Annotated in this window: 167 protein-coding genes, 3 tRNA genes and 3 pseudogenes (2 of these 173 only partly in view); 86 read left to right on the top strand and 87 right to left on the bottom strand. The window is 62.0% G+C overall.

Translation table 11 applies throughout. The annotated features are described in order from the left end of the window. Positions 1–65, top strand: a tRNA-Met gene (locus HPT29_RS21185) (it extends 12 nt beyond the left edge of the window). 552 nt (positions 66–617) lie between these two features. Further along, a complete protein-coding gene (locus HPT29_RS21180) occupies positions 618–1,532 on the top strand; it encodes a hypothetical protein (RefSeq protein WP_259060236.1) in 915 nt (304 codons plus the stop codon). A 92-nt stretch (positions 1,533–1,624) separates the two neighbouring features. Here HPT29_RS21180 and HPT29_RS21175 read toward each other — a convergent pair whose 3' ends face one another. Further along, positions 1,625–2,125 (bottom strand): single-stranded DNA-binding protein, encoded by a 501-nt coding sequence (locus HPT29_RS21175; protein ID WP_285892596.1) that lies wholly within the window; start codon positions 2,123–2,125, stop codon positions 1,625–1,627. Positions 2,126–2,371: 246 nt separating this feature from the next. Here HPT29_RS21175 and HPT29_RS21170 point away from each other — a divergent pair, with 246 nt between their 5' ends. Then, positions 2,372–3,178 (top strand): class I SAM-dependent methyltransferase, encoded by an 807-nt coding sequence (locus tag HPT29_RS21170; protein WP_173945588.1) that lies wholly within the window; start codon positions 2,372–2,374, stop codon positions 3,176–3,178. A 52-nt stretch (positions 3,179–3,230) separates the two neighbouring features. Here the strand turns inward: HPT29_RS21170 and HPT29_RS21165 are convergent, their stop codons facing one another. Genes HPT29_RS21165 through HPT29_RS21155 form a run of 3 tightly spaced genes read right to left on the bottom strand, consistent with a single transcriptional unit; the run spans position 3,231 to position 4,570 of the window. Next, a complete protein-coding gene (locus HPT29_RS21165) occupies positions 3,231–3,506 on the bottom strand; it encodes a hypothetical protein (protein WP_173945587.1) in 276 nt (91 codons plus the stop codon). Positions 3,507–3,536: 30 nt separating this feature from the next. Further along, positions 3,537–3,950 (bottom strand): hypothetical protein, encoded by a 414-nt coding sequence (locus HPT29_RS21160; protein WP_173945586.1) that lies wholly within the window; start codon positions 3,948–3,950, stop codon positions 3,537–3,539. A gap of 5 nt (positions 3,951–3,955) precedes the next feature. After that, entirely contained in the window at positions 3,956–4,570 is a 615-nt protein-coding gene (locus tag HPT29_RS21155) for a hypothetical protein (protein WP_173945585.1), read from the bottom strand. A 287-nt stretch (positions 4,571–4,857) separates the two neighbouring features. Here HPT29_RS21155 and HPT29_RS21150 point away from each other — a divergent pair, with 287 nt between their 5' ends. From HPT29_RS21150 to HPT29_RS21140, 3 genes are all read left to right on the top strand, one after another. After that, entirely contained in the window at positions 4,858–5,154 is a 297-nt protein-coding gene (locus HPT29_RS21150) for a hypothetical protein (protein ID WP_173945584.1), read from the top strand. Beyond that, positions 5,151–6,986, top strand: a complete 1,836-nt coding sequence (locus tag HPT29_RS21145) for an AAA family ATPase (RefSeq protein WP_173945583.1) — start codon at positions 5,151–5,153, stop codon at positions 6,984–6,986. Before HPT29_RS21150 ends, HPT29_RS21145 begins: the two co-directional genes overlap by 4 nt. 65 nt (positions 6,987–7,051) lie before the next feature. Next, positions 7,052–7,984, top strand: coding sequence for a metallophosphoesterase (locus tag HPT29_RS21140; protein ID WP_259060231.1), 933 nt, complete (start codon positions 7,052–7,054; stop codon positions 7,982–7,984). A 65-nt stretch (positions 7,985–8,049) separates the two neighbouring features. Here HPT29_RS21140 and HPT29_RS21135 read toward each other — a convergent pair whose 3' ends face one another. Further along, a complete protein-coding gene (locus HPT29_RS21135; protein WP_173945581.1) occupies positions 8,050–8,700 on the bottom strand; it encodes a hypothetical protein in 651 nt (216 codons plus the stop codon). Between the two features lie 358 nt (positions 8,701–9,058). On the opposite strand from HPT29_RS21135, the gene HPT29_RS21130 reads away from it, so the two are divergent. The 3 genes from HPT29_RS21130 to HPT29_RS21120 all read left to right on the top strand — a co-directional run bounded on the left by HPT29_RS21130 (position 9,059) and on the right by HPT29_RS21120 (position 12,238). Next, positions 9,059–9,724, top strand: coding sequence for a trna delta -isopentenylpyrophosphate transferase (locus tag HPT29_RS21130; RefSeq protein WP_173945580.1), 666 nt, complete (start codon positions 9,059–9,061; stop codon positions 9,722–9,724). 95 nt (positions 9,725–9,819) lie between these two features. Continuing rightward, a complete protein-coding gene (recD2, locus tag HPT29_RS21125; protein WP_173945579.1) occupies positions 9,820–12,009 on the top strand; it encodes an SF1B family DNA helicase RecD2 in 2,190 nt (729 codons plus the stop codon). 67 nt (positions 12,010–12,076) lie between these two features. Further along, positions 12,077–12,238, top strand: a complete 162-nt coding sequence (locus HPT29_RS21120; RefSeq protein ID WP_173945578.1) for a hypothetical protein — start codon at positions 12,077–12,079, stop codon at positions 12,236–12,238. Here HPT29_RS21120 and HPT29_RS21115 read toward each other — a convergent pair. Next, complete coding sequence (locus HPT29_RS21115; RefSeq protein ID WP_173945577.1) at positions 12,198–14,063, bottom strand: glycosyltransferase family 2 protein; 1,866 nt, start codon at positions 14,061–14,063, stop codon at positions 12,198–12,200. The genes HPT29_RS21120 and HPT29_RS21115 overlap by 41 nt on opposite strands. Positions 14,064–14,131: 68 nt before the next feature. Here HPT29_RS21115 and HPT29_RS21110 point away from each other — a divergent pair, with 68 nt between their 5' ends. Both HPT29_RS21110 and HPT29_RS21105 read left to right on the top strand, forming a co-directional pair. Beyond that, positions 14,132–15,010 (top strand): transporter substrate-binding domain-containing protein, encoded by an 879-nt coding sequence (locus tag HPT29_RS21110; protein WP_259060229.1) that lies wholly within the window; start codon positions 14,132–14,134, stop codon positions 15,008–15,010. A gap of 104 nt (positions 15,011–15,114) precedes the next feature. Beyond that, entirely contained in the window at positions 15,115–16,848 is a 1,734-nt protein-coding gene (locus tag HPT29_RS21105; RefSeq protein ID WP_173945575.1) for a lysine--tRNA ligase, read from the top strand. A 7-nt stretch (positions 16,849–16,855) separates the two neighbouring features. On the opposite strand, the gene HPT29_RS21100 is transcribed toward HPT29_RS21105, so the two are convergent. Next, entirely contained in the window at positions 16,856–17,488 is a 633-nt protein-coding gene (locus HPT29_RS21100) for a S24 family peptidase (RefSeq protein WP_173945574.1), read from the bottom strand. A gap of 154 nt (positions 17,489–17,642) precedes the next feature. On the opposite strand from HPT29_RS21100, the gene HPT29_RS21095 reads away from it, so the two are divergent. Both HPT29_RS21095 and HPT29_RS21090 read left to right on the top strand, forming a co-directional pair. Then, the gene (locus HPT29_RS21095; RefSeq protein ID WP_173945573.1) at positions 17,643–17,987 is read left to right on the top strand and encodes a DUF952 domain-containing protein; all 345 of its coding nucleotides are present in this window, start codon (positions 17,643–17,645) and stop codon (positions 17,985–17,987) included. Beyond that, positions 17,984–19,069, top strand: coding sequence for a quinone-dependent dihydroorotate dehydrogenase (locus HPT29_RS21090; protein WP_173945572.1), 1,086 nt, complete (start codon positions 17,984–17,986; stop codon positions 19,067–19,069). The genes HPT29_RS21095 and HPT29_RS21090 overlap by 4 nt, the downstream gene beginning before the upstream one ends. Positions 19,070–19,075: 6 nt before the next feature. On the opposite strand, the gene HPT29_RS21085 is transcribed toward HPT29_RS21090, so the two are convergent. Both HPT29_RS21085 and HPT29_RS21080 read right to left on the bottom strand, forming a co-directional pair. Then, positions 19,076–20,419: an MATE family efflux transporter gene (locus HPT29_RS21085; protein ID WP_173945571.1), complete on the bottom strand. Its 1,344-nt coding sequence runs from the start codon at positions 20,417–20,419 to the stop codon at positions 19,076–19,078. 17 nt (positions 20,420–20,436) lie between these two features. Continuing rightward, a complete protein-coding gene (locus tag HPT29_RS21080) occupies positions 20,437–20,700 on the bottom strand; it encodes a DUF6460 domain-containing protein (RefSeq protein WP_173945570.1) in 264 nt (87 codons plus the stop codon). A gap of 95 nt (positions 20,701–20,795) precedes the next feature. On the opposite strand from HPT29_RS21080, the gene HPT29_RS21075 reads away from it, so the two are divergent. Continuing rightward, positions 20,796–21,737, top strand: a complete 942-nt coding sequence (locus HPT29_RS21075) for an alpha/beta hydrolase (RefSeq protein WP_173945569.1) — start codon at positions 20,796–20,798, stop codon at positions 21,735–21,737. Here HPT29_RS21075 and HPT29_RS21070 read toward each other — a convergent pair. The 4 genes from HPT29_RS21070 to HPT29_RS21055 form a co-directional block, all read right to left on the bottom strand. Then, positions 21,734–22,405, bottom strand: coding sequence for a response regulator (locus HPT29_RS21070; RefSeq protein WP_173945568.1), 672 nt, complete (start codon positions 22,403–22,405; stop codon positions 21,734–21,736). The genes HPT29_RS21075 and HPT29_RS21070 overlap by 4 nt on opposite strands. Before the next feature lie 127 nt (positions 22,406–22,532). Further along, the gene (locus HPT29_RS21065) at positions 22,533–22,982 is read right to left on the bottom strand and encodes a secondary thiamine-phosphate synthase enzyme YjbQ (RefSeq protein ID WP_173945567.1); all 450 of its coding nucleotides are present in this window, start codon (positions 22,980–22,982) and stop codon (positions 22,533–22,535) included. Beyond that, the gene (locus HPT29_RS21060) at positions 22,979–24,715 is read right to left on the bottom strand and encodes a cisplatin damage response ATP-dependent DNA ligase (protein WP_173945566.1); all 1,737 of its coding nucleotides are present in this window, start codon (positions 24,713–24,715) and stop codon (positions 22,979–22,981) included. The genes HPT29_RS21065 and HPT29_RS21060 overlap by 4 nt, the downstream gene beginning before the upstream one ends. Then, entirely contained in the window at positions 24,712–25,767 is a 1,056-nt protein-coding gene (locus HPT29_RS21055) for a ligase-associated DNA damage response exonuclease (protein ID WP_173945565.1), read from the bottom strand. Before HPT29_RS21055 ends, HPT29_RS21060 begins: the two co-directional genes overlap by 4 nt. Positions 25,768–26,641: 874 nt before the next feature. Here HPT29_RS21055 and HPT29_RS21050 point away from each other — a divergent pair. Further along, complete coding sequence (locus HPT29_RS21050) at positions 26,642–27,571, top strand: class I SAM-dependent DNA methyltransferase (RefSeq protein ID WP_173947089.1); 930 nt, start codon at positions 26,642–26,644, stop codon at positions 27,569–27,571. Positions 27,572–27,671: 100 nt separating this feature from the next. On the opposite strand, the gene HPT29_RS21045 is transcribed toward HPT29_RS21050, so the two are convergent. Together HPT29_RS21045 and HPT29_RS21040 are read right to left on the bottom strand one after the other, a co-directional pair. Then, positions 27,672–28,490 (bottom strand): SDR family oxidoreductase, encoded by an 819-nt coding sequence (locus tag HPT29_RS21045; protein WP_173947090.1) that lies wholly within the window; start codon positions 28,488–28,490, stop codon positions 27,672–27,674. A 95-nt stretch (positions 28,491–28,585) separates the two neighbouring features. After that, positions 28,586–29,068 (bottom strand): GNAT family N-acetyltransferase, encoded by a 483-nt coding sequence (locus tag HPT29_RS21040; protein ID WP_173947091.1) that lies wholly within the window; start codon positions 29,066–29,068, stop codon positions 28,586–28,588. Positions 29,069–29,161: 93 nt separating this feature from the next. On the opposite strand from HPT29_RS21040, the gene HPT29_RS21035 reads away from it, so the two are divergent. Both HPT29_RS21035 and pdeM read left to right on the top strand, forming a co-directional pair. After that, positions 29,162–31,699, top strand: a complete 2,538-nt coding sequence (locus HPT29_RS21035; protein WP_173947092.1) for a ligase-associated DNA damage response DEXH box helicase — start codon at positions 29,162–29,164, stop codon at positions 31,697–31,699. Beyond that, a complete protein-coding gene (gene pdeM, locus HPT29_RS21030; protein WP_173947093.1) occupies positions 31,696–32,397 on the top strand; it encodes a ligase-associated DNA damage response endonuclease PdeM in 702 nt (233 codons plus the stop codon). Before HPT29_RS21035 ends, pdeM begins: the two co-directional genes overlap by 4 nt. Before the next feature lie 127 nt (positions 32,398–32,524). Here the strand turns inward: pdeM and HPT29_RS21025 are convergent, their stop codons facing one another. The 4 genes from HPT29_RS21025 to HPT29_RS21010 form a co-directional block, all read right to left on the bottom strand. Beyond that, entirely contained in the window at positions 32,525–33,502 is a 978-nt protein-coding gene (locus tag HPT29_RS21025) for a nitrilase family protein (RefSeq protein ID WP_173947094.1), read from the bottom strand. A 77-nt stretch (positions 33,503–33,579) separates the two neighbouring features. Continuing rightward, positions 33,580–34,341 carry a TIGR02186 family protein gene (locus HPT29_RS21020; RefSeq protein ID WP_173947095.1) on the bottom strand — a complete coding sequence of 254 codons (762 nt, stop codon included), beginning with the start codon at positions 34,339–34,341 and terminating at the stop codon, positions 33,580–33,582. Then, positions 34,338–35,267 carry a sulfite exporter TauE/SafE family protein gene (locus tag HPT29_RS21015; RefSeq protein WP_173947096.1) on the bottom strand — a complete coding sequence of 310 codons (930 nt, stop codon included), beginning with the start codon at positions 35,265–35,267 and terminating at the stop codon, positions 34,338–34,340. Before HPT29_RS21015 ends, HPT29_RS21020 begins: the two co-directional genes overlap by 4 nt. Before the next feature lie 103 nt (positions 35,268–35,370). After that, positions 35,371–38,544, bottom strand: a complete 3,174-nt coding sequence (locus HPT29_RS21010) for an SEL1-like repeat protein (protein WP_173947097.1) — start codon at positions 38,542–38,544, stop codon at positions 35,371–35,373. Between the two features lie 362 nt (positions 38,545–38,906). Here HPT29_RS21010 and HPT29_RS21005 point away from each other — a divergent pair, with 362 nt between their 5' ends. The 8 genes from HPT29_RS21005 to HPT29_RS20970 all read left to right on the top strand — a co-directional run bounded on the left by HPT29_RS21005 (position 38,907) and on the right by HPT29_RS20970 (position 47,661). Then, a complete protein-coding gene (locus HPT29_RS21005; protein WP_173947098.1) occupies positions 38,907–39,308 on the top strand; it encodes a MerR family transcriptional regulator in 402 nt (133 codons plus the stop codon). Positions 39,309–39,689: 381 nt separating this feature from the next. Continuing rightward, entirely contained in the window at positions 39,690–41,483 is a 1,794-nt protein-coding gene (locus HPT29_RS21000; RefSeq protein ID WP_173947099.1) for an acyl-CoA dehydrogenase C-terminal domain-containing protein, read from the top strand. 85 nt (positions 41,484–41,568) lie between these two features. Then, entirely contained in the window at positions 41,569–42,777 is a 1,209-nt protein-coding gene (locus HPT29_RS20995; RefSeq protein ID WP_173947100.1) for an acetyl-CoA C-acetyltransferase, read from the top strand. Between the two features lie 24 nt (positions 42,778–42,801). Next, the gene (locus tag HPT29_RS20990; protein ID WP_173947101.1) at positions 42,802–45,012 is read left to right on the top strand and encodes an FAD-dependent oxidoreductase; all 2,211 of its coding nucleotides are present in this window, start codon (positions 42,802–42,804) and stop codon (positions 45,010–45,012) included. Positions 45,013–45,200: 188 nt separating this feature from the next. Next, entirely contained in the window at positions 45,201–45,710 is a 510-nt protein-coding gene (locus tag HPT29_RS20985) for a DinB family protein (RefSeq protein WP_173947102.1), read from the top strand. 10 nt (positions 45,711–45,720) lie between these two features. Next, positions 45,721–46,269 (top strand): thioesterase family protein, encoded by a 549-nt coding sequence (locus tag HPT29_RS20980; protein WP_173947103.1) that lies wholly within the window; start codon positions 45,721–45,723, stop codon positions 46,267–46,269. A 54-nt stretch (positions 46,270–46,323) separates the two neighbouring features. Next, on the top strand, positions 46,324–46,947 hold the full coding sequence (locus tag HPT29_RS20975) for a 2-hydroxychromene-2-carboxylate isomerase (protein WP_173947104.1): 624 nt from the start codon (positions 46,324–46,326) through the stop codon (positions 46,945–46,947). 9 nt (positions 46,948–46,956) lie between these two features. After that, on the top strand, positions 46,957–47,661 hold the full coding sequence (locus tag HPT29_RS20970) for an aspartate/glutamate racemase family protein (protein WP_173947105.1): 705 nt from the start codon (positions 46,957–46,959) through the stop codon (positions 47,659–47,661). 144 nt (positions 47,662–47,805) lie between these two features. Here HPT29_RS20970 and HPT29_RS20965 read toward each other — a convergent pair whose 3' ends face one another. Continuing rightward, positions 47,806–51,315 (bottom strand): PAS domain-containing hybrid sensor histidine kinase/response regulator, encoded by a 3,510-nt coding sequence (locus HPT29_RS20965; protein WP_173947106.1) that lies wholly within the window; start codon positions 51,313–51,315, stop codon positions 47,806–47,808. Positions 51,316–51,386: 71 nt separating this feature from the next. After that, complete coding sequence (locus HPT29_RS20960; protein WP_173947107.1) at positions 51,387–52,301, bottom strand: LysR family transcriptional regulator; 915 nt, start codon at positions 52,299–52,301, stop codon at positions 51,387–51,389. 101 nt (positions 52,302–52,402) lie between these two features. Between HPT29_RS20960 and HPT29_RS20955 the strand changes: the two genes are divergently transcribed. The 4 genes from HPT29_RS20955 to HPT29_RS20940 all read left to right on the top strand — a co-directional run bounded on the left by HPT29_RS20955 (position 52,403) and on the right by HPT29_RS20940 (position 55,181). Beyond that, on the top strand, positions 52,403–52,837 hold the full coding sequence (locus HPT29_RS20955) for a DoxX family protein (protein WP_173947108.1): 435 nt from the start codon (positions 52,403–52,405) through the stop codon (positions 52,835–52,837). Positions 52,838–52,847: 10 nt separating this feature from the next. Next, positions 52,848–53,375, top strand: a complete 528-nt coding sequence (locus HPT29_RS20950) for a VOC family protein (protein ID WP_173947109.1) — start codon at positions 52,848–52,850, stop codon at positions 53,373–53,375. Positions 53,376–53,428: 53 nt separating this feature from the next. Further along, on the top strand, positions 53,429–53,863 hold the full coding sequence (gene mscL, locus HPT29_RS20945) for a large conductance mechanosensitive channel protein MscL (protein WP_173947110.1): 435 nt from the start codon (positions 53,429–53,431) through the stop codon (positions 53,861–53,863). A 115-nt stretch (positions 53,864–53,978) separates the two neighbouring features. Further along, positions 53,979–55,181 (top strand): pyridoxal phosphate-dependent aminotransferase, encoded by a 1,203-nt coding sequence (locus tag HPT29_RS20940; RefSeq protein WP_173947111.1) that lies wholly within the window; start codon positions 53,979–53,981, stop codon positions 55,179–55,181. Between the two features lie 13 nt (positions 55,182–55,194). Here the strand turns inward: HPT29_RS20940 and HPT29_RS20935 are convergent, their stop codons facing one another. Further along, on the bottom strand, positions 55,195–55,659 hold the full coding sequence (locus tag HPT29_RS20935; protein WP_173947112.1) for an RbsD/FucU family protein: 465 nt from the start codon (positions 55,657–55,659) through the stop codon (positions 55,195–55,197). A gap of 157 nt (positions 55,660–55,816) precedes the next feature. On the opposite strand from HPT29_RS20935, the gene HPT29_RS20930 reads away from it, so the two are divergent. Continuing rightward, on the top strand, positions 55,817–56,866 hold the full coding sequence (locus HPT29_RS20930) for an AbrB family transcriptional regulator (RefSeq protein ID WP_173947140.1): 1,050 nt from the start codon (positions 55,817–55,819) through the stop codon (positions 56,864–56,866). A 112-nt stretch (positions 56,867–56,978) separates the two neighbouring features. Here the strand turns inward: HPT29_RS20930 and HPT29_RS20925 are convergent, their stop codons facing one another. Together HPT29_RS20925 and HPT29_RS20920 are read right to left on the bottom strand one after the other, a co-directional pair. Further along, positions 56,979–58,481: a hypothetical protein gene (locus HPT29_RS20925; RefSeq protein WP_173947113.1), complete on the bottom strand. Its 1,503-nt coding sequence runs from the start codon at positions 58,479–58,481 to the stop codon at positions 56,979–56,981. A gap of 137 nt (positions 58,482–58,618) precedes the next feature. Continuing rightward, entirely contained in the window at positions 58,619–59,506 is an 888-nt protein-coding gene (locus tag HPT29_RS20920) for a MurR/RpiR family transcriptional regulator (protein ID WP_259060228.1), read from the bottom strand. Positions 59,507–59,630: 124 nt separating this feature from the next. Here HPT29_RS20920 and HPT29_RS20915 point away from each other — a divergent pair, with 124 nt between their 5' ends. The 5 genes from HPT29_RS20915 to HPT29_RS20895 all read left to right on the top strand — a co-directional run bounded on the left by HPT29_RS20915 (position 59,631) and on the right by HPT29_RS20895 (position 66,089). Beyond that, a complete protein-coding gene (locus HPT29_RS20915; RefSeq protein WP_173947114.1) occupies positions 59,631–60,419 on the top strand; it encodes an N-formylglutamate amidohydrolase in 789 nt (262 codons plus the stop codon). Between the two features lie 63 nt (positions 60,420–60,482). Continuing rightward, the gene (locus HPT29_RS20910; RefSeq protein ID WP_173947115.1) at positions 60,483–62,018 is read left to right on the top strand and encodes an amino acid permease; all 1,536 of its coding nucleotides are present in this window, start codon (positions 60,483–60,485) and stop codon (positions 62,016–62,018) included. A gap of 21 nt (positions 62,019–62,039) precedes the next feature. After that, positions 62,040–63,449: a glutamine synthetase family protein gene (locus HPT29_RS20905; protein ID WP_259060227.1), complete on the top strand. Its 1,410-nt coding sequence runs from the start codon at positions 62,040–62,042 to the stop codon at positions 63,447–63,449. A gap of 73 nt (positions 63,450–63,522) precedes the next feature. After that, positions 63,523–64,914, top strand: coding sequence for an aldehyde dehydrogenase family protein (locus HPT29_RS20900; RefSeq protein WP_173947116.1), 1,392 nt, complete (start codon positions 63,523–63,525; stop codon positions 64,912–64,914). An 11-nt stretch (positions 64,915–64,925) separates the two neighbouring features. After that, positions 64,926–66,089: an iron-containing alcohol dehydrogenase gene (locus HPT29_RS20895; protein ID WP_173947117.1), complete on the top strand. Its 1,164-nt coding sequence runs from the start codon at positions 64,926–64,928 to the stop codon at positions 66,087–66,089. A 66-nt stretch (positions 66,090–66,155) separates the two neighbouring features. On the opposite strand, the gene HPT29_RS20890 is transcribed toward HPT29_RS20895, so the two are convergent. After that, positions 66,156–66,758, bottom strand: a complete 603-nt coding sequence (locus HPT29_RS20890; RefSeq protein WP_173947118.1) for an NADPH-dependent FMN reductase — start codon at positions 66,756–66,758, stop codon at positions 66,156–66,158. A 103-nt stretch (positions 66,759–66,861) separates the two neighbouring features. Here HPT29_RS20890 and HPT29_RS20885 point away from each other — a divergent pair, with 103 nt between their 5' ends. Next, positions 66,862–67,266 (top strand): winged helix-turn-helix transcriptional regulator, encoded by a 405-nt coding sequence (locus tag HPT29_RS20885; protein ID WP_173947119.1) that lies wholly within the window; start codon positions 66,862–66,864, stop codon positions 67,264–67,266. Positions 67,267–67,271: 5 nt separating this feature from the next. Here the strand turns inward: HPT29_RS20885 and HPT29_RS20880 are convergent, their stop codons facing one another. Further along, positions 67,272–67,931, bottom strand: coding sequence for an HAD family hydrolase (locus HPT29_RS20880; protein WP_173947120.1), 660 nt, complete (start codon positions 67,929–67,931; stop codon positions 67,272–67,274). A gap of 179 nt (positions 67,932–68,110) precedes the next feature. Here HPT29_RS20880 and HPT29_RS20875 point away from each other — a divergent pair, with 179 nt between their 5' ends. Next, positions 68,111–68,878 (top strand): potassium channel family protein, encoded by a 768-nt coding sequence (locus HPT29_RS20875; protein ID WP_173947121.1) that lies wholly within the window; start codon positions 68,111–68,113, stop codon positions 68,876–68,878. A gap of 5 nt (positions 68,879–68,883) precedes the next feature. Here the strand turns inward: HPT29_RS20875 and HPT29_RS20870 are convergent, their stop codons facing one another. The 4 genes from HPT29_RS20870 to HPT29_RS20855 all read right to left on the bottom strand — a co-directional run bounded on the left by HPT29_RS20870 (position 68,884) and on the right by HPT29_RS20855 (position 74,229). Next, positions 68,884–69,993, bottom strand: a complete 1,110-nt coding sequence (locus HPT29_RS20870) for an ABC transporter ATP-binding protein (RefSeq protein WP_173947122.1) — start codon at positions 69,991–69,993, stop codon at positions 68,884–68,886. Next, positions 69,990–72,179 carry an ABC transporter permease gene (locus tag HPT29_RS20865; protein ID WP_173947123.1) on the bottom strand — a complete coding sequence of 730 codons (2,190 nt, stop codon included), beginning with the start codon at positions 72,177–72,179 and terminating at the stop codon, positions 69,990–69,992. The genes HPT29_RS20870 and HPT29_RS20865 overlap by 4 nt, the downstream gene beginning before the upstream one ends. 109 nt (positions 72,180–72,288) lie before the next feature. Further along, positions 72,289–73,335, bottom strand: a complete 1,047-nt coding sequence (locus HPT29_RS20860; RefSeq protein WP_173947124.1) for an ABC transporter substrate-binding protein — start codon at positions 73,333–73,335, stop codon at positions 72,289–72,291. A 120-nt stretch (positions 73,336–73,455) separates the two neighbouring features. Beyond that, entirely contained in the window at positions 73,456–74,229 is a 774-nt protein-coding gene (locus HPT29_RS20855) for an inositol monophosphatase family protein (protein ID WP_247654507.1), read from the bottom strand. A 208-nt stretch (positions 74,230–74,437) separates the two neighbouring features. Between HPT29_RS20855 and HPT29_RS20850 the strand changes: the two genes are divergently transcribed. From HPT29_RS20850 to HPT29_RS20815, 8 genes are all read left to right on the top strand, one after another. Then, on the top strand, positions 74,438–74,884 hold the full coding sequence (locus HPT29_RS20850; RefSeq protein ID WP_173947126.1) for an NUDIX hydrolase: 447 nt from the start codon (positions 74,438–74,440) through the stop codon (positions 74,882–74,884). A gap of 114 nt (positions 74,885–74,998) precedes the next feature. Then, on the top strand, positions 74,999–76,171 hold the full coding sequence (locus HPT29_RS20845; protein WP_173947127.1) for a zinc-dependent alcohol dehydrogenase: 1,173 nt from the start codon (positions 74,999–75,001) through the stop codon (positions 76,169–76,171). 11 nt (positions 76,172–76,182) lie between these two features. Continuing rightward, positions 76,183–76,758 (top strand): cyclase dehydrase, encoded by a 576-nt coding sequence (locus tag HPT29_RS20840; protein ID WP_173947128.1) that lies wholly within the window; start codon positions 76,183–76,185, stop codon positions 76,756–76,758. A 9-nt stretch (positions 76,759–76,767) separates the two neighbouring features. Next, entirely contained in the window at positions 76,768–77,217 is a 450-nt protein-coding gene (locus tag HPT29_RS20835) for a DUF488 domain-containing protein (RefSeq protein WP_173947129.1), read from the top strand. A 41-nt stretch (positions 77,218–77,258) separates the two neighbouring features. Further along, the gene (locus tag HPT29_RS20830) at positions 77,259–77,801 is read left to right on the top strand and encodes an MOSC domain-containing protein (RefSeq protein ID WP_173947130.1); all 543 of its coding nucleotides are present in this window, start codon (positions 77,259–77,261) and stop codon (positions 77,799–77,801) included. A gap of 301 nt (positions 77,802–78,102) precedes the next feature. Next, the gene (locus HPT29_RS20825; protein WP_173947131.1) at positions 78,103–79,914 is read left to right on the top strand and encodes an ABC transporter ATP-binding protein; all 1,812 of its coding nucleotides are present in this window, start codon (positions 78,103–78,105) and stop codon (positions 79,912–79,914) included. A 42-nt stretch (positions 79,915–79,956) separates the two neighbouring features. Beyond that, positions 79,957–80,454, top strand: coding sequence for a GAF domain-containing protein (locus HPT29_RS20820; protein WP_173947132.1), 498 nt, complete (start codon positions 79,957–79,959; stop codon positions 80,452–80,454). An 8-nt stretch (positions 80,455–80,462) separates the two neighbouring features. Further along, the gene (locus tag HPT29_RS20815; protein WP_173947133.1) at positions 80,463–81,752 is read left to right on the top strand and encodes an NAD(P)/FAD-dependent oxidoreductase; all 1,290 of its coding nucleotides are present in this window, start codon (positions 80,463–80,465) and stop codon (positions 81,750–81,752) included. A gap of 220 nt (positions 81,753–81,972) precedes the next feature. Here the strand turns inward: HPT29_RS20815 and HPT29_RS20810 are convergent, their stop codons facing one another. From HPT29_RS20810 to HPT29_RS20800, 3 genes are all read right to left on the bottom strand, one after another. Beyond that, positions 81,973–82,284 (bottom strand): hypothetical protein, encoded by a 312-nt coding sequence (locus tag HPT29_RS20810; protein WP_173947134.1) that lies wholly within the window; start codon positions 82,282–82,284, stop codon positions 81,973–81,975. Positions 82,285–82,393: 109 nt separating this feature from the next. After that, positions 82,394–84,073, bottom strand: a complete 1,680-nt coding sequence (locus HPT29_RS20805) for a M10 family metallopeptidase C-terminal domain-containing protein (protein ID WP_173947135.1) — start codon at positions 84,071–84,073, stop codon at positions 82,394–82,396. 410 nt (positions 84,074–84,483) lie between these two features. Further along, positions 84,484–84,750 (bottom strand): hypothetical protein, encoded by a 267-nt coding sequence (locus HPT29_RS20800; RefSeq protein ID WP_173947136.1) that lies wholly within the window; start codon positions 84,748–84,750, stop codon positions 84,484–84,486. 400 nt (positions 84,751–85,150) lie between these two features. Between HPT29_RS20800 and HPT29_RS20795 the strand changes: the two genes are divergently transcribed. The 4 genes from HPT29_RS20795 to HPT29_RS20780 all read left to right on the top strand — a co-directional run bounded on the left by HPT29_RS20795 (position 85,151) and on the right by HPT29_RS20780 (position 87,946). Then, positions 85,151–85,762 carry a LuxR family transcriptional regulator gene (locus HPT29_RS20795; RefSeq protein ID WP_259060225.1) on the top strand — a complete coding sequence of 204 codons (612 nt, stop codon included), beginning with the start codon at positions 85,151–85,153 and terminating at the stop codon, positions 85,760–85,762. A gap of 69 nt (positions 85,763–85,831) precedes the next feature. Next, positions 85,832–86,464 carry an acyl-homoserine-lactone synthase gene (locus tag HPT29_RS20790; RefSeq protein WP_173947138.1) on the top strand — a complete coding sequence of 211 codons (633 nt, stop codon included), beginning with the start codon at positions 85,832–85,834 and terminating at the stop codon, positions 86,462–86,464. A gap of 3 nt (positions 86,465–86,467) precedes the next feature. Further along, entirely contained in the window at positions 86,468–86,623 is a 156-nt protein-coding gene (locus HPT29_RS20785) for a hypothetical protein (RefSeq protein ID WP_173947139.1), read from the top strand. Positions 86,624–86,680: 57 nt separating this feature from the next. Then, positions 86,681–87,946 carry an IS701 family transposase gene (locus HPT29_RS20780; RefSeq protein WP_173944988.1) on the top strand — a complete coding sequence of 422 codons (1,266 nt, stop codon included), beginning with the start codon at positions 86,681–86,683 and terminating at the stop codon, positions 87,944–87,946. Between the two features lie 173 nt (positions 87,947–88,119). Here the strand turns inward: HPT29_RS20780 and HPT29_RS20775 are convergent, their stop codons facing one another. Further along, a complete protein-coding gene (locus HPT29_RS20775; RefSeq protein ID WP_173945737.1) occupies positions 88,120–88,518 on the bottom strand; it encodes a helix-turn-helix domain-containing protein in 399 nt (132 codons plus the stop codon). A gap of 484 nt (positions 88,519–89,002) precedes the next feature. Here HPT29_RS20775 and HPT29_RS20770 point away from each other — a divergent pair, with 484 nt between their 5' ends. From HPT29_RS20770 to HPT29_RS20745, 6 genes are all read left to right on the top strand, one after another. Then, the gene (locus HPT29_RS20770) at positions 89,003–90,346 is read left to right on the top strand and encodes an MFS transporter (protein ID WP_173945738.1); all 1,344 of its coding nucleotides are present in this window, start codon (positions 89,003–89,005) and stop codon (positions 90,344–90,346) included. Positions 90,347–90,552: 206 nt separating this feature from the next. Continuing rightward, the gene (gene cyoA / locus HPT29_RS20765; RefSeq protein ID WP_432807265.1) at positions 90,553–91,650 is read left to right on the top strand and encodes a ubiquinol oxidase subunit II; all 1,098 of its coding nucleotides are present in this window, start codon (positions 90,553–90,555) and stop codon (positions 91,648–91,650) included. A gap of 17 nt (positions 91,651–91,667) precedes the next feature. Further along, on the top strand, positions 91,668–93,671 hold the full coding sequence (gene cyoB / locus HPT29_RS20760; RefSeq protein WP_173945739.1) for a cytochrome o ubiquinol oxidase subunit I: 2,004 nt from the start codon (positions 91,668–91,670) through the stop codon (positions 93,669–93,671). A gap of 4 nt (positions 93,672–93,675) precedes the next feature. Then, positions 93,676–94,302, top strand: a complete 627-nt coding sequence (gene cyoC / locus HPT29_RS20755) for a cytochrome o ubiquinol oxidase subunit III (RefSeq protein WP_173945740.1) — start codon at positions 93,676–93,678, stop codon at positions 94,300–94,302. Continuing rightward, positions 94,299–94,709, top strand: a complete 411-nt coding sequence (cyoD, locus tag HPT29_RS20750) for a cytochrome o ubiquinol oxidase subunit IV (protein ID WP_173945741.1) — start codon at positions 94,299–94,301, stop codon at positions 94,707–94,709. The genes cyoC and cyoD overlap by 4 nt, the downstream gene beginning before the upstream one ends. A 17-nt stretch (positions 94,710–94,726) precedes the next feature. Next, positions 94,727–95,464, top strand: a complete 738-nt coding sequence (locus HPT29_RS20745; RefSeq protein WP_173945742.1) for an SURF1 family protein — start codon at positions 94,727–94,729, stop codon at positions 95,462–95,464. A 239-nt stretch (positions 95,465–95,703) separates the two neighbouring features. Here the strand turns inward: HPT29_RS20745 and HPT29_RS20740 are convergent, their stop codons facing one another. The 9 genes from HPT29_RS20740 to hemA all read right to left on the bottom strand — a co-directional run bounded on the left by HPT29_RS20740 (position 95,704) and on the right by hemA (position 102,440). Then, positions 95,704–96,156, bottom strand: a complete 453-nt coding sequence (locus tag HPT29_RS20740) for a 4-aminobutyrate aminotransferase (RefSeq protein WP_173945743.1) — start codon at positions 96,154–96,156, stop codon at positions 95,704–95,706. A gap of 68 nt (positions 96,157–96,224) precedes the next feature. Further along, a complete protein-coding gene (locus tag HPT29_RS20735; RefSeq protein WP_259060761.1) occupies positions 96,225–96,920 on the bottom strand; it encodes a TerC family protein in 696 nt (231 codons plus the stop codon). Positions 96,921–97,210: 290 nt separating this feature from the next. After that, positions 97,211–97,780: a DUF2076 domain-containing protein gene (locus HPT29_RS20730; protein WP_173945745.1), complete on the bottom strand. Its 570-nt coding sequence runs from the start codon at positions 97,778–97,780 to the stop codon at positions 97,211–97,213. Between the two features lie 41 nt (positions 97,781–97,821). Next, positions 97,822–98,538: a Bax inhibitor-1/YccA family protein gene (locus HPT29_RS20725; protein ID WP_173945746.1), complete on the bottom strand. Its 717-nt coding sequence runs from the start codon at positions 98,536–98,538 to the stop codon at positions 97,822–97,824. A 21-nt stretch (positions 98,539–98,559) separates the two neighbouring features. Beyond that, positions 98,560–99,321 (bottom strand): anti-sigma factor family protein, encoded by a 762-nt coding sequence (locus HPT29_RS20720; protein WP_173945747.1) that lies wholly within the window; start codon positions 99,319–99,321, stop codon positions 98,560–98,562. Next, on the bottom strand, positions 99,314–99,862 hold the full coding sequence (locus HPT29_RS20715; RefSeq protein WP_173945764.1) for a sigma-70 family RNA polymerase sigma factor: 549 nt from the start codon (positions 99,860–99,862) through the stop codon (positions 99,314–99,316). The genes HPT29_RS20720 and HPT29_RS20715 overlap by 8 nt, the downstream gene beginning before the upstream one ends. A 202-nt stretch (positions 99,863–100,064) precedes the next feature. Beyond that, on the bottom strand, positions 100,065–100,361 hold the full coding sequence (locus HPT29_RS20710; RefSeq protein WP_173945748.1) for a hypothetical protein: 297 nt from the start codon (positions 100,359–100,361) through the stop codon (positions 100,065–100,067). Between the two features lie 713 nt (positions 100,362–101,074). Then, a tRNA-Thr gene (locus tag HPT29_RS20705) sits at positions 101,075–101,149 on the bottom strand. Positions 101,150–101,213: 64 nt separating this feature from the next. Further along, the gene (hemA, locus tag HPT29_RS20700; RefSeq protein WP_173945749.1) at positions 101,214–102,440 is read right to left on the bottom strand and encodes a 5-aminolevulinate synthase; all 1,227 of its coding nucleotides are present in this window, start codon (positions 102,438–102,440) and stop codon (positions 101,214–101,216) included. A gap of 381 nt (positions 102,441–102,821) precedes the next feature. On the opposite strand from hemA, the gene murA reads away from it, so the two are divergent. The 5 genes from murA (at position 102,822) to HPT29_RS20675 (ending at position 106,978) form a co-directional block, all read left to right on the top strand. Next, on the top strand, positions 102,822–104,111 hold the full coding sequence (gene murA, locus HPT29_RS20695; RefSeq protein WP_173945750.1) for a UDP-N-acetylglucosamine 1-carboxyvinyltransferase: 1,290 nt from the start codon (positions 102,822–102,824) through the stop codon (positions 104,109–104,111). 135 nt (positions 104,112–104,246) lie between these two features. Continuing rightward, complete coding sequence (locus tag HPT29_RS20690; RefSeq protein ID WP_173945751.1) at positions 104,247–104,687, top strand: DUF2948 family protein; 441 nt, start codon at positions 104,247–104,249, stop codon at positions 104,685–104,687. Then, on the top strand, positions 104,687–105,979 hold the full coding sequence (gene hisD / locus HPT29_RS20685) for a histidinol dehydrogenase (RefSeq protein ID WP_173945752.1): 1,293 nt from the start codon (positions 104,687–104,689) through the stop codon (positions 105,977–105,979). Before HPT29_RS20690 ends, hisD begins: the two co-directional genes overlap by 1 nt. A gap of 15 nt (positions 105,980–105,994) precedes the next feature. Continuing rightward, a complete protein-coding gene (locus tag HPT29_RS20680; protein WP_173945753.1) occupies positions 105,995–106,480 on the top strand; it encodes a UPF0262 family protein in 486 nt (161 codons plus the stop codon). Between the two features lie 66 nt (positions 106,481–106,546). Then, positions 106,547–106,978 (top strand): arsenate-mycothiol transferase ArsC, encoded by a 432-nt coding sequence (locus tag HPT29_RS20675; protein ID WP_247654428.1) that lies wholly within the window; start codon positions 106,547–106,549, stop codon positions 106,976–106,978. On the opposite strand, the gene HPT29_RS20670 is transcribed toward HPT29_RS20675, so the two are convergent. The 3 genes from HPT29_RS20670 to HPT29_RS20660 form a co-directional block, all read right to left on the bottom strand. Then, positions 106,943–107,266, bottom strand: coding sequence for an AzlD family protein (locus HPT29_RS20670; protein WP_173945754.1), 324 nt, complete (start codon positions 107,264–107,266; stop codon positions 106,943–106,945). The two genes, HPT29_RS20675 and HPT29_RS20670, sit on opposite strands and share 36 nt — an antisense overlap. Further along, positions 107,263–107,964, bottom strand: a complete 702-nt coding sequence (locus tag HPT29_RS20665) for an AzlC family ABC transporter permease (protein ID WP_173945755.1) — start codon at positions 107,962–107,964, stop codon at positions 107,263–107,265. The genes HPT29_RS20670 and HPT29_RS20665 overlap by 4 nt, the downstream gene beginning before the upstream one ends. A 74-nt stretch (positions 107,965–108,038) precedes the next feature. Beyond that, positions 108,039–108,710, bottom strand: coding sequence for a TerC family protein (locus tag HPT29_RS20660; protein WP_173945756.1), 672 nt, complete (start codon positions 108,708–108,710; stop codon positions 108,039–108,041). 432 nt (positions 108,711–109,142) lie between these two features. Here HPT29_RS20660 and HPT29_RS20655 point away from each other — a divergent pair, with 432 nt between their 5' ends. The 4 genes from HPT29_RS20655 to HPT29_RS20640 all read left to right on the top strand — a co-directional run bounded on the left by HPT29_RS20655 (position 109,143) and on the right by HPT29_RS20640 (position 112,548). Continuing rightward, the gene (locus HPT29_RS20655) at positions 109,143–109,811 is read left to right on the top strand and encodes a tripartite tricarboxylate transporter TctB family protein (protein ID WP_173945757.1); all 669 of its coding nucleotides are present in this window, start codon (positions 109,143–109,145) and stop codon (positions 109,809–109,811) included. Further along, positions 109,811–111,313 (top strand): tripartite tricarboxylate transporter permease, encoded by a 1,503-nt coding sequence (locus HPT29_RS20650; RefSeq protein WP_173945758.1) that lies wholly within the window; start codon positions 109,811–109,813, stop codon positions 111,311–111,313. The genes HPT29_RS20655 and HPT29_RS20650 overlap by 1 nt, the downstream gene beginning before the upstream one ends. A 61-nt stretch (positions 111,314–111,374) precedes the next feature. Further along, complete coding sequence (locus HPT29_RS20645) at positions 111,375–112,349, top strand: tripartite tricarboxylate transporter substrate binding protein BugD (protein ID WP_173945759.1); 975 nt, start codon at positions 111,375–111,377, stop codon at positions 112,347–112,349. 122 nt (positions 112,350–112,471) lie between these two features. Further along, positions 112,472–112,548: transfer RNA gene (locus HPT29_RS20640), tRNA-His, on the top strand. Positions 112,549–113,089: 541 nt separating this feature from the next. On the opposite strand, the gene HPT29_RS20635 is transcribed toward HPT29_RS20640, so the two are convergent. Continuing rightward, positions 113,090–113,503, bottom strand: coding sequence for an NUDIX hydrolase (locus HPT29_RS20635; RefSeq protein WP_173945760.1), 414 nt, complete (start codon positions 113,501–113,503; stop codon positions 113,090–113,092). A gap of 15 nt (positions 113,504–113,518) precedes the next feature. Continuing rightward, positions 113,519–114,502, bottom strand: coding sequence for an NUDIX domain-containing protein (locus tag HPT29_RS20630; protein WP_173945761.1), 984 nt, complete (start codon positions 114,500–114,502; stop codon positions 113,519–113,521). 573 nt (positions 114,503–115,075) lie between these two features. Between HPT29_RS20630 and HPT29_RS20625 the strand changes: the two genes are divergently transcribed. Then, a complete protein-coding gene (locus tag HPT29_RS20625; RefSeq protein WP_210271947.1) occupies positions 115,076–115,660 on the top strand; it encodes a type I restriction-modification system subunit M N-terminal domain-containing protein in 585 nt (194 codons plus the stop codon). On the opposite strand, the gene HPT29_RS20620 is transcribed toward HPT29_RS20625, so the two are convergent. Both HPT29_RS20620 and HPT29_RS20615 read right to left on the bottom strand, forming a co-directional pair. Further along, the gene (locus HPT29_RS20620; protein WP_173944988.1) at positions 115,661–116,926 is read right to left on the bottom strand and encodes an IS701 family transposase; all 1,266 of its coding nucleotides are present in this window, start codon (positions 116,924–116,926) and stop codon (positions 115,661–115,663) included. 178 nt (positions 116,927–117,104) lie between these two features. Continuing rightward, positions 117,105–118,370, bottom strand: a complete 1,266-nt coding sequence (locus HPT29_RS20615; protein ID WP_173944988.1) for an IS701 family transposase — start codon at positions 118,368–118,370, stop codon at positions 117,105–117,107. 59 nt (positions 118,371–118,429) lie between these two features. On the opposite strand from HPT29_RS20615, the gene HPT29_RS20610 reads away from it, so the two are divergent. From HPT29_RS20610 to HPT29_RS20595, 4 genes are read left to right on the top strand one after another with little or no spacing between them, the layout of a single operon-like run. Next, positions 118,430–119,533, top strand: a complete 1,104-nt coding sequence (locus HPT29_RS20610; RefSeq protein ID WP_173947234.1) for an N-6 DNA methylase family protein — start codon at positions 118,430–118,432, stop codon at positions 119,531–119,533. Further along, positions 119,523–120,845, top strand: a complete 1,323-nt coding sequence (locus HPT29_RS20605) for a restriction endonuclease subunit S (protein WP_173947233.1) — start codon at positions 119,523–119,525, stop codon at positions 120,843–120,845. The genes HPT29_RS20610 and HPT29_RS20605 overlap by 11 nt, the downstream gene beginning before the upstream one ends. Beyond that, positions 120,845–121,537: an abortive infection family protein gene (locus HPT29_RS20600; protein WP_173947232.1), complete on the top strand. Its 693-nt coding sequence runs from the start codon at positions 120,845–120,847 to the stop codon at positions 121,535–121,537. Before HPT29_RS20605 ends, HPT29_RS20600 begins: the two co-directional genes overlap by 1 nt. Then, a complete protein-coding gene (locus tag HPT29_RS20595; RefSeq protein WP_210272071.1) occupies positions 121,534–124,677 on the top strand; it encodes a type I restriction endonuclease subunit R in 3,144 nt (1,047 codons plus the stop codon). Before HPT29_RS20600 ends, HPT29_RS20595 begins: the two co-directional genes overlap by 4 nt. 36 nt (positions 124,678–124,713) lie before the next feature. Here the strand turns inward: HPT29_RS20595 and HPT29_RS20590 are convergent, their stop codons facing one another. After that, positions 124,714–125,268: a recombinase family protein gene (locus HPT29_RS20590; protein WP_173947231.1), complete on the bottom strand. Its 555-nt coding sequence runs from the start codon at positions 125,266–125,268 to the stop codon at positions 124,714–124,716. Positions 125,269–125,452: 184 nt separating this feature from the next. Here HPT29_RS20590 and HPT29_RS20585 point away from each other — a divergent pair, with 184 nt between their 5' ends. Further along, on the top strand, positions 125,453–126,775 hold the full coding sequence (locus HPT29_RS20585; RefSeq protein ID WP_173947230.1) for a GTP pyrophosphokinase: 1,323 nt from the start codon (positions 125,453–125,455) through the stop codon (positions 126,773–126,775). Between the two features lie 841 nt (positions 126,776–127,616). Here the strand turns inward: HPT29_RS20585 and HPT29_RS20580 are convergent. The 3 genes from HPT29_RS20580 to HPT29_RS20570 form a co-directional block, all read right to left on the bottom strand. Further along, positions 127,617–128,279, bottom strand: a complete 663-nt coding sequence (locus tag HPT29_RS20580) for a hydrolase (RefSeq protein WP_173947229.1) — start codon at positions 128,277–128,279, stop codon at positions 127,617–127,619. Positions 128,280–128,339: 60 nt separating this feature from the next. Further along, positions 128,340–128,936 (bottom strand): NADPH-dependent F420 reductase, encoded by a 597-nt coding sequence (locus tag HPT29_RS20575; RefSeq protein WP_173947228.1) that lies wholly within the window; start codon positions 128,934–128,936, stop codon positions 128,340–128,342. A gap of 72 nt (positions 128,937–129,008) precedes the next feature. Further along, on the bottom strand, positions 129,009–129,923 hold the full coding sequence (locus HPT29_RS20570) for a pirin family protein (protein ID WP_173947240.1): 915 nt from the start codon (positions 129,921–129,923) through the stop codon (positions 129,009–129,011). 106 nt (positions 129,924–130,029) lie between these two features. Here HPT29_RS20570 and HPT29_RS20565 point away from each other — a divergent pair, with 106 nt between their 5' ends. Then, a complete protein-coding gene (locus HPT29_RS20565) occupies positions 130,030–131,007 on the top strand; it encodes a LysR family transcriptional regulator (RefSeq protein ID WP_173947227.1) in 978 nt (325 codons plus the stop codon). 44 nt (positions 131,008–131,051) lie between these two features. Here HPT29_RS20565 and HPT29_RS20560 read toward each other — a convergent pair whose 3' ends face one another. The 6 genes and pseudogenes from HPT29_RS20560 to HPT29_RS20535 all read right to left on the bottom strand — a co-directional run bounded on the left by HPT29_RS20560 (position 131,052) and on the right by HPT29_RS20535 (position 135,747). After that, positions 131,052–131,486, bottom strand: a complete 435-nt coding sequence (locus tag HPT29_RS20560) for a DoxX family protein (protein WP_173947226.1) — start codon at positions 131,484–131,486, stop codon at positions 131,052–131,054. 390 nt (positions 131,487–131,876) lie between these two features. Beyond that, positions 131,877–132,161 carry a DUF1330 domain-containing protein gene (locus HPT29_RS20555; protein WP_173947225.1) on the bottom strand — a complete coding sequence of 95 codons (285 nt, stop codon included), beginning with the start codon at positions 132,159–132,161 and terminating at the stop codon, positions 131,877–131,879. Between the two features lie 65 nt (positions 132,162–132,226). Beyond that, complete coding sequence (locus HPT29_RS20550; RefSeq protein ID WP_173947239.1) at positions 132,227–132,775, bottom strand: flavin reductase family protein; 549 nt, start codon at positions 132,773–132,775, stop codon at positions 132,227–132,229. Between the two features lie 62 nt (positions 132,776–132,837). Then, a complete protein-coding gene (locus HPT29_RS20545) occupies positions 132,838–133,587 on the bottom strand; it encodes an SDR family oxidoreductase (protein WP_173947224.1) in 750 nt (249 codons plus the stop codon). 163 nt (positions 133,588–133,750) lie between these two features. Further along, positions 133,751–134,680: a helix-turn-helix domain-containing protein gene (locus HPT29_RS20540; protein ID WP_173947223.1), complete on the bottom strand. Its 930-nt coding sequence runs from the start codon at positions 134,678–134,680 to the stop codon at positions 133,751–133,753. A gap of 167 nt (positions 134,681–134,847) precedes the next feature. After that, positions 134,848–135,747, bottom strand: a pseudogene (locus tag HPT29_RS20535) (LysR family transcriptional regulator). Between the two features lie 139 nt (positions 135,748–135,886). On the opposite strand from HPT29_RS20535, the gene HPT29_RS20530 reads away from it, so the two are divergent. Together HPT29_RS20530 and HPT29_RS20525 are read left to right on the top strand one after the other, a co-directional pair. After that, on the top strand, positions 135,887–136,615 hold the full coding sequence (locus HPT29_RS20530) for an SDR family oxidoreductase (protein WP_173947222.1): 729 nt from the start codon (positions 135,887–135,889) through the stop codon (positions 136,613–136,615). Between the two features lie 15 nt (positions 136,616–136,630). Next, positions 136,631–136,999, top strand: a complete 369-nt coding sequence (locus HPT29_RS20525; protein WP_173947221.1) for an Atu4866 domain-containing protein — start codon at positions 136,631–136,633, stop codon at positions 136,997–136,999. A gap of 777 nt (positions 137,000–137,776) precedes the next feature. Here HPT29_RS20525 and HPT29_RS20520 read toward each other — a convergent pair. The 7 genes from HPT29_RS20520 to HPT29_RS20490 form a co-directional block, all read right to left on the bottom strand. Beyond that, complete coding sequence (locus HPT29_RS20520) at positions 137,777–138,760, bottom strand: AAA family ATPase (protein ID WP_173947220.1); 984 nt, start codon at positions 138,758–138,760, stop codon at positions 137,777–137,779. Beyond that, positions 138,760–139,671 carry a DUF7146 domain-containing protein gene (locus HPT29_RS20515; protein WP_173947219.1) on the bottom strand — a complete coding sequence of 304 codons (912 nt, stop codon included), beginning with the start codon at positions 139,669–139,671 and terminating at the stop codon, positions 138,760–138,762. The genes HPT29_RS20520 and HPT29_RS20515 overlap by 1 nt, the downstream gene beginning before the upstream one ends. Before the next feature lie 416 nt (positions 139,672–140,087). Further along, positions 140,088–140,705, bottom strand: coding sequence for a hypothetical protein (locus tag HPT29_RS20510; RefSeq protein ID WP_173947218.1), 618 nt, complete (start codon positions 140,703–140,705; stop codon positions 140,088–140,090). Positions 140,706–141,031: 326 nt separating this feature from the next. Continuing rightward, positions 141,032–142,300, bottom strand: coding sequence for a tyrosine-type recombinase/integrase (locus HPT29_RS20505; protein ID WP_259060220.1), 1,269 nt, complete (start codon positions 142,298–142,300; stop codon positions 141,032–141,034). Positions 142,301–143,073: 773 nt separating this feature from the next. Further along, a protein-coding gene (locus HPT29_RS20500) for an IS5 family transposase (RefSeq protein WP_173947216.1) occupies positions 143,074–143,843 on the bottom strand; the annotation gives its coding sequence in 2 pieces (ribosomal slippage) (positions 143,074–143,522 and positions 143,522–143,843; 771 coding nt in all). 349 nt (positions 143,844–144,192) lie between these two features. Further along, the gene (locus HPT29_RS20495) at positions 144,193–144,945 is read right to left on the bottom strand and encodes a hypothetical protein (protein ID WP_173947215.1); all 753 of its coding nucleotides are present in this window, start codon (positions 144,943–144,945) and stop codon (positions 144,193–144,195) included. Between the two features lie 218 nt (positions 144,946–145,163). Next, a complete protein-coding gene (locus HPT29_RS20490; protein WP_173947214.1) occupies positions 145,164–146,393 on the bottom strand; it encodes a hypothetical protein in 1,230 nt (409 codons plus the stop codon). A gap of 1,051 nt (positions 146,394–147,444) precedes the next feature. On the opposite strand from HPT29_RS20490, the gene HPT29_RS20485 reads away from it, so the two are divergent. From HPT29_RS20485 to HPT29_RS28735, 4 genes are all read left to right on the top strand, one after another. Then, the gene (locus HPT29_RS20485; protein ID WP_173947213.1) at positions 147,445–148,179 is read left to right on the top strand and encodes a CHAP domain-containing protein; all 735 of its coding nucleotides are present in this window, start codon (positions 147,445–147,447) and stop codon (positions 148,177–148,179) included. A 122-nt stretch (positions 148,180–148,301) separates the two neighbouring features. Continuing rightward, positions 148,302–150,083, top strand: a complete 1,782-nt coding sequence (locus tag HPT29_RS20480; RefSeq protein WP_173947212.1) for a caspase family protein — start codon at positions 148,302–148,304, stop codon at positions 150,081–150,083. A 202-nt stretch (positions 150,084–150,285) separates the two neighbouring features. Beyond that, positions 150,286–150,771: a DUF4956 domain-containing protein gene (locus tag HPT29_RS20475; protein ID WP_259060219.1), complete on the top strand. Its 486-nt coding sequence runs from the start codon at positions 150,286–150,288 to the stop codon at positions 150,769–150,771. Positions 150,772–151,992: 1,221 nt separating this feature from the next. Continuing rightward, the gene (locus tag HPT29_RS28735) at positions 151,993–152,376 is read left to right on the top strand and encodes a transposase (RefSeq protein WP_349774703.1); all 384 of its coding nucleotides are present in this window, start codon (positions 151,993–151,995) and stop codon (positions 152,374–152,376) included. Positions 152,377–152,819: 443 nt separating this feature from the next. On the opposite strand, the gene HPT29_RS20470 is transcribed toward HPT29_RS28735, so the two are convergent. The 8 genes and pseudogenes from HPT29_RS20470 to HPT29_RS28905 form a co-directional block, all read right to left on the bottom strand. After that, entirely contained in the window at positions 152,820–153,854 is a 1,035-nt protein-coding gene (locus HPT29_RS20470; protein WP_173947210.1) for a glycoside hydrolase family 25 domain-containing protein, read from the bottom strand. Next, positions 153,851–154,972: a GH25 family lysozyme gene (locus tag HPT29_RS20465; RefSeq protein WP_173947209.1), complete on the bottom strand. Its 1,122-nt coding sequence runs from the start codon at positions 154,970–154,972 to the stop codon at positions 153,851–153,853. Before HPT29_RS20465 ends, HPT29_RS20470 begins: the two co-directional genes overlap by 4 nt. A gap of 1,161 nt (positions 154,973–156,133) precedes the next feature. Next, the gene (locus HPT29_RS20460) at positions 156,134–156,811 is read right to left on the bottom strand and encodes a transglutaminase-like cysteine peptidase (RefSeq protein ID WP_173947208.1); all 678 of its coding nucleotides are present in this window, start codon (positions 156,809–156,811) and stop codon (positions 156,134–156,136) included. Positions 156,812–157,272: 461 nt separating this feature from the next. Then, positions 157,273–158,235: a M12 family metallopeptidase gene (locus HPT29_RS20455; RefSeq protein ID WP_173947207.1), complete on the bottom strand. Its 963-nt coding sequence runs from the start codon at positions 158,233–158,235 to the stop codon at positions 157,273–157,275. A gap of 22 nt (positions 158,236–158,257) precedes the next feature. Beyond that, on the bottom strand, positions 158,258–159,298 hold the full coding sequence (locus tag HPT29_RS20450) for a trypsin-like serine peptidase (RefSeq protein ID WP_173947206.1): 1,041 nt from the start codon (positions 159,296–159,298) through the stop codon (positions 158,258–158,260). A 21-nt stretch (positions 159,299–159,319) separates the two neighbouring features. After that, positions 159,320–159,793, bottom strand: a complete 474-nt coding sequence (locus HPT29_RS20445) for a hypothetical protein (protein WP_173947205.1) — start codon at positions 159,791–159,793, stop codon at positions 159,320–159,322. 304 nt (positions 159,794–160,097) lie between these two features. Then, positions 160,098–160,262, bottom strand: a pseudogene (locus HPT29_RS20440) (IS481 family transposase); the annotation flags it as partial. A 155-nt stretch (positions 160,263–160,417) separates the two neighbouring features. Further along, complete coding sequence (locus tag HPT29_RS28905; RefSeq protein ID WP_173947204.1) at positions 160,418–160,843, bottom strand: Arm DNA-binding domain-containing protein; 426 nt, start codon at positions 160,841–160,843, stop codon at positions 160,418–160,420. A gap of 489 nt (positions 160,844–161,332) precedes the next feature. Here HPT29_RS28905 and HPT29_RS20435 point away from each other — a divergent pair. The 5 genes and pseudogenes from HPT29_RS20435 to HPT29_RS20415 all read left to right on the top strand — a co-directional run. Then, positions 161,333–161,558, top strand: a pseudogene (locus HPT29_RS20435) (IS5-like element ISMex42 family transposase); the annotation flags it as partial. Between the two features lie 356 nt (positions 161,559–161,914). Continuing rightward, positions 161,915–162,853, top strand: coding sequence for a trypsin-like serine peptidase (locus tag HPT29_RS20430; RefSeq protein ID WP_173947203.1), 939 nt, complete (start codon positions 161,915–161,917; stop codon positions 162,851–162,853). Positions 162,854–162,873: 20 nt separating this feature from the next. Continuing rightward, a complete protein-coding gene (locus HPT29_RS20425) occupies positions 162,874–163,374 on the top strand; it encodes a hypothetical protein (protein ID WP_173947202.1) in 501 nt (166 codons plus the stop codon). A 129-nt stretch (positions 163,375–163,503) separates the two neighbouring features. Continuing rightward, on the top strand, positions 163,504–164,586 hold the full coding sequence (locus HPT29_RS20420) for a YcaO-like family protein (RefSeq protein ID WP_259060217.1): 1,083 nt from the start codon (positions 163,504–163,506) through the stop codon (positions 164,584–164,586). 166 nt (positions 164,587–164,752) lie between these two features. Further along, positions 164,753–165,724: a TfuA domain-containing protein gene (locus HPT29_RS20415; RefSeq protein WP_259060216.1), complete on the top strand. Its 972-nt coding sequence runs from the start codon at positions 164,753–164,755 to the stop codon at positions 165,722–165,724. A gap of 51 nt (positions 165,725–165,775) precedes the next feature. Here the strand turns inward: HPT29_RS20415 and HPT29_RS20410 are convergent, their stop codons facing one another. Further along, positions 165,776–167,548 (bottom strand): tetratricopeptide repeat protein, encoded by a 1,773-nt coding sequence (locus tag HPT29_RS20410; protein ID WP_173947199.1) that lies wholly within the window; start codon positions 167,546–167,548, stop codon positions 165,776–165,778. A 499-nt stretch (positions 167,549–168,047) separates the two neighbouring features. Then, positions 168,048–168,200 (bottom strand): hypothetical protein, encoded by a 153-nt coding sequence (locus HPT29_RS20405; RefSeq protein ID WP_173947198.1) that lies wholly within the window; start codon positions 168,198–168,200, stop codon positions 168,048–168,050. A 272-nt stretch (positions 168,201–168,472) separates the two neighbouring features. On the opposite strand from HPT29_RS20405, the gene HPT29_RS20400 reads away from it, so the two are divergent. From HPT29_RS20400 to HPT29_RS20390, 3 genes are all read left to right on the top strand, one after another. Continuing rightward, on the top strand, positions 168,473–168,766 hold the full coding sequence (locus HPT29_RS20400; RefSeq protein WP_173947197.1) for a hypothetical protein: 294 nt from the start codon (positions 168,473–168,475) through the stop codon (positions 168,764–168,766). Positions 168,767–168,985: 219 nt separating this feature from the next. Beyond that, complete coding sequence (gene rarD, locus HPT29_RS20395) at positions 168,986–170,020, top strand: EamA family transporter RarD (protein WP_259060213.1); 1,035 nt, start codon at positions 168,986–168,988, stop codon at positions 170,018–170,020. 105 nt (positions 170,021–170,125) lie between these two features. Then, positions 170,126–172,279, top strand: coding sequence for a mechanosensitive ion channel family protein (locus tag HPT29_RS20390; RefSeq protein WP_173947237.1), 2,154 nt, complete (start codon positions 170,126–170,128; stop codon positions 172,277–172,279). A gap of 255 nt (positions 172,280–172,534) precedes the next feature. Here HPT29_RS20390 and HPT29_RS20385 read toward each other — a convergent pair whose 3' ends face one another. From HPT29_RS20385 to HPT29_RS20365, 5 genes are all read right to left on the bottom strand, one after another. Further along, entirely contained in the window at positions 172,535–173,470 is a 936-nt protein-coding gene (locus HPT29_RS20385; RefSeq protein WP_173947236.1) for a sugar-binding protein, read from the bottom strand. A 117-nt stretch (positions 173,471–173,587) separates the two neighbouring features. Beyond that, positions 173,588–174,637, bottom strand: a complete 1,050-nt coding sequence (locus HPT29_RS20380; protein WP_173947196.1) for an ABC transporter permease — start codon at positions 174,635–174,637, stop codon at positions 173,588–173,590. After that, positions 174,637–175,377, bottom strand: coding sequence for an ATP-binding cassette domain-containing protein (locus tag HPT29_RS20375; protein ID WP_173947195.1), 741 nt, complete (start codon positions 175,375–175,377; stop codon positions 174,637–174,639). Before HPT29_RS20375 ends, HPT29_RS20380 begins: the two co-directional genes overlap by 1 nt. A 144-nt stretch (positions 175,378–175,521) precedes the next feature. Further along, positions 175,522–176,364, bottom strand: a complete 843-nt coding sequence (locus HPT29_RS20370; RefSeq protein ID WP_173947235.1) for an amidohydrolase family protein — start codon at positions 176,362–176,364, stop codon at positions 175,522–175,524. Positions 176,365–176,369: 5 nt separating this feature from the next. Next, positions 176,370–177,383: an aldo/keto reductase gene (locus HPT29_RS20365; RefSeq protein WP_173947194.1), complete on the bottom strand. Its 1,014-nt coding sequence runs from the start codon at positions 177,381–177,383 to the stop codon at positions 176,370–176,372. A 332-nt stretch (positions 177,384–177,715) separates the two neighbouring features. Between HPT29_RS20365 and HPT29_RS20360 the strand changes: the two genes are divergently transcribed. Then, entirely contained in the window at positions 177,716–178,408 is a 693-nt protein-coding gene (locus tag HPT29_RS20360; protein WP_173947193.1) for a FadR/GntR family transcriptional regulator, read from the top strand. Positions 178,409–178,501: 93 nt separating this feature from the next. Here HPT29_RS20360 and HPT29_RS20355 read toward each other — a convergent pair whose 3' ends face one another. From HPT29_RS20355 to HPT29_RS20335, 5 genes are all read right to left on the bottom strand, one after another. After that, positions 178,502–180,061 carry a polysaccharide lyase family 7 protein gene (locus tag HPT29_RS20355; protein WP_173947192.1) on the bottom strand — a complete coding sequence of 520 codons (1,560 nt, stop codon included), beginning with the start codon at positions 180,059–180,061 and terminating at the stop codon, positions 178,502–178,504. A 525-nt stretch (positions 180,062–180,586) separates the two neighbouring features. Continuing rightward, on the bottom strand, positions 180,587–181,111 hold the full coding sequence (locus HPT29_RS20350; RefSeq protein WP_173947191.1) for a hypothetical protein: 525 nt from the start codon (positions 181,109–181,111) through the stop codon (positions 180,587–180,589). 197 nt (positions 181,112–181,308) lie between these two features. After that, positions 181,309–181,584, bottom strand: coding sequence for a hypothetical protein (locus HPT29_RS20345; RefSeq protein ID WP_173947190.1), 276 nt, complete (start codon positions 181,582–181,584; stop codon positions 181,309–181,311). A 147-nt stretch (positions 181,585–181,731) separates the two neighbouring features. After that, positions 181,732–183,447: a methyl-accepting chemotaxis protein gene (locus tag HPT29_RS20340; RefSeq protein WP_259060212.1), complete on the bottom strand. Its 1,716-nt coding sequence runs from the start codon at positions 183,445–183,447 to the stop codon at positions 181,732–181,734. Between the two features lie 267 nt (positions 183,448–183,714). Beyond that, a protein-coding gene (locus HPT29_RS20335) for a dihydrodipicolinate synthase family protein (RefSeq protein ID WP_173946474.1) crosses the window boundary here: on the bottom strand, positions 183,715–183,725 show its 3' end. It continues 928 nt past the right edge of the window; 11 of the gene's 939 nt are visible here — the last part of the coding sequence; its start codon lies beyond the right edge, outside the window — the gene reads right to left on this strand; the stop codon is at positions 183,715–183,717.

Genomic DNA, 183,725 nt, shown 5'->3' with positions numbered 1-183,725 from the left:
CAGCCCGGTAGCTCGTCAGGCTCATAACCTGAAGGTCACAGGTTCAAATCCTGTCCCCGCAACCACATCACCGCAAAGCCCCCGGTCAGACATGACACGGGGGCTTCGGCTTGTCTGGAGCCCGCAAAAAGATGTGCCGAAGCTCACGCATGACAAAGCCCTCGCTGCTGCATGCAAGGAGGGCCGGATCGAACAGCGTCGTCGAGGAGCGACCTGAAAGGCCGCCTTTGGCGCGTCAGGCGACCTGCCCGACCGGGTCAAGATCCGCGTTCATTCAGAGGCGCCAAGATGGACCACGACACCGGACCTGCACCCGCCCAATGCAAACCAGATCGGGCAGCTCAACGCCCGTCACGCACGATGTCTCAGCAACCGGCATGGGGTCGCCAATCGGAAAGCCCGTGACAGGGCGGCGCAGACATCGGCCCTGCACCAAGGCTCCATCGGACATACGGGGGCCTGCGTGGGCCGACCGGACACGATGTCTATGGCTCGCCCAACACTGCGGGAGATGCCTGACAGGCATTTCCCGTGACGGTATCGCTTAGCGGCGGGATCCAAAATCAAGACGGGCGGTTGTGCTCAGAGACACCAATCGCGAGCGGTTCTGACGGCCGATGGAGATCGCCTCCGCCTTCCAGATTCTGCCCTCTGATGACGAGGAGCGCCCGGGTGCCTATGCCCGGTTTCCCTATGACCGCGATCTCGTCCGCCGGTTTCGGGAGCATTTCCCTCGGGCGCGGTGGCGGGCCGGGGAGGAGCACTGGTTCGTGCCGGGAACGACGGCCGCGAAGCGGCTGACCACCTGGACGGCGCAGGAGCTGGAGACCCTGGACCGGCATGCCGACGCCAAGGGGCGGGACGCCTTTGTCTTCGAGCCTCTGGAGAGCCCCTATCTGACCGTCGCTGACGATCTGATGGTGCGCACGCCCTATTCGCGCACCATCGTGGAAGCACTGCGGTCGATTCCGTGGGCTCACTGGGATTCCGAGGACAGGGTCTGGCGGGTACCGTTCCGCTCCTACGAGGATTTGAAGCTGCGCTGGCCCGAGATCGAGGAGGCGGCGCGGCGCAACGAGCCTGAGGCCCGCCGGAGGCGCCGCGAGGAGAAGAGGCGAGAAGGCCCGGATGAGGCTGCTCCGCTGCAGGCGGAGCGCCGCCGCAGGCGCTACCCGGTGCCGGTCGACGATCCTCCCCCTTTGGGCTTCCCGCTCTCGACGATCAGCTGGGGGGTTGTCGTGTTCGAGGCGATCGACGTCGATCCCATCGACGATCCTGCCGCGGCCAGGCTTTACGCTCATCTCCAGGGAGATCCGTCCCACTACATTTGGGGTCACTGGCGGATGCCGACCCTTCAGGAGATCTACCGCACACGCCCCGTGCAGGCCGAAGAGGCATCCGAGATCCGCTCCGCGCGGGGATGGTGGTGGTCGAGCCGCGACGAACTGCAGGAGAGGGCGCGGAGGCTCCGGGAGGTGGAGCGGGCTCAGCGCTCGCGGCATCAGACCCGCAAGACCTCAATCGACGCCTGAGGTGGGGCCAAGCGGAGGCCGGCACGAAAAATCCGGGCTGGAGCCCGGATTTCGAACGTTTGGTGGGCAGTGTTCTTTAGAACGGCGAAGCCCTAGAACGGAATGTCGTCGTCGAAGTCGCTGTGCCGGGAGCCGCCGGCCGGCTCGGGCCTGCGCTCCATGGGGGATGATCGTCCGAAGTCGCCGCCGCGGCTGATCTGGCCCGGCTCGTCGTCGCCGAACTCCGACGCCCCGCCGCCGCCGCGGCTGTCCAGGATCGTCAGCTCGCCCCGGAAGCGCTGCAGCACCACCTCGGTGGTGTACTTCTCCTGGCCGCTCTGGTCGGTCCACTTGCGCGTCTGCAGCTGACCCTCAAGATACACCTTCGAGCCCTTCTTCAGGTACTGCTCCGCCACCCGGGCCAAGTTCTCGTTGAAGATCACCACCGAGTGCCACTCGGTCTTCTCCTTGCGCTCGCCCGTGCCCTTGTCCTTCCAGGTCTCCGACGTGGCGATCCGAAGGTTCACCACAGGCTCCCCGTTCGACAGACGCCGAACCTCAGGGTCCCGCCCCAGATTCCCTACCAAAATCACCTTGTTCACGCTTCCAGCCATGATGGCCTCTCCACTTCATCTCTCCTGAACGGCTGGGGCATCGGAAATGCCTCACGTTTTCAGGTCGGTTGCACACTCCTGCCTGACGGGAGGCATCACCGATTGTTCTATATTTGTTCCACGTGAAACACAAGAGGGTGCCGAGAACGGGACCGGCGCAGGGCACCGTTCGAAGCGACCGGAGCTCGGTTGCCGAGAACCGTCGCTGCACGTGTAATGCGGGAATCGAAGCTTCAGGAGCCTGCCTTGACCGATACGATCCTGGATGAAGCGGCCGTTGCCGCAGCGTGGAACCGCAATGCCGATCTCTGGACCCGGGAGGTGCGGGACGGGCTCGATCTGTACCGCGAGCTCTATACGCTGCCTGCCTTCCTCGCCTTCATGCCTCCAATCGCGGGGAGGCGGGTGATCGACCTGGGCTGTGGCGAGGGCTCCAACACGCGCCGCTTCGCGCGGCTCGGCGGGATGATGACCGGGATCGATCTCTCCACCGCGATGATCGAACGGGCCCGGCAGCAGGAGGCCCAGGAGCCTCTCGGGATTTCCTACGAGATCGGATCCTTCGGCGAACTCGCTCCATTCGGGGATGGAGACTTCGACTGTGCCTTGTCCACCATGGCGCTCATGGACGGGCCGGATCTTGGAGCCGCCTTGCGCGCCGCGTTCCGCGTGCTGAAGCCGGGCGGGACCCTGTGCTTCAGCGTTCTGCATCCCTGCTTCATTACGCCCGCGATCAAATGGCTGACCGACGAGACCGGGGCTCCTCTCGGGCTTCGTGTCGGGCACTATTTCGAGAGAATGCCCTTCGTCGAGCACTGGCGGTTCAGCCGGCGGGACGGGAGTGAAGGGCAGGCCGGGCGGGAGCCTTTTACGGTACCGCGGTTTCCGCGAACCCTGTCCGACTACGTCAATGCCGTCATTGACGCGGGCTTTCGCATCGTGAGGGTCGAGGAGCCGCGGCCGGGAGAGGAGCTGGCGCGCAAGCACGATTGGCTGGACCGCTGGTATCGGCACGTGCCGCTCGTCCTGTTCGTCTCGGCCATCAAGGCATGAAAAAAGCGGTGACAGGGTCACCGCTCTCGAGGGCGTTGGGTGCTCAGCCGCGTTACTCGGCGGCTTGGAGGTAGACGACCTTCGACTGCTCGTTTCGGATCTCGCGCAGGGTGCGGGCCATGTAGGCCAGCTGCTCGATCGCCTTGTCGAGATCGAGCTTCGTGCCTTCCTCGAGATCATAGGCCTGGCGTCCCCGGTAGAGCCGGTTGACCTGGCTTTCCATGTCGACGGCAGCCTCACGGATGCGGTGAACGAGATTGTCGGCGATGACATTGGCGTTGTCATCGACGACGCAGAAGCCGACATCGCTTGCGCGGACCTTGGCCATGGGGTGATACCTCTTCTTGTTATTTCGTTTTCAGGCGACGGCCCGCTGTCCATGCTCGGCATAGATGCCGAGCCGGCGAGCCAGGGAATGTTTCGTCACGGGGCCGATCCAGGGCAGCGTCGTGAGAAAGCGCAGCTTGTCGGAACTCGCATTGTATTCGTCGAACAGGCGTTCGCGGTCGTGCCAGACTTTGTCGATCGCCTCGGCCTTGGCGGGATGTCTGAAGCCGAGGCGGGCCGTCGATCCCAGACTCACGGCACGCATGCAGCGCTCGAACGTGCGACGCCCGACGCTCGGCGTCACGCTGGTATGACAGATCGCCTCGATGACGTGCTGCGCAAATTCGTCCGCCGTCTCGGGCGAGGTGATCTGCGCGCCAGAGACATCTCCCCCGAAGGCGTTCGCGCCGTAACGCATGATCTCTTCAAGTCCGAAACTCGGCATTTCTCTCACCGTGTGGTCCAGGCCGCCTGCAGCAGCCGAACGAGCTTTGTTCCCGTCTTGCGAATCCGGCGCTGCGCCCGCCAGGGAAGCTCGGCTTCCCGGACCAGGCTCGGGCGTTCGGAACGCTTGCGCAGGGACTTCAGAAACAGGCGCGCGTCCGTTCGAGGACGCATGCGCCAGACATCATCCGGGCTCTGAAAACCTTGACCGTTCAAGGACTTCTCTGAAGAGCGCGGCTCGATAAAGATGGGGTTCGAGCCCTGCGAATGCAAGGTTTGCGGGATCAACGGGACCGGGTTGGCGCTGCGGTGGGCTGCCCTTGCAGCCTTCGGCCAAGGCGAGATCTCGCAGCGCGCCATCTTGAAGGTGTGCGCCAGCTCAGCACCCGTCGTGACCCCATAGACGGAAGCCGCACAGGAGAAGGCTTCGGAGAAGGGCTGCATGGTACACCAGCTCTTCTCGGCCATGTGCAGCGGCCACGTCCACAAGCCGTCCTCGCGACGCTGCCCGATGCTCTCGCGGTCGATGAAATAGCCGGTCCGCTTGTGCTCCAGGCCGCTCTCGATCACGAGCCATTCCTCGTTCTCGAAGATCGGGCGTTCATCCGTCATGGCGGTCATCGCAGGTTCCTTTGCGGTCAGGCGCGGCTGCCCTAATGGCGTCACATCCACGACGCATACACAGGATGCGAACAAACCAAGAACATACTCTCGGCATCCGCTATGTCAAGCAATGACGCCGTTCTGGGACTGTAATCTTGGAGTAACCGATACTATGTGGAGGGCCTGATGGCAGGATTGAAGAGTTTGCTCCCGATCCCGTTCAAAAAGAGGCGAAGTCGTTGCGGCGAAATACCGCTGACGATAACTGAAGCTCGACCATTCCAACGCGACGGATTCGCAGCCCCATGACCACTCTCTCACGCCTCGAAACGGACCAGCTCCGGCGCCTGGAGGAGATGCGCAAGACCTTCGACAGATTGCGAGCGGAGCGCATCCGGGCGGAGGGCGAGGTCGAGCGTCTGACGCTGGAGCTGGAAGAAGCGCGGGCTCTCGCTCTGTCGGAGTTCGGAACGGACGACGAGGGGCAACTTCAGGGCCTGATCGAGGATGCCCAGGCCCGCAATGCCAAGCTCACCGAGGAGTTCGGCGCTGCCCTGCGCGAGGTCGAAACCCGTCTCAAACAGCTTGGAGACGAGCGTTGATTCCACCGTCCACCGATCATGATCTCGCGCGGGCGGCGGCGGCCCTCGCGCGTCTGGAGGGGCGGCGCGATGCCTTGCGGACGCGGCGCGAGGAGCTGACGCGTGCGATCGAGCTCGCCAAGGGGCGGCTTGCCGTCAAGGACGACGTGGAGGCGTTCATCGAGGCCGTGCACGGCAGCGCCAACCGCCGCAGCCTCTCGGCGTTCGAGACCTTGCTGACGGCCCTCGTTCAGGAGGTGCTGCCGGGCGAGAAGCCAGTGGCCCTGGATCTCTCGACGGAACGCGGCCTCGCCGCGCTCGACATCTGCGTACGCCGTCCCGACGGCACGCTCGAGGACGTGCTGGAGGACAACGGCGGCGCGCTTACCAACGTGATCGGCATGGCGCTGCGTCTGATCGCAGTGGTCAAGGCGGATGTCGCCCGTTTCCTCGCCCTCGATGAGGCCGATTGCTGGATCGCGCCGGAACGAGTCTCCTCCTTCTACAAGGTGCTGGAGGACGGCGCTGCCCGGCTCGGCGTGCAGTGCCTCGCCGTGTCCCACCACGACCTGTCGCAGTTCTCGGGCAAGTTCCACATCGCCCGCATCGTCGGCGAGCCCGCCTTGGGCGTCGACGTGCAGTCGGTTGACACCACAGGGTTGTGGGACGATGCGCAGCCGGGCCTGCGGTTCATCCGGCTCGTCAACGTGCAGGCCTACAAGGACACGACGCTTCATTTGAGCCCCGGTGTGAACGCGCTTATCGGTCCAAACAATCGCGGCAAGTCCACCTTCATCCGTGCCTTGCGCGCCGTGTTCTACGGTGAGGCCCGCGACAGCCTCGTTCGGGCGGGTGCGAAGGCGGCAGGCATCGAGATCGGTGTCGCCGGCAACCGGGTCTTGCGCTTCACGCGCCAGCCCCGCCGCTCGCCGGTCAACATCTGGTCGCTGCATGAGGCCGACGGTTCCGTCGTCGAGGAGCGGGGCATGCGCTACGAGACCGGCGGGCGCAATGTTCCCGACTGGGTCGCCGATCTCATCCGCATCCGCAAGGTGGAGGACCTCGACGTCCACATCGCGCACCAGAAGTTTCCCGTGTTCCTTCTCGGCGAGACGCCCTCCCGCCGCTCGGCCGTTCTCTCGATCGGCCAGGAGGCTGGCTATATCCGCGACATGCTCGTCATCCATCGCGAGCGCTGCCGGCGAGACAACGATCTCGTGCGCAGCGGCGAGCGGGAGCTGATCGGCGTCGAGGAAACGCTTGAAGGGATGGAGGAGATCGATAGTCTCAAGAACCGGCTGTCGGCCATCCGACAGCAGGGAGGCGCCCTCACGGACGCTGCAGCACACCTGCAGCGATTGCAGCAGCGCACGTCGCAGATTGCGGATCTCGATCGCCGACTGGGCAAGGCGAAGGCTCGAGCGACCATCACGGCAATGCTTCCGGACGCCGAGGAACTGACGCGCTTGACGCGCATGGTGGAGCGCTCGCGCGAGCGGGAGCGGCTGGGAGAACGGGTCCTGCAGCTCGGTCACCGCCTCGCTCGGAGCAGGAAGCGGCTGGCCGCGTTGCACGACCTTCCCGACGGCATTCCAGCCCTTGAAAACACCGCGCCGGCGCAAAACATCCTGAAACGTGTCAACGATCTTCGCAGCGCCGCCCGGATCGCGCAGGACCGGCTCGCGAAGGTCGATGAAGGGCTCGTATCCGTCCAGGCCGACATGGCGAAGCTCATCGAGGAGACCGGCGGCCTGTGCCCCACCTGCGGCGCACCGGTGAAGCCGGAGACCCTTTTGGACCATCACGCCCATCCTTCTCATTTAGCCTCGCCGTCGGAGCGGCTGACCGCATGATCCTGTCCGGAGATCGACTTCCCGCTATGACGTGCAACGGCGTCCTTGTCATCGGAGATCCGCACGTGGGCTCGCGGCGGCCGGGGCGGCGCAAGGATGCCGTCTGGCCGCAGGCCGTTCTCGGCAAGCTCGAGCGTTGCGTTGCCATCGCCAACGAGCGCGGGCTTGCGGTCGTCATCCTGGGCGACCTGTTCGATCGTCCCGTCGAGACCGACGAGGCGCTCAAGAACCAGCTCATCCGCGTTCTCAAAGGCTTTCAACATCGACCCATCGTCAATGTGGGCAACCACGATATCCAGCACACGACGCTGACCGACAGCGACTCGCTGGCGCTCCTGGGGCTGTGCGACGTGATCGACGTGGTGGCGTCGTCGTCTCCGGTGACCGAGGTCCAGATCGGCGCGCGGCGGATCGGCATCGGCATGACCCCGTATGGTCAGGCGATTCCCACCGATGCGCGCGGCTCATTCGCGGGCGTCGATCTCCATGCCTGGTTCACGCACCACGACATCGCGTTTGACGGCGGCTATCCGGGAGCGGTGCCGCCCTTCGCGGTCGAGGGCTGCGACGTGCTGATCAACGGGCACATCCACAAGACGCAGAAATCCATTCTCGCCGGACGCACCCGCTGGATGAATCCCGGCACCATCACGCGCCAATCCGTCGATCTCGTCGATCACGTTCCCCGTGCCTGGATCCTGGACGGCAACGGAGCCCTGGAGCCGCAGGCTCTGCCGTTCGAAAGCCATGTGTTCGATCTCACCGGACGCGTGGTCGATGCGGCTGACAGCGACGCCGTGGCCAGGGAGGTCGAGAGTGCCTTTGTCACGCTGCTCCAGGCTGAATCCGCCACGGAGCTGAAGCGCAGCGGCGACGGATCGATCATCCGCGATGAGATCGAGGCGAAGTTCGCATCCGACGACACGTCGGACGCGGTGCGCGCCATCGTGCGCTCGCTTCTGGGCGAAGCGGTCGAGCGCCACGCGGCGCAGTCTTAGAGCATCGGATCAGATCCTTGCCGCGGCGCGTCGTTGAGCGCGGCCCTCCGGGTCCGCGCGAGGCGCTAGAACGCAAACGGATCGGTATAGGGCAGGCGGCGCCGGCGCACCTGGGTTTCCGGCAGGATCGGCCGGCTGATGTCGACGGCCACCAATCCCTCACAGGCGAGCGCCAGAACGGCCGCCACGCCGTCCTGCGTGTTCATCACGGCGCTGGCGCAATCCACCAGCCGCATCGTGCCCATTTCGTCGAGCTGATGCAGGACGCGAACCCGGTCGCCGGCGGTCACGGGGGTGCGCTTGCAGGCCAGGATCAGGCGCATGGTCGTGAAGCGCGGCTCGGCCCGGATGCTGGCCGCGGTCTCGATCACGAAGGCCCGGCCGTCCACCGAGGTGATGCCGTGGATCGCCGCGGCGCGCAGCGGATGCCTGAGGAGGTCGTCGTCGGTCACCACATCGACCAGATAGGCGGCGCCATCCTTCACGATCTCGAAATCCGCCACGTGCTCGATGGTTTCATCCCCGACGGCGAACGTGGCCGGATCGGCCGGTGCGCGCAAGGATTCCACCTCGGCATCGAGCTCGCACAGCGCCAGGTAATCGGCGATCAGGGCATTGCGCGTGAGCGGGGCGGACGGGCGCTTGGCGGCTCGGCGGGTTCCCGGGCGCCGGGCGGGGCGTCGGTCCGAAAGGTCGAGGAGCGCTTGCGCGGACATCAGGGCCTCCAGCTTGGTGGGTCGAAGGGTGGGGCGGACCGGCCAGCGCTCACCGTCCAGCCTGCTCCGGAAAAGAGAACATATATAGAACAATGTCGTTTCGGTCAAACGCGCGGCCGTGTTCGAGAAGGCTCGTGCCGATCGCAGGACAATGGCCGCGCTCGGCCGGATTGGGACAAAATAGCACAGGGACTAAGTTATTGATTTGACCAGCGTAATTGGCCCGTTCGGGAGGCCCGGAGGTGGACCGGACGGCCCAAATTTGGTATAGAACAAAGAACGAACGCGCCTGCCGTGACAAGGCTGCGACAAGAGCGCGTCTCCGATGTGCGGGCCTCTGAGAGAGTTAGGATCGAGGATGAATACGACAGACAAGAAAATTTCCGAGGTGCTGGCGAAATTCGGCGAACCGATGGCCGGAAACGTCTGGCGCGTCCAGGGGACGGCTGTGGTCTATCACAAGACCCTCGAGCGGATCGCCGCCCAGGCCAAGGTCGTCTTCGACGAGCCCAAGATCATCCGTGCCGAGCGCGACGAGGCCGTGATCCAGGTGACCGGCCGCATGGGCGATCGCGTGGAATGGTCGATCGGCGAGGCGCTGATCGGCGTCAACTATCGCGTCTCCGGCAAGCAGGCGGCTTACGTCTATGCCATGGCCGAGAAGCGTGCGAAGGACCGGGTGATCCTCAAGCTCATCGAGCTGCACGGCTACGTCTACTCCGAGGAGGAGGCGGACGAGTTCAAGCAGGGCCGCCCCGGCTATGCCGATCCCCATGTGGAAGTCGAGAAGTCCGAGCCGCAGAAGGGCAAGGCCGAAGCAGCGGTCGCCGACGGCAAGGTCGAGGACGATCTGAAGGCGAAGATCAAGAAGGCCAAGACCATCAATGCGGTCACGGACCTGATGCTCCACGCCGACACGCAGAAGACCCTCGCGGATCTGCCGGAAGGCATCCGCGACGAGATCCGCGACTTCGCCAAGGCGCGTCTCGTGGAGCTCGGATGGCCGACCAAGAAGGCAGCCTAACTTTCGCTGCGATCATGGACGAGATGGTTTGACGATCATCTCGTCCATTTTTTCTTTTCGCGCTCGCGTCCCGGCGCTTCTGGTCTTTCTGATCGATGCCGAAATCCTCCGCCCTCCCTGCGGCCAGTCAGGACGCTCTCACCCTCACCGAACATCTCGTCGGCTCCATCGAGCGGGTGACGTTCCACAACGACGAGAGCGGCTTCTGCGTGCTGCGCGTCAAGGCGCGAGGGCACCGCAAGCCGGTCGCCGTGGTCGGCCACGCGCCGTCGGTCGCCATCGGCGAAGTGGTCGAGGCGAGCGGGGAGTGGCTGCACGATCGCAACCATGGGGTTCAGTTTCGCGCCGCCGAATTGAGGACCACAGCGCCGACCACGGCGGAAGACCTGCAGCGCTTTCTCGGATCCGGCCTCCTGAAAGGGGTCGGCCCAGCCGTGGCGCAGCGGCTCATCGCTTCCTTTGGATCGCGCATCCTCGACGTGATCGAAAAGAAGCCCCACGAGCTGACGCGCGTGCATGGCATCGGCATGGCGAAGGCGCTCGGCATCGGCGAGGCCTGGGCCGAGCATCGCGCGTTAAAGGACATCGCGGCCTTCCTGAACGCCCACGGCATCGGGGGCTTTCTGCTCGCGCGCATCTATCGCGCCTATGGAGTCGGGGCCATCGACATCATCAAGGCCAACCCGTACCGGCTCGCCCTCGATCTCCCGGGTTTCGAGTTCTCCCTGGCCGATCAGGTCGCCATGCGGCTCGCCTTCGAGCCCACTGCCGATATCCGCCTGCAGGCGGGACTCGCCACCGTTCTGTCGGACGCCGTGAAAGAGGGACATTCCGGATTGTCGGTCGACGAAATCCTGCGGCAGGCGAGCGCTCTGCTCACCGTTCCGACGGACCGGCTGTTGCCCGTGCTCGATGCGCAATGCGCGGCCGGCCAGCTCGTCGCCGACGAACTCGACGGACCCCGTAGCATCTTTCTCAAGAGCCTGTACGGGGCCGAGCTCTTCATCGCCCAGCGCCTGAAGGAGGTCGCTCAAGGGTTCCATCCCTGGCGCGGACTCGATCCCGCGCAGGTGATCGCCGAGACCGAGGCTGCCACGGGCGTCTCCTACTCGGCCAGTCAGCGCGAGGCGCTGATTGCCTCCTGCGAGGCCAAGGTGCTCGTCGTCACCGGCGGCCCGGGCGTGGGCAAGACCACGCTCATCCGGAGCCTCACGCATCTGTGCGCGAAGCATCAGCTGCAGGTCGCTCTTTGCGCTCCGACCGGCCGGGCGGCCAAGCGGCTCGCCGAGAGCACGGGCTTTTCCGCCAAGACCGTGCACCGGCTTCTCGAAGCCTCCGAGGGCGGGTTCCGACGCAACGCCAAGGCGCCGCTCGACTGCAATCTCCTCGTCGTCGACGAGGCGTCCATGCTCGATATCCGGCTCATGGCGGCTCTGTTGCGCGCCCTGCCGGACGAGGCCTGCCTGCTCCTCGTGGGTGACGTGGATCAGCTCCCCTCCATCGGGCCCGGACAGATCCTCTCCGACATCATCGACTCCGGGACCGTTCCGGTCGTTCACCTGCGGGAAGTGTTCCGCCAGGAGCGCGAAAGCCGCATCATCACGGTTGCGCACGCCATCAATCGCGGAATCGTGCCGGACCTTTCGCATCAGCCGGACTCGGATCTCTATTTCGTCGAAGCCGACACGCCTGCCGATGCCATCGCCAAGATGACGATCCTCATGCGCGATCGCATCCCGAGGAAATTCGGCCTCGATCCCGTGCGCGACGTGCAGGTCCTCTGCCCCATGAATCGTGGGCGGCTCGGCACCCACATGCTGAACGGCGAATTGCAGCAGATCTTCAATCCGCCGGGAACAGAGAGCCTGCACCGGGCCGGCTGGGTCTATGGTCCCGGCGACAAGGTCATGCAGGTGAGGAACGACTACGAGCGGGACGTTTACAACGGGGAGGTCGGCATCGTGCGCGAGGTCGATCGGGACCACGGCGAACTCACCGTCGCCTTCGACGACAGGCTCGTGGTCTATACGCTCCGGGAGCTCGACGAACTGGCGCTTGCCTATGCGGTGACGATCCACAAGGCGCAGGGGTCCGAGTATCCGGCGGTGATCATTCCCGTGGCGTCGCAGCAGGCCTCCATGCTGCGACGCAAGCTGCTTTATACCGGAGTGACACGCGCCAGCCGCCTCGTCGTCATGGTGGGAAGTCGGGCCGCCCTGGCGCAGGCCGTCACCCACGAGGACGAGCCGCGGCTGTCCAGATTGCGGAACTGGTTGGAGGCCTGATCTCTTTTACCAGGGCGTAGAGCGCTCTATACTCGCTCCCCAGCAGCCGCCGATGAGGGATGTGAGCGTGGGTCCTGGACAAGTCGAACATCAGGAGAGGAGGGTCCGGACCGGGCTTCTGGCCGGAGCGGTCCTGTGCCTGGTCGCGTCGGGCGGCCTCCTGTGGTGGCGCTATGGCGGCGCCATCTTCAACGATCTCGTGTCGACGACCCTCGCCTGGTGCCTTTAGAGCCACCCGTTCGTGATGTCCGGGCGAGCCCGTGGCTCGTCTTGTTCCAGCGGAAGGTCGCGGTTGCGAGTTCCCATAAGCTCCTCCAGGCGGCGAGGCTGACAAGCCCGTAATAGAGCGGGAGCAGCGGTACCCATGGCAGAAGCCGCCAGAGTTTTCGCCTATGGAGGGCGACGCAGGCCGGGATGAAGGTGGCTGCGGCCCCGGAGACGAAGAGCGTCAGACCATAGGCATGCTCGGCAGCCTCCCAGCGCGAGGCGAGGGGCTCGGCAGGGGGCGAAAGCCACAAGGTCAGGAAAAGTCCGGTGAAGATGGGATAGACTAAGGCGCTGAGCACGATGCCCCAGGTCACGACCAAGGTGCCGAACATGCGCCAGAGGCCGAGCTGCCGTAGTAAGCTCCACGGTTTGCGCGAATGACCGGCTGCGGTTTGAACGAAGCCTTTCATCCACCGGGTTCGCTGCCGCATCCAGGTTCCGAGGGTGCTGGGCGCCTCCTCGAGGGTCGAGGAGGGGAGATCCATGACCTCGTAGCCCAGCCGCGCCAGGCGGATGCCGAGATCGGCATCCTCGGTGACGTTCCAGGCGTCCCAACCATGGATCGTCTGCAGGATTTCGGTGCGGAAATGATTCGAGGTGCCACCCAGGGGAATGGGATTTCCGATCTCTGCCAAGCCCGGATTGAACACGTCGAACAGGACCGCGTACTCGATGGTGAACAGCCGCGTGAGCCAGGAATCGTCCGTGTTGTCGATGGTCAGCCGGGCCTGGAGGCAGGCGACGTGCGGCGGCAGATCCGCAAACCGGGCGACGGCCAGGCGCAACTGGCCGGGATCCGGCACGTCCTCGGCATCGTAGATGACCGTGAAGCGGCCCCGCGCCAGGGGCAGGCCGACGTTGAGCGCCCGCGGCTTGGTGCGCGGCTCGCCTCCGGGTGCCACGATGATCTCCACGTTGCCCGGCAGGTCGATGGCCTGCAGAGCATTCCACGTGTCCCTGTCGTCGGTTTCGAGCACGAGCTTGATGTCGAGCTTCGTCGCAGGGTAATCGAGCCGGGACAGGGCGTGGAGGAGTCCGGCGACCACCCGCTTCTCCCGGTAGAGGGGCGCGATGATCGTATAGACCGGCAGGTCGGCATCTCGGGCACGGGATGGCTGCTCCTCCGACTCGACGGGGCTCCTCAGAATGGCCGCCGAGAGCCGGAGGACGATCATGCCGAGGAACAGGGGGCTCAGGATGGTGCCGAGCACCGCTGCGGCGGACCCCGGCGCCAGCGTGCCGCCGAACACGAGTGCCGCAACGATAGTGAACAGGACGGTGATCTGCCCATAACCGAGACCGGTCGCGAGATCGGGAGACTCCTCGGCGAGGTCGCTGGCGGCCCGCTGAGCGATCCCGCGGGCCTGAACGCGAAAGACGGCCTCCCGCAGCCGCGACGGCGTCGTGACGGCCAAGGCGCGATCACGGGGGCGCGTCTTGAGGAGCCAGGCCAGTGAGGGGCCACGGGGCGCCATGACGAACCCGGCTTGGCTCTCGTTCAGGGGAGCGAGGCCCGCCAGAATGCTCTCCGGGTACCCGGCGGCTCGCGACAGACGGGGGGATGACAGAAACGGCAGGCCGAGTTCTGCCGCGAGCGCCCGGTAGAACTCCGTCTCTTCGACCAGCCCGTGCCTCAGCAGAAACTCGTCCGCCGGAACTCCTGTGAGACGGGCCAGGACGGCTGCCTGACGCAACGTTTCCGGCGGCTGCCCGTGATGAGCCAGGAAGCCGATCTCGATGGGCAGCGCTGTTGACTGTGGGCCTCTCTCCGCTAGACCCTGCCTCATGAGCAAAGGACGCTTCCGGAAGGCGTTCGGATCGGATGCGGGGCAGCGTGCAAGAGAACATCGTCCACATGGTTCGGAATATCATTACATTCGTTGCGTGCCTCCTAGGCAAGATCAAGCTGCCGAGTTTGCTTTTCCCAATGGCGGCCCTGACGGCGATGCCGTGCCTCGCGCAGGCCCAGGGCGTGAACATTCCGAACTTCTGGGATCCCAAGACTCAGCTCGAGCGACCCGACCTGCCGGCGACCCGCACGATCCGTTTTCTGGTGGACGATGATTTTCCGCCGCTGCATTTTCCGGGACCGGACGGCAACCCGACCGGATTGTCCGTGGAGCTCGCGCGCGCGGCCTGCGAACGCCTGAGCCTCACCTGCACGATCCAGGTCCGCCGGTTCGACATGCTGCTCGGGGCTCTGAACGAGCGGCAAGGCGATGTGGTCGCCGCCGCCATTCCCGTCACGGCGGATCTCCGCGGTCGCTTCGCCGTCACGGCGCCGTACTTCAAGATCCCGGCGCGCTTTGCCGTGCGCAAGGATCGCAGCCAGCCGGTACCCGAGGCGAAGACCCTTCAGGGCAAAACCATCGGGGTCGTCGGCGGAACGGCTCATGAGGCCTTCGCCAAGGCTTTCATGAAGGGCGGCTCGCTCAAACCCTATCCGGAGTTGGCGGCTGCCCACACTGCCCTTAAGGCAGGCGAGATCGACTATCTTTTTGCCGATGGTCTCGGCCTTGCTCTCTGGATCGGAGGCGAGGAAGCGGGCGGGTGCTGTGACTTCTCCGGAGGTCCCTACCTGGAGAGCCGTTTCTTCGGCGAAGGGATCGGCTTCATCACCCGGACCGAGGACGACAATCTGCGCCGGGCCCTGGATTTCGCCCTGCAGCAATTGTGGAAGGAAGGGAAATATGCGGAGCTTTATCTGCGCTTCTTCCCGATCAGCCCGTTCTAAAGCCTTGTGGGTTCAGCCGAAGGCGGGTTTACCGCATTGACCCCTGCGGGTCTCCTCCCTAGTGTGCCGCGCTTCTGGACGCATTTTCCGCAAGCACTAGGCCCATGTCTCACCCCCTGACCCTCGATCCTGCCCTGACCGAAGCCGCTCAGACCGCCACCGCTTGGCCTTTCGAGGAGGCGCGCAAGCTCGTCGAGCGGCTCAAACGGACGGGCAAGAAGGAGGCTCTGTTCGAGACGGGCTACGGCCCCTCGGGCCTGCCGCACATTGGAACCTTCGGCGAGGTCGCCCGCACCAGCATGGTGCGCCACGCCTTCCGGGTGCTGACCGGGGACACCATCCCGACGCGCCTCGTCGCCTTCTCGGACGACATGGACGGCCTGCGCAAGGTGCCGGACAACATCCCCAACAAGGACCTCGTGGCCTCGGCGCTCGGCAAGCCGCTGACGCAGGTGCCGGACCCCTTCGGCACCCATGAGAGCTTCGCGCATCACAACAATGCGCGCCTGCGTGAATTCCTCGATGCGTTCGGCTTTGACTACGAGTTCATGTCGGCGACCGAGTGCTACAAGGCCGGCCGCTTCGACAAGACCCTGCTGACCGTGCTCGAGCGCTATGACGCCGTGATGGCGATCATGCTGCCCTCGCTGCGCGAGGAGCGGCAGCAATCGTATTCACCGTTCCTGCCGGTTCATCCGAAAACCGGCATCGTCATGCAGGTGCCGATCGACGAGCGCAGGCTCGATGCCGGCACCATCGTGTGGCGCGATCCCGACACGGGCGAGCGCTTCGAGACCCCGGTGACGGGCGGCCATGCCAAGCTGCAATGGAAGCCCGATTGGGCCATGCGCTGGGTGGCGCTCGGCGTCGATTACGAGATGGCCGGCAAGGACCTGATCGACAGCGTGAAGCTCTCCGGCGAGATCGCCAAGGCCCTCGGCGGCCTGCCGCCGGACGGGTTCAACTACGAGCTCTTCCTGGACGACAAGGGCCAGAAGATCTCCAAGTCGAAGGGCAACGGGCTCACCATCGACGAGTGGCTCACCTACGGCACGCCGGACAGCCTGCGGCTGTTCATGTTCAACAAGCCCCGCGAAGCGAAGAAGCTCTATTTCGACGTGATCCCGCGGCAGGTGGACGACTACCTGACCTTCCTGGAGAAGTATCCGGCGCAGGACGCCAAGGCGCGCCTGATGAACCCGGTCTGGCATCTTCATGCGGGCTCGCCGCCGGCTCCCGAACTGGTGTCGTCCGGCGGGGGCAGCCAGCCCGGCACGACGATCTCGTTCTCCATGCTGCTCAACCTGGTGGCGGTGGCGAATTCCGAGGATCCCGCCGTCCTGTGGGGCTTCATCCGACGCTATGCGCCGGGCGTCTCGCCGGAGACCCATCCGCGCCTCGACAGCCTGGTCAAGCGTGCGGTTCGCTATTTCGAGGACTTCGTGAAGCCCCAGAAGGCTTATCGCCTCGCGGACGACGTAGAGGCAGCCTCCCTGCGGCGTCTGGAGGAGGTGCTCGGCTCCTTCGAGTCCGGAGAGCGTCCGGCGACCGCCGAAGCGATCCAGGAGGAGATCTACAACGTGGGCCGGGCCGAGCCGCGCTATCAGGACCTCAAGGCCAAGGGCGCGACGCCCGAGCGTCCGGGCGTGTCCATCGAATGGTTCAACACGATCTACCAGGTGCTGCTGGGCGAGCCCCGCGGCCCGCGCTTCGGCTCCTTCGTGGCTCTCTACGGCGTGAAGGAGACGCGGGCGCTGATCCAGAAGGCGCTCGACGGCAACCTCGTGCGCGAGCACGAAGCCTTCCTGAAGGAGCGCGAGGCCGGCCGCGCCGCCTGAGCGCCTGCTATTGCCGGGCCCACATGATCCGGGCCGACCAGGAGACCTCTTCGGCGGGGATCACCTGGTCTTCCTGGTCCTTCGCAAGAGACGTCATCTCCAGGGTCTTGGCCGAGCGGCGCTTGAGCTCCTTGGCCAGGATCGCCCCGGAGGTCGTGCACACGACGACCCGGTCGCCCTTGCGGGTGCTGGCCGTCGGCGACACGATGAGAACGTCCCCGTCGCGATAGAGCGGAGCCAGGGCGTCACCCGTGACCTCGAGCGCGAAGACCTTTTCCTGCCCGAAATCGGGAAACTCGATCTCGTCCCAGCCCGGGCCTTCGTTGGGCATGCCCTCGTCGTTGAACACCTTGCCGGTGACCGCTTCTTCCATGCCGATCAGCGGGATCATGGAACGGCGCAGCGAGCCCGAAGGCTCGACGAGGCGGAGGAAATCCTCCAGGGTCGCGCCTGTGGCTTTCAGGATTTTCGAGATCGACTCCGTGGAAGGCCATCGTTCCCGGCCCTCGGGACTCACGCGCTTCGACTTGTTGAAGCTGGTCGCGTCGAGACCGGCCTTGCGAGCCAGTCCTGAAGCGGTCATGCCATGACGTGATGCCAATGCATCGATAGCAGCCCAGACGCGCTCGTGAGATAACATTGTACTAACCTTCGCAAGGAGCGAAATCAGTGAAAGCGAACCTATAACTAGGAATTAAATGTGACCGAAAACTTAGACAACTGCCAGCAGTCTATTGAGACAATATGTCTAATTTGGGTTGCTCCTGATGTGACGTGCGGATACTCAAGACTTCATGACCATTATTTTTAAAATTTGCCCTGCTTTGCTTTGGCGGGAGGCCGAAAAGGCCGGATCCTTCGAAGGGGCGCCTGTCGATATCCAAGATGGGTACATCCATTTTTCAACAGCAAATCAGGCCTATGAAACTGCGAAAAGGCACTTTGCCGGGCAGAACGATCTACTGCTGATCGCCGTCGAGGCCGATTCGCTGGGCGAGGCTCTCCGTTATGAGCCTTCCCGGGGAGGGGACCTGTTTCCGCACCTCTATGCCGCGCTGCCCCTCTCCGCCGTCCGATGGGTGAAGCCGTTACCCCTCGGCCAGGATGGCCGGCATGTCTTTCCGGATCTTTCGCAATGATCGGCACGCTCTTTTCCCTGGCCAGACCCGCTCTCCACGCCCTGGACGCCGAGACGGCGCATCAGCTGACGATCCGGGGACTGTCGCTGTTGCCTGCCTCACCGGCTCCTGCCGACGATTCACGTCTCGCCGTCGATGTGTTCGGCCGGCATTTTCCCAATCCGGTCGGGCTTGCGGCCGGCTTCGACAAGCAATGCGAAGTGCCCGACCAGCTCCTCGGCCTCGGCTTCGGGTTCGTCGAACTCGGCGGTGTGGTGCCGAAGCCGCAGGAGGGCAACCCGCGGCCGCGGGTTTTCCGACTGACCCGCGACGAAGCCGTCATCAACCGGTTCGGCCTCAACAGCGATGGGCTCGATGCGGCCCGCGGGCGGCTCGCCAGCCGGCGTGGGCGCCCGGGGATCGTCGGCGTCAATATCGGGGCCAACAAGGATTCCGCCGACCGGATCGCCGATTATGTCCTGTGCATCGAGCGTCTCTGCGGGCTGGCCGATTTTCTGACGATCAACGTCTCCTCGCCGAACACCCCGGGCCTGCGAGATCTGCAGGGCGAGGCGTTCCTGGACGATCTTCTGGCCCGCAGCATGGACGCCCGCGACAGGGCGGATCAGGGCCGCCGCAAGACGACCATTCTGCTGAAAATCGCCCCCGATATTTCTCTCGACACGCTCGACGCGATCGTCGCCACCGCGCTCAAGCGCGGCATCGACGGACTGACCGTCTCCAACACCACGGTTGCCCGGCCCGACAGCCTGCAGGACAAGGCGCTCGCCTCGGAGACGGGCGGCCTGTCGGGCAAGCCCTTGTTCGTGCCGTCCACGAAGATCCTCGCCGAGACGTATCTGCGCGTGGAGCGCAGGCTTCCGCTCATCGGCGTCGGCGGGGTCGACTCCGCCGATGCAGCCTGGGCCAAGATCCGCGCGGGAGCGAGCCTGATGCAGCTCTACTCGGCCATGGTGTACAAGGGGCCCGGTCTCATCGGCGACATCAAGCGGGGGCTGCTGCAGACCCTTGAACGTGAGAAGACGTCGCTGGCTCTGGCTCTCGGACGGGATGCATCGGCGATCGCACAAGGCCGCATCTAGGACGTCCTATGTTCGAGACAGGCTGGCGAAGGTCTTCTTCGCCAGCCGCGGATAGAGAACGAACTGACCGAGCCCTCGCGCGCTCAGGAACGCCAGGAGAGCGATCCAGAGCGCCGTGTTCCCGAGGCTGCCCGCAGCCAGAAGAATGACCCCGTAGATCGCGAACGCGATCACCATCAGGTCGCGCATGGACCGGGTCCAGGTCGCGCCCGTGTAGATGCCGTCGAACGCGAAGGCGGCGGCGCCGAAGAGCGGGGTCAGGGCGGCAAAAACCAGATAATCCCGCGCGTAGGAGCGCACGTCCGGATTCGTCGACACGAAGTCGATGAAGAACCCGCCGCCGGCCAGGAAGATCCCCGAGACGGCAAGGCCGAAGCCGAGGCTCCATCCGAGGCTCAACCGGATGGCGCGCCGGAAGCTGACCTCGTCGCGGGCACCGATGCTCTGGCCGCACAGGGTCTCGGCCGCGGTGGCGAACCCGTCGAGGAAATAGCCGCCGATCAGGAACATGTTGTAGAGCACCGCATTCGCCGCGAGCGTGACGTCGCCCGAGCGCGCTCCGAGCGCGCTGAAGATCGAGAATGCGAGGATCAGAGCCACGTTGCGGATCATGATGTCCCGGTTCATGGCGAGCGTCTGCAGCATCGCCGCACGGTTCAGGACCTCGTGCCATGTGACGGCGAGCGGGTTGGAGCCGAGACGGCGCAGGACCACGACGCCGAGGCCCGCACCCAGCACCTCGGCCAGCGCGGTGCCGACGGCCGCGCCCGCGATGCCGAGACCGAAGCCGAGGACCAGGGTCATGGTGAACACGATGTTGGCGACATTGATCGCGACCTGCAGCAGCAGGCCGAGATCCGTCCGGCCGCGCCCCAGGGTCGATCCGAGGATCACGTAGTTCGCCAGGGTGAATGGTGCGGACCAGATCCGGATGAAGAAGTAGGTCGAGAGGGCCTCGGTCACGGCCTGGCTCGCGCCCGCCATGGAAAAGGCGACGGACGCGATCGGCCATTGCAGCAGGATCAGCAGGAGGCCCGTCACCCCGGCGACCAGGAAGGCCCGGGCGAGCGTCAGGTCGACCTCGTGCCGGTTGCCGGCGCCGGTCGCCTGGGCGGTCAGACCCGCCGTCGCCATGCGCAGCGAACCGAAGCTCCAGAACACGAAGTCGAAGATCACGGCGCCGAGCGCCACCGCTCCGAGCAGATGCGCCTCGCCGAGGCGCCCGATCACCGTCGCGTCGACGAGCCCCAGCAGAGGCGTCGTCACGTGCGACAGGGTCATCGGCAGCGCGAGCGCCAGGATGCGGCGATGGGAGATGTCCAGGCGCCGGGCGGGCGCTGATCCGTCCATGATGGGCCTCGGAAACCTCAGCGCCGGCTGCTGAACAGGCGCGAAATGAGCCAGAGCGGCACGACGATGATCGCCCCGTAGAGGACCCAGAGGCCCACCTCTTCCACCGTCCCGAGGCTCAGGTCGAGGACGGAGCTGATCCAGTTGAACAGGCCCTCGATCAGCCCGAAGGGCGTGATGTCGAGGAACGCCAGGAAGGCGCCGACCAGAAGAGACAGGAAGATCAGCTTCACCAGCACGGAGCCGGGGGAGCCGCCGAGAAAGCGGTTCAGGTTGGACATGTCCTCATCTCGTCAGAAAGCGTAACTGGACCTGGTGCGTTGCGTGTGCTTCATCGCAAGGGCCGGCGATGAACGCAACCCAATCCGAGCTTCGCATGATCGATCCTGCCGTTTTCGACCCCTCCGCCATCAGCGACGAGATCCGCGGCCAGAACGCCGAGATCGTGGCGAAGCTCGCGGCTCTGCCCGATCCGATGTCGGTGCCTCCCGCTCTGGTCCGGGAGCGGCGCCGCCAGGGCCTGGGACCGTTCCCCCAGATGCCGTCGAGCAGCCGGGCCCGGACCATTGCCATCGATGGCCCGGCGGGCCCCATCCCTTTGCGCATCATCGCCCCGGACAACCCCCGCGGCGTCTATCTGCACATCCACGGCGGCGGCTGGACCTGGGGCACGGCCGACGAGCAGGACCCCTGGCTCGACCGTCTGGCGGAACGCTGCGGGCTGACCGTCGTCTCGGTGGAGTACCGACTTGCCCCCGAGGATCCGTATCCGGCGGCACCCGACGATTGCGAGGCGGCCGCCCTTTGGCTTCTCCGGGGGATGGAGGGCCGGTTCGGCACCACGCGCCTGTTCATCGGCGGCGAGTCGGCCGGCGCGCATCTTTCCGCCGTGACGATCCTGCGCTTGCGGGACCGGCACGGCCTGACGCCCTTCCGGGGCGCCAACCTGTTCGCCGGGTGCTACGATCTCTCTCTCACGCCCAGCGTTCGCCAGTGGGGAGCTGAGCGGCTGATCCTCAACACCAACGACGTGAGGGTCTTCGCGGACAATTTCTGCGGACAGGCGCCCGACCGGCGGGATCCCGACATCTCGCCGCTTTATGCCGATCTGAGCGGATTGCCGCCGGCCCTGTTCTCGGTCGGCACCCAGGACATGCTCCTCGACGACAGCCTGTTCATGGCGTCCCGCTGGGCGGCCGCCGGCAACCGGACGGACCTCGCCCTCTGGTCGGGCGGCTGCCACGTCTTTATCCGCTTCGACAGCGGCCTGTCGGAACAGGCGCTGTCGCGGATCGACGGGTTCATCGAGGGGCTTTAATCCGCCCCGGCCGGGGAGGGCCGCTGGGTCACGCCGATCTTCGACGCGGCGATGACCGCCTGGGTGCGGCTGTCGACGCCGAGCTTGTCGAGGATCGCCGAGACATGCGCCTTCACGGTCGCTTCCGAGACGCCGAGCTCGTAGGCGATCTGCTTGTTCAGCAGTCCCTCCGACAACATGGTCAGGACACGGACCTGCTGCGGGGTCAAGGTGCCGAGGCGGCGGACGAGATCCGCCGTCTCCGCATCCTCGGAGGCCGAGAGGTCCACGTCCGGCGGGGTCCAGGTGTCGCCGGCCAGCACCGCCTGGATGGCGCCGCCGATGAGGTCGGTGTCGATCGACTTCGGGATGAACCCGGAGGCGCCGAAATCCATGGCACGGCGGATCACGGTGGGCTCCTCCGTCGCGGACACGATCACGACGGGCAGTTCCGGATATTGCGCGCGCAGCGACATCAGCCCGGAGAAGCCCTGCACGCCCGGCATCGTCAGGTCGAGCAGGATCAGGTCGACGTCCCGCTCCTGGGTCAGGGTGGCGTTCAGGTCGTCCATGCCGCTCGCCTCGACCACCCGGGCCTGCGGCATGCTGGACGCGACCGCCTGCCTCAATGCCCCGCGGAACAAGGGATGGTCATCGGCAATGATGATCGTGGTGGTTTGATTTTGCACGTGTGCCTTCTCCCACGAGACGCTTGCTTGAGCCTTAGCCGCATCCCCGATGAAATGGCAAGCTGGCAATCGACGACCTTTGCTAATCTAAGGGAAAGTACGGAGGCTTCCCATGTCATCATGTGGATTATGCCCCGATGAGATGGAAGATCAGGTCGCGGCGATGCGGCCGGTCCCGATGCTCCGCAAGGTAAATTCCCTGCCAGGTTCCCAGGGCCGGCCGGCCCTCCGCCACGGGAATGCTCAAGGAGATTCCGGACAGCAGGGTCCGGATATGGGCCGGCATGTCGTCCGGGCCCTCGGCCGCGTGGACATAGCCGGCGTTCCGTGGGGCCAGGCGATCGAAGGCGGTCAGCAGATCCCGGCGGACGTCCGGGTCGGCGTTCTCCTGGATCAGGAGCGAGGCCGAGGTGTGCCGGCAGAAGACGGTCAGAAGGCCGTGCCGGATCCCCGTTCCGGCCACCCAGCGCGCCACCGCGTCCGTGACCTCGGTGAAGCCCTGGCCCCGGGTGTCGACGCCGAGCCGTCCGCTGGCCTGGCGCGTGATCTCGCCTTCCGACAGGGTCTCGATCCTCATCCCTTCTGCCTCTTCGCTGCCTTGTCCTGGAGGGGATAGACCTCCTCCTCGCCCCGTTCGAGGATCTTCTCCAGGGTCTCGATCCGGTCGGCCTCCGCGGCGGGCTTGTCCCAGCGGATGCGGTTGATGCGGGGAAACCGCATGGCCACCCCAGACTTGTGCCTGGTTGAGCGCTGGAGTCCCTCGAAGGCCACTTCCAGCACGAGCCCCCGGTCCTTGCCGTATTCTACCTCCCGCACGGGCCCGAAGCGGTTGACCGTGTGGTTGCGGACATAGCGGTCGAGCTTCACCAGCTCCTCGTCGGTGAAGCCGTGATAGGCCTTGCCGACAGGCACCAGCTCCTCGCCGTCCGGGCCCTCGCGCCAGACGCCGAAAGTGTAGTCGGAATAGAACGACGAGCGCTTCCCGTGGCCGCGCTGGCCGTACATCATGACCGCGTCGACCAGATAGGGATCGCGCTTCCACTTGTACCAGTAGCCCCTGGGGCGGCCGGGGAGATAGGGGCTGTTCGCCCGCTTCACCATGCAGCCCTCGATGGCATCCGCGTCGGGCCCGGCCCCGACGGAGGCCGGATCGGCCCGGGCGGCGGCGAGATCCTCCCAGGTCGTGAACGGCACCATGGGTGAGAGGTCGATGCGCGGATCGTCGAGGCGGGCGACGAGCGCCTCCAGGCGCCTGCGCCGCTCGGCGAAGGGGAGGCCGCGCAGGTCTTCCTCGCCCTCGAACAGGATGTCGTAGACCCGCAGATGAGCCGGAAACTCGGCGATCAGCTTCGGCGTCACGGCCTTCCGGTTCAGGCGCTGCTGCAGCACGTTGAAGCTCTGGACGCGCCCCTCGCGCACGATCAGCAGCTCGCCGTCGATGGCGCCGTCGAAATTCAGGGCCTCCACCAGGTCCGGGAAGGCGCGGGATACGTCCTCGCCGGTGCGGGAATAGATCCGCTTCACAGGGCGCCCATCGCTGCCGTGGCCGGCGGCGGCCTGCAGGCGGATGCCGTCCCATTTCCACTCGGCCAGGAACTCGGACGCATCCAGCTTCCCGAAATCCTCGTCCTCAAGGGGGTGCGAGAGCATCGACGGGCGGAACGGTGCGGGATTGCCGGATTCGGGCTTGGGCCCGCGCCCCTCGACCCAGGCGAACAGATCCTCGTAGGGCGCCTCGAGCCCGTGCCAGACCAGCTCGACCTCGTCGGGCTCGATCTCCCCGAGCTGGGCGACTGCCGTCTTGGCGAGCCGCGCCGAGACGCCGACGCGCAGCTCCCGGGTGATCAGCTTGATCAGCGCCCAGCGCCCGGTCTCGTCGAGCGCGTCCATCCATTCGGCCACGCGGGCCGGCAGGTCGCTCTTGCTCGTGGTCGCGAGCGTCTCGATGACCTCGGTCAGGGTCGGGACGTGGGGCGGCGGGTTGTTGTGGCCGATGGCGGGCGTGCCGTCCGAGGCCGGGGCCACGCTCTCGTGGCCCGGCGAGGGCCAGATCAGCGCGACTGTCTCGGCCAGATCGCCCACGTAGTGGTAGGACATGCGGAAGAGCTCCGGATCGGTGCGCTCCTCCACGAGGCCGCGGATCAGGGCAGGCTTGGCCTCCTTGAACATGAGCGCCCCGGTCATGGCCGCGAGCGCATAGCCGCGGTCGGGGTCCGGAGTGTGGCGGAAATAGTCGGTCAGGAGCCTCAGCTTGGCGTTGCGGCGCGGCTCGTAGCCGAGGCGGTCGAGGAGGGCGGCGAAGCGGTTCATGCGGCGTCTCCCGTCCCCGCATCCGCCGCGGGAGCCTCCTCGGCCTCGCCCTCGTCGCCGTAGCCCAGCATGTGGAGGGGACGGGCCCGAATGCCGTGGGTGGTGCACCAATGGACCAGCGCGTCCTCCTGGCCGTGGGTCACCCAGACCTCGCCGGCGCCGGTCTCCCGGATCGTGCGGCACAGATCGTCCCAGTCGGAATGGTCGGAGATCACCAGGGGCAGTTCCACGCCCTTCTGCCGCGCCCGTGCCCGCACGCGCATCCAGCCGGACGCGAAGCAGGTGACGGGGTCGGGAAAGCGGCGGGACCACAGGTCCTGGATGGCCGAGGGCGGGCAGATCACGATGGCGCCGGCGAGCTTCGACCGCTCCGCCGCCACCACCTTCGGGGTCTCGCCCAGGGGAATGCCCTCGGACTTGTAGAACTCGGTCAGGCGCTCCATGGCGCCGTGCAGGTAGATCGGCCGGTCGTAGCCCTCCTCCCGCAGCAGCGCCATGACGCGCTGCGCCTTGCCGAGCGCATAGGCGCCGACGATGTGGGCGCGCTCGGGAAAGAGGGCCGCCGAATCGAGGAGCTTGCGGACCTCGGCGCGGGTGTCCGGATGGCGGAAGACCGGCAGGCCGAAGGTCGCCTCGGTGATGAAGACGTCGCAGGGCACGACCTCGTAGGGCAGGCAGGTCGGATCCTCCGCCCGCTTGTAGTCGCCCGACACGACGACCCGGGTCCCGCCCGCCTCGATGGCGATCTGGGCCGAGCCCAGCACGTGGCCGGCCGGGGTGAAGCGGACGGTCACGTCGCCGACGCGCAGGTTCTCGCCCAGGGGGGCCTCCTGCGTGGCGTCGGCGAAATCCGCCCCGTAGCGCACGGCCATGATGAGCAGGGTTTCCCGGGTCGCCAGGACGGATCGGTGCCCCGAGCGGGCATGGTCGGAATGGCCGTGGGTGATCAGTGCCCGCTTCACGGGCCGGACCGGGTCGATGTGGAACTCGCCGAGGGGGCAGTAGAGCCCTTGCGGGGTCTGGGTGAGGATGTCGGTGGAACGCAGCGCCATGGGTGAGAATATAGGGTTCGGCCGGTCGATGTCAGGCGGAGGGATAATGCCGTCCTTGAGGATGGGCTCCATCGCGGTGCCGGATCGGCCTCGGGCGGATTCCGACACTCTCCCGTCATCACCGGCCTTGTGCCGGTGATCTCGCTTGCTTGAGGTGCGGCGCTTTTCTGATCGGGATGGCCGGCACAGGGCCGGCCATGACGTGGCAGGGTGGCGGGACGGGGGAGCGTCGCGCTGCGGTGCGGGTTCGTGATCTGTGCTGATGTCAAAGAGCCAGCACCTGTGGGCCCGCAGCTTGCGCTGCGAGCCTTCAGGATGATCGAGGGTGGCGCGAGTGGCAGCCCGGCTCGATGTCTGAGGTGATAAGCGAGAGCCAAGCTGCTCGTCGCGCACGGTTCTTTTCAGGCGGACCAGCTGGGCAGAGCCCAAGGTCGGCCTCCTGCGCGCCCAGGGGTGCGAAGCCTGTCGCAGGACCGTGCCGGCTCCCACACTTGCGACGCCTCGCGAGCGCGCCCCTCGAAGGAACCGATCTGTCCAACGATATAGCTTAGCTTGGCACTTCTGTCAAGAACAAAGTGAGAACACATCGTTGCGCAGACCCTGCCACGTCATCACCGGCCCTGTGCCGGTGATCCCGATCCGGGAAGCGCCGCGCCTCACCGCAGCGGGATGGCCGGGACAGGCCCGGCCATGACGGGGTGCGTGGAATGACGGGCGGTGGGTAGCCATGACGTGGTGGGTGTCAGGACGGGCGGAGGGTGGCGGAACGGCCGCAGGATGACGGGAGCCGCTCCACGAGACTGCCGGGGCCGTTCCGGAACGACCGGGACACGACGCCATTGACAGCCCCCTTGCTCTCCCGCATCCAAACGTCATGCCGCAGACCGCCACCGTCCGATCCACCGGCGATTTCCACGCCGACCGCCGCTATGAGTATGCCCGCTCCGCCTTCGACGAGGGCGACTTCGAGGCTGCCGCCGACCTGGCCCGTCAGGTGCTCGAGCTTGCCCCGGACTTCGCTCCGGCCCAGGCGATGCTCGGTCGCTCGGCCGCCGAACTGGGCCTAGCGGATGAGGCGGTGAACGCCCTGCGTCGCGCCCTCGCGCTCGAGCCCGAGGATGCGCTGGGCGTGCGGATCGACCTCGCGCGGCTCGGTGCGCTTGCGCCCGAGGCGGCGATCACCGATGGCTACGTGCGCGCGCTCTTCGACGACTACGCGCCGAAATTCGACCGGCACTTGACGAGAAGCCTCGCCTATCGGGGACCGGCGCTGATCGCCGACGCGCTGCGCCGGGCCTGCTCCAAACGGATGCGGGAGTACCGCTTCGGCGCCAGTCTCGATCTCGGTTGCGGCACGGGGCTGATGGCGCAGGAGCTCGCAGGATGCTGCGCGTCCATCGAGGGCGTCGATCTCTCGCCGCGCATGCTCGAGAAGGCGCAGAAGACGAGGCTCTACGACGCCCTGCACGAGGGCGAGCTCCTGGCGTTCCTCGCCGGCCGCCGGACGGGCGAGGCCGATCTCGTGGTGGCGGCCGACGTGTTCGTCTACATGGCGGCGCTCGATGCCGTGTTCCGCGAGGCGCATCGGGTGCTGGGCCGCGAAGGGCTCTTCGCCTTCACCGTGCAGGCGCACGAGGGCGAGGGCTTCATCCTCGGGGCGGATGCCCGCTACGCCCACAGTGGATCCTATCTGCGCGACGTCGCGGACAGCACGGGCTTCGATGTCGTGATCATCGAGCGCGTCTCGACCCGGGAGGATCGCGGCGTGCCGGTTCCCGGGCTTCTGGTGGTGATGCAACGCTAGGTGACCGCTTCCCTCGACGTCATCACCGGCACAAGGCCGGTGATGACGAAGCAGACGGACGTTCGGATTCTCCGAACGACGCGGCTTCGCGCAAGGCTGCCTACTCGGCCCGCGCCGAAGGATGCGGGGCGCTCTCGTAGCAGCCGGCCACCGACTGGTCGAAATCGATCACCGAGCCGGTCATCATGCCGGATTCCGAACTGCACAGGAACGCCACGGCGCGCGCCACCTCCGCCGGCTCCAGCAGGCGGCCGAAGGGCTGCTCCTTCATGGCCCTCTCCAGCCAGCCGTCCTGGGCATCGTGGTAGGTCTTCATGATCCGGTCCTCGCCCGGCGTGTTCATCCAGCCGATGTTCAGGGCGTTCACCCGGATGCGCCACGGCATGAGGCTGAAGGCGGCGTTCTTGGTCAGCGTGGCGAGCGCGCCCTTCGAGCCGCTATACGCGGTGATGAAGGGCTGGCCGCCATGGGCCGACATGGACAGGATGTTGACCATCGCGCCTTCGATCTTCTCGCGCCGCATGATCTTGGCGGCTTCCTGCATGAGGAAGAAGGGCGCACGCACGTTGACCGCGAACATGCGGTCGAAGAGTTCCGGGCTCGTGTCGAAGATCGTGCCGCGATCGGTGATGCCGGCCGCGTTCACCAGCACGTCGACGCGCCCGAACACGGTGTCCGCCCGCGCGGTCACCTGACGGGCCTCGTCGACGCTCTCGAGATCGGCCTGCACGAATTCGGTATGGCATCCCTGTCCCGAGATCTCGCGGGCCACCGCGTGCCCGCGCTCCGCGTTGCGGCCGCAGATCACGATGCCCTTGGCACCGCGCTCGGCGAAGGTGCGGGCGATGGCTTCGCCCAGGCCTTGGGTCCCCCCGGTGACGACCGCGATGGCGTTCTGGAACTGGAAGTCGTGCGGCATGACGTGTGCCTTTTCATTCTCGTTGCTGGCTTTGCCCAAGCTGACGGTATCGCGGGCCGGATGGCAAGGGTCCGGCCCTGAGTTTCGACGGGTGTCTACACGGTCAGCTCCTTGACCATTTCCCAGCAGGGAACCGGGACGGGGCCCGCACGGGTCTCGGCGTCCTCGGTGACGGTTTCCGTGCAGCGCCAGCCGCAGCGCTCGTAGAACGAGCGGGCGCCGTGATTGCCGACGAGGCAGCGCAGATGGGCCTTGTCGAAACCGCTGGCCCAGATCGCATGTTCGCTCGCCTGCAGCAGGGCGCGCCCGATCCCGAGGCGTCGCCCCTCGCGGGCCACGTAGAGCTGGCCGAGCAGGTTGTCCGCCCAGGCCGCGAAGCCGAGCAGCCGGCCCTGCCCATAGACGGCGAGCGGCGGCACGGGAAAACGCTTCACCCGCTCGATGAAGAAGCCCTCGTCGCGATGCTCGGCCACGCTCGAGGGCTGCAGCGGGGCCTGCGTCTCCAGCCAGACCGCGTGGTAGAGCCGGCCGATGGCTTCCAGCTCATCGTCTTCGGCTGCGCGAAGCTCCTCGCTCATCGTCCTCCCCTCGTGCCGCCATCATGGTAATTTTGTTTCGTTCGTCAAGACGCGGTCTGGCGAATGGCACACCGTACCTTATCTTGAGGACAGATGTCCCACGCGCCGGCCTCCCTCCTCCCAAAGATCTTCCGCGACTGGTTCAGGCACCGAGGCTGGAAGCCCCGGGAGCATCAGCTCGACCTTCTCGCCAAGGCCCGGGAGGACCGCTCCGTGCTGCTCGTGGCGCCGACGGGGGCGGGCAAGACCCTCGCGGGCTTCCTGCCGAGCCTGGTGGAACTGGCCGAGCGGGGACCGGGTCGCGGCACGGCCAAGGACAGGCGCGGCCTCCACACCCTCTACATCTCTCCCCTCAAGGCGCTGGCCACCGACATCGCCCGCAACCTCGAGGCGCCCGTGCAGGAGATGGGATTGCCCATCCGCATCGAGACGCGCACCGGCGACACGCCCTCCCACAAGCGCGCCCGGCAGATCGAGCGTCCGCCGGATATCCTGCTCACCACGCCGGAGCAGCTGGCGCTTCTCTTGGCCCATGCGGAGGCGCGGGAGTTCTTCAAGGATCTGCGCCGGGTGGTGCTCGACGAGCTGCATTCCCTCGTCACCTCGAAGCGGGGCGACCTTCTGTCGCTCGGGCTCGCGCGGCTTGTCGCCATCGCCCCGCAGGCGACCGCCGTGGGGCTGTCCGCTACGGTGCGCGAGCCGGACGATCTCAGGCGCTATCTGGTGCCGCAGCGCTCGCCGTCTCCGTCCGAGGACGAAGTGGAGCGCGGTCAGCTTGCCGACCTCGTCGTCGTGCAGGGCGGCGCGCAGCCCGACATCCGCATGCTCGAAATCGACGAGCGCCTGCCGCTCGCCGGCCACACCGCCTCTCTCTCCATGCCGGCGATCTACGATCTCATCCGGGATCACAAAACCACCCTCGTCTTCGTCAACACGCGGCTGCAGGCGGAATACACGTTCCAGGAACTCTGGAAGCTCAACGACGACAACCTCGCTATCGCGCTTCATCACGGCTCCCTCGACGTGTCGCAGCGCCGTCGCGTCGAGGAGGCGATGGCGGCCGGAAGGCTGAAGGCGGTGGTGTGCACCGCGACGCTCGATCTCGGCATCGACTGGGGCGACGTGGATCTCGTGGTGAACGTGGGCGCGCCCAAAGGCGCATCCCGGATCATGCAGCGCATCGGTCGCTCGAACCACCGCATGGACGAGCCGTCGGAAGCCTATCTCGTGCCGGCGAACCGCTTCGAGATCCTGGAATGCCGCGCGGCACTCGACGCGGTCCACGAGGCCGCGCAGGACACGCCGGATGCGCGCACCGGCGCCCTCGACGTGCTCTGCCAGCACATCCTCGGCATGGCCTGCGCCGAGCCGTTCAGGCTCGACGGATTGTACGAGGAGGTGCGCTCCGCCGCGCCCTATGCGGGCCTGACCTGGGAGGATTTCGAGGCCTGCGTCGCCTTCGTGGCGACGGGCGGCTATGCGCTGCGGGCCTATGAGCGCTTCGCCAAGATCGTGAAGGGCAAGGACGATCTGTGGCGCGTGCGCGACGCGAAGGTGGCGCAGCAATACCGGCTGAACGTGGGCACCATCGTCGAGTCCAGCATGATCAAGGTGCGGCTCGGCAAGTCGGCGCGCTCGCGGCCCGGCACCGTGCTGCCGCGGGGGCGCATCCTCGGCGAGATCGAGGAGTACTTCGCCGAGACGCTGACGCCGGGCGATACCTTTCTCTTCGCCGGCGAGGTGCTGCGCTTCGAGGGCATCTCCGAGGACGAGGCGCTGGTGACCCGCGCGGGCGCCGGCACCGACCCGATGATCCCGTCCTACGAGGGCGGCAAGTTCCCGCTCTCCACCTTCCTGGCCGCGCGGGTGCGGCAGATCCTCGCCGATCCCTTCGAGTGGGACCGCCTGCCGCAGCAGATGACCGACTGGCTCCTGCAGCAGCGCCGGCGATCGCTCCTGCCCGGGCCGCGCGACCTCCTGGTCGAGACCTTTCCCCGCGGCAACCGCTTCTACATGACCTGCTTTCCCTTCGAGGGACGGCTCGCCCACCAGACGCTGGGCATGCTGCTCACCCGCCGGCTCGAGCGGGCGAAGCTCAAGCCGCTGGGCTTCGTGGCCAACGATTACGGCATCGCGGTCTATGCCTCGGGCGACGTCGCCGGCCGCGCCGCGCGCGATCCCGCCTTCATGGACGACCTGTTCTCCGAGGACATGCTCGGCGACGATCTCGAGGACTGGCTCGCCGAATCCTCCCTCATGAAGCGCACCTTCCGCCAATGCGCGGTGATCGCCGGCCTCATCGAGCGCCGCTTCCCGGGGGAGAAGAAGACCGGCCGTCAGGTCACGATCTCGACAGACCTCGTCTACGACGTGCTGCGCAAGCACGAGCCCGACCACGTGCTCCTGCGCGCCTCGCGGGCGGATGCGGCAACGGGACTCCTCGACGTGAGGCGTCTCGGCATGATGCTAGAGCGCATCCGGGGGCGAATCATCCACAAGCCGCTCGACCGGGTTTCTCCTTTGAGCGTGTCCGTCATGCTGGAGATCGGCCGCGAGCGCGTCTATAGCGACAACGCGGACGAGATTCTGGCCGAGGCGGAAGCGGCGCTTCTCGACGAGGCTTTGGCGTGACGGCATTGCGGAAGAACAAACAGACAACACATGAGATCGAGCTGGCCGGTCAGCTGGCCCTCCTCGACCTGACGGGGGCGATGTATCTGCCCGCCCACGACGCCCTGCTCGTGGCCGATCTCCATTTCGAGAAGGGCTCGTCCTTCGCCCGGCGCGGCATGATGCTGCCGCCCTACGACACCCGCGAGACGCTTCTGGCGCTCTCCGACGCGGTACTCCGCTTCGACCCGAAGACCGTCGTGGCGCTCGGCGACAGCTTCCACGACATCGGCGGGCCGGACCGCCTCGGCGACGAGGAGCGCGCCACCCTTGCGCAAGCGCAGCAGGGCCGCGACTGGATCTGGGTCACGGGCAACCACGACCGCATCCTGCCCGACAGCATCGGCGGGCAGGTGGTGGACGAGATGGCGCTCGGCTCCCTCACGCTCCGCCACGAGCCGGCGGCAGGCGAGCAGGCCGAGATCGCCGGCCACCTGCACCCGGTCGGCAAGGTGGTCATGCGCGGGCGCGCCACACGGCGGCGCTGCTTCCTCACCGACGGTCGGCGCTGCGTCATGCCGGCGCTCGGCGCCTATGCGGGTGGGCTCAACGCCTGCGACGCCGCCTTCAAGCCGCTCTTCCCGAACGGCTTCACGGCGCATCTCATCGGCACCGAGCGCATCTTCGCCATCGCCCGGTCGATGCTCTGCCGGGACTGAGGAGAGCCGTCGCCCCCTTGTGCTGTCATGGCCGGCACGGGTCCGGGGGAGCGGGGAACCCGCCCGCAGACCTGGCGCGGATCAAGCCGTCGCTTCCTATCGCGGGCGCTTCCGGGACCGACGCGAGTTACCCGGCCGTCTTGACGACCGGATCCTCCGAGAACCGCGCCTGCCGGGGCGCGAGCTCATGGCCCTGCGGCTGGGTGAGGATCCCGTAAAGCTCCGGCCGGCGTCCCCGGATCCAGCGGCGGCCGGTGGCGAGCGGCAGGAGGCCGAGGTCGAGATCGGCCACCACCAGGGCGTCCTGCGCCTTCCAGGTCTCGTCCACGATGCGGCCGTAGCAGTCGATGATCATGGCGTTGCCGGTGCGCACCTCGCCGTCGTCTTCCCCGACCCCGTTGGAGAAGAGAAGGAAATAGCCGTTGTCGTGGGCGCGGGCCGGCAGCCAGCGCAGCAGCCATTCGCGTCCCTTCGGGCCCCGGAACTCGGCCTCGATGGTCTCGGGATCACGATGGCGGTTCTCCCAGAGGGCGGGGTCGATGAGCCCCATGGCCTGCGGGCTGCGGGACAGGCAGCCGCCGGTCTGGTGCGGCGCCATGACGATGTCGGCGCCGAGCAGCGCGGTAGCGCGGGCGTTCTCCACGAGGTTGTTGTCCCAGCAGATCAGAACCCCGATCCTCACGCCCCAGGGCGTGTCGAAGACCGTGTAGCTGTCGCCGCTCGCGATGTGGTCGCTTTCGAAGGCATGGAGCTTGCGGTGGCGGTGGACACGTCCGTCGGGCAGGCAGACCACATAGGTGTTGAACAGGCGCCCGTCGTCGGCGCGCTCGATCAGACCGACCCCGATGGCCATGTCGTGGCGGGCCGAGAGCGCGAGGACGGCCTGCGTGGAGGGGCCCGCCGGCACCGGTTCGGCCAGCGCCTCCAACCGTTCACGTCCGAGATTGCGCACGTGCCAGTACCCGGTGAGGCACATCTCCGGAAAAGCCAGGATCTTGACGCCCTGATCCGCAGCCTCGCGGGAGAAGCGCTCCACCACCGCCATGTTGGAGGTCTTGTCGTCGGCCTTGTGATGGAACTGAACCGTTCCGCACCGGAGCATCATGATGCCGTTCTCCCTGCATTCGCCGTCGACACGATTGCGTGACGACCCTGAGACGTAAAGACCTGAGCGCGTCCTGGTCAGTCCCGCCGGAAGATCGTGCTGGCGAGCCAGCCGAACAGGAGGGCGATGGCGGCGGTCGACAGGCCGTAGGCCAGGGACCAGTCCCGGGCGATGACGCCGACCTGTTCCTCGAACCCGGTCTTGACCAGCTCGAAATGGGTCTGCGTGCGGGCGAGGATCACCGTGTCGGCGAAGAGGGTCACGTCGACGTCGTAGTTGCCCGGCGGCGCCGTGGCCGGCAGGTCGATGCCGGCGCGGAAGATCTCGGGCGTCAGGAAGGTCACGCCGCGTTCGTCCTCGAGATAGAGGCCCTCCTGGGCCTTCAGCCGGTACAGGGCATCCCGGAAAGGCTGGTCCGCACCGTCGCGACGGCTCGTGAAATCGGCGGAATTGATGATGGCGCTCAGGCCGACCTTCTGGCGCTGCCGCAGCTGGTCGCTCGTGATCTCCTCGATCGGCCGGGAGCTGAGGACGTTCAGGTAGGCCGGCGCTGTCGGAAACTTCTGCTGTTCCTGGTTGATCCAGACCGGACCGAGCCGCTCCTTCTCGCGCACCGTGAGGAACTGGCGCGGGCCGCGGACGGTGACGACGATATCGTAACTTGTGGCGCGGGCGACCGTCTGGGCATCACGCTCGATGGCGCCGAACACGGCGATCTGCGTGCCCGTGTAGTTGGAATTGATCAGCACCCGGTGGTTCGACAGGGATGTGATCAGGGTTTCCGCCCGCGCGCTGACCATCGTGCCGACGAGGATCAGGAGGGCGCCGACGATCCTCACGTGCGCGTCTCCTGCGTGGTGATGGAGAAGGGCTCGTCCGGCTCCAGCACGAGTTCGAGGCCGAAGCGCAGGCCCACCGCCAGGAGCAGGATGGCGAGCAGGAAGCGGAACAGCTCCGCTCTCAGGTGCCTCCCCATGCGGGCGCCGAACTGCGCCCCGAACACGCCCCCGACGATGAGCAGGATCGCCAGGACCATGTCGACGGCCTGATTCGTCACGGCATGGAGAATGAGGGCCACGAGGGTGGTGCAGACGATCTGGAACTGGGAGGTTCCCACAACCACGTTGGTCGGCACCCGGAAGACGTAGAGAAGGGCCGGCACCACGATGAAGCCGCCGCCGATGCCCAGCAGGGCGCCGGCGAAGCCGATGAACAGGGACAGCCCGATGATCGGGATGATGCTCACATAGAGCTTGGATCGGTAGAAGCGCATGCGCAGCGGCCAGCCGAGATAGGGCGCGTGCTCGCCCGCCTGCCGCCGCAGGCGCACAGCGCCGCCCTTCCGCCGGCTCCAGAATTCCCGGATGCTCTCCTTCAGCATCAGGCTGCCCACGATGGTGAAGAGCGTCACGTAGGAAATGACGATCACGAGATCGAGCTGTCCGGCCCGTCGCGCCGCCGCGAAGAACCACACGCCCAGCGCCGAGCCGACGAATCCTCCTGCGACCAGGATGGCGCCGAGCTTGTGGTCGAGGGCGTTGCGGCGCAGCGCGCCGAGCACGCTGGTGGTGGAGGAGGCGACGATCTGCGCCGATTGAGTCGCCACGGCGACGGCCGGGGGGATCCCCAGGAAGATGAGGAGCGGCGTCATGAGAAATCCGCCGCCGATCCCGAAAAGCCCGGATATGAAGCCCACCGCCGCACCCATCCCGAGGATGAGAAGAACGCTCACGGGCATCTCAGCGATCGGCAAGTAGATTTGCAACCCGGTTCCCCCATTGGCCGGTGCAGCCACGTCGTTGTTACAGCATCATGCAGGCGGTGTAACGGTCATGTTCTGAACGGAAGATGACAAAGCCTGCGTGCGCTCAACTCCGGTCGCCCTGAGTTCGATCCAGAGCGGCCGTTCGGCCCGGGACGGCGACGGGCGGTCTGTTGGCGAGAGGATCGACCGGCCGAGGGCGCCAGGCTTCGAGAGCGGCCTTGGCGGCCTTCAGTTCGGCCGCGCTCAGGCGCCCGGCGATCTCGTCCCGCTTCTGGCCCGCCTCCGCGTCTCCCTGGTCGGCCGCGAGGGAGAACCACCGGAATGCCTTTGCCGGATCCGCCTTGGCCCCGATGCCGAGGGCGAGCAGGACGCCCAGATTGTATTGGCTGTCCCGCAAGCCGGACTCGGCAGCCTCGCCGTACCAACGCATCGCGGCGACGTAATCCGGCTTCCCGTTCCTGCCCGAGGCGAGAAGGGTGGCGAGATTGTGCATGGCGCGGATGTTGCCGCCCAGGGCCGCCCGCTCGTACCAGAAAGCGGCCTGCTTGAGGTCGAGGGGAATACCGTCGCCCTTCTCGTGCATCATGGCGAGCCGCTCCTGCGCCGGAGGAAGGCCAGCCTGAGAGGCCCACTCGAAGAGGCGGGCGGCGGCGGTCATGTCCTTTGCCATCCCGCGTCCCTCGGCGGCCCGGGAGGCGATCTCATAGAGCGCTGCCGCGTCGCCCGAAAGGGCCGCCTGCTGCAGGCCCGCCGGGGCATCCGCCGGGATACCCTTGATGGTCGCAGGATCGACGAGAAACTGCCCGGACACGAGCGGATCGGCGGACACGGCCCCGGTGGCGAGGCTGGACGACTGGAAGACGCTCAGATCGCCGGCTTGAGAAGCATCGGCGGCGGTGCCGACCGGCTTCGCATCGGCGGCAGGCGCCGCTTCCTGCCGCACGCTCGCCGGCACCGGGTCGGGCGAGACCCGCCCGACGGACAGGATCGGGTAGGTGCCGGTCGCCAGGATCAGAAACGCCAACCCGAACAGGAGAGGGCGCCGGCGGCTGTCGAGGCTGCGGCGCAGGCGCTCGAACAGGGACGCGACGCCGGCTGCGGATTCATCGGCCTCGGGCTGTTCGGCCTCGATTGCGGACCCGGCCTCCTGCTTCAGGGGCGACGGGGTGGAAACGGGGGCAGGCTCCGGGATCGCGCTCTGCGCGGCCCGTCGCGCGGCCGCGATGAAGCTGGCGCGCAGATGGCCGAGATCGGGTTCCGGAGTCGGTTCGGGCGGCGCAACCGTCGGGGCTGACGGGGAGGCGGCGTCCGGAGGAGGCGGGGCGGCCTCATTCATCTGCGACAGGGTGGCGGCATGGAGCCTGCGCACGGCGGCTTCGAGACGATCCGCGGGCAGCCGCGGCCCCGCGGGCGCTGCCGGCATGGACGGGCCCGGGCCGGCCGTCACGGGAGCGTCCCCGTTCGGCAGCCGGGACGTGAGGGCTTCCAGCGCGTCGCGGACGGCCCGGAGGGTCTCCTGCGTCTTCTTGTCGGACCTATTGTGAAGGGCCTTCAGCTCGACGACCCCATGCCTGAGGGCATCGAGATCGCCGGAATCCGGCAGGGCAGGGCGAATGTCGTTCAGCACGGTCCTGGCCGCACGCTCCGCGATGCCGACCGCCTCGTCCTGAAGCCTCTTGAGGTGTCCGCCCGCCTCGGTCAGGGCCGTCTGCAGGGCTTCCCCCGGAATCTGATCGAACCGTTCGGCCAGAGCCGCCACCTGGCGCTCGAGAGTATCGAGGCCCGTGGGCTGAGACGGCGTCCGCTCAAGCTTCTGGTCGATGGATCGCAGCATCTGGGCCATGCCGGAGGTATCGGCCTGCCGGACGAGTTCGCGCAGCTCCTGCTCGATGCGGTCGAACCGCTCGATCAAGGGCTCGCGGGGCTGCGCCTCCCTTTCGGCAACGGCCTCGATCCGCGAGGATAGGTGCTCGATCCTGTCGATCAGCGTCTCGCCGCCAACGGCGCGGCCTTCCGACAGGCCGGCCATCCGCTCGGTCAGCAGCGCGAGCTGCTCGCTGATCGGGGTCAGGTCCGCCGGTGCCGGTTGAGGACGGCGGGCGAGGAGGTCCACGCTGCGGCTCAAGGTCTCGAGCTGCTCGGGAACGCGGCTCGTCTCCTGCGCCGTGGCGGTGACGTAGAGAGCCGAGCAGACATCGTCGAGGGAGGTCTTCAGAGCGGTGAAATCGCTCTTGCTCACCTGATGGAGGCGCAGTTCCGACAACTGGCGGGCGAGGGTCTCGATCTCGCCGGACAGCCGGGCGATCTGCTGCGGCTCGGCCCGGTGCGCCAGATCCTGGCGCATGTCGACGATCTGGCCGCTGAGGAAATCCACGATCGAGCGGTCCACCCCGGACGCGGCCATCGCGTCGATCTTGGCTTTGATGTGGTCGATGTCTTGGCCGATGCGCCCGTGCAGCTCGTCGCTCACCTCTCCCGCAAGCGACCGGATCTGCTCGTAGAGCACGGTGATCGAGCCGGCGAGGGTGCGCATATCCTTGACCGTCGGCCCCTGTCCGAGATCCTTGGCGATCGACCCGAGGGCCGCGTCGAGAGCCGCGATCTCCTCACGGGTCGCCAGGCTTTCGATGCCTGAGCGCAGGCCGTCGATCTCGGCGCGGATCCCGTCGACGGCAGGGATAAGGGTCGGATTGGGCTGTTCGAGATGGGAGGCGAGACGGGACATGTCGGCCCGCAGACCGACAAGGGTTTCGGACACGGGAGCGAGCGCCTTGAGCGCCTCCTCGACCGGAAATTCGATGCGGGGCGGGGCAGTCCGTTCCGCCGTGACCTGCCGCTCCACCGTCTCGAGCCGCTCCTTGAGGGACGACAGGGCCTCCGAGAGCACGGCGGCGATCCGGTCCTGCTGATCCGCTGAGCTGCGGGAGGCATCGTTCAGGCGGATCTCCGCCTGCTCGATCCAACTCGCCATGGATTCGAGCGCCACCGCGGTCCGGGATGCCTGATCCTGGGTCGGACGCCCGCTCTGCGCCGCCACGGCGGCCATCAGGGTGTCGTAGTCGCGCTTGGGCCGCGAACGGGGGGACATCCGGGCGATGAGGCCGTCGAGATCGCTGCCCGCCCGCCATGGCGAGGATTCGTGCCTGTCCTGCGTCTCTTCGAGGACGGCCGCGACCCATTCCTCGAGGCTCATGCCGGCCTGCCGAGCCGCGGCTGAGATCAGCGCGCGGGCATCGAGATCCAGGTCGTCAGATCTTGAGAAGACGGGTCGTCTCATGGTTGGGCTCGCCGGGATACGCGTGAACTCGAGAAGGCCCGCACGGCCCCGAGCCGGTGCGCGCCTGATGGGCCGGAGCCTGAACGAGGCGAATCACCCCGCGTCAAGACCCCCTGCCCAGCGCTGCAACTTCCGTCCGGCATAGTAAAAAACCCGTTAAACGGAGGGGATTTAGCGGCGAACCGGGCATGGAGATCTCATGACTTCCGCAACGGTAACCTTCCGAAGCGCTCTTCCTTTACCCCAGCGGCAGATCCGAAACGTAACACTATTGCAAAGAGGCTAAATAATGTTCTATCATTTCATTACTGAAGGGGAAGTGCTCATACTTACCCTGTCATGAAGAAATCACGGGGGGTTCCATGGACCAGTTTACGGGCAGCACTCCTGCCGGCGAGAGTGCAAAACTTTATACGATCGGCGATCTGGCCCGCGAGTTCGGGGTCACGCTCCGCACCCTGCGGTTCTACGAGGATCGCGGCCTTCTCTCCCCTCGACGGGACGGGACGGCACGCATCTATGATGCCCGCGACCGTGAGCGACTCTCCGTCATCCTCAAGGGCAAGCAGCTCGGTTTCACCCTGACCGAGATCCGCGCCATGGTGGCCGAGGAGCGGTCTGGCAACGGAGCGGCGATGAATCTCAAGCTGTCCCTCGACCAGATCGAAGATCAGATCCGCCATCTCGAGCAGCAGAGAGGCGAGATCGAGGAGGCCCTGGCCGAGCTCCATGCCCGGCGCGCCGGCCTCGCCGTCGCCGCCTGAGCCGCAACGCGATCGTCCGAGACAGCCCATCCGTTCGCAGAGCCGCGGCTCTGCGAACGGATGGGCGTTTTCGCTTGTGAGCGCGAACGGGCCGGGCAGGCTTCCTGCTGGAGCGATCTCCCCGCCGCACTGAGACGCCACCGACCCTCGGTCCGGGCCGCAAGATCGGCAGCCGCTTCAGGATCCGATGCTGCTGGAGGAGGGGAAGTTCCGTCGGGACGGGGCCAGGCCGGGCCGGCCCTGATCGTCACGGCTTCCACCAAAGATTTCCCACCCTACCTCTTCCCAAGACGGCAGAATAGTTTATATGTGAACTATCTACTTGGCCGGCATCTTCCTCATGGGAACGTTCATGCCGGAATGGGATCTGGGAGAGTTCGAATGCCGGTCTACAAGGCCCCCGTCGAAGACGTCATGTTCCTCCTGAACGACGTGTTTCCGATTGAGCGTCACAACAACCTGCCCGGTTTCGCCGATGCGACCTCCGACACGGTGGAGGCGATCCTCGCCGAGGGCGCCAAGCTCTGCGAGGAGGTGTTCGCGCCCCTGAACCTCCCCGGCGACCAGGAGGGCTGCACCCGCCACCCCGACGGCTCGGTGACGACCCCGAAGGGCTTCAGGCAAGCCTACGACGCTTATGCCGCCGGCGGCTGGATGGGACTGGCCGCGCCCGGGGAGTACGGCGGCCAGGGTCTACCGTCCGTCCTCAACACGGTGATGCAGGAATTCGTCTCCTCGGCCAACCTGGCGCTCGGCATGTATCCGGGCCTGACGCAGGGGGCCATCGCGGCCCTCGTGGTGCACGGAACCGACGAGCAGAAGAAGACCTATCTGCCGAAGATGATCGAGGGCGCCTGGACCGGCACCATGAACCTCACCGAACCCCATTGCGGCACGGATCTCGGCCTCCTCAAGACGAAGGCCGTTCCGAACGGGGACGGATCCTACGCCATTTCCGGCACCAAGATCTTCATCTCGGCCGGCGAGCACGACATGGCGGAGAACATCGTTCACCTGGTGCTTGCCCGCATCGAAGGAGCGCCCGCCGGAACCAAGGGCATCTCGCTCTTCGTGGTGCCGAAGATCCTCGTCAATGCCGACGGCTCCCTCGGGGACCGCAACGGCGTCTCCTGCGGGTCGCTCGAGCACAAGATGGGCATCCACGGCAACGCCACCTGCGTGATGAACTACGACGGCGCCAGGGGTTGGCTGATCGGCGAGGCGAACCGCGGCCTCAACGCCATGTTCGTGATGATGAACGAGGCGCGGCTGGCGGTCGGCGTCCAGGGACTGTCCCAGTCGGAGGTCGCCTATCAGAACGCGGTGGCCTACGCGAAGGACCGCCTGCAGGGCCGTGCGCTCACCGGGGCCAAGTTCCCCGACAGGCCGGCCGATCCGATCATCGTGCATCCGGACGTGCGCCGCACGCTGCTCTCCATCAAGGCATTCAACGAGGCGGCGCGGGCGCTCATCGTCTGGACGGGGCTGAACAACGACATCGCGCACCGCTCGTCCGACGAGGCGCAGCGCCAGACCGCCGAAGACTACATGGGTCTCATGACCCCCGTGGTGAAAGGCGTGCTCACCGATCTCGGCTTCGACAATGCCGTCAAGGCGCAGCAGATGTTCGGCGGCCACGGCTACATCGAGGAATGGGGCATGTCGCAGTTCGTGCGCGATGCCCGCATCGCCATGATCTACGAGGGCGCCAACGGCATCCAGGCCATGGACCTTGTGGGCCGCAAGCTCGGCAAGGACGGCGGGCGCGCCATCATGGCGTTCTTCAACGAGGTCGGCGCCTTCTGCCAGGAGAATGCCGACGACGAAAGCCTGAAGGCCTATGTGGCGCCCCTGCAGCAGGGTCTCGGCCATCTGCAGCAGGCCACCATGTGGTTCATGCAGAACGCCATGGCGAAGCCCGACAATGCCGGCGCGGGCGCCACCGACTACATGCATCTCTTCGGACTTGTGGTCCTGGGGTACATGTGGGCCCAGATGGCGAAGGCCGCCCAGGCGAAGAAGGCCGAAGGCAACGGCGTTGCCGACAAGATGGATGCCAAGCTCCTGACCGGCCGCTTCTTCATGGAGCGGATGATGCCCGAGACCGGCATGCGTCTCGCCCGCATCTCCACCGGGGCGGACACGACCATGGCGCTGCCGGCGGAAGCGTTCTGACCGCGCAGCAAGTAAAGCGTTCCTTATCCGACAACGATCCCGGCGCGCCTCGCGTCCGGGACGACCACATGACCGGGAGACCCTCATGGCTGATGCCTTTATCTATGACGCCGTTCGCACCCCGCGCGGACGCGGCAAGCCGGACGGTTCGCTGCACGAGGTTCCGGCGGTCGATCTCGCCGTGACGGCGCTCGATGCCATCCGCAAGCGCAACGATCTCGATCCGATGCTGGTGGAGGACGTGGTGCTCGGCTGCGTGGATCCCATCGGCGAGGCCGGCGGCGACATCGCACGCGCCGCGGCCTTGAAGGCGGGCTTCGGCAAGGAGGTTCCGGGCGTGCAGATCAACCGCTTCTGCGCCTCGGGTCTGGATGCCGTGAACCTCGCTGCCGCGCAGGTCATGTCGGGCATGAAGGACATCGCCATCGGGGGCGGCGTCGAATCCATGAGCCGCATCGGCATGGGCGCGTCGGGCGGCGCATGGCCGGTCGATCCCGGCATCGCCATTCCCACCTATTTCCTGCCGCAGGGCATCTCGGCGGATCTCATCGCCACGAAATACGGCTTCTCGCGCGACGATGTCGATGCCTACGCGGTCGAGTCGCAGAAGCGCGCCGCGAAGGCCTGGGACGATGGCCGCTTCGCCAAGTCCGTCGTGCCGGTGAAGGATGTCAACGGCATCACGATCCTGGCGAAGGACGAGCACATGCGGCCGCAGACCGATATGCAGTCGCTGGGCCAGCTGAAGGCCGCTTTCGTTCAGATGGGCGAGATGGGCGGCTTCGATGCGGTCGCGACCGCGGCGCATCCGGATGTGGAGTTCGTCAATCACGTGCATCACGCGGGCAACTCCTCGGGCATCGTGGATGGTGCCGCTGCGGTGCTCGTCGGCAGCCGGGAAGGCGGCGCGAAGGCCGGCCTGAAGCCGCGGGCGCGCCTGAAGGGCTTCGCATCCATCGGGTCCGATCTCGCGCTCATGCTCACCGGCCCCATCGACGTGTCGGAGCTCGCCTTGCGCAAGGCCGGCATGACGAAGGACGACATCGATCTCTTCGAGATCAACGAGGCTTTCTCGTCCGTGGTGCTGCGCTACATGCAGGCGATGGATCTCGACCCGGCGAAGGTGAACGTGAACGGCGGCGCCATCGCCATGGGCCACCCGCTCGGCGCCACCGGGGCCATGATCCTGGGCACCGTGCTCGACGAGCTGGAGCGCACGAACAAGCAGACGGCCCTGATCACCTTGTGCGTCGCCGCCGGCATGGGCACGGCTGCGATCATCGAGCGGGTTTGAGACGGCGGAAACGGGAGAACCACCATGACGAACTTCACCAATTTCCGCTTCGAGGTCGATGCCGACGGGATTGCGGTCGCCACCTGGGACATGCCCGGCCGCTCCATGAACGTGATCACCCCCGAGGTGATGGGCGAACTGGAGCAGATCATCGACGCGGTCGCCGGCGACGAGGCGATCAAGGGCTGCGTCATCACCTCCGGCAAGGAGGCTTTCTCCGGCGGGGCCGATCTCACCATGCTCCAGGGGCTCGGCGCCGAATATGCGCGGCTTGCGAAGGAAAAGGGCGAAGAGGCTGCGATGCAGTTCTTCTTCGAGGAATCGCGCCGGCTCTCGCTGCTCTACCGCCGCCTCGAGACCAGCGGCAAGCCGTTTGCCGCGGCCGTGCACGGCGTCTGCCTCGGCGGCGCCTTCGAGCTGGCGCTCGCCTGCCATTTCCGCGTGCTCTCGGATGTGGATTCGACCCGCGTCGGCCTGCCCGAGGTGAAGGTCGGACTCTTCCCCGGCGCCGGCGGCACGCAGCGCGTGGCGCGCCTGATGCAGACGGGCGATGCCCTGCAGATGCTGTTCAAGGGTGAGCAGATCCGCCCGCTGATGGCCCGCAACATGGGCCTCGTCCATGCGGTCGCGCCCCGCGACGCCATCGTCGAGACCGCCAAGGACTGGATCAGGAACGGCGGTTCCGCCGTCGCACCCTGGGACCAGAAGGGCTACAAGCTGCCGTCGAACAAGGTCTTTTCCGCCGCCGGCATGCAGATCTGGCCTCCGGCGAACGCCATCTACCGGCGCGAGACCCAGGACAATTACCCGGCGATCCGCGCGATCCTGGAATCGGTCTATCAGGGGCTGCAGCTTCCGATGGACCTCGCCCTGAAGGTGGAGTCGCGCTGGTTCGCCAAGATCCTGCGTTCGAAGGAGGCGGCCGCGATGATCCGCACGCTCTTCATCTCCATGCAGGATCTCAACAAGGGCGCGCGCCGTCCGAAGGACGTGCCGCCGACGAATCTGAAGAAGGTCGGCGTCGTCGGAGCAGGCTTCATGGGCGCGAGCGTCGCCTACGTCACGGCCAATGCGGGCCTCGACGTGGTGCTCGTCGACCGCGACATGGAATCGGCCGAGAAGGGCAAGGCCCATTCGCACAAGCTCATGAGCGACCAGATCATGAAGGGCCGCGCCAAGACGGCGGACCGCGATGCGCTGCTCTCCCGCATCACGCCGTCCGCCGATTATGGTGATCTCAACGATTGCGATCTCGTCATCGAGGCCGTGTTCGAGGATCCCAAGGTCAAGGCCGAGGTGATCCAGAAGGTCGAGGCCGCGATCCGCCCGGACTGCGTCTTCGCGTCAAACACCTCGACCCTGCCGATCACGGGTCTGGCCCAGCAGTCGAAGAAGCCCGGCCAGTTCATCGGCATCCACTTCTTCTCGCCGGTCGAGAAGATGATGCTGGTCGAGATCATCATGGGCAAGGAGACCGGCGATACGGCGCTCGCCACGGCGCTCGACTACGTGCGGCTGATCAAGAAGACGCCGATCGTCGTCAACGACTCGCGCGGCTTCTTCGCCAACCGATGCGTGCTCGCCTACATCCTCGAGGGACACCTCATGTTCACCGAGGGCCTGCCGGCCGCGATGATCGAGCAGGCGGGCAGGCAGGCCGGAATGCCGGTCGGGCCGCTCTCGCTCAACGACGAGGTCGGGGTCGATCTCGGCCTCAAGATCCTGCGCGCCACCAAGGCCCAGCTGGGCGAAGCCGCCATCGTGCCGGAGCAGGAGGACCTGCTCACCACGCTCGTGGAGAAAGAGGGGCGGCTCGGCCGCAAGAACCGCAAGGGCTTCTACGATTATCCGGAAGGCGGGCAGAAGCGCCTGTGGCCCGGCCTGAAGGATCTGCAGACCAAGCACGTCGAGCCCGAGTTCGTCGACATGCAGGAATTGAAGCAGCGCCTGCTCGTCACCCAGGCTCTGGAAGCGGCCCGCACCTTCGAGGAGGGCGTGGTCACCGATCCGCGCGAGGCGGATGTGGGGTCGATCCTCGGCTTCGGCTTCGCCCCCTATACGGGCGGCGCGCTCTCCTACATCGACTTCATGGGCGCAAAGGCCTTCGTGGCCTTGTGCCAGAGCCTGCAGTCCAAGCACGGCGACCGCTTCGCGCCGCCGAAGATCCTCCTCGACATGGCCGCCTCGGGCGACACGTTCTACGGCCGCGCCGCAGGAACGAAGAAGGCGGCTTGATCGTCTCCCGCGTCTTGTCATCACCGGCCCTGTGCCGGTGATCCCGATCCGAGAAGCACCGCGCCTCGACTCAGCGGGATGGCCGGGACACGCCCGGCCATGACGGGGAGGGGCCCCGGCGAAATCTTGACCGATGCCCCACTGCGTCCCATGACTCGGAGGGTGTGAAGACACGGAGGGGCCTCCCCATGAAGCCGCACTATGCCATGATGGCGGGCTACAATGCGTGGTGCAACGAGCGCATCTACGATGGTGCCGCGCACTTGTCCGATGCGGATTACCGCGCCGACCGCGGGGCGTTCTTCAAGTCGGTGCACGGCACGCTGAACCATCTCCTCGCCACCGACCGCATCTGGCTGAAGCGCTTTTCCGGCCAGGGGGAGGCGCCGAACCGGCTCGACGCGATCCTGTTCGAGGATTTCTCAGCGCTTCGCGAGGCGCGCCAGAGGGAGGATGCGCGGATCGTCGCTTATGTTGACGGCCTGTGCGACGCCGATCTTGCCGGACGCATCCGCTATCGGACGATCACGAACCCGGTCGAGGTCGAGCAGCCGCTGGCGCCGGCGCTCGCTCACTTCTTCAATCATCAGACCCATCACCGCGGACAGGTCCATGGCCTGCTCACGGGCTTCGGCCTCGAGGCTCCCTCCCTCGACCTGATCCTGTTTCAACGCCAGACGGGCATGGGCTTGGCATGATGGGCCTGGCATGAATCTGTGGCTGCGCGTCCTTCACCTCATCGTCATGTCGCTCTTCCGAAGGAAGCTCGATCCGGCGCGGGACGTGTCGCGCCTGGGATTCCGGGTGTGGCCGCATGATCTGGATACGTCTCTGCACATGAACAACGGGCGCTACTGGACGCTCATGGATCTCGGGCGAACCGACATCATGATCCGGTCCGGCCTGTGGCGCCCCATCCTCAGGCACGGCTGGGTGCCCGTCGTGGGAGCGGGACAGATCCGCTTCCGGCGGGAGCTGAGGCCCTTTCGCGCCTTCGCGCTGGAGACCCGCATCCTGACCTGGTCGGCCAACCATGTGGTGATGGAGCACCGGCTGATCTCGAAAGCCAGGGACGGCCGTCCCGTGCTCAACGCCATCGCGCTCGTGCGGGCGGGGCTCTATGACCGCAGGGAGCGTCGCTTCGTTCCCATGGAGCGCCTGCTCGGCGAGATCGGGGTCGATGCGCAGGCGCCGGCAGCCGCCCCCGAAGTCGAGGCTTTCCTGGCAGCCGAAGAGACGTTGAAGAGCGCCGCCTGATGGTTCAAGGTGGGGCCGACGCCGTTCCGGCCAGCGCAACCCCGAATCGGATCCATGCCCCGCATCATCGACTATTACTTCTCCCTCGTGAGCCCCTGGGCCTATATCGGCCATGCGCCTTTCATGGAGATCGTGCAGAAGCACGGCGTCGAGGTCAACTACAAGCCCGTCTTCCTGGGCCGCGTCTTCTCGGAGACCGGCGGCCTGCCCCTGGCTCAGCGCCACCCGGCGCGGCAGCGCTACCGGATCCTCGAATTGCAGCGCTGGCGTGAGAAACGCGGCCTGTCCTTCAACATCAGCCCGAAGCACTGGCCGTTCGACGTGAACCTCGCCGACCGTTTCGTCATCGCGATCACGGCATCCGGCAAGAGCCCCGACGTCTTCCTGCGCCGGGCTTTCGCCGCCGTATGGGAGGAGGAGCGTGACCTGTCCGATCCGCTCGTTCTCGCGGAACTGGCCGAGCAGGCGGGGCTCGACTCGTCCTCCCTCATGGACGTGGTGACCGGCAGTACCACCGAGGCGATCTATGCCCTCAACCTGGAAAACGCGGTGGCGGGCGACGTCTTCGGCTCGCCCGCCTATGTGCTCGACGGGGAAGTGTTCTGGGGCCAGGATCGGCTCGAACTGCTGGACGATGCGCTGACAAGCGGCCGCGAGCCCTACACACCGAGTTCGTGAGGCCCAGCCATGCAACCAAGGACGATCGGGCTCATCGGCGGCATGAGCTGGGAAAGCTCGGCCGAGTATTACCGCATCATCAACCAGGAGACGAACCGGCGCCTCGGCGGAGTCCACTCGGCCCAATGCCTGATGTATTCCTTCGATTTCGAGGACATCAAGCGGCTGCAGCATGACGGCGAATGGGACAGGCTCGCCGAGGCGATGGAGGAGGCCGCCCTGCGCCTGGAGCGCGGCGGAGCGGACTTCATCGTCATCTGCACCAACACGATGCACCGCCTCGCCGATGCGGTCTCGTCGGCCGTGGGCCTTCCGCTGCTTCACATCGCCGATCCCACGGCCGCGAAGATCAAGGCGGCGGGCTTGGAACGCATCGGCCTCCTGGGCACGGCCTTTACGATGGAGCAGGACTTCTACAAGGGCCGCCTGCAGCAGCATCATGGGCTCGACGTGATCGTCCCGGAAGAGGACGACCGGCGGATCGTGCACGAGATCATCTACAAGGAGCTCGTGCTCGGGACGGTCAGGCCGGAGTCGCGGCAGGCCTACCGAGAGATCATCGCGCGCCTGATCGAACACGGCGCACAGGGGATCATCCTCGGATGCACCGAGATCATGCTGCTGGTCTCGGATGCGGACAGCGCCGTTCCGTTGTTCGACACGACGACACTCCATGCGCTCGCGGCTGTGGATCGGGCATTGCAGGCGGAATGACGCCTTTCTCGTGACCTCTCCCACGTCATGGCCGTCCCCGGACTTGATCCGGGGATCAGTCCCGGCCATCCCGACTTTCTGAAGCTCAGCGCTCTTGGAATCGGGATCACCGACACAAGGCCGGTGATGACGGAGTGCCGGTTCCTACTCCGCCGCCACCTTCGTGGCCCGCCACTGGGTCAGCAGGGCCCGCAAGGCCGCCGGCTTCAGGGGCTTGTTGAGCACATGGATGTTCATGGCCGCCGCGGCGTCGCGAACGACCGGCGTGCGGTCCGCGGTCACGAGCACGGCCGGCGTGTCGACCTGGGTCTTCCAGCGCAGGGCCTTGATCAGCTCGAGGCCGTCCGTCTCGTCGAGGTGATAATCGGCGATGATCACCTCCGGCAGGGCCTTATGCGTTCTGAGCGCCTGATGGGCGCTCTCCAGGTCCGACGCCGTCCAGGTATCGCAGCCCCAGCCCGAGAGGAGCAGGCGCATGCCCTCGAGGATCGCCGGCTCGTTGTCGATCACGAGGACGCGCAGGCCTGACAGCATCGTCGCAGCCGGCTTCGGCGGCTCGGGCGTGGCGGCCGTCGCCGGAAGAGCCGCCACCACAGGCACCTCGACCCGGAACACGGATCCGCGTCCGACCTCCGAATTCAGCGTGATCGGATGTTTGAGCACGCGTCCGATGCGCTCGACGATGGACAGGCCGAGGCCCAAGCCCCGCGCGGCCTTCATGCCCTGATCGAGGCGCTGGAACTCGCGGAAGACGATGCGCTGCTTCGAGGGCGGAATGCCGAGACCCGTGTCCCACACCTCGAGCACGATATGGCTGCCGCGACGGCGCCCACCGACGATCACGCGGCCCGACGGCGTGTACTTGATCGCGTTGGAGATCAGGTTCTGCAGCAGGCGGCGCATCAGGCGCCGGTCGGAGCGTACGGTCAGGGAGGACGGCACGAAGGTGAGCTTGAGGTCCTTGTTGCGCGCCACGGGCTCGAACTCGCGCTGGAGCTGGCGGAACAGCTCGTCGATGCGGAAGCTCGACCATTGCGGCTTCATCGCGCCGGTGTCGAGGCGCGAGATGTCGAGGATGGCGGTCAGGATTTCCTCGACCGCGTCGAGGGAGGCGTCGATGTTCTCGGCGAGCGTCCCGTCGCCTGCTTCGCGGTCCCGCTCCACCAGGGAGACCGCATAGAGGCGCGCCGCATTGAGCGGCTGCAGGATGTCGTGCGAGGCGGCGGCGAGAAAGCGCGTCTTCGAGATGTTCGCCTCGTCGGCTTCGGCCTTGGCGCTGCGCAGGGCTTCGTTGAGGCGCGTCAGCTCTTCGGTTCGCTCGCGCACGCGCTGTTCCAGGGTCTCGTTCGCCCGGCGGCTCGCCTCCTCGGCCAGAACCGTTTCGGTCACGTCCGTGTAGGTGGTCACGTGGCCGCCGTCGGGAAGCAGGTTCGACCGGATCTCGATCACCTTGCCGGACGGATAGAGCCTGAGGCGCACGGGCTCCACATCGTGCCGGAACGAGTGCAGGCGCGCGGCCACCAGCTCGTCGATCTTGCCCGGTCCATAGGATCCGCGCGAGGCGTTGTAGTGCACGATGCGCTCCATGCTGATCCCCACATGCACGAAGTTGGGGGGCATGTCGTAGAGATCGATGAAGGCTTGGTTCCAGGCGAGCAGGCGCAGATCGCTGTCGAGCACGGTGATGCCCTGCTTGGCGTAGTTGAGCGCATGCTGGAGCAGGTCGCGGCTGTGCTGGATGGCCGCGGACGCATCGTCGAGCAGCTTGAGAGCGGCTTCCGTGGAAACGGTGCGGCGGCGCAGGAGCAGCGACAGCGCGAGGCGCGAGGACGCCGTGCCGATGGCCGATGCCAGGAGGTGCTCCGCGTAGCGCAGGAGATGGACATCGGCTTCGGCCCGCGGGTCGAGGTTCTGTCCGCGGCTATGGGTGAATCCTTCGAAAGATCGGTTCGTCCGCTCCTCGCCGAGGTAGCGGGCGACGGTGGCGCGCAGTTCGCCGACCGTGACGCTGGCGCGGAACAGGCGGAAGCTCGGGGCCGCCGAGGCGGCGGCTTCGCCTATGAACAGATCGGCCTGGATCTGCTCCATGGCGGTCACCGGCCGCCACAGGGAGAAGCCGATATAGCACAGGATGTTGAGCGTCAGGCTCCAGACCACGCCATGGGTCAGCTGGGGCAGGTCGACGCCGAACAGGGCGGTCGGTTTGAGGGCCGTGATGCCGAATGGACCGGTGACGACCACGTCGGACCAGAACACCCCGTCCCAGACGAGGCTCGGCAGGAGAAGCGTGTAGGCCCAGGTGAGAAAGCCGACCACGAGCCCGATGCTGGCCCCGAACGCCGTGCCGCGCGACCAGATGAGACCGCCGAGAAAGGCAGGCGCGACCTGCGCGATAGCCGCGAAGGAAAGAAGCCCGATGGCGGCAAGCGCCGCTTCGCCGGAGGCGCGGTAATAGGCATAGCCCAGGAGAATGACGACGACGATCGAGATGCGCCGCACGCCGATCACGAAATTGCCGGGATCGATTCCCGCAAAGGCGCGCCGCCGCAGGACGATGGGCATGACGAGGTGGTTGGAGATCATCACCGCCACGGCGACGGAGTCTACGATCACCATTGCTGTGGCGGCCGAGAATCCGCCCAGGAAGGCAATGACCGCGACGGTACCCGCCCCGTCGGCGAGCGGCAACGCCAGCAGGGTCATGTCCCGGTCGACCGCGCCCTCCGGAAACGACGCAAGGCCTGCGAGCGCGATCGGGATTACGAAGAGATTGATGAGGAGCAGATAGAGCGGGAACAGCCAAGCGGTCCGCTTCAGATCCGCGATGTCATGGTTCTCGACCACCGTCACGTGAAACTGGCGCGGCAGGAGGAGAGCCGCGCAGGTGGAGAGCAGGATGAGGGTGATGTAGCTGCCGAAGCCCGAGGTCCGGCTCATCAGATCCGCCGTGGTCCCCTGCGCGTGGAGGCGCTGCACGATGGCATCGTAGCCGTCGAACATCACGAAGGTGATGTATCCGCCGACGATCAGGAAGGCGATGAGCTTGACCAGGGATTCCAGGGAGATCGCCAGAAGGAGCCCGTTCTGGTGCTCCGTCGCATCCGTGTGGCGGGTGCCGAACGCGACCGCAAACCCCGCCAATACGAGCGCCACCACGAAGGCGAGATCACCGATGAAGGGAAGCTGCGACGGGAACGTCTCGTTGGCCGCTCCGAGAAAGACGTCGAGCGATGACGAGACCGCCTTCAGCTGCAAGGCGATGTAAGGCACGGAGCCGACAAGGGCGATCAGGCTCACGAGGGCGGCCACCCGTTCACTCTTGCCGTAGCGGGCCGCGACGAAGTCGGCGATGGAGGAGATGTTCTGCGTCTTGGCCACCCTGACGATCCGGGCGACGAGGGGATAGCCCAAGCCGATGACGAGGATCGGCCCGATATAGATGGCCAGGAAGTCGAAGCCGGAATGGCTGGCGAGCCCGACGGATCCGAAGAAGGTCCAGGACGTGCAATAGACGGCAAGGGCGAGGGACGCGATGGTGGAGCGAGCCGGACCCTGAATGAAGCGCCGCCCGCCATAATCGCCCCAGTGGGCCACGGTGAACAGGAAGCAGAGATAAACCAGCGCCGACAGCACGACGGCCCAGGTGGCAACCATAGGCTCAACCCTCAAAAGCAAACGTCCAACAGGTTTAGCCGTTCAGGCGCACGAAAGCCATCGCAGGGCCGTCACAGGCCGCGATCCCATTCCGGTTCCGGCCCGAAACGCGCGGCCAGGAACGCCACGAAGGCGCGGACCTTGGCCGGAGCTTGCCGGCCCGAAGGCAGGACGGCATGGATGGCGGGCTCGTAGGTCGGGTAGTCGCGCAGGACCGGGACGAGATCGCCAGCCCGCAGGCTGTCGCCGACGATGAAGGTGGGCTGATAGATCAGCCCCTGTCCGGCAACCGCGGCGGCCAGGAGGGCATCGCCGTTGTTGGCCCGGAGGTTGCCCTGGATGGGCACGACCATGGCGCCTTCTGTGCCGAAGGTCCATCGGTTCGCCCCGATGGCGCTCGGCAGGGTGTAGCCGAGGCAATTGTGCCGGGCGAGATCATCCAGGGTCCGCGGGGTTCCGTGCGCCTCCAGATAAGCCGGGGATGCGCACACGATGGTCCGGCAGGGGGCGAGCCGCCGGGCAACGAGGCTCGAATCCTTCAATCGGCCGATCCGGACCGCCAGATCCCAGCCTTCCTCCATGAGGTCGACATAGCGGTCGGCCAGTCCGAGGTCGAACGAGACCGCAGGGTAAAGCCGGCTGAACTCGGCGAGAGCCGGAACGACCTGGCGGAAACCGAAGGTGAGGGGGACGTTGAGCCGCAGCGTCCCCCGGGGCTCGACGCGATCGAGACTGGCCGAGGCTTCCGCTTCCTCAATCTCGGCCAGGATGCGCTCGCAGGCGGCGAGATAGCTCCGTCCCGCTTCGGTCAGCGCCAGCTTGCGCGTGGACCGGTGCAGCAGCTTCACGCCGAGCCGGTCCTCCAGCGCGGCCACATGCTTGGTCACCATGGTCTGGGACAGGTGGAGCGACCGTGCCGCCGCCGAGAAGCTGCCGAGCGTCGCGACACGGACGAAGACCTGCATGCCGGTCACACGGTCGAGCATGGATCGATCTCACTCTGCGGGTGTGAAGTATAATTCCGATACTTGGATTATCACATCAGTGGTTTGAGATCATATGGGAAGACCGATTTCAGGAGATCTCAATGATCGATACCCGCACCGCTCCCTACGCCGCCCTCATTCTGCGCATCACGCTCGGCGTCCTGTTCCTGGCCCATGCCGGCCTCAAGGTCTTCGTGTTCACGCCGGCCGGCGCGGCGCAGTTCTTCGGCAGCCTCGGGCTCCCTCCGGCCCTGGCCTACCTGACCATCGCGGCCGAAACGGCCGGCGGGATCGCCCTCATCCTCGGGTTCTTCACCCGCTGGGTCGCTCTGGCTCTGATCCCGGTGCTTCTCGGCGCCATCGCGTTCGTGCACGGCCCGGCCGGGTTCTTCTTCAACAACCCGAAGGGCGGCTGGGAGTACCTGGCATTCTGGATCGTTGCTCTCGTGGCCCAGGCCCTTCTCGGAGACGGCGCCCTTGCGGTGCGGGCTGGTTCGGCGAAGACTGCTCCCGCATTGTCCACCCGTTCGGCCTGAGGCTCGCTCCATGATCAAGCCCATTCCCCATGATGCCACCGGGCAGCCGGTGGCCCGGCCCATCGATCCCGGCGTCAGGATCGGCCATGTCCACCTGAAGGTGGCCGATCTGGACCGAGCGCTTGCCTTCTATTGCGGCGTGCTCGGCTTCGAGCTGATCCAGCGCTACGGCACCCAGGCGGCCTTCGTGTCCGCCGGGGGCTACCATCACCACATCGGTCTCAACACCTGGGAGAGCAAGGGCGGTTCCCCGCCGCCTCCCGGCACCACCGGTCTCTACCATGTGGCCATCCTCTACCCGACGCGGGCCGCCCTCGCCGACGCGCTCTATCGGTTGGTCGAGACCGGCATTCCGCTGCAGGGCGCGAGCGATCACGGGGTCAGCGAGGCGCTCTACCTGAGCGATCCCGACGGCAACGGCATCGAACTCTATGTCGACCGGCCGCAGGAGCAATGGCCGCGAACGGCCGAGGGCGAACTTGCGATGGTCACCCAGCGGCTCGATCTGAAGGATCTCCTGGCCGCCCGTGAAGCTTGACGAAATTCCCAGATCGGGCAGCTTTAGCCAGGGGGCAGCAGAGAGGTCCGGTCATGTGGAATGAATTCAAGCAGTTCGCCCTGCGGGGGAACGTGGTCGATCTCGCCATCGGCATCATCATCGGTGCCGCGTTCGGCAGGATCGTGGATTCCCTCGTGGGCGATGTGTTCATGCCGATCATCGGGGCCATCACCGGCGGCCTCGATTTCTCGAACTACTTCACGGCCCTGTCGGGCAACGTCACGGCGGGCTCGCTCGAGGAAGCCAAGAAGCAGGGGGCGGTGCTCGGCTGGGGCAACTTCATCACGGTCGCCATCAACTTCGTCATCATCGCCTGGATCCTCTTCCTCCTGGTCAAGGGCATGAACCGCCTCCGCCGTGCGGAAGATGCCAAGACGGGCACGGCCGAGAAGCCTCCGGAAATCCCGGCCGACGTGAAGCTGCTGACGGAAATCCGCGACCTCCTGAAGACCGGGCGGACGAGCTGAGATCGATCACAGGTTTCGATCGGACCCTTCGTCTTTCGTGATGAGACCCATTCCGGACTTGCCTTGAGCGGGCGAACGGGCCATGCCTGATCGCCCGTCTCCGAGGAACTTCCCCATGAACGCGTCCGTCTCGATTCCGTCCGTTCTCAACCTGCGCCCCGAGGCGGAAAAGGCGCCGACGAGCGGCATCGTGGACGTGTTCACCTACGGTCGCCAGAAGCCCGGCATCATCCCGCTCTGGGTGGGCGAGGGTGACCTGCCGACCCCGTCCTTCATCTGCGATGCGGCTGCCCAGTCGCTTGCCAAAGGCGAAACCTTCTACACCTACCAGCGCGGCATTCCCGAACTGCGCCAGGCCATCGCCACCTACCACGAACATGTTTACGCCAAACCCTTCGATCCGGAACGCTTCTTCGTGACGTCGGGCGGCATGCCGGCGATGCAGCTCGCCTTCCGCATGCTGGCAGGCAACGGCGACGAGGTGCTGGTCCCGACCCCCGCCTGGCCGAATTTCACCGGTGCGATCACCGTTGCCGGCGCGCGTCCCGTGGCCGTGCCGATGACCATCGACGCGCGCGGCTGGCATCTCGATTTCGAGCGTCTCGAGAAGGCCATCACCTCGCGGACCCGCGCCATCGTCATCAACTCGCCGTCGAACCCGACCGGATGGGTCGCAAGCCATGCGGATCTTCGCGCCGCGCTCGATCTCGCCAGGAGGCACGGCCTCTGGATCGTGGCGGACGAGATCTATGGCCGCTTCATCCACGATCCGGCGCTGACCGTCGACGGACGGGCGCCTTCCTTCCGCGATGTCATGGAGGCGGACGACAAGATCCTCTTCATCCAGACCTTTTCCAAGAACTGGGCCATGACCGGATGGCGCCTCGGCTGGCTCGAAGCCTCGCCGGCCATGGGCCAGGTGATCGAGAACCTGGTGCAGTACCAGACCTCCGGAACGCCGGTCTTCATCCAGCGCGCCGGTGTCGCGGCCATCGAGCAGGGTGAGAGCTTCCTGGCCGATCAGATCGGCAAGGCCCGCCGCGGCCGGGAGATCGTAGGGCAGCTGGCCGAGACCGGCCTCGTGGAGCTGGCCCCGCCGAGCGGCGCCTTCTATGCCTTCCTGAAGATCAAGGGTGCCACGAGCTCGAAGGATGTCGCGTTCCGTCTCATCGATGAGGCCAATGTGGGCCTCGCGCCGGGCTCCGCCTTCGGCGAGGCCGGGGAGGGCTACCTGCGTCTTTGCTATCTGCGCAAGCCCGAGGACGTGGAAGAGGCGGTCCGCCGGATCAGCGAAGCCCTCCCGAGGCTCGTCGCCTGAGGCGGAACCTGACCTAGGGCGGCGGAATCACGCCCTTCTTCAGGATGAAGCAGCCGTAGAAGCGACGCTCGCCGGTCGCCACGATCGCATAGGCCCGCTTGGCGCGCTCGTAGAACGCGAAGCGCTCGACCGATCCCATCGGCCAGGTGTCACGTCCGGCATCGCGCTGGGCCACCGCGTCGATTTCGCTCTGGGCTTCCTGCTGGATGGCCGGAAGGTCGTCGGGATTGCCGACGACTTCCATGCGTTCCGCGGGAGTGTCGACGAAGCTGTCGAGCGGCATCAGCGACAGGACGGCCCGGATGGCCCGCGGCGAGCCGATATTGTCCAACCGGACCACCCGGCCATAGGCCGTCTGGCGCGCAATGGAATCGGCGGGGAAATTGGCGTCACAGATCACCAGATCGTCCCCGTGGCCCATGGACCGGAGCACATACAGCAGGTCGGCGTTGAGCGCCGGGTCGAGTCCATGAAGCACCGTTTCCTCCGTGTCATGATTGATGGTGCAATCTCATCAGGCTTTCGGGATCTCCGCAACGCTTCCGTCGTTCCATGGCCAGACCGTGACCGCATGGCCACTGCGCACCATCGGCATTTGACCTAAGGGGCCGGGCCGTCCATTGAGCCAAACCGTGATGCGTCTTGTCCTTGCCCATCTCGCCCAGATCCTCGTTGCCGCACTTGGCGGGCTTGTCTTCTACTGGCTCGGGGTCCCGGCCGCCTGGCTGTCCGGCTCGGCGATCGCCGCCACCCTGTGGGGGTTGACCGGCTGGTCCGTGCCCCTGCCGAAGGCGCTGTCCGATGCCGCCATGCTGACCTCGGGGGCCGCCATGGGGGCGGCGGTGACGCCGGCCGCGATCGCCGCCATGGGGCGCTATCCGGGCAGTCTCATCCTGCTGGTCATCGGGGTCGTGGCGATCTCGGCCGCCTCGAGCGCGTGGCTCGTGCGCATGTCGGGCTGGCGCAAGGCCGATGCGGTGCTGGCCTCCGTTCCGGGGGCCCTCTCGACGGTCCTCGCCGTGGCGGCCGACCGGAAGGCCGAGGTGGCGTCCATCGCCATCGTGCAGAACTTCCGTCTCTTCGTGCTGATCGCCCTGCTGCCGAGCCTCGTGGTGGTGACCGGGGGCGGGGGCAATGCCGGCATGCTGGTCGGCGAGGGGCTCCCGGTCGAGAGCCCCGGCGGCATGGCCTTCATCCTGCTCGGCGGCCTCCTGCTGGGGACGGTATTCGCCCGGCTGAAGGTGGCCGCTCCGATCCTGCTCGGGGCCACCGTCGTCAGCTCGGTCAGCCACGGAACGGAATGGGTGACGGGCGTGATCCCTCCGGTGATCGCCACGGGCGGCCTCGTGCTGATCGGGCTGTTCATCGCCGAGCGGTTCCGCAACCTCCAGCGCTCGACCCTGAGAAGGGCTCTCGTGTCCGCGCTAGGCTCCTTTACGGTCGGCATGGTGGTGGCCGCCCTGTTCGCAGGTGCCGCCGCCTGGCTTGCCGGGGTCAGCTTCGCCAACGGACTCGTCGCCTTCGCGCCGGGCGGGCTTGAAGCCATGACCGTGCTGGCCCTGATCCTCGGCCTCGATCCGCTCTATGTGGGCATCCACCACCTCGTCCGGTTCCTTGGGATCGGCCTGGTCCTCCCATTCCTCATCGGCTGGCTGCAGAGAGCCCGGCCGGAAGCGGCGGAATAGGGCAACGGGTTCCGGCCTCCTGTGCGCGTCGTCGGTGTATTGCGACGGGCGAGCATGGCATCTCGGGTTCCGGGGCTTCTCAAAGGAGTCCAGATAGCCACAGGACGGATCGTCAATTCGATGCCCTCAGTGCGTTCCCGGCTCGCTGAGCCTGCACCTTCAGCCAGTTCAGGACATCGGAAACGTGCTTAGGTCGACGTTGCTCGCGGGATTGTCGAGCCGGGTTGATGGGAATGGTCGAGAGAAGCTGAGGGGCGCATCGGCCGATGATGATCCGGAAGGCCGTCGCGCTCTTGCGATCGGGTTCCGACACCCCAAGAAGCGCCTCGAAGATCGAGCGGCTGTTGAAGGGGATGAAGCAGTCGGCATAGAAATCGCGCTCTAAGAGGATCATCCCATGCCACGCGCTCATCCTGTGCTCCCAGTAGAACTGATCCCGCGGGTCCAGGATGCCGCGCGCTGCGTTGAAATCGGAATCGCGAATGAAATCGGCAAAATATTCATGCATCAATCGGTCGCTACGCAACTCCTGTAATATGGAGGCTTTGCGGGCCGAGTTGGGGATCGCGGCAAGGGCCATGTCTGTCATGGATCGAGGATTGTCCGGCAGATTATCTGCATACCATTGCCCCTTGTAGAAGAATCGGCCGATCTCCAGGAGATTGGCCGTCACGGTGAGGGCGTCGGTGTCAGCAAAATGGTCCTGCATCGGCTGTACCACCGAATGATGATGATTGTAGTAAGTCGTCCTATTGATGACACGTTTCAGATCGGGAGGAGCAACACTCGGTGTCGGCACGACGACGTGTGCAATTCCTGCGATCCGGGCCAGTTCGCTGGCAAGCTCGCAATCGACGGATGTTCTGTCTCCACGATCATACGTGTACCCGTCGAACGGGATCCCGGCCTGGAGTGCAAGGGCCAGCATCGTTCGGGAATCGAGGTCTGCGGTGATGCTCAGGGAAACGCGTCTTCCTGCTGCAATTCTCTTGAGAGCCGTTGTCACGCGCTCGCAAACGATATCCGCTGCCCTCTGAGGCGCGACCTCCCTGATGCGACCGCGCGGCCAAAAGCGGACGACCTTGCCTTTCGCGAAATCGTACAGCGTGTTGGCTGTCAGCAGGCGCGTTCTGACATAAGGCGTGTGATTTCCCGGAAAGCCGTAGCGATAGGGAAGAGTGACACGCTTGATCTCACCACCAAGGGTCTCTTCGACGAGCCGGGCGTGGGATGCGACGACGCCGCCTTCTGCCGCATAAAAGATCGTGCGCATCCCCGTGGCATCGCCAAGAACGGATGGGACGTCCTTGGGGCCGAAAATGATGACGTGCCTGCCGCAATATTGGTCGAGGGCATCATAGAACAGCGCCGTGCTCGCAAGAAGCGCACGGAGCAGGTGCTGAGCGGGAGTTTCCTCGGCGGGCCCTTCGCCGAGCGGATTATGATCAGTGTCCAGGCTTGTCGAGGACGTTTGCCCTCGATCCGTCTCGGTGCTGACGCACGTCCCCAGGATCACCACGGCAAGTTCGCCGCTTGATGCGGAATCAACGCAATTCGCAGCTTCGATGAAGAAATTGTCGAAGATCGGACCCGCCTTGAAACCTGGCGGGGGCATAGTGCCGTACCTGGAGAGGAGAAAGCCCCGTGGGTAAGCTTGAGGTTCCATAAGGAGAAGCTTCTTTAAATGTTATTCCATCTCCTTATATCTTCTATAACATAACATTAATACCCTAAATATGAGGCTGGCCTCCTCTAGGTTCTCCGGTTCCTTAGACGCTCAACCGCCTCCATGCGCGGTTTGGCACTTTCCCACAGGCGTTTCGTGACGGCCGCCACGAGAGCTTCGGTGAGGAGCAGGAGGCCCGCCGACGAGTCCCAGTTGGAAGGCGCCACGATATGGGCCGGCAGCACGTGCCGGGCCACACGGGCGATCGGCGAGAGCCAGGGATCGGTGAGCAGAACCACCGTCGCGCCCTGCCTGGCGGCCGTCTCGCACAGGGCCGTGACGTCCTCCTGGTAGCGCCGGATGTCGAAGGCGACGACCACGTCCTTGCGTCCGATCTCGATCATCCGATCGCGCCAGAGCACCGGCTGCCCCTCGATGAAATCGATGTGGCTGCGCACGATGCGGAAGTGGCTCTCCGCATAGCGGGCCAGAGCGCCGGTGAAGCGCCCGCCGGTGAAATGAATGTGCCGGCGCGGATCCGACAGCAGCGCGACCACGGCTTCGAACTCGGCCGGTGCGATGTTCTCCACCGTCGCCTGCAGGTTCCCGATCACCGCCTCCGCAAAGGCCGCGAGCGCCGGCGCACTCTGGCTCTTGTCGGAGGGGCTCGCCTTGGCCAAGGGGGAGAGGAGCTGAGCTTCCAACTCCTCGCGCAGGTGCTTCTGGAAGTCCGGAAAGCCACCGAATCCGAGGCGGGTGACGAAGCGTAGGACTGACGGAGCGGAAATCCCGGCCCGGGAGGCGAATTCGGCTACCGTGTCGAGGCCCGCGAACGGATAATGGCTCAGGAGAAGATGCGCAGCGCGCTTCTCGCTGGGTGTGAACGAATCCATCTCGAGACGGATGCGCTCGGCGAGGCTCGGCGGTGCGGTCAGGGGAGGGCGGTGGTCGTCGCGCATACCGGATTGATTCACACCCCCTCCTTGACGGTTCTGAAAACCTGTATCAGAAATTTCATCACGAGAGAAAAGTACAAGAAACGTATCAAGCGTTCAAACGGGGATTGGCCGGCCTTCGGGCGGGTCGACGGAGAACCGCATGACGCAGGCGAGTCGGAAGACGGACGATCTGCCCCCTGCCGTAACGGCAGAACAACCGGTTGCCACCATCGAGAACCCGAACGGGCGTTCGCCCATCCTGCTCATCTGCGAACATGCCTCCAATCACCTCCCGGCCCGCTACGGCACGCTGGGCCTCCAGCCCTCGGATCTCGAAAGCCATATCGCCTGGGATCCGGGCGCGCTCGGCGTGGCGAAGGATCTCTCGCGGCTCCTCGACGCGCCGCTGATCCACGCGGGCGTCTCGCGCCTCGTGCTCGATCTCAACCGAGATCCCTCGGCGCCGGATTCGATCTGGACGCTCAGCGAACGCACCACGATCCCCGGCAATCTCGATCTCGACGAGACGGAGAGGGCAGTCCGGGTGCGGGAGGTGTATGACGCCTTTCACGGCGTGGTCGACGCCCTCGTGAAGTCCCGCACGGCCGCAGGACAGCTGGCCGCCGTCGTGTCCATTCACTCGTTCACGCCGGTCTATCGGGACGTGCCGCGCCCCTGGCAAATCGGCCTGATCTTCGATCGCGACGAGCGTTATGCGCGCAGCGTCGAAGCCGGATTGCGGCAGGACCCGACGCTCATCGTCGGCATGAACGAACCTTATTCTCCAGCGGACCGGGTGTTCCACACCCTCGAGCGACACGCCGTGAGGCGAGGCCTCCATCCGCTGATGATCGAAATCCGCAACGACCTGATCCGCGCACAAGACGGACAGGCGTCGTGGGCTCGCCGTCTTGCGCCGCTTTTGAGGGAGGGGGCACGGACGCTCTGATGACGGGCATGGCGCGGACCGTGCCGTGACCCGAACGACAGAACTTCTTGGAGGATCTACTCGATGTCAGTCGGACAAGGAAGCACCGGGGTGCATGCGCCCCCGGCCGGCGTGCAGGGTGCCGCCGGCATTACCTACACGACCGTGGATGAGAGCTATTTCGAGGCGCGGCGGCTCAAGCGCCACGCCCGCGTCTGGTCGCTTTGGGCGCTCGGCGTCGGGGCGGTGATCTCGGGCCATTATTCAGGCTGGAATCTCGGCCTCGCCAACGGCTTCGGGTCGATGTTCTTCGCCACCATCGTCATCGCCGTCATGTATCTCGGCCTGACCTTCTCGCTGGCCGAGATGTCGCCGGCCCTGCCACACACCGGCGGCGCCTATTCGTTCGCCCGCACCTCCATGGGACCGTGGGCGGGATATGTCACGGGCATCGCGGAGAACATCGAGTTCGTTCTGACTCCGGCCGTGATCGTGTTCTTCATCGGCTCGTATCTGTCGGCGATCTTCGAGACGGCGCCGGCCTTCCAGCCCGTCTATTGGGTGCTGTGTTACGCCCTGTTCGTCGGCCTCAACATCATCGGGGTGGAACTGTCGTTCAAGGTCACGGTGACCGTGACGCTGGCCGCTCTCGCGGTGCTCGCCTTCTTCTACGTGTCGGTGCTGCTCTCCGGTCAGTTCGACTTCGCCCGCTGGGCGCTGAACATCGGCCCCGATGGTGCGGAGCTTCCCAGCGGCAACGGCCCGTTCCTGCCGAATGGCGCCCTCGGCATCCTGGCGTCCCTGCCTTTCGCCGTGTGGCTGTTCCTCGCCATCGAGCAACTGCCGCTCGCGGCCGAGGAATCGCATGACCCGCAGCGGGACATGCCCAAAGGCATCATCGCCGGCATCTTGACCCTGATCGCTTCAGCGTTCCTCGTGCTGTTCCTGAACACGGGCATCGCACCGGGCGCGGTCGGGCTCGGCAAGTCCGGCGAGCCGCTGCTCGACGGGTTCCGGACCCTGTTCGGCACCGATATCGCGAAGATCCTGGCGGCCATCGCGGTGATCGGGCTCATCGCATCCTTCCACACCATCATCTTCGCCTTCGGACGGCAGATCTACTCGCTGTCGCGGGCAGGCTACTTTCCGAGCTTCCTGTCAGTCACGCACGGAGCGCGCAAGACGCCGCATGTGGCCCTGGTGGCGGGAGCGGTGATCGGCCTTCTCGTCATGCTGGTCATCTGGTTTTCGGTCGGTGCCGAAGCCGGAGCCACGGTCATCGGCGGGACGCTGCTCAACATGGCGGTCGCGGGAGCAATGCTGGCCTATTTCATGCAGGGCATGTCCTATATCGTGCTCAAGAGGAAGTTCCCGGACTTGCATCGGCCCTATACGAGCCCCTTCGGCATCGCGGGCGCGGTGATCTGCATGGCGATAGCGGCCGTGACGCTCGTCTTCCAGCTGACCGACCCCGTGTTCCGGGCCGGCGTGACCGGCGTGGCCATCTACTATGTGGTGATGATGGCCTATTTCCTCCTGATCGGGCGCCACAAGCTCATCCTCTCGCCGGAGGAGGAATTCGCGCTCACCAAGGGTGAAAGCGGATACAAGACGCACTGACGCCACAAGGGAGCGCGCGTCGTGCGCGCTCCTCTCCTCCGCCAGGTCAAGGTTCTTCGTATGGACGCTCCCAAGATCAAGAATGCCGCGGATGCGGTAGAATATGTGCGCAGCCGCGATCTTCGCTTCGTGAAGGTCGGGGTGACCGATGTCGACGGCATCATGCGCGGCAAGTACATGGCACGCGACAAATTCGAATCAGCCCTCGAAAAGGGCTTCGGCTTTTGCGACGTGGTCCTGGGCTGGGACTCCAACGATCAGCTCTACGACAACACCAAGCTTACGGGTTGGCACACGGCCTATCCGGATGCGCCGGTTCGGGTGCTGCCGGAGACGATGCGGCTCATTCCCTTCGAGGACGATCTGCCGTTCTTTCTCGCCGAGTTCGAGGGCTATGCGGAGGAAGCCTGCCCACGTGGGGTGCTTCGGCGCGTCCTGAATCGGGCGGAGGCAATGGGTTTTGCCGTGTCGGCCGCGGCCGAGTTCGAGTTCTTCCTGTTCGAGGAAACGCCGCACTCCGTAAGGGAGAAGGATTACAAGAACCTCAAGAACATTACGCCGGGATTTTTCGGATACTCCGTGCTTCGGTCAGGAGTCCATGCGGATTTCTACCATGAGCTCCTCGACCTCGCGAACAGGATGGATTTCGAGATCGAGGGACTGCATACCGAAACGGGGCCTGGTGTTCTGGAAGCAGCGATCCGCGTCGACGATGCCCTGAAGGCCGCCGACAAGGCGGCGCTGTTCAAGACCTACACCAAGATTCTGGCGCAACGCCGTGGCTGGATGGCGACCTTCATGGCGAAATGGTCGCGCGACTGGCCCGGTCAATCCGGCCATCTGCACACGTCCCTGCGCGACCTGCGGTCCGGCAAAGGCGCATTCTACGATCCGTCCGGCAAGCACACCATGTCCGAGACGATGCGCTGGTTCGTCGGCGGCCAGCAGGCGCTGATGCCCGAGCTCCTCGCCATGGTGGCCTGCACGGTCAACAGCTACACGCGGCTCATCCCGGGCTTCTGGGCACCGACCGATTCGGCCTGGGGCGTCGAGAACCGCACCACGGCGCTGCGGGTCATCCCCGGATCGGAGAAATCGCAGCGCGTGGAATACCGGGTCGCCGCCGCCGACATCAACCCGTACATTGCCCTGGCGGCGGCCATCGGGTCCGGCCTGTGGGGCATCCAGAACCGGATCGATCCCGGAGACCCCATCGAAGGCAACGCCTATGCGGTCGAGCATCCGAAGGAGCGGGCCTTGCCGCGTTCCCTCGGCGAGGCGGCCGAGCGTCTGAAGGGGTCCAAGGCGGCCCGAGAGCTTTTCGGCGACACCTTCGTCGACCATTATGCGGCCACCCGCGAATGGGAGGAGCGCGAGGCCCGCAAGGCCATCACCGACTGGCAGCTCGCCCGTTACTTCGAGATCATCTAAAAGACCGTCCCATAATCAACGCACAGGAGGCGACCATGATTCTCGGGGATCATGGTCATTCAGGCATACCATCATGGCCGATACCGATATCGTCTGCATTTCCCCCATCGACGGACGCGAGCTCGTCCGCCGCCCCATCCTGTCCGAGGCTGCCATCGAGGCCGCCCTTGTCTCGGCGCGCGAGGCGCAAAAGGCGTGGCGCAACACACCCATCGCCGAGCGCGCGCAGAAGGTCCCCGCTTTTCTCGACGCGCTGCTCGCCATGAACCAGGAGGTGGTGCCTGAGCTTGCCCAGCAGATGGGCCGCCCTGTGCGGTACGGGGGCGAGTTCCGCGGCGTCGAGGAGCGGGCGCGCCACATGATCGGGATCGCGGAGAAGAGCCTCCAGCCTATCCCGGCGGATGACGAGAGACCGGGCTTCCGCCGCATGATCAAACGGGAGCCGGTGGGGCTCGTCATGGTCGTCGCGCCCTGGAACTATCCGTATCTCACCGCCATCAACACAATCGTGCCGGCGCTCATGGCCGGCAATGCGGTCCTGCTCAAGCACGCTTCCCAGACGGTTCTTGCGGGTGAACGCTTCCAGGCGGCCATGGACCGGGCGGGAATGCCGAAAGGTCTGTTCCAGAACCTGTATCTGAGCCATGATCAGACAAGCCGCATCCTGAGTGCCGGCCTCGTCGATCACTGCAACTTCACCGGTTCCGTCTCGGGTGGTCGCGCCATCGAGCGGGCGGCGGCGGGCAGCTTCACGTCGCTCGGGCTCGAACTCGGTGGCAAGGATCCCGCCTATGTGCGCGAGGACGCCAACATCGATCACGCCATCGAGAATCTGGTCGACGGCGCCTTCTTCAACTCGGGCCAGTGCTGCTGCGGTATCGAGCGCATCTATGTGCACGAGAGGCATTACGACCGCTTCGTCGAAGGCGCGGTCGATCTCGTGAACCGATACGTGCTCGGCAATCCGCTCGACGAGGCGACGACGCTGGGGCCGATGGCGCATAAGCGCTTTGCCGATCTCGTGCGCCACCAGAATGCGGAGGCCGTGGCAAAGGGCGCGAGGGCGCATATCGACACCAAGCGCTTCGGGGCGGACGTGGGCGACACGGCCTATCTGGCGCCACAGGTGCTGACGAACGTCGATCATTCCATGAGCGTGATGCGCGACGAGAGCTTCGGCCCGACGGTCGGCATCATGAAGGTGAAGGGAGACGAGGAGGCGATCCGCCTCATGAACGATTCCCCCTACGGCCTCTCCGCGGCGATCTGGACCTCCGATGTCGATGCGGCCGAGGCCATCGGCGAGAAGCTTGAGACCGGCACCGTCTTCATGAACCGCTGCGACTATCTCGATCCCGCGCTCGCCTGGACGGGCGTGAAGGACACGGGTCGTGGGGCGAGCCTGTCGAGGCTGGCTTATGAAGCGCTCACACGCCCGAAATCCTACCATCTCCGTCAGATCTGATTGAAACCATCATGACCGCATCTCCACGCTCCAACTGGAACTACCCCACCGCCGTGCGCTTCGGCGCAGGCCGCATTGCGGAACTGGCCGAGGCCTGCAAGGCTTCGGGAATCTTGGCTCCGCTCATCGTCACGGACCCGTTCCTCGCCACCCAGCCGATGACGAAGGCGACCCTCGACCAGCTCACGGGCGCCGGTCTGAGAGCCGCGATCTTTTCGGACATCAAGCCGAATCCGGTTGAAACCAATGTCTACAAGGGGCTTGATGTCCTGAGGTCCGGGAAGCACGACGGCGTCGTCGCGTTCGGCGGAGGCTCGGCGCTCGATGCTGGCAAGGTCATCGCCTTCATGGCGGGCCAGACCCGACCCATGTGGGACTTCGAAGACATCGGCGATTGGTGGACCCGCGCCGATCCCAAGGGCATTCTGCCAATCATCGCCGTCCCGACGACCGCCGGCACCGGCTCGGAGGTGGGGCGTGCCGGGGTGATCACCCAGGAGGCCACGCATACCAAGAAGGTGATCTTCCATCCGCTCATGATGCCGAAGATCGTGATCTGCGATCCGGAGCTGACGGTCGGCATGCCGCCGCACATTACGGCAGGCACCGGCCTCGATGCGCTGGCTCACTGCCTCGAGGCCTATTGCGCACCGGGCTATCACCCGATGGCCGACGGGATTGCGGTCGAGGGCATCCGCCTCGTGAAGGAGTACCTGCCCCGCGCCTACAAGGACGGTCAGGACATCGAGGCCCGCGCGCAGATGATGTCTGCCGCCGCCATGGGAGCGACCGCGTTTCAGAAAGGCCTCGGGGCGATCCATGCCCTCTCGCATCCAACCGGCGCGCTCTATGACACCCATCACGGCCTGACCAATGCGGTCTTCATGCCCTACGTGCTGGTCTACAACCGCGAGGCCATCGAGACCCGGATCGAGCGCCTCGCTGCCTATATCGGCCTCGAGCCGTCATTCCAGGCCTTCTTCGACTGGGTGCTGCAGCTGCGCAAGGATCTCGGCGTGCCGCACACCCTGGAGGGGCTGAAGGTCGATGCGGCCCGCTTCGACGAGATGTCCGAGATGGCGCCGAACGATCCGACCGCCGGCGGCAATCCAGTGCCGATCACCCGGGAGAGCGCCCGCACGCTCTTCGAAGATGCGCTGGCGGGACGTCTCTGAACGGCTGACAAAGGCACAGAGGCACCGCTCTGGCCGAAAGCGGTGCCTCTTGGTTCGACAGGACAATCAGGCGGCTTCGGCCTTGCGCTCCAGAGAGGCTTTGTGCTTGGAGCGGACGCCCTTCAGGGCCTCGGTCCAGACGTGGAGTTCATCCAGCATGGCCGCGGCCGAGGTCCTGTAGATCTCGGCGGGCTTCAGCTTTCCGTTTTCCAGGTTCTGGAACACCATCGGCATCGGCACGCCTTCCGTGATGGGCATCACCTTGAAGGTGGTGAGAATCTGCTTCGTCATCTGGACGGCGCGAAGTCCACCCGAGATGCCGCCATAGCTCACGAAACCGGCCGGGGTGTATTGCCACTCCGCCACGAGATAGTTGAGGGCGTTCAATAGAGAAGGCGGGGGGCCGAAATTGTACTCGGGCGTTACGAACACGAAGGCGTCCGCCTCTGCCACACTGTCGCTCCAGGCCTTGGTATGCGCGTGGTGATAGTTGCGCAGGCGCGGATGCTCGGGCTCGTTGAAGACCGGCAGGTTGAAGTCGGCCAGATCGACCAGAACCGGATCGAACCTGCCGTGCTCGTCGGCGAAATCGCGGAACCATTCCGCGACGCTCGGACCGATCCGGCCGGGGCGAGTGCTGGCGATGATGATGTGAAGCTTGGGCTTCATGGGATGTCCTTGGTTTGCATTCGGGGGCCGGAGCACATAAGTTCCGTTTTGTAACCGAGGCTCATTAAGTAACTTCTTGAGCGTCGCGCAAGGAGGCACTTTCATGTCACCCAGTCACATCCATGTGCCCACCAACTGCCGGACCGTGACCGAAATTCTGTCGCGCGTCGGCGACAAATGGAGCGTGCAGGTCGTGGTCCAGATGGGCGAGGGCCCCAAGAGATTCAACGAGTTACGCCGTTCGGTCACGGGCATTTCCCAGCGCATGCTCACCTTGACGCTGCGCGGATTGGAGCGGGACGGGCTCGTGACGCGCACCGTCTACCCGACCATTCCACCCCGGGTGGATTACCAGCTTACAGAGCTGGGTTGCTCCCTGCTCAGGACTGTACGGGGGCTCGGCGAGTGGGCGATCCAGAACCGGGATGAGATTCTGGCGGCGCGCCGACGCTTCGATGAAGGCGGTGCCGGCCATGATTCCAGCGAGCTGCGGCCCGACGCCGCCTGAGGCAACTAGGACGCGATCCTGTGCTCCAGGATCTCCCAGAGGGCCCGGTCGTGGAAGGTCACGATGGCGCCGTCGGCGCCGATCTCCCTCATCTCGCCCGCGGTCAGGCCGGTCAGGACACCGAAGGAGAAGAGGCCTGCAGCCTTGGCAGCCCTCATTCCTGATGGGGAATCCTCGAACGCGATGGCCTCCTCGGCCCGGATGCCGAGCCGCTCCAGGGCCGTCAGATAGGGCAGGGGATCGGGCTTGCCGCGCTCCACCTCCTCGATGGTGATCTCGACCTTGAAGCGGCCCGCTAGTCCCAAGGCTTCGAGCATGTGATCCGCATTGAGCCGCGGCGCGTTGGTGACGAGGGCGATCTGGATATGGCGCGCCTCGGCCCAGTCGAGGAGTTCGAGAAGCCCGTCCAGCGGCTTGAGGTCCGACGCCATGCGGCGGAAGGTGGCCTCCTTTTCGTCGGCATAGGTTTCGTGCCGCTCCACCGGCAGGTGAGGCAGGAGAGACGCGAAAATCGCCTCGTTGGTGCGCCCGATGATCTGGGAGCGATAGACTTCCTCGGTGATGTCGACGCCCTCGGCCTTCAGGACCTCGGCGAAGGCCTCGAGGTGCACGGGGTCGCTGTGCACCAGTGTTCCATCCATATCGAAGATCAGAGCTTTCAGCATCGGGACATCTCTCAACAGCATCGGGTTTCGAGGCGAGGGAATAGACCGCTTCGTCCCGGATGGCACCCCGTTGGAATTGCAACCCTGCTCTATAGATAATCAGGGAGTCGATAAACCCTATAAAACGTGATTCGACCGATGGTTCGCACTTCCTTCCGCCCATTCGACGAGACCTCCCGATGCGGATAAGAGATAGGCTGAGGCTTCTCTACGAGGGCGATACTCAGGAAGCGCATCAGTTCCGCTATGCTCTGCTGGTCTTCGACGTGACCACGATCCTGTTCATCGTCATCACATCGTTCCTGCCGCGCTCGCCGGCCTTCGAGTGGGTCGACGTGATCATCGGGTTGATCGTTCTGGGCGACTTCTCAGCCCGCTTGGCCATCAGCCGGACGCCTTGGCGGGATCTGGCTCATCCCGCGACCCTGGCGGATGTCGCGGCCATCGTGTCGTTTCTTGCGCCGGTCGTCGGAGAGGGCATCGGGTTCCTGCGAATCCTGCGCACCCTGCGCCTGCTGCGCACCTATCAGCTGCTCGCCCGCCTGAGGTCCGACAGCGTCTTCTTCCGGCGCAATGAAGATCTGATCATCGCTTCGGTCAACCTCGGCGTCTTCATCTTCGTCATGACGGGCTTCGTCTACGAGACGCAGCGCTGGACGAACACGAAGATCGGCAACTACATCGACGCGCTCTATTTCACGATCGCGGCGCTCACCACGACCGGGTTCGGCGATATCACGTTGACCGGCACACTGGGGCATCTGATTTCGGTCATCATCATGATCTTCGGCGTCACGCTCTTCCTGCGTTTGGTTCAGGTGCTGTTGAGACCCGACAAGGTGAGGTTTCCCTGTCCCGTCTGCGCCCTGCAACGCCATGACCGGGATGCGGTGCACTGCAAGGCTTGCGGCACCGTCCTCAACATTCCGGACGAGGGGGCGATCTGAAGTCCTTACGAGTTCGGGATGACGGCAAGGCCGCGCTGTGCCGTGAAGGCGACCGACACCGGTGTGCCCGGCGCGATTGGCTCCTTGCGCCCGTACTGGACCACGAACAGATTCCCGATCGGGCTCTCCACTTCGTATTCCACCTGCGTGCCGAGATAGGACGCCTTGCGAACCGTGCCGGACAGGGGGCCGGTCATGGCCTCATCGAGCAGGATCGCATCAGGCCGGACGGCGAGTTTGACCGAACCCAGACCAGAATTTCTATGCGGGAGCTGAAGAAGGACATTGCCGACATTCACCTGCGCGGTGGGCCCGATGACGTCCACAACCTCACCTGGGATGATGTTGGCGTCGCCGATGAAATCGGCGACGAACAGGTTCGCCGGTTCTTCGTAGAGCTGGCGCGGCGTTCCGGTCTGGGCGATCCGGGCATTCGACATAACGATGATGTGGTCGGAGACGGCAAGCGCCTCCTCCTGATCGTGCGTCACATAGGCCACGGTGAGGTTGAGGCTCTGCTGAAGCTCGCGGATATCTTCGCGCACGCGCCGGCGCAGCTTGGCGTCGAGGTTCGACAGAGGCTCGTCGAAAAGCAGAACCTGCGGCTCGAGAACGAGCGCCCGGGCGACCGCCACCCGCTGCTGCTGCCCGCCGGAGAGTTCGGAGGGAGCGCGCTTCTCAAGACCCTTGAGGCCGATCAGCGCGAGCTTCTCCATGGCCATCTCGATCGCGTTCCTCTTCGGCACTCCCTGGACGGACGGCCCGTAGGCGACGTTCTCCAGCACCGACATGTGAGGAAAGAGCGCGTAGGACTGGAACACCATGCTCACGTCCCGGTCGGCCGCCGACAGGTTCGTCACATCGCGTCCACCGATCAGGATCTGGCCTTCGCTCGCCATCTCGAGCCCCGCGATCATGCGCAGGGTCGTGGTCTTGCCGCAGCCGGACGGGCCGAGAAGGGTCACGAGCTGGCCCGGCTCGATGGTGAAGGAGACGTCGTCCACGGCGGTGACGCTGCCGTAGCGCTTCGTCACATTGCGGAACTGCACCGAGGCAGCCTGCTTCTTCGAGGGTGCCGAGCGGGACAAGGCGTGGATGGAGGATATGTTGTTCATGGGACCGCCTGCACGGCAACGGGAGAGGGAGCAGTGCTCGCACTGCGGCGCCCGAGGCGCCGCTCGCCGACCGCGAGCTGAATCGCCACGATGGCAACCAGCATGACGAGGATAAGCACCGTGGAATAGGCGATTGCGAGGCCGAACTCGCCGGCTTCGACACGACCGACGATATAGGTCGTCGCCATGTTGTACTCGGCCGTGACAAGGAAGATCACGGCGCTGACGGCCGTCATGGCGCGCACGAAGGAATAGACGAGGGACGCAACGATGGCCGGGCGCAGCAATGGCAGAACCACGCGGCGCATGGTGGTTGACGAGCCGGCCCCCAGCGTCAGCGATGCTTCGTCGAGGCTCTTGTCGATCTGGCTCAGGGTCGCGATGCCGGAGCGGACGCCGACCGGCATGTTGCGGAACACGAAGCACATGACGAGGATGAACCCGGTTCCGGTGATTTCGATCGGCGGCACGTTGAAGGCGAGGATGTAGGACACGCCGACGACCGTGCCGGGGATGGCGAAGCTCAGCAGCGTGCCGAATTCGAAAGCGCGCTGCCCGGAGAAGCGCTGGCGCGTGAGCAGATAAGCGGTGAGCAGGCCGATGGCGGCCGTGAGCGGTGCCGAGAGCGCAGCCACTTTCACGGTGGCGAAAAACGAGTCCCAGGCTGAGCCGGAGAAGTAGAGTCCCGAGCCAGAGCTCTCCACCCGGAATGCCGTGAGGAAATGCTCGAAGGTCGGCGTGTAGTCGCGGCCCATGGACCGCACGAAGGCGCCGACCAGGATGATCGCATAAACGGCAACGGTGAAGATCGCCCAGGGCAATGCGGTGAGATAGGAGGCCAGCGCGACCCGCCGTGGAAGGGGCAGGGGGATGCCGGCATCGCCCTTGCCGGTGACGGTCGTGTAGACCTTCTTGCCGAGCCAGGCGTGCTGGAGCCAGAAGGCCCCGAGAGTGAAGGCGAGCAGGATGATGGACAAGACAGCCGCGCGGCCCTGGTCCTGCTGCGCACCGACGACGGCAAAGAAGATCTTGGTCGAAAGCACCTCGTAGTTTCCGCCGAGCACCAGCGGGTTGCCGAAATCGGCCAGGCTCTCCACGAACCCGAGGAGGAAGGCGTTGGCGAGCCCCGGACGCATGAGGGGGAGCGTCACGGTCCAGAAGGTCGTCCAGCTCTTCGCGCGCAGGGTCTGCGAGGCCTCCTCGAGCGTCGGGCTGATGCCTTGCACGACGCCGATCAGGACGAGGAATGCAATTGGCGTGAAGGCGAGAAGCTGCGCGATCAGCACGCCGGGCAATCCGTAGATCCAGCGTGACCGCGGCACGCCGAACCAGTCCCACAGGACGGCCGACAGCGCGCCTGAGCGGCCGAAAAGCAGGATCAGGGCGAGGCCGATCACGAAGGGGGGCGTGATGATGGGCAGAACGCTCATCACGCGGAGGAGCTTCTTGAAGCGGAAATCCGTGCGCGTGGCAATCAGCGCGAAGGCAAGGCCGAGAGCGGTGGTGCCGACGCCTACGAGAAGGCCCAGGAACAGGGTGTTCCAGGCGACGCCGCAGCGCAGATCACCTGACAGGCAGTCGAGCCCCCAGATCGATCGATCCAGGAACTTCACCAGGAATTCGTACGGGGCGAAGTTGCCGTCGTTGTCCGCAAAGGCACTCGCAAGAATGGTGGTGACCGGGAAGAAGACGAACACGATGATCAGCGCAATGACGACACCGATCGATGAGGTGACGAATGCATCGCCCCGGCACCAGCCGCGTGCTGCAAGGCCATGACAGAGTATGATGAGGAAGGCGGTCGCGGTGAGAGCCGCGCCATAGCCCATCCCGGCCTGGCTCGGTCCAGGTAAGCCGAAGAGGCCCTTCAGGATGTCGAGCGTCCAGCCATTGAGACCGATGGCGAAGCCCTGAAGGATGAAGAGCGCGAGGCCCAGAAGCCCGGACGCGATGAGCCAGCCACCGTTGGCTTGCGCCAAGGGGCGGATCACGGGAATAAGGCCCAGACACAAGGGTATCAGGATCGGCAGAAGCCACCACGCGCCCTTGATGCCGTGGATCAAAGCCGACCCGCCGACGAAATAATCCGCAAGGGTCGGGACGACCGTGCGGTCGAAGCCGTACCAGGGCAGGAGGGCAAAGCCGACCCAGCCCAGAACGATCCAGCCAAGGGTTGCCCGTGACATCTTCTGTTCTCGCTTCAAGGCCGATGCTGAACTCGGCCCCCATGATCACAACAGTAATGGATTCTGGCGAAGCAGAGTCCCACTTCGCCAGAAACTGCTTCAAGTCCGCCTATTTCGGCAGGTTCTTGACCTCGTTGTCCCACTTGGACAGGAGGCGCTTGCGCTCGGCCGAAGATCCATACTTCGCGAAATCGAAGTTGATCAGCTTGATGTCGGCGAGCTTGGGAGCCTGTGGCGGAACCGGAGTGCTCTTGTTCGACGGCACCTGATAGGACTTGGCTTCCGCACCGAGCTTCTGGGCATCCGCGGTGAGCGCCCAATCATAGAACTTCTTGGCGTTGTCCAGGTTCTTGGCTCCCTTGATGATCGACATGGAGCCGATTTCGTAGCCAGTACCTTCGCATGGGGCGACCACCTTCACGGGCGCCTTGTCCACCACCATCGTGACGATGTCGTGCATGAAGGCGATACCCGCGGTCGTCTCACCGAGTGCCATGGCCTTGGCCGGAGCAGCGCCCGACTTGGTATATTGATTGACATTCTTGTGCAGGGCTTTCAGGTACTCGAAGCCTTTGTCCTCGCCCATGATCTGAACGATGGTTGCGAGCAATGTATAAGCGGTGCCCGAGGAGTTCGGATCCGCCACCTGCACCTCGTCCTTCAATTCGGGCTTCAGCAGATCCGCCCAGCATTTCGGCTCGCCGATCTTGTTTGATTGCGCGAGTTCCGTGTTGTAGCCGAAGCCGAGAGCGCCGGAATAGATGCCGACCGTGCGCCCCTTGGACTGCTCCCACTGGCGCACGGCCCAGTCCTGCAACTCGCCCATTTTCGGCGACTTGTACTCGTCCGTAATGCCTTCTTCGGCAGCCTGCATATGCGGGTCGCCCGTGCCGCCCCACCAGATATCCGCGCGGGGATTGGCGGCCTCGGCCTTGACTTGGGCGTAGACCTCGCCCGCACTCTTACGAGTCATGGAGACCTTGATGCCCGTCTCACGCTCGAAAGCGGTCGTCATGGCGCGGCACCATTCCTCCTGCACGCCGCAATACATGACCAGCGCGCCCTGGGCCTGAGCCGTTCCTGCGGACATGAAGGACAGGGCCGTCACGGTCCCTGCCAGCATGGTTGCCGCAACGAGATTCTTCTTTGCGCTCATTCTATCCTCCCGTGATGTCGTTCTTGTTATTGGTTGGTCGGCTAAGCTCCCTCCATTGTGGCGGCGGGTCAAGTGCCTGGCCGGCGCTCCAAATCTGAATCTTTAGAATAAGATGCGGTCTCAGGGCTCCTTCGCGATCCCTGTCGCCTCTGTGAGAGCAGCGGCCAGTCCGGGCGTGCAGGCCAGAACGGGATTGCCTTTCCTGAGGCCATCCTTGGCCAGGAAGTTGTTGGTCCAGCCGCCGGCCTCTTCGATGATCAAGAGGCCCGCCAAGGCATCCCAGGAATTGATGTGGAGTTCGCAATAGGCGTCGATACGCCCGTCCGCTACGTAAGCAAGGCCCAGCGTGCCCGACCCGGCACGGCGCACGTTGGCGCCGGCCGTCTTGAGCTTGTCCACCACGGCGATATAGGGCTCGGGCGGCAGGCGTGGCGACCAGCCTGCCTCCACGGTGGCCTGTTTCATGTCTTCGAGTCCGCTGACGCGGATCGTCTCTCCGTTGAGGATGGCACCCCGCCCCCGCTGGGCCGTGTAGAGCTCGGCATGCATCACGTCGTAGATCACCCCGATCTCGACCCGGTTCTCGCGCACGAAGGCGATGGAGATGGCGAAGTGAGGGATCCCGCGGGCGAAATTCGCCGTGCCGTCGATGGGGTCGACCACCCAGACATCTCGCTCGAAGGAGCCGCCGCCTTCCTCGCCGAAGAAGGAATCGCCCGGGAACAGCTCGCTCAGGCGGCCGCGGATCAGTTCCTCCACCTCCGCGTCGGTCGCGGTCAGGAAGTCCTGCGGACCCTTGAAGTCCGGCCGTTGCGAACGCGGCCTTTCCAGGAAGCGCTTACGGGCCAGTACGCCGGCCTCGCGGGCGATGGCGCAGGCTGCGGCGAATCTCATGTCCAGGCTCTCAGTCGTCATCACGGTGGGCGTCCTTCTGGATCAAAATGGAGGCTTCCATTGTTATGAGGCGGTCATGAAGCTTTGAGAGGATAGAGAATCGTATGAGGCCGGAGGCGTTCTCGGCAGCTTTCGACTTTACCCTTTCTTAGCCGGCTCAAATCATCTACGTTACAAGTTATCCCATTAGGAGTCCTACTCTCGTCGAATGCCCCAGACCCCAAAAGAAGAACTCAGCCAGGTTGCGGCACTCCCTTTCCGGATCAAGAACGGCAAGCTCGAGGTCCTTCTCGTCACATCCCGTGAGACCAAGCGCTGGCTGATTCCGAAAGGCTGGCCCATGAAGGGCAAGAAGCCCCACAAGGCCGCCGCCCAGGAGGCGGAGGAGGAGGCTGGCGTCAAGGGCGAGATCAAGAACACGCCTCTCGGCTCCTATGATTACTGGAAGCGTCGGGCTGCTCACTTCGACCTGTGCCGCGTCAACGTCTATCCGCTCGAGGTTTCCAAGCAGCTCAAGTCCTGGCGCGAGAAGGGGCAGCGGAAATCTCAGTGGTTTCCGGTCGAGGAGGCCGCCCATCAGGTTCTGGAACCGGCACTCGCCGATCTGATCCTAAGCCTGCCCGAGCACGTTCTCGATATCGTTTCTACGGAATAGTGAGCAGTTTTCGGCTCGCTTCAGGGAACGCAACGCTCCTCAAGAAGTCTTTCCTGTGACGAAGGCGGTCGAGCGGCGGAGCTTGGCCATTTGCAGGCATCTGAGGAGAATTCGATGAAGGCGCTCGTTTGGCATGGCACCACCGACATCCGTTGCGATTCAGTCCCCGATCCACAGATCGAGCACCCGCGCGACGCGATCATCAAGGTGACGAGCTGCGCCATCTGCGGCTCGGATCTTCATCTCTACGATCACTTCATGCCCGGAATGAAGTCCGGCGACATCATGGGGCATGAAACCATGGGTGAGGTCGTCGAAGTCGGAGCCGAGTCGAAAGGCAGGCTCAAGGTTGGCGACCGCGTGGTGATCCCGTTCACCATCATCTGCGGCGAGTGCGATCAGTGCAAGCGCGGCAATTTCTCGGTCTGCGAACGGACGAACCGCAACGGGCATATTGCCGCGAAGGCCTTCGGCCATACGACGGCGGGGCTCTTCGGCTACACGCATCTGACCGGCGGTTATCCCGGCGGGCAGGCCGAGTACCTGCGCGTGCCCTTCGCCGATGCAACCCATATCAAGGTGCCGGACGGTATTCCCGACGAGAAGCTCCTCTTCCTCAGCGACATCTTTCCCACCGGATGGCAGGCGGCGGTTCAGTGCGACATCCAGCCGACCGACACGGTGGCGATCTGGGGATGCGGCCCGGTTGGGCAGATGACGATCCGCAGCGCGATCCTGCTCGGGGCGAAGCAGGTCATCGCCATCGACCGGGTCCCCGAGCGTCTCGCGATGGCGGAGGCCGGAGGCGCCATCACGATCAATTTCGACGAGGAGAGCGTGATCGAACGGCTCAATGAACTCACCAATGGCCGTGGACCGGAGAAGTGCATCGACGCTGTCGGAATGGAGGCGCATGCGACCGCGACGATCGATTCGATGTACGACCGGGTGAAGCAGGCAACGATGATGGAGACGGATCGTCCCCATGTGCTGCGCGAGATGGCCTATGTCTGCCGCCCGGCCGGAACCCTCTCGATTCCTGGCGTCTATGGCGGCCTGCTCGATAAGATTCCCTTCGGGGCGATCATGAACAAGGGGCTGACCATCCGCACCGGCCAGACGCATGTGAACCGCTGGACGGACGACCTCCTGCGTCGGATCGAGGATGGCCAGATCGATCCGTCCTTCGTTATCACGCATACGGTGTCCCTCGACGAAGGGCCCGACATGTACAAAGTCTTCCGCGACAAGCAGGACGGCTGCATCAAGGTCGTCATCAAACCCTGATAGGTGAGATCATGCGTTACGAAACCGAAAGAACGCGCCGTCGTGGTCATGCCGACACGGCAACCGATACTCTCGCCCGTGGGCTCGGGCTGTTCTCCATTGCTCTTGGAATCGCTGAAATCGCCGCGCCTCGGGCCTTGGCGCGAGCGTTGGGCATGAAGGGGCAGGAGGGTCTGATTGCCGGCTATGGCCTTCGTGAGATCGCGACCGGCATCGGCATTCTGGCATCGAAGGACCCGACACCGTGGATCTGGGGGCGGGTCGCGGGTGACGGGCTCGACTTGGCGACCCTGGCGACCGCACTCGAAGGCAACAACCCGAAGAAGGGCAATGTCGGGATTGCCATGGCGGCTGTGGCGGGCGTGACGGCCCTCGATGTGTATTGCGCCCAGACCCTCAGTCGCGAAAGCCCCCATCCGCTGCCGCCGATGCAGGATTACTCCAGCCGCACGGGCTATCCCCGGGGGATCGAGCAGAGCCACGGGGCGGCGCGAGACTTTGAGGTGCCGCGCGACTTCCGCACGCCTGAAGCGCTGCGGCCCTACACGCAACCTGAGGCGCCTCGACATCCGCAACCGTCCATGTAACCTAACGGCATGGACAGGCCGCAGATATTTACGATCGGGTACGAGGGAGCGGACGTGGACCGCTTCCTCACGACTTTGAAGGATGCTGGCGTCGCGGTTCTCGCGGATGTGCGTGCCGTCGCGCTCTCGCGCAAGCGTGGGTTCTCGAAATCGGCCCTGCGTGATGCCCTGGCGGGCCAGGATATCGGCTACCAGCATTTCATCAGGCTCGGGACGCCGAAGGCGGGGCGACAGGCGGCGCGAGCCGGTGACGGCGAACTGATGCGCCGGATCTATTGCGACGAGGTTCTGGCCACGGGGCCGGCCCAGGAATCCCTCCAGGAACTCGAAGCCCTGGCGCTGACACGCCCGATCTGCCTGCTCTGCTTCGAGCGCGATCCCGCCAATTGCCACCGCCGGGTGTTGGCGCAGCACTTGGCCGAAAAGGGATTCGAAACGGTGGATCTGGCAGTTCTCTGACGCTACAAGGGAGAAATACTCCCTTGCGGCTGAGACACCCGATGCATGCATTCGTTACCGCCGTCAGTGCGAGTCCTAGCCACAGCTTCAGCAAGCCCAATCAGGATGTCATTCGTCTCCTGGCAGGTCTAGGGGTCGAGGGTGATGCGCATCTCGGCACGACGGTCAAGCATCGCTCTCGGGTGGCCAAGGACCCCAACCAGCCGAACCTGCGGCAGGTTCACCTGATCCATGCCGAGCTGCACGACGAGTTGCGTGAGGCAGGGTTCGACGTCCGTGCGGGCGATATGGGCGAGAATGTCACGACGCGTGGCATCGACCTTCTCGGCTTGCCGACGGGCGCGCGACTGCTCATCGGCGATAGAGCCGTGATCGAGGTCACAGGGCTGCGAAACCCTTGTGTGCAGATTGATCGCTTCCAAAAAGGCCTCATGAAGGCTGTCCTCGGCAGGGACGCGCATGGAAATCTCGTCCGAAAATCCGGCATCATGGGGGTTGTCGTCGATGATGGCGAGGTAAGAGCGGGGGATGCCGTTCGACTGGAACTGCCGTCCGGGCCCTATCGGCCGCTCGAAGTCGTATGAAGGTCCAGATCATCCTGCAACAAAACTGCGGTTGCCAAGTTGAAGGAACTGGACTACTTTGAGTCTAGGTTTAATTTCTAGAGAGGGAGGACTGCATGGCTTCTATGTGCTTGCTGAACGTTCCTCCCGCGTCCGAACTTTAGGTCGGATCAGGCGGGGCTCCAAGGCCCGGCAAACCTTACCAAGCTATCACGTGTGATGATCTTCGAGCGGCATCGGACGCCGTAAGCCGGCGTTTCTACGGTCGCTCTTCACTCTTCCGGGGAGAGGTGCGTGCTCCGAGCGCCGCCTGTTCGCTTCCATGAACCAGTCGAAGAAAAGCGGGGACGCCACCCGCGATGTCCTGAAATTCACGTTCCGCCACTGGCGTGAAGAGCCGCGCTATGTGGTGCTCATCATGGTGACCATGATGGTGTCGACCTTGGCCGACGTGTTCATGCCCGTCTTCGCGGGGCGGCTCGTCGATGCCATCGCGACGGGCAGCAGCGACCGCGAGGCTGCCCTGCATGCGGCGCTTGTCGCCTTCGCGTTCATGACCGGCCTCGGCCTGCTCATGATCGTCATGCGTCATCTGGCCTTCTACGGCATCGTGGAGCTCACGCTGCGGGTGATGGGACGCGTCGCGCAGGATGCGTTCGCACGTGTGCAGCGGTTCTCGACCGACTGGCACGCCAACTCCTTCGCCGGCTCCACCGTGCGCAAGATCACGCGCGGCATGTGGGCGCTCGACCTGATGCACGATACGCTCCTGCTGGCCCTATTGCCTTCTCTCACGGTGCTGGCGGGTTCGATGATCATCCTGGGCCTGCGCTGGCCGGTGATGGGGCTCGTCATCGGAGTGAGCGCGCTGGCCTACATCGTCATGACCGGCTTCCTGGCGACCCTCTATGTCGCGCCTGCGGCCCGGTTGGCGAATGCGTGGGACACCCGTGTCGGCGGCACTCTGGCGGATGCTTTGAGCTGCAACCCGGTGGTCAAAGCGTTCGGTGCCGAGATACGCGAGGACGGGCGCCTCACCTGGGTGCTGGGAAAGTGGCAGACCCGCACCCGGCGCGTCTGGCAGCGGGGCACCAACAGCGGCACGGTGCAGTTCATCGCGCTGCTCGGCATTCGCGCCGCCATCATCGGAACGGCCATCTGGCTATGGTGGCAGGATCGCGCGACGCCGGGTGATCTCGCTTACGTGCTCACAACGTACTTCGTGATCCACGGATACCTGCGCGATGTCGGCATGCACATCAACAACCTGCGCCGTTCCGTGAATGACATGGAGGAACTCGTCGAGATCCATCGAGAGACCATCGGTGTGCCGGACCATGCCAGCGCGAGGCCGATCCACATCTCCCGTGGCGAAGTCGCGTTCGAGCGTGTCACGTTCCATTATGTCGGACACGAGACGCCGCTCTATCGGGATCTGTCGTTGATGATCCGAGCAGGCGAGCGTGTCGGCCTCGTGGGGCCGTCGGGCTCCGGCAAAACCACCCTCGTCAAGCTGATCCAGCGTCTCTACGACGTGACAGGTGGGCAGATCCTGATCGACGGGCAGAACATCGCTCAGGCCGAGCAGGCGTCCCTGCGTTCGCAGATTGCGATCGTGCAGCAGGAACCGATCCTGTTCCATCGCACCCTGGCCGAGAACATCGCCTACGGGCGGCCCGGCGCTTCGATGGCCGACATCGAGCAGGCGGCGCGTCTCGCCAATGCGCATGAGTTCATCATGAGTCTGCCCAAAGGCTACTCTACGCTCGTGGGTGAGCGCGGCGTGAAGCTCTCGGGCGGCGAGCGGCAGCGGGTCGCCATCGCGCGCGCTTTCCTGGCGGATGCGCCCATTCTGATCCTGGACGAGGCGACCTCGGCCCTTGACTCGGAATCGGAGGTGCTGATCCAGCAGGCCATGGAACGGCTCATGGTGGGGCGCACCTCCGTAGTGATCGCACACAGGCTGTCCACGGTGCGGGCTCTCGACCGCATTCTCGTGTTCGACCGGGGGCGGATCGTGGAGGAGGGGGACCACCTCACGCTTTACAGAAAAGGCGGCCTCTACCGCCGCCTGTGCGACCACCAGGGTCTGGACCTCGCAAAAGGGGCTAGGTCCGATATGGCCGCAGAATAGGACGTCTGGACAAAATTCTTTGAAAATCCTAAGGAAATTGCCATGTTCGAAGTCAAAGATATTCCGGTCTCCGACAGCAAGCGGGACTTTTACGCTTCCCTCGCTCAGCAACTCTCCGGGCTTCTGGCGGGTGAGCCGGACGCGATCGCGAATGCCGCCAACATGTCGGCGTTGATCTACCAGTTCCTGCCGGACCTGAACTGGGCGGGCTTCTATTTCATGCGTGGATCGGAACTCGTTCTCGGGCCGTTCCAGGGCAAGACGGCCTGCGTGCGGATCGCGGTCGGCCGCGGCGTCTGCGGCGCAGCGGTTGAGCGCAAGGAACCCATCGTGGTGCCGGATGTGCATGCCTTCCCGGGCCATATCGCCTGCGACAGTGCCTCGCGCTCCGAGCTCGTCGTGCCTCTCACCAAGGACGGAAAGGTTCTGGGTGTGCTCGATCTCGACAGCCCCAGCCCGAACCGGTTCGATGAAGAGGACCGTCAGGGCTGCGAGATGCTGGTTGAGATCTATCTCAATGCTTCCGACCTCACGCTTTAGCCCGACGCATGCTGCCAGCCCATGTCGACACCTATTACAGCCGCACGGCCGCCATATCGGAAACCTATCCGGAGGCTGCGGGCCGCATGGAGGCAGATGTCTGCATCATCGGCGGCGGCCTGGCCGGCCTCACCGCGGCACTGAAGCTCGCGCGCACCGGACGGAGCGTCGTTCTGCTCGAAGCCCGTCGTGTCGCCTGGGGCGCCTCTGGCCGTAACGGCGGCTTCGTCTCCGCAGGCTATGCGACCGGCCTTTCCTCCATCGAGCGGCGCGTAGGATCCGATCACGCGCGGGAGCTGTTCCGGCTTTCCATGGAAGGCGTGGACATCGTGCGCAGCGAAATCGACGAACTCGGCATCAAGGACGCTCATCCGGTGCCGGGAATCGCAAAAGTCCTGCGCTATGACTCGCGGGGAGCCTTGCAGGCGGCCAGTGAAAGCCAGCAGCGCGAGTTCGGTCAGACGCTGCGCTACTTGCCGCGGGCTGAGGTGAGAGAGTTGCTCGCCTCGCCCAGATACCACGAGGCCGTTCTGGATGAAGATGCTTTTCACTTCCATCCCTTGAACTACGGGAGTGCGCTGGCGCGCGAAGCGATGCGGCTGGGCGCAGCCATTCACGAGCACTCGCCCGTGACGTCGGCAGATCTTGAGGGACCCCGCAAGATCGTCCGCACGACGGGCGCGGAGATTTCCGCCGAGCACGTGGTCTTTGCAACGGGCGGCTATACGGATGACGTGCTGCCCGCCCTCAAACGCGCATTCCTGCCGATTGCCACTTATGTTCTGCTGACCGAGTCGTCGCCGGATCTGGTCCAGGGAGCCATTCGCATGCAGGCGGCGATTCTCGATGATCGTCGGGCAGGGGATTACTATCGTCGGGTCGATGGGGGGAGCCGAATTCTGTGGGGCGGACGAATCACCACCCGAACGACCGATCCGCGCAACATCGCGTCTCTGCTCAGACGGGAGATGGTGACGACTTATCCGCAACTCTCTGATTTGAAGGTAGAGGTCGCCTGGTCGGGTCTCATGTCGTACGCCCGACACCTGATGCCGCAGATCGGGTCATGGAAGCCAGGCGTCTGGTACTGCACGGCTTTCGGCGGTCACGGTATGAACACCACGGCGATCGGCGGTACGGTGGTCGCAGAAGGCATTACGGGCGAGAGCGACCGTTACCGTCTCTTCGCGCCCTTCGGTCTGACGTGGAATGGCGGCATCATCGGTCGTGCCGCCGCCCAGCTCACCTACTGGAGCTATCAAGTCGCCGATGCGGCCAGGGAGTTCCGCTCCCGCTAAGTTGCGGATACAAGATCACATCTTGGCAGCGGATGCGACAATCCAAAGGCAGCTGAAACTGAACGCGAGCGCGATCAGGTTCATGAGATAGGCCAGGGCATCGTTGGCGGGGTGGCGTTTTCCCGTCTGTTCCATCGTGCTTCCTCGAAAGCCGGAAGGTTCACGATGTGGATAATGCCTGAGCTTGCTATCTGTCCAGATGGTTAACGGATTATTTTAGTCAGCCACCAATTGTGCCGTGGATCGTTCCGAGGTGTCGGCTTTCGCAGGCGCAGTCACTGCTCTCGGACAGGGGCTCCGCAATCCAGCACACGCCTCTCGGCGTCGTGCAGGTGGCGCCTTGGCTCGTTCCTGCCCGCGAGCGCTCGTACGCACGCAGTCGGTGCTCGCGGAAATAGGTGCGTTCCTTCGTGCGGAAAGGGGCGGCAAGATCCGTTTCCGGAAGCGATCGCTCGCTGTCGGCTGCCAGCGTAACCACCGGGGCGACCGTTCCAACGAGCAGGATGAGACAGGCGGCGATGGAGGGTTGCATGCATGGCTCCCGAGATGGAATCGGTTCGGCTCCGAAGAGTCTGTCCTCGCACCATCCCTCGCCAGCAGGCAACCCCGGTCTGCCCGACCGAGAGATCACAAAAATCTGATCACAGATAGAAGTCGTTCTTCGACAGCGCGGTCAAGTCTGCGACCTTGATCTTGAAGTCCGCGGACCTGTCGCCGTTCACGTCGCCCGATACGATGCCATCGGCAAAGCGCAGTTCTCCCGCCTTCCCATGGAATGCAGTCTTGCCAATGAAGCTGAAGGCCTGGTTGCCTGCAACCTTGGTGTTGGCGTCGATTCCGCGAAGGTCGATATGGTCGGAGCCGCGGCGGAAATCGGTGATCGTATCCACAGTGGATTTACGAGAATCGCTCAACGTCTGGAAAACGAAGACGTCTGCGCCGCTTCCTCCGATGAGCAGGTCCTTGCCGCTCTGTCCATAGAGCTTGTCGCTGCCTGATCCACCATCGAGTGTATCATTGCCGCTGCGCCCGAAAAGGGTATCCTTGCCGCTTTCTCCATGAATGACATTGGAAGCACCATTGCCATAGAGCATGTCGTTGTAAGCACTGCCGGTAAGGTGCTCGATGCTCTCGTAGGTGTCGCCGGCGGCATCGCCTCGATTGCCCGAGGAGGACTGGAGATCAGCCGTCACGGCTGCCTTCGCTGTGATGTAGCTCGCCGTGTCTGATCCGATCCCGCCGTTGAGCAGGTCGCTGCCGCTTCCGCCAATCAGAACGTCGTTGTTGTTCTGGCCGTAGAGCGTGTCGTCGCCACCATTGCCCTGCAGCGTGTTGCTGGCCATGTTGCCCTTGATTACATCGCTTGCGGAACCACCGGAGGCGTTCTCAATAAGAGAGCGCTCGTTGCCCTGATAAAGGAGCGCATTGGCGATATTGCCGGCAGCGAGTTTCGAGCCGTCCCAATACAACTTTGCGCGTTGCTCCTGGGCGGTTATCGTCCAGGCTCCAGGCTCGAGATCGATGGAGAGACCGGTGGTGTAGTTGGTGAAGCTGTATGTATCGATCCCGCCGCCATCCCAGACGGTCAGCAGGATCTGGTTGCCGCCGGGGAGGCCCTGTCCGATGCCATTGATGAACATCTCGCCAGTCGTGGGGCTCCAGGCATAGGTCGTATCGCCACCGTTCAACCCGTAATTCGCACCATACATGTGCTGGATTGCGGCGATGTCGTACATCATGAGGGACTGGGGATAACCCCAGGTCTCGTTGGTATAGCCCGTGCTGGTCGATGCGCCCGCATAGGAGCGGTAGCTCATCACGGTGTATTCCAGGCTGTCGCGATCTTGGGGCATGTTGCCCTCATGCGAATGCTCAAGCCCAAGGGCATGCCCGATCTCATGCATGATCGTAAGATAGGCATAGTTCCCCATCGCCGGACTCGCGTAGCTACGGCTGGAATTATTGAGCCAGACATCGCCGCCTGTTGCATCGGTTGTCGGAAAATAGGCCCATGCCGTGCTGGGCAAGTCCGATTGTGCAAATCGCAGATCGGCAGAGGATGTGCTGGCTCCACTCTGCTCCTGGAAGGTCAGACTGCTGACTGCCGCATAGAGATTCAATGCCGAGCGCGTGATGGCCTGCTGGGCATCGTTGAACGCGCCAAAGCCTTTCGCGGTTTCGCCGCCGCCGTAGGACGATCCATACGAGGCGGCCGTTGCGGGGAAGCTATAAGTCAGATTGCCTGGTACCCATTTCATCGTACCGAGAACAGCATCGATGTAAGCATTTCCCGTTGAATTGTATGTTTCGACAGCAGGCATGGTTCTTCAAACGAATAGAGCAGAAACGGATAAGGCGAGTATTCGCACGGAAACCGGCCGGCGAACGGAAAGCAGGCTGGTGTTTGCAGGATGCCGTAAGTCCCTTCCGAAAGACTTAAGCTTGCCGAGGGAGCCCATCCCAGACGAATTTGTTATAGAATATCATTGTGATTGCCTGATCCGAGCCCCGACGAGATTGTTTTTACTGGTTTGATCTCGCGCGAATAAATCGCTCCACGAGCTATAAGCGGTCCTCGGAATTTCCGAAAGCAGATGTGTGTGGCTGTTCGCTCTTTCGACAACATGCCGCATGGATTGTCCGTACCATGCTGCCTCTGAGTTCCAGGCCGGTGTCCTCAGGCGGGTCATGAGGATTCCCTGAGACAACACCGGTCTCCGCTTGCAGGAGGCTACGAGGGAAGCCGGTTGCCCCTTTTGACCGAGGTTCGATGGATGCCCGGTTCGAAGCGAATCTGTGGCTCAAGGGATGGGGCAGCGGCCCGGGCGGCCTTCGCGCCCTCCCTCTTGCCCCGTTTTGTGATGGCCTCCTGAGCAAGGAGGCGAATGTCTTCAAGTCGCCACTCTTCGCTCAACCAGGATCGACCAATCACCTTGAGGATTTTCTCAAGCGTTGCGTATGGATCAACGACGCCGGGCGCATCGGCCGCGTTCTTCATGATTTCCCCCATATGCCGAAGGTTTTCCTTCAGTCATTTTGGTCGGAACGCCTGTGAACAGAGGATCTGGGCGTTTCCTCAGGCAAGTATTGCAAAGCTGGAGCGTTAAAGAAACTGCACTTTCGGACAGGGTTCGTGACCGGGAGCAGGAGCCTAATGGGGCAAGCTCCTGCGAAGCCTGTGTCTCGCCCGTCGCGAGAGCCGGAGAGCATCTGGTATCAGATTGGTAACGTTGACGGTTGAATGACGTCATAACATTCTGATCTGGGGGCAAAATCGTATGTCATCCAGAGCGTTCCAGAGAACAATAGAAGCCATCCGCAGCCTCGACCGCGCGAGAGCACCAGCCGAGGTCTGTGGAATTCTGCTGAAGTCCGTCCGGCAGTTTGGAGCCGAACACGTGCTAGCAGGTGTCATTCCTACTCCTGGAGCAAGTCGTCAGCACCAGATCTCAAGCATCATCCTCGACCATTGGCCGATCGAGTGGAGCCGTCGCTACTTCTCTCAAGGCTACATCGTACAGGACCCGGCCATACGTACTGTGAGACGAAGCAGTGCACCGTTTCTGTGGAGTGAGCTCAAGCCCTTGTATCGCGAAGATGCGGCGGGACGCCGTGTCATGGAGGAAGCTGGGGAGTTCCGGCTTCGACAGGGGTTCACCGTTCCCGTCACAACATTGGATGGCGAGATCGCCGCACTATCGATCGCCGGAGAGCGGCTGGAACTCGGGCCGGAGGATAGAGGGGTGTTGACACTCTTGGCTACGTATTCGCTGGGACGCTCGATCCTGCTGCGCGAGACGGACCAGCGTGGCGGGGTCAGGCTGACACCAAGGGAGCGTGAAGCTCTGCAGTGGGCAGCCGAGGGCGAAACCGAGTGGGAGATCGGCGAACGCATGGGGATCTCGGAGCATGGGGTTGACAAGCATATGCGGTCTGCCCGCGAGAAGCTCCGAACGCGTACACGCGCACATGCCGTAGCGGAAGGTATACGCCTCGGCCTCATCAAATAGAGGGTACGCGAACGCGTACTTATGCGCCTCATCGGTGGTGATTAGATATCGCCATCCACGGAGGAGCCTATGATCCATATTGTATCCCCTGACAATCACCACCTCTATGAGGAATTGATGGAGCAGGCTTATCGCCTGCGCCATCGCGTTTTCGTCGAGGAGAAGAAATGGATGGATCTCGCAAAGCCGGATGGTCGGGAGATCGATCAGTTCGACAATGAGCACGCGATCCACATGCTTTACATCGACGGCGGAAAGGTCCTGGGGTATCAGCGCATGCTGCCGTCCACGCGGCCTCATCTGCTCTCCGATGTGCTCCCACATTTGTGTGAGGATGTTTTGCCCATTGGCGAACATATCTGGGAATGGACACGGTACTGCGTCGAGCCGGCGCATCGTGAGCGCGGACGTACCCTGAGTCCCGTCGCCAACACGCTGCTCTCCGGAATTGTAGAATGGGGTTTAGAGAGCGGTGTCGAGACGATTATCATCCAGATGAATCCCCTCTGGTTGCTGCGCTTGGTGCAACTCCACTTCCGCGTCATGCCGCTTGGCCTCCCCCAACAGGTAGGGGGTGAGGATGTTGTGGCCGTCACCGCCTCGTTCGATCGCAGGACTTTGGCTCGCCTCCAGGAAATGCGAGGCGACCGACAGCGCGTTCTTGCTGAGCCGGAGAAGCCGGTCCATCGCCTCGCGAGCTAAGCCATGAAAAAGTCGAGAGATTTACTGACCCCGGATGATGAAATGATGATCCTGCAATTCTGGGCGCACGGGATCGACATCGCGCAGAAGTTCAGTGCGGAGCAATTGCGGGCTGTGCCTGGATTGGAAGAGGCAATAGCACTACTTTGGCAGGCATGAGGAACCCCGCGAGGCCTGCCGACGTCTTCCCTGAAGGATCATCCGCAGGAGGTTGTCATGAGCACCTCAGTGGCGTGGGAGCATGAACTCCAGTCCTGGCTTGAACCTTTCCTCACTCCTCTTCATCATCCGGCTCGGCGGCGCATGTGCCCGCTCTATGTCGCTGGCCTGATCGGTCCCGGCGAACGCAAGAGCCTGCAGCCGATGGCGGCGCGGGTGGCGCCGGCTGACTATGATCAACTGCATCACTTCGTGGCCGTGGGCCCGTGGGACGAGGCGCCGCTCGAAGCCGAACTGCTGGCCCAGGCCAACCGGCTGGTCGGCGGACCTGAGGCCATCCTGGTGATCGACGACACGGCGCTGCTCAAGAAGGGCTCCCATTCCGTGGGCGTCACCTCGCAATATGCCGGAGTGGTGGGCAAGAACGCGAATTGTCAGTGCCTGGTCTCGCTCACCCTCGCCAAGGGCGAGGTGCCGGTCCCGATCGTGCTGCGGCTGTTCCTGCCTGACACCTGGATCCAGGATCCCGCGCGCCTGCACCACGCCGGCGTGCCCGAGGCGTTCTGGACGCAGCGCTCGAAGCCCGAGATCGCGCTGGCGGAACTCCAGCAGGTCATGCAAGCGGGCGTCAGCTTCGGAGCCGTGCTGGCGGATGCCGGCTATGGCATCAGCGGGCCCTTCCGCCAGGCGCTCTCGGCACTCGGGCTGCTCTGGGCCGTGGGCACCGTGCGGATCCAGAAGGTGTATGCGGCGGATGTGCAGATGATCCCAAGTCCGCCCTCCCGTGGCCGCTCCCGCACGCGACAGATCCCGGATCAGGAGGCGGTGACGGCTGAAGCCATGCTGGCGCAGGCCTCCTGGCGTCGGATCACGTGGCGACGCGGCACCAAAGGCCCGCTGAAGGCGAAGTTCGCGGCCGTGCGCGTGCGGGTCGCCGATGGGCCTGCGGTTCGTCTGCACGGGCAGGCCAATCAGCATCTGCCGGGTGACGAAGTGTGGCTCGTGGGCGAGCATCGCTCGTCGGGCGAGCGCAAGTACTACCTATCCAACCTTCCGCCGGACACAGCCCTGAAGCAGCTGGCGGCCCTGATCAAGGCGCGCTGGGTGTGCGAGCAGGCGCACCAGCAGCTCAAGGAAGAGCTCGGGCTGGATCACTTCGAGGGCCGCTCGTGGCGCGGGTTGCACCGGCATGCCTTGCTGACCCTGATCGCGTATTTGTTCTTGCAGCATCTGCGGCTGCAGGCCGCCACAGGGGGAAAAAAGAAAGGCTGGCGGGCCACCGCCACAACCCAGCTTACCGGCCGTTCGGCGCATGCTGCTTGATCACATCACGCACGCCATGCGCCTGCGATGTCCCTTCTGCCGCGCCCGCTTCACTCTTGGATCACTGATGAAAGTGCCAATGTAGTGATAGAAGCTGTTCTCGATTTGCCAAAGGAAATCGGCTGGGGAGACGAACCGGGAGAAGCGTCGCGAAGCTACAAGAAGTCTCCAGGTCAAGTTTGAGAACCCTTGTCGGAAATCGCTGCTTTGATGAGGTCCAAAAGAACCCGGCGTAGCGCCGGGTTCTCGATCTTGACGAAAGCGGAAGCAAGTTCCATGCCTTCTTGCGTCTCAAGGAACCGCTGGACGGCCGTTCTATTCTCTGCCGACAGGGCGGAGTGCGTCTGCCCTTCGAGAAGATACGAGGCGGTTACGCCAAGAGCATGGGCGATGTCCTGCAGCCGCCCGGCGCCGACACGGTCTTGGCCATTCTCATATTTCCGAAGTTTCTGGCACGTGATGCCGAGGCGCTTGCCGAGTCGTTCCGGGCTGAGGCCGATGACGCATCGCTGGAGTCGGATTTTCATCCCGATGTGTCGGTCGACACGGTTCGGCGATTTCGCAGACATCATCGATGATCCGTGGCAGATGATTACAAGCGGGAATTATAGAGGGAAGCAATATATAACTAGATATCGTTTTTATTCTGGGTTCATGAGAAATTCGAGAGGGGAGTCGATGCTCTCGAACACCCGCCGTTCGATTGCCTCGACGCTACTGGCTGTTGCTGTTCTGTCGAGGAACTCACAACGGCACAGACAGAGAAACGACCCCGACTCACATCATGAAACATTGTAATTAAGTAACAATCGTCGTCCCGGACGGCGATGCTTTTGCGTCCGCCCGCCGCCAACGCGACGAAATCCGATGCCGCACGTGAAAATGCTTGGCGATGCTGGTTGCTGAACCAGTCTTCAGCCCTAAAATTTGCGGTTAACTCTAACCTCGATTGTGTCGACAGAGCCTCGGATCGCGTAGCGGGAAGACAGACCTCTGGAGGTCTGAACCAGATCTACCGACTGGGCTGAACTATTCTCACTGGAGGCTATTACCCAGATGACGATGGATCAGGTTCAAGGGTCTCATTCTTCCTCCACGCCCCTTGAGCGCGATGCCCGCTTGGTATCCACCGATCACAAGGTTGCGCCAAGCGAAATCGCCATCGGGGTGATCATCGGTCGCGCCGCAGAGTATTTCGACTTCTTTGTCTTTGCCATTGCCTCCGTGGTGGTGTTCCCAAAGGTGTTCTTCCCGTTCGCGGAACCGGTGACGGCAACGCTTTATTCGTTTGCCATGTTCTCATTGGCCTTTGTCGCCCGGCCGGTTGGTTCGATTATCTTCACGGCGATCGACCGCCGTCACGGTCGGGGCGTCAAGCTGACCATCGCGCTGTTTTTGCTCGGCTTCTCCACCATGGCGATCTCCTTCCTGCCCGGATACGCTCAGATCGGCGCATGGTCCTTGTATCTTCTCGGCGTTCTGAGGATCGGCCAGGGCCTCGCCCTGGGCGGTGCGTGGGACGGGCTTGCGTCGCTTCTCGCCCTCAACGCGCCCGTCGAGCGTCGAGGCTTTTACGCCGCCATTCCGCAATTGGGTGCACCACTCGGATTCATGGTCGCCAGCGTGCTGTTCGCCTTCTTTCTGCTTAACCTGTCAGAGGCCGATTTTCTGGATTGGGGCTGGCGCTATCCGTTCTTCTGTGCCTTCGCCATCAACGTCGTGGCCTTGTTCTCACGCTTGCGGCTCGTCGCGACTGAAGAGTTTTCTCGCCTGCTCGAACGCCGACGGCTCGAACCATCGCCGATCCTGCCGCTGATCCGGAACCACTCGGGCGTTCTCCTGGTCGGGGCGCTGATCCCGCTGGCGAGCTTCGCTCTCTTCCATCTCGTGACTGTCTTTCCTATCAGTTGGATCACCCTGTTTACCCAGCGTTCCGCTGGAGAGTTCCTGATGGTTCAATGCTCCGGTGCCTTCATCTGCGCGGTCGCGGTCGTGGCTTCGGGTCTCATCGCCGACCAAATCGGACGCCGAAGGCTCCTCCTGATCTCCGCCGGCCTCATTGCCGTCTTCGCAGTTTGCAGCACCATCGCTCCGTTGATCGTCGAGGAGAATGCAATCGGCCAGACGATCTACGTCAATGCCGGCTTTGCGCTGCTTGGCCTGTCGTATGGACAATCATCCGGCGCAGTGACGTCGCAGCTCGCGCAGCGATACCGTTATACCGGCGCTGCCCTCACCAATGACCTCGCCTGGTTGCTCGGCGCGGGCTTTGCGCCGCTGATCGTCCTGTTCCTGTCGGCCCGATACGGACTTGCTTGCGTCGGCCTGTACTTGCTGTCAGGGGCCGTCACGACGCTTGTGGCACTGAGCCTGTCGCGCTCGGAAATCCGGCAGGTCTGAAGCATGCGGCAGCCGATGCACGGGGTCCCCTGGAACGCGTCTCGTGGCACGGTTCTGCGGGGAATCATGGAGTGACTGCCCTGGCCAAATCTCCCACTCAACCGCCCTCGCCACATCGCCCGCGCACGTGCTGGCGGCGCAGATCTCTCCACGGTCTGGTTCTGATCGCCGTCGCAGGGCTTCTCGCCGGCTGCAATCTGGTCGTCATGAACCCTTCCGGTGATATCGCGGTTCAGCAGCGCAACCTCATCATTGCATCCACCGCGCTCATGCTCCTCGTCATCCTGCCGGTGATCGCGCTCACGTTCATTTTCGCATGGCGCTACCGCGCCTCGAACAATGACGCGACCTATGATCCGGACTTTCACCATTCGACCCAGCTCGAAGTGATTATCTGGACAATCCCTCTGCTCATCATCATCGCGCTCGGCGCCATGACCTGGATCAGCACGCACACGCTCGACCCCTACAGGCCACTTGGCCGGATTGCGCCCGACAAGCCGGTGCCTGCCGACGTGAAGCCCCTGACGGTGGAGGTCGTCGCACTCGACTGGAAATGGCTGTTCATCTATCCCGAGTACGGTGTCGCGAGCGTGAACGAGATGGCCGCCCCCGTGAACGCGCCGATCTCCTTCCGGATCACGTCCTCTTCCGTCTGGAACACGTTCTACGTTCCTGCTCTCGCCGGCATGATCTACGCCATGCCGGCGATGGAGACGAAGCTGCATGCCGTGATGAACCAGCAGGGGGAGTTCGCCGGCATCTCGGGGATGTACAGCGGATCGGGCTTCTCACGCATGAACTTCGGTTTCCGAAGTCTGTCGCCGCAGGGCTTTGATGAGTGGGTGGCCAAGGCCAAGTCGGCCGGGACGCCCTTGAACCGTGAGGCCTACCTCAAGCTTGAGAAGCCGAGCGAGCAGGAACCGGTTCGCCAATTCGGCGCGGTGGAGGAGGGACTCTTCGATGCCATCCTCGGCCTGTGCGTCGCGCCAGGCCAAATGTGCGTGCACGAGATGCATCACATCGACAGGACGGGCGGGGCTGCCGATGAAAGCGAGGAGAACCGCAAGCGGCTGGACTACGACGGCCGCCGCCTCGAAAGCGGCACCGAACCGTCTGGCGCGACATTCCCCGCCTCCGGTCGCCCGCCCAGGAGTCTCGAGGAGCCCCAGGGCGTGATGCCGCGCGATCAACCCGGCGAAGGGCCGAACGACCAGGGGCAGGGTACCACCCCGCCCGGTGCAGGCAGCGGCCCTGCACCGTCCCAACTGAACCCTCGACCTGCCGAACCCCACCAGCACTGATCCGGACGGGCCTCCGCATGTTCTCGAACTCAGATCTCAGCCAATTGCTCTTCGGACGCCTTTCGCTCGAAGCCATTCCCTACCACGAGCCGATTCTGGTCGGGACCTTCATCGTCGTCGCCTTGGGCGGCCTGGGGCTCGTCGGCGCGATCACGTGGTATGGTCAGTGGGGCTATCTCTGGCGGGAATGGTTCACGAGCGTCGACCACAAGAAGATCGGCATCATGTACGTCATCCTGGCCATCGTGATGCTGCTGCGCGGCTTCGCCGACGCCGTCATGATGATCACGCAGAAGGCCTTGTCTGTTGGCGCGTCGGAGGGATACCTACCGCCGCACCATTATGATCAAGTCTTCACGGCCCACGGTTCAATCATGATCTTTTTCATGGCGATGCCCTTCGTGACCGGCGTCATGAACTATATCATGCCGTTGCAGATCGGCGCGCGTGATGTGGCCTTTCCGTTTCTCAACAATTTCAGCTTTTGGATGACGGCGGGAGGGGCCGTTCTCACGATGATGTCCCTGTTCGTGGGGGAGTTCTCTCGAGCCACCTGGCTTGCCTATCCCCCGCTGTCAGGCGCCGCCTACAGTCCCGGCGTCGGAGTCGATTACTATATCTGGGGTCTTCAGATCGCGGGCGTCGGCACCACGTTGTCGGGAATCAATCTGATCGCAACCATCGTGAAAATGCGCGCTCCGGGCATGACGATGATGAAGCTGCCGGTCTTCACCTGGACGACGCTGGCCAGCAACGCCATCATCGTTACGATCTTTCCGGTTTTGACCGCGACCTTGGTTCTCCTCGCGCTCGACCGTTACGTGGGGACGCGTTTCTTCACGAACGATTTCGGCGGCAACTCGATGCTGTACATGAACCTCATCTGGATATGGGGTCATCCGGAGGTGTACGTCCTTATCCTACCTGCCTTCGGGATCTATTCCGAGGTTGTCTCGACCTTTTGCAGCAAACGGTTGTTCGGCTACACGTCGATGGTCTACGCCACGATGGTAATCGCGCTCGTGTCATGGCTTGTTTGGCTGCACCACTTCTTCACCATGGGAGCCGGCGCCAACGTCAACGCGTTCTTCGGCATCACGACGATGATCATCTCGATCCCGACGGGAGCGAAGGTGTTCAACTGGCTCTTCACCATGTACCGCGGCAAGATCCGGTTCGAGACGCCGTTCATCTGGGTCATAGGCTTCATCCCGACCTTCGTGATCGGTGGCCTGACCGGGGTTTTGCTGGCTGTGCCGCCCGCCGATTTCGTCCTGCACAACAGCCTGTTCCTGGTGGCTCACTTTCATAACGTCATTATCGGGGGCGTCGTGTTCGGCCTGCTCGCAGGCGTCCAGTATTGGTTCCCGAAGGCGTTCGGCTACAAGCTCGACCCATTCTGGGGAAAGGTGTCGTTCTGGTGCTGGCTGGTTGGCTTCTGGATCACGTTCACGCCGATCTACATCCTGGGGCTCATGGGCGTGACGCGGCGGACACAGCACTTCGAAGATCCAGCCGTCCAGCCTTACCTGACGATCGCTGCGATCGGCGTTTTCATCATCATGGCGGGAATCGCGGCCTTCGTGTTCCAACTCTTCATCAGCTATGTTCGGCGTGAGAAGCTGCGCGACGTCACGGGCGACCCTTGGGGCGGACGGACCCTTGAATGGTCGACGACTTCGCCGCCGCCGCCCTACAACTTCGCCTTCACCCCGGTGGTCCATGATCTTGATGCATGGTGGGACATGAAACGGCGCGGCTACGACCATCCTTTGGAAGGGTTCAGGCCGATCCACATGCCCAAGAATACGGGTACAGGCGTCATCCTGGCCGGGTTGAGCACCATACTGGGCTTCGCCTTGGTCTGGTATATCTGGTGGCTGGCCGCTCTTTCGTTTGTTGGTATCATCGCGACGGCTATCGCCCACACGTTCAATTACAACCGTGATTACTACATTCCGACCGAGGAGGTTGTCCGAATTGAGGGCCAGAGGCTGGCCCAGCCCGCAGGAGGGGTTTGAGCCGATGCACGAGACGACTCCCCCACCTGGCGCTACGGCGCCCGTCTTCTACGAGCAGGAGGAGCACGCCCACGGCGATGGAGGCACGCTGTTCGGCTTCTGGATCTACCTGATGGGCGACAGCCTCATTTTCGCAGTTCTGTTCGCCACCTATGGCGTACTCGGCCGCAACTACGCAGCGGGACCGTCGGGAGCCGACCTGTTCGACCTGCGGCTCGTTGCCGTCAATACGAGTCTGTTGCTTCTGTCGTCGATCACCTACGGCTTTGCCATGTTGGAGATGGACAGGGACCGGATCAGACCGACCCTTGCCTGGTTGGGGGTCACGGGTCTGTTCGGAGCAGCCTTTGTCGGGATCGAGCTTTATGAGTTCTCGCATTTGATCGGCGAGGGCGCGACGCCCCAGCGCAGTGCCTTTCTTTCCTCGTTCTTCGCTCTGGTGGGAACACACGGACTGCATGTCACATTCGGCATCCTTTGGCTCATTACGCTTATGGTCCAGGTGCGGCAACGCGGACTGATCCTGGAGAATCAGCGCCGGCTCATGTGCCTCTCCATGTTCTGGCACTTCCTCGATGTGGTCTGGATCGGCGTGTTCACCTTCGTTTATTTGATGGGGGTCATGCGATGAGCCAGGTTGCCGAACCCGGAACCACCCGACAGTCGCAGGGCCAAAGCGAGGTGCACGGGGAGCATCACTCCCATGGCGCGCAGGGTACGTTCAGAAGCTACATGACGGGTTTCATCCTGTCGCTCATCCTCACGGCCATTCCGTTCTGGCTCGTAATGGGTGATGTGCTGGGCGACACACGCACGACCAGCATCATCATCATAGTGCTGGCTGCGGCGCAGATCGTTGTCCATATGATCTATTTCCTGCATATGAACACGAAGTCGGAGGGCGGCTGGACCTTTCTGGCCCTGTTGTTCACCCTCATTCTTGTCGTCATCACGCTGGTTGGCTCGATATGGGTTATGTACCACATGGACCAGAACATGATGCCGATGTCGCCCCACGAGGCGCTGCAACGGCCCTGACGGGCAAGCGAATCGCGATGTTGGTCGCCTTCGATGTCGCTGCGCTGCTTTTCGTGGCCTTGCTCGTCGCGCTCGCCGCCTGGCAAGTCCATCGCCGCGCCTACAAGCTTGACCTGATCGAACGTGTGGAGGCACGCGTCCACGCAGCCCCGATTCCAGCGCCAGGACCAGGACGCTGGTCTGACGTGAGATCTGCTACGGACGAATATCGTCGCGTGTTTGCAACGGGTGACTGGCTTGAGGATCGCTCAACGTTTGTCCAGGCCGTGACCGCCTTGGGTGGCGGGTATTGGGTCGTCACCCCCTTGGCCCGAGATGATGGAACGACGATCCTCGTCAACCGCGGCTTCGTTCCCGCGTCAGGGCGCGAGCCGACTTCGTGGCGGCCGGGCCCAAAGCCCGCCACGGTGGTCGGTCTCCTGCGCATGTCAGAGCCACGGGGCGGTTTCCTGCGCATGAACGACCCTCGATCCGACCGCTGGTTCTCACGTGACGTGGCCGCGATCGCTGCCGCGCGTGGGTTGGGTGACGTTGCGCCCTATTTCATCGATGCCGAACGCTCGCCGGGTGACGCTGGCCTACCTGTCGCAGGTTTGACGGTCATCGCCTTCTCGAACAACCATCTCGTCTACGCATTCACCTGGGCCGCCTTAGCTGTGATGGCCGCCGCGGGTGCCATTGCTGTCAACTTGGATCAGCTGCGACGGGGCTGGATTGGAGTTCGCAAGGAAAGCCCAACTGAAATCCAAAGCTAAGGTCGTCTCGCGCTTCCCATGAAACCATCGTAGGTTCTTCCCGCATCCTGGAGAGCCGCTGAATGCGCCGGCCCGCGTGATGTGCCGCCCGCGCGATGGGAGCATGATGACGGCGATACGTCAGGCATCCAATGCCGAGGACGCCTTCCCTGCCGTCATCTGGGGATCAAGCACGTCGTCATGACATCTGCGGGTTCCTGGGTCGTCTCGATCTAACGTGAGCGGATCAGGGGCCGCCTTCAGAGATCCTGATCCGTATCCGGGGTAGTACCCGATGCGGGTGCTTCTTTCACCACAACAGTGACGAAGTGGCTTTCCACCTTGCCGCTGGCTGAGCGGACTTCGTAGCCCACCTGATCGCTTCCCTTGAAATTGGGATTTGCCTTGTAGAAGACTCCTTGCGCCTTCGCCGCGAGGCTCGGACAGCGGGCGATGCGACCTGCTTTCAGGGTGCCACTGCGCACATTCAGTTCGCCATGCTTTGGCGAGGTCATCACCTTGATCACCGGCAACGGTCCCGATGTGCAGTCCTTTTGGACATTGCCGTAGACGCCCAGCCGATGCGACTTGCCCGCCACCACGTCCGTGCTTCGATGGGCGCTGGCACCCTGAGCAAGGGCGCTGCTCGGGGAAACCGAGAGGGTGCCGAATAGGACCAAGGCGGACGCGGCGAAGCGATTATGGCTGATCATTCAGTTCTACCGTTCGTATCATCGTGCTGAAGGTAAAGGAGGCGCGGGCAACGCCTCCTTCTATCCATTTATTGTTCGGCGGATTGGCCAGACGGAGCCTTCCGGCGCGCGGTGCGTCGCGAGAGCATGTTCAAGCCTTCGATCAGGGCCGAGAATGCCATTGCGGCGTAGATGTAGCCTTTGGGCACGTGGGCGCCGAAGCCTTCCGCAATCAGAGTCATGCCAATCATCAACAGGAAGCCGAGCGCCAGCATGACCACGGTCGGGTTGTTCTGGATGAATGTCGCGAGCGGGTTGGCGGCCAGTAGCATCACCGTTACGGCGGCAACGACTGCGATCACCATGATCATGACGATGTCGGTCATACCAACCGCCGTGATGATGCTGTCCAGTGAGAAGACGAGATCGAGCAGAAGGATCTGGGTGATCGCGGAGCCGAAGGTCAGGGTTGGCTTCGCCGTGTCGAATACATCCTCTGACGGGGTCGGATCCACATTGTGGTGGATCTCCTTCGTGGCCTTCCAGACGAGGAAGAGACCGCCACCGATCAGGATCAGGTCGCGCCATGAGAAGGAGTGCCCGAACAGGGTGAAGATCGGTTCCGTCAAGGTGACGATGATGGCGATGGTGCCGAGCAAGCCGAGGCGCAGGATCAGCGCCAGGCCGATGCCGATGCGGCGGGCTTTGGAGCGCTGATGCTCGGGCAGCTTGTTGGTGAGGATCGAGATGAAGATCAGGTTGTCGATGCCGAGCACCACCTCCATGACGACCAAGGTCGCCAAGGCGACAAGGGCCGTCGGATCCGAAAGCCAGGAAAAGTCCACGCGATGTTCCTTTCATCCCTGCCTTGACACGCATTGTTTCAGCCGGATGGGCCGGTGGCAATCTCGGCTGATCCGACGTTCGGCCATTGTTGTGATGTCTGCAGGGACAGATGTCTCGGCGATGCCGAGTCCTGCCGGGATCCGGATGAAGTAGGCGGATCTCGGACCGGGAGATATGGGTATGGAGCGGCCTGCCCATGGTCAGGGGGCCGCTCCATCGCTTATTTGACTTAGATGTCTTCCTCGAAACCGAAGTCGTCACCGGCATCCTCGGCCGAAGCCTGCTGCGGCTCCGGCTGTCCGGCGTCAGCCGCGTTCGCCTCTCCGCCGGAGAAGGCTCCCGCAATCATGTTGCCGATGAGAACGCCGCCGGCGACACCCATCGCAGTCTGAGCGGCGCCGGCCAGGAAGCCGCCCCCGCCGCGCTGCGGTGCCATGCCGCCCATCATGCCGGGTGCCATGTGAGGCGGCATGCCCTGCGCCGGCTGCTGATAGGGCTGGTACGAGGGTTGCTGCTGCGGACGGGACTGCCCGCCGAACAGGCCGGCAAGGAATCCGCCTCCACCTGCACGGCGGCTGGCGAGTTCATGCTCCAGCTGTTGGATGCGGCCTTGGGCAGCGCTCAGCGCCTGCTCCTGCACCACGATGGTCTGGGCCATGTAGTAAGGGGCATTCGGCTGCTGGCCGATCTGCGCCCGGATGAACTCCGCCGCCTGAGCGTCCGGGGGGGTGGATTGGCGCTCCACCTGTGTGATCTTGCCGAATAGCTGCTCGATGGCCTGACGGTCCTGATGGTCCATGAATGAGGATCCTCTGATGCAATGACGTTGTGGTGGAGAGATTATTCCTCCCGCTGCCCGGTGAGGCTGAGGAGGAGCTGGAACAGGTTGATGAAGTTCAAATAGAGGGAGAGCGCGCCGAACACGGCCATCTTGCTGTTTGCCTCGTGCCCGAAGCCCTCGGCATACTGTTCCTTGATGGTCTGCGTATCGTAGGCAGTCAGTCCCGTGAACACGAGCACGCCGATGATCGAGATCGCGAACTGCAAGGCGCTCGATGCGAGGAAGATGTTGACCAGCGACGCAATGATGATTCCGATCAGGCCCATGATCAGGAAGGAGCCGAACCGGGAGAGGTCGCGCTTGGTCGTGTAGCCATAGAGGCTTGTGGCGCCGAACATGGTGGCCGTGATGAAGAAGGTGCGCGCGATGCTCGCGCCGGTGAACACCAGGAATACGGATGCGAGCGAAAGTCCCATCACGGCCGAGAAGGCGAAGAAGGCCGTGCGTGCGGAGGCCGCGGTCATCCGATCCATGCGGAACGAGAAGAAGAAGATGAAGGCCAGCGGCGCCAGCATCACCACCCATTTAAGCGGGGTCTGGAAGATCGGCACGTAGAGGGCAGGGGTCGAGGCGACGAAGAACGCCACGAGTCCCGTCACCACGAGGCCGATCCCCATGTAGTTGTAGACCCGCAGCATGTGCTGGCGCAGGCCTTCGTCGAAGACGGCGCCGCTCGGACGCGCCGCGGCCGTCTGCCAAGTGTAAGGTGTATTCATCACTGGTCCTCCTGTTATGTATCACTGAAGCGTATGGGACAGGCGCAGGGCGGCCCGCTCGATGGCCTTGTCGCTGCCGGCACCGGTCAGGGCGTAAGCGAGCAGGCCTCGCTGCCAATAGACAGCCTGCGCGTTCTCGATCCGGGCAGGGGTCGGGGAAATCACGTCGAACGCGGGCACCTGGGCGGCGAACAATGACACGCGCCCGAGTGAGCCGGCATCGATCGCGACCTCAACGCTGTGGCCGTACCGCGATGGAAAGACCTGCACATCCCGTACCACCCATTCGGCAGGGAAGGCGGGCAGCTGGATTCCCGTTACCGCAAGGATCTCCGCAGTGTCGAAATCGGTCGTTTCGTGCTGGGACGTCATGCGGGCCCGCAGGAGCGAGGTTGCATGCGAATGGACGGCATCCTCGACAAAAGCTGGCGGCTTCGGCGAGGCCTCGCTGTCGGTGATGCCCAGGCCCACCTGTCCGTGAGCGACCCAGCCGATTCCGATCAGCGCCGCGACGGCCGCGATGCGACGCAACTTCAGACCGACCTCCCGCCATGCGAGCGCGCGCTCGAGCCGGGTTGCCGCCGCCAACATAGGCTCCCCGGGACGGGGCAGGGGAGCCGCCTGGAGCAAGCGGAGCGTGTCTCTGTCCTTCAGATCGGCCATAATACGCGCGGCCGCGTCCGGATCCCGGGCTAGATGCTCCTCGACCTCAATCCGCCTGGCCGGGTCGAGCTGGTCATCCACATAGGCGAGAAGATCCGTTTCTGTGATCGGATCAGACATCAGATCCTCCAACGATGCGCAGGTCGGGGCGCTTGGGCGCGGGCTCTCCGGGTTGGCTGATGCCCGCCTCGAAAGCGCGGAGCGCGGCACGGGCGCGCCCGAGTCGGGACATGAGGGTGCCGACGGGAATCTTGAGGGCCGTGGCGGCCTCCTGGTACGACAAGCCTTCGATGGCCACCAGATGCAGGGCGGCCCGCTGCTCGTCGGGCAGGCTCATGAAGGCCGCCTGAACCTGCTGAAGCCGGACGCGGCTCTCCTGGTCGGGCATGGCGGCGCTTTCGGCCAGCTCCGCAGCCTGCTCCCAGCGTCGAAGCTCCGCGATGCGACGACGCCGGTTGTCGATAAAGGCGTTATGGACGATCGAGAGCAGCCACCCGCGCAGGTTGCCGCTGGGACGGAACGATGCCTTGTGCTCGTAGGCCCGCACGAGTGCATCCTGCACCAAGTCCTCCGCCTGCGCCTCGTCGCGCGTCAGGGAGCGGGCATAGCGCCGTAAAGGACCCAATAGGCCGATGATGTCCATGCGCTTCACGTCGTTCATGCCAGGTATACGCAACCTACGAGGCTCCTAATCCGGGCTCGTGCGAATTTTTCTGAGCTGGCATCCTGAGCCTGTCTCGCTCTATCCTCTGATCCGCGCGAGCGGCCATGAGCACGAGATCTTCCGGAGCATAGCCATGCCGAGCGATGGGTTTCGTTGAGTTTAAAGGAGTGGGCCGCTCAGATCAGGGGTTGCCTGAGTGCTATATGAACAGACCAAAACCGATGAGCCCAAGCTTGAGCAGGTGGCCGACCGATCCAAAGTTGAGCTGGTATAGACGCTTGATCTCTTCGAAGCTATCGATGCTCGGGCCGGACCGCCGACGGATCACGGCATTCATCTGTCGAAACTCGTCCCCAGCCCAGGTCTCGACAACTGTTGCGGTCGCCTGATCAAGAGGCATGGTGTCTACTCTAACCGCGACGAGTTCAGGATCGTCGAACGGGTGCCGGACGGCGAGAAGGTCGACCATTTCATTGGCGGCGTAGACGTGGGTCACCGGGCTCTCCGACAATCACGCAATCGGAGACCGTGTTTGGACACTCAATTGTGGCAAACCCATGCTGGAGCATCGCCGATATCCAAGGGAGGTAGGTTGAGCAAACGCCTATATCCGGAAAGGCAGGCCAATCAGAATGTCACCGGCACGCCGAGAAAGCCGTCACGGGCTTCAACATCCAAGATGTTGCTGGATCAGAGGCGCGTCATAGAACGTCCAATTCTCTAAGCCCTGCAGATGCTCGACCGCCGGACATTGACCTGCATAAAACGCCTGGTTCTAACGCCTCGACGGCCAACTCCATCCGGACGGGGAAGCGTCTATTGGCAATTAGTCTCATTCTGGGAATTGTGTGACTTTGGTCACAGAAGAAATCTTCTGGATGCGCAATCGTCGCCCGCACCTGCCGTCGCGTGCCCAGCAGGACGAGGAGTGTGGGATGACGCAGCCGAACTCAAAAACCCCTGTACCCCGCCAGAATACCGTTAAGGAACATGTGAAAACGATGTTGAGGAGGATCCCTCGGAAATTCCAATCGGGGGATAAACTCACCGGCATCAAGCTGCGGCGCCGCTGATGGCTTTAGCCGGAACGGCGGCCATTCACGCGGCCAATGGGCGTCGCGGCCATCGTTCTTGCAGTGTTCTACACGGCACCGGCGTTCCAGTATCCCGCTATAGAACCTGCGATGCATGAACTTGCGAGGTTTTGGCTGGTGCTGCCAGAGAGGATCGAACTCTCGACCTCTCCCTTACCAAGGGAGTGCTCTACCACTGAGCTACGGCAGCGCGCCAACGGGGAGGGCCGCTTACTGCCACAGGGCAGCCCTCCATGCAAGCTTGAAAATGATCTTTATTCGGCCGCCTGGACTTTGGGCTCCAGAGGAAGCCTGAGCGCCGTCCAGACTTCCACCAGGGCGGCCGCCAGGGCATCAATATGGGCGTTCGAGTGGAATGGCCCCGGAGTGATGCGCAGGCGCTCCGTGCCGCGGGGGACGGTGGGGTAGTTGATGGGCTGGATGTAGATCCCGTGCTTCTCCAGCAGGCGGTCCGAGGCCGCCTTGCAGGCCTCCGCGTCACCCACCATTACCGGAACGATATGCGTGACCGTGTCGAGGACCGGCAGGCCGGCCCCGGCCAGAACCGCCTTGGTCCGAGCGACTTGGCGCTGCTGCTGCTGGCGCTCAGCGGAGGATTCCTTCAGGTGCCGGATCGACGCGGTGGCCGCGGCGGCGACAGCGGGCGGCAGGGCGGTGGTGAAGATGAAACCCGGAGCGAAGCTGCGGATGGCGTCCATGACAGCCCGGGTGCCGGTGAGATACCCGCCCATGACCCCGAAAGCCTTGCCCAAGGTGCCTTCGATCACATCGATCCGGTGCATGGCGCCCTCGCGCTCGGCGATGCCGGCCCCGCGGGGGCCATACATGCCGACGGCATGGACCTCGTCGATATAGGTCATGGCGCCGTAGCGCTCAGCCAGGTCACAGATGGCGTGGATCGGAGAGATATCCCCATCCATGGAATAGACGCTCTCGAACACGATCAGCTTGGGCCGGTCCCCGGCAGCCTGAAGGAGTTCCTCCAGATGCTCGAGGTCGTTATGGCGGAAAATAGCCTTGTCGCAGCCGGACTGGCGCACGCCCTCGATCATCGAATTGTGGTTGAGCGCGTCCGACAGGATCAGGCAGTTGGGGATCAGCTTGGCCAGAGTCGAAATGCCGGTCTGGTTCGACACATAGCCCGATGTGAAGACAAGGGCCGCCTCCTTGCCGTGCAGGTCGGCGAGCTCGGCCTCGAGCGCCACGATGGGATTGCTGTTGCCGGAGATGTTGCGGGTGCCACCGGCCCCGGTGCCCAGCCGCCAGGCGGCTTCCACCATGGCCCGGGTCACATCCCGGTTCTGGCCCATGCCGAGATAGTCATTGGAGCACCAGACGGTGATCGGGCGCGGTCCTTCGGGAGAGTGCCAGATAGCCTGGGGATAACGACCGGCCAGTCGCTCGATATCGGCAAAAACGCGGTAACGCCGCTCGGCCTGGAGGCGGTCGAGGGCTGACGTGAAGAAGTTTTGGTAATCCATCATCTCACCGGGTGGGCAATACATGCCCGGGGATAGTGGACCTATTATGCCAGATCACATTGATCCGGGTCAAAGTCCTGAACTGTGATATTGCGGTTGAGCGCCGCTTGCGAAGCCTCTATTTGGTAAAGGCGACGATGGGTCGCGTGAACCATGACTGACGTGAAATCGCAAGAGAAAGCTGACCGGCTGAAGGCGGCCTTGAAAGAGAATCTCAAGCGTCGGAAGGCTCAGGCCCGGGGACGTCAGGCTGCAAAGCCATCCGGAAACGAAGCCGGAGGCTTGGGCGTTTCCGCCGAGCGCGACAAGCCGTCCGACTAGCTTAGAACGCTCAAGGCGCGCATAGCGCATGGCTCGACAAGATACTGCAAAGGGAATTCGATGGATCGCATTCGCATCCGGGGCGGCGCGCCTCTCAACGGCTTGATTCCGATTTCAGGTGCCAAGAATGCGGCCCTGCCACTGATGATCGCCAGCCTGCTGACGGAGGAAAACCTGGAACTCGGCAATGTGCCCCGGCTCGCCGACATTTCCTCCCTCCTGCGGATCATGAGCAATTTCGGCGTCGACCATTCGATCGCCGGCCGCCGGCCGGGCCAGTCCTCGGAAACGGGCCAGACCATCCGCCTGACCGCCAAGAACGTCATCGACACGACCGCTCCCTACGAACTGGTTTCGACCATGCGGGCGAGCTTCTGGGTCATCGCCCCCCTGGTGGCCCGGTTCGGCCATGCCAAGGTGTCCATGCCCGGCGGCTGCGCCATCGGGACCCGGCCGGTCGATCTGCTCATCATGGCCCTCGCCAAGCTTGGCGCGGCCATCGAGATCGAGGCCGGTTATGTGGTGGCGACAGCCCCAAAGGGGCTTATCGGTTCCGAGATCGACTTCCCAAAGGTGACGGTCGGCGGAACCCATGTGGCCCTGATGGCGGCGACACTTGCTCAGGGCACCACCGTGATCCGCAATGCGGCCCGCGAGCCGGAAGTGGTGGATCTGGCGGAATGCCTGATCAAGATGGGGGCCAGAATCCAGGGGGCCGGCACTTCGGAGATTATCGTGGAAGGCGTGACCAGCCTCGGCGGCGCTTCCCATGACGTCATGCCGGACCGGATCGAGACCGGAACCTACGCCATGGCCGTGGCCATGACGGGCGGCGACCTCATCCTGGACAACACTCGGTCCGAGTACCTTCAGGCCGCCCTCGACGTGCTGGGGCAGGCGGGTGCCGAGGTGTCCCCGACCCATGGCGGCATCCGTATCCGGCGCAACGGAAATGGGATTCAGCCGGTAGATGTTACCACAGATCCCTTCCCAGGTTTCCCAACCGATCTGCAGGCCCAGTTCATGGCCCTCATGACCCGGGCGAACGGGACGTCCCGCATCCGCGAGACGATCTTCGAGAACCGCTTCATGCACGTGCAGGAGCTCGCCCGCCTGGGCGCCCAGATCCGCCTGGACGGGGACAGCGCCTATGTGGACGGCGTCGCCGGCCTCAAGGGGGCGCCGGTCATGGCGACGGATCTGCGTGCCTCCGTGTCCCTGGTCATCGCAGGGCTCGTGGCCGAAGGCGAGACCACAATCAACCGGGTCTATCACCTGGACCGGGGCTTCGAGGCGCTTGAGGCCAAGCTCGCCCGTTGCGGCGCTCAGATCGAGCGCCTGAGAGGATAGGGATCGGGAGGGGCCGGCTGAGGCAGCCGGCCTTTTCCATGAGGAGGCATGAAGAAGAAGCCGCCCTGGGCAGGTTGCGCTGGGGCCAAGGGCTCTCTACCTAAACCTTAAAGTTCAACAATAGGTTGGTGGCCCATGGACCTCCTGAGACTTGTCGCTTTCGATCCGGAAGATCTTGCCGTCATCTCCGCCCACCTGCAGGATTCGCTGCTGCGGGTGGGAGACATCGCCTATCTGCCCCGGGAGCGGCGCTTCGCCATCCAGACGCGTCGCTATGACTGGGAGGCGGCGACCCCCCAGCGCCGGCTGACCTGCATGCATTTTGAGAATGTCACGGGCGTACGGGTCCGCGGCATCGACCAGACCAACAAGGATGCGGTTCTCAACCTTCTCGCCATCGCGTTCGAGGAGACCAGCGCCCCGTCGGGCACTGCCACCTTGATCTTTGCGGAAGGTGGAGCCATCCAGGTGGACCTGGAGTGTATCGAAATGCAGATGAAGGATACCGGCCCCGTCTGGGCCGCGGAAAGCCGCCCTTCGCACGAAGAGCCGGTCCAATCGGCGGGGCGCTTGTAATGGCGCAGAGGCTCGATGCGCGGGAGCCATCCTTCCCGCAGGCATTCGCCGCGCTCCTCTCGGCCAAGCGCGAGGTGTCGGAGGACGTGGACCAGGCCGTTCGCGCCATCATCGAAGACGTGGTCGTCAAGGGCGACGAGGCCCTGATCGACTTCACCTATCGCTTCGACGGACTGGCGCTCCAGCCCGAGACCCTGCGCATATCGGCTGCCGAGATCGACGCCGCCGAGGCCCAGTGCTCGAAGGAGGCCCTGGACGCCCTGGCTTTGGCGAAGGAGCGCATCGAGACCTACCACCGGGCGCAGCGCCCGCAGGACAGCATGTCCACGGACGCGCTCGGAGTCACCCTGGGCTGGCGCTGGACCGCGCTGGAATCCGTCGGCCTCTACGTGCCCGGCGGGCGTGCCAGCTATCCGTCCTCGGTCCTGATGAACGCGGTTCCGGCGAAGGTCGCGGGCGTTCCGCGCCTCGCCATGGTGGTGCCGACCCCGAAGGGCGAGACCAATCCGCTCGTTCTCGCGGCCGCGCGCCTCGCCGGCGTCGACGAGGTCTTCCGCATCGGCGGAGCGCAGGCGGTGGCGGCACTCGCCTACGGGACTGAAACGGTGCGGCCCGTCGCCAAGATCGTCGGCCCCGGCAATGCCTATGTGGCGGCCGCCAAGCGCCGCGTCTTCGGTCAGGTCGGCATCGATATGATCGCCGGCCCCTCCGAGGTTCTGATCATGGCCGACGCCCATGGCAATCCCGATTGGATCGCGGCCGATCTCCTGGCTCAGGCCGAGCACGATCCGGCCGCCCAGTCGATCCTCGTGACGGACAGTCCCGCTCTCGCCGACGCCGTGGAGAAGGCCGTCGAGCAGCAGCTCAAGACCCTGCCGAAGGCGGAGATCGCCGGCGCGAGCTGGCGCGATTACGGCGCCATCATCCTGATCGACCGACTGGAGAACGCCATTCCCCTCGTGGACCGGCTCGCTCCCGAACATCTGGAGATCGAGACGGAGAACGCGGAGGAACTGGCCGCCAGGGTGCGCAATGCCGGTTCGATCTTCCTTGGCAGCCATACGCCGGAAGCCATCGGCGATTATGTCGGCGGCCCGAACCATGTGCTGCCCACGGCCCGCTCCGCCCGCTTCTCGTCGGGCCTGGGCGTGCTTGACTTCATGAAGCGAACCTCGATCCTGAAATGCGATGCGGACGCTCTGCGGGCGCTCGGTCCCGCGGCGATCACGCTCGGGCGGTCGGAAGGGCTGGAGGGGCATGCGCGGTCGGTCGCGATCCGCCTGAACCTGTAACGGCGAGGGGACGGGATGGCGAGCGAAGCGAAGGAGCGGACCCGGCTGGTTGCCGTCACCCTCGACGAATCCTCCATCGGTCGAGGCAACCCCGATCAGGAGCACGAGCGGGCCATCGCCATCTACGACATCCTTGAGGAGAACACCTTCGGCCTGCCGAATTATGACGGGGGCCCCTATGCCCTGCGCATCTCGCTCATCGAGAAGAAGCTCTGTTTCGAAGTGACCGCTCAGGACGGTGCGCATCTCGTCTCGCATCATCTGTCCCTGACGCCCTTCCGGAAGGCCATTCGCGATTACGAGATGATCTGCGACAGCTATTATCAGGCCATCCGCTCGGCCTCGCCGGCGCAGATCGAAGCCATCGACATGGGGCGGCGCGGATTGCACAACGAAGCCGCCGAACTCCTGATGAAGCGTCTCGATGGCAAGCTGATCCTCGATTTCAATACGGCGCGTCGCATCTTCACGCTGATTTTCGCGCTTCACTGGAAGGGCTGACGCTTGGACGAGCGCTTGGACGAGCCCCGCTCGAAACGGATCCATTCCGTTCTGTTCGTCTGCGCCATGAACGCGGTGCGCTCGGTGATGGCCGAGGCCATTGCGCGGCACTATTTCGGCAAGTCGATCTATGTGCAATCCGCCGGTGTCCGCAAGAGCGACACGGATGCCTTCACGGCATCGATCCTGTCCGAGATCGGCATCGATGGATCCAAGCACAAGCCGCGCACGCTCGAGGAGCTGGAGGAGTGGGAGGGTCTCAACTTCGACCTGATCATCTCGCTCTCGCCGGAGGCGCATCACGCGGCGCTGGAACTGACCCGCACCATCGCGGCCGAGGTGGAATATTGGCCGACCCCGGATCCGACGATCACGCAGGGCTCGCGCGAGCAGGTGCTCGATTCCTACCGCAACATTCGCGACGGATTGATGTACCGCATCCGCCTTCGCCTCAAGCAGGGCTCAGCCAAGCATCCTGATGACGGAGAGGGTGCCTAGTCCCACGAGCAGGCCCACGATGTCGATCCGCGTCACGGCCATGGCGACGATCGCCGCCGCGAGGGCGGCCATCGCAGGAAAGCCGTTGTCGATGACCACGGGCAGGATCGTCGCCAGGATGATGGAGCCGGGAAGGGCGCGAAGTCCCCGCTCGATGCGCGGCGTCAGGCGGACCCGGCTCATGACGGCGACGCCCGCGATGCGGCACAGATATGTCACGACGGCCATGGCCCCGATGGCGAGGACGGAGCCCCAGGGGCTCGCGATGACGCTGCCGAGCGTGGTCATTCGATCAGCATCCCGGCAGCAACCCCGGCCAAGGCGCCGGCGATGATGAAGACATAGCCGGGGACGAGCGCGTGAACGATCAGGGACACGATGCCCGCGACGAGCCAGGGCAGGGCGGGCTTCGCGCCTTTCCACAAGGGAACGAGCATGACGCCGAAGAAGATCGGCATGACGAGATCGAGGCCGAAGCGCCTCGGCTCCGGCACGAGGGCTCCGGCAAAGAAACCCGTGAGCGTCGCGACGAGCCACACCAGCCAGAGGATGATCCCGCACCCCAGGAGCACACCCACATCGCGGCCGCCCTCGCCGTGATAGCGGGTACCGACGAGCCAGCCGGCCTCGGTGAGAAGGAAAAGATTGAAGGCCGTGCGAGCGAGCGGCTCATCCTTGAGCCAGGGCTGGAGAGTGGCGCCCAGAAGGATCAACCGTGCATTCACGACGGCCGTGACCATCATGATCGTGAGGATCGTCGAAGGCGTCCACGCCTTTTGCCAGATCTCGAGCCCGACCATCTGGGAGGCGCCGGCATAGACGAAGGCGGAGAGACCCAGTGTCTCGCCGAGCGACAGGCCTTTCTGGGCCGCCGCCGTGCCGAACGCCACGGCAAACATGATGAAGCCGGGAAAGGCGGGCAGGGCGGCGCGGGCGCCGTGCCGAAGCCCGGCCGTGGAAAAATGAGGGCGGAGAGCGGGAGACATGAGCGTCACGCTCTGTGCCTTCCCATCTCTCCGCCGTCAATCGAGGATTGATGATCTCGGATCGATGGTCCGATTCAGCCGATCGCCGCGGTGACGTGCGGCGCGACCTCGATCCAGCCCTCGTAGATCATCTTGAGCGCCACGTAGAGGATGATCGCAAGGCCCACATAGGCGATCCAGCGGTAGCGATGGAGCAGGCGGGCGATGTACGAGGCGGCAATGCCCATGAGGGCAACCGACAGAATGAGGCCGAAGGCCAGGATGTAGGGGTGCTCGCGGGCGGCCCCGGCCACGGCCAGGACGTTGTCGAGGGACATGGACACGTCCGCGATGATGATCTGCCAGGCGGCCTGGGCGAAAGTCTTGCGCGGGGCGCCGCCGGCGACGGTGCCGTCCTGGTTGATGTCCCGGCCCTCGAGAGCCTCCTCGGCGGCCTGCTCCTCCTGCTCGTGACCGGTGCGAAGCTCGCGCCACATCTTCCAGCAGACCCACAGAAGGAGAATGCCGCCGGCCAGGAGAAGGCCCACGATCTGGAGAAGCTGGGTGGTGACCAGCGCGAACACGATACGCAGGACCGTCGCGGCGAGAACGCCGAGAAGGATTGCCTTGTTGCGCTGTTCCTTCGGAAGGCCGGCCGCCGCCAGGCCGATGACGATGGCGTTGTCGCCGGCGAGCGCGAGATCGATGCCGATGACCATCAGGAAGGCGACGACCTCGGGACCGAAAAACTGCGAGAGATCAAACATGCAGAGCCTCATCTGTCGGGTGAGGGGCAAAGCATGCGAAACGCTCAAAAAGACGCATCTGGCTTTGGCTTGATCCGAAATCTCCGGATCGGAAGCCGAAATGCAGGCAAAACCGTCTGTTTGAACGAACCCAGGCCGCCCTGGTTTTCATCCAGTCCGACATCGCCGCTCCCCAAGGAGCGACCAGAGGGGCCCGGCCTGGCTACAAGGGTCCATCTAGACAAGATGCGGCGAGGGATCAAGTGATCTCCCGAAAAGGACAGGCTACTGTCCAATAGTTCAATAGACGTTTTCTCCATGGCTGTTCATTCGAGGAGGTCTTGTTGAGAAGCATTCTCGGCAGGACAACAGAAGCTTGATCCAGACTGCGGCCTCGGGCCATATCGGTCTCAATAGCCTTGGGCGCAGGCTGCGTCCGTCGGGAGGTCGTCCATGTCTGTTCTCCACGAAGGCTCCGAGCCTTCACGCCACCGCGGGCCCGTGCGGGCCCCGCAAAGCCTGGCCGGTGGCCTTCTTCTCGTTGCGCTGGCTGCCTTGGCGCTGTGGCTGACGCGGGATCTGGACCAGGGTACGCTCAATGCCATGGGGCCGGCCATGCTGCCGCGCTGGCTCGCCATCGGAGTCGGTCTGTCGGGCCTGGCGCTGCTCGCCGCCGCCTTCCTCAAGGACGGCGATCTTCTCGAGCGCTGGAGCCTGCGCGGTCCGGTCTTCGTGATCGGCGCCATCGTGGCCTTCGCGCTCACCATCCGCGGCTACTCCTTCGGATCGTTCGGCATTCCTGGTCTCGGCCTCCTGGTCGCGGGTCCGCTCGCCATCATTCTGGGCGGCTTCGCCACCCCGGAGGCGCGCCTGCGCGATCTCGTCATCCTGGCGCTCAGCCTCACGCCCTTCTGCATGGTGCTGTTCGGCGATCTGCTCAACCTGCCGATCCCGGTCTTCCCGCAGGCGCTCACCGGGCTCTTTCCCGCCGACTGGTCGCAGAAGGCGGTGCTGCGGGCCTGTGCCGCCATCATGGCCATTGCGGCCGTCGTCGTATTCCTCACAACCCGCAATCGGCGCCGTGGCCCGATTGACGTCGCCGACCACAGCGGGAGGATCTGATGGGTGATTTCGTCTCCAATCTCAGCCTTGGCTTCGGGGTTGCCCTGTCGCTCCAGAATCTGGGCCTCGCCTTCCTGGGCTGCCTTGTCGGCACCCTGATCGGCGTGCTGCCCGGCGTGGGGCCGATCGCCACCATCGCCATGCTGCTGCCGATCACCTTCGGGCTCGACCCGGTCGGCGCGCTGATCATGCTGGCGGGCATCTATTACGGCGCCCAGTACGGCGGCTCGACCACGGCGATCCTGGTCAATATCCCCGGCGAGGCCACCTCCGTGGTGACCGCCCTCGACGGCCACCAGATGGCCCGCCAGGGCCGCGCCGGCGTCGCGCTCGGCATCGCGGCCATCGGGTCGTTCTTCGCCGGCACGGTGGCGACGCTCGTCATCGCGGCGCTCGGCGCACCGCTCACCGGCTTGGCCCTGGTGTTCGGTCCGACCGAGTACTTCTCGCTCATGGTCATGGGTCTGGTCTTCGCCGTGGTGCTGGCGCGCGGCTCGATCCTGAAAGCCATCGCCATGATCCTGGTCGGCGTGCTGCTCTCCACCGTCGGCACGGATCTCGAGACCGGCGAGGAGCGCATGACCTTCGGGCTGCCGTTCCTGGCCGACGGCATCGACTTCGCCGTGCTGGCCATGGGCATCTTCGGCATCGCCGAGATCATGCGCAACCTCGACCACACCGAGCACCGGGACGTGGTGCGCCAGGCCATCGGCCGCCTGCTGCCCAACAAGGACGACTTCCGGCAATCCTACAAGCCGGTGCTGCGCGGGACCTTCATCGGGGCCATCCTGGGCATCCTGCCGGGTAACGGCGCGGTGCTCGGGCCGTTCGCCTCCTACACGCTGGAAAAGAAGCTCGCCAAGGATCCGCGCCGCTTCGGCCGCGGCGCCATCGAGGGCGTGGCAGGTCCTGAGAGCGCCAACAATGCCGGCGCGCAGACCTCGTTCATCCCCCTGCTGACGCTCGGCATCCCGCCGAACGCCGTGATGGCCCTGATGGTCGGCGCCATGACCATCCACGGCATCATCCCGGGCCCGCAGGTGATGACCAAGAACCCGACCCTGTTCTGGGGCATGATCGCCTCCATGTGGGTGGGCAACCTGATGCTGCTCATCATCAACCTGCCGCTGGTGGGCATGTGGGTGCGGCTTCTGAAGGTGCCGTACCGGCTGATGTTCCCGGCGATCCTGATGTTCTGCGCCATCGGCATCTACTCGATCAATTCGCTGCCGACCGATGTGATGTTCATCGGGCTGTTCGGGTTCGTCGGCTACGTGCTGATCAAGTTCGGCTTCGAACCGGCTCCGATGCTTCTGGGCTTCGTGCTCGGCAAGCTGATGGAGGAGAACCTGCGCCGCGCGCTCATCATCTCGCGTGGGTCGATGGAGACCTTCATCGAGCGTCCGATCAGCGCCGGCCTGCTCGCCGTCGCGGCCATCCTGCTCGTGATCGCCCTCCTGCCGTCCATCCGCAAGGGTCGCGACGAGGTGTTCACGGAGTAGCTTGCCTTCGATCGCCTCGAGCCCACATGTAAGGCCATAACTTTTCCAGGGAGGAAAACTGATGAAGAAGGTTGTACTGGCTCTCGCCGCTGTCGCCGGCTTGGCCGCAACGGGCGCCCAGGCCCAGAACTACCCCACCCGGCCGGTCACCATGATCGTGCCGTTCGCAGCCGGCGGCCCGACCGACGTGATCGCCCGCATCGTCAGCGACCACATGAGCCGGACGCTCGGCCAGCAGATCGTGATCGAGAACGTGGCGGGTGCCGGCGGCACCACGGGCATCACCCGCGCGGCGCAGTCTCAGCCCGATGGCTACACCATCATGATGGGCCACATGGGCACCCACGGCGCCGCGCCGGCCCTTTACCCGAACCTGAAATACGATCCGGCCAAGGACTTCGCGCCCATCGGCGTGGCGGCCGGCACGCCGATCGTGATCGTGGCCCGGAAGGACTTTCCGGCCAATGATCTCAAGGGCTTTCTGGATTACGTGAAGACCAACGGCGACAAGGTGAACATGGCCCATGCGGGCGTGGGCTCGGTCTCCCATTCCACGGGCATCTTCTTCAATTCCGTGGTCAAGGTGAAGCCCACCATGGTGGCCTATCGCGGCACGGGCCCGGCCCTGAACGACCTCATGGGCAACACGGTCGACTTCATGACCGACCAGATCGTCAACGTGGCGCCGCAGATCCAGGGCAACAACATCAAGGCCTTCGCCATCGCGACTCCCGAGCGCTCCCCGGTGCTGCCGAACGTGCCGACCACCAAGGAAGCCGGCCTCGAGGGCTACGAGGTCAGCGCGTGGAACGCGGTCTTCGCGCCCAAGGGCACCCCGCCGGACGTGGTCAAGAAGCTCAGCGACGCGCTCATCAAGTCCCTCGAGGACGAGAACACCAAGAAGCGCCTTCTCGATCTCGGCGGCGTGCTGCCGACCGCCTCGGAGCGGACCCCGGAGGGGCTCCAGAAGCTCGTCGAGAGCGAGGTTGCCCGCTGGACCCCGGTCCTCAAGGCGGCCGGCGCTACGGCCGAATAAGCCGGCGGCAGCTTGAGCATTCGCAGCGGCGGGCCTTCGGGCCCGCCGCCGTCATTTCGGGCCCTGAGTTCTCGAACAGGGCTTGAAATTGCCCGCCTGGACGATTACACCCTGCCTCACGTGCAGCCGTAGCTCAGTTGGTTAGAGCACCAGATTGTGGATCTGGGGGTCCCCCGTTCGAGCCGGGGCGGCTGTACCACTTCAAAGTCAAGGACTTAGCATCTCGTAGGTTCGAAGTGTTTTTCCCGAGAAATTCGTTCCGGGTAACATCTGGGGTAACGCGTTGCCCGTTTTTGGAGCCTTGTGGCTGGACCGGTTCCGTCACGCACACAGGTTTCATATAGACCCCACCCCCATGAATGGGGCGACCCACTCACAAATCCTCGTCAAACATTGTGGTCACTGTTGTTAGGCCTCATGCGGCAGGGGTAGATCCTGAACAGTCTCGAGGCTCATTTGAAGATCATCCTGGGGATAAGCCACCCACGCCCGTTCTGGGAACACCACACCCATCGAAAGAATAGCTCCAGGTTCAGGTGCCCAAAGGAAGGCTGTGGGGAAACCTCAACTCACCTTCGAGACCAAAAGAGCTAGGAGGCCCTTTGTCCTATAACCCGGGACGTTGCTGGATATGCCGATGAGAAACTCGACGCGATATTCGAGCGGGTTGCACCGAAGCAAGAACAATCAAGGTTGAACTGCGAGAATACCTGTACCGACCAATTTGATGACGATGTTCGTTAACTTTCTAATTGAAGTTGTGCTCGGGGTGAAATGCCAAGCTCTGCCGCAAGAGGTGGAAAGATTGTTGTGGTAACGCGCTCCTCGACTTGGCTTTTCGTAAACCAGCCGACTCGATCGATCAGATGTGGCTCTGAAACGACTGGCTCACCGCTTAAGTGCGAGCAAAGCCAGTAGGATATCTCCTTCTTGACATCTGGGTGATACCATTGACCGATTTTGTGAAAGGCGGCGCATTCAATTCCGGCTTCTTCCTTGACCTCCCGCTCTGACGCAGCTTGTTCGGTTTCGAAGCTGTTGATCTTGCCTCCAGGAAAGCTCCATCGGAGGTTGCCAACCGCACGCTTCCTACGGATCATTAGGACCCTTCCATCAGGTCGCATTACCACTGCCACTACGACTTCAGCGCCCATGTGATCTCCTGAATGTTAGGTCATGTTTTCAAGTAATGACTTGATCCGACTATCTACATCTAAGGTGAAGCGACTTAACGCTTCTCTCGGGCTAACCCATTCTACGAGATCATTCTCTTTCGGATCACCATTCACTGCATCTCCATCCTTCCAATCAGCGAGAAAGTAATGAAGATGCACCATTTGTTCTTCGTGGAACCGATCTCCAATCTTTGAAACGATAACGCAACTAACGCCGGTTTCTTCCTGCACCTCTCGAACTGCTGCGTCCTCTGGTCTAGTGTTTGGCTTGATCTGGCCGGCTGGAAACTGCCAGGTCGGGCTGCTGCTATCAATGCGCCGCACCAAAAGTACTTGACCATCTTTTCTAACAACAGTCACAGCAACCTCTCGCCCCTTAACCTCGGGATTCGGCTCGTGTGCTCGGTAGATAACAAAAAGTTCTTCCTCTCCTGCTTCCTTAGCAAGCGTTTTGACACCAAGAGATGACCATTTGAACAGATTTTGCTGCTCTCTGTTCAGCGCAACAATGAAATCGTTTGTGGCCCAAACTTGCCCAGGCGTCACCATTGGCTCGATTCGTGCAGCAAGATTGACAGCCCTTCCGATAATCATTCCCCTCTCCGAGAACGCATCCTTACCTTTATAGATGGAACCCATGTGAATTGAAATTCGTGCGTCAATCATTGGAAGCTGGTGACTGTCCCAATCAAATGCTCGAAGGAAATCGCGGATTCCAACAGCGGTCTGCGCCATGCACTTGATGTCCTGCATCGCTATCACTATCGCATCGCCCCATGTATTGATGTAATCAGGTCCATGTTTAAGGGCCATATTGGCAAGCTCAGGTAAGACATTCTCGCCAAACGACCTCAACTGTGGCTCGCTCATTGAGCTATAGCCTTTCAGGTCGAGGAACATGATCCCGGATATAGTGCGGGTAAAAGAATTATTTCCTGATGAACTATTATAACGACGTTTCGTTTTTCTCTGCGCCATCTATATTTCTCCATCTGTCGAATGACGAAGTGACAATCCAAAGACTGTTGCGAGACGACAGCTCTCTAGTCCTGCTCCTGATTCACTCTATGTTACCTTAGAACGCATCTGCGCAATAGTTGGTACCGAGGAGGCCTTTAAGTTCTCAGGTGGCCGTAGGAATCTCAGCACTGTCAATCGACCTCTTTTGGTCTCTGGCCTACGCCTGAGCATCAGCCTTGGTGGCAAATGTCTTTGAGGACGGCGCATTATCCTCACGGCGCACCTGTGCTTGCCAAGAGGAGCCACGCTTATGAATGGAGATCATACTTAAGATCTATCCAGCCGTGACAACGCTGTGACGGATGGGTCGACTTGATGTTGAGGGTGCCCAGCTCTGTTTCGGAAACTTCAAGGATTTCTCTCAAGTTAGAGTTTGGTGGAACTGAGGGGTCAGTTGGGGGGATGTAACAGAGGTGAGATTGCCAGTGGCTAAAATGTTTCGCATTGCAAAAATTTGCAGCACCCAATTGCTTGTTACGCTTCGATGCTTTGTGATCTTCGCCCTTAACAATGAGAGGTCGAGGAAGCGCAGTGGCACGTGGACGTAAACCTGGAACCAAAAATGACGCAGGGAAGCCGGCGAAAACTGCACAATCTATCGAGACGACATTATGGGCTGCCGCTGACAAGCTGCGCGGCAATATGGACGCTGCCGAATACAAGCATGTCGCGCTTGGGCTCATCTTCCTCAAATATATCTCAGATAGGTTCGAGGCGCGCCGGCAGCTCGCCGCAAATGACCCTGAGGAATGTGTCCTGGTCGAGGATCGCGATCTCTATCTAGCCGACGGCATCTTTTATGTGCCTGAGAAGGCTCGCTGGTCCTATTTGAAGGAGAACGCCACCAGTGCCGACCCGACCATTGGCGCGCTCATCGACCGGGCGATGATCGACATCGAGGCGGAGAACCCCAGCCTGCGCGGCGTGTTGACGAAGAATTACGCCCGTCAGGAGCTCGATCAGACTAAGCTGGGTGACGTGCTCAAGCTCTTTTCAGACATCAAGTTTGAGGACGCACACAAGGGCCAACACTACATTGGCACTTTCATCAGTGATCCAAGAGTGAAGCGGGCGCGGCAGAAGGGACATCGCAGGCGCATGGCGTGCGTGATGTGATCAAGCAGCATGCGCCGAACGGCCGGTAAGCTGGGTTGTGGCGGTGGCCCGCCAGCCTTTCTTTTTTCCCCCTGTGGCGGCCTGCAGCCGCAGATGCTGCAAGAACAAATACGCGATCAGGGTCAGCAAGGCATGCCGGTGCAACCCGCGCCACGAGCGGCCCTCGAAGTGATCCAGCCCGAGCTCTTCCTTGAGCTGCTGGTGCGCCTGCTCGCACACCCAGCGCGCCTTGATCAGGGCCGCCAGCTGCTTCAGGGCTGTGTCCGGCGGAAGGTTGGATAGGTAGTACTTGCGCTCGCCCGACGAGCGATGCTCGCCCACGAGCCACACTTCGTCACCCGGCAGATGCTGATTGGCCTGCCCGTGCAGACGAACCGCAGGCCCATCGGCGACCCGCACGCGCACGGCCGCGAACTTCGCCTTCAGCGGGCCTTTGGTGCCGCGTCGCCACGTGATCCGACGCCAGGAGGCCTGCGCCAGCATGGCTTCAGCCGTCACCGCCTCCTGATCCGGGATCTGTCGCGTGCGGGAGCGGCCACGGGAGGGCGGACTTGGGATCATCTGCACATCCGCCGCATACACCTTCTGGATCCGCACGGTGCCCACGGCCCAGAGCAGCCCGAGTGCCGAGAGCGCCTGGCGGAAGGGCCCGCTGATGCCATAGCCGGCATCCGCCAGCACGGCTCCGAAGCTGACGCCCGCTTGCATGACCTGCTGGAGTTCCGCCAGCGCGATCTCGGGCTTCGAGCGCTGCGTCCAGAACGCCTCGGGCACGCCGGCGTGGTGCAGGCGCGCGGGATCCTGGATCCAGGTGTCAGGCAGGAACAGCCGCAGCACGATCGGGACCGGCACCTCGCCCTTGGCGAGGGTGAGCGAGACCAGGCACTGACAATTCGCGTTCTTGCCCACCACTCCGGCATATTGCGAGGTGACGCCCACGGAATGGGAGCCCTTCTTGAGCAGCGCCGTGTCGTCGATCACCAGGATGGCCTCAGGTCCGCCGACCAGCCGGTTGGCCTGGGCCAGCAGTTCGGCTTCGAGCGGCGCCTCGTCCCACGGGCCCACGGCCACGAAGTGATGCAGTTGATCATAGTCAGCCGGCGCCACCCGCGCCGCCATCGGCTGCAGGCTCTTGCGTTCGCCGGGACCGATCAGGCCAGCGACATAGAGCGGGCACATGCGCCGCCGAGCCGGATGATGAAGAGGAGTGAGGAAAGGTTCAAGCCAGGACTGGAGTTCATGCTCCCACGCCACTGAGGTGCTCATGACAACCTCCTGCGGATGATCCTTCAGGGAAGACGTCGGCAGGCCTCGCGGGGTTCCTCATGCCTGCCAAAGTAGTGCCAAGACGTATTAGCACTACATTGGCACTTTCATCAGTGATCCAAGAGTGAAGCGGGCGCGGCAGAAGGGACATCGCAGGCGCATGGCGTGCGTGATGTGATCAAGCAGCATGCGCCGAACGGCCGGTAAGCTGGGTTGTGGCGGTGGCCCGCCAGCCTTTCTTTTTTCCCCCTGTGGCGGCCTGCAGCCGCAGATGCTGCAAGAACAAATACGCGATCAGGGTCAGCAAGGCATGCCGGTGCAACCCGCGCCACGAGCGGCCCTCGAAGTGATCCAGCCCGAGCTCTTCCTTGAGCTGCTGGTGCGCCTGCTCGCACACCCAGCGCGCCTTGATCAGGGCCGCCAGCTGCTTCAGGGCTGTGTCCGGCGGAAGGTTGGATAGGTAGTACTTGCGCTCGCCCGACGAGCGATGCTCGCCCACGAGCCACACTTCGTCACCCGGCAGATGCTGATTGGCCTGCCCGTGCAGACGAACCGCAGGCCCATCGGCGACCCGCACGCGCACGGCCGCGAACTTCGCCTTCAGCGGGCCTTTGGTGCCGCGTCGCCACGTGATCCGACGCCAGGAGGCCTGCGCCAGCATGGCTTCAGCCGTCACCGCCTCCTGATCCGGGATCTGTCGCGTGCGGGAGCGGCCACGGGAGGGCGGACTTGGGATCATCTGCACATCCGCCGCATACACCTTCTGGATCCGCACGGTGCCCACGGCCCAGAGCAGCCCGAGTGCCGAGAGCGCCTGGCGGAAGGGCCCGCTGATGCCATAGCCGGCATCCGCCAGCACGGCTCCGAAGCTGACGCCCGCTTGCATGACCTGCTGGAGTTCCGCCAGCGCGATCTCGGGCTTCGAGCGCTGCGTCCAGAACGCCTCGGGCACGCCGGCGTGGTGCAGGCGCGCGGGATCCTGGATCCAGGTGTCAGGCAGGAACAGCCGCAGCACGATCGGGACCGGCACCTCGCCCTTGGCGAGGGTGAGCGAGACCAGGCACTGACAATTCGCGTTCTTGCCCACCACTCCGGCATATTGCGAGGTGACGCCCACGGAATGGGAGCCCTTCTTGAGCAGCGCCGTGTCGTCGATCACCAGGATGGCCTCAGGTCCGCCGACCAGCCGGTTGGCCTGGGCCAGCAGTTCGGCTTCGAGCGGCGCCTCGTCCCACGGGCCCACGGCCACGAAGTGATGCAGTTGATCATAGTCAGCCGGCGCCACCCGCGCCGCCATCGGCTGCAGGCTCTTGCGTTCGCCGGGACCGATCAGGCCAGCGACATAGAGCGGGCACATGCGCCGCCGAGCCGGATGATGAAGAGGAGTGAGGAAAGGTTCAAGCCAGGACTGGAGTTCATGCTCCCACGCCACTGAGGTGCTCATGACAACCTCCTGCGGATGATCCTTCAGGGAAGACGTCGGCAGGCCTCGCGGGGTTCCTCATGCCTGCCAAAGTAGTGTTAGGCAGGGTTTATGAGTACTTCCTTGGCGAATTCGCCAAGCTCGAAGGCAAGCGGGGTGGGCAGTACTACACGGCAGGTTGCGTAGTAAAGCTGCTCGTCGAGATGCTTGAGCCCTTTAAGGGCCGCGTTTACGACGCCTGCTGCGGCTCTGGCGGCATGTTCGTGCAGTCTGAGCGCTTTGTGGAGGCACACGGCGGCAAACTGAACGACGTATCAGTATTTGGGCAGGAGTCGAACCCTACCACGTGGCGGCTCGCCAAAATGAACCTCGCCATTCGTGGGATTGAAGCAAATCTCGGCCCAAAATGGGCGGACACATTCCACGAGAACCTGCATCCCGGTCTGAAGGCCAGGTATATTCTTGCCAACCCACCCTTCAACGACAGCGATTGGGGCGGCGATAAGCTAAGATCCGGTGACCGCTGGCAGTTCGGAGTGCCGCCTGCGGGCAACGCTAACTTTGCATGGGTACAGCACATAATCCATCACCTCGCGCCAGACGGGTACGCGGGCTTCGTGTTGGCGAACGGATCGCTTTCAAGCCAGCAATCGGGTGAAGGCGATATTAGGCGTAAGATCGCCGAGGCCAACCTTGTCGACTGCATTGTGGCGCTCCCCGGTCAACTCTTCTCCACCACCCAAATCCCAGTTTGCCTCTGGTTTCTGACACGGGATAAGTCAAATGGCTTAGTGCGCGACAAGGCACTCAGGAGCCGCATGGACGAAGTGCTTTTCATCGACGCACGCGCCCTTGGCACTATGGAGACCCGTACACTCAAAGTGCTGACTGACGAGGACATTGCCAAGATCGCAGACACCTACCATGCCTGGCGTGAGGCAGGAGGTCAGTACAAGGACATTCCGGGCTTCGCTAAATCTGCGACGCTGGCGGAGATAGCTGAGCAGGGTTTCGTACTCACACCGGGCCGCTATGTCGGCACGCCGGAGGCTGAAGGGGAAGACGAGCCCTTCGAGGCCAAGATGATGCGGCTTACTAAGGCACTGCACGACCAGATGGCCGAAGGCGAAAGGCTCGACGCAGGTATCCGTAAGGTACTTGGGAGCGTCGGCTATGGCTGGTAATCCCACAAGGACCGTCGAAGAGCTGCAAGCCGAAGGCGTGATTTTTGTCGAGGACGGGAATCACGGTGAATACAGACCGTTACCTCACGAGTTTGTTCCGTCCGGTATGGCGTTCATCCGTGCGGCCGACCTCAAAGATGGAAACGTCATGTTCTCGACATGCGAGCACATCAATGATGCTGCGGCAGCGCGTGTCCGCAAAGGAATTGGTGCTCCCAACGACATCATTTTGTCTCACAAGGGTACAGTCGGCAAGATAGCTCGAGTGGGCCAAAATCCTCCAGCATTTGTCTGTTCCCCGCAGACTACTGTCTGGCGATCTCTCGATCCAAATAAGCTGGACCGTGCCTATCTCTATGCTTTTATGAGATCATCAGAGTTCGCGAAGCAACTCTATAAGGTGCAAGGGGAGACCGACATGGCTCCCTATGTGAGCCTAACCGCACAACGCCGATTTTCCATTCCTCTTCCGCACATCGACACTCAGCGTTCAATAGGAGAGATCACTTCAACTCTAGATAACAAAATAGAGCTGAACCAACGGATGGCTGAAACGCTAGAGGAGATCGCACGGGCACTGTTCAAGAGCTGGTTCGTGGATTTCGATCCCGTTCGCGCCAAAGCCGAAGGTCGCCCAACCGGTCTCCCAGATGACATCGCGGCCCTGTTCCCCTCCTGCTTCGGCGACGACGGTCTGCCAGAGGGGTGGAGTACCGCTCCGTTTGGCGAACTGTTCGAGGTGCGTAGCGGCAATACCCCAAGTACCGACAAGCCAGAGTATTGGGGCGAAGAGCATTCCTGGGCGACGCCGCGTGATCTTTCTCGCCTCAGCTCGCCCATCTTACTCGCAACTGAGCGCCAGCTTTCGAAAGCAGGGCTTGAACAGTCAAACTCTGGACTGCTTCCACCACGCTCAATCTTGCTCTCAACGCGCGCGCCAATTGGCTATCTCGCCTTCGCCGTTGTTCCGGTCGCGATAAACCAAGGCATGGCAGGCATCGTCGCGAAGAAATGGTCTACGTCATACGCTTGGCTATGGTGCGAGCAGAACGTCGATATGTTTATCTCAGTGGCAGGAGGTTCAACGTTCCCGGAGATTAGTAAGGGAACGCTGAGGTCCTTGCCAATGCTCGCGCCACCCAATGACATTATTGAAGCCTTCTCTGGACGGGCTGATGAGCTTGTTTCACGCATCATCAATCTTGCTAAGGAGAGCCAAACACTTGGAGAGTTGCGGGACATCCTGCTTCCAAAGCTAATCTTCGGTGAGCTGTCTATCCAAAGTTCGGCCGAAGCGGGAGTGGCTGCATAATGGCACAGGAGTTCAAACTACAGCTCATTCGAGCACTCATTGTCGAACATCCGGATAGGGCTGCTCCATTACAACGGCCCGTTGAAGCGTTGGAAGCAAGCATCGAAGGTGAACCAGAGATGTGTCTCCACCGCGTCCGATCGCTTTTCGAAGTTGCGCACCACACCCTTGCCCCACATCTCGGCGTAAATCTTGCAGAACAGACGGAGTTCCCCGCACGCACGAGCCGCATACTCAAGGCAATGGACTTCTCCATTGCAGGACATCCCGATGCTGAACGGATCGGAGCAACTATTCAGAAACTCCTCGGATCAATCAATGGGATGGCAGGCGCGCTATCTGAACTTAGTAACTACCGTAATTTACGTCACGGTGGTTCACCCGATTGGTCTAGCCTTGGCAGGCAACATGCCAAGATGCTTGGCGGACTGTGTGACAGCCTTGTTTCGTTTCTCTTTGACGTAGCTTGGACCCGGTCCGTCGCTGCTCCCGAGCAGCGAGCTCCCTACGATACATACCCTGCCTTCAATGAATTTATCGATGAATTCTATGGAAGCTTCGAGGTTGATGAGGCCCAATACTCTGCCAGCCAAGTCCTCTATGCACTTGATGAAACGGTCTATGAGACAAAAAAGACCGCTTGGCTGACTGAGATAGGGACTGAGGATGAAGGCAAGGAGGCTGCCGCGTGAGCGACACATACGAGCTGCCATCCGATACACAGCGTTTGGGGCTTGCCGAGGCAGCGGTTGAGCTCGCTGCCCTATCATGGTTCGAGCTGATCGGTTGGAAGACCGTGCCCGGAGACTACCTCGCTCCTGATGGTCCAATGGGTGCTCGAACGGACTATCGCCAAGCCATCCTTGAGCCTGAGCTGCGTAGCGCCATTGCCCAGCTCAACCCTGAGGCTACGGCAGCTATGGTCGACGGAGCAATCCGCAAAATCATGGCCGTTCCTAGTCAGGATGTGGTTGAAAACAACCGCCTCTTCCATCCTTTCCTCGTCTCTGGAGTACCAGTTGAGGTCAATGAGCGAGGCGAGTCGCGCACAGTCGGATTGAAGCTTCTCGATCGAGAGACCCCGCTCGCAAATAGGCTACTGGTGGCGAACCAGTTTATCGTCAAGAGCGACCACGGCACTGTACGGACCGATGTTACGGTGTTTATCAATGGTTTGCCTGTCGCCGTTCTCGAACTCAAAAGCCCATCCGACGCAAATGCGACCCTGGAAAAGGCTTTCAATCAGCTTCAGACGTATCGCTTGAAGGTCCCAGAGTTGATGCGATGCAATCAGGTGCTTGTTATCAGCGATGGGACGAACGCGCGCATCGGCTCACTGACGGCGGGACTTGATCGTTTCACTCATTGGCGCACCATCAACGGCACAGACCGTGATGACGCAGAGCGCTCCGAACTTGAAGTTCTGATCCGGGGTGTCTTTGCCCCGGAACGGTTCTTAGACCTCATTGTTGATTTCGTAGCCTTCGAGGTAAAGGACGGCGTCGTAAAATCCAAGAAGCTCGCCGGTTATCACCAATTCCATGCAGTGAAGAAGGCACTTACATCCACACTCGCTGCCTCTCAATCCGGCACACGCAAGGGTGGCGTTATCTGGCACACACAAGGATCGGGCAAGTCCCTGACCATGCTGTTCTTCGTGCGTCAGCTGCAGCTTGCAAAGCCGCTGAAGAACCCCACCATTGTGATGGTGACGGATCGCAATGATCTTGATGACCAGCTCTACGGCACATTTGCAGATCATGGGGCAGCCCTGCGAGGGACACCACGGAAAGCCGCGACAGCGGAGGAGATGCGCAGCCTGCTAACAGTCGATATCGGGGGACTCGTCTTCACCACCATCCAGCGCTTCCGCGGCGAGGATGGAGAGCACCCGTTACTAACTCACCGTAGCAACGTCATTGTCATCGCAGATGAGGCGCACCGCACCCAATACGGATTTAAAAAGAAGTATGTTGAGCGCGACGGCGGGATGCACGAGGCTGTCGGCTTCGCAGACTATTTAAGGCAGGCACTGCCCAATGCCATCGTGGTTGGTTTTACTGGAACGCCTATCGAGGAGAAGGATCGCGACACATACGGCACTTTTGGAGAGGTGATCGATACCTATGACATGACAAGGGCGGTCAAGGACAAAGCGACGGTGCCGATCCATTACACTGCCCGGCTTGCTAAGCTCCACCTTCATCTGAGTGATGATGATAGGACAGAGCTCGATACGCTCGCCGAAGAGCTCTCCGAAGGAGATGACGCGGTAGCAGAACGCGTCAAGGGAAAGCTCGCGCGCTTCGAGGAAATCGTTGGGGCTCCTGACCGCATCGCTAAAATTGCTGCCGACGCTGTGGAGCACTTCGAGAAACGCCGGGAGGCCATGGCCGGCGGCAAGGGTATGATCGTCACTATAAGCCGCCGCGTGGCGGTGATGTTGTATGACGAGATCGCAAAGCTACGCCCTGGTTGGGTGTCAGCAGATCCCCGGGATGACAATGCTGGGCTTCTCAAGGTGGTGATCACTGGAAACCGGGCGGATGATCCCGCGTCATTGCAACCTCATCTGCGAACCAAGGCGCGTCTTGAAGCGCTGGCGAACCGCTTCAAGGACCCTAACTCCAGCTTCGATCTCGTGATCGTTCGGGATATGTGGCTGACTGGATTTGATGCGCCGTCGCTGCACACCCTATATATCGATAAGCCTATGCGTGGGCATGGCCTCATGCAGGCCATCGCCCGCGTCAACCGCGTCTGGGGGGATAAGCCTGGCGGTCTTATTGTAGACTATCTTGGGATCGGGACGGAGCTTCGGGCGGCTCTTGGCAAATATACTCAAGGCGACAGAGACCAAGTGCGCATGGACTCAGACGAGGCCGCGCGCCAAACCTTCTTGCACTTGGAAAGTGCCCTCGCGCTACTGGAGGGCGCCCCATGGCGAGAGTTCTTTGGCGCCCCGCCGACGGGAAAGCTAACAATCCTAAAGCAGTGCCTTGAGCAGCTCCTTGCTAGCGGTCGACGTGACATCTTTATCGAAACAGCACTCAAGCTCGAAGTTGCTTACGCCATCAGTGCGGGTGATGAACGCGTAACAGCTCGCAGTGGCGAAATCGCATTGATAGCGGCTCTGAGAGCGAACCTCGTCAAATACACCTCTGGCGATGGCCGTAGCCGAACGGCTGTAGAGCATGACATACGCCAGCTTCTTTCGCGCGCTGTGATGGCGGATGGTATCCTTGATGTGTTTCGGTCGGCAGGGTTAGATCAGCCAGACCTGTCTATTTTCTCGGAAGAGTTCCTATTAGAGGTTCGAGCGAGCAAACAGAAGAACCTCGCCGTCGAGACACTCAGGCGGTTGCTTGCGGACGAGATTAAGGCTCGTGCAAGGACCAACATCGTGCAGTCCGCGAAGTTGACGGAGCGCCTCGATCAGACACTCCGCAAGTATCACAATCGCGCGGTTGACAGCGTTCAGGTCATTGAGGAGCTCATCGCGCTCGCAAAGGAAATGCAGGAGAACACTTCGCGAGCCAACGAGCTAGGCCTCTCACAAGAGGAGGTCGCGTTCTATGAGGCGCTCGCTGAGAATGGGTCGGCAAAGGAGTTGATGGCGCACGAGACATTGCGGACGCTCGCCCAACTCCTAGTACAGACCATTCGGGCATCCGCTACCATTGACTGGACACGAAAGGAAGGTGTTCGCGCAAAAATGCGGATTGAAGTGCGCAAGCTGCTTGCTCGCTACGGTTACCCTCCGGACCTGCAGAAGGCGGCTGTCGACCTCGTCGTGCGTCAGGCTGAAGCCATTGCAGCAGACTGGGGTTGAGGTAATCTCTTTTATCACCGCTCTTTGAAACCAGGTTTAAAGCATCTGTTCTCGGAGGACACGATGAACAGATGCTTTGCCGATCCCAAGCCGACGTGCAATCTCGGAAAGTTTCACCCCTTCTGCGTGGAGCATCTTAATCTCCGGGGCTTTAGCTCGTGCAGTTGGCTTGCGCCCCTGATACTTCCCTTCGGCTTTCGCTTTCGCGATGCCCTCGCGCTGCCGCTCCAGCATCATCTCGCGTTCGAACTCGGCAACGCCGCCAAGGACATTGAGCATGAGCTTGCCGGTCGGCGTGTTAGTGTCGATCCCCATGTTGACGATGCGGATGCCGACGCCCTTGGCCTGGAGCGTCCGAATGATCTCCCACATATGTGGGACTGAACGGGCCAAGCGATCGAGCTTCGTCACGACAAGGGTGTCACCTTCGCGGGTGAACTCTAGAGCTTGCTCTAGGGTCATGCGTGGACCGATCGAGCTTGCCTGTTCCTGAAATACCTTCTCGCAACCGAGGATCTTCAACTCCCGTAGCTGCGCCTCCAAGCCAGCCTCCTGGTCTAAGGTACTCGTCCTGGCATAACCCACCAGCATCAACCGCTCCTGTTCCATTGGACTCTAAGAATTGTGGAACGATCTGTTCCAAAAGTCAAAATATATGTCGTTGGAACGCCTGGAGCAGGGAAGTCTCTTGTTCCGTTTGAGCAAGGTCCAATGGAACGTCTTGCTGAATGCCTCCCCCTTCCAAATGGCCTCCTGACATGTCAGCCTAGGAAGCATGACGATCACAGATGATTTTGTTCAGGCATACCTTCGAGAGTTCGACTTCTTCCAAGAAGCTGCGAGGCTTTGCGCTCAACAATGCGAAAAGCTGTTAGAGGCGAACGGAATCCGAGCAATCGTCTCTTACCGAGCTAAGCGTCCTGACCGCCTGCGCGAGAAACTGGAAAAGCGCAACGGAACGACCCCATATTCATCGGTGGATGATTGCCGTAGTGACATTGTTGACCTCGCGGGCGTTCGGGCTGCTGTTTACTTCCCAGCCGATCGAATGACTTTTGACAGGTTGATTGCTGAGAAATTTGATGTGCAGGAGCGTCGGGAGTTCCCAGGGCCCAATCCGCGTGCAGAAAAGCGATTTACCGGCTACCACGCAACTCACTATCGTGTTCGGCTGAAGAGTGAGGATTTAATTGAGCCTCAACGTCGCTACGCTTCAACTATCATCGAAATTCAAGTCGCTTCGGTCCTCATGCATGCATGGTCAGAAGTTGAACATGACCTTGCATACAAGCCTTTAAGCGGAGAACTCTCTTCAGACGAGCATGCTATTCTCGACATGCTCAACGGATTGATCATCTCTGGTGAGATAGCACTGGAACAACTCCAGAAAGCCGTAGAGAAGCGTGTTGCCCAAAGTGGGTCTCGTTTCACGAACCATTATGAGCTTGCTGCTTTTCTCTATGAGGAGACGAAAGAACTCCGCGACGAGTCCAATGCCGAACCGACGATGGGTCGTCTTAACGTACTGCTGCGCCTACTTCGCCGAGCTGATTTGGACACACCCGCCACCGTTCGCCCCTTTGTCGCAGCTCTTGACCATGATACAGAAGCGAGACCTATAGCCGACCAGATAGCAGACAGGATTCTCGCTGCCAGGCCGGATCTCTATCAGAGCTTCTTGGAGATCCAGCAAGAGGTCATAGGCCACGACAGCAGTGTTCGTCGTCCAGCAACTAACGACAGGGCACCACATGACCTGATAGGAGAGTTCCTTAATCAGTGGATTACGTTTGAGCGGTTCTTCCGTATGCTCAACCGTCAAGAAAATGGACGCGCAACCACGGCGGTTACAGAACGAAGCCTTTCCAAAACATTCCCGATGGATACGGTAACCAGTCGGCGCATGTCCTTCTTGAGAAGTCTTCGCAACCGTGTGGTGCACGGAGTCATAATTCCAGATACTGCCACCATGCGCGAGGCAATCAGCGAGTTCTCAGCAGTGTTCGCGGATCTGGAGGCGAGTCCTGATCCTCACATAAAAGCTGCAATGCGGTGGGCTCAATCGGGTGAAGATGACCCGATGGAGAGACAGCGGTAGACACCTCTACAATCAAGAGCGGAAGCATTGGATGCAGGCTGATTCACGAAACGCAGCGTTGGCCAACTATCCATGCAAAATCTGCAAGGAGATGCTGCGCTTTATCACTGGTGAACCGAGCCAGCACTAACATGCAGAGCCCAGGCAGAAGTCGCGAGCTAGATCAACCGGGCGTTCTAAAGTCCGATCCCGTGACTAGTAAGGCCGCCAAGGACGCACCCGGAACCTCTATCGATGCCCACCTCGGGATCAAGCGGCATTGGGTAGCAAAGACTGCCCATCAGCAGTAGGTGCTTGGACAAACGGGGTGTTTGCCCGGTTGCGATCTCCTGCCGGAGGTGAATAGCCCGGCCACCATGCGGTGACAGCGCGATTTCGGGCGACCATCCCGTCATGCGTTATCCCGGCGCGCGCTGCCAAGAATTCCCTGATCAGTGCCTCGCGGTTGTCTGGGGGGCGCTGTCTATCGGCGGACGCCAGTGCGGCTTCCAATTCGTGCACCGTGAGTGAGCCCTGGCGCAAGAGGGATCAACTCGCGCTGATCCTCTCCGAGGTCGGAGAAAGGGTAGTGCGCCCACGCGGGAGGTCTCCTAATGGCACGCCCTAGAAATATGACGAGTGTCGGCTCAGGGCAGGAACTGCGGACGTTCCTGAGGGGCAGGGGATCAGCCGAAAATGACCCTGAGCCGACGTTCAGTCACCCGTGGCAATCTCTTGAAACAGGACGGAGTAGCTGGGAATCAAATCGCGTCTTTTGCCCGTGTCCGTCGAGCGGAGACCGGAATCTCCGGTCTCCGCTCGGTGCCTGGACTTTTCGTGAGTTATCCTCGCTCCTGGCCGGTCAGACGCCGGCGCCGGGCCGACCGGCGAGAAGCTGGAGTTCCCAGGCCAGATTGGTGGCACTGGCGCCGCCATGCTCGAGCATGATCTCTGCCACCTTGCCGGCTGTTTCTTCGCGCGCCCAATCCCGCTGAAGTTCAGCCATGAACACGCCGGCGGTGAGCGGAATGGCACCCGACTGGATCATCCGTTGAATTCCCATCTCGTGGGCCTCCACGCTGGTTCCACCGGAGGCGTCGGTGACGAAATAAACCTCGTAGCCTTCGCCTAGAGCGTGGATGACAGGAAAGGCGAGGCAGATCTCGGTCCACAGGGCCGCAATCACGATCTTCCTGCGGCCCGTGCCCTCCACCCATCTGAGGCAGCTTTCATCCTCCCAGGTGTTAATCGTCGTCCGGTCAATGGGCGTCTGTTCGGGAAAGACATCCTGGAGCGGCTTGATGAGATTCCCACCATGATCCTTGAGAACCGTGGTCAGCAGTGTAGGCACGCCGAACGCCTTGGCGGCCTTTGCGAGCACCACCACGTTGTTGATCATGAGAGCCGCATCGATGTTCTTGACGCCGCTGACTTGGAATGGCTGATGGTCGATCAGCATCAGGGCGCAGTTATCCGGCGTCAGCATGGCGTCGAGGCCGACCCTGACAGGTTTTGACGTGATCATTGGAGTATCCTTTCAGCAGAGAGGTTCGTCGTGAGGGTGATCAGCAGGTAGCAGAAGACGTCATGCGTGCTTGGTCAGATTCTGAGCAACGAGCGGCGCGCCGAACTGCTGGAGCAACCCACCTTCAGCCAGTGCGCCTAATGTGATCGGCGCGAAGCCAAGGCGCTCGATCAGTTCGGCAATGTTAGCATTGGCTGTGGCGTCATCGCCCGAGACGAACAGCACGCGGCGGCCACTATTCTGCGTTGGATCGCTGGCGAGCACGGCTGCTGGCAGGGTGTTGAAGGCCTTGACCACTCGTGCTCCGGGAACCAAGTCGGCTACAATCGCGGTCGAGGGGCGGCCTCCGAGATCTGTGGGTGTGAAGGCTGGGAAATCGATGGCGTTCGTCGCGTCGACGACAATCCGCCCGTTCCACGCCGCCGCGCCGCCGACGGCTTCACCTATGGCCGTGAAGGGGACAGCGAGGATCACCACGTCTGCTTTCAAAGCGTCCGGCAAGATCGTTGGCGTCACATGACGTCCGAACTCTGCAACCAGGCCCTTGAGGGACTCCGGTCCTCGGCTGTTGGCGATCAGTACGTCGATATTGCTGCGGGCGAACTGGCGAGCGAGAGCGCTGCCGATCGCGCCCGAGCCGATGATGGCATAGGTCATGGCACAGAGATCCTTTTTTGCAGGGTTGGAAATAATGCTTGGTTTGGCGGTCTGAGTGCGGCGCCGCTGGAGTCACTTCAGCCGGAACGGCGGGGTGTCTGGCAAGGGGATGAACTCGGTCTCGCCCGGAACACCGGGAAATTGGCGGTCGCGCCAGTCCTGCGCAGCCTGCTCGATGCGCTCGCGGCGGCTCGACACGAAGTTCCAGCAGATGTAGCGCTTCTCGGGCAGCGGCTCACCACCTAGCAGCATCAGGCGGGTCGCGCCGACAGCCCGCAGCACGATCTCCGCACCAGGCTTGAACACAACCAGCCGGTCCTTGCCGAAGCTGCCGGTCTGCCCGGCGACCTCGATTTCTCCGCTGATGATGTATACCGCCCGTTCGACATGCTCCGCATCGATGCGCAGGCGCGCTCCATCGATCAAGGATACATCGGCATTGAACAAGTCGGAGTAGGTGCGCGTCGGGGCGGTACGTCCATGCAAGGAGCCGGCGATCACTCTGAGGTTTATGCCTTCTCCCTCCATTAGGGGAAGTTCGCCGGCGTCGACGTGCTGGAAGCCGGGTGCCGTCTCCTCCTGATCTGCGGGCAAGGCCACCCAGCTCTGGAAGCCGAAAACCGTCCCTCCGCTGGCCCGTGTCGTGTCGCTGCTCCGCTCCGAGTGCACGATGCCGCGACCAGCCGTCATGACGTTGACCTCGCCGGGACGGATGGGTTGCACATAGCCCTCGCTATCGCGGTGCATAATCTCACCATCGATGAGGTAGGTCAGGGTCGCGAGCCCGATGTGCGGGTGAGGACGCGTGTCGAGTCCTTCACCCGCCTGAAAGGCGACAGGGCCGAAGCTGTCGAGAAAGATGAACGGTCCGACCATGCGGCGATGCATGGAGGGCAAGGCGCGGCGCACCTGAAAGCCATCGCCGAGATCGCGGACAGCCGGCAGAATGATCTGCTCGACTTCGGTCGCATAGGACTGAACAGTCATGGCATTGTCCTTTCCACCAGTGGTGCGCTGTGTCAGGACATTGAAGGCGATTTCCTGTGTCCGGAAAACTCGCATAATATGAACCGTAACGTTCGAGGAAATCGATATGCCGTCCGGTCCAGGGATCCCGACGCTTGATCAGCTGCGGGTCTTTCTCACGATTGTGGATGTCGGCAGTTTTGCCGGCGCGGCCCGCAGGCTGGGCCGGGCGACCTCTGTCATCAGCTACTCGATTGCCAACCTGGAGGCGCAGCTGGGGGTGTCGCTCTTCGACCGGGAGTCTACCCGCAAGCCTCAGCTGACCGAAGCCGGCCGGATGGTGTTGGCAGAAGCGCGGACTGTCTCCAACGGTGTCGATGGGCTGCGTGCCAAGGTCAAAGGGCTGTTACAGGGACTGGAGGCGGAAATCCATCTCGTGCTCGACGTGATGCTCCCGGCCTGGCGGGTGGTCGATGCTCTCAAGGAGTTCCGGGCCGAGTTTCCAACCGTACATTTGCGGTTGAATGTCGAGGCGCTCGGCGCGGTGACCCAGATGGTTCTCAACCGTTCTGCCTCGATCGGGGTGGGCTGGCCGCTCGATGCGGAGATCGCCGGGATCGAGCGGATTGGCGTCGGCAGCGTCGAGTTGGTGCCTGTGGCCGCGCCCAATCATCCGCTGGCCCGTGCAGGCCAGAATGCGCCAGGTGCAGGACGCGATCAAATTCAGCTTGTGCTGACCGACCGCTCGCCCTTCACACAGGGCCAGGATATGGCCGTTGTGGCAACACAGACGTGGCGGCTAGCGGATCTTGGCTCCAAGCACATGCTGCTGAGGGAGGGCATCGGCTGGGGCAACATGCCCGAACCCATGGTGCGCGAGGACTTGGCTGCCGGCCGGCTCGTCCGCCTCGACATGCCCGACTGCCGCGGAGGATCCTACCGGCTGCAGGCGATCTATCGAACCGATACGCCGCCTGGCCCTGCCGGGTCATGGCTGATCAAGCGCTTTCAGGAGCAAGCCGAGAGCCCGACGGCAAGGGCTGATGAAAATGCTGCCCGCTTCCTTGCGGGCAGCAGACCGCAAACAATAAAGGCCGCGGAGTGAACGCGGCCTTTCGGTGGGATGTCCATTGATTATAAGGCAAGCCATCAGCGGCGGGCATCCAGGCTGAAGCGGCCTGCTCCAAAGGCCACGACCTGAAGCAATCCGCCGACCATTGCGAGATTCTTGAAGAAGTGGATGAACTGGTTCTGATCCGCGAGATTGGCGTGGAATGCGAGCGCTGTTGCGAGAGTGAAAGCCGCAAGCCCCGCGGCAACCAGCCGTGTGCGATAGCCGGCGATCAGTGCAAGGCCGCCCAGGACCTCAACGATGACCGCGAGGACGAACCCGAACGACGCCAGCGGCAGGCCTGCGGATTCGATATACCCGATCGTGGCTGCCGGAGCCGCGAGCTTCGACGCGCCCGAGATGACAAAGATGGCGCTCAGGAGCGCCCGGCCAGCGAGAGGAACTGCATCAGCAAGGGCGGATGCAGAACGGCCCTGGGTGGGGGTGTGAGAGAGAGCTGCTGAGTGAGACATGGCAAGGTTTCCTTCTGAAAAGGCGCTGTTTAGGAAGAGCACCTTAGACAGACAGAGAAATGCCATCTCCCAGCATGACGGAAAAGCCGAATAAAATGAATTGATAGGTTCGAAAAATTAGAAAAGAGCGGTCGTTTCCGGCGGATTTCATTGCAAAGTCGCCGGCAGCACCCAATGCCCCTATCTCATTGAGGTGAAAGCAAGCCATGTGGTCCAGATCCCGCGGTCGGACATTGTCGAAGGTGATCGTGCAGGCTGTGGAGGGAGCAAGATATATGTCTTACTGCTGTTGGCGATAATTTGGACACTCAGTCCACCAGCCCATTATGACGAAATATGCCCGGGCAAGAAGCACCAGGCATAGTCTATTCCGCGCTCCAGGAGCCCCAATCAAACCCCGCGCAAGGCGATGATCCGGGAGCCGGCGGCCGCCTGTCGCTGACGCGCGAGCGGCGCATACGCGGGAGAGGCAAACAAGTCGCGGATCGCGTCCATGTTCGGGAACTCGATAATCAACATATTGGTGGCCTGCCAGCCCTCGAGTTCGAGTGGGGCCTCATCAAGCGCAATGAGCCGGCCGCCGGCTTCCGCAACGAGTGGCAAAGCCTTGGAGCGATAATCAGCGATGGATGTCGGATCGTTGATATCAAGGTCGACGACAAGATAGGCTGACATGGATGGCCTCGTTCGTGAGTCTGAGGGTTGCAAAACAGAGGGTCGTCCGATGATAGCGGCGCGGCCTATGGCAGATGCCGCCACTTCACCATCCGATCTCTGAGGTCGAGAGTGCCGCCGTCGATGGTGAAACTCCCGTCGCCGCGGTGATGGAGAGTCCGTGTTTCCTCACGCGTTTCGTCAATCCAAATCCGCTTCACCGCCAGGATGAAGAGATTGTACGTGTCGACAACGGTCGTATCGGCGACAATACATTCAATATTCGCAAGGCACTCGGCAATGAGCGGCGCCGATACCGTTTTCGCCGGACGGGCCGTCAATCCGAACCGCTGAAACTTGTCAACGCTGTCGCCGGAGCAGTTGCCGATATCGACGACCGTTTCGGCCAAATCGAGAGCCGGGATCGCAATCACACATTCACCCGTTTCGCTCAGAGCTTGGTAGCTGTGATCCCAAGGGCCGATCACGCAGCCAATGAGTGGCGGCGCATGCTGGATCATCATGTGGAAGCCCATGGTCATCACGTTGGGCTTGCCGTCGTAGCTGGTTGTGACCAGGACGATCGGGCCGGGCTCCAGCAGACGATAGGCTTGAGAAGCCGCAATCTCTTTCATTTGCTGTCCTTCCTGAATGGCCTCCCCGCTCTCGCGGGGAGGCCAGATGTTGCCGGGTTCGATCACCACCCCTGTTCAACAGGCAGAACGAAGAGCTCTGCCACGTTGACGTGGGCGGGCGCCTGAGCAGCGAAGACGATGGTGTCGCCGATGTCCTCGCCTTGCAGGAAGGTCATCTGCGTGGCGAGATCGTCCATCTGCTGCCGATAGCCGGGGTCTGTGATGTGGTCGTACAGTTCTGTCGCGACGGCGCCCGGCTGGATGCAGGTCACGCGGATGTTGTGCTTCTGGCCGACTTCCATGCGAAGGCCGTCGGAGAAGGCGGCGACCGCGTGCTTCGTCGCGCAGTAAACCGACAAACCCTTGAAGACCTTGCGGCCGGCAATCGACGACATGTTGAAGATATGGCCGGAATGCTGCTTGATCATCTGCGGCAGGACCGCAGCGGTGGTGTTCAGCAGGCCCTTGATGTTGACGTCGACCATCCGGTGCCATTCGTCGGTCTTGAGCTGGTCGATGTCGGAGAGCGGCATAAGTCCTGCATTGTTGACAACGATGTCGATCGAGCCAAATGCGCCAATAAGCTTCTCCACGCCCGCTTCGACAGATGCCGGATCGACCACGTCCATTTCGATCACGAGCGCTTCGCCACCGTTTGCGGTGATTTCACTCCTGATCCTTTCGAGCTTCTCGGTTCGACGGGCGGCGATGCCGACCTTTGCACCCGCGGCTGCAAGCTTGAGGGCAGTTGCGGCACCGATACCGCTTGAAGCACCCGTGACCAGTGCAACCTTGCCAGTGATGTTCGTCATGTATGATCTCCTTCATTGGGAGGAACACCGTCGTTGAAGACCGATCAGTGTTCCCGCTTCACGAAGGGGAATTTAGCGAGCGGAGTCGGGCCTCTCTCTCGGCGGCTTGCTCAGCCTGTCGCGATTTTGCGCGAAAGTCAGATCCGCCGCGGGGAAGGCGGGATCAGGAGCGGCGGTAGTCGCTGGGAGTTAGGCCGGTCCCTCGCCGGAAAACCTGAGCAAAGTGGCTTGGACTCGAGTAGCCGACAGACATGCCGACCTCGATGATGCTCATCTCCGTCTCCAGAAGAAGCTGTTGGGCTTTTGCCAGGCGCCTCTTGATGAAGAACTGTGACGGGGAAAGCCCAGTTGCTTTTTTGAAGAGCCGGCTGAAGTGGAACTCGCTCATCCCGACCTCCTGTGCGAGGCGGCTCAGGCTAAACTCCTCGTGAAGCCCGGACTCCATACAGCGGATTGCCCGTCGTAGCTTGAAGCCGGGAAGAGCATTGCTCGCCGTGCGGTCCTGAAGGTCGTCCGCATAGGTTCGGACAAGATGCACGGCGAGGCTTTGGGCAAGGCCCTGGACAAAGAGGGGGCTTTGATCACCGCCTCGCAGCAATTCCTGGTGCACGAGGGCCAGAATTTGAGACAGAGTTTCATCTCGGCCGCCGGAGACGTCCCGCAGTCTCGGAGCGGGGCCGGCCTTGCCCAGCATCTCAGCCGCTACCCGTTCGAAGAGCGGAAGGGCAAGGTAGAGGTGCATGACCTGAAATGGCGTGTCGCCGTACGCTTCCCACCGCATCTCATAGGGGCTGGGTGTGCGTGTGAGGAAGAAGTCGCCGACGCTGACACGGCTCGAAAGCCATTCGCCTCCCGGATCCCGCTCGTCCACCCTCGCTTCACCGGACATCACCCATACGATGAGAGGTTCGGCCACGGCGGGAACTAAGAACGGCTGCTCCACCTGCTTGTGGGAGAATACCTCGACAAACAAGTCGCGCCAGGCTGGGCCGTCGCCGCTCGCGATTACCCGCCCGCCGATATATTGTCCGTGTGCGCTCGCCGAGGTCCGTTCCGGCGTTGCGCTATCGCTGTCCGACGTCGGCACTGACACGTCCCTGGTTCCTGCGTTTGGTCTACTCGCCGACGGCCGGCCGTCGAGTGTTCCCGAAGCTATACACCTGCGGGGTGATTGCCGCGACGGACAAGGCTCTTGTAAACGGCTGATGGGCCAAATGTGGGCTGCTGAGCAAGGGGTTCTTCCTTGACACTGAACGTCCCTCAGAGCTGCCGTCGCCGTTGTTGGCAATAGTTTACAAGCACCCGCAGCTTGAGCGGCAGATTTCGGCGGTCTGGATACTAGAGATAGAAGCCGGGGAAGGGCGGGCAAAACTCACTCAGGAGCGGTACGAGCTCGCCCCGGTCGATGTACGAGCGGAAGCTCTCCTCCATTCCAAAGGTGAGGCCAGCGCCTGCGCAGGCCAGGCGGATCATGACGTGCATGTCATTGGTGGTGACCCGAGGGTCCACTGCTACATCGAAATCCCGCCCATTGTCGGTGAACTCCCACCGGTACGGCGCGACCTGCGGCTGCGGACGCCATCCGATGCAGTGATGCGCTGGCAGATCTCGCGGATGAGCAGGCGCGCCATAGCGCGCCAGATAGGCAGGCGCGCCGACGACCATCTGCCGTTGCTCGGCTGAGACGGGAATGGCGATCATGTCCTGTTCGATGACCTCACCGAGGCGGACGCCTGCGTCGAACCCCTCAGCGACAATGTCGAACTCGTCATCGCTGATGGTGATATCGAGACGAATATCAGGATAGGCGAGCAGAAAGTCAGCGAGCAACGAGCCGCTCAGGAACCTTTCGGCAATAGAGGAAACCGTCAGACGAAGCCTGCCCGTGGGGTGCTCGCGCATTTCGCCCACGGCTTCGATGGCAGTGTTCATATCATCCAGCGCTGGACGCACCGCCTGGTAAAGGCGTTCACCAGCCTCGCTCAGATTAACGCTGCGGGTTGTCCGCTGGACCAGAGCAACCCCCATCCGCTCCTCGAGACGCCGGATGGCTTGACTGACGGCTGAGCGCGTCACGCCCAGCCGCTCACTCGCGGCCCGGAAGCTGCGCGCCTCAGCAACGGTCACGAAGACAGCGATTCCAGACAGATCCGTGCTCATTGGTGACAATAACTTACCAACCTATTCAGGATTGGCAAGGCGAACTATCCAAAGGAGCGGGTTATTTAATGCCCATGAGCCGTAGATCACCGCTTCAGGTGCAGAGATCTGGCGGCCCGATGAGGTGAAAGGAAGAGCTATGTCGGAGAAGAAGATTGTTCTCATCACGGGAGCCTCCAGCGGGATCGGCGAGGCCACCGCTCGGGAGCTTTCCAAAGCGGGACACATCGTGGTGGTTGGCGCCCGGCGAACCGACCGTCTCGAGAGCCTTGTGAAGGAAATCGAGGCGTCCGGCGGCATCGCACGAGCGCACCGCCTCGATGTGACCTCGCGCAGCGATTTTGCCCAGGTGGTGTCCGCGACGTTGGACGAGTTCGGCCGGATCGACGTGATCGTCAACAATGCCGGCGTTATGCCGCTGTCCCCGCTGAACGCCCTCAAGGTCGACGAGTGGGACCAGATGGTGGATGTGAACATCAAGGGTGTTCTGAACGGCATCGCGGCCGTGCTGCCTCACATGGAAACCACAGGCTCAGGTCATGTGATCAACATCGCATCCGTCGGAGCACATCGGGTCTCCCCGACCGCCGCAGTCTACTGCGCCACCAAGTATGCTGTCTGGGCGATCTCTGATGGTCTGCGCGAAGAGACGGACCGACTGCGAGTAACGGTGATCTCGCCGGGCGTTGTCACGAGCGAACTGGCGGATACGATCTCGGATGACACGGCACGCGAGGCTATGAAGCAGTTTCGCAGGACCGCCATTGAGCCGGATGCGATTGGTCGAGCGGTTCGCTATGCGATCGAGCAACCCTCTGATGTGGACGTGAGCGAGATCATCGTGCGTCCGACCGCAAGCCCGCACTGACGAAAGGAGCCTTCGATGCCACACATTGAACTCGCTCTCGTCCTTGCAGTCGCAATAGCTGCCGCACCAGGGACGCTCGGGCAACCTGCGAAAGCAGATCAACCCCGATCCAAGGATGCAACAGACATGACAACTCACCCTTATCCCGGCATGTGGGTCACCAAGGATGGCCACATTCGCCAGGAGCTTCACCCGAACGGCCGTTATGATGAGGCGCGGGACTCCCGCAAGAGCGCTTATCAGGGGCGCTACGAAGTCCGCGGCAACAAAATCGACTACTGGGACGATACGGGATTTACAGCCGACGGTGAGTTCATCGACGATGTACTCCACCACGGTGGAATGCTGTTCTATAGAGACGGACAGGTGAAGCCGCGTCCCTAACGTTTTCTGTGATCCCTGTCACGGCAATATGCGTGGCAGGGATTCAATGTCCGCTCATGGCACTTCTCGGACCAAATCCTTAGGTCAGCTTTCGACAGGAGACGAGACACTGAGACTTGGCTTCCACCAGCGTGCCGATCCCTCCGCGCAACTCGGTCAATTTGGTCTTCTAAGCCCCAGCAGTTTATCGTGATCCCTGACTACCGGCATGATGACTTGGTTGGCTCGGAAGTGGAGGAAGACATGCTTCAATCATCGCTTCCACGGCTGCGATTGCACTCCGATTGGTCTGATGCCTCTGCTCGGGGGTAATTTTTTCCGGCTGCGGTTCTGGCTCGAGTTGGCGCGGCTTTCCGTAGCCGCGATCAAGGATTGCGTTGGCCGCAGAGACGCGTGCTGCCTCACTATGCCCATGCTGGGCGATTTCAACCAGCACATTAAGTGCTGCTTCAGTGTGTGATCGGGCGAGTTCTTCAAGGGTCAGCTTATGGGCAACGGTTGCCTTGTTCCTTCGGCCTTGCGGACGGCCTGCTCCAGACCGCTTCCCACCACGCTGTGCCATTTGATTTCCTTTTGATTTCTGAGGCTGTCGCTTGGACGCAGACCAGGTTCGTTTGATTAGGAGGCAGGATCCATCCAAATCTAGGACGAGCTTTGAATGTTCCGCTTTCGTTCGCTTTCCCCCGCCTGTCCCACGTGTCCCAGCCCCTCCCATCCAAGCCTCTGTCCCGCTGTCCCACATGCAAGAGAGCGGGACAGCGGGACACGATGGTTCTGCTAATGCCGAAGTCGTCCTTCTTCTCGCAGTTTCATCTGCATGCGGTTTACCCTCGATCTGCTGAGACCGGTTTGTGCAGCGATGTCCCTCACGGACATTCCCGCCTGGGAGAGCTCTTCCACCTGGACGAGCTCGTGATCTTGTAACGTCTTACAAGTCCAATGAGCTTGACCATCAATCACCTCAAGCTTGGCTTCGAACGGTAGGGCGTCGTCGCCAAAGACACCCCGAGCTTTGGTGAGGTGAACCTCGAAGCGGGCGCCCTCCTCGGGATCGTAGTCCTCCGGACGCTTGAGCTGGATGACCGTGTCCAGGACATCCTCGCGCTTGGAGGTGCCACGAGCATTCTCGCCGCGGCCAGCATGGTGGATGAGCAGAACGCTGATCCCCTGGCGTCTCAGTTGCAGGAGCCAAGCCTGCATGGCATCCCAGGAGTCCGCATCGTTTTCACGGCCGCCACTGACCAGGGTCGAAATGTTGTCGATCACGACAAGCTCGACACCGATCAGGTGGGGCTCCAAAGCAGCTTGGTGCTCTGGCTTTGCCAGATTGAGAGACAACCCCAAAGACTGCCTGTCCATCGACAGAAGCCGGAAGTAGTCCTCTGTTGGAGGCTGATGCGGACTTGCGGCAATAATCTGCCGAGCGCGCTCCTGAAGAGCCTGCGCGGGCATCTCTCCATCAAGATACAAGACTCGGCGCGGCTTGTGTGCTTGCCATCGGAGAAACGCGCCGCCACAGCTCACGGCATAGCTCAGCCCCAAGGCCACGTGGGTTTTACCGATTCCGCGCGCCGCATAGAGCATGGCCAGTCCCTGCACTGGGATGATAGGGGCGATGATCTGCTGCCGCTCGGGAAGTTTCAGTCGAACAAGTTCGCCCAAGGTGATCGTCTCAAAGTTCGGTACTCCAGGGGTAAGGTCTTGGTCTGATGATCCCGTATCAGGGCGCAGGTGTTCAATGGTGTATGGAGAGTGCACCATCAGATCCCTCCCGCCATCAGAACATCGTTCAGGTCGGTACCGGCCGTCGAAGGTGTTGTCAGGAACACCTCGGCTCCGGACGCCTGCCAACGCCGCCCGGTGGAACGAGCCACCCTCAACCCAGTCTCATCATGGTCAACCGCAATCCAAAGGCACTCGATACCCGCAAGAACCGGGAAGTGCTCAATCCCGCCTGCTGAGATCAGTGACCAGATCGGGGAGGGGCCATATTCCGGTATTCGACAAAGGCTCAATGCACTCTCAAGGCCTTCGCCGACCCCGAGGCATGTTGTGACATCCTCATCGGGCGTGAACTTGATGGCGCCCCCTGCCACAGGCCCGAGGCTGAGGCGGTTAAGACCTCTGATCTCCGCCTTCTCTCCTTTGTGAGTGAGAGCCGTGCGATGAACCGCCTTTGCCTCGTTCGTTATGATATCGCGAACAAGGCACACCATGGCAGGGACATGCGTTCCTGCGAAGGGGCAACGTGGATGATAGCGGACTGTTCTAGCCGCAGCTTCAGGAGGAAGTTTAAGTTCCCGTTTAGATAGGTACAGTTCTACCGGCGTATCGAAGGGATCGCAGGCTTCTTGCCAAATCGAAAGGGCGGCGTGTGTGCGTATTGAGCCTGTGGGATCTGAAGCAAAGCATTCCGATTTATTGACGGAGGGATGGCTCGTAGAGCCATTCAGAACATCCCGAATTCGATCTCTTTCAGCTAACGGATCCCCAGCGCCAAAGCAGGTTACCCAAAAGCCATCTGGCATACGGTGGTCGAACAGAACGCTAACTGACCGATCCGCAAGAGAATGTCCTATTCCAGGTAGGTGAGCTTGGTTGTGGGATGCTCTGCCGCCCAGAGCGCGAGCAAGCATATGAGCATTCATTAATTGCTGCTCTTTGGCTTGCATTGCTTCTCTCCCTGCTTAATGGCGGGAGTCGAGGTGTTGCTAGGATTTAGGCTTGGTTCACTGGTGAGAACTGATGGGCGATTAGACGGCGCCTCTTTGTATTTGCTGTTTTCGGTTCCGCATAATGACGCTTTTTGCACAGGTTCTATGTCAGTGCCAGCTCGAGTAGCTTCCCATGCTACAAGGTCGCTCAGGCGCCAGAACTTCCTCCGATTTATGGTTATAGGCTTTGGAAAATTGAGCGTCTGACTATGCTCCCACCTCCAGCGGGTCATAGTTGAGATATCGTAGCGGGAATTGACCTTCGGACCGGGCAAGTAGCTGTCATCAGAGTTCACGTGATTGCTCCTGGTAGTGCAAGCGGTCACACAATGAACAACTGATCATCTAATCTTCAGGGGACGGAAGGGAGCTGTTTAGGGCCCTTTGGTCCCTGGCGTAGGATTCCAACTTCTAACTGCCTTCTTCAAAGAATCAGGATTTGTTTTGCCTCCGCCAGACGCAACTTGTACAGCATCAACAAATCTGTGCAGGGGACCATCTTCGGCAAACTTGAGATTGCCTTTAACGTCGACCCAAATCTGAAATAGCGGCTCCCACAAAGCCCATCGTTCAACACTCTTCTTCCCTTGGTTCGATGCCTCCTCACCCCTCCGCTCCGATAAAAGGTCCTCGTGATCTAGAGCCCCTCTTGTGAGAGCAATAATAAGGCTAAGAGACGCTAAGAACTTATCGCTGTTACCTTCTATTTCCTCGAAGTTGGAAGCAATTAACTTATCTATATCAATGATAAACGAGTCTCTTTTCCATAAGCTATTAATCGCTGCTCTTAGCTCAAAAGCAGCGCGAAAAACTCTCTCTATTTGTTTGCGATGCTCTTTTATAGGAACTCGAAATGGCTGGATCTGGCGAGACAGTTGATAATCGAGCGATATCAGTTTGATTATTAAAGGGTAGAATGCGATATCAGCGGCGTGCTGCGGATTCAGAATTCCAAGGATATGATCCATCTGATCTGGTGTGATCTCGGGCACCGCACGTTCTTTCGATTCTACACTACAGGGAGCTCTTCCTACCGCGATCACTAAGAACCTGTTCCGTTAAATGAGGGCGGCACATGCCTCGTTTTAAGGGCTGGCGTCGGTTCAAAAGGTATAAGTTGATGCACATTTCAGGATGCTCATTGGCGCGATTTGCCAGTCTAACTAGATTTGAAAGCACGAAATCCCGCCAACAGCACGGCTCTAATTTTATCCATAGTTAACTTGTGAAACCTGCGTATGCTTGATCAAACCGCCGAGCGGGGATCGATAGCGTTCAGCATATATAAGAAGGGACCCTGCACTTTCCTGTGGCGCTGCTATCCGCTTGCCTGAGCCTCCGATAGACTAACATTCAACACGGATCCCGCAGTTGCGCTAGCCAGGGACTTCTCGTCAGTTGTGCACGTCGCCAAACCCAGAATGAACTGGCCCCACGACTCCAGCGCACGTCTTTTTTCAGGAAGATAAGAATGTCGATTATAAACGGCGGCAACCCCGCTGATCGCGCCACTGCGGTGGTTCAACACGGCCTCAATTACGTGGACCGGCTGACCGAGGCGAGCCATGCCGGATGCTACGGTTCGCCTCAGATCGTGCAATCTCCATGGCTTGATCTGAATCTTGGTGGGATCCTCGCCGCGGACTGCCGCTTCTTCGCGTGCAATCCTGAGCATAATCCCGTCGAGGCGGGCCTTCGCTTTTGAGAAGCCAGAAACTGCCGTATTTCCGTTGGTAGTGAACATAAATCCCGCTGCCCCTTTGATCCGAGGCAGTGACTCAAAGATCCCGCGTGCCGCTTCGCTAAGCGGAACATCATGTTCCTTGCTGTTCTTTGTTCGCTCCTTTGGAATCACCCATAGGTCGCCTGCCTTGTTGAATTCGCTGCGCCGGGCATTGGCCACCTCGTCACGGCGTTGGGCTGTCAGCATTAAAACTTTCACTAAGTGCCCAAATGGGAAGCCGACCTCATCCGCCGCTTTCCAGATGAGGCGCAGTTCGTCGTCTAACACGACGCGGTCGCGACTTTCCTCTTGGGCGGGAGCATTGATCCTTATAACGGGAGAAGTATCGAGGATTGAACGATCAACGGCCCAATTGAACAACTTCCTGACGACAGCCAAAGTGCGGTTGGCTTGCACAGGTTTTCCATCGTCAATGATGCGATCGAGCAACTCAATTACATCACGGCGCGCGATTTCCTGAATCCGCCGGTCAGACCAATATGGTCGTACGTGCAGTTTAAATGTCCGTTCAACCTCCTCGGCAGTTCGCTTCTTGTTGTTCAAGCGGACATGGCGGGTGATGAATTCGTCAATCACGGATGAGACCAGATCCTGATTAGGGTGCCCCTCACGCGCTTGGCGGATTGCTTCTGCCTTCTCAATGCTTGGGTCACGACCGGATGCCACGGCTTGCAATGCCGTTCGAGCGAATTCGCGCGCGACACCTAAGTTGAGAGCCGGATAGGGGCCTAACGTCAGCTTTCTCGGCTTGCCGCCGAATCGATATCTCACCGCCCATGATTTGGCACCACTTGGTTGTACGACGAGGTACAGGCCGGGCAGTACGGCATCTGGAATTTCCATTCGCCGCTGTGGATCAGGCTTAACCCGTTCCACGCTCTGCGCAGTTAAGGCCTTTGGCATAGTGAACTCACGTGGGCACCAGCCCTAATGAATTATAGGGAGCCTTCGGGTAACGCTCGGGTAACGAACTCAACGCGTTATGATACGTTGTGAAGTGAGCATAACGCGAACAAACAAACTGTCAAATTTCCAGCAAAAGCAATAATTTATATAGGTGTGGCAGTTAAGCATTGTGATGGGCTGATAAGGTAGTTCACCAGATTCTGGATCTGGGGGTCCCCCGTTCGAGCCGGGGCGGCTGTACCATCAAAATCAAGTACTTAGCCCTCGCAGGTTCGCGGCCTGCTCCCAGGAGAGTGGATTGGGAAGCAAATGGGAAGCAGAGTGACGGAACCGCTCGAATTCCGAGCTACAGATCCTCCTGAACCGCAATCTTCGTTCCTTAAGATTCATCGTAGCGACCTCGGCGTCTCTGGGAGCCTAGCAGATGAGACGTGCGCCAGACGCGAGGTTGCTAGCCTATGGAGGACGTACGGTGGCTTCCCGGATTACAACGGCGAGGTCGTCGCACACCAATTTGGGGTTAATGCAGCGTACGTCGCCAATGCATGCAAGTCGGAACCAGACGAAACCTTCGACCTGAAGCAGGAGATTTTCGGCTGGAAGAGGCGCGGGAGCCCGATTGACCGGGCGGGCGGACTATACGCGGACGTCTACCATAGGGACGACGGTGAACGTCTGTCCCACGGACAGACGGGGCGATCTACGGCCTGTTAGCGCCTGATCCAGTCGATTGCAGCGGCGAGACAGAGTACACTCATGAAGGATGAGGCAGTCTTCTCGTAGCGCGTTGCAACCGCTCGCCACTCTTTGAGCCTGGCCCAGAGCCGCTCGACCACATTGCGGTTCTTATAGATCCAGTCCGGACAGGCGACTGGCGTCTCATTGGACTTTGTCGGGATTGCGGGCTTCGCACCGATGCTCCAGATGTGCTCGCGAAAGCTACTGCTGGAATAGCCGCGGTCCGCCACGACCCAGGTGGGCACACCCGGTAGGCTGTCGAGCAGCGGAATGGCTTCAGGCCGTTCATGGGCCTGACCCGGTGCAATCCGGAAGGCCATCGCCCGTCCTTGGCTGTCGGCGATCACGCAAGCCTTGGTGCCATAGCCGCCACGAGAGCGGCCAAGCGCCTCACGATGGTCTCGTTGAGCTTGAGAGCCCCTTTTCGGCGAGCCCCCGCGGCCTTCTGATGCGCCCGCACGTTCGTGCCATCGAGGAAGGTCATTCCGAGCTGGACACCACGCTCTTGCACCAGGTTCAGCAATCGCTCCCAGACACCCAGTCGCGCCCAGCGAATGAAGGTCTGAGCGGCCATCCACCAGGGCCCAAGCTCGGCTGGCAGGGCTCTCCACTTGGCTCCATTCTCATGCCGCCACAGGGTCGCGCTCACCGTCCGGCGCAGATCAGACGGGGGCACTTTGGCATGTGGCCGACAGGCTTCAACGAGAGGTTCCAACATCGTCCATTGTGCGTCCGTCAGCATCGTCGCCTCCTGCTCTCAGGCAGGGACAACGCTTTCAGACGCTAGCAGGCGGTAGATCCCCGGAACGATTCACATGCTCTAGAAAGGACATGCGAGCGGATCTCTGTATAAATGCTGAGTGTGAGATTTCCTCATTCTTAGCTCAGCCGTGAATTTGTGACGTATCCCGCTCGGCTTCGGGTATCAATAGCCTGGACCGGCACACCGACCGGTCCGTCCAGGCCGAGCGTCGCGATCAACTTCGGCTATGCTCCGGCGAGCATGCACCGGTCTCTCTGGGTCGCCGCTATTGTTATGACTGCGGCCCTGTGCTTTCCAGCTGAAATGGCCAAAGTTGAGCCAAGATAAGTTAGAGCTTCCGGAATGCCTCCGACAGGAGATCGACATTCACACTTCGCGCCACCTTGAAGTCCAAGTTGCCCTGCTCGTTCTTGTAAGGCGAAATCACTGTGGCATCGAAGAAGCAGGGAGACGCGGGACCAGAGCACTCAACCAACCTGCTGTCGGTCACGGACACAGAAATGGGCGGCATACCGGGAGGCGTGACAGAGATTGAGGCAACCTGGGATCCACTGGGGCCGCCCATAGAAAGACTTGTCCTGTCAGCTCGAACAATCTCGTTTATCACGACATAATAGAGCCCCGAGTTCCGTCGCGTTACGTCGTCGATATACCATCGGCTCTTCATATCCTCACCGGCGGCTAACCCGCCCTTATAAGCCTCGGTCAGTGCCGTATATATCGATGAGTACTTTTCACGCTGAGCCCTCTCAGCCACGAAAGCAACCTTGCTTCCGATCTCTGCAGCGACTCCGAGCTTCGCTTGTGGACTGCCAAACGTTCCGTTCAGAGCAATGCCGCGAATATTCGTTGACGTCAATGTCGTCGGTGGATCGACGATCGGGATCTGCCTGAGAGGAATATCGTCGGCAAGCTTCGTCAAAGTCGCGGTGGTGCTGTCGAAAAGGTAGAGACGACCAGGCGGGAACAGACCTGCATTTCGGTATCCGAGCCCCGGCGCGCGCGCGAAACTGAGATCGGCCGAGTATTGGCCGCAACCTGCAAGCACACAAAGCGCAAGGAAAGCAAAAAGGAAATGCATCTTTTATCCTTTCAGCCCGTAGATATCTCAAGGTTGTATACATAATATAAGCAGTTAAGGTCGTCAAAGGAATCAATAACTTTTCATCGCGTATATTTAGGGTTAACCCATTTTTATTCACCAATGGCATGGGATGCATAAGTTATGGAAACAATTTGATAAAAAATCTTTCAACTTGAGAAGTCTTCAGACTTGAAATGTCGGCTACGTACATAATATTATTGAACTAGACCTGTTTCTCTCACAATCTTGCGGATATTGTTTGCTCGGTAAACATATTTGCCGTACGACTTCGTAATTTCGATCTCAATCTGTTGAATGGGCAAGCCTTTCTGACAGAACTCTGAAGCTTTGCTCAGAATCTCCCGGTAGGAACGGGGGGCTTGATTTCGACGATCAATAGCCACAAGGGCGAGGTAAGCGCTCTGGTCAAAAGGACATCTAGCCCTCAGGCGGGAGTACTCGGCAGTTTCATCAGAAAGGTAGCGCTCATGGTGATCATTGTATCTCTGCTTTGCGGCGGCTAGCCTGAATGCATTGTTAAGGACCGGAACTGCACGGTGAAGTAAAAGTAATTCACTTACACTATACCTTCTTATTGGCTGCTGAAATTTAACCTGATAGACGAAGTCCTTAACTTCGACAATATTATCCCATTCGGAGCTGCGCTTATATTCTGCGAGATTCTTTGTGAAAATCCGTTTTGCCTCGTCATTGCTACCTATATCCAGTTGTCTCACTCCGAAGCTAAGTGCGCTCGCATCGATCGTAGCATCTGATACTTCGTATGGAGACGTCGATCCGACCTCGTTCTCCCTCATAATTCTGTCAATAACCCGAGGCATGCCGTTAAGCCGCGCAAAGGCTTCATGAAACTCGACCCAATCGGCCTTGACGCTGTTTGTCGTCAGGGTTCTGGGATAACGCTCGTAGCGCAACCGCTCGAGAGCCGTATTTTCCGCAACAGCTTCGAGACTTAAGGCGCATAAGGATGCGCGAGATTGGGCAAGACACGAGCGAGCTCTCGCCTTGAATGTAGCGAGCCTATCTCGAATCCGTGTGGGAATGACAACGGAGCCTTTTCTTGTCGGGTAGCGTTCCCGAATCAAGGCATATTCCCTATGCATTCCGACGATAGATCCGTCGGGCTTAACTTCAAACGTCGCGCGTCCTTTGCTTGGCGTATCCTTGTCGTAGAGTGTTATGCCGATTGAACCGTCTGGTTCATACGTTATTGCAAAGCATGCGGACCTAACTTTGATTTTATTGCACTTGGTAGCTTTGTCCTTGTCGTACAAAGCCAGCGGCATATACACGAGCCGCTCTCCATTAAAATCCAAAGATATTTTACTGTATGATGTTGCATAAGTTTCCAAGAAACTAGTTTTCCTTCCACATGATTGCGCAGGATCGGCAGGTATCTCGTATTCTGCGTCTGCAGAATCCATCAGGATTTCCTGTTCGGTCTTTAAGTTCTCTTTGTCGAAATTTAAAAGGCACTCATTCGCCGATGCCACATTCATACAAACGGCCATAATAAAAGCAGCGGCAACGAAGCGCGACCCCGACGAGATCATCGCAGTCCCCCTATCTGTATATCAATGCTTTATCTTATATAGTTTAATCTTTCTTGGGAAGGTAGACAAACAGACTTCATTGCCTCCCGTCTGCTTCGCATAGGTCCAAAGCTGGTCACTTGCTTTTAAACGACCCCGGATTAGCTACAAATTGCCTTTCGGCGAATTGACGCAGAGCTCGCGATGATATCTCGCGCCAACGTGCTCACGCATCGTTCGGGCCGAAAGCCGAGGCTACACCTTGCTGACTCTGCCCTTCGGGTCCGCGCAATACGCTAGAGGCAAGCGCAGCAAGCGGCGGATTTTGCATGTTCTCTACGGTAGATGCCCAATGGGCATATACTCGATTGGAATGGCGTGTTTCGACATTTCTGAAAGGTGGCTGATGCTAACGAAGCTAATGGTTTCCATTGCAATGCTGGGAGGATCATCGGCTTTCGCACAGCCAAGTCCAGCAAGAGTCGATGTTCCAGTAATTCTAGGTGGCGATCCCAAAGTCGATGCGTGCTCAGGGAGTGGAAAGATCGCGGCCTTAAGCTCAGGGAAAAATAATCTCGTTTCTGTACGTAGCGGCCCAGGCAATTCTCGCTTTCGCGAAATCGATCGTATCCACAATGGATTGACTGTCGCGATATGCGGCAGAACGGGACCGTGGCTCGCTATTATCTATTCCCCTGATAACACGAGCGGCTGCAACGTTTCAACTCCATGGCCACGACGACAACCCTATGCCGGACCATGTCGATACGGCTGGATTCACACTCGATATGTGAAAGATCTTTCTGGGTAGCTCATAATATGCCCTAATCAGATACGCAATACTTGATCATAGTTGCGTATACAGGAGCAGCACTGTTCTCAGCGTGGCGAAACTAGCAACAACTCGATGACTCGAAGGCTACGTCAACAAAGGAGGTCGCCAATGATTAGCCGGCGCAGCACCCTGGGCTTGATTGCAAGCGCACCTCTACTGCCGGTCACCAGCCTTTCGTATGCCCAAGGTGACGACATTGGCACGATCGGAGAGCAAATCCGGCTGTGGCGGGACGATCCAGCGAATAGCAGCTTCTTCGAAGTTCCGGCTCCCGGAGAAGCAAAAGGAACGCTCATACTTGCGCCTGAGGATCCACGGGTTATCGAGGCCGCGCGCCTTTTGGCAGGCCTCCCTCGCAATCGACCTCCGATCGAGATCGCACGCAGCATGTTGAAAGCACTGCCTGAGAACTCCAGAATGGAGTGGCCTCGCGACACTCCCGGCGCTAAGCGACCTGCCAATCCAATTATTGTAGCGTTCTTTGCAGCCACACAAACGATTCCATTTTCTGGTGATCAAACGGCGTGGTGTTCGGCTTTTGCCTGCTGGACCATGCAGCGAGCCGGATTGGATCACCCAAGAAGTGCCGGCTCGCGATCGTTCCGATCGTGGGGGCAGAAGACGAATGACCCACAAGTGGGCGACATCGTAGTCTACCAGAATAAAAGTGACCCGGTTTTTGGGCATGTCGCATTCTTCGACGGATTTGCCGACGCAAACAAAACCAAAGTTTGGTTGATAGGCGGCAATCAGTCCGACCAATTAAACCGCGACGATTGGGCTATTGAGACAAACTCCCTGAAACTTCACTCTTTTCGCACCGGTCCAGGTCTAAGGACATGAAGATCGGCCGGCTGTTCCATGGAGGGTTCCTATTCTCTTCACTGGCTCCACTCCTGTTGGCCGGAGCCGTCGCATCGGAGCAGCCATACTACGTCACGGACGTGACTGACGGATCGACGCGCATGCGAGCGACCGATCCGTCAAGCTTCGAACATACGCTATATTCTCAGAGCCATGCATTGCTCATTGGGCAGTTTGACTATGAGAACTGGAAGGACCTTCCGGCCGTACGGCAGGAGGTCTTGGAGCTTCGTGATGCCCTCGAGAAGCATCGGTTCAAAGTCGAGGTCCATTTCAATCTGAAAGCCGAACAATTCGTAGACGTTGTTGAGCACTTCATGCGTAAGCATGCGACCGTACCAGAGTCGCGCATCCTCGTGTATGTCTCAGGTCACGGCTGGCGGCGCAATATCTCGCCGCGGCCAGCAGGGTATATAGTACCGATCGATGCCCCGCCAGAAAATGGAGACAGGCAAGCATTAACCGCCTCAGGAATTGCCATGCCTCTGTTCGCCGCCTGGGCAAGGGCTCCTGATCCACGCCACATGCTGTTTGTTTTCGACGCCTGCTTTTCAGGAACATTCTTTGGGCAGCCCGACCCCCAACCAGCTCCGGCGCCGCGCCCGCCGCGTCCCGGAATGGCCCCGACGCCCGCACCAATCACTCCACTATACTCACCGCCGCCAGAAGCGAGAGGACCGGAAGTTGATGACTACATTTTCCAACCCGTTCCGCGCGGATTGGGCAGACAGTTCATCACTGCCGGATCGCACCTTGAGCTGGCCCCAGCAGACAGTGTGTTCTCACGTCTCTTCATCGATATTCTCAGTGGCCGACGTCCCGCTGGCGATAATTTCGACCATTGGCTCACTGGCGCTGAGATCGGACATTATCTGCGGCTGAACACGCGGCGGGAGTATAAAGGCAAGGAGAACCCTACAACACCTATGTATGGTCCCCTGCGTGATGAAATCTTTGAGGGCGGCGATTTTGTCTTCGTACGACCTGACGTATCCGCCACGCCACTTGTACGAGAAGAACCGGATGAGTTCGAGCAAGCTATAGCCAAACGCGAGAGGGAAAGATCATCCGAAAAGTTTGCAGCTGACGCGGCCGATGCTATCGCAGCTGCGCAGGTAGCGCGTCTCGAGTCCCAAACGCAGCTTGCCGAAGCGGCTGCGGCGCTGCAGAAAGCTGCGAGCGCGGCGCAAGACGTGAGATCCATTCCTGCGAGCCCAATTAATGACGCAAGAAGGCAACAACGCGAACGTGAGGCGAGACAATACAGCGCTCAAGCGGCTGAAGCACGAACTCAGGCGGACGCAGCGCAGCAGAGAGTGCAAACGACATTGGCTAGAGCGGAGGGTTTGAAGAATGCGGCCCTTTCGTCCGCAGCTGCCGAAGTATCCCGGTCTCAATCGGTGCCCAATGTGCCAGCGCCATCAGCGGAGGCCCTCGCTGCATCAGAACGGAAAGTGGTAGAAGATTTGGCTGCCACGATCGATCAAGCAACTACTCGTGTTGCTGCTGTTGCGCCCGTGTTGAACGAGCAACGTCTCTCCTCAGCGGAAGAGGCCAAATTCCAGAGCCTTATAAACACTCTTTCTTCAGATAATACTCCAGTCCGTCGCCAGGCACGTGAGGAACTCGCTCAGGAACTCAATAAGCTACCCGCGTCCAAGCGCGACACGACAATTGTACGGCTTTCTCAAGATTTAGCTCGGAAGAGCTATCGTTATCAGATTGGGCTCGCAGTCGCTCTCACGAAGCAGCCCCAAGCACCAAGCGCTCCTGAATCGGACCTGATCAGGGAGGAATTGAACCGCGCTGCACAGTCCAGCCGAGACAGAACACTGTCTCTCCGACTTAGCGAGGCGCTCGCTAAGCTTAGACCTTCACCGTAAAGCTCCCATGGCATCTGGCGTGTGGGATCTGATCGTCGGAGGGAGCCTGTCTGTTGGACTCGGTCTGCTCATAGGGATCACCTATACACGCGCCTATCGAGGACTTCTCCTATCGACATCTTTTGTTCACACATGTTCAACAACAGTCCCGCTCGTAGCTCTTGTTGTCAGATCGATCAGAGTCCTTGCGCTTCAGTCCCAAATGACTGGCCAAGCACTCGCATTTGCTCTTGTGGGCCTGCTCGGCCTCATCCGCTTTCGAACCGTCGTTCGCGATACACGGGAGTTTACGTTTATCTTTCTGTCGATCGCAACAGGGGTCGCGATCGGGAGCGATCAGTTCGTCGCAGCTTTCGCGGGTTGCATCCTAATTCTTGCGTTGCTTGTCTTGCTCGAGGCATTCAAATTCGGGAGCCCTCGAGCGCCGTCCTTCAAGGTCAAGATAACGGGTACTCCCGGTGCCTTCGCCGAGTATAGAGCTAAACTTTCGGAGGTCGCCGATCGGGTCGAACCGGTGTCTATTCGCAATGTTCCAGATCGCGGCGCCACCTATGTTTTCGAACTGGTCGCTCGTGGAGGCCAAGACCTTGCCAGTGTCACAGCTGCAATCCAGGGCATAGCAGGGACGACTGACGTCAGTGTTGCCGCATTGCAAAGAGGCAAAGGCAGCGAAATGGAAGCTGAATGAGGAGCGCGTCTGGACGCATATCATCGCCCTGCTGCCGAGGCTCTCCCGCTCGGCGGGAACCGCCAACCCTACTGGACGGAGTTGGAGTGGATTGACGAGCGACGAGACTTGGGACCGCAAGAAGCGGCAGAGGAACTGCATTCTCGTGGCCGGTTAAGTTCCAATCGTGATAATAGAAGGCCCAAGGCCAAGGAGTACGTCATGATGGCAGCTGCGAAATTTGCTTACCAAGTAGTTCGCTATGTAGCTCGCAGGCTCTTGGCACCGGCCTTTCTCGTCGCTCTCGGCTCAACCAATCCGGCATGGGCTCAACTTGTTGCGGTTTCACCTCCCGAGGGTCAATATTGGAGGCAGTACGCGGAAAATTATTTGATCGCCTTTCGGGAAAACCGACCATTCTCCGCGTCCCGCGATACCTCAAGATGCGTCAGAATGAACAATTATGGTTGCCTTTGGCAGCGCAGTAGACCGTGGGAAGGCACACCGGGACCAAGCGGAGCGGACGGGGCGCATGATGGAACGGGAGGACGCACTGGCCATGCGATCTTCAGTCATCCGAAATGGTCGATCGTTGCTTCTATGCGGTGGTTCGAGACAAAGACTGATGGGGGCCGTCGACCGCAAACCGGTGTCGCATTGGCGGCTGAATACGCTCCCTGGTGCGATACGATCGGGTCCAGTGCGACGAAGGCTGACCGTTCCGGGCGACTATGGGGCCGCGCATGCGGTGGCTCCCCTCAACCCCCCCCGACATTCAGGGGGCCGCGTTGCGGCCGCCCCGCCAATGACATGCCAGGTCGTGCGCAGTGCGAGGCTTGCAACTGCCCAACCTCAATAGCAAGCTACTGGCTAAGGAGCAGTGGTATTCGGGCCGATGAGCCGTTGGTGCTTTTCGATCCGAACGGCAAGCCCAACCAGTTGTTTCGAGGGTTGATAGCGCAGAAGATCGCTCTTGAGACTGGTCGATTCAAACCGAACGACAGGCTTCTTGATGAAGCTGTCGAGACATTTCGACCAATCGGCAGACATTGAGATTGCGAACCAGATCTGTCAGGGCCTTGCGCGATGTTAGAGGCTGGTAAGAAGTTTTGTTGCTCGATCCAGGTCGTTGATCCGGAATTGGCACTACGCTCGGCCGCTGCTGCAAATGCGTGCTTTTCAAGAATCTGGGAGCCCGGCTGTGGATGTCTGTTCCTACGTCAGCGATTTCAATGATGCGGAATGGGCACCGCTCTAGCCGCTGATCCCGCGCAGCCATCCGGGCGTGCGGTGACAGGTTTACTCATTGAGGCGGATCATCGGTGCAGTCTTTTAACTGCTGCGCACCGGAGCGCAGAGGCAAATGCTGCCGCACGAGTATCCACCGCGTGCTGCGGTCTTCTACGTCCATGCCCAATGACGCGACAACGGCCTGTGCGAGGAGGTCGCGGGCGTGCTGCAGAAAGCTATCGTGGTACGGTCGGACGATCCTCTTACCCAAGAGCGGTCATCATTGACAGCAAATCGGTCAAAGCCACTGAGATGGGCAGACCGGCTGGGTACAATGGCGGCAAGAAGATCAAAGGCCGCAATCGCCAATTGCTCGTTGATACAAAAGGTACTTAACTGAAGAACAAGGCGTACTCGGCCGTCATTCAAGATCGAGCAGGCACCGAGCTGCTGCTATCTGGTACGCAGAAGATTTTTTCTGCTATAGAGCTGATATGGGCCAACACCGCCTATCATGGACCGAAGAATTGGCTGCGCCAAGAACGGAAGTTGTCGATTCCTCAACACTGGTGGACAGGCGGCGTCTAGACGCGCGTCGGCGCGGAACTGCCGACGTGACCGAGTGGCTTTCAAGTGCATGCGCCAAGGTGAGTGGTGGATCGGACACTGACTTGGTTCACCACCAGTCGGCGGCTTGCCAGGAAGTGTGAGCGCTTCGTCGAAACCGGCGAGATGCTGCTCTACCTCGCGATGAGCCGCATCCTGCCGCGTCGCCTCGCGCGAAAGGAAAGATAATTGCTCACCAGTATCTCAATGCTGCTCCACATCCGAGGCCACGCTCAATCCCTCCGGACATGCTGGATACCAGTATCGTCTCTGACTTCTCGGACATGAAACAGGCGATTGACATCAATGTGGATGGGTGGATTTGCTCCGCGCCTGCTTTTCACGCCAAAAACAGCCCTGTGACTGTACTGATGCAAAATGCATTTGTTCCCGCCGGAGCTGGACAAACAAATCCGCTGCAGGTTCTTGTTCAACGTCAGATCAAAGTCGCTTGCGTCACCGCGAGTACGTGCGAGCCAGACCGGCATTCCGTGAATGACGGCGTAGTCTCTGGGAAAGGCGAACTGAAGATAGCTCGTGAATATATCCGGAAAGGTATAAAAGATGACTTTTGCGTCTGGGTAGCGTTCCTGAACCTTACTGACCCACGCACTAAGCATTGCGGCATAGAAGCGGCCGAAATTAGTGCGTTGAGACTGGGTGGATCTAACCGTGAAATGCTCCTCAACATCGAGGACTATCAACTGACCTTGCAGTCCCGCAAGGCTTGCGCGCTGCTCTGAGCCATCCAGGGCTCGCTCGTACGCATTCAGGAAAGATTGAGCTTTGATTGTACCAAGGGAGTGACCCAGCCCGACCATCGCACCTGGACGTTCGGCGCTGCCGATCGCGTTACTCGTAAATCTGCCAGGTAGCTTCTTGAAGTCTTGCCGGCCGTCCGCTGCGGACAAATAATGGTAAGGCAGTATCGTGATACCTTGTGCCGCAAGTGCACGTCTGTGCAGGTCAAAGGCTCCGTCCATTTTCACTATCGCGAAGCTGGCTCCGCAGCGTTTGAGCTCAGCATAGTCAACCCGATCATTGTGGTGAGATAAGTCAACTCCGTGCTGGATATCATGGAATCCATTGCCGTTCTTCAACTTCAGGAAACCATTAAGGATTGGACCTGTGTCCGTTCTCCCCCAAGTCCGCGGCTCATTCAGGAAGCTTCCGGGAGCAGTTTTATGCGGAAGACATTCAGCATCTGCCCATGACCAAGCCGCTATGTAGAAGAGGACGGAGGCCAGAAGTGTGAAGCCGTTTCTCATTTCATCCTGCCGGTCTGCCAGAAACGGCGAAAATCGTCCTCAGTCCCGAAGAATCTATTTAGGTCCAGGGGAGCTCCGGGTTTAAAAATCGCAAAGCCGCCGAATGATGTGTACTGCTCCATCACGCATCGGCCCGCTCCTGTTCTTGCTTGTAGCAATGGGGATCCTGCGGGTTCTTCCTGCAAGCATATGCGTTCGACGAGATCTCGGGGCTTCGACGACATAAACGACCGACCGTCCATTGGACGATGTCGAACCCAAATCAGCGGCGTCGTTGGGGCGCATCGTCGAGTACTTTCGTCCAACCCGTAGATATCAAGGTCTTCCAGTTCCGCAAACAATATGATTGGCCGGGATGCATAGGGCGATTTCCCAACCACATTCATGAACTCACATATAGCGGACGAATAAACTGGACCGAACAATCGGCGTCTTTGGGCATCTCCTGGAGCGCCCGGTCGCGCGGAGAGATCCAATGCTATTGGCAAATACTCCGAAGACCCGCCAGGATCGAGGGCGAGGACTTCGCGCAATCTCGAGAGAAAGAGTTCGGCCTGCTGTGATGCTGAAGCACGAGCCTCAGACGAAAGCCTGTCCGTTTCTGCACGAATGGCTTCCATGGACCTATCTTGAACGTGCGAGATCGTCTGTGGAATGATAGTAAGATTGTGATAGGGGCCTGGGATCAGTCCTGAGGCGCGCACATTTGCCCAATGCGTCCTATAGAGTAGCTCGTTCTCAGCGTTTGACCCGCCGGACATGCGGACATATGCAAACCTGCCACCGCAGGTCCGCACTGACGCGAAATCCGCTTCCTCTTGGTATTTCGAGACGTCAATTCCGTGTACTACCGGCCCGTCGGACGCCAATTCGACGAAGCCGTTGGGCTTGATGCCCTCATTGCCTGGCGTGGTACCGCGTCGACCTGACGACGCAATTTCAAAGGACGCCGGAGCAGTCACTGTTCTACAACGTGCAGCGATGTCCGTGTCAGGTGTTCGAGCGCTTGCTGTCTGTTGCCAGACAGCAAATTCCACAAAAAGTGCTACAGCCAAACCAAGCCTAATTCCATGAGCAAGCTCAAGAACCCGATAATGGCTGTTCTGATCGAATGACATTTGCTGCAGCTCCGACAGGCACCCGCTTCATCCGCTCCGCGCAGCTCAAGTGAAGCATACTGCAGCCAACCTGTTTGTTCTCACTAGAATTCTGAAGTACAACTAAAGAACGCTCATATCCTGGTAGGTTTGTCGCCCCGACAACCGGAATCTGTTGCAGCTTTGAAGCATGGTCGATTAGGAGGCTTGTGAGGGTAGGGGCTGTTGAAGGGTAAAGAATCATGTCCAGCACAAATGCCAGCACTGTGGCGGATCGAGTGCCTCCAATGCCATGCCTGTGCTTACGGAGGTGGCCGCTATAGCATCAGGATACCCCAGCCCATGTCATCGGTGATAGGCAGGATCCTTGCAGGTATCGGCTTCCGAAAGTACGGCCGGCTGCCAGGGATGCTTTGGGTCTCGATCTGTAATAACTATGATCTCTCCAGTCCCACCCCTATTTGCACTCCGTGCTGGCCAGGCAGTATTTCGCAGTCCCCCGCTGGCTTCCAAAGAGTAGGTGGAAGTCAGTCTCTAAAGACATTCTCCAGTTTCGATGCCGGCAATGCGCTGGTGTTTTCGTTTAGACGCAAGCCGCAGGAAGCCCTCCATGCGTGGATTCCAATCTCCCGGCTACCCATGTTCCGGCGGACCGCCGTCCTGGCCTCAATCCCAACTGCTTCATGGGCCTTCGGCTCCGGGAGTATGGTCTGGTGGCTCGTGAGCACTCCATTCGCGGCGATGACGCGCGCCTGTCGGTGGTTCGGTGGGCGGCAAGGGATTGGGGCGGGGCTATGATTCGGCTGGCTCCCGCATGTGCTCGTCGGGGTAGTCAAACCACGCAAACTCGCCGTAGAGTTCGGCTACAGCCTTGTCGTAGGCGCGGGCATCCTATTTGGCGGTTGTGAAACAGCCGATGTGTTTCCCGCCGACCTGGGCGCGGAACGGGTGCTTACGGCGGCGGGGCGGGAAGAAAGTGCCCTTCGGCAGCACCAACCCTTCAGGGATATGTGGCGAAGTGCGCTTTCCTGGTCGCTGGTTAGCGCTGGGATCGCCGGACGCAGGTTGCTTCTCCGAGTGGATTCTGGTGCTGTCATAGGTATGCTTGACAGCTTCTCAGCAGGTGAGTGTCAGAATTACATCAGCAACTGCGGATACGGACTCATCTTAATCGAAACTGCTCTAACGGTTTGCCGTTGCAAGCGGTACTGGTTCGTATCCAAGAGCAACCCATGACCTGCCATTGGTAGCTTCACGTTTGATGAAAGCATATCCGGTTCGTCGCCAGGGCAGGATGGCGTTACGCTTGTTGTCGAGAATGAAATCACCACGGTCAGTGAGGATCATGAGCACAGCATGTCCTTGCCCCTGCTCATCAATGACGGCTGCCATCCGCATGGCCCGTCGAGGCAGCCCCACCCCAACAAGCAGCCTCCGCTTCAGAAGCTGGATGTCCTCGCAATCACCGAGTCCATCATCAGGAAAATCCCACCGGTCGGGAACACCCCAATGGTCCTGGTCGGTGACGGCCAAAATCGATGAGTTTACGCGCTCATTCACCTGCGCGAGGGCAGCCCACACCTGCGAGTTCAGCGCAATCCGCTCGGGCTGTGAGAGATCGACACGGCACTCCTGAGGGTACCTCTTGCAGAAATCAATCCACGCTTGGGTCGGGCCTGCAGGTCCGATCACTGAGACGAGATCAGTGGCTCGCATCGAAAGCAACGTTTGGGCGGAGACAGAGTTCGCACAACATGCAAGGATAGCAAGCGCTAGGCCAACCAGCGCCGTCTTTCGAGCACTTTGCCTAGTGCCGCTTGGGGCGCGACAGATATCGAGGGCCTGATCAACCTGATCCATGGCACGGCTCCATCAATGGAGCCAATACGATGGGCGGTTGTGGTAAACGGGGTATTAAGACCATCTTATGAATGCGGTGCGACATAGCCGCCGCCTTGAACGACAAGGCGAGAACCGCAAAGCAGCCGGTATCTGCACGGCTGTGGCGCACCTTTACAGGAGGGGTGAACCATTCGGTCTTCTCCGCCCAACAGACTTTGTTGGTGCTGACGTTTTGCCGAACATGGCAGTCGGCATAGCGGCATTCAATCACAACTCAGCAGTATGGGTATGACCTTTGAGTTGCGGCGCCCCAGTGTGAGTATCTCTGTCTAGCTTTGTCCTACTGTGACGGAGCGCGTGTGAATATTGTATCTATTGTTTGCCTGTGGCCACCAATCCATAGCAAAGCAGCGTCCCTACTAATTTACCACGATATCAAGCTTCCGGTTGCTTTAAACAGTTTGAAGTTTGGAAATGGTTCAAGGTCGTAATAGTTCATTCAACTGTTTTGTTGAATTTATCGCCACCGGGTCAGACGTTCCATTTGAAGGCATACTCGCAGGCGGAAGACTATTGTCTGTGTCCTGCGCAGGGTACATCAGCCTCATCGTTTCTTTATCAACCGTTGAAAGATCATGGCTCATGCGCTGAATGTAACATGTCGAAGATTCGGGATGTAAGAAAGCCTGTGGGTTTAGCGCGTAAAGCATAATAGACATTCTGTCGAATGCAGTTGCGAATAACCCATTCTTTGAAGATGGCTGGCTAAGCCGCCGCATATTTCGGTCAACTTTGTCCTTAGGCCAGCCAAGCGCCGTGTACAAATAAGCCCAATTGAACTCAGCATCACAGCTAGCAATAGGACTTTGATGCTCATGTTCAAAGCCCAGCGCATGCCCGAACTCATGCAGGACCGTGCCCTTTTCTTCCAAGCTTAGTGTCCTGCCATTTCCCATACCTTCTAAGTTCAGTGTCTGTTTAGCAGGAGGTATAAACCTTGCCTTTGTGCCAACGTAAGACCAGTATCCACTACCATTGAAACTGACGCGAATGTCGCTTGGTTGTTCGAGCGCACATTTCCGTCGGCTTCCCTGAGGACCAAAATCGAAACTTATCCCTGTACCTTCAGTCCAGTGGTTTGCGAGACTAACGACCTGCTCTTGGGAAGCTTGATCACCATCAAAAAAGCAAACAGAAATGGTAGTGTCTGGCCAAAGCAGCGCGCGCTGCACAACGCCCTCAAGACCGCTCTCGGATTGACCATTTACTCGGGCTGCTAGAAGCTCTCTGTAGCGATCAATTTCCTCGAACTTTTGCGCTATCGTAGGATCGGTAGCCGAACTCTCAGCAACAAGGCCACGCAGATCATGTGCGGATGCTGCTGAGCAAACGAGAATCGCAGTAGCAAGAAGGCATTTTGCTGACAGGTTGATCATTGCCATCTGGTCCTCGCGCGCTGTGTCACTATTGGCCCACTGCATCAATAACAGTCGGGGGGATTCGGATGCCGACATTGAATTGCGGGAAGTTCCCACAGACATCTTTGACGGCGCTGCCACCTGCAGACCTTGGCCCGTTCCGCAAGTGAATGCCCATCACATAAAGCCGAGGCTTCCCCGATGAAGAAGTTTGAAGCCTCACCCCAATGATCGGAGCTCCACTCATACCAGGATAGGTTGGCGCTCGATGAAGGATGCACTCCGCGCGTAGCTGAGAGTTGAGTGAGGGTTCTAAACTATCCACATCCCACACCTGAGATCCGTTAGCACGAGAGAACCGGACTGCATTGATCCAGTGACTCAATTGCGCACCTTGCACGACGTAAAATGCTGGTATGCTGATTGCTATCACGGCAATGGATTGATGAGGCTTAACGTCACGGGTGAAACTCTCACGTGTCCACCTTGATGGAAACGGGCTCTCCTCGATCTGCAACATGGCATAATCCTTTAGGTCAATTCCGCCATGCGACACATATTCAAGCCACTGGGAGGTCCCAGGTGGGATCACTTTGAGAGGGCGCTCCGGATCTCCATAGAGGCGGAACTGCATCAATCCTATCGCTCTAGTCAGACAGTGACTTGCAGTTACAATCATAGAGTTTGATATTCGGAACGCGGTGCAGACGGGGGAGAGTTTTTGATTGCCCTCTTCTAAAAACAAGACGCCTACATTGTAAGCCAGAAAGTCGCGAGTCATTTCAGAAAGGTCATTCCACCCTTCGAAGCAGTCTTGGTCATATTGAGCATATCGCTCGCGATATTTGATGAAGTGATTGACGAGATCCTGCTCCTTCACCTCTACCTTCGTTCCGTTGGTCTTTTCGTCAAATGCCTTACCTGAGCTGTCAATAGGAAGTGCTCTAAATGAGTCCAGGCAGTGTGGGTGAAACTGACCAACCGATGGCTCTGTCGCGAGAGGCTGAGCGACCTCACTATCCTCCGCTTTTACTGAAGCGGATGTAATGAATAGAAGCAACAGAGCGAATATTGCATGTCTATTCATGCATCGCTCCTTTAGCTTTAATCAATTACAGATCGGAGCGCCTGCGACTGGCGACTTAGGAGCAGTTGAAATTCCATCGAGACCTTGTGGCTTGTAGAATCCAGCGCAAGCGCCTCCTCCCAAAATGGCCTCCTTTCCACCGGTCGGCATGGAGGAACTCGGTGGTGGGAAGTATGCATTGCCTGATGGTGGTGCGGCCTCGAGTCCGGGATTTGCTATCGAGCCAGTGGTTTGTGGAGGCTCAAAGCTGGGAGATTGCGGCACTGAGTAGCCATAGCCTGGGTAGTAATTTGAGGCTTGTGGGTAGGATCCTGGATAATAGGATGCCTGCTGGCCGTAAGGAGAGCTATAATTTGGATAGCTGCTGCGGTACTGTTGTTGGTTATTCGACTGTAATCCACCCAATGAATTGGCAGCTAATTGAAGTCCACTTGCTATTTCGGATGTCTGACAGCCAGCCAGACCTAAGCTCAAGACGAGAATGAAGCTGCGCATGTTAAATCCTCCAAGTGGGAAACATGTATCGGTGGCTTCACACAACTAACTTAGAGCATGCTTCAAAATAGGCGTAAGCCGCAACATACTGGGACAGGGAGCCAGGACGCTATACGAGATTTATGTCTGCTATGGATGCTGGATTCTCAAGCGAGGTCTTAGTATTAGTCCTACTTTTTTAACCATGTATCAACCGACTCTTACTTTGCTTCCGGGGTTATTAATGGGTACGCCAATTTGCTTGCTCAACCGGAATTGAATTTATGCTTCAGTATCTCCATCCCGTGTGAATGCGGTGCTCTCAGCCCGTCGGGCGATCTGCGGTGGTGTCCCGCTTCTTCCACCTGGCGATGGTCTTGGGATTGATGCCATGGCGCTCGGCCAGGGCTCTCAGGCTCGCTTGACCATTTTGTATTGCTCCACGGACTGGATCGAACGTTGTGGCGCTGCCGTGGAGAACCTGGCCCATGGCGCATCCCTCTACTCCTGCGGCAAGAATGCACCATCAAACCCCGGGGTCAAACATCTAGATCTCTCCATAGATCCGCCTGATCAGGATTTCAGCAACCCTTCATGGTAGGTGACTCACGGCTCGCCTCTATTAGCGGGTGCACCACCAGCCATTCATTTTCGCGAGTTGCGGTGCACTGGCGCAGCACCTCGGCCCCTATCCTGGATAGTAGGCACAGTTCGGGGTTGGTTAGTGAGCCGAATAAACCGAGCAGGAAACGTCGGTTCTCGCGCGTCGGCGGCTGCTGCGGTAGCACGGGCACCCTGTCGCTTGTCCGGCGCCGGATCTCCTCCCGCTTGTGCGGCCTTCAGAGCGGCGCGGGCGCATTCCCGGGCAGTGGCTAAGGTGAAGGCAGGGTATGGGCCAAGCGTCAGCATGCGGGTCTGTCCGTTGCAGCGATAGCGTACTGCCCATGACCGTGCGCCGCTCGGCTGAATGGTAAGGTAGAGGCCCCGCAGCAGCCAATCGGGGACCTCCAGCCGCTTGGCGGGATTGGTCTTGAGTTCATCGAGGCTTTGCGCCGTGAGAGGGCGGGCCATGCCGTCTGATGCTCTCGCTGGGGTAACATGGGGGTAACGCAAACGGGCTGTTAAGCCCTGTTATCCAACGTGCCGACCTTGCCCTAACATCGGGCTTAACGCACGGAGGCAAAAGGCTTTTTCAGCGTTGATATGGTAGGGGATGATCGGCGTTGTTAAGGCTGTTTACCAGATTGTGGATCTGGGGGTCCCCCGTTCGAGCCGGGGCGGCTGTACCACTTACATTTCAAAGACTTAGCCCCCGCAGGTTCGAGGCTTTCATCCCCGAAGAGTGAATTGGGACGCGGGGTGCGGCGGATGCCTTCGAAGATCCACAACATCTGTTTGTCAGCCGCCGCCGGCAAAGGCTCGATCGAGCGTTAAACCTTCACCTTGACGGGGTGTCTCTCGACGTCATTGCATCACTCCATGCGATGCCTATTAGCGCTTGAGCCCTTTCCGGGTGGAGGGGGGCTCGTCCTGATTGAAGGGAATCCATGCTGAATCGCCTTTCGCGAGCATGACTGGGCCATGGGCGCCGGACCGGCGATCCCGCCGCAGCGGCATGAGGTGCCGGTCTCTTGTCCCAGACTGGATCGACAACAACCGCCATGTCGTCGAGCGCCTCTGGGTCAGGCTTGAAGAGTGGCGGGCCGTTGCCACTTGCTACGAGAAGACCGCCACCTCGTTCACTTGTACTCCCCGTCTCGCCGCTCTCGATTGGATCAAGCGTTAACAAAACCTAGCGCTGAACCACTAGCGATGCATATTGATTGAATTTTTGGCACATAATTCTCAAGCAATTCCCAAAATAACGCCAAACTTTACTATTGACTACTGAGAGAATCCATCTGAGTTGGAATAGGCACACCTGTAGCCTCGGGTATTCATTGCGGCTGACCTGCGCGGCTCCATTTATGCATCATTGGCAGCGCAGACAAGGTATATCGGGGGCATAAGTAGTACTGATCTACTACTAAAACCGAAGAGGCGCCTACAATCAGGAACCCGCGCGCAAAGAAGTTCGGTTTCTTGTTGTGTATCGACTAGTCGCGGCGTTCAGGTTCTGCCCATTTGCAATGGGAGGTTGTCATGCTGGCGCTCTCGAAGAGGCTTCTGACAGTAATCGCATTCGCCTATGTTGCAGTGTTCTATGCTCCGGCCATTCCGGCGCAGCCCTCCGGCAACGTACAACAGCCACCACTCTCATCCCAGACTCGTCCAGAGCTTCTCGCGGCGCCGTTGCGCAAACCAAGTAGTCTGCGACCCATTCGCGAGGAAGCGGTGTCAACGGATGTTACTGATGCCGGCACCGACGGCGATGTACAAGCGGTCAGCGGCCAGCTCTATTTCAGCATTGGTGGCAACCTGCATTATTGCAGCGGGGTGTTCGTAACTAAATCTGTCATTCTCACAGCCGCTCATTGTGTGCAAGAGAACGGCAAGACTAACTACTATCAGATCGAGAAATTTGTCAGGGAGGGAAACAACAGCCATTTCATCAAGAAGGATGCCAGCAATAAAGATTGCATCAGGGTTCCCGTCGAGTGGTCAACCCAAACTGATGCGTACCTCAGGATAGACTATGATTACGCCTTTCTCAGAGTCGCCAATTCCGACGAGCTCAATGCTGATCCGAAGGTTATTCTCGTGGACGCGCATGTCGGCAAGAATTCAATCAAGGCGTATGGGTATCCTGCATCGGCAAATCAGGACTTGACCGCGATCGCGGAGAACGTGAACCCGGATTTGCTGCACCCCAATCTTCTGGCCGTCGATACCACCAGCCTTGGTTTTACTGAAGGAACAAGCGGCGGTCCCTGGGTGTGGAAGCATAATGCAGGAGGCACAGGCAACACAGGCGGTGGCGGACAACAGCTTAAGATCGTTTCCGTCAATTCGTCGTACGCTATTCCGGTCAATGATAAGTCGAAGATCTGGATCTACGGCCCTAATTTCAAGCGCCCCCAAAAGTCGAACACCGAGCCGACGGCGTACGATCTGCGTCAGAATGCGGAGAACTGCCAATGAGCCAGTCAACGGAGGGTAAGATGACACTCAATCCTGCCAGTCTGGCCAGCGCAACGGACCACCCGTTTGCATCCCGCCGTGACGTTCTGGCTGCGGCCACCGCGCTGCTCGCCGCCGCTGCAACGGGCTCATCCGCCGAGGCCGCCACGGGCGCTGAGGGTTATTTCCTCGTGTTCGAAAAATCCGGCGGTTCCTATAATCCGAACGATCCCGAGGCCAGGGTCTTCTTCATTCCATCCTCGTGGCTTGAAATGTTCGAGGTCACCGACTTCTATAAAACCAACTACCCAACCACTGGCCCTAACAGTTGGCTGAAAGTTCTGGAGAAGATTAGCAAACCGCCATCACCTGGCGGGGGAGCGCCTGGAAAGAAACACAAGTTTCACGCCCTGTACGCGGATACGACGGAACCCGCCATGGACATCCCATTCCCGAACCGCACCGTCATTCCAGCCACACCACCGGGCGCCGGTCAGACCTACCTCGCGGCGATGCTTGCCCCAATGAACCTGCAGCCGTAAATGCCGTACCCCATCGATGGAAGCCTGCTGCAGAACATCTGGAGCAAGGATCATCGTTCGCCCAAGCTCGCGTCGCACCGGATTTGCAGGCCCGAGGAGACCTTCGCGCGCATCGAGCCGCTCCTTCCGATGGCCGGTATCACGCGGATTGCCGACGTGACGGGGCTGGATCGCCTCAACATTCCCGTCGCCGTCGTAACGCGGCCCAATTCCCGAGGGTTCTCGGTCTCTCAGGGGAAGGGCCTTGATTTCACAGGTGCGAAAGTCTCTGGGGCAATGGAGGGACTCGAGAGCTTCCATGCCGAGCGCATTGACCGGCCTCTCTACTTCCTGCGCTGGAGCGAGCTTGCCGGAGCCGACCGCGTCGTCGATCTCGATCGGCTGCCCCGGCTGCGCAACAGCCTATTCCATGCCGACAAGCGCATCCCCTGGATCTCGGCGACCGATCTTCTGAGTGGTCGCGAGCGGCTCGTCCCCTTTGAACTCATCCACACTGACTTTTCGTTACCGGCATTGCCCGGCACCGGATGTTTCCCCCGAAGTTCGAACGGCTTGGCATCCGGCAACAGCTTCAGCGAAGCCGCTGTCCACGGCTTATGTGAACTCATCGAGCGGGATGCTTATGCGCTTTACCTGTGGCACCCCGAACGGGGCGTGCGCGTCGACATCTCTACCGTCTCGGACTCTGTGCTCGGCTCCCTCGTCGAGCGAGTCGCGAAGGCGGGCTGCTCCCTCATCGTGAGGGATATCACCTCCGATATCGGCGTTCCGGTATTTTGGGCGACGATCACAGGTGGTGACTCCGCGGTGACGGCCGCACCCGCAGGCGGGCTCGGTTGCCACCCCGACCGAGTCTGGGCTTGTGTTCGTGCCATCACAGAAGCCGCGCAGTCGCGGGCCACGCGCCTCTCGGGCGCTCGCGACGACCTCACGCGTCGTTGGTTTCAGCCCATGAATACGTCGCTCGCCTCGGTGCCGGAGCACGATGTAGGGGCTCTTCAGACTGGACAGAGCTTTTGCGGCGAGACCATTGAGGATGATCTGCGCTGGTTGCTCGACCGGCTGAACGCGAAAGGCTTCGACAGCGTTCTTGCCGTCGATCTGAGCCGCCCAGAGTTCGGCCTGCCGGTATTGAGGCTCGTGGTGCCTGGCCTCGAGCATCCTGGCGATGATGCGATACCTGGACCGAGGGCATTCGTATATGACGTTTGACCGTCCCGTGCTCTTTCTTGGGCCCGCGCTCCGCGCGGAGCGGGCACAGGCTATTCTGCCCGTCGAGATTAGGCCCCCAGCCGCTCGTGGCGATATATACCGGGCTGCCTTGGAGGAGCCGCGTGCGATCCTCCTCGTCGACGGAGCTTTCGAGGATGTACCTGCGGTGTTTCACAAAGAGATCCTGTGGGCGCTCAAGCAGGGCATTCATGTCTTCGGCGCCGCCAGCATGGGCGCGCTTCGTGCGGCCGAACTTCATCGCTTTGGAATGGTCGGGATCGGCGAGGTATTTGAAGCCTATAGGGACGGACGCCTGCAGCGTGATGATGCCGTCGCCTTGCTGCACGGACCGGCAGAACTTGGTTGGCCGCAGCTGACTCGCTCGCTCGTGGATATCCACGCAACCCTCGCCGCAGCCGAGAGCAGTGATATCATCGAACCTGACGATACCCAGGCCCTCGCACAATCGGCGGCGACCCTGTTCTGGCGCGAGAGAACCTATGCTGCCGTGGTCGGGCAGGCCTTGGCCGATGATTGGAGAGGAGAACGCTCCGATGCTTTTCTTGCATGGGTTGAACATCATGAGGTTTTTCAGAAGGAGCGGGATTGCCTCGCTCTCCTCGAGCACGTCTCAATGAACTGGCAGGCTCTGGAAGAGCCGTTTCAGCCGGAGTTCCGCTTCGAGCACACGGAGGCCTGGCAGGTTCTGCAGGCAGAGGTAGAACAGGCCGAGCCCTTGGCCTCGGAGCCGGGGATCTTAGCGGCGCTCCAGCAGCACAGCGCCCACGAGGCTATCGAGGCGCAGGCGCTTCTCTCGTTGTTGGCCGAGGAATTTCTGCGCGAGGCAGATGGACCGGACGATCCGCTGGCGTTCTCAAAAGCGGCAGCTGTGTTCCGCAGCCGTCACGGGCTGACCAGCGCCGACAATGTGGCGCGCTGGATGACCGAAACCGGGCTCTCCCACGCAGATTATACTGCGCTCGTCCGCAATACTGGAAACATCGACGTGCTACAGTGCCGCTTCGCTCCACGTCTCTCCGCCACGATGCTGCGCATCGCTCGCGCGCGGGGGCTGCTGGACCCTGCCGAAGGCCTGAGTACGCAGAACGGTGAAGCAAATCGTTCCGCGCAGCGATAGAAGCCAGGACGAGCACGTCCTGAGAGCACTCGCTCGAGGCGCAGAGCAACGTTACAAACCTGCCTTGCGCAGCCCCTCCACGAAGTGCATGGTGTCGGACTCGAGCCGATCTGGCTGGACGGCGGCCCACCGCTCGACGCTGAACGTTGGGTGGGCCTCGAGGATTTTCGCAGCCTCGCGCTGCGCTTCCACAAGCCGGCCGAGTTGGGCATAGCTCGCTGCTAAGATCCGACGCCCCTCGGTTGGGTTCTGCATACTATTGATCGTATGCACGGCGTCCTCATAGCGGCCGAGTTTGTAGAAGGCGCCGCCTAGGTGCCAGAGATACTGGTCAGGATAAAAGGGGTTGAGCCGCTTGGCCTTGTCGAGCAGCGCAACAGCCTCGGCGGCCTCGCCCGAGTGAGCCAATGCATCAGCCATGTCGGACATAAGATCAGCGTCATTCGGGTTGAGGACTAGTGCCCGACGGTACGCGCTTAATGCTGCATCGTGCTCCTTGCGATAAAGATGTGCAAATCCTAGCTCTCCAAAGCCACGTGCATCTGTGGGATCGACCTCGATAGCCGATTGCGCAAGATTGAGCGCGGTATCCAGGGCCTTGTCTCGCATTTCAGTCCAGCTGTACCGCCAATCGATGTTGAGCGTGCGCGACTTCGCGGCCATTGCCCTAGCATAGTGGGGATCGACTCTGAGCGCGCTCTCATAGAGCAGCCGAGCCCGGCGGTTCTCGTCCCGGGTATAGTGGAAAATGTGCTGCTGGCCTTGGAGGACGAGGCTGTAAGCTCTCAGGTCGGAAGGGCCAACTTGCTGCAGCCGCTCCCATTCCGAGACATGAATGCTCACTGCCGTCGCAGAGACGATGATCTGAGTAATTTCCTCTTGAAGCTCGAGGATATTATCGAATTCGCGGTTGTACTGCTCGCCCCAGATGGTCCTGTCCCTCTCAGCATCGATGAGCTGGATACCAATCCGGACGCGCTTGCCTGCTATGCGCACGGTGCCCGCAACCACGTATCGCACGCCAAGCTCCCGTGCCGCATGCAGCGGCGTCTCCGAAGCTCCCCCAACCACATAGGCCGAGTTGCGAGAAATCACGAAGAAGTCGTGGAAGCGCGAGAGACTCGTGGTGATGTCGTCGGTGAATCCATCAGCGAGCCAGTGCCATGCCGGATCGCTGCCCTGAAACCGGAATGGTAGGACGACGACTGATGCTTCCGGGACAAGCGGGCGGTTCGGCTGCTCCGGCGTTGCCGCTCGTCTGAGGCCAGTCGTCATCGCTGCGGCAGTCGCGTCCTCCTGGACTTGGAAAATGTCGACGGGCTCGCGGACGTTCTTGAGGCGCTGAGCCCCAAGATAGGAGTAGCCGAAGGCGAGCTTGTCACAGACCTGATCGTAAACTGCCGCGGAGATGCAGACCTGCCCTGGTCGCGCGTAAGTCTCAATGCGGGCGGCAATATTCACGCTATCGCCGCCGACCTGTCCGTCGTCGAATAGAATCTCGCCGAGATTGATGCCGATCCGGAAGAGGATCTGCCGCTCCTCCGGGATCCCCTCGTTGAGCATTCGCATCTGCTTTTGAATCTTCATTGCGCAGCCCACGGCCGCCATCGCGCTACCGAATAGAAGGAAGAGCCCATCACCGCTGACCTGCTGGACCTCTCCATCGCACTCATGCGCGAGTTGCTTGAAGATCTGAAGTCGCTCCTTGACGGCATGCCAAGTGCCGATTTCGTCGTCGCCCATGAGCCGAGTGTAATCGACGATGTCAGCAAACAGCATCACACCTAGTCGGCGATGCGGAGCAACCTGATCTACATCCGACATAATGACAACTCATGGGCGAGTCGGGAGCATGCGAAGCCGAATTCTGCAGCGACCTTCACTCAATTTACCAAAAATCAAGCTAACGGAGCAAGGAGTGAGTGAACGCTATACTGATTTGTTCAAGTCATCGGCAAAGAGAAGCCGGTGAGAGTTCTGTGATACCCTCATGCTTGGCTGATTTCTCACACGTTATTCTACATCCGAACGAACATATTTGCCATAGTGACATGCCAACCGCCAACAGTCGGGCTGTTGAACGAACTAGAGCATTCTGGTCTGGCGCTGCTAGCAAAGCACCGAGAGGTCTATTGGGGGTTCTTGACACCAATCCGTACAGCCGCGCGCGCCAACGTCTCAGCCTTGGCGATTTGCGGATCGCCGCCAAGCTGAACCTTCGCTAGGATCCCGCGCGTGCCCGCGGGCCTTGTCCGCGCTTAAGACCTCGACGGTGCCGATGCTCACCCGCAGGAGGGTGCCGAACGCGGGGGACCCGATCCGGTCAATCGCAGTCGTCGTAATGCCAGTTGGCTCCTACGGCACGGTATGGCGGCGCTTCCAGCCGCCCGGTCTCCAGGAAGCCGCTCAACAGCCGCTGGAGCGAAACAAGAGAGGATGCTGCCGGTCTCGCGCTCAGGCGCAGCAACTGGGTCATGGCGAACCCTCCATCGATGATCTCCCCAGCCGCATGAGCCTCTACCCGGACGCGCAAACCCGCAACCAAGTCATATGGGTTACCTCTGGCGATAGGCTGGTGCGGGCCTCTCACCCTGCGCCCGGTTGGATCGGGGAGCATCGATGGACGGCTTGGGGCGGGCGGGCAAGGCGAGCCGGCCCAGTGGATCAGACCACGGCGTTTCCCTGCGCAGCATCTCGAATTCCGGCTCCTTCTGTGGCAGAATGAGCCTTCAGGAACAGGAGACGACAATGGATAAGGTCGCAATCGCCTTAGCTATCTCCTTGCTGGCGGCCGGCGCTGAGGCCCAAACGCGTCCTTCGACCGTGAACATGCCATGTGGTGCCAGCCGCCAATTGGTTTTCACGAGAGGCGCCATCGTGCTCGGAACCGGGGGAATGACCTATGACCGGTTCGTTCGCGACGCTACGTTCTGCGACGTGACGGAATATGCCCAGTCGGCCTATGTTCCAAGCATAGAGACGCCCATCTGCTTCGTTGGATATCGATGCAAACAGGGTCCCCGCGATTTGTGGGACGATTGACGGGCATCATTCCGCACGTGCCGTTCGAATCGAGTCAGTCCGCCAAGGTCAACCCTTGAACCCAGCCGGGGAGTTGCGGCTGGGTCCCAGGCGGCTCTCGGGCTGCCGGGGCTGTTGACGGCTCCTCCACTCACGGACCAGAGAGTGCTCCTGATTTCAATGGCCCAACTCTCTCACCAAAGTCGGGGTTATCGCCCTTACAGAATGTGAAATAGGAGGGTGGCGCGCAGGAGATCACGGTGGCAGCCGGGCCTGTCGACCGAGAAGGGACATGGCCAGAGGCTCATGATGGAAACGGGACAGGCGGCTTCCGAGGCGCGTGGGACGCGGATCGGTGTTCTCTACGCGTTGGCCGCATTCTTCATGTGGGGCTTGGCCGTTCCCCTACATTTCAAGCTTATCTCGGCTGTTCCCGCTCTTCAGATTCTCGCCCACCGCATCGTCTGGGCAAGCCTGTTCGCCCTTGGTCTGATCCTCGCTGGCCGGCAATGGCGCAAGCTTGTCGAGGCGCTGACCTCCGGCAGCCGGTTGCTGCTCCTGAGCCTTTCGGCCGGCCTGATCGCCATCAACTGGCTCATCTATATCTGGGCCGTCAATGCCGGGCATCTCGTTCAGACGAGCCTCGGATACTTCATCAACCCGCTCCTGAACGTGGTGCTCGGCGTTCTCTTCCTGCGGGAGAAACTCAATCCGACGCAGATCGGCGCCTGCCTGATCGCCGCCGTGGGCGTGCTCGTCCTTGCCGTCTCGTCGGGCGAGATGCCGTGGGTCGCGCTGGTTCTGGCCTTCAGCTTCGGCTGCTACGGCCTTGTCAGAAAGATCGTGCCGGTGGCGCCTCTCATCGGCTTTTGCGTCGAGTCCCTTCTGCTCACTCCTCTGGCCTTGGGCTACCTGGTCTGGGTTGCCGTGAACGGTGAATCCGCCGCCTTTCGGGGCGATCTGGTTCTGGACTCGCTGCTCGTCCTGACGGGACTGAGCACGGCCTTGCCGCTCATTTGGTTTGCCGCGGGCGCGCAGCGGTTGAAGCTCTCCACCATCGGCCTGCTGCAGTACCTGGCGCCTTCGGGCCAGCTCGCACTCGGGGTTCTCGCCTTTGGCGAGGCGTTCGGATGGATCGATGCCTTTGCGTTCGGATTGATCTGGATTGCTCTTGCGCTTTACACCGTCAGTGCCCTCAGGTCGGCGCCGCACGTGTCGGATCCGACGGTTCCACCCGACGGAACAGCCCCTCAATCCGGGAAAGAGGCGCTTTGACGGCCGGATGGACTTTTTGACGGCTTGGCCCGATGCTGTGCCTAACCGTGGCAGGGCCTGCGCGATGCGCCTCGAGGCAGGTCCAGAAGAGGGTGCTTGTCTGCGATGCGTGGGTGCTCCTGCATCAGAGTGCTGATCGCCATGGTCTATGGCGCGGTTCTCCTGTTCCTGGGTTCACTCGGAGCCGAGGCACAGCCTCAACCGGCCCCCAATCCTCCACCGCAGGTTCAGCAGATGCTGCAGCTCCTGCAGGATCCCGCCGTTCAGACGTGGATCAATGAGCAGAAGAGGCCTCCCGTCGCCGCTGAGGCTCCCGCAGCCGAGCCGACGGTGTCCGAAATCATGATGCAGCGGATCACGGGACTGCGTGGTCGCCTGGCCGCCCTGGCCGCCGCCGTGCCGCGGCTGCCGGACGAGTTCCGGACGGCCTCCGGTCGCCTTCTCGAAGAACTCCAGGGGCGACGGCCCCTGTCCGTCCTCGTTCTCATTCTGGGGTTTCTCGCCCTGGGAGCAGGGGCCGAACGGCTCTTCCGCGCGGCGACCGGACCATCTCGACGGCGGATCGTCAGCCGTCCGGCGACCACCACCGCCGAACGCCTGCACGCGATCGTCTTGCGCTTCGCGTTCAATCTGGCCGATCTTGCGATCTTTGCCGCCGGGAGCATCGGGGCGTTCCTGGCCCTCGACTGGCCTCCGCTCCTCCGCCAGGTCGTGGTCGCCTATCTTGTCGCCGCCGTGGTCCTGCGGCTGGCTTTGATTGCGAGCCGCTTCCTTCTCGCGCCGAATCATGCCGGACCGGAGCATGCCGAGCAGTTTCGCCTGATCCCGTTGGATGCGGTGACAGCGCGGTTCTGGCACCGGCGCGTTGCCCTGTTCGTCGGCTGGTTCGCCTTCGGATGGGCGAGCGTCGACGCGCTCCGGATCCTGGGCTTCACGCCGGACGCGCGGGCCGTCATGGCCTATGCCCTCGGGCTCGGGCTCCTGGTCATCGCCATCAACGTGGTCTGGACCCGCCCCAGGCCGGCCTTCAGCAGCGCCCCGGAGGCGGGTGCGCCGAGACGGCTGCCCCGCGCACTCGCAGCCAGCCTGCTGTCCTTGTATTTCGTGCTTGTCTGGGGCTTGTGGGTGGCGGGCCTCATGGGGTTCTTCTGGCTGGCCGTCATCGCCCTGCTGCTGCCGCTTGCCATCTCCCTGACCGAGAAGGCCAGCCGCCATGCCCTGCGCCCGCACGAGGGGGTGGAGGCCGCCACGCAAACGGGACTCATGGCGGTCTATCTGGACCGCGGAATCCGGGCGCTGCTCATCGCCGGCGCCGTGCTGTTGCTCGCCGACGCCTGGCATATCGATCTGGTCGAGATGACCAGTCGCGATACGCTGCTCACCCGCCTCGTCCGCGGAGCCTTGAGCGCCGTCGTCATTCTGCTCGTCGCGGATCTTGTCTGGCAGGTGACGAAGACTTTGATCGACAAGCGCCTCGCCCGCGCGCAGGCTCAGCCATCCGCAGACAACGAAATCGCTTCGCGCGAGGCGCGCCTGCGAACGCTTCTGCCGATCTTTCGCAACGTGATCTTCGCGGTTCTCGCCGTCGTCGCCATCCTGATGGTTCTCTCCGCCCTGGGCGTGGAAATCGGTCCGCTGATCGCAGGCGCGGGCATTGCGGGCGTCGCCGTCGGGTTCGGCGCACAGACGCTGGTCAAGGACGTGATCAGCGGCGTGTTCTACCTTCTCGACGATGCGTTCCGGGTGGGGGAGTACATCCAGAGCGGCAGCTACAAGGGCACGGTCGAGTCCTTTTCCCTGCGCTCGGTCAAGCTGCGCCACCATCGCGGGCCGGTCTATACCGTGCCGTTCGGCGTACTCGGGGCGGTCGAGAACATGAGCCGCGACTGGGTGATCGACAAGTTCCAGATCAACGTCCCCTACGACACGGATCTGGAAAAGGCACGCAAGCTCATCAAGAAGATCGGCCAGGATATGGGGGCCGATCCCGAATATGCTCCCAACATCATCGAGCCTCTGAAGATGCAGGGGGTCGAGCAGTTCGGAGATTTCGCCATCCAGATCCGGTGCAAGATGACGACGCGTCCGGGCGAGCAGTTCGTGATCCGCCGCAAAGCCTTTGCCCGCATCAAGCAGGCCTTCGACGAGAATGGAATCAAGTTCGCCTTCCCGACGGTTCAGGTGGCAGGCGGGGAGACGGCGCCCGCTGTGGCCCAGGAGGGACTTCAACTCGTCAAGCCCGCAGGTGCTGCGGAGTAAACCTGCCGAGAGCGCCTTGAGGCTAGAGCATCCGACGGACCCAGAGAGCCGCGTCAGCGAAAAGTGGATCCGGTTTTCGCTACGCGGCCCTTCGGGTCCGTTTTGATCGATGCTCTCATTCAAGAAGAATGCATCGAATGGGTCCCAAAAGTGAAAGTCCACTTTTGGGTCCGATGCTTTAAGCGCGCAAAGAAAAGCCCTGGAGAGAATTCCTCCTCTCCAGGGCAGGATTCGCCCACTGCGTGCAGAATCGGCTCACTTCAGCATGGACGCGACATTGTCCTTCGTCACGCGGTCGATGCCGGCATAGATGATGTCCTGAACCTTCTCGCCCTTCTTCAGCTGCAGGAGGATGTCCATGGCCTTCTCGCCCATCTCGTACGGACGCTGACCCACCAGCGCGTTGGCATAGCCGTCGCGCAGCAGCTCGAGCTGGACCTTCAGGGTGTCCGCCACCACGAGCGAGAACTTGCCCTGATTCATGGCTTCCTTGTTCTTGTTCACGAAGCTCTTGTAGGCCTCGGGGACGAACATCGGCCAGCCGCCCACCGGCACGATGGCGGCGAGATCCGGATTAGCGGTCTTGAGGTCCTGCATCTGCTGGACGGCGAGCGCAAGGTCGTCATTGCAGTAGGTGGGAGAGCCGGAAACCTCCGTCCACTTGGATCCCTTCAGGGCGTCACGCACGCCTTCCACCCGCTCTTTCAGGTTGGCGGCTGCCGGACCACCGGACACCATGGCGTATTTGCCGCCTTCCGGGCGCAGCTTCAGGAGTTCCTCCCCGAGAGCGCGACCCATGGCGCGGTTGTCCGTGCCGACATGCGCCTGGCGGGCGGAATTGGGCGCGTCGGCATCGAACGTGATGACCGGAATGCCGGCATCGCGCGCAGACTTGATGACGCGCACCGCCGCTGCGGCATCTGACACCGAGATGGCGATCCCGTCGACCTTCTGGCTGATCAGATCCTGAATGATCTGAGCCTGGCTCGCCGGCTCATGCTCGACGGGACCCTTGTAGATGCATTCAACGTTCCCGAGCTCCTTCGCGCGCTTCATGCATCCGTCGCGGGAAAGGTCGAAGTAGGGGTTGTTCATCGCCTTGGGCACGATGGCGAACTTGTAGGTCTGCTGCGCCATGGCCGGCGCTGTGAGCGCCGCGGCGGCGACCGCGGCAAGGATCAGGCGTTTCATCATGTCTTCCTCCTGGTTGATTGTCCGCCCCATTCCTGGGGTCTGGTGACCGGCTTCTCGCGACCGGCTTCTAGCATCCGCTTCGAGGCAGGCCGTGCTGCCTCCGATAACGGGATCTCACGTCGTCATCCGCAGGGTCCGCAGGCGGTCGACCAAGACCGCCAGGATGATGATCCCGCCCACGAGCACGATCTGCCAATACGCATTGATGCCCGCGAGCACGAGTCCATTGCGGATGACCTCGATGAGAAGGGCGCCGATGACCGCTCCCGCCGGGCCGCCGATGCCGCCATTGAGGTTCGCGCCGCCGATGACCGCCGCCGCGATGATCGTCAGTTCGTAGCCCGTCGCCAGATTGGCCGGAGCGGAGCCAAGCCATCCCACCATCAGGATTCCGGCAAATCCTGCGGACAGCGCGGACAGCACATAGACGGCGATTTTCACCCGCTCGACCGCGATGCCGGTCAGCGCCGCGGCCTTCTCGTTGCCGCCCAGTGCAAAGACGTGCCGCCCGAAGGCCGTATGATGAAGAACGACGCCGATGATCACCGCGAGGACGAGGAGATAGATGATGGCGACCGGAACGCCCGCGATGTTGCCGTCGGTGATGTCGTAGAAGAGATTCACGTCCGGTCCTGTCGGAGCCTGCCCGCGCCCCTCCGTGACCGCATAGGCGAGACCGCGAACGATCGAGAGCATCCCGAGGGTCGTCACGAAGGGCGAGAGCCCGACGCGGGCGATGAGCAGCCCGTTCGCCAGACCGATCAGCAGCGCGACGCCAAGGCCGGCGGCGAGTGAGACCAGCATGCCGGCCAGTGGAACGCTGTCGAGCACCGTGCCGCTCACCGCCTGCATGACGATGGCGCAGGTGATCGCCGACAGGGCCATGGTGGAGCCGACCGACAGATCGATGCCGCCCGTGACGATGACGAGGGTGACTCCGAGCGTCACGATGCCGACGAAGGAGAAGTTTTTGGCCACGTTGGCCAGGTTGCCCGGGCTGAGAAACGCTGAGCTCAGGAACGACATCACGATCATGATGACCACGAGGGCCGCCGCCACATAAGCGGTCTGGCTCGCGAAGAAGCCGCGCCGCCACCAGCGGGCCCGGCCCACATTCGAGAAGTCGCTGGTGTCGGAGTTGGTGGCCGGAGAGAGTTCGCTCATCACGCCGCTTCCTTCGCGCCGGTGATCAGCGCGGTGACTTCCTCGGGACTCGACTGGCTGATCGGCTTGTCCGCCACCTTGGTCCCGCGCCGCATGACGACCACCCGTTCGCAGACCGAGAACACGTCCGGCATGCGGTGCGAGATCAGGATCACGGCAATGCCCGCATCCTTCAGCCGGCGGATGAGATCGAGAACCTCGGCCACCTGGCGAACCGAGATCGCCGCGGTCGGCTCGTCCATGAGGATCAGCTTGGCTTTGGCGAGCCTCGTACGGGCGATGGCGACCGCCTGCCTCTGCCCGCCCGACATGGCGCGAACCACATCGTCCGGACGCGTCTCTGATTTGAGCTCACGGAACAGCTCCGCCGTCCGCTGGTTCATGGTCGCGTGGTCGAGAAACGAAAACGGCCCGACCTTGCGTTTCAACTCGCGCCCGAGAAACACGTTCGCGGCCGCCGTCAGGTTGTCCGCGAGGGCGAGGTCCTGATAGACCACCTCGATGCCGACCGAGCGGGCGTCGATCGGCCTGGTGAAATGAACCTCCTGATCCTCGAACAGGACTCTGCCGTGGGAGGGCGGGAAGTTGCCCGCAATGATCTTCACCAGGGTCGACTTGCCGGCGCCGTTGTCGCCCATGAGGCCGACGACCTCTCCGGGCTTGATGGTGAGATTCACATGGGACAAAGCCCGAATGGCGCCGAATTCCTTTCCGACGTCTTGCAGGACGAGGAGTGACAAGAGCGTTCCTCCCTCAAACTTCAGGCGTTCGCCTGTGCGGCGTCTTCGCGCCATCGCTGATCTAAGCACGGGGGGCCGTGCGGTGTCATCTGCACCTTTGGTGAAAACGGTGCCGGATTGGTGGGGCTCTTCTGGCGCTCGGCATCATGCTGCCCTCTCGCTCTGGCTCTGGTCGAGCTTATAGAAGCGGGCCGCATTCATGCCGAACACCGCATCATGATGGCGGACCGGCACGAGATCATGGCACATGGCAAGCCATTCCTCGTAGGTTCCAGCGAGCCTGAGCACCGGCCAGTCGCTGCCCCAGATGAGGCGCTCCGGACCGAACAGTTCGAGGAGCGTGTCGACATAAGGTCTGATCGTCGACATGCCACGCCGCTCCGCGGCCTCCGTGAGAAGGCCCGAGAGCTTGCAGTGAACCTGGGGGAGGGCGGCCAGATCGGCTATCAGACCACGCCACGAATGGATCTCGCCCGTCGCAATGCGAGGTTTCGCTCCATGGTCGATCACGATCGGAAGATCCGGGTGTCGCTTGGCAAGCGCCGTCAGAGCTCTCAGATGCTGCGGCATCACCAGAGCATCGAACCGCAGGTCCGCCTTCTTCATGGCATCAATCGCGGGGTCGAGCTGCGGATCATCGATCCAATCGTCGTCCGCGATGTCCTGCAGCATCGGCCGCAGGCTCTTCAGCCGCGGATGAGCCGAGAGGCGCGCTACATGACGAGCAGCATCGGAACCCTTGAGATCGACCCAGCCCACGACGCCCAGGATGAAAGAATGCCGATCCGCCAGATCCAGCATGAAGTCGGTATCGTCCATCGTGGGAAGCGACTGAACCAGGACCGTGCCGCCGATGCCGCACGCCTTCAGGACCGGCTCAAGGTCCTGCGGCCCGAAATCACGGTGGATGTCAGCCAGTTCAGGCGGCGGCCACTGGCCCTCCCGGTTGCGCATCAGCCAGAAATGCTGGTGGGCGTCGATGCGCATGGCGCTCATTCGCCTTTGCCAGGGAGGGGGGCCGCTTCGTCGATCAGGCCGCGTTCGCGAAGGGCTGTCCAGAACTCGTCGGGGATCGTGGCCTCGAACCAAGCCACATTCGTCTGAAGCTGCTCGGCGTTGCGGGCTCCGGTCACGCAGGAGACGACGGATGGATGAGCCATAGGGAAGTGAAGGGCGGCCGCTGGGAGCGGTACGTCGAACTCGTCGCATACGGCCTTCAGGGCCTGGACCCGCTGCACCACATCCGCCGGAGCGTCCTTGTAGTCGAACTTATTGTTGCCCACGAGGATGCCCGAATTGAACGGGCCGGCAATGACGATCCCGGTTCCGACGCGAACGCACCTCTCCATCAGCGGGAGACTCATCTGCTCCAGGAGCGTGTAGCGGCCCGCGAGCATGACGATGTCGAGATCCGCTTCCTGCATGGCGTCCTGAACGACTTCCGCCTCGTTGACGCCGAGCCCGATGGCCGTGACGGAGCCGTCACGGCGGAGTTCCTGGAGCGCGCGGAACCCGCCGCCCGCGGTGAGCTGGCGCCAATAATGCTCATGCCGGTCGCCGTGGGTATAGGGGCCGATGTCGTGAATGTAGAGGATGTCGATCTCGACGACGCCGAGGCGCTGCTGGCTGTGCTCGAAGGATTTCAGAATGGCGTCATAGCTGTAGTCGTAGGTCGGGCGGAACGGGAGAGGCCGCACCCAGCCATTCTCGTCGTCGCCGACGCTGTCGTCGGGCACCATCAGGCGCCCGGCTTTCGTGCTGACGACGTAGCTGCCCCTTTCGCGATCGCTCAGCAGAGCGCCCAGCCGGCGCTCGGCCCGCGTATAGCCGTAATAGGGAGCAGTATCGAAATAGCGAATGCCGGAATCCCACGCGGCCTCGGTTGCAGCCTGAGCGTCGGCAAAGCTGGTCGAGCTGTAGAGCCCTCCCATCGGCGCAGTTCCGAGACCGAGCGACGTCAGCGACAGGTCGCAGCGGGGCAGGGTGCGACGGTCGGAAGCCTTCATGGGAAACCCACGATCCGAGCGCAACCGGGATTCGCAACCCGTTGAGCGGTTCGGGACTTCACCAGCGTGCTGGTGCAATGGCGGAGAACGGCGCTTACGCCTCGCATGAATCCTCCCTCTGCAAAAGGGCTCTGTTCGCTGCAGAGCTCTCCGCCGGCCCTAATTGGTCAGGCCAGTCCGGTTGCACTAGGAATATGGCCGAGAGGAATATTTGGTCAAGTTAAAAGGTTTCGGCAGAAATGTGTCGCTTCGGCCTTGTTGCCAGGGTCCAGGGCGTGAACTATGGTCAGGCCAGTTCTGCCTTTCCCTCCCGCCCGGAGGGCTCCGCACCAATGTCGATCCCATCCAAGACCACTGAGCCGAGGCGCCTTTATCAGCAGATCGCCGAACAGATCCGCGGCCTGATCCAGGCCGGACATTTCCTGCCGGGAGCCCGCCTCCCTGCTGAACGGGATCTGGCCCATCATCTGGGCGTATCACGCCCTTCGCTCAGGGAGGCGCTCATCGCACTCGAGATCGACGGCCGCGTGGAAATCCGCTCGGGATCCGGCGTTTATGTCTGCGCACCTTTGGAACGTGTTGCCAGCATGATGGGCTCGATGGGCGAGAGTCCGTCGGAACTCATGCAGGCGCGAGCTGTCATTGAGGGGACGGTCGTGGCTCTCGCCTGTGCACGCATGACCCCTGAGGGGCTGGCGTCTCTCCAGGCAACGCTCGAGGCGATGCGGGCCGATATCGCCGATGGACGAGATCCGCTTGAGCAGGATCGCCAATTCCATCTTGCCATCGCGGGCCTGTGCGGCAATTCCGTTCTCATGCGCATCGTGCGCGGCCTGTTCGACGAGCGTCATAGCCCGATTTCCGCTCAACTCAGCGTACGATTCGACAGCCGGGAAGGCTGGCACACCGCGCTCCTGGAGCACGAAGCCATCTATGCGGCGCTGGAGGCCGCGGATCCCCTTCTGGCGGAGGCGACGATGCGGATGCATCTCGACGCTTCGAAGAAACGCTGGCTGGGGGACTGAAATGGAGAAAGCCGTTTCGGCCCGCGATCGCCGTCGCAAAAGAAGCGGCTTCGGTACGGACCGAAGCCGCTTCTGAAAGCCCGGGCAGCTTGCCTAGATGACGGTGAAGTCGGCTGCCGAGAGTTTGGCGAGGTTTTCGATGACCGCGAACTTCACCGCAGCCGTCGAACCCGTGCCGTCCGCGTCATAGGAGAGCGCGCCCGTCTTGTCGTCGTAGATGATGCGGTCGCTCGCATCCAACGCTTTCGTGCCGATGACGAAGCTGCTTGAGGCGAGTGCCCCGTACTTGAGCTTGCTGAACGCCGAGTCGTTGAGGCGGATCGTGTCATCGGCGACGTTGAAGTCGACGATCACATCCACATTGGCGCCGCCCGGCTTGGTGTCGAAGGTGAAGCTGTCCTTGCCGGCTCCGCCGATGAGGATGTCGCTGCCGTTCTTTGCCCAGATCTTGTCGTTGCCGCCTTTGCCGTCGATCACGTCGTTGCCGGACGTGCCTGTCAGGCTGTCGGCACCGCTCGTGCCGTTGATCGTCTTCGTCGTGGTGGGGCGCGGCGCAGGTGTCGGGGCGGGAGACTCGGTCGCATCGGCTACCTGGAGAGTTACGGTTCCGGTATCGGTATCGCCGTCGACGTCCCTGACCGTGTAGCTGAAGCTGTCCGAGCCATGGAAGTTGGCCTTCGGCGTGTAGACGAACGAGCCATCGGCACTCAGCTTCACGCTCCCACCCTGAGCCGTGGCGATGGTTCCGGCAAGTGCCGCCTTGCCGCCGTCCGCCGCCACGTCGTTGGCGAGCACGCCCTGAGCGGCGGAGACGGTTAGAGCCCTGTCCTCGGTTGCAGCGTACCTGTCACTCGTCGCGACGACCGAATGGTCACCCGCGTCAGGTGTGGGGGGGGGCGTCGGGGCCGGTTGCGTCGGCGAGGTGACGACCCCGTTGTGGTTGAAGCTCAGGGCATAGAACGAGGTCTGGCCATAACCTGAACCATTCGTCTCGTTCGCGCCGAGGTAAGCGCCGGCCTTGAAGTAGAACGTGTCGGACTGCCAAACGCTGTTGATCTTGCTGACCGACTTATAGACCTGGCCATCGGCGAAGACCGTCACCTCGAGATCGTCGCCCTTGGCGTTGATCGTGTAAGAGAAGCGCTCATCCAGGGATACGCTCGGCTGCTGGCCCGAAGCGTTCACGAAAAAGAACTTCGTCTCGGTGTTGCTGGAGCCCGCCTGATCGTTGGCGAAATAGAGCTTGCCATTCTCCCAATAGAGGCGGACGAGTTCATCATCCTGGCCATGGATTTGACCGACGACGATCTTGCCGCCCACACCGTCGCGGTTGGGAGCAGCATCGACCTCGAGGGTAGCGCTCATGAACCCGCCGGTTGTGAGGTTCCAGGCGGCCGTTGCGGTGCCGTTCATCTCGCGCAGCTCTGAGCGGGAATAGGACGATCCGCTGGTGGTCGCACCTTCGACGGGGGCCACAAAGGTCATCGCTCCGTCGGCGGCGGTGTAGAAATATTTGGAGTGCTGGTAGCCCGAGAGGTTCTTCACTTCCATGGCGGTGCCGATGAATCCGCCATTCGAGTCCACAGGAAGGGTGATTTTCCAATTAGACAGGTCAAAGTTGCCGCTCGGCGCGACAGAAGAGTTCAAAGCCATGATGTCTGCCCCAAAATTGAGCGAGCCCCTTTCGCGAGGCTTCTGAATAAGACTTGTGCAGTTCTCTTGAGAACTAGCGAGGATTATGCCGGAAGAAAACGCACGATACGTACAGGTGAAAATGAACGTGGATCTAGACGCTCACAATACTGCGGGCCGCGATGTTTATAGCTCGAAATCCGCTGCGAATGTTCTGCTGATCGAATAAGGCAACATCGTGGCATCTCAGGAAAATCTGAGTTCCCGAGTAAGGATTCTGTCCTCTTCGAAGATCAAGAGGGCGAAGAAGGAATAAAAGCCTGGTTCAAGCCGACGTACGTATTCGGTGAAAAGGGCAGGGTGCAGGAACGACAATGGAGGTTCCAGTCCGGCGCTTGTCGCCCGATCCCGACAAAGAAAGAGCGCCGGGTCGATTGGCGCTCTAGGGAGGCCGCCGTTGCGGCCAGAGGGAGGACCGTGCCAGCCAGGCACCTGAGAAGGCTGCGCCTGAAAGGTAAACGACTGGTTACGAAACGAACGCGACGGCTAATCTTTCAGGACATCCTCTGGCCGTTCAGCATCCCGCAAATCCGCGCTCTCGGCAGGCGCGTATCCGAATCGTTCGGTGAGCGCCCCGAATGAATCCTGCGTATCATGCCCCGTCTGCACGCCGTGGCAGACGGCAAAATACTCGATGACGGCGTTCTCCTCGGCACCGGAGGGCGAAGCCAAGTTGAGGAGAGCCACCTTCCATCGCCCCGTGTCGCCCTGCCAGATTGCGGACGGCTTTGTCTTCGAGCAGAAATAGTAACCCGTCGATGCCTCGCCGCCTGTCCTGGGACGGCGCCTGTCATAGCTGCCGTTCGGGTGATGGGAGGTCCATTCCCTGGAGATCACCTTGAACAGGCCGCCATTGCTGTTGGAGCCGACGATGTCGCGGCTCTCGATGCTGAACCAAGCACAATAGTCCATCCGGCACCGGCCCTGCATCAGTTCGGCCGAAAGGGCAGTCCCAGCGGCCGTGAGACCAGCGACGCAGATGGCGAGGGCGGCAGTCCAGGGAAATCTCATGGAACCCCATCGACAATGTCTTGGCCCGTCAATGTAAGACAAGCAGCCAGCCGACCAAAGCCACGGGAGCAATGATGCCGAGAACGAAGGAAACAGCATCGTGGGCCATAAAAACCTCCTGCCGATTTCCCTAACGTAATCTCTTGAAGCTCAGGCGGCGGTGCGCTTGAGCACGTGCTATGGAATGAGGGAGCGGATCAGGAACTCGAACCATCCGGCGTTTCGGGCTCAGGAGAGGTGCCGGAAGCCGTGCTATCCTCGACCGGTCTATCGTTCCGGGCCTTGCGCTTCTTGCCGAGCCATCTGAACAGCATCCAACCCAAGCCCGAGCTGAGCGCTGCGATCACCACGAGGCCGGAACTCGGATAGTCTCGGAAGTTGACGCGTTTCGTGCCGTTCAGCTCTTCCAGTTCGTCATCCGGCTGTTCATCTGTCTCGGGCATGAGAGAGGTCTCGAAGGGGTTATCTCCCATATATGTCTCATGACTTGCGTTTCCATCGCCTTCTTTTGGCAAATGCCAAACGGGGTCTAGCCCTGGAGGGGCCTGTCCGAGCGTACCAACAAAAACGCCCGGCTCTGTTGAGCCGGGCGGGGATGCGGATGCCAGAGCCAGACGGGCTCAGGCGGCCTTCACGCCGGAGAGGAAGGCCGTCACCTCCTGGCCCAGATCGTGAGAATGGCGTGCAAGCTCGCGTGCCGCGCCTAACACCTGACCGGCTGCCGTGCTCGTCTCGCCGGCGCCTTGGTTCACATCCGCGATACTGCCGGTCACGGCTTCCGTGCCCCGCGCCGCTTCCTGAACGTTGCGGGCGATCTCGGCGGTCGCGGCGCCCTGCTCCTCCATGGCAGCGGCGATCGAGGTCGAGATCTGGCTCATCTCGGTGATGGTGCGGGCGATCTCCTGGATCGCCGTTACCGTCTGGCCGGTCGCCTGCTGGACCGAGGCGATCTGCTGCGAGATCTCCTCGGTGGCCCGGGCGGTCTGCGTCGCCAGGTCCTTGACCTCGCTCGCCACCACGGCAAAGCCCTTGCCGGCCTCGCCGGCCCGGGCCGCCTCGATGGTGGCGTTGAGCGCCAGCAGGTTGGTCTGGCCTGCAATCGTGTTGATCAGCTGCACCACGTTGCCGATCTTCTCGGCCGAGGCGGCGAGCTCCTGGACGGTGGCGCTGGTGCGCTGGGTGCCGGCCACGGCGCGCTCGGCCACGGCCGAGGACTGGCTGACCTGGCTGGCGATCTCGCGGATCGAGATCGACAGCTCCTCGGTGGCGGCCGCCACCGTCTGCACGTTCGATGAGGTCTGCTGTACGGCGGCGGCAACACCAACCGATTGCTGGGTGGTCTGGCTCGCGACCGCGGTCATGGACTGGGCGGTGGCCTCCATTTCGGTGGCCGCCGAGGACAGCCCCTGCGTCAGGGCCGAGACGTTCATCTCGAAGCGCTTGGTGAGCTGGTCGAGCAGCTCGGCCCGGCGGGTTTTCGCATCAGCCTCGAGGGCAGTTGCCTCATCGGCAAGCTTCTTCGCGATGAGCGCGTCCTTGAACACCTGCACGGACCCGGCCATGACGCCGATCTCGTCCCGGCGGGACGTTCCCTCGATCGTCACCGAAAGGTCGCCGTCGGCGAGCGCACCCATATTCGCCACCAGCTTCTGAATCGGCCTGGAAATGCTGCGACCAAGGCCAAAAGCAATCAGCACGAGAAAAGCCGCCGCACCGGCCACGAGCGCCAGAAACAGGTTGCGATACGATGCGGCGGCGGCCGCGAGATCATCGATATAGACGCCGCTGCCGATCACCCAGCCCCATTTGTCGAAGTTGGCTGCATAGGTGAGCTTCGGGAGAGGCTCGGGCTGATTCGGTTTGGGAAAGAGATAGGCCACGAAGCCGCCGCCGGCCCGGCCGGCTTGCCCGATCTCCTTGAAGAAGGAAATGCCATTCGCATCCTTTACGGCTGAGTTGTCCTTGCCTTCCACCGCCTTATTGAAGGGATGCATCAGCATGACCGTCTGGTAGTCCTGGATGAAGAAGTATTCCGAGCCCCCATAGCGCAGGATGCGCAGCGTCTCGGAGGCGCGCCTCTTTGCGTCATCCTCTGACATCTCGCCTCGCTTCGCGCGGGCGTCAAAATCCGCCACAATGCTGACGGCGGATTCCACAAGATGTTTGAGCTCGGTCTTCTTCTGTTCGGTCAGAATGCTGGAGATCGTGGCGGAGCCAAAGATTGCGAGCGCAACCAGAGCGAGGATCCCGGCCGCGATGCCGGCATAGAACCGGCCGGTGACGCCGGTGAGAAAACGCGCAAATTTGTTTCGGATGGTAGAATTCTTGTCAGACATTTTTCTTTGTGAACCTGCCCGCATCACCACGGGGGGCGCGTGCCCCCACGACACGCTCTACCAGGCGCGCCAAGTCTGTGAGAGTTGTCGAGGCCGTCAATAAGTGGAAACACCTAGCGATTTCTGCCGACTTGTTATCCGTTCTTTAACTCGGCCGGCAGCGCCTCTTCGGGCAGCGGAATCTTTGCCTTCGATGGAAAGAAAAAGCCGCGGATCTCGTGGATCCGCGGCGGATTATACTTTCGACGATGTTGGAGTGCCGTCCCCCTATCGGCCCC

The sequence above is a fragment of the Microvirga terrae genome, assembly GCF_013307435.2.
GTDB lineage: Bacteria > Pseudomonadota > Alphaproteobacteria > Rhizobiales > Beijerinckiaceae > Microvirga > Microvirga terrae.
The sequence above is the reverse complement of the archived record's forward strand: the minus strand, read 5'-3'. Positions and strand labels throughout refer to the sequence as shown.

Bases quoted from the DNA above. Each gene is read 5' to 3' on its own strand.
- HPT29_RS20810 (WP_173947134.1), bottom strand. From the start codon at position 82,284: ATGCAACCCTCCATCGCCGCCTGTCTCATCCTGCTCGTTGGAACGGTC.
- HPT29_RS20885 (WP_173947119.1), top strand. From the start codon at position 66,862: ATGTCACCCAGTCACATCCATGTGCCCACCAACTGCCGGACCGTGACC.
- cyoA (WP_432807265.1), top strand. From the start codon at position 90,553: ATGAACCCTTCCGGTGATATCGCGGTTCAGCAGCGCAACCTCATCATT.
- HPT29_RS21000 (WP_173947099.1), top strand. From the start codon at position 39,690: ATGCCGGTCTACAAGGCCCCCGTCGAAGACGTCATGTTCCTCCTGAAC.
- HPT29_RS21005 (WP_173947098.1), top strand. From the start codon at position 38,907: ATGGACCAGTTTACGGGCAGCACTCCTGCCGGCGAGAGTGCAAAACTT.
- HPT29_RS20880 (WP_173947120.1), bottom strand. From the start codon at position 67,931: ATGCTGAAAGCTCTGATCTTCGATATGGATGGAACACTGGTGCACAGC.
- HPT29_RS20385 (WP_173947236.1), bottom strand. From the start codon at position 173,470: ATGAAACGCCTGATCCTTGCCGCGGTCGCCGCCGCGGCGCTCACAGCG.
- HPT29_RS20870 (WP_173947122.1), bottom strand. From the start codon at position 69,993: ATGAACAACATATCCTCCATCCACGCCTTGTCCCGCTCGGCACCCTCG.
- HPT29_RS20565 (WP_173947227.1), top strand. From the start codon at position 130,030: ATGCCGTCCGGTCCAGGGATCCCGACGCTTGATCAGCTGCGGGTCTTT.
- HPT29_RS21150 (WP_173945584.1), top strand. From the start codon at position 4,858: ATGACCACTCTCTCACGCCTCGAAACGGACCAGCTCCGGCGCCTGGAG.
- recD2 (WP_173945579.1), top strand. From the start codon at position 9,820: ATGCCGAAATCCTCCGCCCTCCCTGCGGCCAGTCAGGACGCTCTCACC.
- HPT29_RS21035 (WP_173947092.1), top strand. From the start codon at position 29,162: ATGTCCCACGCGCCGGCCTCCCTCCTCCCAAAGATCTTCCGCGACTGG.
- HPT29_RS20355 (WP_173947192.1), bottom strand. From the start codon at position 180,061: ATGGCTTTGAACTCTTCTGTCGCGCCGAGCGGCAACTTTGACCTGTCT.
- HPT29_RS20490 (WP_173947214.1), bottom strand. From the start codon at position 146,393: ATGGATTCTGCAGACGCAGAATACGAGATACCTGCCGATCCTGCGCAA.
- HPT29_RS20620 (WP_173944988.1), bottom strand. From the start codon at position 116,926: ATGAGCACCTCAGTGGCGTGGGAGCATGAACTCCAGTCCTGGCTTGAA.
- HPT29_RS20350 (WP_173947191.1), bottom strand. From the start codon at position 181,111: ATGAGATTTCCCTGGACTGCCGCCCTCGCCATCTGCGTCGCTGGTCTC.
- HPT29_RS28905 (WP_173947204.1), bottom strand. From the start codon at position 160,843: ATGGCCCGCCCTCTCACGGCGCAAAGCCTCGATGAACTCAAGACCAAT.
- HPT29_RS21085 (WP_173945571.1), bottom strand. From the start codon at position 20,419: ATGGACGGATCAGCGCCCGCCCGGCGCCTGGACATCTCCCATCGCCGC.
- HPT29_RS20980 (WP_173947103.1), top strand. From the start codon at position 45,721: ATGAATCTGTGGCTGCGCGTCCTTCACCTCATCGTCATGTCGCTCTTC.
- HPT29_RS20405 (WP_173947198.1), bottom strand. From the start codon at position 168,200: ATGACCCAGTTGCTGCGCCTGAGCGCGAGACCGGCAGCATCCTCTCTT.
- HPT29_RS20560 (WP_173947226.1), bottom strand. From the start codon at position 131,486: ATGTCTCACTCAGCAGCTCTCTCTCACACCCCCACCCAGGGCCGTTCT.
- HPT29_RS21055 (WP_173945565.1), bottom strand. From the start codon at position 25,767: ATGGCGCTGCGTTCCACCGACATCCTCACCCAGACCCCGCAAGGGCTC.
- HPT29_RS21095 (WP_173945573.1), top strand. From the start codon at position 17,643: ATGACCATTATTTTTAAAATTTGCCCTGCTTTGCTTTGGCGGGAGGCC.
- HPT29_RS20530 (WP_173947222.1), top strand. From the start codon at position 135,887: ATGTCGGAGAAGAAGATTGTTCTCATCACGGGAGCCTCCAGCGGGATC.
- HPT29_RS20505 (WP_259060220.1), bottom strand. From the start codon at position 142,300: ATGGAAATTCCAGATGCCGTACTGCCCGGCCTGTACCTCGTCGTACAA.
- mscL (WP_173947110.1), top strand. From the start codon at position 53,429: ATGTGGAATGAATTCAAGCAGTTCGCCCTGCGGGGGAACGTGGTCGAT.
- HPT29_RS20895 (WP_173947117.1), top strand. From the start codon at position 64,926: ATGACCGCATCTCCACGCTCCAACTGGAACTACCCCACCGCCGTGCGC.
- HPT29_RS20675 (WP_247654428.1), top strand. From the start codon at position 106,547: ATGAACGCGGTGCGCTCGGTGATGGCCGAGGCCATTGCGCGGCACTAT.
- HPT29_RS20495 (WP_173947215.1), bottom strand. From the start codon at position 144,945: ATGCATTTCCTTTTTGCTTTCCTTGCGCTTTGTGTGCTTGCAGGTTGC.
- HPT29_RS20725 (WP_173945746.1), bottom strand. From the start codon at position 98,538: ATGAATACACCTTACACTTGGCAGACGGCCGCGGCGCGTCCGAGCGGC.
- HPT29_RS20740 (WP_173945743.1), bottom strand. From the start codon at position 96,156: ATGATCAGCCATAATCGCTTCGCCGCGTCCGCCTTGGTCCTATTCGGC.
- HPT29_RS21065 (WP_173945567.1), bottom strand. From the start codon at position 22,982: ATGAGGATCGAGACCCTGTCGGAAGGCGAGATCACGCGCCAGGCCAGC.
- HPT29_RS21165 (WP_173945587.1), bottom strand. From the start codon at position 3,506: ATGGCCAAGGTCCGCGCAAGCGATGTCGGCTTCTGCGTCGTCGATGAC.
- HPT29_RS20360 (WP_173947193.1), top strand. From the start codon at position 177,716: ATGTCGATCCCATCCAAGACCACTGAGCCGAGGCGCCTTTATCAGCAG.
- HPT29_RS20630 (WP_173945761.1), bottom strand. From the start codon at position 114,502: ATGGCGCAGAGAAAAACGAAACGTCGTTATAATAGTTCATCAGGAAAT.
- HPT29_RS20480 (WP_173947212.1), top strand. From the start codon at position 148,302: ATGCGAGCGACCGATCCGTCAAGCTTCGAACATACGCTATATTCTCAG.
- HPT29_RS20960 (WP_173947107.1), bottom strand. From the start codon at position 52,301: ATGCTCGACCGTGTGACCGGCATGCAGGTCTTCGTCCGTGTCGCGACG.
- HPT29_RS20460 (WP_173947208.1), bottom strand. From the start codon at position 156,811: ATGGATCAGGTTGATCAGGCCCTCGATATCTGTCGCGCCCCAAGCGGC.
- HPT29_RS21090 (WP_173945572.1), top strand. From the start codon at position 17,984: ATGATCGGCACGCTCTTTTCCCTGGCCAGACCCGCTCTCCACGCCCTG.
- HPT29_RS20975 (WP_173947104.1), top strand. From the start codon at position 46,324: ATGCCCCGCATCATCGACTATTACTTCTCCCTCGTGAGCCCCTGGGCC.
- HPT29_RS20670 (WP_173945754.1), bottom strand. From the start codon at position 107,266: ATGACCACGCTCGGCAGCGTCATCGCGAGCCCCTGGGGCTCCGTCCTC.
- HPT29_RS21060 (WP_173945566.1), bottom strand. From the start codon at position 24,715: ATGAACCGCTTCGCCGCCCTCCTCGACCGCCTCGGCTACGAGCCGCGC.
- HPT29_RS20600 (WP_173947232.1), top strand. From the start codon at position 120,845: ATGGCACAGGAGTTCAAACTACAGCTCATTCGAGCACTCATTGTCGAA.
- HPT29_RS20780 (WP_173944988.1), top strand. From the start codon at position 86,681: ATGAGCACCTCAGTGGCGTGGGAGCATGAACTCCAGTCCTGGCTTGAA.
- HPT29_RS20430 (WP_173947203.1), top strand. From the start codon at position 161,915: ATGCTGGCGCTCTCGAAGAGGCTTCTGACAGTAATCGCATTCGCCTAT.
- HPT29_RS20550 (WP_173947239.1), bottom strand. From the start codon at position 132,775: ATGAAAGAGATTGCGGCTTCTCAAGCCTATCGTCTGCTGGAGCCCGGC.
- HPT29_RS21040 (WP_173947091.1), bottom strand. From the start codon at position 29,068: ATGAGCGAGGAGCTTCGCGCAGCCGAAGACGATGAGCTGGAAGCCATC.
- HPT29_RS20745 (WP_173945742.1), top strand. From the start codon at position 94,727: ATGTTGGTCGCCTTCGATGTCGCTGCGCTGCTTTTCGTGGCCTTGCTC.
- HPT29_RS21155 (WP_173945585.1), bottom strand. From the start codon at position 4,570: ATGACCGCCATGACGGATGAACGCCCGATCTTCGAGAACGAGGAATGG.
- HPT29_RS20420 (WP_259060217.1), top strand. From the start codon at position 163,504: ATGGCCGGTATCACGCGGATTGCCGACGTGACGGGGCTGGATCGCCTC.
- HPT29_RS20985 (WP_173947102.1), top strand. From the start codon at position 45,201: ATGAAGCCGCACTATGCCATGATGGCGGGCTACAATGCGTGGTGCAAC.
- HPT29_RS20470 (WP_173947210.1), bottom strand. From the start codon at position 153,854: ATGAGAAACGGCTTCACACTTCTGGCCTCCGTCCTCTTCTACATAGCG.
- HPT29_RS20720 (WP_173945747.1), bottom strand. From the start codon at position 99,321: ATGTCTGATCCGATCACAGAAACGGATCTTCTCGCCTATGTGGATGAC.
- HPT29_RS20455 (WP_173947207.1), bottom strand. From the start codon at position 158,235: ATGGCAATGATCAACCTGTCAGCAAAATGCCTTCTTGCTACTGCGATT.
- hisD (WP_173945752.1), top strand. From the start codon at position 104,687: ATGGCGCAGAGGCTCGATGCGCGGGAGCCATCCTTCCCGCAGGCATTC.
- HPT29_RS20840 (WP_173947128.1), top strand. From the start codon at position 76,183: ATGCGTTACGAAACCGAAAGAACGCGCCGTCGTGGTCATGCCGACACG.
- HPT29_RS20400 (WP_173947197.1), top strand. From the start codon at position 168,473: ATGGATAAGGTCGCAATCGCCTTAGCTATCTCCTTGCTGGCGGCCGGC.
- HPT29_RS20690 (WP_173945751.1), top strand. From the start codon at position 104,247: ATGGACCTCCTGAGACTTGTCGCTTTCGATCCGGAAGATCTTGCCGTC.
- HPT29_RS20585 (WP_173947230.1), top strand. From the start codon at position 125,453: ATGACGATCACAGATGATTTTGTTCAGGCATACCTTCGAGAGTTCGAC.
- HPT29_RS20860 (WP_173947124.1), bottom strand. From the start codon at position 73,335: ATGAGCGCAAAGAAGAATCTCGTTGCGGCAACCATGCTGGCAGGGACC.
- HPT29_RS20665 (WP_173945755.1), bottom strand. From the start codon at position 107,964: ATGTCTCCCGCTCTCCGCCCTCATTTTTCCACGGCCGGGCTTCGGCAC.
- HPT29_RS21180 (WP_259060236.1), top strand. From the start codon at position 618: ATGGAGATCGCCTCCGCCTTCCAGATTCTGCCCTCTGATGACGAGGAG.
- HPT29_RS20570 (WP_173947240.1), bottom strand. From the start codon at position 129,923: ATGACTGTTCAGTCCTATGCGACCGAAGTCGAGCAGATCATTCTGCCG.
- HPT29_RS20735 (WP_259060761.1), bottom strand. From the start codon at position 96,920: ATGGAGGTGGTGCTCGGCATCGACAACCTGATCTTCATCTCGATCCTC.
- HPT29_RS20445 (WP_173947205.1), bottom strand. From the start codon at position 159,793: ATGCGCAGCTTCATTCTCGTCTTGAGCTTAGGTCTGGCTGGCTGTCAG.
- HPT29_RS20545 (WP_173947224.1), bottom strand. From the start codon at position 133,587: ATGACGAACATCACTGGCAAGGTTGCACTGGTCACGGGTGCTTCAAGC.
- cyoD (WP_173945741.1), top strand. From the start codon at position 94,299: ATGAGCCAGGTTGCCGAACCCGGAACCACCCGACAGTCGCAGGGCCAA.
- HPT29_RS20900 (WP_173947116.1), top strand. From the start codon at position 63,523: ATGGCCGATACCGATATCGTCTGCATTTCCCCCATCGACGGACGCGAG.
- HPT29_RS20820 (WP_173947132.1), top strand. From the start codon at position 79,957: ATGTTCGAAGTCAAAGATATTCCGGTCTCCGACAGCAAGCGGGACTTT.
- HPT29_RS20995 (WP_173947100.1), top strand. From the start codon at position 41,569: ATGGCTGATGCCTTTATCTATGACGCCGTTCGCACCCCGCGCGGACGC.
- HPT29_RS21105 (WP_173945575.1), top strand. From the start codon at position 15,115: ATGTCTCACCCCCTGACCCTCGATCCTGCCCTGACCGAAGCCGCTCAG.
- HPT29_RS20650 (WP_173945758.1), top strand. From the start codon at position 109,811: ATGGGTGATTTCGTCTCCAATCTCAGCCTTGGCTTCGGGGTTGCCCTG.
- HPT29_RS20605 (WP_173947233.1), top strand. From the start codon at position 119,523: ATGGCTGGTAATCCCACAAGGACCGTCGAAGAGCTGCAAGCCGAAGGC.
- HPT29_RS20825 (WP_173947131.1), top strand. From the start codon at position 78,103: ATGAACCAGTCGAAGAAAAGCGGGGACGCCACCCGCGATGTCCTGAAA.
- HPT29_RS20340 (WP_259060212.1), bottom strand. From the start codon at position 183,447: ATGTCTGACAAGAATTCTACCATCCGAAACAAATTTGCGCGTTTTCTC.
- HPT29_RS28735 (WP_349774703.1), top strand. From the start codon at position 151,993: ATGGGCACCGCTCTAGCCGCTGATCCCGCGCAGCCATCCGGGCGTGCG.
- HPT29_RS20580 (WP_173947229.1), bottom strand. From the start codon at position 128,279: ATGATCACGTCAAAACCTGTCAGGGTCGGCCTCGACGCCATGCTGACG.
- HPT29_RS20520 (WP_173947220.1), bottom strand. From the start codon at position 138,760: ATGGTGCACTCTCCATACACCATTGAACACCTGCGCCCTGATACGGGA.
- HPT29_RS20815 (WP_173947133.1), top strand. From the start codon at position 80,463: ATGCTGCCAGCCCATGTCGACACCTATTACAGCCGCACGGCCGCCATA.
- HPT29_RS20915 (WP_173947114.1), top strand. From the start codon at position 59,631: ATGACGCAGGCGAGTCGGAAGACGGACGATCTGCCCCCTGCCGTAACG.
- HPT29_RS20370 (WP_173947235.1), bottom strand. From the start codon at position 176,364: ATGCGCATCGACGCCCACCAGCATTTCTGGCTGATGCGCAACCGGGAG.
- HPT29_RS20425 (WP_173947202.1), top strand. From the start codon at position 162,874: ATGACACTCAATCCTGCCAGTCTGGCCAGCGCAACGGACCACCCGTTT.
- HPT29_RS20615 (WP_173944988.1), bottom strand. From the start codon at position 118,370: ATGAGCACCTCAGTGGCGTGGGAGCATGAACTCCAGTCCTGGCTTGAA.
- HPT29_RS20525 (WP_173947221.1), top strand. From the start codon at position 136,631: ATGCCACACATTGAACTCGCTCTCGTCCTTGCAGTCGCAATAGCTGCC.
- HPT29_RS20380 (WP_173947196.1), bottom strand. From the start codon at position 174,637: ATGAGCGAACTCTCTCCGGCCACCAACTCCGACACCAGCGACTTCTCG.
- cyoB (WP_173945739.1), top strand. From the start codon at position 91,668: ATGTTCTCGAACTCAGATCTCAGCCAATTGCTCTTCGGACGCCTTTCG.
- HPT29_RS20610 (WP_173947234.1), top strand. From the start codon at position 118,430: ATGCCTGCCAAAGTAGTGTTAGGCAGGGTTTATGAGTACTTCCTTGGC.
- HPT29_RS20965 (WP_173947106.1), bottom strand. From the start codon at position 51,315: ATGGTTGCCACCTGGGCCGTCGTGCTGTCGGCGCTGGTTTATCTCTGC.
- HPT29_RS20910 (WP_173947115.1), top strand. From the start codon at position 60,483: ATGTCAGTCGGACAAGGAAGCACCGGGGTGCATGCGCCCCCGGCCGGC.
- HPT29_RS20970 (WP_173947105.1), top strand. From the start codon at position 46,957: ATGCAACCAAGGACGATCGGGCTCATCGGCGGCATGAGCTGGGAAAGC.
- HPT29_RS20845 (WP_173947127.1), top strand. From the start codon at position 74,999: ATGAAGGCGCTCGTTTGGCATGGCACCACCGACATCCGTTGCGATTCA.
- HPT29_RS20805 (WP_173947135.1), bottom strand. From the start codon at position 84,073: ATGCCTGCTGTCGAAACATACAATTCAACGGGAAATGCTTACATCGAT.
- HPT29_RS21010 (WP_173947097.1), bottom strand. From the start codon at position 38,544: ATGAGACGACCCGTCTTCTCAAGATCTGACGACCTGGATCTCGATGCC.
- HPT29_RS20775 (WP_173945737.1), bottom strand. From the start codon at position 88,518: ATGATGTCTGCGAAATCGCCGAACCGTGTCGACCGACACATCGGGATG.
- HPT29_RS20485 (WP_173947213.1), top strand. From the start codon at position 147,445: ATGATTAGCCGGCGCAGCACCCTGGGCTTGATTGCAAGCGCACCTCTA.
- HPT29_RS21050 (WP_173947089.1), top strand. From the start codon at position 26,642: ATGCCGCAGACCGCCACCGTCCGATCCACCGGCGATTTCCACGCCGAC.
- HPT29_RS21080 (WP_173945570.1), bottom strand. From the start codon at position 20,700: ATGTCCAACCTGAACCGCTTTCTCGGCGGCTCCCCCGGCTCCGTGCTG.
- HPT29_RS20890 (WP_173947118.1), bottom strand. From the start codon at position 66,758: ATGAAGCCCAAGCTTCACATCATCATCGCCAGCACTCGCCCCGGCCGG.
- HPT29_RS21115 (WP_173945577.1), bottom strand. From the start codon at position 14,063: ATGAGGCAGGGTCTAGCGGAGAGAGGCCCACAGTCAACAGCGCTGCCC.
- HPT29_RS20930 (WP_173947140.1), top strand. From the start codon at position 55,817: ATGCGTCTTGTCCTTGCCCATCTCGCCCAGATCCTCGTTGCCGCACTT.
- HPT29_RS20800 (WP_173947136.1), bottom strand. From the start codon at position 84,750: ATGAAGAACGCGGCCGATGCGCCCGGCGTCGTTGATCCATACGCAACG.
- HPT29_RS20515 (WP_173947219.1), bottom strand. From the start codon at position 139,671: ATGCAAGCCAAAGAGCAGCAATTAATGAATGCTCATATGCTTGCTCGC.
- HPT29_RS20785 (WP_173947139.1), top strand. From the start codon at position 86,468: ATGAAAAAGTCGAGAGATTTACTGACCCCGGATGATGAAATGATGATC.
- murA (WP_173945750.1), top strand. From the start codon at position 102,822: ATGGATCGCATTCGCATCCGGGGCGGCGCGCCTCTCAACGGCTTGATT.
- HPT29_RS21130 (WP_173945580.1), top strand. From the start codon at position 9,059: ATGAATACGACAGACAAGAAAATTTCCGAGGTGCTGGCGAAATTCGGC.
- HPT29_RS20790 (WP_173947138.1), top strand. From the start codon at position 85,832: ATGATCCATATTGTATCCCCTGACAATCACCACCTCTATGAGGAATTG.
- HPT29_RS20835 (WP_173947129.1), top strand. From the start codon at position 76,768: ATGGACAGGCCGCAGATATTTACGATCGGGTACGAGGGAGCGGACGTG.
- HPT29_RS20635 (WP_173945760.1), bottom strand. From the start codon at position 113,503: ATGGGCGCTGAAGTCGTAGTGGCAGTGGTAATGCGACCTGATGGAAGG.
- HPT29_RS20830 (WP_173947130.1), top strand. From the start codon at position 77,259: ATGCATGCATTCGTTACCGCCGTCAGTGCGAGTCCTAGCCACAGCTTC.
- HPT29_RS20465 (WP_173947209.1), bottom strand. From the start codon at position 154,972: ATGTCATTCGATCAGAACAGCCATTATCGGGTTCTTGAGCTTGCTCAT.
- HPT29_RS20450 (WP_173947206.1), bottom strand. From the start codon at position 159,298: ATGAATAGACATGCAATATTCGCTCTGTTGCTTCTATTCATTACATCC.
- HPT29_RS20990 (WP_173947101.1), top strand. From the start codon at position 42,802: ATGACGAACTTCACCAATTTCCGCTTCGAGGTCGATGCCGACGGGATT.
- hemA (WP_173945749.1), bottom strand. From the start codon at position 102,440: ATGGATTACCAAAACTTCTTCACGTCAGCCCTCGACCGCCTCCAGGCC.
- HPT29_RS20410 (WP_173947199.1), bottom strand. From the start codon at position 167,548: ATGTCGGATGTAGATCAGGTTGCTCCGCATCGCCGACTAGGTGTGATG.
- HPT29_RS20655 (WP_173945757.1), top strand. From the start codon at position 109,143: ATGTCTGTTCTCCACGAAGGCTCCGAGCCTTCACGCCACCGCGGGCCC.
- HPT29_RS21075 (WP_173945569.1), top strand. From the start codon at position 20,796: ATGATCGATCCTGCCGTTTTCGACCCCTCCGCCATCAGCGACGAGATC.
- HPT29_RS20660 (WP_173945756.1), bottom strand. From the start codon at position 108,710: ATGTTTGATCTCTCGCAGTTTTTCGGTCCCGAGGTCGTCGCCTTCCTG.
- HPT29_RS20770 (WP_173945738.1), top strand. From the start codon at position 89,003: ATGACGATGGATCAGGTTCAAGGGTCTCATTCTTCCTCCACGCCCCTT.
- cyoC (WP_173945740.1), top strand. From the start codon at position 93,676: ATGCACGAGACGACTCCCCCACCTGGCGCTACGGCGCCCGTCTTCTAC.
- HPT29_RS21110 (WP_259060229.1), top strand. From the start codon at position 14,132: ATGGTTCGGAATATCATTACATTCGTTGCGTGCCTCCTAGGCAAGATC.
- HPT29_RS20715 (WP_173945764.1), bottom strand. From the start codon at position 99,862: ATGAACGACGTGAAGCGCATGGACATCATCGGCCTATTGGGTCCTTTA.
- HPT29_RS20475 (WP_259060219.1), top strand. From the start codon at position 150,286: ATGACTGGCCAAGCACTCGCATTTGCTCTTGTGGGCCTGCTCGGCCTC.
- HPT29_RS20940 (WP_173947111.1), top strand. From the start codon at position 53,979: ATGAACGCGTCCGTCTCGATTCCGTCCGTTCTCAACCTGCGCCCCGAG.
- HPT29_RS20390 (WP_173947237.1), top strand. From the start codon at position 170,126: ATGCGTGGGTGCTCCTGCATCAGAGTGCTGATCGCCATGGTCTATGGC.
- HPT29_RS20645 (WP_173945759.1), top strand. From the start codon at position 111,375: ATGAAGAAGGTTGTACTGGCTCTCGCCGCTGTCGCCGGCTTGGCCGCA.
- HPT29_RS20855 (WP_247654507.1), bottom strand. From the start codon at position 74,229: ATGAGATTCGCCGCAGCCTGCGCCATCGCCCGCGAGGCCGGCGTACTG.
- HPT29_RS20575 (WP_173947228.1), bottom strand. From the start codon at position 128,936: ATGACCTATGCCATCATCGGCTCGGGCGCGATCGGCAGCGCTCTCGCT.
- HPT29_RS20365 (WP_173947194.1), bottom strand. From the start codon at position 177,383: ATGAAGGCTTCCGACCGTCGCACCCTGCCCCGCTGCGACCTGTCGCTG.
- HPT29_RS20590 (WP_173947231.1), bottom strand. From the start codon at position 125,268: ATGCTGGTGGGTTATGCCAGGACGAGTACCTTAGACCAGGAGGCTGGC.
- HPT29_RS20955 (WP_173947108.1), top strand. From the start codon at position 52,403: ATGATCGATACCCGCACCGCTCCCTACGCCGCCCTCATTCTGCGCATC.
- HPT29_RS20730 (WP_173945745.1), bottom strand. From the start codon at position 97,780: ATGGACCATCAGGACCGTCAGGCCATCGAGCAGCTATTCGGCAAGATC.
- HPT29_RS21135 (WP_173945581.1), bottom strand. From the start codon at position 8,700: ATGTCCGCGCAAGCGCTCCTCGACCTTTCGGACCGACGCCCCGCCCGG.
- HPT29_RS20680 (WP_173945753.1), top strand. From the start codon at position 105,995: ATGGCGAGCGAAGCGAAGGAGCGGACCCGGCTGGTTGCCGTCACCCTC.
- HPT29_RS21100 (WP_173945574.1), bottom strand. From the start codon at position 17,488: ATGTTATCTCACGAGCGCGTCTGGGCTGCTATCGATGCATTGGCATCA.
- HPT29_RS21025 (WP_173947094.1), bottom strand. From the start codon at position 33,502: ATGATGCTCCGGTGCGGAACGGTTCAGTTCCATCACAAGGCCGACGAC.
- HPT29_RS20555 (WP_173947225.1), bottom strand. From the start codon at position 132,161: ATGTCAGCCTATCTTGTCGTCGACCTTGATATCAACGATCCGACATCC.
- HPT29_RS21160 (WP_173945586.1), bottom strand. From the start codon at position 3,950: ATGCCGAGTTTCGGACTTGAAGAGATCATGCGTTACGGCGCGAACGCC.
- HPT29_RS20925 (WP_173947113.1), bottom strand. From the start codon at position 58,481: ATGCCCCCGCCAGGTTTCAAGGCGGGTCCGATCTTCGACAATTTCTTC.
- HPT29_RS21045 (WP_173947090.1), bottom strand. From the start codon at position 28,490: ATGCCGCACGACTTCCAGTTCCAGAACGCCATCGCGGTCGTCACCGGG.
- HPT29_RS20850 (WP_173947126.1), top strand. From the start codon at position 74,438: ATGCCCCAGACCCCAAAAGAAGAACTCAGCCAGGTTGCGGCACTCCCT.
- HPT29_RS20950 (WP_173947109.1), top strand. From the start codon at position 52,848: ATGATCAAGCCCATTCCCCATGATGCCACCGGGCAGCCGGTGGCCCGG.
- HPT29_RS20875 (WP_173947121.1), top strand. From the start codon at position 68,111: ATGCGGATAAGAGATAGGCTGAGGCTTCTCTACGAGGGCGATACTCAG.
- HPT29_RS21175 (WP_285892596.1), bottom strand. From the start codon at position 2,125: ATGGCTGGAAGCGTGAACAAGGTGATTTTGGTAGGGAATCTGGGGCGG.
- HPT29_RS20865 (WP_173947123.1), bottom strand. From the start codon at position 72,179: ATGTCACGGGCAACCCTTGGCTGGATCGTTCTGGGCTGGGTCGGCTTT.
- HPT29_RS20345 (WP_173947190.1), bottom strand. From the start codon at position 181,584: ATGGGAGATAACCCCTTCGAGACCTCTCTCATGCCCGAGACAGATGAA.